The following is a 230,686-nucleotide window of genomic DNA, read 5'->3' as shown; positions in this document are numbered from 1 at the left end:
GCCATTCCTCCGCCGAGGATCAGATAGCGAAAATCCTGCATGATTCAGACTCCTTCTCATATCGTCTACCGCGTGCCCGTGGTCACAACATTCAGATTGTGGCGACTGATCCGGCATCGACGCGATAGTTGGAACCGTTGACGAAGCTGGCGGCGTCGGAGCACAGGAACGCGATGACATGAGCCACCTCTTCCGGTCTGCCCCTCCGGCCAAGCTCCATGAAGGGCCGTTCTTCGCGCAGGAACGACGCAATCGCCTCATCGAAGGACACTCCCAACGATTGGGCACGTTTACTCATCATTTCGTCGGTCATCGGGGTCTCGATGAATGCCGGCGACACTGTGTTCACGAGCAGCCCCTCAGAGGCGTAGGTGCGGGAGAGACCCTTGGCCAGGGAGAGAAGTCCTGCTTTGGCAGCGCAGTACGGCAGCTCGTCGTCATAGGGTTGGACCGCGTCCTCGGAGGAGACGAATACGATCCGCCCCCAGCCGCCGCGCCTCAGGCCCGGGAGGAAAGCCCGCGTGACACGCACGGGCCCCATCAGGTCGACATCGATTGTATGGTCCCATCCCTCTTGGCTGATCTCGTGGAACAGACCACCTTCACCATGGACCCCGGCAACATTGATGAGGATGTCGAGGTCGCCGACTTCATCCTCCACTTTCTGCGCAAGTCTCTCGACGGCTGCAGGATCAGTGACATCGGCGGCAATGGCGTGTGGGCGGTTTTCGGAACCCGGCAGCTGTTGGACTGCGTGATGGAGTTTGTCCGGTTCACGGTCAGTCATGACGACTGTGGCACCTTCAGCCAACAGCAGTTGTGCCGTGGCGAATCCGATGCCTGAATCGGCGCCGGTGACCAGTGCTTTGCGTCCGCGAATGTTGAGATCCATAGTGTCTCCTTTCAGAGCGTTGGCGTCCTGTTCGCCTCAAAGGTGGCCTCAGCTGAACAGACCGACGGCGTAGGCGACGAAGACCACGATGATGACGGCCAGTATTGCGCCGAGTCCGACGACCACCCACTTCGTCCGCGGAGGTCTCCTATCGGGTGCGTGTGGCGGTGATGCCGTGGCCGAGTTGGATTCCGGTGGCGTGGCGCCGGGTTGGACACTGCCTCCCCCATCAAGATCGGGATCACCTGAGGGGTCCGGATCAAGGTTGGGGTTGCCAGTGGTGTGCTTCGATGAGTCTGGGATTCCGTCGTTTCTCGAATTCATTCGTATTCACATCCTCCGCTGTCGCTTCGCCGGCCGGGGCCGACAACGGTGTTGGCCGAGAACGGTCTGTCACGGCGTGGGCTGGCCCCCATTGACGTTGAGGGTCTCACCCAGGACGTAACTCGACTCCGCCGAGGTGAGGAACACATAAGCTGGCGCGAGTTCCGTCGGCTGACCGGCTCGCCCCAAGGGAGTGTTCTTCCCGAAATGGGGCAGTGCTTCCTTCGGCTGACCGTCAGAGACCTGGAGCGGTGTCCAGATCGGGCCGGGTGCGACCGCGTTGACCCGGATGCCGCGTGGAGCCAGCTGAGTGGCCAGTCCTTTGGTGAAGTTGTTGATCGCAGCTTTAGTCGACGCATAGTCCAGCAGGTGGGTCGACGGAGAATACGCTTGAACGGACGTTGAGTTCACAATCGTTGCGCCGGCGGGCAGATAACCCACTGCTGTCTTCGTCACGCGGAACATGGCGCGAATGTTGGTCTCGAAGGTATTGCCCCACTGCTCATCGGAGAGATCTTCGATCTCTTCGACCGCGATCTGGCGCCCCGCGTTATTCACCAAGGCGTCGAGTCCGCCCAGCCCGTCTGCCGCATCATGGACGACCTGCTGGCAGTAGTCGGGGTCGGCGAGGTTGCCAGGCAGTGGCACCGCTGTGCCGCCGGTCTCGCGGATGACGTCACAGACGTGGCGTGCGTCGTCCTCCTCAGCAGGAAGGTACGACAGGGCGACATCTGCTCCTTCGCGAGCGAACGCGATAGCGACTGCCGAGCCGATGCCGGAATCGGCACCGGTGATCAGCGCCTTGCGCCCCTTGAGCCGACCAGTGCCGCGATAGCTCTGTTCGCCGCGGTCAGTGCCTGGAATCAGTTCGACTTCCAGGCCCGGCTCAGGCTGGTCCTGTTTGGGTGGAGAGATGTCCGGAAATCGTTTCACCGGATCCTGGAAAGTCAGTTGGTCGCTCATGAGCTGTGGCTCCTTTCAACTGGTGGTCGATTCGCTTCGGCTGGCCAGGGTCTGTTGAGAGATAAGCCGCCTGTTGAGAGATGAGCTGGTCAGTAATGCGCTGGCGGGTCGCTCGCGGGAAAAGACTCGTCTTCCCATTCATCAACCAACTCATCATCGTGTTCTTTAGTGGAGTGATCTGTTCCGGGCGTTTCAGCAACATCGTGCGGCGCTTCATCGGGAACAGTGTTGAGGGTCTCCTCCATGCTCTCGGCATCTCGATCATTCGTCATCGTCGCCTCTTTTCACTGATGCCGCATCCGCGATCATCAGACTCATTGCGATCTTGGTCAGCACGGTGCTCTCTGAAGCTTCCGTACTGTCCCGGTGCCGTCACATTAACAGTCTCCTCGGAGTCTCGTAACCCCCGTTGTGACCGACGTGGCCTGCGGGAGAACATGCTCGGCCCCTCCTGGCTCAGGCGGTGACCTCCTCCGGGTCGATGTCCTCGCGGAGTCCGCGCCATACGGGATGACGCAGACGACCAGCCTCGGTGATACCTCCGTATCGGACCTCACCGACGAGGCTGGGCCGCACCCAGTTCGCATCACGTGACTCGGCGGCAGGAACATCCAGGGAAGGTGTCTTCCGGCTCAGGCGATCGAGCTGTGCCCGCAGAGCCTGCAGCTGGTGGTCGTCGAAGCCGGTGCCCACACGACCCAGATAGACCAGACCGTCCTTTTCGTGGGCCGCCAGCAGCAGCGAAGAGAAGGTCTCGGAACGCTCCCCTTTGCCGGTGCGCCACCCGACGATGATCACGTCGCGAGTGGAGGTGTGTTTGAGTTTGGCCCAGGTGTGGGTTCGTCTGCCCGGCAGATAGGTGCTGTCGGTCTGCTTCGCCATGACTCCTTCGAGCTGGAGTTCACGACTGGCCTCCATCGCCTTGTCGACGGTTCCTTCGAAGGCCGCCGGCACATGGATGTGCTCACCCTCGGTGACCATGTCGAAGAGACGTTCACGTCGTCCGAGATACGGAGTCTTCAGTAGTGAAGCGCCATCAACGTTCAACACATCGAAGACCATCAGATACACCGGTGTGCGCTCACGTTCACGTTCAATGTCGCTCTCACGAGTCAGCCCCATCCTGCGTTGCAGCCGCCCGAAGTCGGGACGACTGCCGGGGCCCAGCGCAACGATCTCTGCGTCAAGGATGCAATCAGCGTCCACGCAGTCGGCGAGCTCGATGAGTTCGGGGTAGGCCTTCGTCATATCGTGACCATTGCGGCTGGTCAACGCGATCGACCCGGACGAATCATCGGTGCCGGCGCGCACGGAGGCGAGCGCACGGATGCCGTCCCACTTCATTTCGAATGCCCAGTCCTCGGCCTGTCGGCGAACGGAGGGAAGGCTTCCGATACTGGCCAGCATCGGTGCCATGTCAGTGGGCTGCGCATCAGTGGAACCGGTGCGCTCGGGGCCTGTGGATCCGTTTCGCTTGGAATCGGTGTGCTCAGTCGAAGCTTTGCCCCGCCTCGGCGAGTTCGTGGATGAGTTCGTGGATGAGTTCGTGGCTGAGTCCTTAGTCAGGTGGATCATCCAGTTCTTCTCGGGTTCCTTGTTCGGCCCGTGCTCGCCGGTATTGAACAGTGCGAATCGTCGTTCTCCCCCTAGCCCGCCGTCTTCGGCCCCATGGAGGACAGCGATGATCTCGCGACCCTCCTTCCACTTCTCGAGTTCGTAGGTCCCGGAGTCCCAGATCGTGACCTCGCCCGCACCGTACTGTCCCTTCTCGATCGTGCCTTCGAAGCTTCCGTATTCGAGCGGGTGGTCCTCGGTCTGGATGGCCAGATGATTGTGCTTCGGATCGGTGGGCGGTCCTTTCGGCAGTGCCCACGAGACCAGCACGCCGTCGTGTTCGAGTCGGAAGTCCCAGTGCAGTGTGCTGGCGTGATGTTCCTGGATGACGAAGGAGAGCTCGTCCCCGCTGGTGCCGTGGCTGTCGGGCACCGGTTCGCTGGTGTGCTTCGGGTCACGTTTGGACCGGTAGATGTCCAGGCGGTCGCGCGGCGCCTTCGATGAACTCGACGTTCCTTTCGTCGAAGCGGGTGCGTCTCCCGCCGAGGTGGGGGCCGGATTTGCTGAATCGCCGGCAGTCTGCGCCAACGGTTCGAGCAGATCGCCGTGGTCGTCGATCCGCTCAAGGACCTCCTCGAAGCGCAGCTGCTCGACAGCGGGCGGGTCGTCGAGTTCGTCCCAGGTCCGCGGTGTCGCGACTGTGGGGGTGAACCGGCCGCGCAGAGAATAGGGGGCCACTGTCGTCTTCGCCGCTGAGTTCTGGGACCAGTCGATGAGCACCTTGTTCTCTCGCAGCGTCTTCTTCATGGCTGAGACGACGAGGTCTTTGTGATCGGATTCGAGGCTGCGTGCCAACTCGTGGGCAACGTCGGAGATCTGTTGGCTTGAGGCCGATCCATCGAGCGGCGCATAGAGATGGATCCCCTTGGAGCCGCTGGTCACCGGGTAGGCGTCGAGTCCCATCCCGGTCAGCAGCTCCCTGACCAGCTGTGCGACCTCGATGCAGTCGGCCAGTTCGCGTCCTGGCCCGGGGTCGAGGTCGAAGACCATGCGGTCAGGATGCCGTGTCGTCGACTCGATGGTGCCGGGGTCAGATGCCCCCTTCGAGACCTGCCATTGCGGGATGTGGATCTCGAGTGAGGCCATCTGCGCAAGGTAGGTCAATGTCGCGCGGTCCTGGACCAGCGGGTACCTTTTGGATCCGGTGGAATGACGGATGGAACGGGAAGTGATCCACGATGGTGCGGAGTCCGGGAGGTTCTTCTCAAAGAACACGTCTCCTGGTTTCTGCGGTGTGCCGACACCGTCGACCCAACGTTTGCGGGTGGCAATGCGGTCATGGGCGTGCCGGATCAGGTGCTCGTGAATGCGAGCGTAGTAGTCGAGTACCTCGCCCTTGGTTGTGCCTGTCTCCGGATAGAAGACCTTGTCGAGATTGGTCAGCGTCAACCGATGCCCGTCGACGGTGACTTTCTGTTCCTGGCGTGGCATAGACACCTCCTGTGGTCTGTACGCTACCCGCTGACAGCAGAGTGCACGAGGGGGCACGGACGAGAGCGAGGCCAGGACCACCTCGGCGCTGGAGCCCTTCCAGGTCGGACGGGCCAGCAGGGCCAGTCGACGGGGGTAGCCAAGGTGCTGAGACTGAGTTTCAATGGAGGTATGAGAGCCATTTGGACCGGATCGATTGCGTTTGGTCTCGTCAACGTGCCGGTGAAGCTGTACTCGGCCACCGAGAACCACGATGTCAATATGCACCAGGTGCATGAGAAGGACGGCGGACGCATCCGCAATCAACACCGTTGTCAGGAGTGCGGGAAAGTCGTTGAGTTCGACGACATGGTCAAGGCCTACGACGACGGCGACAACCGCGTGATTCTCACGAAAGACGATTTCGAGGCCCTGCCCGCCGATGAGAATGACGACCTTGACGTCCTCCAGTTCGTGCCCAACGATCAGATCGACCCGATCATGTTGGAGAAGTCGTACTTCTTGGAGCCGACATCGAAGACACCGAAGGCCTACCTGCTGCTGCGCCAGACCCTTGAGGACACCGACCGCACGGCAATCGTGAAGATCACTCTGCGCACCCGCACACGACTGGCGATCCTGCGAGTCAGCGGAAAGGTGCTCATGATCCAGACGCTGCGGTGGGCCGATGAGATCAGGGACGTGGACTTCAAAGGTGTGAGCTCCCGTGCAAAGATCTCCGACAAGGAACTGGAGATGTCGGCCAAGCTCGTCGAATCCTACTCGGAGGACTTCACCCCTGAGGAATTCACCGACGACTACCAGCAAGAGTTGGCTAAGCTAATCGATGCGAAGATCGAATCAGGCGAGACCCTCGACGTGGCGAAAGCCTTCGGCGACGAAGAAGACGAGGAAGACGAGGAAGAGCCAAGCGGTGATGTCATAGACCTGATGGAAGCACTGCAGAAGTCGGTTGATCGCTCACGGTCGTCGAAGAAGAAGGCCGCGAAGAAGACTGGCAAGAAGGCCACGTCGAAGAAGACGAACACTGGATGACCCCCTCACCAGAACATGAAAGAATCATGCCTCAGCCGTGTGGCTTTGACTCACCGGCTTCCTGCTTCGCCGAGTTCATTCCGGCAACTAGATCAATCTGCAGCGGGTTGACCTCAGCAGAGGCAATGAGGAGCCGACCGAGGGCCTCTGCTGCCTGAACGGCGATGGCACGCCGGAGCCGCAAAGCATCGTCTCGGCACCAGATTCGGCCAGGCTAGGAGGCCGGACTGCCCTCGATCTTCGAGAGTGCTCGCTTCCGGCTGAACCGCTTCTCGCTCTTGTCGATCAGATGGGTGCCGACGAGGTCGCCGGTGATATTGAGCCCCGTCGCCCCCATTCCCAATATCACGTCGACGCCGGCAACCAAGGCCACAGTTTCCATCGGCAACCCAGCTTGCTTCAGCAGGATCGTCAATCCGATGAGTCCGGCGCCGGGAACTCCCGCTGTGCCGATTGAGACAAATGTGGCGGTGAGGACAATGACGCCAAGTTCAAGCATGGACATGTCGCGTCCAACGATATTGGCCGCCAGCACCACCGAAGCTCCCAGGCGGATGACTGCACCATCCATGTTGATGGTCGCTCCCAGTGGGACCACGAAACTCGCGACCTCGTCCAGGATGCCTGCACTCTTCGTCGCCTTCAGCGATACCGGGATAGTGCCCGAACTGCTCTGAGTGGTGAAGGCAGTGACCATTGGCTCACGGGCGGTGCGGAAGAAACCGCCGATCGGAACTCGATAGATGAGCAGCAAGGGAATGTAGATCAGGAGAATCTGTGCAGCCAGGCCTGCATAGATGACCCCGGTCAGTTTTCCCAGCGCGGCAAGTGCATCAAAACCTTGGTTGCCGATATCGCTTGCAACGAGAGCAAAGACACCGACCGGCGCGTACTGGAGTATTCCGCCGAGGATGCGGAAGGTCATTTCCTTGCCGCCCAGCACGATTTTGTACAGCAGAGTTCCGAAGCCCGAGATCGTCGAATCGGAGGAGCGGCGCATCCCCGCCAACGTGAGGCCAACGACCATTGACACGAAGATCAGCGCGAGAATATTGCCGTCGGCCAAGGCCTGGAAGATGTTCTCAGGAAATATTCCGACGAGCTGGTCGATGAACGACGGCGGGTCGGGCGTCTCGCCACCGCTCTCGGGGCTTTGCAGTCCAGTCCCAGGGTTCACCAGGAGCGCGAGAGCCAAGCTGATGACGACGGCGGCAATGGTGGTCACCAGATAGAAGACGAAGGTTTTGGAGGCGACCCTGACAAGCCTTCCCGACTGTGTGCTGTTGACCGCGTCGATCAGCGTCAACATGATGATGGGGATGACGACCAGCTGCAGGAGGTTCAGCAGGATGTCACCAATTGGTGAGAGCACTTGCGCCTGCTGCCCGAACAGCAGCGCAACGATCAGCCCAAGGACGAAGCCGATCGTCATCTTCACAAAGAGTGATGTATCCCGGTAACGGTGCCAGATGCGCTTGAGGATCTGTGACATATTCTAAAGCTCCGTACTCGGAGTTCCAGCACCGAGGTGTCGCACAGCTTCGCAGCAGAATCGTGAAACGCTCGGCACCGAAAGGGACGTCGGTGCCGCTTCTGCAGTCACGCCCATTCGATGCTCCTTCGAAGATGAGTGCTCACCTCGCAGCTGGAGATGGTGGCATTGCGGCCCGCACTGATACTGGTCGGCGCTCACTCTAACGCACATGTATCGGACTCCTGTTCCGTCTCAACGGTCTCCTGCTTCGCTGAGTCGCTTGCCTCAGCCAGATAACCCTGCGGCGAATCGGCCTCTGCCAGGGCCGTGAGAAACCGGATGACGGTCTCTCGTTCGACACCGTCAAGTGCGGCGGCGGCATCGAACCTGCGGGAGTGCTGGCGACCGATCGTCTCACGGGCAACGCGGGCTGTCGCCGCTGTCACCTCGAGACATATTGTGCGCCGGTCGCTGGGGTGCGCCACGCGGACCAGGTGGCCGTTGACTTCGAGGCGTCGGACCAGCTTCGTCGTGGAGGCACTGGAGATCCCGACCTCGCGGGCAATGTCCTTCGGTGTGACGACACGACCCCTTTGCTGGGCGCGGATGAGCATCCTAATCGTGCGCATGTCACTTTCATTGAGCCGCATGTAGCGGCGGGAGACCTCGGAGAGTGCACGGTCCGCCTCACGCCATCGACGCAAAGACTCCATGACCTTCTGACACTGATCGATCTCAGCCTGCGACAGATGAGAACGCTCAGAGAATTCCGAATCGTTCACAACATGCTCGATATCTGAATCAGATGCGATTCCTGTCTTGATGGTCGCCACAAAAAACAGCATAGCGTTGCTATGCTGGGTTTAACGCTCGCCTGGCTAACGAAAGTGAGTTCCAACAGTGGAAATGGTTGTTCTCGTCGACCACCTCGGAGATCCCATCGGTGTCCAGAGCAAGGCAGACGTCCATGGTCAGTCCACCCCTCGGCACCTGGCTTTCTCTTGCCATGTCGTCGACGAGCGCGGTCGCCTCCTGGTCACCCGGCGTGCGCTTACGAAGAAGACGTGGCCGGGAGTCTGGACGAACTCATTCTGCGGCCATCCCGGACCCGGTGAGAGCCTCGAAGACGCGGTCCGTCGTCGCGCCGGCTTCGAACTCGGACTGACTGTCGATGACATCACCTGCGCGATTGCCGACTTCGGCTACGTTGCCCGTGATGCTACGGGAATCCAGGAGAACGAGCACTGTCCTGTCTTCATCGCCCGAGCCGTATCGGACTTGACGCCGAACCCCGCCGAGGTGGCCCAGACTCAGTGGACGAGCGCCTCAGAGCTGCGGTCAGCGATCGACGCGGCCCCCTGGGCATTCAGCCCCTGGCTGGTCGAGCACTTCCCCCAGCTGGCGCCGCACCTCGCCGGCCACATCGTCGAAGCAGGAGACGATGACTGACTCGGCCAACCCCATCGATGACATCGCCTTCTCATTCGAGGACAGGCTCACCCAGGTCCTGGCGGACGGGCAGAGGCGCTCTCGCGCCTTCTCCTCACAATACGCCCAGCTCTGGGAGTCACTGGCGCACATGACCACGGGCGGAAAGTTGATCCGCCCGCGACTGCTCATCGAAGCACACCGCGCGCTGGGCGGCACCGACGAGCGGGCAGCCGTTGACGCGGCCTGCGCCATGCAGATGCTCCACATCGCCCTGGTCATCCACGATGATGTGATCGACAACGACACCATCCGTCGCGGCGAGGCCAACATCTCCGGAGAGTTCGCCTCCGAGGCCCTGGCCCGCGGGGCTGTGGCCAGTGAGGCCGATGCCTGGGGAGACACAACATCGATTCTCGCCGGTGACCTCATGCTCACTCTCGCCCACTCCCTCCTCGCCCGACTCGATGTCGACGAGACCAAACGCCGAGCCGTCCTCGACATCTTCGACGACACGGTGTTCGAAAGCGCCGCTGGCGAACACGCAGACGTGTGGCTGAGCATGCATCTCGAAGAAGCGAGATCACATGATGTTCTGGCCATGATCGACCAGAAGACCGCCGTTTATTCGTTTCAGGCACCACTGCTCATCGCCGCCGTTCTGGCCGGAGCCGACAGGAGCCTCATCGACGAACTGGCCGCCATCTCCAGGCAGATCGGTGTGATCTACCAGCTGCGCGACGACGTCCTCGGCCTCTTCGGTGACGAACGAAAGACGGGAAAGTCCAATCTCAGCGACCTCCGTGAAGGCAAGGAGACTCTTCTGGTTACGTTTGCTCGCTCCGATCCGGCCTGGGCCGAGGTCCGCTCCCTCTTCGGAGACGCGATGTTGAGCATTGCCGACGGTAATCGGCTGCGCAGTGTCATCGAGGAATCAGGCGCACTCATGCTCGTGGAGTCGATGATCACACAACGCATTGAGAACCTGCACCGACTCATTCGCGAGGCTGCTCTGCCGACAGCATTGAGCAATCACCTCACCCAGCTCACCGCCGAGTGCAACTCCCGAAGTGCATGAAGCCATTGTCCAAGCGCAGAGCAATCAGAGATGACGAGAACACCGGACCACCTGTCGACTATGACGGACAGATGTGGAGAATCCGCTCCTTTGATGCGGCCAGGGCAGTGTTGCGCGCACGCGATCAGACCACCCAAGCCGGATTCACCGCCGAGAAGATTCCACGAGGCTACTTTCGCCATCACCCGATCCTGATCTCTGACGGTGAAGATCACGATGCCCAGCGCCGAGAAGTCGCTCGGTTCTTCGCCCCTTCGGTGGTCGCGGAAAAGTATGGAGATTTCATCAACGACCGCGCTCAAGCGGTCGTTGACAACGCGGTCATGGACGGCAGATGCCGCCTTGACGAGGTGGCACTGCACTATTCGGTCGACGTCACAGCCACGGTGGTGGGTCTGACCGAATCCTCCATCGAGGGCATGGCCAAACGTCTGGTCGGGTTCTTCAGACAGCCCCCTGTCGACCTTGCCGCCCCGGCGATGGGACGCACGCGCCGACAATGGATGCAGGCGGCGATCAACGGCCTCATTCCCATCGTCTCCTTCTACTGTGCAGATGTGCGGCCGGCGATTCGGTCCCGCCGCAGACGAGAACGCAATGACGTCCTGTCCCATCTGCTGACCGCCGGTTACGGCACCGCCGACATCCTCGTCGAATGCGTCACCTATGGCACAGCGGGCATGGTCACCACCCGCGAATTCATCACCATGGCATGTTGGCATCTGCTGACGAACGCCGAGTTGGGTCGCGAATACGTCGAGGCCGCACTGCCGGCCAGGCTGGAGATACTCGAGGAGATCATCCGACTCGACCCGGTCGTCGGCCATCTCTACCGTCGGGCCCAGGCCGATATCGACATCTTGGACAACAGCGGCTCGTTCACCATCTCCGAGGGTGATTTGATCGACGTCTGCGTCCGGCAGACCAATACCGACCCTCAGGTGATGGGGCCGGACCCGGAGACGATCTGCCCCGGTCGCGGCCTGAACCGAGCAACGCCTGCGGCGGGAATGAGCTTCAGCGACGGAGCACACAAATGCCCCGGCCAGGCATTGGCTCTCTACGAGACCGATGCCCTGGTGCACAAGCTCCTCGCCCATCGACCTCGCATCCTCAAAGAGCCCACCATCAGTTGGGACAACGTCATCGAAGGCTACCGGCTGCGCGGCCTGGACCTGAGCCTGATGGCCCCATCACGGCCAGCGAGCGTCAGCAGGCCAAATCCCCCACCCACCAGATCACGGCTGCAGACTGCCGATTCGCACCCATCGATGAGAATGACGATATGAGCTCCTTCGAATACCTCCTGCTGATGGGCGCGTGCCTGCTGATCACGCTTCCCCTCGAACTGCTGTTCTCCGCCCGGATCTATCGTCGCCCCAAGCTCCTCCTCGGATCTCTCATCCCAGTCGTCATCGTCTTCTCACTCTGGGACATCGTCGCCATCGGCCGGGACCACTGGACATACAATCCGCAGTTCGTCACCGGCATCCACTTCGGCAACCTGCCTCTGGAGGAGCTCGTCTTCTTCGTCGTCATCCCGGTCTGTGCCCTGCTCAGCTACGAGGCAGTGGGCACCGTGCTCAGGTTCTTTGCCAAAAAGAGCAGAAAGGCCACAGCAGACGATGCCTGAGTACACAATCATGACGATCCTCGGAATGATCGTCGTCATCGGTCTCGAGGTGTTCGTCTTCCGCAGCGGCATCTTCCGACGGACGCAGTACTGGGCCGCGCTGGCCATCTGTCTGGCCTTCCAGTGCCTGGTCGATGGGTGGCTGACCAAACTCAGTGACCCCATCGTCAGGTACAACCCGTCGCAGTTCCTGAACCTGCGTTTCCCCTGGGACATCCCGATCGAAGACTTCGGATTCGGGTTCGCCATGATCACATCTGTGCTCATGCTGTGGCAGTGGCAACTCAACCGATCGCGCAAGGACACCCAATGACACAGAGACACCGGCCCAGAGATCGCTTCGCCGAGAGAATCCAGGGCCCGCAGGGACGGCCGCGACTGCTGCGACCCAAACGGGTCACCATCATCGGCGCCGGCATCGCCGGACTGGCTGCAGCCGCGATCCTGGCCGAACACGGCGCCGAGGTCACGGTCATCGAGAAGAACGACTACCTCGGCGGCCGCGTGGGTGCCTGGCCGGTCGACGACGAACGGACCATGAGCCGAGGATTCCACGCCTTCTTCCGGCAGTACTACAACCTGCGCGACCTGCTCAGCCGCGCAGATCCCGAACGTGAATGCCTGCGGCCCGTCGACGACTACCCGCTCATCCATCGCCGAGGCTCGATGGACACATTCGCCTCAATCCCCCGCACCCCGCCGTTCAATCTCCTCGGGTTCGTCTGGCAGAGCCCCACCTTCCCAATCAGAGGACTCCGTGACGTCGATATCGCTGCCGCAGTCGAACTCATCGACGTCGAGTTCCCCGCAACGTACAGCTACTATGACGGCGAATCTGCCGCCGACTTCCTCGACCGGTTGCGCTTTCCCGACGAAGCCCGCCATCTGGCGCTCGAAGTCTTCGCCCGCTCCTTCTTCGCCGACCCGACAGAGTTCTCTGCGGGTGAGCTCGTGGCCATGTTCCACACCTACTTCACCGGTTCAGCGGAAGGGCTGCTCTTCGACGTCCCTGTCGATGACTACGACACAGCTCTCTGGGCACCGTTGGGTGACTACCTCAGGTCACTGGGAGTCACGATCGAGACGGGAACGACCGTGACCTCGATCGAACTCGCCGAGTCCGGATGGACGACCACGACCGGGGAAGCGAACCTGGAAAGTGATGCCGTCGTGCTCGCAGTCGATCCCGCCGCGGCCCGTGATCTGCTCAGCGCAAGCCATGACTCGCTCGTGGACAGCGCGCCTGCGGCCCAACGGTGGATGGAGACGATCGGCTCACAGACCAACGCTCCTGCGTTCGCAGTGCTGCGACTGTGGCTCGGCGCGCCCGTGGCCGACCACCGACCGGCCTTCCTGGGGACAAGCGGGTACGACCTCCTCGACAACGTGTCCGTGCTTGAACGCTTCGAGGCCGGAGCCACAGCGTGGTCCGAATCCCACCACGGCTCGGTCCTCGAACTCCACGCTTATGCCCTCGAAGGCGAATCACACGACACCGAGCGTGGGAGGACGGACATCGTTGCGCGGCTGCTGACGGATCTGCATCACGTCTACCCCGAGACCGCAGCCCTGACCATCGTGGACCAGGAGCTGCTCATCGAAGCAGACTGCGGGCTCACTGACACCCGCCCGTGGGAGGACAGGCCCGAGCCGTCCACCCCGATCCCCGGGCTGGTGGTCGCCGGAGACTATGTGCGCTGCAACATCCCGGTGGCCTTGATGGAACGCGCAGCCACGACCGGCTATCTGGCGGCCAACCACCTGCTCTCGACCTGGAGGGTCGAGGGGACAGACCTGTGGTCACCACCGACTCGAGGCCTGCTTCGGCGTGGAGTGCTCGGACGCATCAGGAGTCGTCGATGACCAAGTCCCATCGAAGGCCATCACTGCGAATCATCGAGAGGAACTCATGAAAGCTCCGTGGAAACGCTATCTCCTTCCGGCCGCCATGTGCGCTGCAGCAGCAGGAATCGGGGCATTCGGGACGAAAGTCGACTCCGACTGGTACAAAAATGTCGCCAAACCGGCGTGGCAGCCCCCGGGCTGGGTCTTCGGACCCGCATGGTCAACCCTGTACACGTTGACGGCAGTCGCCTCCGGGCGGGTGCTCACGCGCCTGCCCAACAGCCGGGACCGCCGCGCCTACCTGGGTGAGTTGGGCGCGAACATGGCGGTCAATGTCGCATGGAGTTGGCTGTTCTTCTCCGCCCGTCGCCCGGACGCATCGCTGGTCGACTCCCTGGTCCTAGAGGCCTCGACGCTGAGACTGCTGAGGAAGGCGGCTGCCGTCGACAAGACTTCAACACTCCTACTCACCCCCTACGCGGCGTGGGTGGGGTTCGCGACTGCCCTGAATGGAGAGATCCTCAGACTCAATCCCGATGAGATGCCTCGATCTCTGAGTTGCACCCGGGCAGCAGGTCGCTGATGAGCACAAGCCGTGAGGACCTCACTCTGGTGTGGTTTCGTGACGACCTGCGCGTGGCCGACCATGAGGCCCTCACCGCGGCGCGTGCCGATGGCCGTGTCATCGCCGTCTGGATCCGTGAGACCCGCGACGAGGAGGGTCTGGGGCCCAGGCCCTTGGGCGGGGCATGTCGGTGGTGGGCACACGAATCGCTGACCGTGCTCCACGAGGAGCTCTCCGACCTCGGCATTCCTCTGCTCTTCGCTGCAGGCCGGGCGGAAGCGATCATTGTGCAACTGGCCAGCAGCCTCGGCGTCACCGCTGTTCGCTGGACGCGCCGCTACGCATCCGCTTCCCGTGCTCTCGACGGCCAGATCAAGACCGTGCTCAGCGATCAGGGGTTCGCGGTCCATTCCCACACCGGGTCCCTCCTCGTCGAACCGTGGACGGCTGCCCCTCAGAGCAGTGACCACTACAAGGTCTTCACCCCGTTCTGGAAGGCCGTGGCCGGACGCGATGTCGGTGACGTGCTGCCGAAGCCGCATGGGCAATCACCGCTGAGCCAGACACTGCTCAGCAGAGCACGTGAGTGCCCGGCGGTGGTGGAACTCGACGGGCTGGGGCTCCTCGACGGCACAGAGACGGGAGCGGGTGAAGCCGCCGCAGCCTCAGGCCCCCGGTGGTGGCAGGACACCATCGCCGGCCACTGGTCGCCGGGCCTGCGCGCCGCCGCAGACCAGCTCGATGACCTGTCTGCGAGCATCGACGGCTACACCACCAGCAAGGATGTCCCCTCTGATGCGGCGAGCACCTCACGGCTCTCGCCCAGGCTACGGCACGGAGAACTGTCCCCGCGACAGCTGCTCCAGGCCGCCCGGACGACCAGTTCGCTCACCCAGGACGACCGCGCGGCATGGATCCGTCAGCTCTACTGGCGAGAGTTCTCCTGGCACCTGACCTACCACTATCCCCAGATCGATTCTGCGCCGATCAGACCCGAGTTCCAGAACTTTCCCTACGAAGATGATGACGAGGCTCTCGCCCACTGGAGATCAGGGACCACCGGCTATCCGCTCATCGATGCGGGAATGGCACAGCTGTGGCAGACCGGGTGGATGCACAACCGGATCCGCATGGTCACGGCAAGCTTCCTGACCAAGAACCTCCTCCAGCACTGGTGGCACGGAGAGCAGTGGTTCTGGGACACCCTCGTCGACGCCGATGAAGCCAACAACCCGGTCTCATGGCAGTGGGTCGCCGGAAGCGGTGCCGATGCCGCGCCGTATTTCCGAGTCTTCAACCCGGAGCGACAACGCGAACGCTTCGACCCCGACGACGCCTACATCGACGACTGGCTCCCCTACACTTCGGAGGCAGCTCCGCCTCCCCTCGTCGATCTCAGGCAATCACGGCAGGCCGCCCTGAGCGCCTACGACCACATGAAGAACAGGTCCACAACCCGCGACAACTCCGGCGGGTCCTGACATGGTGGACCACACGACACAGGATCCCCGGCTCACAGACGACGAAGACAGGATGGCAGGTCGAGCATGAGAGTACTACTGGCAGGATGCGGAGATCTCGGAACCCGTTTGGGCCTGAATCTGGTGCGCAAGGGCCATGAGGTCATCGGACTGCGGCGACACACTGAATCACTTCCCGCCTCGTTCGCTCCCTTCGCAGTCGATCTCACCAGTCCCGGCACGGCCAAAATCGATGACATCGATGCAGTGGTGATCACTCTCACCCCCGATGAGTACACCGATGACGGTTATGAACAGACGTATCTGCGCGGGGTTCAGGGCCTGATCGGTGTCCTGGAATCCACGCCTGAGCGTGTGATCCTCCTGTCCTCGACTCGAGTCCTCGGGAGTTCATCGCCGGGAGCTATCGCGAATGAAGACTCTCAGCCTCACCCTGACTCGAGTCCTGCCCGGACTCTCTGGGAGACCGAGAATCTCATCAGGAACACTTTCGCGTCCGCGTCGATCATTCGGGCAGCAGGCATCTACGGGCGGGAGAATTCTCGACTCATCGATGGGGTCCGTTCGGGTCGGCCCGTGAACTACCGACGGTGGACCAACCGCATCCATCATGCTGATCTGGTCCGGGCGCTCGAGGCTCTTCTCTTCAGCTCTGATGCTCCACGGCTGATGCACGCCGTGGACTCGTGCCCCGTGCAGCTGGGGGAGGTCGTCGAATTTCTGGCATCCGAGCTGAACGTCTCGCCTCCGCCAGACCTCCCTGCGGAACCTGCAGAGAGAAAGAGACTCGACAACACCCGATTCCACGAGTTCCTCGGGTCCTTGGAATTTCCGACGTACCGAGAGGGATATTCTCATCAGCTGCGCACCGGAGCATAAGCCGGTCACCGACCGACAGTAGGTCTTTACCCCTGTGTGTCGGCGACGGGCAGCGGTCCCGGACTCGAATCCCCACGAATGTGTTTGAGGACGAGCTCAGCGCTGATCAGACACATCGGCACACCCACCCCTGGCGCCGTCGTCGCACCTGCGTAGTAGAGTCCATCCACCTTCTTGGAGGCATTCTGCTGCCGGAACATTGCGCTCTGGCGCAACGTGTGAGCTGGCCCGAGCATCCCTCCCAGCCACGAATTGTAGTTGCTGGAGAAATCCGTCGGCCCCAATGTCCGGCGAAAACTGATCCGATCTCTCAGATCGGGGATGTCGGCCCATTCAGCGATCTGGTCGATGGCCCGGTCGGCTGCACGCTCGATTCGCGGATCTCCCCGCCCGTCGTCTCCCCCCGCCCCGAGTCCTGCATCTGCTGGCACCGGGATGAGGATGAAGAGATTCTCGCAGTCGAAGGGTGCCACGTTCGGATCGGTGTGACTGGGTTTGCACACATATGCCGACGCCGGAGAGGAGATCTTCTGCTGCGGCCCGAAGATGTCGTCGAAGTTCGTCGACCAGTCCTCGGTGAAGAACAGTGAGTGGTGGGGAAGCTGTGGGACTTCGCCTTCGACTCCGAGAAAGACCAGAACGGCGCCTGGCCCGCTTGTCACCTTCTGCCACCAGCTCTCAGGGTAGCTGCGATCACCCTCGTCCAAGAGCTGTGTCTCTGTGTGGTGGAGGTCAGCGGCGGAGACGACGATGTCACAATCGTGCTCGTGTTCGCGACCGTCTTGATCCTCCCATGCGATGCCGTTGGCAGACCGTCGGCGGCCACTTTCCGACACGGTGGATATGTGTGTGACGGTGGAATCGGTGTGCACTCGCACCCCTGATTCCTCGACAAGTCGGGTCAGAGCATCGACGATGGTTCTGAACCCTCCCATCGGGTACAGCACTCCGTCGCTGAGGTCGAGGGCACTCATCAAGTGATAGAGGGCCGGCGCCTTCCTCGGGTCGGTGCCAAGGAAGATGGCCGGGTACTGGAGGATCTGCCGCAGCACCGGATGGTGGAACGATCGAGAGGCGTGGCGTTCCAGAGAGGTGGTCAACAGCCGAGCCAGCGCGGGGAGCGCGGTGAGCAGCTCTGCCCTGAGAATCGATTTCGGGGAGGTGAAGGGGTTGTACAGGAAGTAGTCGATCGCTAAGTCTTTGGTGGCCTTGGCCGAGTCCAGATATTTGGCCAAAGTGGCCCCGCTGCCGCGTTCGATTCGCTCGAAGGTGTCGAGGACCTCGGCAGTGCCGTGAGGAATCGTGACCGACTGCTCCCGCCGAGCCTGCGAAGCGGGACTGAACACGGTGTAGGCAGGATCGAGTGTGCGCAGGTCGAGCTCGTTGGCCGCCGTCGTACCGAGAAGGTTGAAGAAGTGTTCGTAGACCTCCGGCATCAGATACCACGATGGCCCTGTGTCGAATCGATAGCCGTCTTCTTCGATCGAACCGATCCGCCCGCCCAGAGTTGAGTTCTGTTCAAAGAGATCGACGCTGTAGCCCTCACGTGCCAACAATGCTGCCGTGGCCAGTCCTGCCGCACCTCCACCGATGACGCCGATGCGCTCAGTCATGCCCTGTTCTCCTTTGCCGTGGCCAGCAGCGCTTTCGCCGTGAGTTGAGCTTTGAGGGCGTTGGGGATGCGCACACGCTCCCGATAGAGACGATCGACGGGGATGTCTGCGATCTTGTCGTTGAGGGCGGTGAAGAGCGCCGCAGCACTTCTCACCGCGGCTCTGGCATCTTTTGGCAGCAGTGCAATCGTGTCGTCGGCGTTGGTCAGCTGCTGGCGAATCGTTGTCACCCATGCGCTTTTCTCGGTCTGGGTGAGTCGGGTTTCAGCGGTGAGGTAGCTGCGGCCAAGTCGCAGACTGTCGTCGGCAAGGTCGCGGAGGAAGTTGATGTTCTGGAATGCGGCTCCAAGCTGACGGGCACCGTATTCGAGCTTCTCGGTCTGGGCCGGCGTTCGGGATTGACCACACAGGAAGACCTTGAGGCACATGAGACCGACAACCTCGGCGGAGCCGTAGACGTAGGCCCGGTGTTCGTCCTGATCGAACCCGCGGACCGGGGCGAAAGGCTCACTGGGTGTTTCCAGATCCGCTCTCATCGAGGCGAAGAACGGTTCGATGAGATCGACGGTGATTCCCGTCGCGTTCGCAGTCTGAGCGAAGGCGTGGATGATGAGGTTGTCGCTGACGCCATGTCTGAGTCCAGCGCGACTCGCGGCGACGAAGTTCTCCAGCATCTCATGCTGCTCGCTCGAGTCGAGGCCCGCATCGGAGGCAAGACCGTCAACGATCTCATCGGCGATTCGGACGAGAGCATAGATGTTGCGGATGTGATGACGGTGAGCAGGTCCGAGCAGCCGGGTAGCCAGTCCGAACGATGTCGAATAGTTCGAGATGACGGCTTTGGCTGCCTGTTGCGCCGTACGGCTGAAGACGTCGTAGGTAGGTGAGCTGCTCACCGCGCAGCACCTCCGACCGTCACGGGTCCTGCCATGGCGGCGTTGAGGCGAATGTGGGCACTGCGAGTCGAGACATCATTGACACCACTGGCACTGCAGCGTCTGTGTGTGAAGAACATAACTGCTAGCTTAGCTAACGAAACAGCTTGCGACCTTGATTGGTCAGGGCTTTTCTGCCGCGCGAGCGATGTTCTTCGCCATGGCTGGAAAGATGAACCGGTGGAAGGGCGAGACAAATGCCCAGTACAGCTGGCCGCGGATGCCCTTGGGGATGAAGATCGCCCTTTGCCTCAAGTCGCTGCCACGGCCGGCCTTGCTGGTGGTGAATTCGAGCCATGCCCTTCCAGATACCCGCATTTCTGCTCTCAGCAGCAGCCGATGCCCCGGTTCAAGCTCTTCGACTCGCCACCAGTCAACTGGGTCGCCGACTCGAAGACGGTCCGGTAGTCGCCGTCCACGGTTGAGGCCGGCACCGCCGACGATCTTGTCCCACACACCTCGCACCCGCCACGCCAACGGCCACGAGTACCAGCCATGCTGCCCACCAATGCCTTCGACGACCGGCCAGAGCTGCTCGGGAGTCAGGTCAGGAAAGCGCAGAGTACGGTCATCGGTGTAAACGCGTTCTCCTGCCCATTCGGGATCATTGGGCAAGGGCTTCGCCGCCTGATCGAGTCCGCCGGCCACGGCAGCCCAATTCGTGTCGACAGCACCCTCGGCTTCGCGCTGGAGGGCCAGGCGCACGGACTGTTCGTAGCCGAGCAGACCATCTGGGGGCGGGGGAATGACCTCGTCGATATCGCTGTCCTTGGTCACAGCGTTCTCCTGCAGCGACTGGACGAGCGGCAGTGTCAACGTGAATGGCAGCGGGGTGACGAGACCGACCCAGATGCCCGACAATGTCGGAGCCGGCAATGGCAGGACGAGGACATGACGGGGCTTGAGGCCAGCGATTGCACCGAACCTCTTCATGATGTCGGCATATTTGTGGACATCGTGTGATCCGATGTCGAAGGCGCGGTTGACGTCTTCATCGAGGTCGACGGCCTTGAGAAGGTAGTAGAGGACATCACGCACGGCCAGGGGTTCGACACGGTTGTTGACCCAATTCGGTGCAGGCATCAGCCTCAGCGTCATGGCGAGGTGACGTACCATTTCAAAGGAAGCCGATCCCGACCCGATGATGATGCCCGCTTGAAACGCGATGGTCGGCACTGGCGAGTCGAGGAGAATACGCCCGACCTGAGCCCGAGAACGCATGTGCATGGACAGGTCCGCCTTATCGGGATGGAGCCCGCCGAGGTAGACGATGCGTCGAACCCCGGCAGCCTCGGCCACCTCGGCGACCCGATGGGCTGTCGCCGCCTCCTTCTTCTCGAAGTCGTGCCCCGAGCCCATCGAGTGAACGAGATGATGGATGACCTCGACTTCGGCGGCGGCTTCGGCGAGGCCGTGCCCATCGTCGAGATCGACGCGATGGACATCGACCTGATCCACCCACGGCACCTGCTCGAGCTTCTGTGGTGACCTCACTGCAACACGAACTCGGTGACCGGCCTGGAGCAGTCGAGGGACGAGCCGTCCCCCGATGTAGCCGGTGGCCCCGAGCACGAGCACAGTTCGAGGATGTGGGGAAGGAACGATGGTTTCGGGATGAGGTTGTGCCATGCGCAAATCCTTAGGAGTCATCATGCTGGGAACTTCAGTGATGCAAGACTAGCCCACTGCGGCAATAGGGGCTTGAACTCGAATCTCCCTCGACTGAGGTCGACAGAGTGTCCGGCGAGACGAGCGTCCAGCGAGACAATCAGACGCGGATGCATCACCACGGGTTCGCCAGCTGCCATTTCTCGAACCAGTATCCGTCACCTTGATAATGAGACTTGGAGGGTTTGCATCCTTTGAGAGCCGAATGCTCCCCCAGCCAGGTGCGCACCAGACCGGGAACGTCCTCCATTCGGTTCCGCCAGTCGTCGAGGGCAAGTAGGAGCACCGCGCCGTCGTCTGCCGTGAGCCGACATGAGTAGCTCGGCAGCCCATCGGTGTTCTGCGAATGCGTATAGCTGATCTGATCGCAGCCTGTCGTGAGGTAGAAGCGAATGAACTCACCGCAGACATCTGAGCACAGCGACTTGAAGTCCTGATAGCGGGAGAGCCATTCCGGTCGGCTGTATTCGGTCATACGTTCTATTATGCGCCTGTGGCGAGGTGATTGTGAATCTGATCGTGGATTGCTCGCTGCCGGTCATGCGAATCTTCTCGCCGCCTTCGCGATGTTCCGCGCCATATGGGGAAAGATCTTCCTGCGCAACGGCGTAACAGCTGCCCAGTAGATTCGGCTTCGCACCCCTGACGGGTTGAACATGGCTCGCTGCCGAAACGAGCAACCCGTTGCTTGGTCCGTCATCGTGAATTCAAGCCAGATATCCCCCGCGTGTTCAATTTCTGCACGCAGCAGCACCCGAGACGTCGGTTCCATCTCCACAATCGTCCAACAGGCGATGGGGTCGCCTTCCCTCACACCAGTGAGAAAGCGAGGACCACGGCTGGGACCGGCACTCCCGAAGATACGGTCCTGCAGTCTTCTCAGCTTTGATGACGGTGGCTGTGAATTCCACCGGTGCTCGCCACTGATGCTGGCAACGATCGTCCACAACTGCTGGGCACGAAGATCGGGAAAGACAAAGGTGCGGTCATCTTCGATCAGCTGACTCCCCGCCCAGTGCGGATCAATGGGCAGAAAATCAGCGGCTTCGCTCAGTTCATCGGCGTCAGCGTCCCGGTTCGCACCGGCTGCTCCTTCCGCCTCCGCTGCCCGGAAGAGCGCCAGTTCGACTGCTTGTTCGTAGGTGAGGAGACCGGCAGCAGGAGGGGGAATGAGGGAGTCAATGGCGTGTTCGTCGGCAACCGCGTCTTCCTGCAAAGACTGCACAAGCGGCAGCGTGAGCGTGAAGGGCAGAGGAGTGACCAGCCCCACCCACAGCCCCGACAGAGTGGGTGCAGGAATCGGCAGATTGAACACGTGCCGTGGCTTGAGACCCGCGATTCGGCTGAAGGATCTCATCACCTCTGCGTAGGTCAGAACGTCACCTGATCCGATATCAAAGGACCTATTCACCCGACCAGGGACTTCAACAGCTGACACCAGGTAGTAGAGGACATCACGGATCGCCAGAGGCTCAACCCGATTCGATACCCAGTTCGGTGCAGGTATCCAACGCAATTCTGTTGCCAAATGTCGAATCATCTCGAATGATGCCGATCCCGCCCCTATGATGATCCCGGCTTGGAACACGATCGCGTCGACGGGAGCCTCGATGAATATCTGCCCAACATGCGCTCGTGAGCGCATATGCGCTGAGAGTTCACCAGAGTCAGGGTGAAGTCCCCCGAGATAGATGATCCGATTGACGTGAGCGAATTCTGCAGCGGAAGCGACACGAGAGGCGGAGCGCGTTTCACGAGACTCGAAGACGATTCCAGAATTCATCGAATGAACCAAGTAGAAGACGACGTCGACACCTGACATCGCTTCGACCAGACCATCACCATCGTCGAGATCGACCGTGAAGATCGTCACGTCGGTCGACCACGGCATCTCGGCGAGCTTCTCGGGCGAGCGCACGGCAACACTGACTGCATGACCGGCCCGCAGGAGCCTTGGGACCAAGCGCCCACCAACATACCCGGTTGCGCCCAGAACCAGAACCCGGCGTGGGCGCTTCGTTGCCTGGCTCATACTGAGAGTATAGGCCTCTGCCTCCAATGATCCCGCCCGAGGGCGCAGCTGGCCGGTGGCCGAGGTGATCGGCTGACATCGACAGCGGCCGTCGGCAGGTCCCGACGGTACTGCACCATGACATACTTGCCTTCATGCACCGTGGCACTCTGAAACGTCGAACGGCGATGTGGCCGGCAGAGATTCTCGACCGCTTCGCCGATGAACAGATGTGGCGTGAAGACGGAGCGACCGTATCGATCCACTCGGGCCGCGCCGAGGGGCTCAATCTGAGCGCATCGATGCCTCTGTCCGGCAACCAAGTGCCGCCTGCAGCGCAGAGGTTTCTAGGGGCTGATCCCAGAATCATCCAGCACATCAGATCCGCCCCTGTTGCAGAGACCGCTGCGGCTGCGGATATGAATATCGACGCAGAGATCCCCGGCGTTCCTCTCGACGTCCACGTAGAGATCACCCTGCTGCGTCAGGACGATGACTTCACTGACATTCACGCGGTGATCGAGACCGCCTGTTCGCTGCCGTTCGTGGGCAGAGCGATCGAGTCCGGGGCACACCCTCATATCGAGGATATGATCGCCGCGAGCCTCGACAGACTTGCTGACCCCTAGCCTCGCCCGCATATCGGTACCCCGCCCAGCAGTGCCCTAGGCCAGGCCGGCGGCCTCTTGCTCACTGAACCCGCGCACATCAGCAGCCTCGGTGACCACCTCGACGACGCGTTGAGCCCGTGGAAGACTGTACGGCCGCCGGCCTGGCAGAGATCCTCCGAAGCCGCGGAGAGAAGTTGAAGCAGACCGACGAGTTCATCTTTGTGGCCCAAAGTCTTGTGATGCCCCGCTGAGACTCCTATTGTTTAAAGTATATAACTGTTCACCTGGTGAACTTTATGTTGAGTGAAATAAAGCTTGGGAGGCTCGCATGGAGGAATTGGAGACGGCCATTTCTGCCGACGGCCTCGTTCGAAGCTTTGGCTCCAATACTGCCGTTGACGGGGTGAGTCTGTCGGTGGCCCGCGGCGAAGTCTACGGATTCCTCGGACCCAACGGGGCTGGGAAGACGACCCTGACGCGTGTGCTGTGCACTCTCATCACTCCTTCCGCGGGTCAGGCTCAGGTGGCCGGATACGATGTCGCCAGAGAACCGGACAAGGTTCGGCTACGCATCGGCGTCGCATTGCAGGACGCGGCCCTGGACGACAGACAGAGCGGGACCGAAATGCTCGCTTTGCAGGGCCGGTTCTACGGCCTGTCTGCAGTCGCTACCCGAACCAGAGTCGCCGAATTGACGGATCTGATTGATATCGGTGATGCATTGGGGCAGCGGATCGGCACCTATTCCGGCGGGATGAAACGTCGCCTCGACCTTGCTCTGGCTCTGGTTCATGATCCGGAAGTGCTGTTTTTGGACGAACCTACGACCGGCCTTGATCCAGTCAGCCGAGCACGGGTGTGGCAGGAGGTGCGTCGCCTGAATGTCGAGTTAGGTATGACAGTCTTTCTCACCACCCAGTATTTGGAGGAAGCCGACGAACTGGCTGAGCGAATCGGCATCATCAACAAGGGGAGGCTGGTGGCCGAAGGCACACCCTCCGAACTCAAGCGCACCATCGGCACCGATGTCATCATCGTGAGACTCGGCAGTGCAGTCAACGACGCACAGACGGCATTAGAGAAGCTTGAGCATGTCCAGCGCATCGATATCAGTGGAACTACTCTGACCCTCAGCGTCACCGACGGACCCGGTTCGATCAGCCCCGTCGCAGTGACCTTGGCCAGTGTCCCGAACGCAGATGTCCGAGAGCTGACACTGCGCCAGCCCTCACTCGATGATGTGTTCCTTTCAGTCACCGGTGAACACATCCGCAGATCAGATAACAGCAACATCGGCCCCGGAAGCACAGTCGGCCAAACGGAGACGAGAACCACATGACAACCACGCCCAGCACGATGAACCGTGCCGATGCCGAGGCGCACCGCGCGGGATTCGTCCGTGACTTGTTCTCCGTGGCTACTCGAGCTCTGCGGTCGATCCCGCGCGGGCCGGCTGAGGTCATTCCCGCATTGATCATCCCGGTCTTCTTCTTCGCGGTGAACATCGGTGCATTGGAACCTCTGGCGGAGGCCAGTGGAGTGGAGGACTTCCGGGCTTTCCAACTGCCGGTAGCCATCATCTTTGCCGTCACGGGTGTTTCTCGAGCCAGCGGACTTGTCACCGATATCAGCAGCGGTTACTTCGATCGGCTACTGCTGACTCCGATGCGCAGGTCGGCACTCCTCCTGGGGCTGATGGTCGCTGATCTGGTGCTGGTCATGGCGCTCTGCGTGCCTGTACTGATATTGGGGTTCGCAGTTGGCGTCGACTTCACCACCGGCATCGCCGGTGCCATCGTCTTCATCGTCATTGCCGGTCTCTGGGGAATTGCCTTCACCGGATTCCCCTATGCGATTGCGCTGCGAACCGGGAGCCCTGGGGCAGTGAACTCCTCGTTCTTACTCTTCTTCCCCTTCGCCTTTCTGACCACCGCATTCTTGCCGCAGGAAGCACTTTCCGGCTGGTTGTCCGTCGTCGCCGACTACAACCCCATCACCTACCTGCTCAGCACCCTTCGTTCACTGCTCAGCGACGGCTGGATATGGGCCGACATCTGGCCCGGCCTGGTGGCCATCGTGGGGGTCGGCACGGTGAGTTTCACTCTCGCCTTCTCCGCCCTACGCGGCCGTGTCTCCCGAGCGTGATGGTCCGCCCATGACCCGAGGTGCCACCTGAGGATTAGTCGCATGGGGCTTCGCCGTTGAATTCAACTCTCAGAGTTCACGTCTCACCATTCACTCGGTGTCTCTCAATCCCATTGACTAGACTGGGTACAGGCGATCCACGACGAGCCCACACGGCCCGACGATAAAACAAGCAAAAGACAACAGCGAGGTGTGCGTGTCGAGCATCGAGAAGTCGGCGGTCTACGACGTCGACTCGAGTGACCCACAGCAGAAGCTCATCGACCGATCGAACATGTCACCTGAAGCTGTTGCTCAAATCGGCGAGCTCATGTCCGCTTTCGGACAGTTGCGCGAAGCCGAAGAAGCCATGTCAGAGGCCTCGCAACGGTACATGAAACTCAATGCCACAGACATGAAGGCCATCCACTACCTCATCATCTGCAAGCACCGAGATGCCATCGGCACACCTGGAGGCATCGCCGAGCATCTGGGCATTTCAGCCTCTGCGACTACAAAACTACTCGATCGGCTGGAGTACAGTCAGCACCTCACCCGAGCACCCCACCCAAGTGACCGGCGAGCTCAAGCGATCAGCATCACGCCTGGGACCTATACTGCGGCGATGGAAACTGTTGGACGCCAACAGTCCAGACGCTTTCATGCCGCAGCCCGGTTGACATCCGCCGAACGCGAAGTGGTCATCCGTTTCCTGCGTGAGACCAGAAATGACATCACCTCCTCTGCATCAGACTGAATCGCACCATCGGCGATGAAGGGGAGGATCGACCTTCACCGACATTCCACTTCCATCGCAGGTGCCTGATCTATCGTGCTTTTGCTCAGTGTTTGCTGGGCTTGGCCAGGCGAGACGGCCACCATAGACGATCCCCGATCCACAGCGACAGGGCCGGTACCAGCAGCGTCCGCACGATCAAGGCGTCGAGGAGGACACCCAGGGAGACGATGATCGACAGCTGGAGGAGGAACTGGATGGGAAGGACGAGGAGGGCCATGAAGGTCGCGGCGAGCACGATTCCTGCACTTGTGATCACTCCCCCAGTCACCGACAGCCCCCGAAGAGTGCCCTCTCTGGTTCCGTGCGTGATGGTTTCCTCGCGAACCCGAGTCATCAAGAAGATGTTGTAGTCGATTCCGAGCGCCACGAGGAAGACGAAGGCATAGAGCGGTACCGAAGGATCTGATTGCGGCTGTCCGATAAGTTCGAAGATGACAGCGCTGACTCCCAAAGCCGTGCCGAAGCTGACAACCGTCGTCGCCAACAACACCACCGGGGCGACCAAGGACCTCAGTAAGAGGGCGAGCATGATGGTGATGACCACAAGAACGATGGGGATGATCACCACTCTGTCTCGTGACGACGTATTGTTCGTATCGAGATCAACAGCCGTACTGCCACCGACCAGTGCCTGGGTAGAGGACAAATTGTCCCGCAGATCCTCGACGGTGCCTTCTGCTTCGAGTGAGTCGGCAGGAGCGGAAAGCGTCAGGGAGAACATGATCTCGCCGCTGATTTCCGTCGGTTCTGCGGCAGGGGGCCCCGACCGTGAACTCGTACTCGCCTGGCCATTGTCGTCAATAGGCGTCGTGCCAGACGAGGAGTCCTGGGCGACCAGAGCGAGGTTGTCGATACCGCCTGTCGACGAAATTGCCTCAGCGACTTCTTGACGTTCGTCACTGGGTGCAAGCACATAGGCGGGATTACCCGAGCCGCCAGAGAAGTGACGATCGATGACCGCCTGGCCGTCGCGCGCCTGACTGTCACCGAGAACAAACTCGCTCTGAGGGACCCCATTGGCATCGAGGAATGCCAAGCCCGCGCACCCGATGACGAGGACCACGGTGACCCCAGTGACAACTCGACGGGGCCCCTTGGCGACCAAACGACCCACCCTTGGCCAGAGCCCCGTGGCATCCGGGCCGGTGAGCACCGGGTGTTCAGTACCGTATTTGGGTCCCCGCGGCCAGAACGCCAATCGCCCGAAGGCGGCCAGCAACGCCGGGAGGAACGTCAACGTGGCGAGCATGGCACAAGCAATGCCCACGGCCGCAACCGGCCCCAATGCAGAGTTGGATCCAAGGTCGGACAGGAGAAGGCACAAGAGCCCCACAATGACGGTTCCGCCCGAGGCCAGAATGGGTTCGAGCACACCGCGCACCGCCTTCCAGGCGGCGAGGAAAGGGGTCGAGCTTTCCCGCAGCTCTTCTCGATAGCGGGCGATATAAAGCAGCGAATAGTCGGTAGCGGCACCGATGACCAGGATGAAGAGGATGCCTTGCACCTGCCCATTGAGTGTCACGATCCCTTCACGAGCCAAGGCGACATTGATGAGCACCGCTGCGCAAAGAGCCGTGAGTGAGCTGATGAGCACAAGAATCGGCAACAGGGGTGATCGGTAGACGATGACGAGGATGACGAAGACGACGCCGAGAGCGACGAGGAGCAGGATTCCGTCGATCCCACCGAAGGCCTCCTGCAGATCGGCCGTGAAACCTGCGGGACCACTGACCCAGAAATCGAGGTCAGAGAGCTCCTGCCCGGCTTCTTTCTCTAACTGGGTGACAACATCGCCGATCTCGGCGTCGGAGGGAATCGAAACGATGAGTTCCGCTGCCGCCTTGTCCTCTGAAGGGATGACCGGCGAGGCCTGCGCACCAGGGATGACCTCGGTCGATCGATCAGCAAGACGATCGAGTCCTTCCCGGTCGGCGTCGGTGAGTCCCCCTGAGCGTTCGGCGACGATGATCGCGGGGATTGCGTCTGATCCGTTGAACTTCGCGATTTCATTCTGAACCTTCGTCGATTCTGCGCTCGAGGGCAGGAAAGACGATCGATCGTCGTTCGCGACTTCGTCAATCGATCCGAAGCTCATCCCACCAAACCCGAAAACCGCCAACCAGACGAGGATGAGCGCGGCAGGGACAAGGATGCGCACGACCCGGCTGGGATGATGCGCAGACTGGAGGGTTTCTTTCATCTGGCTAGTATTTCACCTAGTGAACTTAAATGCCAAGGGCTTGTGGTCATAGAGAAATCACTCGGCAGCGGCAACAGGTCGGAGCTGTAGGCCAATGGGGCGGCCTCTGCCACCGAGGAACCGCTGGTCGCCTCAACCGTCACCTTCGGCTCACGGATCGACGGTTCGCGAATCGAACTCATCTGAGCCCAAGAAGGCATCTGGTAAGCCCAGAAGGTCGAGCCCGACAACCCGACGTTTCAGATCGGCCTGTACGTCGACAGCCGAGGACCACTCGATGTCAAGAACAAGCGTGCAAGAGCCCATGCCGCCCCTCCCATGCAGCAGCACTCAACTGCGTCGACCGGCTGCCTGTCACCTCACTGAGGCTGTCAGTGGTTCTCACCGGGTGACGACCGAATCGGTGGCGACTCCGGCGACTGCGATCACGCCTCGCTGAAAATGCCTGTCGTGCCCAGTCAGGCGAACGCGGCCACAGCGTTCACTGGGGAGCGCCGCTGAGCATACTGGCGACCAGGCCGAGCACGGCGACGACGGCCAAGACTATGATGAACACACGTTTGCGCATACTCCTGATTCTACTGTGGGGCGCCGGGGCAGTGTCCACGCTTCGCCTCATCGGTCGACTGTCTCCAGCCTGCCGCGACACTTGCGCCTGATGTGTCCCTGCTTGATGGCTTCGCGCACCACGGAATGGAAACGGCCTGGCCCCCAGCGAAGGAGACCGCTGTCAGGGCATGACGCAGCCGGTGACCAGCACCGTGGCATAGGAGTAGAACACCGAGGAGAAGACGGTCACGAAGGCGGCGAGCACACTGGCCAGTGCCACGACCGGAAGTACCCCGGACGTCATGCTGGCCGGTGAGACAAGCTGGCGGATCCGGTCAGGTCCGGCGATGTTGAGTGCGTAGGGCCCGCTGAGGCGATCGGTCACGCTCGAGGTCTGCCCGATCTTGAGCAGAGCACTGGCCAAGGCGGGCGTTCCGGCGGTTTTGCGCGCACGGTCGTCGGCAGCGATCTCGAGATAGTGGGGAATCGACGCTGCCACCTCGGCGAACAGCGGAATGAAGGACAGCGGTCGGACAAACGTGTCGACGATGGCCATGACCCTATGATGTCCGCCCTCGACATGCGCTCTCTCATGTTCGAGCACCGCGGTGAGCTCGTTCTCATCGAGAGCCGAACACAGCGCCTGCGAGACCACGATCCCGCCGTACTTCTGCGGCAGCGAAAAGGCGAATGGGGTCTGCTGGTCGATGACGGTCAGGGAGCGTCCGTCGATATCGGCGACTGCCGAGTCCCGACGGAGACGAGCCGCAGCAGTGGAGTTCGCCCGGCGGCGCTGCGCCCGCTGGTACAACCCCCACCCTGCGGAGAAGAGCGAGAGAGCGAGAGGAAAGAGGAGGAAGAGGATCACCGGGACCAGGGTGTCGACCTGCGCGAGGTCGGGGAACGGGCTGGCTGCGATGAGGCATTGCTGACAGACGTCGGCCAATGGCACCGGCAGGACGTCGGGACCTTTGAGCAGCGAGGCGGCCAGCAGGCTCAATGCGGCGACAACCGCCCACCACATGATGGGCACGGCCAGGAGCCCGAGGACGGCGAATCGCGGCGTTCGCATGAGAACGGGCGCGGCCGTCCTCACCAGAAATGGCCCAACCCAGGTGACCAGTGCGAACAGTGCGCCCGCACCGACGCCGATGAGCAGCAGACTCATCCGCGACCTTCCTTGGAGTTGAGATAGCTGCGCAGGAGTTCGACGTCGGCGGCGCCGATGCCGTCGACGAAGTGCAGGATCGAGGCCGCCCGGTCTCCCCCATTGACCAGCGCCTTCTGCATGAGGGTGGCGGCGTGCTCTTCACGGCTGATGCTCGGGGTGTGGAAGACCGATCGGCCCCGACGTTCGCGTTGGACCAGGTGCTTGCGTTCGAGATTGGTCAGGACTGTCGCGATCGTCGTATAGGCGGGATCGGCGTCCGAGGCCTCGATGATCTGCCTGACCGTCAACGCGCCCTCATCCCACAACAGGTCCATGACCTGCTGCTCGAGAGCGCCGAGGCGGATCGGCGATGAATTCTCGGTCGAGACCGACTCCGAAGTCATGGCAGTCAGATTCTTTCACGAGTGGGCACCGGGCAGGAGAGCTGCCCCTTGAGACGGACAACCACTGCGACCAGCAGCAGGACGACCGACACCACCGCCAGCACGGGCTGCAGCGGCGCGAAGTACGTGAGAGCCCCAGTGTAACCGAGCACTGCGAGTGCGACCTTATTGCACACCGGACACCCAACGGCGAACCACCCGAGCATCCCGCCCATGGTGCCGAAGGCACCCCCGCGGCGTTCGGAACTGTCATCGGAGTCCTCACCGTCGACCGCTTCGGCGGCCTCATCGGCAACGCCCTTGACCCCACGCGAACTCGTCACCTCAGCGCCGGGCTCGCGGACATAGGTGGCGATGAGCAGGCCCAGGAGGATCGACATGAGAATCCAGACCAGGTAGTCCCACCACTCGGCAGAGATGTCTCTGGAGAAGAAGGAGTTGGGGATGAGCACCGTGGACAATCCGATGATGACCGCACAAGCACCGGCGGCCGCGATGGCGATGACGATGCGGCGGATGCCCCACATCCGAAGCGACCGGACCGCCTCGGCGGGATAGGAGAACAGCACGGGCATCCCTTCGTTGCGCGGCTTCGGACAAAGTGTCTACTATGGGCGTTAGCATACTATGCCAGATAGTAAAGTTCCATGGTGCGTTCCCTCGAGCGCACGCCGACCCGACTTTCCCACCCTCTCCTCTTCAAGGAGGCTCCCGTGCTCCGTTCCACTCGCGGCCCCATGGTGTGGCTTGTGCCCCTAGCCGTCATCATCCTCGCTGCGGTACTCATCGGTGTGATCATCGCCAACCAAGGCTCCTCTGACGACAGTGCCAACGCCGAGCATTCTGACTCGCAGAGCGAATCAGGATCCGGCGGCGAGTCCGGCTCCGGCGGCGAAGAGATCGATCTGTCGTTCGTCGAACACAGGGTCGAAGACGACAGTCGCGCGCTCGGCGATGTCGATGCGCCGGTGACTCTGGTGATGTTCTCCGACTACCAGTGCCCCTACTGCGCGACCTGGAACGAAGAGACACTGCCGACCATGATCGACTATGTGGACAAGGGTGATCTGCGGATCGAGATGCGCGACCTCGCCATCTTCGGTGAGGAGTCCGAGAGGGCGGCCCGAGCAGCCTATGCCGCCGGCCTCCAGGGCAAGTACTGGGAGTTCCACAACGCCATGTTCGACGGCGGCGAGCATCCCCCGTCATCCGAACTCGACGACGACTCACTGGTGGCCGAGGCCAAGGGCCTCGGATTCGATCCCGCACAATTCAAGGCAGACATGAATTCGGTCGAGGCCCACGATGAGTTCGAGGCCATCGCCCAAGAGGGCCAGTCTCTGGGCGTGGCCAGCACCCCGACGTTCGTCATCGGCGGCAAACCCCTCGTGGGTGCGCAGCCGACCAAGGAATTCGTCGGCGCCGTCGACGGCGCCCTCGCCGAGGCACAGGGCTGAGCACGCGTGAGACCACGGTCGGCCGCCTCGGCGGTCCTGCCTCTCACCCTCGCACTCACCCTCGGGCTGGGCGCCTGCTCTGGGCTCGGCTCGGACTCCCCGTCGTCAGAGCCGAGCTCTGTGGGAGAACAGGCTCCAAGCGTCGATCCCGGTGATCCGGACAGCGATTCCGCGGCGGCACCCATCGTCGACCCCAGCTGGGACGCACCGGCCCAGAAGGAGGACGGGATCTTCCTGTCGATGCACGAGAACGATGACAGCCTCGACTATCGCGCCGTCGATTCGACGGGTCAGATCCTGTGGACGGCAGCGCGTCCACGAGCCTGTTCCACCTACCTCGTCACCACCACCGACGACGGCCCCGTCGCGGTCCTCATGGATCAGGACTCCCCTACCGGCGACTCGCTGACACCCACCGCGAGCGGCTATGACCTCACGACCGGAGAGACACTGTGGGGGCCCGTGGAGACGCCTGGGCCACTGCTGGGCAACGGCCTCGTCTTCGCGGGAGCGCCGAAGGATTTCATCGGAACCAGCGGCCCGCGCACCGCGCTCGATCCGGCCACCGGAGACGTGGTCGCCGCCGAAGGTGAGGGTAAGTCCTCCCGGGTGATCGCACTGTTCGGTGAGCACCTGGTGCGCAGTCAGGGCAGCGACATCTTCGGGGAGGATCTCGAGGGCCGCAGGCTCTGGACCCGGGCAGCCGAGGACTTCGGCATGTCCGCATCCGAGGCCAGGGAGGTTCCCTGGGAGCCCATCGGTGACTCTCATGCACTGCTGGGCGAGGCGGGGAGTCAGGCGCGAACCCTGATCGACCTGCACTCGGGGGCCACCGTCGATGCCGAGGTCGCTGAGGCCTGGTTCGACTCATCGAGTGACACCCTGGTTTCGGTCGGGTCCCATCTGCGCGGACTCGACGCTGATGGGACGCAACGCTGGGCCACACCCCTACCCGAGAACGCTGAGGTCGCAGCCGTGGGCGCAGGCCTCATCGCCTTCGACTCCGGGAGCGGGCGCGACGCCGATCACCCAGAGCCCTCACCTACAGCCAGATCCGCTCGCGACGGAAGTGCGATCGAGGGCGAGACTCCCCTGCTCACGACGATCGCCCGGCTCGGAGCACCCCACCTCATCTCCGAATCCGGCGCCGCGCTCATCGGTGACCCACAGACACCACTGCTAGTCACGAGTCAGAGCTGAACGTTGGCACCACGGGAGTGCCATGACCTACACTTTACTAAGCTGCATAGTAATTCAGGAGTGGTGATATGCCCAGACACGAAGCGGTCAGGCCCCAATACCGATGGTGGATACCCCTCACGGTCCTCGCCGCGGCCCTGGCTCTCGTGCTCATGATCCTCTTCGTGGATCGCGGGCAGAACGATGACTCTGGTCGGAACACCGGCGGCGGGCAGCAGGAGCCGGATGTCGTCGTCACCGAGGTCGAGGATCCCGAGCAGAAGGACCTCAGCGATTTCGACAGCGGCGGTGCTGATGACCCCTTGGCCGACGGTCCGGTGGATGCTCCGGTCACTCTCGTCGTCTTCTCCGACTACCAGTGCCCCTACTGTGCTGCCTGGTCTCAGGACACTCTGCCGACGATGCTCGACTACGCCGACTCCGGCGACCTGCGCATCGAATGGCGTGAGGTCAACGTCTTCGGCCGCGCATCCGAACAGGCGGCCAAGGCAGCCTACGCGGCCGCACTGCAGGACAAGCACTGGGAGTTCCACGAGAAGCTCTTCGCCGGGGGCAAACCACGGCCACCGCAAGACCTCTCCCCCGAAGCTCTGACATCCGCGGCTGCCGACATCGGCCTCGACGTGAACCAGTTCGAAGAAGACATGAACTCCTCTGAGACCGCCGAGGCTGTCGAGGAGAATGCCGCAATGGGCACCGAACTCGGTGCCTTCTCGACTCCGACGTTCATCCTCGACGGGCAACCCTATGTCGGCGCCCAGCCCACCAGCGTCTTCGTCGACGCCATCGAACAGAACCTGGAAGGGCAGAACTGATGGACATCGGATTGCTCAGCGCCTTCATCGGCGGAGTCCTCGCACTGCTCAGCCCCTGCGCGGCACTGCTGCTGCCGGCCTTCTTCGGTTCCACGGTGGGGGTTGGGTCACGACTGCTCCTGCACGGTGGAATCTTCTACGTGGGCATGCTGCTCGTCCTCATCCCCTTGGGCATGGGAGCAGGAACCCTGGGTGCGCTCTTCACCGCCCATCGCGGAACGATCGTCCTCGTCGCCTCGGTGATCCTCATCATCCTCGGCATCGTGCAGTTCTTCGGCTTCGGATTCGACCCCGCAAGGGTTCTGCCGGGTGCCGACGCCATGAGGTCCAAGTCCGCAATGGCGACGGGAGGCACGAAGACGTTCCTCCTCGGTGCCACCAGCGGGATCGCCGGAGTCTGCTCCGGGCCCATCCTCGGCGCAGTCCTCACTCTGGCGGCCACGAGAGGCAGCGTGTTCCTCGGCGGCGTGATGCTCGCGATCTACGGGGCCGGCATGGTCGTTCCGCTGTTCATCATCGCGGCCCTGTGGTCGCGGATGGGACCGCGTGCCAGGTCGGTCATGCGCGGCGGTTCGGTCAATTTCTTCGGTCGTCGGCTGCCCGTCGTCTCGATGATCACCGGAGCGCTGATGATCGCCATCGGCATCGTGTTCTGGATGACGAACGGCCTTGTCTCGGCACCGTCTCTGGTCTCGACGTCCACCCTTTCCCAGATTCAGGAATGGGCGGGAACGTGGACCTCGACCACGCTCGACATCCTCGTCGTCTGCCTGTTGGCGGTCATCGCGATCGCCCTGTGGTTCCGTCATGAACGCCGCCGCAGCAGGAACGAACGCAGTGAGAACGAACGCAGCGGGAACGAGTCGAGGCACTGATGGGCAGGAGACGCGCTCTCGCACTGGCCGCTGGCCTGAGCACAGCACTGGCACTCCTCGGCTGCACTGCAACTGAAGAGCCGCCCGACTTGGAACGCGAACCGAAACAGGTCGGCACAGAACTCGATGCCGTCGACGCCTCCGATCTGCAGCTGCCTCTGATCGTTGAGCCCCTCGAGCTCGTGGAACCGGGTTGGGACCTCGACGTCAAGCACCTCGGCGATGTCTTCCTGTCTGCGAGCAGCGGTGATGAACGCCTGGACTTCAGCGCCGTTGACAGCAAAGGCACCACCCTGTGGCAGACTCAGCGGCCCACGGGGTGCACGGGATTCACCATGACGATCGACAGCGAGGGCAAGCCCATGGCGGTGCTCACCGACTCGGCTTCCGACGAAACCTGCACCACCGAGGTGACGGCCAGCGCCTATGACCTCGAATCGGGTGAACAGCGGTGGGGCCCGACAGAGGTGCCCGGTCCGATGCAGGGACCTGGGACCCTCTACTCCTCCGGTGACGGCGACGAGGCTGTGGCTCTCGATCCTGACACCGGCGAAGCCGTGGAAGAGTCCTCGAACTCCCGCATCCTCGGCGAGTTCCAGGGGACGATCCTCAGCGTTGACGAGGACACGCTCTTCGCGTCAGATGAGGGAAAGACCGCTTGGAAGATTCCACTGTCGGACCATGATTGGAACGCCGACGGGCTCACAGCATTTCCTGACCAGACCGAAGGGCTGATCCACCTCGATGCGCAGGACGGATCCGGGCCCGTCATCGAGGCAGACTCGGGCGATATTCTCGATGACTTCGCCAGTGAGATCGCCCGAGACGCGAACTCGGAGATGATCATCACCAGGGACCCGCAGGGCCTGACGGTCATCGACGCAGCAGGGACGAACGAACTGCCCGTGTCTCTGCCGAAGTCCGTGGTCCTGGAAGCCGCCGTCGGCGGGCTCATCTACCTGCGCGAGGGCGAGACCCTGCGGGTCCACAACGCAGCCACCGGCACCATCGCCCGAGGCTACCCTGCAGAAGGTTCGGGTGTCGTAGCGGTTCCAGATGCCTTCACCTCGCAGGGTCTGGGGACTCTGCGCGCCGGTGACCGGACTCTGCTGGCTACGGATCGGGTGGTCGAAAAATCAGCGGAAGGGCAACGCTGAGGCTCCCGACCCTCAGAGGCAGCTGCAGCACCACGGCTACGAGGCCCGCGTCCGCCTGCGCGTCGTCCGGATGAGCACGGCGGCCAAGAGGGCACACAACAGATACACCACTCCGACAGCAATCCACCCGGCAGCGAACCCGCCGTCTGAGCCGATCAGCAGGCCCATGCCCAAGGGCCCCAGAGCGAATCCGGCGAACATGCCCGCCGTGACCATTCCGCTTGCTGAGGCCATTGAGGCAGGCGGGATCGATCGCATGAGGACGCTCATGAGCACCACGGAGACGCCGAGTGCCGAGATTCCGTGCAGCGCGACCGCAACCCAGAGCAGCCATGACCAGCTGCTGATATCTGAGGCGAAGAACAATGCCGCTCCGGCCAGTGCGATGAGTGCCAGAACGAGCAGCACCCGCAGCCCCGAGGCGCCACGGGCCATCAGCCTCGCCCAGCTCACACGGGCGATCACACCGATGACTCCGGCCAACGCCGCAGTGACACCGCCGAGAACGAGCGAGAAGTCCAGCTCACGCACGGCGAAGAGCGGCATGTAGACGTTCGTGGCCTGAACGCCGATCCCGTTGAGCAGACCGAACGCCGCCAATGCCCACACCATGCCCGGATGCCCTGCGGATTTCGGGGATTGCGGAGGTCGCACACCTGTGCCAGCAGCCACCTCGGCGCTATCGGTCTCTGCATCGACGCTATCGGAATCCGACACGGCAGCAGACACCAGCAGCGGGGTGGATCGCAGGGAATGCCAGGCCATCGCCATGAGGACGAGCGGGATGACGGTGATGAGCAGGGCCGCACCCCGCCACCCCATGGCCACCGCGAGGACTGGGAAGGCAAGGCTGGAGACCAGCTGACTGACTTGGACTCCGGACTGTTTGATGCCGACCCAGCCGATCCGCTTCGATTCAGGAACGCGTTCGAGCAGAATCCGGTTCGTCACACCATTCGGGAAGGACTGAGCGACTCCGGCGACGCCGGCGGCGACGAGCAGCATCCCGAACCCGGCCGGCACCGTCACCAGCACGAAACTCGCAGCTGCGAGCCCGAAGACCGCCATCACCAGCAGCAGGTCGGACCGACGGTCGGCGACACGGCCCAAGGTCGCATTGCCGATCGCGGCGCACCCGAAGCAGACGGTGGCGAGCAGCCCGAAATGTGCTTCAGAGATGCCGAGGTCGGAGATGATCCGATCGCTCGTCGCGCTCAGCCCGTAGAGCAGCAGCGGCCCAGCACCGACGGCACCGATGAGGACGCTCAGCAGCCCGCGTCCCGGCTCTCGCTGAGGTCGGCTCTTCGCCTTGTGGTGTCTGCCTCCTGTCGGCATGGAATCGCTCATGTCAGTCCGTGCAGCGCTTCGACCGCTGTACTGACGTCGTCCTCGTCGTTGTAGATGTGGAAGCCGAACCGTGCCCGCCCATCGGTCATAGAGAATCTGATCCCGGCCTCCTCGAGTCGTGACGGAGCCGCATCAGCAACCCCGATCGACACGATCGCAGAGTTCGACGCTTCAAGCCCCAGTCCCGCCCGGAAGGCATTGGCCAAGGCCACGTCGTGGTCATGGATCCGATCGACACCGACGGCAAGCAGAAGCTCGAGCGCGGGCGCCGTCCCCACCCAGCTGTGCCAGGCCGGGGAGATGGCGAAGGCGCGGGCGCTGTCAGCCAGGCGCATCGGCATGCCGAAACTCGCCCCGCTCCCACCCGCGAACCAGCCTGCTGCGAGTGGTTTCAGTCGCGCAGCGAACTCGGCCTGTCGCTGCGAGCTCGCCTCGCCCGTGCCTCGACAAGTCAGAGGGCGCATCGTGAGGAAGGCCGAGCCACGTGGAGCGCACAGCCATTTGTAGGCGGCGACGGCAAGGAAATCGACCTCGGCAGCATTCAGCGGCAGCCACCCGGCGGCCTGCGTGCCATCGAGGACGGTCAGTGCCCCCACCTCGTGTGCACGTGCCGTGATCGCCGGAATGTCGGCCACTTCCCCGGTTGCCGACTGGGCAGCCGAGAACGACACGAGTGCTGTTGACTCATCGATGGACTCGGCGAGGGAGTGCAGCGGTGCGGTGCGAACGCGCACCCCGCGGTCCGCGTGGACGGCGAACGGGTAGACCCCGGAGGTGAACTCGATGTCGGGGACGAGGACCTCGGCGCCGTCAGGAAGTGCCGCAGCGATCGGGGCGAGCAGTTGGGAGACGGCCGCACCCGTGGACACCCAGTCCGCATCGGCACCGACCAACTGCGCGAAGAGCTCGCGAGAGGTCTGGACGGATTCCGCCCAGGTCTGCCAGGGTCGGCTGCCGCGTCGCCATTGTTCGAGCGACGCCTGCATCGCGTCCCACCCACGCCGAGGAGGTGGCCCGTATGAGCAGGAGTCGAGGAAGGTGCGGTCGACGTCCCATTCCGCCTGTGCCTGGGCAAGCGAGAGTCCGGAGGTGTGCGCGCTGCGATCGTCATCGATTCCCATTCCACCGAATCTAGCACCGAGGTGGGAAGTGGGAGCAGAGCGACCGGTCTGCAGATCGATCAGCCAAGCGCGACGGTGTTGGTGGGTCGGTGCTGTTAGGCGATGCGCTCCGGGTAGGAGTACGCGTTGAAACGACCCCTGCGGTTGAAACCGATGACGCTGACACCCAGGCTCTTGCCATGGTCAACGGCGAGCGCCGAGGGTGCGCTGACGGCCGACATCATGGGGATGCCTGCCATCGCGGATTTCTGCACGAGTTCGAACGAAGCCCGTGCCGAGACTTGGAGGACCGTGCGGGTCAGCGGCAGTCCCCTGTTGGCCATGGCCCAGCCGATGACCTTGTCGACGGCGTTGTGGCGACCGACGTCTTCACGACCGATGAGCAGCTCGGGCTCGGCGTTCGGGTCATCGCCGACTGCGAAGAGCGCTGCAGCGTGGACTCCCCCGGTCTTGTCGAAGACGTCCTGCTGGGTGCGCAGCCGGTCGGGGAGTTCACCGATCCGGGCAGCGGAGAGCAGCGGCGGGAACCGGAACTCTTCGTCCAGGTCGACGGGGAAGGATGCCGGAATCAACGGGTAGGCGGAGGTCTTCGTCACCGCGTCGATCGCCGCGGTGCCACAGATCCCACACGAGGACGAGGTGTAGACGGATCGGGCGGGGGCCGCCTCGGCGCTCCAGGTCCCGGGTCGTAGTCGCACAGCCGCGACGTTGTAGTTCCGCGACCCATCGGAGGCGAGTCCGGCGGAGAAGTCGATCTCCTCGATGTCGTCCATCGAGGTGATGACCGCCTCGGACAGGAGATAGCCGGCGACGAGTTCGACGTCGTTGCCGGGGGTGCGCATCGTGACGGAGAACTGCTCACCGTCGAGGCGGACCTCCAGCGGCTCCTCACCGGCCAGCGAATCGGGGCCGGCGGAGATCTCACCGGTGACATCGAATTTGTGGACTCGGGCCCGGACGGCTCGGCGCTGGACCATGCTGATCAGACCCGTGGTCCGTGGTCGGTGGTGTCCTCGATTGAGGTCTGGATGTGTTCGAGGAGTTCGTCGATGACCGTGATGCCGTCCTTGACGCCGCCCTTCGAGCCGGGGAAGTTGATGACGAAGCTGCGCCCGCGCACACCGGCGACTCCGCGGCTCATCACCGCCGAGGTGGTTGCTTCCAGTCCCTTGCGCCACATTGCGTAGATGAGCCCTGGAGATTGGCGTTCGAGGAGTTCTGCCGTGAATTCCGGGGTCCGATCGTCCGGCGCCAGACCTGTGCCACCGCTGGTGACGATGATGCGTGGGCGTTCGTTCTCAGGAGTGTCGATAAGGAGGGAGTGCAGTGCTTGACCGACGGGTTCACCGTCGCGGACGACAATGGCATCAGAAGTCTCGTATCCGCGCGTGCGCAGCCAGTCGACGAGGATCGGACCGGTGGTATCGGCCGCTTCTCCCCTGGCCGCCGAGGTGGAGGCGATGATGACAGCGGCAGATCGTCCCGCGCCGAGGAGGTCGTCGGTCTGGCTTGCCGTCTGGGCGCCTGCTGTTGTGTTCGTTTCACTGCTCACGATGCCATCGTACGTCGCCGAGCCGATGCGTTCACCAGATACCCATTACAGTGAGGATGGTTCAGATCACAGCGGGAATGGTTGAGGCGAAGGAGAAGCGATGGAGAAGCTGTCGCTGAGCACGCTCATCTGGCTGCGCATGGCGCGCTTCGTCCAGAACAGCAATCAGATGTCGAACACCCATCTCCAGAGGTTCGACCTCACAATCGCCCAGTTCGAGGCCCTGAGCCACATCCGCGCGTTCGAACCGGTGACACAGTCGGATCTCGCCAAGGGACTGACAGTCAGCGACGGAGGCATCTCGCGAATGGTCTCCCGTCTCGAACGAGAAGGACTCATCACGCGTGAACAGAGCTGGAAGACGAAGCACATCTCCTTGACCCAGGCGGGCAGACGCCTGGTCGACGAGGCCTATCCCGCTCAGCTGGACTTTCAGGCTGCACTCTTCGACGAGGTCCTTGATGAAGACGAGAAGACTCAGCTGCACAGGCTGATGAAGAAGCTCTACGAACACAGCATCGAGCGAAGAAACGACGAGGAACAGCCCTAGGGAATTTTTCTCGACCCTCGTCAGTTGACATGGCAAACGATACTTTCGAAAGCCTGTCGACGAGGAGCAAGAATGAGCGAATCCACCAATCAGCCCGAGGCGCCGAACCTGATGGACCACCTCGGCTTCAACACCGGTCAGGGCCTGCAGTTCGGGATGTACAGCCTCGGCGATCATCTGCCCAACCCAGCCGATGGCTCTCGAGTCGGTGCGGGCGAGCGCATCCGCGAGTTCATCGGCTATGCGCAGGCAGCCGAGGAGGCCGGCTTCGACTTCTTCAGCGTCGGCGAAAGCCACCAGGAGTACTTCGCCTCGCAGGCTCACGCCGTCATCCTCGGTGCGATCGCCCAGGCGACGAACACGATTCGCATCGGCAGCACCTCCACGATCCTGAGCACCTCGGACCCGGTGCGGGTGTTCGAGAACTTCTCCACGATCGATCACATCTCCGAAGGCCGTGCCGAACTCGTCGCCGGCCGCGCCTCACGGATCGGCCTGTTCGAGCTGCTTGGCTATGACCTGCGCGATTACGAGGAGCTGTTCGAGGAGAAGTTCGAGCTGCTCAACCGGATCAATCGGGAGCAGAAGGTCACCTGGAGAGGACAGTTCCGTGCACCGCTGAATGACGCCGAGGTGTTGCCCCGCCCCGCACAGGACCCGCTTCCGATCTGGCGAGCTGTGGGCGGTGCCCCGACGAGTGCGATCAAGGCGGGCCTGGCCGGAGTGCCCATGGTCATGGCGCACCTGGGTGGGACCACCTCGTCATTCAAGCCAACGGTTGACGCCTACCGTGAAGCGGCACGTCACCGGGGCATCGATCCCGCAACACTGCCGATTGCAACCGCAGGCTTCTTCCACGTCGCCGCAACCTCGCAGGAGGCGCTGCGCGGGCTCTACCCATACATCAATGAAGGGATGAAGCACACGAATGGGCAGGGAATGCCCAAGCAGCTCTTCGCTCAGGCCGTGGATCCCCACAGCATCGTCAACCTCGGCAGCCCGCAGCAGATCGTCGAGAAGATCCTTCATCAGCACGAGGTCTTCGGCCATCAGCGCTACTTAGGACAGATGGACTTCGGCGGCATGCCCTATGAGCAGGTGATGAAGCAGATCGAGACCATCGGCTCCGAGATCATCCCGGCCGTGAAGAAGTACACCGCGTTGAGCGAGCATTCGAATCAGCGCATCGCCGAGGAGGTCGCTCGATGAAGCTCGTCGCCATCTCCGGCTCGAACGTCGGTACGAAGACTCGAACCGTCATGGAACACGTCACGCAGACGGTGATGGCCCAGGACCCGGACATCGAGGCCACGCTCATCGACCTCGCCGAGGTCGACATGGTCTTCAGCGACGGCCGCAATTTCACCGAGTACACCGGCGACACCGGTCGTGTCACCCGTGCCCTCATGGACGCCGACGCGATCATCATCGGCACTCCGATCTTCCAGGCCTCAATTCCGGCGGCGCTGAAGAACATCTTCGACCTGCTGCCAGTCAATGCGTTCCGCGACAAGATCGTGGCAATGGTCGCGACCGCAGGCTCAGCCAAGCACTACCTCATCCCCCAACAGCAGCTCCAGCCGATCCTGACCTACATGAAGGCCCAGGTCGTGCAGCCCTATGTGTTCATCGAGGAGAAGGACCTGCTGCGCAATCAGATCGTCAACAACGATGTCATCGCCCGCCTCGACAGGCTAGTCGAAGACACTCTCGTGCTCACACGGACCTACGCCTCGATCCGGGGGGCGAAGGACGCCGCCTACGGGTTCTGAGCTCAGGCTGCGCTTCGAACCGGCGCCGATACTCCGAGGGTGTCGTCTTGAAGGCTGCAGTGAAGTTCTGCCGCAGGGTGACAACACTGCCGAACCCGCAATTCGCGGCGATCTGATCGATTGAAAGATGCGTGGTCTCCAGCGCTCGCCGGGCCTCATCGAGGCGGCGCATCCGCACCCACGAAGCAGGCGTAGCCCCCGTTGAGGACCGAAACGTGCGGATGAATGTCCGCACACTCATGTGCGCGACGCCGGCCAGGCGCTCGACCGACAGTGATTCGTCGAGGTGGTGCACCGCCCAGTCGAGCACCCGCGAAATCGGATCGTCATCGGCGTGCTCGGGCAGGGGACGCTGGATGTACTGCGCCTGGCCCCCATCGCGGTGCGGTGCGATGACGAGGCTGCGGGCGACCTGGTTGGCAGCGACAGCACCTAGTCGAGTCCGGACCATATGAAGGCAGGCATCCAACGCCGAGGCGGTGCCGGCGGAGGTGATGACATCGCCGTGATCGATGTAGAGGACCGAATCGTCGATCTCCAGATCCGGGTGCCTCTGGGTGAGCTCAGCGAACCCCTGCCAGTGCGTCACCGCCCGACGCCCGGCGAGCAGGCCCGCGTCTGCGATAGGGAACGTGCCCAGACACAGCCCGGCGATGCTCGCACCCCGGTCATGGCTCTCAACGAGCAGCTGTCGCAGGGGACGATCAGCCGGGCGGCCATCGTCGTACCAGGACGGAACGACGACAACCTCGGCGCCGGATGCCGCGTCTGGTCCACTCAGTCCGGTGATCTGATACCCCTCCGCCGTTGTGATCGGGCCGGCGTCGTCGGAGAACAGGACGGTCTCCCATGGGCCAAGACCCTGCCGAGCGACCTCGTCGAAGACCATCTGCGGAACCGACAGGTGGAACATGGTGATGCCGGTGAAGGCGTAGATCGCGATGCGCACGGCGGACTCCTGAGGATTGGCGTAATTCCATCGTAGATGAGCATTTGTGCTACTGGCAGCACTCGGCCACCACCCGCACACTGAAGAGGTGGTGCCCATCCGCGCCACATCCTGACTCACGACACCTTGGAGATTCGCTATGACTACCGCCCGCCGTGCCCTCGTCCTCGTCGATGTGCAGCAGCAGTACTTCGACGGCCCGCTGGAGATCCAGTACCCGAACCATGATCAGTCACTGCCGAAGATCACCGCCGCCATCGACGCCGCCGTTGCCGCCGACATCCCGATCGCCGTCATCCAGCACACTATGGGCACCGACGCCCCAGTCTTCAACCCGGACCAGCCCGGCTTCGCACTCCACCCCGAGGTCGAAAGCCGTCGGAGCGAGTCCTGGCAGTCAGTGGTCAAAGAGTACGGCTCCGTCTACGCAGACACCGATCTGGAAGCGTGGCTGCGGGAGAAGGACGTCGACACCGTGACGCTGGTCGGCTACATGACGAATAACTGCATCCTCTCCTCGGCGGCCCAGGCTGAGGTTCTGGGCTTCACCACGGAGGTGCTCTCCGATGCGACCGGCGCCATCAGCATCGCCAACGATGCCGGCTTCGCCGATGCCAAGACCGTGCACACAACGCTGATGGCAGTTCTGCATTCGAACTGGGCCGCAGTCTCTTCGACAGATGCCTGGACCCAGGCACTGACGTCTCAGGAGTCACTGCCGAAGGGAGACCTGGGCAGCTCAGCGGTCACCGGTGCACAGAAGGCCGGGCAGAGCTGACTCCCCCAGCCTCAGGGTGCTGGCTCGCAGCACGATTCCGGCTCGGCAGCTTCACCCGTGGGTGCCGGCGCACAGCACCCACTGCTGTCGGCAGTCACCGTGGCGACCGATGGTCCATCACAGGACGAACCAATGTCAGACGAACACACCCCAGTCTCGGGGAGCTCGAGCTCGACCTTGTCGGCAGCCGCCTGATCGCCGGCGATGGCGGCGACGATCGAGCGGACCTGTTCGTAACCGGTGGCCATGAGGAACGTCGGCGCGCGTCCATAGGATTTCATGCCGGCGATGTAGAAGTCCTTCTCCGGGTGAGCCAGGAGGCGGGCCCCATGCGGTTCGACGGTGCCGCAGCTGTGGTATTCCGGGTCGATGAGCGGTCCCAGCCCTGTTGGCGCCTCGACAATCGGATCGAGGTCGAGTCGGATCTCGCGGAGGAAGCTGAGATCGGGCCGGAACCCTGTGGTCGGAACAACCCGGTCAACGTCGAGGGAGACTGTGCCCGCGGGGGTGGTGCCAGTGACCGTGAGTTCGCTCGTGGTGTGAGTCGCCGAGGTGCCGGTCGGGGTGGCGCTGGCCACGTTCGTAATGGCGACGTTCGTGATCGTCACCGAGGTGTGCACCTCTATGTGTCCGGCCTCGACGAGGTGGCGCAGTCGGGTGCCGAGTGCGCCGCGCGCTGGGAGTCCGTCCTGGTCGCCACCACCGTAGACACTTCCGGGATCGGAACCGCGGATGGCCCAGCTGATGCGGGTACCCGGTTCGGCCTCGCACAGATCTCCCAAGGCCAGCAGAGTGTTGGCCGCCGAGTGACCGGCTCCCACGACAAGCGTGTGGCGGCCTGCGAACTGTGCCCGGTCCCGGCCGAGGACGTCGGGCAACGGTGAGGTCACGAGCCCTGCCTCTCGGGCTGCGGGTTCACCGATGGCCGGCAGCCCTGCCTGACCCAGCGGGTTCGGGGTCTCCCAGGTGCCTGAGGTGTCGATGACGGCACGAACGAAGTGATCCTCAATCTCTCCGCGCTCGTTCCGGGTGCGGACGAGGAATGGGGTGTCGCCGCGGCCTGGTGTGCGCGTGCGGTCTTTGCCGACGCGGCTGACGGCGATGACCCGTGTCTGCGTGTGAATCGCGTTGCTCAACTGCGGCGTCGCAGCCAATGGGGCAAGATACTCTGCGACGAGTTCGACCCCGGTGGGCAGGTGGTCTGCTTCGGGTTCCACCCAGCCTGTCGGCTCGAGCAGTGCTCGTGCAGCGTGGTCGATGTTGTACTTCCACGGCGAGAAGAGACCGATGTGGCCCCACGCGCTGACAGCCGCAGCTGGTGTCGTGCCTGATTCGAAGACGAGCGGTACCATGTCGCGAGCGATGACGTGTGCGGCGGCAGCCAGACCGACCGGGCCGGCACCGATGATGGCAACCGGAAGTTCGGACAGTGGTGTGGACTCAGTCATGAGGCATCCTCTGCGGAAGTTGTGGAGGCGTTGGGATTGGTGGCAACGGACAAACTGGTGAGCAGCTCGTGGATTCGGGCGCGGATATCGTCGCGGATGTCCCGCACCGCCTCAATGCCCTGCCCCGCGGGGTCCTCAAGCGCCCAGTCTTCGTAGCGTTTGCCGGGGAAGATGGGGCAGGCGTCGCCGCAGCCCATGGTGATCACCACATCCGAGGTCTTGACCGTGTCCGGGGTGAGAATCGTCGGATGCTGGTCGGTGATGTCGATACCGACCTCGGCCATCGCCTCGGCGGCGGTGGGGTTGAGCATGTTCCCCGGTGCGCTGCCGGCGGAGCGGACCTCGACTCTCTCACCTCCGAGCTCACGGAGGAACCCGGCGGCCATCTGCGACCGGCCGGCATTGTGGACGCAGACGAAGAGGACGGTGGGCCTGTGTTCGACTGTTGTCATGTCTGCGACTCCTGTCGTTTCGCATGCGTCTGATGCCCGGCGTACTCGGGGAAGAAGCGGCGTCGTGACCACAGGGCCACGTAGACGAGGGCGACGAGGATGGGGACCTCGATGAGCGGGCCGACGACTCCGGCCAGGGCCTGTCCGGAGGCAACTCCGTAGGTGCCGATCGCCACGGCGATCGCGAGTTCGAAGTTGTTGCCGGCGGCGGTGAAGGCCAGGGTGGTCGTCTTCTCATATCCCAGCTTCAGTCCACGGCCCACAATCATGCCGACTGCGAAGACGACGGTGAAGTAGATGAGAAGCGGCAGGGCGATGCGGGCGACGTTCAGGGGATTCGAGGTGATCTCATCGCCCTGGAGGGCGAAGAGCAAGACGATGGTGAACAGCAGCCCGTAGAGCGCAAAGGGTCCGATCTTCGGCAGGAACCGGTCTTCGTACCAGGTCCGCCCCTTGGTCTTCTCACCGATGGTGCGAGTAAGGAAACCTGCCAACAACGGGATGCCGAGAAAGACGAGCACGCTCAGCGTGATCGCCCAGAAGGAGAATTCGCCACTCGTCGTCGGCAGTCCGAGGAGGTTCGGCAGCCACTGCAGGTAGAACCAGCCGAGGAGACCGAAGGCGAGGACCTGGAAGACCGAGTTGATAGCGACGAGGACGGCAGCGGCCTCGCGGTCACCGCAGGCGAGATCGTTCCAGATCAGGACCATGGCAATGCAGCGAGCAAGGCCGACGATGATCAGTCCCGTCCGATACTCCGGAAGGTCGGGGAGGAAGATCCAGGCGAGGGCGAACATGAAGGCAGGGGCGGCCAGCCAGTTGATGAGCAGAGACGTGATCATCAGCTTCTTATCGGCGAGCACGCGCCCGGTCTCGTTGTAGCGGACCTTGGCCAGCACCGGATACATCATCACCAGCAGCCCCAGGGCAATCGGCAATGACACATCGGCGACCTTCACCGAGTCGAGAGCGGCTGCGCGTCCTGGCACGAGGCGGCCCAGCAGCAACCCGGTGATCATCGCTGCGATGATCCACACCGGCAGAAAACGGTCCAACGTCGACAGCTTGGCCTGGCCCGGCTCGGTGGTGGTGGCGGTCGCTGGTGTGCTCATCGTGCTCCTGGGACGAATCTGCTCATGCCTGAGGTCGCTCAGCCACAAACATCGAAGGTGATCGATATGCATCTAAGCATCACATATCGACAACTGTCAATGTATGGGCATAATGGAGAAGTGACCACTGAACAGATATTGCCCGCACCCGCCTCGGCGGCCTGCTGCACGACACTGACTGCCGAACCCCTGGACCAGGGTCAAGCCCAGGATTTTGCCAAGATACTCAAGGCACTCGCCGACCCGACACGTCTGCGCCTGGTCTCCCTGGTCGCCGCCCACGAGGGCAATGAAGCCTGCGCGTGTGACCTCATCGATCCGGTCGGACTGGGTCAGCCCACGGTCTCGCACCACCTGAAGATCCTCGTCGACGCAGGCGTCCTCCACCGGGAGAAGCGAGGCATCTGGTCCTATTACTCGCTGGCGGGCCAGACCCTGGAGCGCATCGCCGCGTTCCTCTCCCCTGCCTGATGCGGCCTGCATGAGGCTGTGACCGACCGGCAGTCTTCGCCCGGGTGATGGAGGACTTCGCCGGCCCGCACCGGACCGGGGTACGCTCCGAAATAGGATCACTTCGGTTCTGAGTATCATCGCACTCACCCCTCCCCGGACGAAAGCAGAGAGGTCAATGACCACGACTGGTACGACTGTCCTTCAGGCAAGCCTGGATGTCTTCCGCGCCCACGGAATGACGACGATATTCGGCAACCCCGGATCGAACGAACTGCCATTCCTCGCGGGACTCGGTGATGACTTCCGCTTCATCCTCGGACTGCATGAGCAGGTCGTCGTCGGCATGGCCGAAGGTTTCTCACGTGTCACAGGACGCCCGGTCCTGGTCAACCTGCATGCCGCGTCCGGCTCCGGCAACGGGATGGGAGCGCTGACCAACGCCCATTACGGCCACGTTCCGCTGGTCATCCTCGCCGGCCAACAGGTCCGCCGGACGGTCGGCCAGGAGACCATGCTGGCCAGCGCGGATGCCGCCGCACTTCCGACGCCGCTGGTGAAGTACTCCCATGAGCCGTTGTCCGCCGCAGACGTTCCCCGGACTCTGTCCCAGGCCGCGTTCGAGGCAGTCACCCAGCCAAGTGGGCCCGTCTATGTGTCGGTGCCCTTGGACGATTGGGATGAAGAGGCTCTCGACGATGATGACCTGCTGCCGGCACGATCGGTGTCGACCGGGCGCGGTCTCGATCCAGATCTTGAACGGGAGCTGCTCGCCTCGCTTGATGGGGCGAAGCGTCCCGCCCTCGTCGTTGGCCCCCAGGTCGATGCTGCCGCTGTCACAGATCCGAAAGTCATGGAGGCAGTGACGTCGCTGGCGGAGAAGCTCGACGCCTCTGTATATATTGCGCCCTCCCCCACCCGCAGTCCCTTCCCGACGACCCATCCGAACTTCGAGGGAGTCCTGGTCCCCGGGATCCAGTCCGTGCGTGACCAACTGGCCGACCATGATGTCGTCCTGGTGCTGGGGGCCGCAGTGTTCAGATATCACCGTTGGGAGCCCTCGAACTATCTGAGCCCTGGCACCGAGGTCATCCAGATCACCCAGGACCCGCGCGAGGCCACTCGGGCACCGTTCGGCAAGGCCGTCATCACCGATGTCGCCAGCACCGCTGTGACCCTTGCGGCACAGATCACCGATCGCGGTACGCGTCGCGGCGAGCGCGGCTGCCGGATCATGAGCCCGGCCCCCACCTCGGCGGAGGGAATGACCGGCGGAGAAGTTCTCGAGGTGCTCAACGAGCACGTCGATGACTCGGTGTCCTACGTCAATGAGACCACCACCTTGGATCTCGACTACCTCGAGCGAGTCGCCATCGACAGGCCCGGAATGTACGCCTTCCCTGCCTCAGGCGGTCTGGGCTTCGGTCTTCCCGTTGCCGTCGGGATGTCGATCGGGGCACCGGAGAAGACGATCGTGGCGACCGTCGGTGACGGCTCGGCGAACTATGGCATCACCGCGCTGTACACCGCGGCCCAACTGCAGACGCGAACCGTGTTCGTCATCGTCAACAACTCCGGCTACGGCGCCCTGGCCGGCTTCGCCCAGCGCATGGGTGTGCCGAAGGTTCCCGGGTTGGCTCTGGGCGGCATCGACTTCGTCTCGCTGGCCCAGGGCTACGGGGTCCCCGCCAAGCAGACGTCGAACCGCGCCGAGTTCGCCGCCGCCTATCGGGAGGCACTCGATGCCTCTGGCCCAGTGCTCATCGACGCCACGATCGTCTCGTGATCACCGCGTGAGGGATTCAGTCCGAGGACGGGCCGACGTGTTTGCCCCTCGTGCAGCGACCTCGATATCCTGAGAAGTGAGCAACAGCAGCTAGAAACGATCGGGACGACCCGAACGCGCTCAGTCACGATGAGGACGGCCTCGAAGAACAGGAACGCCCGTCATGACTGCCGCCATTCGCAGCATTCTCACTCCCACCGCAATCCTTCGCCTCATCCTCGGCTGGGGTGCCTTCGTTGCGCTCCTCTTCGTAGGCCCACTGTTGACTCCACCTGTTCCGGGCCCACTTCTCGTCACCGCACTGATCATCATCGTCGGCGTCATCCTCGTCTGTGCCTTCGGCGTCGTGCACGAGGCCGAGCACCTGGCCCGCCGCCTCGGCGATCCCTATGGTTCCCTCGTCCTCACGCTCTCGATCGTGCTCATCGAAGTGGTGCTCATCGCCGCAGTCCTTCTGGGACCCGGCGAGCATGCCACGATCGCCCGGGACTCGGTCATGGCCGTGTCGATGATCATCCTCAATGCCGTCATCGGACTGTGCCTGCTGGTGGCCGGGCTCAAACACGGCAGCCTCGCCCATAACCGCACGGGTGTCTCGACGTATCTGTCGCTCATCATCGTCCTCGCCGCCCTCGCCTTCGCTCTGCCCGCACTCATCGGTTCGAACGGCAGCTACGAGGAGTGGCAGGAGATCCCGATCATCGTCATCACGATCGGCATCTACGCCTTCTTCCTTTTCCGTCAGATGGGCGCTCAGGCCGCCGACTTCCATGAGATCGATCCGCGATTGGCCCAGCCCGCCGAGGCGGCCCTTGAGTCCGCTTCGACCACCGTAGAGAATGCACCGAAGCAGAGCATCGGTGAGGTCATCTCCACTCACCGAACCGAGATCATCGTGCGCCTGGCACTGCTCATCGCCACAGTCACGCCCATCGTCCTGCTCTCCCACGATATGGCGTCGCTGCTCGACGACGGCTTAGGCCGCCTCGGCGCTCCTATGGCACTGTCCGGTGTCGTCATCGCGCTCATCGTCTTCCTTCCGGAGACGATCACCTCGGTGAGAGCGGCGTGGCAGGGCGAGATTCAGCGGGTGAGCAATCTGTGCCACGGTGCGCAGGTGTCAACGGTAGGGTTGACGATTCCGACCGTGCTGCTCATCGGGTTGCTCACCGATCAGCCGATCGTGCTCGCCGAATCTCCGGCGAATCTGCTTCTGTTCGCCCTCACCCTGCTGCTGTCGGTGACGACGTTCGCGGCGAAGAGGGTCACAGCTGTCCATGGTGCGGCCCACCTCGTCGTGTTCGCGATCTTCGGGATCACCCTCTTCTCCTGAGTCAGCCCGCCGCTGGCGATGTGCCGTCGGCCATGCGCAGCTGGCAATGCGCCCATCGTCGACACTCGGGTGGAAATCCGATCGGCATGGTCCACGATGGCATGGTCTGCAACCTGCTCGGGTCAGTGGCCGCAGCCCGCTCAGCGACCGCCTCGGCGACTGTTCGCGGCCTAATCTTTCGGTGCGGCGGTCGACGAGTCTCCGGTCGAGCCATCTGCGTCGCCATCGGTCGGAGTCGTTGCGGACTCGGCCTTCACGCTCTCACCCTCGCCCGGTTCCGGCCAGGCCACTGCCTTGGTGAAGGCAGGCTGATCCGCACACGTGTCGAGCGCGGCCTCCATGGCATCCTTCTCAGCAGCGGCCACCCACAGTCCGTACTTGTGCTTGACCGCGATCTGCCTGGATACGTATTCGCAGTGGAAGTCCTCGTTCGGCGGCAGCCAGGCGGCTGCGTCCCCACTGCTTTTCTGCCGAATGACTTTCGCGCTCACGGTCAGCAGATTGAGCGGGTCGTTGCCGAACTCCTGCAGTTCATCTACGGACATGGATGAGGCTCCGGTCTGCCAGGCGTTGGAACCGGAGACGATGAGATCGATGCCGAGATTGGCGGATCCGCGCTCGAAGGCAGACGACTCACCAAGGTAGTCGTCGTCGAGATCACCGGCTGCAACAACACACCCATTCGTCCCCGCCTCGATCTCAAGATCCTTGAGGTCGCGCCTGAGCGCATCGTTGTGAGTATCGCAGCCGTTGTCATCGACATCTGAAGCCCAGTCGAAGAGATCCGAGTCGCAACCGGTCCTGTGCTCTTTGACCTTGACCGCAAGCTCTTCGAGCATCGACCGTGCCGCGCCCAGGTCCGCGGTGCTGACGCTGCGCTGTGAAGAATCGCTGCCGTCTTCGCCGTCGGCTGCAGGCTTCGCCTCGTTCTGTGCCGAGACGTCAGGGCCCGAATTCGCGGGCGCCTCCGGGGCATCGTGCGGTCGAGGTCGGGAGGCAGGCGCTGCCGAGGCTGCAGGTCGTGAGGGCACCGGGTCGGAATCCGCGGAGCCTCCCCCGCCGGTCGACCACGCGACTTCGCTTCCGGCGACCTGGGTCACGCTGCCGCCCGCGCACCCGGAGAGCAACGTGAAGACAATTATGACAGGAAGGGACACTGCCCGAATTCGAGTGCTGCGAGCAGCGACTGCGGAGATCATCGAAATGGGCACGCTTGAAATGTTAGGGCAGGTTGTCCCAATAATGGTCACTTCCACCCATTCGTTCATCGATTCGTTATCTGTTGAAAATGAAACGGCCCGCAAACATGGGAGATCAGCCGCCTCGGCGACTATTCGCAGCCGACGCCATCGCCGTCACGGTCGAGATGAGACGCATACCCCGGGTCACCTCGGCGAACGGGTGCAGCACCGGCGTCACGGGCCGCGGTGCAGTTCTTGTAGAAGACGGAACCGGACGATCCCGTCCCCGACTCTGACGACTTCGGCCCCGACCCGGAGTTGGTCTTCTTCTTCGAACTCGGCTGCTCCTTCGCCGTCGTCACGTTGTCGCCCTCGCCCGGGTCCGGCCAGGCGACATTCTTCGTGAACGCGGGCTGGTTATTGCACGCGCCGAGCACTCGCTTCATCGCGGTCTTCTCCGCCTTGACCACCCACAGGTCGTACTTGTGCTTGATCGCGATCTGACGGGAGACGTATTCGCATCGGTAGCTCTTGGCCGGTGGCAACCAGGTCGCGGCGTCGCCATCGCCCTTCTGCCGGTTGAGGCTCGAGCTCACGGCCAACAGGTTGAGCGGGTCGTTGCCGAGATCTTTGAGAGTGTCCTCGTCGAACGTCGCGGCACCGGTCTGCCAGGCGTTGGACCGGGCGACGATGTGGTCGATGTCGATGTTGTTCGGACTCCGGTCGAAGGCGTAAGTCTCACCCTTGTACTGATCACTGAGGTCACCGGCGATGACGACGCAGCCCTTCGACCCCGCCTTGAGGGTGATGTCGCGCAGGTCGCGGCGCAGCACGTCGTTGCGGGTGTCGCAGCCATTGTGGTCAGCGTCCGAACGCCATGAGAAGAGGTCTGCGTCGTAGCCGGTCTTCGGAGCCCGCCCCTTGACCGCCAGTTCGTCCAGCATCGCCAGAGCTGTACCCGGAGTCGATCCGCCGGCCCGGCCTTGTTCGGTCTCCTCTGACGTATCCTCGTCCTCGCTGGACTCACTGGGTGTCGTGGCCTCAGTCTCGGCCTCGGGTTCGGCCGTCGCTGCAGTCGGTGGGCTTGATTCCAAGGTCCAGGATGCATCATGGGCGCTGACCTCGACGTCGCCACCGTCGGCGCAGGCGGAGAGCAGAGCGAGGCCGAGGACCGTGATGAGAGCGAAGACCACGCCTGCCCACAGGCGATTCGTGGCATGGTTGAGGAAGGAGGAGAAGCGCATGGGTGTCCAGTCGTGAACAAGGGTGAGAACGTGGTCGTGGACCGTGACCGGCAATGCTGCCGGCCCCCGATCCACTAAGGAAATGATATGACTGAATCGTGCCCGTAGCAGGACTTGCGGGGAGATAGAGACGAATTCGTTATCAGCGGCGACAGAAGGGACGGCCAGTCATGCGACACGATTCCGAGCGCCCACAGACCTCGCGCCTGGTCACAGAGGTCCCGGTTCCCGGTCACTGGCTCCAGGTACTCGCCACGATGCGCGCAGACTCGTTCACCTGCTTGAGCCTCGACGACGTTCGCGCTGAGGCTGCCCATATCCTCATCGTCTCCCCCACCGCTGAGGTGGCCCTGGCCTGCTTCCCCGACCTCCTCGACAGTGACGGCGCGTTCACAGTGGCCGATTCCGGTGCTGGAGATGAGTTCATCGAGATCATCACCGCCGAGGCGGTTGTGCCCGAACAGGTTCCCGCGGGGACGTGGATCTTCCTCCCCCACCGACAGGACGGGTGGACGCAACTCGAGACCGCCTCGGCGCGGGTACGATCTGGACTGGTCAAGGAGAGCACGGCCCGGGACCGGGATGCGAAATTCACCCTCATCGAATACGGAGTCAACCTGTGGCTATGGGCCGAACCGCCCTATGGAGGCGGGGATCCCGTCTGCCACGCCGGGGAACTCATCAGCTGGGAGAGCGCCTGGGCGCTCAGCGATACGAGTGACACAGGATCTGGTGACACAGGGTCTGATGGCACAGGATCTGATGGCACAGGGTCTGATGGCAGCGGAACCTCTGCCCGCCCGCCGAATGTCTCCGCGCGGCCACCCATCTACTTCGGCTTGCCCACCGTGCTGCGCGATCGCCGCCGGAACGGGTAGAGCCCGGAGCCGGCCACCTGAGGACAGACAGCCTCATCACGTAGGTCGGGCTTTGCAGCTTCATCGAGCGGCCCACTTACCGTCGCGGGAGCAGAGTATAGAGTAGCCCGTCGATGATAAGCGGCCCCCTCGGCGCCGCGCCCCGGCACAAGCTCAGGCCCCACGCAACGATACTGCGGCCCAGGGTTCACGCGGTGACATCCCACCTTAGGACACGGCGACGACGGCCCCGGCGGCGATGAGCAGGATGAAATAACCCCAGGCGTGGATGATCTCCGGGATCCTGGGCACGCGACGACGCAGCAGCACGATCAGTGGGATCGCACCGATGAGCAGGGCGAGCGCCGAACGCAGGTCCACCGAGCCCACCATCCCCGGCACCTCGATGGAGGCATGGGTGGTGATCGTGACAAGGACCGCAGGGAGCATGATCACAAAGGTCAGCGGGTTGGCCAGCGTGGTCGCCACGGTCATCGTCGCCCCGGACCGGCGCATCATCGGCACCGTCATCACGCTGCCGCCGACGCCGAGGAACGACGCCAGGCCACCGATGGGAAATCCGAACAGGGCGGCGATGCCACTACCCCCATCCCTGAGGTTGTCATCGGCCCCGACCGCAGCACCGCCTGGGACCCCCACGTTTGAGCGGATCTTCGGTCCACCTCGGCGGAAGAATCCGGGTCGGGCCAGCAGGTCGATGGCGGTCACGGCGATGTAGATGACGAACCCCCATTTCAGCAGCGCTTCGGGAGCGAATTTCGCGCAGAAAGCGCCGAATGCCCCGCCGGCAGCCAGGAGGATGAACAGCCACCATTTCCCGGCGAGATGCGCCAGTGTTTCGCGCTTGGTCGAGACCGTAGAGACGACGGCGTTGACGAGCATGACCAGCGCCGAGGTGGCTGCGGCCACCCGTGCCGTGTCACTGCCCAGGTCAGCATGGACGAGGGTGATGATCGGGACGGTGACGAAGCCTCCGCCGAATCCGAACAGCACAGTGGTCAGCCCGACCACAGCACCGACGAGGACCAACCCCAGAAATTCCACCTGCCCATCTCACCCCACAGCAGCCTCGGCGGGCAAGCCTTGTTCTCGGCATGAACGCACTCCAGCGTCCGGTCCTCAACAGCGGAATCGTCGACGACGGCGTTGAGAAGTCCGCATTTGTCCCCGTCCTCGGCAACCATGAGACCATCTTGTATCCAAGATGGATCCAAGATACGTTGTGTGGGTATATTTCGCAGACCTTGGAAGGCGTCGATGAAGACCCGCACGCGCGCACAGGCCAAACTGATCACCGCGCAGCTGCTGTCCGGAGCCGGAATCGCATCCGGCTACGCGGTCGGCGGTCTGCTGGCCGAAGAGATCACGGGCAAGACCTCTATGGCGGGCATCGCCCAGATGAGCGTCATCCTCGGCGCCGGTCTCATCGCCTATCCCCTGGCAGTGCTGGCGGGCAAGGCCGGACGACGCACCGCACTGACCCTGGGCTTCGGCATCGGCGCCCTGGGTGCGACGGTCGTCCTCCTCGGCGTTGCGCTCCAGTTTCTACCCCTGTTCATGGTGGGCATGATGATGTGCGGCTCCGCGACGGCCTCCGGCCTGCAGGCCCGCTATGCCGCGGTCGACCTCGTCGATCCCGCAAATGCCGGGCGGGCCATGTCACTGGTGGTGTGGGCGACGACGATCGGCTCGGTACTCGGGCCCAGCTTCACGGCACCGGGGGCACACCTCGGCGCGGCGCTGGGCATGAACGACTTGGCCGGGCCCTACCTGATCTCGATGACCGCCTTCGGCCTGGCGACCCTGGTCGCGTCGACGCTGACCAGGAAGATCAAACCAGGTGCCGCCGAGGCAACCGCTGAGTCCAGCGAGCCGAGGGACGAACCACCGACGATGAAGCTGGTTCCGGCACTGCGCTTCGCACTGGCTCGCCCGGTGCCGCTGTTCGCGATGATCACGATCATCGCCGGCCAGATGATGATGACCAACGTCATGGTCATGACCCCTGTGCACATGGACCATCAGTCGTTCTCCCTCGGCGCGATCGGCATCGTCGTCAGCGTGCACATCGCCGGCATGTATGCGCTCTCCCCTGTGTTCGGATGGATGGCCGATCGTTTCGGGCCGGGAACGGTGATCGCCGGTGGAGTCATCGTCTTCGCCACCTCGATCACCCTCGGCATCATCGATGCTGCGGCCGAAGCCTCGTCGATGGTCCTGTTGAGCACGGCACTCATCCTCCTCGGTGTGGGCTGGTCAATGTTCCTCATCGGCGGATCGGCCCTGCTGACAGCCTCGGTGCCACAGCATGCGAAGGTCACCTTGCAGGGTGCATCGGACTCGGCGATGAACCTCGGCGGTGCCCTCATGGCAGCGATGGCCGGAACCGTGCTCGAGGCGGGAGGATTCCTGTGGATCAACATAATGGCCACCATCGTTCTCCTCATCGCCCTGGCATTCTCGATTCGAGCCGTTCCCCTGATGCGCTGGCCTGGCCGACGAGATCCGATCGGTTCAGCAGAGCGCACTTCAGAGACATCTCAAGTACGGTGAAGATCAGAACAGAAGGACAACTTCTGCACGGCAGATGAGGAGAAGACGGTGGCGACGAGCAGCAGCGGCAGCACCAGCGCAGCCGAGCGCGCCTATCAGCTCATCCGCACCCAGATCCTCAACGGCATCCACCAACCGGGAACCATGCTGGGCGAAACCGGTCTGGCGGCCGATCTCGCGGTCAGCCGTACACCGGTGCGGGTGGCTCTTGCTCGTCTGCAGGACGAGGGGTGGATTCTCATCTACCCCAAGCGAGGAGCCATCGTCCAGGGAGTCGATGTGCGCACCGTCGCCGAACTCGCCGACGCCCGCTTCGTGTTGGAGACGACAGCGGTCGACCGGGCCCCGGATGCGCCGCGGCAGAAACTGGCCGATGCCCTCGAGCGCTCAATCGCGGCGCAGCGAGAGGCCTTCGATTCAGGAGACGTCGCCGGGTTCATCGACCTGACGCTTGAGTTCCATCGCGGCTTCGTCGAGGCCGGCGACAACCAGGTGATGCTGGAGCTCTATTCGCAGCTCTCTGACCGGCACCGTTTCATCCTCTTCGCCTCGGGTGAGCGGCTCCTCGACCGGTGCGAAGAGATCATCGCCGAGCACGCCTTGCTGGTCAAGCACCTGCGCACGGGCGACTCCGCCGGATTCGCAGACATCCTGCGCGGACACCTCGCGGAGAACGCACCGCCGACAGCAACCTCGGCGAGGTCATCGGCAGCATTCGAATCGACGTTGCTCCGCCGAGGGTGAGGCTCGATCACCTCGTGAGCGCCCGGATGCGCAATCATCGTCGATTCACGCAATTCGCCGACGCCCCTTCCCAAGCACAGCCACACGAGTAGGCTGGGTTCATGGAACACAGATATCTTGGAAACAGCGGCCTGAAGATCTCGGAGATCACCTACGGAAACTGGCTCACGCACGGTTCCCAGGTAGAGAACGAGACCGCGACGAAGTGCGTTCATGCGGCTCTCGATGCCGGCATCTCGACCTTCGACACCGCGGACGTGTACGCGAACACCGTGGCCGAGCAGGTCCTCGGCGATGCGCTCAAGGGACAGCGGCGCGAATCCCTGGAGATCTTCACCAAGGTCTATTTCCCGACCGGCCCCAAGGGTCACAACGACACGGGTCTGTCCCGCAAACACATCATGGAGTCGATCAACGGCTCCCTGTCCCGGTTGGGCACCGACTACGTCGACCTCTATCAGGCGCATCGCTACGACTACGAGACCCCACTGGAAGAGACCATGCAGGCGTTCGCGGATCTCGTCCGCGCCGGCAAGGCCCTCTACATCGGAGTCAGCGAATGGAACGCCGATCAGCTGCGTGCCGCGCACTATCTGGCTCGTGACCTCGGCATCCAGCTCGTGTCGAACCAGCCCCAGTACAACATGCTCTGGCGCGTCATCGAGCCCGAGGTCGTTCCGACCTCCAAAGAGCTCGGGATCTCCCAGGTCGTGTGGTCCCCGATCGCCCAAGGTGTGCTCTCCGGCAAATATAAGCCCGGTCAGCCTGCCCCCGCCGGATCACGTGCCACCGACGAGAAGGGCGGCAAGGACATGATCACCGGCCGCTATCTCGACGATGAGACGCTCAACGCCGTCGCCAAGCTCGAACCGATCGCGGCCGACCTCGGACTGACGATGGCGCAGCTCGCAATCGCCTGGGTGCTTGCCAACGACAATGTGGCCACCGCGCTCGTCGGGGCATCGCGCCCCGAGCAGGTGGAGTCGAACGTCGCCGCGTCCGGTGTGAAGCTCGACGCCGAGGTGCTCGCCCGCATCGACGATGCCCTCGGTGATCTGCCCGTGACGGATCCGTCGAAGACGAAATCCCCACCGACCCGGGTCGTGTGATCGGATAGTCGCCTCGGCCACTGGTTGCTTCAGCCGCTAGTCGCCGAGGCTGGTCACGGTGACGGTTTCGGCCGGTTCGACGATGCGCAACGACGCAACAGCGCTCAACACTCCAGCGACCAGGACGGGACCCGCAAGCGTCGCCGCAACACTCGACGCTGAGTCATAGGTATACGTTGATGGTCCGCCGACCACCATGACGAAGACGACGAATCCGAGAAGCGCGGAGACGGCACCGAGGGCGAAGAAGAAGGCAGAGACGAAATACTGCATAGGCCGGTAGACCGATGACCAGGCCCAACATGGCACCAGGCAACGCGAAGAACAGCGAATAGTCGAAGCCAGTCAGCACCACGAACCCAGAACGAGCCCCATCTGCCTAAGATCATTCCCTTCACCCTTTCGACATCTGCAACCTACCCTGTTACCACGATTGGTGCATCACAGCCCTCTGCTCGGCCCGCTCAGGTGCAAGCTCCCGAGCCGGGCGGGAGCCAGGATCTCGATGTGGTCAGCCAACTGCACCAGCTGTCGGCCACCTCGGCGGGCAACAGCCTCTTTGCCAGGTGGATGGACGAGAGCGTCACCGTCATCGCCGACCCCGACAGCAACCACATCCGTGTCTCACCCGGCAACTGAGGCCAACCGATCCTCTCCGCGACCTCTCCCCGACACCCCGGCCTTGCCCTCTGCCGATACCCTGACCCTAGAGTCCGATCCGACGGAGAGTAGACTCGCACGGCGCGGTTGAGCCCCCACGCAGTGCGGACTGACGGATATGCACTGCCGCCGACCGTGCCGGTGTGAGCAGAAGTTGAGGAGAAAGAAGGCATTTCAGTGACACAAGAGGACAGTGAGCAGTACACAACGGGCGACGGCAAGCCGATCAACCGGAATGTGGTTCTTGCGGTCCTCGTCTCCGGTGCCTTCGTCATCATCCTCAACCAGACTCTGCTCAATACTGCACTGCCCGCATTCATGCAGTCCTTCGACATCTCGGCGAGCGCTGCGCAATGGGTGACGACGAGCTTCATGCTGGTCAACGGCATCATGATTCCGATCACGGCCTTCCTGATCCAGAAGTTCACGACGCGAGGGCTGTTCCTCACCGCGATGGTGCTCTTCATCGTCGGCACACTCGTCTGTGCGCTGGCACCTACCTATCCGGTCCTTCTCCTGGGACGAGTGATCCAAGCGTCGAGCGGCGGCATCATCATGCCGCTGATGCAGACCATTCTCTTCGCGATCTTCCCGGTGGAGAAGCGCGGTACTGCGATGGGCACGTTCGGTCTCGTCATCGCCTTCGCCCCGGCTATCGGCCCGAGCCTCTCCGGCTGGATCGTCGATCATCTGCCGTGGGAGACCCTCTTCTACATGATGCTGCCGATCGCGATCATCGACTTCATCTTCGCCTACTTCATCCTCAAGAACGTCACCGAACGCACCTACCCCAAGCTCGACGTTCTCTCGATCATCCTCTCGACATTCGGCTTCGGCGGGCTGCTGTTCGGCTTCGGCACCGCCGGCGATGCAGGCTGGTTGAGTCTCGAGGTCCTCATTCCGCTGATCATCGGCGTGGTCTCACTGGCCATCTTCGTACCGCGCCAGCTCAGGTTGGAGCAGCCGATGCTCGAGTTCCGGGTGCTCCGCTACCGCATGTTCACCCTCAACACTGCCCTGGGCATGTGCGTGTTCATCGTCATGATCGGCGGCATGATGATCCTGCCGCTCTACATGCAGAACATGAATGACTTCTCCGCCATGGAATCCGGTCTCGTGCTTCTGCCCGGTGCGGCAGTCATGGGACTGATGTCACCGGTCACCGGGCGAATCTTCGACGCCGTCGGCGCCAGGTGGCTCGCGGTCGCCGGGTTCACTCTGCTCACCGTCACCACGTTCCTGTTCGCCGGATTGAAGTCAGACACCACGTTCCACTACCTCGCGATCATCAATACGATCCGCATGTTCGGTGTGGCCATGGTGATGATGCCGGTCACGACGGCAGCACTCAATCAGCTGCCGCAGCGCCTCATCCCCCACGGCACAGCACTCAACAACACCTTCCGGCAGATCGCCGCCTCGGTGGGTACCGCTGTCCTGGTCACCATCATGGTCTCCACAACACGCGACCCCGAAGTCTACGGAGTCGAAGGGCTGGTCCACGGCGCCAACATCGCCTTCTTCGTTGCCGCGGTCATCGGCATATTCGGTGTCATCGGGTCCTTCTTCATCAAGAACTCACACGGACAGAACACGCCTGGCTGAACCTGACCGCGCTCCGCCACATGACCTCCGGGCCGATGACGCATCATCAGCGCGTCGTTCAGAAACACCCCCATGATCGTGACGGACGGGTCTAGCAGCTGTGTGGGTGCTGACCAGACTGGACGAGACCAGCTCACGAACTCATCGCAAGCGCCGCAGCACCTAGCGCGAGCGCCGCAGGATTCGCAGTATCCAGGAGAAGACTCCGGCTGACAGCAGCAGAATGGCGCAGACAAGGAATGTTGCGGAGTCGCCGAGGTAGGTGAAGCCGAGTCCGCCGAGGACTCCTGCGATGGCCAGTCCGATATCGAAATTCATGTTCCAGGCCACGCTGGCCTTCGCCGGTGTGCTGACGTTGGAGAATGCCATCACCAGGCTCGCCGACTGCAACGTGCCCAGCCCGAGTCCGATGATCGTCATCGCGAGGAAGAGCAGTCCGTCGTCGACGACGACAGTGACGACCAATCCGGAGACGGCCAGAACGATGCCCAGAAGATTGAGTGCGAAGGGCGAGAAACGGTCGGCGATGGCACCGGCAACGAACCGGCCGATCACGGCCGAGACCTGCATCGTGCCGATGAACAGTGCGGCACCGGCGACGTCTTCGCCCGGCCCGAACCCGACAATGAGGCCGAAGACGATCATGCCGACGAGGAATGGAGAGAGCATGACGATCAGGCTCAGCACCTCTCCGATCGTCCGGCCTGTCCGGCCCCGGGACCGGCGTTCGGTTCCACCCGTGCGGACGACAGCCCCCGAATCGTCAGCGGGGTCGTGCTCAGGCATGCTCTCTCGCCCAGGAAGATACTTCACAACGGTCGGCACTGCCAGGAGCAGTGAGACGCACACGATCGTCCGGAAGGTCCACACGGGAACCGTGCCGACCAGCCACAGTCCAAGCGGCGCGCCGACCGCGGCCGCCAAGGAGGTGATCCCACCAAAGACCCCCAACGCCTTGCCGATTCGGCCCGGGGAGGTCGTAGCCGGCACAGCGGCATTGGCCAGCACGACGAAGAGCCCGAAGCCCACTCCCCCACACAGCCCAGCCAGCACAAGACCAAGCAGCGGGGCAGGCACAACCAGACCGAGGATCTGGCCCGACAGCTGCAGCCCGAGGGCGAAGAACAGAGCCCCCTTGAGCCCGAGCGCCTGGCCGACCCATGGAGCGAAGGGCTGGGCTGCAATGACGCCGACCATCATGGTCGTCAGCACCGATCCGCCAGTGACTGCGGAGAGTCCGTGGACAGCGGCGATCGAGACCATTGTCGAATAGCTGAAGAAGAACGCCGAGAATCCGAACATCGCCGTCCACACAAGTCCCAGCAGCGCCGGCGTGAACGTCGTTGTTTCGGACCTATCGGAGCTCATGATGTGACCTTACGACACTCAGCGACCCAGTCCGAAGTCCTGCCATCTCAGTCCGAAGTCTGGGATCTTTCGATCTCAGCGTCGAGCTCTGCACCGAAGATGAGAGCCAGATTCACCATCCACAGCCAGACGAACCCGACGATCACACCGCCGATAGCGCCATAGGCTGCGTTGTAGTTGTCGAAGTTGTTGATGTAGACGACGAATCCCAAAGAGACGATGACCAGCATGATGAGCGCAACGAACGCTCCGATGCTCGACCAGCGGAACTTCGCCTTCTTCACGTTCGGGGTCGCGAAGTAGAGAAGGGCGATCATCAGCATGACGAAGACGATCACCACCGGCCACCTGGCCACACTCCAGATCATCACTGCCACCGGCCCCAGTCCGACCAGACGGCCGAGCGACTCCGCGATGGGGCCGGAGACCACGAGCAGCAGACCGAGTGCCGCCATGAGGAGCAGCAGCACCAGGGTGATGAGCAGCATCATCGGTTTGAGCTTCCAGAAGGGTCGGCTCTCCTGCACCGCATAGGCTCTGTTCGCCGCCCGCCCGAAGGCACCGACGTACTTCGACGACGACCAGATCGCGATGATGACGCCGACGATGAGCGTGAGACCAGCCGCCGGCGTCGACACCAGCTCGGTCACGATCGGACGAATCGCCTCGGATGCCTCGGAGGACAGGTCCGAGGCCAGAGCCAGGACCGCCTCGGTGGTGGACTTCGCCTCCCCGATCACACCGAGCATCGACACGAGGGCCAGGGTTGCCGGTGCCATCGACAGAAGCGCGTAGAACGCCAGGCCCGCGGCCAGATCAAGCCCCTCGTCATTGACCACGTGACGGATTGTGTTGGCCAGGATGCGCCCTTTGCCTCGCTGCTTCGTCCGTCCCGGAGCTCGCATACGCTCGCCCAGCATTTGGTCGCGGGTCGACGACGCGTCGACGTCTGTGAGTGGTTCGGCGCGAGCGGGGATATTCTCTGCCATCACTGTTCTCCTGGATAGTCGGCTGGGCTGCTGGATAGTCGGCTGGGCTGCTGGGCTGCTGGGCTGCTGGGGATAGTGCAGTACGTGCACATCGTAGCCGTTCACGGGTTCGTTCAGCCCGGTGACACTGCCACAGGGTTCTCGACTGCCGGGGCCGATGCAAAGCGATCCGATAGTTGTACTGTGGATCCATGGTGACAACAGTGGAAGCCGTGCTGACGAGTCGTGACTAGGTACCCGAACGCAGACAACCCCCATCGCAACGCCATTGGCCGAGTGGTCGTGACGTACCTCGCGGCGCTGGTCATCGGCACAGGGCTGTTGACGACACCAGCCGCCACCACGGCACCCGGCGGAATCTCGCTTCTGTCCGCACTCTTCACCTCCACCTCTGCGATCAGCGTGACCGGGCTGGAAGTCCTCTCCGTCGGCGGCGATTTCACATTCTTCGGCCAGGCCGTGATTCTCGGTCTGATCCAGGCCGGTGGACTCGGAATCCTTCTGCTCACCAGTCTGCTGGCGATGCTCGTGGCCGGCAAGGTCGGGCTTCGCCTCCGGCAGTCGGTCGCGGCCGAGGCGAAGAGCTCCCATATCGGCGGCATCAGACCGATGGTGCTGCGGATCCTGGGTCTCACGGTGGCCACGGAACTCGCGATCGCCTCGGCGCTGCTGCTGCGCTTCTGGCTCTACTACGGGCAACCTGCTGCCGATGCACTCTGGGATGCGGTCTTCCACGCCGTCTCCGCATTCAACAATGCCGGCTTCGGGCTGAATGACGACAGTCTCACGGCCTATGCCACCGATCCCTTCGTGTGCGGGCCAATCGCTGTGGGAATCATCCTGGGCGGACTGGGATACCCGGTGCTCATCGAACTCTTCCGGCAGTACAGGACGCCGCTGAAATGGTCCATGACCACTCGCGCCGTCATCGTCGTCGCGCCTGTTCTGCTCCTCGCCGGCACGGCATTCATCGCCGCCATCGAGTGGAACAACCCCGGCACACTCGGCCACCTTGACTGGTGGGGCAAGTTGCAGACCGCTGCGTTCCAATCGACGACGTCACGGACCGCAGGCTTCAACTCCGTCGACATCTCACAGCTGCATCCCGCAACCTGGTTCGGCATGGACATCCTGATGTTCGTCGGCGGTGGACCAGCGGGGACTGCCGGTGGTGTGAAGATCACGACCGTGATGGTCCTGATGGCGATCACCTGGGCCGAAGTCACCGGCGGACCGAGAGTAAACCTGTTCGGAGCCCGAGTGGCCGAATCAGCGCATCGGCAGGCAACGACCGTGATCGTCCTCGCCCTGAGCATGGTTGCCCTGTCCACGTCGCTGATCATGCTCGACAATCCCGGTCTCGGGCTGGACCGGATACTCTTCGAGGTCATCTCTGCCTTCGCGAACGTGGGCTTGACGACCGGCATCACCTCTGGACTGCCCGGACTGAGCCAGGGTGTACTCATACTTGCCATGATCCTCGGGCGCCTCGGCCCCGTGACGGTCGCCTCGGCCCTGGCACTGAGGGTCAGGACCATTCGCTACGAGCTGCCCGTCGAACGGCCGCTGATCGGCTGAGCACTGATTCGGCGAGGCTACGCCGCCGCGACCACCCCGGATCTCCACAGCAACGGCATCCACAACGCATTGAGGAAGGACACTGATATGACAACGAAATCCTGGCGAGCGAGGCCAGCCGCGTTCTTCCTGGGCGACCCCGGCCCACTGGCGCGACATGGTGCAGTCGCCGTCATCGGCCTGGGACGCTTCGGCGGGTCACTGGCCTCCGAACTCGATGCACATGGCGTCGACGTCATCGGCATCGATATCGATGAGGCGGTCGTGGCCCAATACTCGGAGACGCTGGCTTTCGTGTCGCGGGCTGACTCCACCGATGAGGCGGTTCTGCGACAGCTCGGCATCGAAGAGGTCAGCAGAGTGGTGATAGCCATCGGCAGCGATCTCGAAGCCAGCATCCTCACCGCCTCGAAGATCCTGAAGATCGGGAACGGACACATCTGGGCCAAGGCGATCAGCCAGACGCATGCGGAGATACTCGATCAGCTCGGCATCGAGAATGTGATCAGCCCGGAGACCGACATGGGCCGTCGCCTGGCTCATCTGATCCGCGGACACATGTCGGACTTCCTGCCGATCAGTGAAGACTTCGTTCTGGCCCGCACGACTCCGCCGACGCGTATCTCGGACTTGCCTTTGAGCTCCTTCGATCTGCGCGGCACATACGGTGTGACAGTCGTGGCGTTTCGGCGCAACGGTGACGGGCACTGGGACATCGCGGATCAGGAGGTGACGCTGTACACCGATGACGAGATGCTCATCGCCGGCACACCACGCAATGTCGAGGACTTCAGCGCCATCGACAAAGATGATTGAGGATCGCATCGCCAGATGAGCGCTGGGTCGCCACCGTCGTGTCGATCTCTTCCATCAGTGCACCCAATCCCATTGCCATCTCCTAAGACGCTCTTCTGACAATCCGACTCTTCCGGGACTCGAGGGCGGCCTGGCTGCACACCGACATCTTCAGCGATGATCATCGCCCCTGACCCCGGCCAACCTCCGCCGGCGCACCGTTCCGTGCTCATACGGGTGCGCCGCAGTCTCAGGCCGACACCTGTCGTTGTAACGCATGTCGGCAGACAGGTCAGATCACAAACGCTCTTCACTGCACCTGGAAGTTATACGATTGCAATCCCCTGACAGCACTGTGCCATCGAGGTCCGATCAACGGTGATCTTGCAGCAGGACAACTTACTGCAAAGTCATCGGGTGAGGAGACCTCGCTCCTCCATGGCCGGAATGACTTTCAAACGGGTCAGCGGAGCAAACTGACGCTCCGAGGTGTCGGCTGGCATCGGAGCGTAGGGAAACCACCCGGCTTCAGCGATCTCGGCCTGATGGTTGATGCGTTCGACATTGAGTTCAGCGGGCAGACCCTCATAGCAGAACACCTCGCCGATCACCCGGTGGTCGGCTTCATTTGCCGCATCTGCGGCGAAAGTGCCCAACGACGAGAGCAGATCAGCATCGAGTGTGAGGCCAAGTTCTTCGCTGATCTCCCTGATGATCGTCGCCTCGGCGGTCTCACCGGTTTCGGGCTTGCCCCCGGGGAGCATGAACGACGTCGTGCCCGCCTTGCGCACCATGAGCAGAAGGGGCTCCTCGGGGTGGCGCAGGGCAAGTGCGCTGACTCGGATATCGTTCATTCCAGCCTTTCCTCAGGTCAGTCGTTCCAGACTCCGGACGTACCTCGACGATGGGATCCGAGGACGTGGGTATCAACCATACCGACAGCTTCCATGAGCGCGAACATGGTGGTCGGTCCGACGAATCGGAATCCCTTCTTCTTCAGCGCCTTCGACAGCGCCAGCGATTCAGGAGACTTCGTGGGCATCTCGCGAAGCGTGCGCGGGCGCGGGGTCGTCTCCGGTCGGAAGGTCCAGATGAAATCGCCGATTCCACCCTCTTCGCGCATCGCCAGAGTTGCTCTCGCGTTGCCGATGCAGGCTTCGATCTTCCCCCGATGACGAATGATGCCGGGATCGTCGAGCAGGGATTCGATCTCGGATTCGCCGAACCCGGCGACCGTTTCGGCGTCGAAGCCTTTGAATACCTCGCGGAAACGCTCGCGCTTCTTCAGAATCGTCAACCACGACAGTCCCGCCTGAAAACCTTCGAGGCTGAGTCGCTCGAACATCCCGGACTCGTCACGGACGGGCATTCCCCATTCGGTGTCGTAGTAGCTGAGCAGAAGCGGGTCGCCATAGGCCCACGGCGTGCGCGCCAGGCCATCTTCACCCACGATCGCCCCGTCAGCGGCCTTCTCCCCGTCAGCGGCCTTGCCTTCATCGCCCATTGCCTCTGCCATCTGCGCCTCTCCCCTGCCTCTGTCATCCACACCGCAACGCTACTCTGCGGCACTGACATCACCGTGTCCGTGCCACTGTGTACCCTGATCTCATGAGGCCAGTCGGTGAAGTGCAATCAGTGCTGATGATCGGGTTCGGGGCGATCGGTCGACATGTCGCTCGCCTGTTGCGCCCGGAGATCTCGACTGGTCGGCTGACTTTGACGGCGCTGGTCCGCGACCTGGGCAAACACACCGAGCACCATGGTCTGGGAGCCGAGCTCGTCCAGGTCGACTCGCCCGAGGACTCGCGCTGGTCCGGACTCACGGCCGACGTCGTCGTCGAATGTGCAGGGGGTCCGGCTGCCAAGAGCTTTGGGCCGGCGGCCGTGGCCGCCGGCATTCCCTTCGTCCTCACGAGCGTCGGGGCCCTTGCGGATCAATCGACCCGACGGGCACTTCTGGCAGGGCCAGGTGACCTCCACGTGACGAATGGTGCAATCGGCGGACTGGATGTTCTCGAGGCTGCGGCTCAAGCGCAGGCGCTCAACGAGGTGTCCATCACCACGGCGAAGGCTCCTCGCGGCCTTGTGCAGCCTTGGATGAACGCAGAGGAGATCCGCCGGCTGAATCAGCTGACTCCGGCTGCAGGTCCACTGACGATCTTCACTGGTACCCCCGCCGAGGCAATCGTGAAGTTCCCCGCCAACGTCAACATCACCGTGGCGCTCGCGTGGGCGACGCGCGGACTCGGATTCGGTGCGGTCGCAGACGACGAACTCATGGAAGCGGCCCTGCACCGGACAGGCGTCGAGATCCGTGCGGATCCTCGTCAAGAGGACTCACACCATGAAATCACCGCCACCGGACCGGCCGGCGAATTCGCCTTCTCGATCTCATCGACGCCGAGCCCGGAGAACCCGGCCACCAGCGGCCTTACCGCCCTATCGGTCGCTCGGACCCTGCGGACATGCATGGCAGGTCTCAGACGCGACTGAGCCCGGCACCTGCCCCCCAACGGGGACAGAAGCCGGGCTCAGTCTGGCAGACCAGGGACTCTGCGAGGCGAACGTCAGACGCCAACAGGCATCAGACGACGCTGGCGCTCAGTTCGATCTCGTCACTCATCGTTGTGGGCGATGTTCTCCTGCAGCTGCAGGAACTCCACATGTCGACCGTACTTGTCGAGGACATCGTCGATGAGCTGCTCCTTCGAATAGCCCATGATGTCGTAGCCCTGCCCGGCGCCGCCATCAAGGTAGACCTCCATCCGGTAGTAGTCCTCGGTCCCGCGCGGAACATGCCCACCGAAAGACGGGACACTGACCTTGTGCGGCCAGATCTGGTAGCGGAAGGGGTATTCTCCCTGACCGTCGACCTCGAGCTGGATGAGTTCACCATCCTGAACGAAGTGTCCCTCCGAGTCGGTTCGACCGCAATGGGCGGATACACCGCGTTCGCCCAGCTCTACGGCGACCTCTTCCAGGGTGGGGATGAGGACCTCGCGCTCGAAGTCGCGCGCCTTGTTTCCACTGGGGAATGAGAGGACACGGCCGAGCTGATGCTGCCATGACTCTTGCCCCGACTCGGCACGGGAGCGTCGCGCCAACGATGCAGGCAGGCTCTGATCGACGCTGTCGACTCGGTGCGCTTCAACTCGCAGTGCTTTGTAGAGTCCGATCATGACGAGGATGACGACGAACGCGAATGGCAGACCCATGATGACAGTGGCGTTCTGCAATGCCCCGATCCCCCCGACGATGAGCATAGCGATCGTCAGGGCTCCAGTGGCGACAGCCCAGAAGATGCGCAGACCGGGGCGACCGTCGTCCTGTGGTGTAGGAAGGTGTGAGGACAGATTCGCCATGACCAGCGCAGCCGAGTCGGCCGAGGTGACGTAGAACAACAGCGCGGTGATCGTCGCCATCGCTGCCACGACGGTGAACGCCGGGTAGTTTGCCAGCAGTTCATAGAAGCCGCCCTCGGGATTGAGCATCGTCGCTTCGCCGAACTCCTTGTCGCCGTTCCGGATGAGATCCACCGCGGAGTTCCCATAGATCGATATCCACATGAAGATGTAGACGAAGGGAATCGTCAGGGTACCGAGGACGAACTGGCGGATCGTGCGGCCACGCGAGATGCGGGCGAGGAAGAGGCCGACGAATGACGCCCAAGCAATCCACCAGGCCCAGAAGAACAGAGTCCAGTCGGTCATCCATGTTCCGGTGTCTTCGAAGGCGAAGGTCTGGCCGACCATGTTCGGGAACAGACGCACGAAATCGCTGACGTTGAGGACGAAAGCATTGAGAAGGAACTGGGTGTTGCCGGCAATGAGCACCCAAATACTCAGCGCGATCGCGAAGAACACATTGAGGATCGAGAGGAATTTGATGCCCTTGTCGACGCCGGAAACGGCCGACAGCGTCGCCACGGCGATTCCGACCAAGACGATGCCGATCTGGGAAGTGGGATTGATCGGGAGGCCGAAGATGGAGTTGAGACCCACGTTGACCATGACCACACCGATTCCCAGCGAGGTGGCCACACCGAAGATAGTTCCCAGCAGCGCCGCGAAATCGACCGAGTCACCTAAGGTTCCGTGAACGCGTTTGCCGAAGATCGGAGCCAGCGCAGAACGGATGGCCAGAGGCATGTTCATCCGATAGGCGAAGTACGCCAGCGCGATTCCCATGAGTGCGTAGAGGCCCCATCCGCTGAGTCCGTAGTGGAACAGAGTCCACACGGTTGCTTCCCGTGCCGCTTCAACCGTCTCCGGCTGGGTGCTCGGTGGGGCGAGGTACTGGGTGACGGGTTCGGCGACTGCGAAGAACATGAGGTCGGTGCTGATCCCGGCGGCGAAGAGCATCGATGCCCAGGCCAAAAGCCCGTACTCAGGCTTTGAGTGTTCAGGGCCCAGCTTCGTCGATCCGTACCTCGACGCCGCGAGGTAGATGACGAAGACAAGCACAATGGCAACGAGGAGGACGTAGAACCATCCGAACCAGTCCGAGGTCCAACCGACGACGGCGCCGAGCACTCCCTCAGCGTTCTCCGGGGCGAAGAATGCCCAGACCGTGATGGCCAGGGTACCGATCGCTGCGGCAATGAAGACCCGTTTGTTTACGGGCGGCAGCACCTTCTTCGCGCCGCCACTCGGCTTCTCTGCTTGTCTGTCATCTGTGGCTGTCATCTGCTCGCTCCTTCGTCGGACGGAATTGCATACTCCTCAGCTTGTTCATTCCTGCACATCGGCCTCGCGGGGTATGACCGATCAGTCTTACCGGTTGAGACCACCATGGAGGCTACCATACCGTAAGCGTCAGAGGTCGAATAGAGGCTGAGCAATCGGCGATAACATCTCGCGAGCCCTTAGAAGCCGTCGAAGACTGCAGAAATCGCTCCTTCGCGGATCGAGGCGGACTGCTCTCATAGAGATACAAGCAGCAATGCGGCAGCCATGACCACTCCGGAACCGATGAAGATCACCGAGGTGTAGCCGAGGATGTCGCGCATCTTCAGACCCGCGATCGCCAGCACCGGCAGAGCCCAGAACGGCTGGAGCATGTTCGTCCACTGATCACCATAGGAGACGGCCATGATCGCAACCGACGGGTCGACGCCCAGCTGATTGGCCGCATCGAGCATGATCGGCCCCTGAACAGCGAACTGACCGCCACCGGAGGGGACGAAGAAGTTGACGAGTCCGGCCGAGAGCAGAGCCAGGACGCCGAAGGTCGTCGGGTTCGCGATCGAGACGAGGGCATCGGAGAAGACAGCGATGAGACCGGTTGTGGACATGATGCCGAGGATGCCCGCGTAGAGAGGGAACTGGAGCAGGATCTCACCGACGTTCGAGGCAGCTTCCTTCGTCAGATGGATGAGTTCGAAGGGGTTCTTCACCAGCAGGAAGATCAGCGCGAGGAACGACCAGTTGACGATGTCGAGTGTCAGTCCCCCGCCCTGAGCGAAGTGGATGGCCAAGTAGATCACGAGAGCGAGGCCGACGATGAGCGTGAGAATCCGGGAGGCGTCGATGCGGTCGGCCGGGGTCACGACCTCCTCGTCGACGGCGGTCCTCGATTCGGACGCCACCGACTCCGGCAGCTCATAGACCGGGGCGTCCTTCTTCGGGGCGACGAGGAAGAACAGGAGGGCACAGACGACGATGACGGCGAGGATGGTGAGTAGGTTCCACGTCGAGAAGATGGTCTCGCTGACGGGAATGACCTCTCCACCCAGGGACTCGGCCAAGAAGGAATCGGGAGTCGCCGCGGTCAGCGGACCGGAGCCGGAGTATCCCATATGCCAGACGACGAAGCCGGAGTAGCCGGCGGCGACGAGGAGCGGAAAGTGGACCTTGAGCCCGCGGCTGCGGGCCTGCACTGCGATCTCGCGGGCCAGGAGGGCACCGACGACGAGGCCGAGACCCCAGGTTATAAGGCTGGCGATGGCGGCGACGAGGAAGACGAAGACATAGGCGAAAGCCGGGCTGCCGGGGACCCTGGCCAACCATGTGAGCAGCTTCTGCACCGGACCGGTGTTCGCGAGGATATGGCCGAGCAGCAGAATGAGGCACATCTGGGTCATGAACGCGAGCAGTCCGGCCAGTCCCTCGCCCCAGCCTGTGACGACATCGACCGGACTCGCATCGGTGAGGATGAACGCCAGAACAGCGACGATGAGTGTGAGAACGATGGCGAACGTCAGCGCTGACGGAATCCACTGTTCGAGGAAACGGTTGACCGGACGCATAAACCCTTTTGAGGCGGCTGCGTTCACTTGGGTCGACGGCTTCTGTGCCGACATGAGATCCTCCTGCTGAGAAATGGCTGTGTATGGCATCAGCATACAATCAGGGCGCCGCCCGCTTCTGCGGACAGCGCCCTGAAGGCCAGCGACCGAGTCTTGGCCGGTTAGTGAATCAGTTCTTCGTGAACACCATCTGCTTGTTGACGAACTCGTCCATGGCCAGCGGCCCGAGCTCACGACCAACACCCGAGCGCTTCACACCGCCGAAGGGCAGGTACTCACGCGAGCCTTCCGGGGTGTTGAGGAAGACCATGCCGGAGTCGATCTGGGAGCCAACGCGCTCAGCCCGCTCCAGGTCGTTGGAGAAGACAGCAGCACCGAGACCGTACGGGGTGTCATTGGCCAGTTCGACGGCCTCTTCTTCGCTGCTGACCTTGTAGACGATGACGGCGGGGCCGAAGAGCTCCTCGTAGTAACCGCGCATGCCCTTCTCCACGTCCGCGAGGACGACAGGCTCGACATAGGCACCGCCACCGTCATAGCGTTTGCCGCCGGCAAGCAGGGTGGCGCCGTCCTTGACCGTGTCCTGGACCTGCCCGATGAAGCGATCGGCCGCCTCGGTCGAGGACAGCGGGGACAGGCGAGAACCTTCAGCGCCGGGGGTCTCGGGCGTGAACTTCTTAGCCGCCTCGGTGATCGATGACAGGAACTCGTCGTAGACGTCATCCATGACGATCATGCGCTTGGGCGAGTTGCAGGCCTGGCCCGTGTTGCCCATGCGGGAGCTGAAGGCCGTCTTCGCCGACTTCGCGACATCGTCGGTGTCGAGGAGGACGTAGGGGTCGGATCCACCGAGCTCGAGGACGGCCTTCTTGAGGTTCTTACCCGCTTCGGCGGCCACAGCCGAGCCTGCGCGTTCGGACCCGGTCAGGGACACTCCGTGATTGCGTGGGTCGGGCAGGATAAGGTCGGCAACCTGCTCGTTGCTCGCGTAGATGTTGATATAGGCACCTTCGGGCAGTCCTGCCTCGATGAAGATCTCTTCCATGATCTGAGCCGAACGGGGGCACTGCGGGGCGTGCTTGAGCAGAATCGTGTTGCCCAGTGCCAAGTTGGGGGCCGCAAAGCGCGCCACCTGGTAGTACGGGAAATTCCAGGGCATGATGCCCAGCAGTGATCCGACCGGCTTGCGGCGGATCATCGCAGTGCCGTCCTCGGGTCCGCGCACGGGCTCATCGGCCATGAATGCTTCGGCGTTGTCGGCGAAGTAGCGGTAGATGGCGGAGCTCAGCCCGACCTCACCCTTGCCTTCGGGGACCGCCTTGCCCATCTCCAATTGGATGACCCCGGCCAGCTCCTCGGCCCGTTCGGCGTAGATCTCGGAGACACGGGTGAGGATCGCGGCGCGGTCGGCCACACTCGTCTGGCCCCATTGGGTGAACGTGGTCGCGGATCGATCGAGTGCGGCCAAGATCTCCGAGTCGGTCGCTGTGGCGAATTCTTCGGCCACCTCACCGGTTGCCGGGTTGGTCACGCGATACATGGTTGACATGTCGAGCCTCATTTCTGCTGGGGTTGTTGACCTCGATCCAGCGACGCGGAGCCGAGAGTCGGGTACCGGTCGACGAATGGATCCATGTCCCACGCTATGACTCAACCACCTCGGCGGCAATTCCTCATCCCACCCCTTGAGCACGAGCTCGAGTGTGATCGCTGTTACTGTATTGCCATGAACAGTGTGACTGAACTTGTGAAGCGCTATTACTCCACCGTCGACGCTGGGAACGCTGGTGCAACCTCGGCACTGTTCGCAGCCGACGGACACTACGATCGGCCCGGATATCCGACCATGGTCGGGCAGCAGATCACTGATTTCTACCATGGTGAGCGCGTCATCGAATCGGGTGCGCACTCGCTGACGGAGATCCTCGTCGACGGCGACCGCGCCTCCAGCCGCGGCGTCTTCACCGGCCTGCTCAAGGACGGCACCGAAACCTCCGTTGGCTTCGCAGACTTCTTCCTCTTCGACACGGAAGGTCTCATCGCCGAACGCACCACCTACTTCTACCAAGCCACGGTCTGACCTGATCCTTGGTCGGCCTGAACTGCTGCTGAGCACTCCTCCGAGTGCGCACCGCCCTGGCCGCGCACCTCGAGTACCGAACGTTGGATCCGGTCCCTGGCCTCGGCGCCGGCCCGGCTCGGCGTCTCACCGTAGGCCTCCTCCACCTGAGAATAGACCTCGGCCATTCCAGCGTCGCTGAGGTCGAGGGGCAGATCCCCGATCTTCGCGAACGACGCACCTATGTGGTGCATGAAACCGCGGATTCCCGCGTCTCCCCCGCCGAGGTGCATCGCCTCGAACTGCCCGACCGCAGACCACCGCAGCCCCAGGGAGTTCTTCATCACCGCGTCGAGGTCGGGTGCCGAGATGACACCGTTGGCCACCAGCGAGATCGCCTCTTTCATCAGCGCGTTCTGGAGTCGGTTGCCGACGAATCCGCGAACTTCCCGATTCAGTGCAACAGGTTCGCGCCCGCAGCTGCGGTAGAACTCAAGGGCACGTTCGACCGTGTCAGGACCGGTCGCCGGGGCCGGAACCACCTCGACGAGTGGCATCAGGTGAGGCGGGTTGAATGGATGACCGACGATGACACGGGCCGCGGCTTCCGCCGGCAGATGGTGTGCGATCAGTGACGCGGGGATGGTCGACGAGGAGGTCGCGAATACCGCGTCCAACGGGGCGGCCGCGGCGATCTGAGCAAACAGCTTCGGCTTAGCCTGCGGGTCTTCGGGGCCCGATTCCTGCACGAAGGATGCGTCTGCGACTGCGGCTTCGACGGATTCGGCGAGACTGATGGATCCGAGCTCGGAGGCGAGCATGTTGTGGGCGGCAGCATCGGCACTGACATCGGCCTGCAGCCCGGCGACCACCTCGGCGAGATCGCCTCTGGGGTCGAAGACTTGGACCGAATAGCCCGAACGTGCGAACAGCCAAGCGAAGGATCGGCCGATCGTTCCGGCTCCGATGACGGCAACTGAGAAGCTCATCCGTCCAGGTTATACCTGCACCGAGAAGCGCATGTCCTCCAGCTGCAACTGCACCAACGCCTCAGATATAGACGTTTCAGCACGTTCAGCTGGGGAGTTCGGTGGCACAATGTCACCATGACACCGCGCGAAGGATTGACAATAGTGGACTCGGAGATCATCGCCCTGGCCGAGGATGAGTACGCGGCTGCCGCCGACGCCGCTCGGATCGAGGTGCGTGAGATCCACACCGCCGCCGAAGCCGCCGAGGCCGCCCTCCTGCTCGACGAAGTCTGGAGCGTCGACGAGACCGGCACCAATGTGCTCGAACCCGGGCTCATCGTCGCCTTCGCCCATGCGGGCAACTATGTCTCGGCCGCCTACAGCCTCGACGAGCCTGACGAGATGATCGGCGTGACGATCGGGTTCTTCGGTCAGCCGCTGGGGACGCTCATGCATTCGCACATCGCCGGCGTGCGGCATCAGGTCATCGGCCGCGGAGCAGGATCGGCGATGAAGCTGCACCAGCGCCTGTGGTGCCTTAACCTCGGCATCACGGAGATGACCTGGACCTTCGATCCGCTGGTCGCCCGGAATGCCTACTTCAACTTCCAACGCCTGGGTGTGGGCATGGTCGAATACCTCGAGGACTTCTACGGGCAGATGCGCGACGGAGTCAATGCCGGGCAGGCCAGCGACCGCATGGTCGTGTCGTGGTCGCTCGACAAGCCTGCCCCTGCCGCCCTCGCCGAGGCCGACGACGCGTTCAAGTGCCTGCGCAGCGATGAACACGGTGAACCGCTGGTCAATGAAGTGCCCAAGGAGGCGACGCTCGTCTCGCTCGACATCCCCTCCGACATCGAGGCCCTGCGGGGTCAGGATGCCGAACTCGCGAGTCGCTGGCGCCTGGCTCTGCGCGATTCGCTGACTGGACTCGTCGGCGACGGCTGGGTTGTCGACACCTGCCTCAAGGGCGGGACGTACTTACTCCATCACCCGTGACCAGGTGCATCGTCTGCGATTGCCCACAGCTCTGCATCACCGCCTGAGGCACCCCAGCCCGAGGCACCGCCGACACAGAGGGTGCGCAACCGAGTTTCGGTTGCGCACCCGCGCTGCGACGATCAAGGGCCTGGGCTTACTTCTCTTCCCAGTTCTTGCGCAGTATCTTCTTGTCGAGCTTGCCGACAGATGTGCGCGGCATCTCATCAGTGACGATGACCTCATCTGGCAGCTGCCACTTGGCGAAGCGCTCACCCAGCGTCGCGACGATGGACTCACGGGTCACCTCGGCGCCGTCATTGGCCACGACGTAGGCCACGGGACGTTCCTGCCACTTCTCATCGGGCACACCGATGACCGCGGCCTCCTTCACGTCGGGGTTGTCGAGCATCGCATTCTCCATGTCGATCGAGGAGATCCACTCGCCACCGGACTTGATGACGTCCTTGAGACGGTCGGTGAGTTTGAGATAGCCGTTGGGATAGATGACGCCGACGTCTCCTGAACGCCACCAGCCGTCAAGGAACCGGTCCGCATTGTCGGGCAGCTGGAAGTAGGACTCGGTGATCCACGGACCGCGCATGACGACCTCGCCCATCGATTTGCCGTCGTGGGGCATCTCCTCACCGGCGGGGTCGACGATCTTGAGTTCAACGCCGATGATCGGCAGTCCCTGGTAGCGCTTGAAGTCCCACTTCTCCTCATCGGTCATGTTCGTTCCGGGCTTGATCCGCCAGTTGGTGGTGGCCAGCGGGGTGGTTTCGGTGGCACCGTAGCCATGGATCACCTCGGCGCCGGTGATCTCCTTGAACCCGCGCATCATCGACAACGGCGGCTCGGAGGATCCTGAGACCAGACGCACACCGCGCAGGTCCGGAGACTCGGGCATATTCTTCATCATCTCCAGCATCGGGGAGAAGATCGCGGGTGCACCATTTGCCAACGTCACCTTCTCCTCAATGAAGGCTTGACCGATGGCACCGAACTCCTCAGCGGCGAACTTGCCCGGCAGAACGAGCTTCGCACCCGCGGCCACCGCGTTCTGCGGGAAACCCCAGGAGAGTACGTGGAACATCGGGGTGATGGGCATGACGCAGTCGTCGAAGGTCGCATTCAGCGCGGCCAGTCCGCCCATCGTGTGCAGATAGATCGAGCGGTGGGAGTAGTAGACACCCTTGGGACGCCCGGTGGTTCCGGTGGTGTAGCCGGCGTAGGCAGCGGTCTTCTCATCCACGACCGGCCAGTCGTAGGTCTCAGGCTTATCAGCAATCAGGTCCTCATAGAACACGACGTTCTCGAGGCTCGTCTCAATTTCGGACGAGGGCTTGTCGGTCATGACGACCCAGCCCTTGACGTCGAGTTTCGGGGCCAGCGCCTCGGCGACGTGGAGGAGGGACTCGTCGACGAAGATCCAGTCGGACTTCGAGTGGCTGACCACGTAGGCAAGGTCCTCGGGGGCCAGACGCAGGTTGAGCTGGAGCATGGTGGCGGCAACGCCGGGGACGGAGAAGTACAGCTCGAGGTGGCGACGGGAGTTCCAGTCCAGGACTCCGACCATCGACCCCGCGCCCACGCCGAGCTCGCTCAGGCCGTGGGCCAGCTGAGCCATGCGCTTGAACTCGTCGGCGTAGTTCGATCGACCCCACGATCCATCGGACCGCCGGTAGACGACCTCCGATTCGCCGAAGAAGGTCGCGGCATGGCGGATCATGGTGGTGGTGTTGAGCTGATAGCTGTCACCAAGTGTGGATGGAATGCCTGTAAGCATGAGACTCCTTTGGTCATTGTGGTCGTGCTGGGGTGGAGGGTTTGCACGGCTATCGGGGCTATACGGTGCAGGTCACGTCGAGCAGTCGGAACACGTCGGCATCCTCACCGTTTTCATCGCCAGACTATCCCGTCAAGTGATGCCGCTCACAACTTGTGCCGCAACGTTACCAATTAGAAACGTACGAACGCCGAGCCCCGGGCCCGTCGGCTGCCTGCCGTTCCGGGCCAGTCGGCTGCCGTCCGTCGACTACTCGCCGGTGAAGTTCGGTCCGCGTTTCTCTATGAAAGCTGTGACTCCTTCGGCAAAGTCTTTGCTTTCCCGCAGAGCCGTCTGGCCCTTGAGCTCCCGGTCGAATGCGTCATCGAGTTCAGTCAGCGTCGCCGCGTTGATGGCTCCCTTCGAGGAGGCGAAGGCCAATGGTGCGCCCTGAGCCCACTGCGCCGCGATCTCCTGAGCCCTGTTCAGCTGCTCGCCCGCCGGCGTAACCTCGCTGGTCAGACCCCATTCGAACGCTTCCTTCGCCCAGACCTTCTGTGCCGTCAGCGCCATCTTCATGGCTCGGTGCCGACCCGCCGAGGCTGCGACGAGCGCCGTTGCCCCGCCGTCGGGCATGAGCCCGATCTTGGTGAAGGCCAGCATCAGATAGGACTCTTCGCTCATCACGGTGTAATCGCAGGCCAGGGCCAGCGAGCAGCCGATGCCGGCCGCCGGACCGGAGACCGCGGCGATGGTCGGAATCGGCAGGTCGATGATCGATCGGATGATGGCATTGGCGCGATCTAGGCCGAGCCCTCCCTCTTGCACAGACCCCTGCAGGTCAGCACCCGAGCTGAAGGACCGGTCATTGCCGGTGATGATGACTGCACGGGCCGTGGTGGCCGCCTTGGCAACGGCGTCCGCGACCGCCTCCATGGTCTCCCTGGTCAGCGCATTGAGGCTTTCGGGGCGGTTGATCATGACAGTCACGACCCCATCTCGCAGGTCGGTGAGAACATTCGAGGTCAAGGCGACTCCTTTTGGCTAGCGCTGGATGACTGATCTTCAACCCCAACCTTAACGCACGATAAGTTGATCTGGGTCACACGCCTCGGAGTGAGTGATCCAGCGAGCAGCTCCTATGTCGCATGCCACCAGTCGTGCCGGATCCGGCGGTTACCCCCGACGGCGTCGGTCATCCTGGTCCGCGTCGGACAGCGAAGCCAAATAACGATTGTAGGCCTGCAGCGTGGCGTCGCCGTCCCTGTCTGCCTGGCGATCGAGGCGGCGGCTGAGACGTTGATCCGACCTCTGCCACTTCAACACCAGAACCCCGAGCATGATGAGGGTCGGGATCTCTGTGAAGGCCCAGGCAATGCCGCCTCCGAGGAACTGGTCCTTCAACGGATCGATGCCCCACATCGGCATTTGGTAGAAGCTTGTGAGCAAGGCCGTCGACATCATCACCACAATCCCGAAGAAAGCGTGGAAAGGGACTGTGGCCACGATCTCGAAGACCTGTACGACTGTGGGGTCAATGCGCACTCGCCGTTTGCTGCTCGTTCTCGGCGAAGGGTCGACTCCGAAGATATTCCAGAAGTAGAGCATCCCAATGGCCACGAAGTGGATGAACATCAGGTTGTGTCCCCACATCGTCGACATCAGCCAATCGAAGGCGGGTGTGAAATACAGCCCGTACAGGCTCATCAGGAACAGCACCGTGGTCACAATCGGGTTGGCCAGCACGCGCATGATGGGACTGTGGACGATCAAGAGAATCACACGCCGCGCATTCCACCGGCTCGAACCGGCCGGCAGAACGCGCAGCATCAACGTGATCGGCGCCCCCAGGACCAACAGAATCGGGCTGAGCATCGACAGAATCATGTGCTGGATCATGTGCATGCTGAACATCGCCATGCCATAGCCGTTCAAGGCCGTGCCATCGACGAGGGCGACGGTGGCGATGCCCAGCGTCCACCAGATGAGGCGCGACACCGGCCATGACACCCCGCGACGGTGCAGCAGCCACACGCAGAACACATACAGCACCAGACCGAACACAGCGAGAATGACGATGATGGGTATCGGCTGGGGGTGCCAGTCGATGACTCGCATGAACGTCGGCGGGAGCGTCGGGTGCCACATCAGCCCGCTCATTCCGTGCTCAGGCCTGATCACTCCCCCGGTCAGCTTCTACGCGTCGTAGAAATTCGTTTCGGTTACCACCGTACGCCTGATACCCGGTCACGTCACCCTCTTCAGCGCCACCCGCGTCAGCGTCACCCACATCAACACGGATCAGTCGGTCTCCTGGGCCAGCGCGCGCTCCCGCCACCGGAATCAGCGCGCTCCCGCCACCGGAATCAGCGCGGTCAGGTCAGATCAGCGCAGCCGCCAGCTGACTCGCGGTCAGAGTCCGATCGGCGAAGACCAGGCGCATCGCCTGCGGATCGGGGTTGCCCGCGTCGAGGGCTCGATGCTGCAGGCTCAGGCCGATCTTCTCCGCCACTTTCCGTGAGGCCACATTGTGTTCGAGCAGGTAGGCGATGACAGGCAGTTCGGGCTTGAGCTCCTGGGCCCGCGCAACAGCCAGACGAGAGATCTCGCTGGCAAAGCCGCGGCCCTGGACCTCGGGGCGGAAGCGGTAGCCCAGATTCCAATAGGCCTCGATCCGCTCCGGGTTCCACTCATCGGCCATGGGCATGCGCCTCACACCGCAGCCGCAGGTACCCAACACCGGACCATCTTCTGATTCGCGGACGATCCATGTCCCAAGCCCGTCGATCTCCCAATCAGCGATGCGGGTCAGCAGGAACGCCCCGGCTTCTTCCCGCTTGACCATCCGGCCGCTGGGAAAATGCGTCCACACGCGGGGGTCGCTGTAGATCTCAAACACCTCGTCCAGGTGCTGAAGCCCCGGACGGTCAAGAACGAACTGCTCAGTCATCAAGCGCTGTGGGCAGCGCGGATGGCAGCGTCGAGGTCGTTCCACAGGTCATCGGCGTGTTCGATGCCCACGCTCAGACGCAGAAATCCGTCGGGGACCGATTCCGCTTCCGAGGCGTTGCGGCGCCGGCGTTCGATGAGGGACTCCACTCCGCCCAGGGAGGTGGCGGGGGTCCACACCCGAACCGCCTCGGCGACGGCTGTGGCCTGTTGTCCAGTCTCCACGCAGAAGGCGACCATCGCACCGAATCCCGACATCTGCGCGGCCGCACGCTCATGCCCGGGGTCCTCGGGCAGACCCGGATAGCGGGTCTCGGTGACGTTGGGATGCGAACTCAGTCGGTCGGCGATCAGTGCGGCATTGGCCTGGGCTCGTTCCATGCGCACCGACAGCGTTCGCAGGCCTCGCAACGCCAACCAGACCTCGAAGGGGCCAGCGATGGCTCCACGCAGTGAGCGTTCGTCATGAAGCCGCTTGTGCAGCTCTTCGCTGTTGGTCAGCGCCGCGCCGAGGACGACGTCTGAGTGCCCGGCGAGGTATTTGGTGACGGAGTGGACAACGACGTCCGCGCCCAGATCGAGCGGCGTCTGCAGGAGTGGAGTCGCGAAGGTGTTGTCAAAGACGGTCAGAATGCCGCGATCCCGCGCCGCGGAGATGAGTGCGGGTACGTCTGCGACTTCGAGCATCGGGTTGGTCGGAGATTCGATCCACAGCACCGCCGAGGCTGCTTCAACGTCATCGAGTGCGTCGACGACGACTGCGGTGTCGACGATGTCGACGGTGGCGAGGCGGAATCCGCTGCGTTGCGCGACCTCACCTGCGGCCTCCAATGACCCCTGGTAGCTGTGTCGGGGCATGATCAGAGTGCCCCCGCGCGGGACCAGGCTGAGGGCCGCGGCGATCGCCGCCAGTCCCGAGCCGAAGACCAGTCCGGGCAACGCTGCATGTTCGAGTTCAGCCAGTGCCTCTTCGAACGGAGTCCACGCCGGAGTCGAGAACCGACCGTAGACATAGTCGCCATGATCGGTCTCGCCGCTGCCGACGAAGGTCGAGGACAGTTCGATGGGAGGGTTCACCGACGAACCGTTCGAGCGTTGAGGACGGCCCGCTTCGACGACGACGGTTTCTGGCGCGTGGGACGATTCTCGCGAGGTCATCTTCCCAATATATGTCGTATTCCGACCACTCCGCACCGATGTCTCAGTCCTGCACGCGCACCGTGTGCTCCAGCAGTGCTATGGGCTCCGTCCTTTCGACACTCCTCATCGCCATCGTCCTGGCAATCAACGTCGGATGCTTCCTCCCTGGACTGCCTCAGACGTTCCGGCCCGGACCCGATTTCGCGGCTGAGTCCCTCCTGTTGACCTGAGTGCCGAGCTGAGCGCACATGCTGGAAGAGCCCTCTGCGAACTGCCCAGCTTCGCTACGCTGAATGCCAGGACGAACCATGATTCAGGCGAAGGGTACAGCAATGAGCGCGAGCGCGATAGTCGTCGGCAGCGGTGTGATGGGGGCGTCAATCGCGTTCTCTTTGGCCAAACGCGGATACGCGGTCACCGTCGTCGACAAGAAGTCCGGGCCGGCGCAGGGCTCGACCGGAGCCACCAGCGCGATCGTTCGCTTCACCTATTCTCTGCGGGACTCAATCGCGCTGGCGTGGGAGTCGAAGCACCTGTGGGATAACCTGCGGGACTATGTGCAGGCACCGGAATCGGAGCCTGTCGCGGACTTCATTCGCACCGGCATGGCCGTCATCGACGTACCCGGGCTGCTCCCGACCACCGTCCGCACAGACTTCGAGGATCTCTCGATCCCCTACACCGACTGGGACGCGGCCGACCTCGCCCGTGAGCTGCCCGGCATCGACACCTCGAACCACTACCCACCCGTGCGCCCCGATGATCCGGGGTTCCTCGATGACAGCAACGAGCCCGCGACGGCGCTGTACACACCGGACGGCGGGTACATCTCCGATCCCGTGCTGGCTACGGAGAACTTCGCCCGCGCCGCCGAACGACATGATGCCCAGTTCCTCTACAACGCCGAGGTCATCGGCCTGCAGCACCGAACCATCAACCCACATCACAGCGTCGCCGGCTCGCCCGGCGACGACGGCAGCACAGGCGAGGGCGCCACTGCCTGGTCGCTCGAACTCGCCGACGGTCGAGTTCTCGATGCTGAGGTCGTGGTGAACGCGGCCGGACCCTGGTCATCGCGGCTCAACGAGCTCGCGAAGGTCGGATCCGACCACGGAATCTCGGTGACTCCCCTGCGCCAAGAGGTCCATACCCTGCCAGCGGAATCGACCGTCATCCGCAGCGACGGCTCTCCCATTCCCGCCCTCCTCGATGCCGGTATCGGCACCTATATGCGCGCCGAGGTGGGAGGCCAGCTGCTCATCGGAGGTTCGGAACCCGAGTGCGATGAGTTGGACTGGATCAAGGACCCAGACACGGTATCGATGAGCGTTCGTCCCAAGCAGTTCGAGACGCAGGCGCTGCGAGCGGCCAAACGCTTCAATGACATCACGATCCCGAACCGGGCCCGCGGAGTCGTCGGCGTCTACGATGCCTCTACCGACTGGACTCCCATCTATGATCGCTGCGAAGCAGACGGGTTCTATCAGGCGATCGGCACCAGCGGCAACCAATTCAAGAATGCGCCGATGGTCGGCGAACTCATGGCAGAACTCATCGACGCCGTCGAGCACGGCCATGACCACGACGGTGATCCCGTCCGGGTTGCGCTCGAGCACACAGGCGGGGAACTGAATCTGGGAACCTTCTCCCGCCTGCGGTCTCCGGCGCAAACAAGCGGAAACGTCATGGGATGATCTGCGCACAGCTCACCCGAGTGCCGATATTTAGGAGAAGCCGGCACTTCGCTTTGCGGTAACCGCCCCTGCCATTACTGAGCTGGTATCGTCACTCAGCGAGTCATCCAGATTCGCTCAACGAAATTTCAGCCTAAATGGGGAAATCATGCTCCTACAAATCATTGCGTTATTGATCTTCATCGCTCTGTTCGCGATCGGTGCGATCCGCGGTGTGCAGATCGGCGTGCTCATGCTCGTCGGCGCAGCTGGGACCGGCCTGTTCCTGACAGATATGACCGTCGACGACATCATCGCCGAATTCCCACTGTCCATCATGATCCTGCTGGCCGGGGTCACCTACTTCTTCGCCATTGCGCAGGAGAACGGGACCGTCGACAAGATCATCGACTGGGCGCTGGAGAAGGTCGGATCCTCTGCTGCCCTCCTCCCCATCGTCTTCTTCATCATCACAGCCGGCATTGCCTCCATGGGTGCGCCTCTGGCCGGTCTCGTCATGATGCCGGTGGGCATGCAGGTGGCCCGCAAGTACGGAGTCGACTATGCCTTGATGGGCTTGGCGATCTGCTTCGCCATCGGCGCCGGCGGATTCGCTCCGACCAGCCTCTACGGCATCGTCACCTACAGCACCGCCCATGACGCGGGAATCGATCTCTCGCCGTTCCTGCTCTTCGGCATCGCTGTCCTCGTCTACCTCGTGATGCTGGCCGTCGCCTACTTCATGTTCGGTCGCACGCTCTTCGGACGTCGGTCCAACATGGCCGCAGCTGGCTCCGCACAGTCAGGTTCGTCCGTCTACGAGACGAACGAATTCGGAACCACCGGCGACGGCTCCGGTTCGACGATCTCCCGCGGATCCGCCTCGGCGACCCAGGTGGCCTTCGGTGAGGACGAGGACGACGAAGCGCTCTTCGACTCCTCAAGCACCTCGGCGAGCACCGATTCAGGTCCCTTCTCGTTCGTACAGAGCCTCACAGTCATCCTCATGGTCGGTCTCATCGGCTCGGTCGTCGTCCTGGCCGCGTTCGGCAAGGAACCCGATATCGGGCTGCTGTGCTTCCTGTTCGGTGCGATCCTCTCGCTCGCCGATCCTCAGACCGGTAAAGCCGCGCTGCCCAAGATCGACTGGTCGACCGTTCTGCTCGTGGGCGGCATCATCACCTTCGTCGGTGTGCTACAGACGATGGGTGCCGTGGACCTCCTGGGTGAGGGCGCCGAGGCGATCGGATCGCCGCTCATCGCCGCCTTCGTTCTCTGTGTGGTCGGCGGCCTGGTCTCCGCGTTCGCATCGACGACCGGCATCCTCGCCGCTCTCGTGCCCCTGGCGCTGCCCCTCATCGCCGCCGGCGGAGTCCCCGGCTGGGCGCTCATCGCGGCACTCGGCGTGTGCTCGGCAGTCGTCGACGTCTCACCCTTTTCGACACTGGGAGCCACTGTCGTGGCCACGGCTCCAAGCGATCACAAGGCGCGGCTCACAAGCATCCTCGTGAAGTTCGGCATGTCGATGGTCATCATCGGACCCATCGTGCTCGTCGGCGGTCTCGTCGTCCCGGCCATGATCTTCTGAGGCATCTATGGTCCGGCCCCATTGAGGAACCCGGGCCACAGCGACCCGGTCCCCGAAACGCACATGGTGCCCAGCGAATTTCGCTGGGCACCATGTGCGTGTCACCTCGCCGAGGGCAACTCGCAGTTGAGCCTCAGCGCAGGGGCTTGACCAGAAGGACGAACTCGAGGTCGTCGACCAGCGGCACACCGAAACGATCGTCACCATAGGGGAAGGGCTCGACCTCTCCGGTGCGTTCGTAGCCGCGGCGCTCGTAGTAGGCAATGAGCTCGGTCCGTCTGTTGATGACGCTCATCTGCAGCGAGTGAGCGCTCCAACGTTCGACCACCCACGCCTCGGCGAGGTTCATCAGTGCCGACCCCACACCCTGCCCCTGCCCCACCGGAGAGACCGCAAGCACGCCGAGGTAGGCAATTTTGTCGACGGGTTCGCGCAGGTAGACGCTGCCGACAGCCTGGCCCTCGGCCGACCTGACCAAGATCATCGACGAATCGGGTTCGCCGAGCATCTCGCGGGCCATATCGGCATCAAGTCGCTGGCCGCTGAGCAGATCCGCCTCGGTCGTCCACCCCTGCTTTGAGAGCTCACCACGGTAGGCGGAGGCGACGAGCTCAACATAATCGTCGATGTCGTCGAGGCAGAGTTCGCTGACTTCGAAACCTGCTTCGTGCAGGATCAGCGTGTGAGCATCGACCATGGTGGCGGGTGCGTAAGAGGACATAGGTCGGCTCCTTGAGGATGTCTGACCGTCGCCAGGAACGGCCGAAAGAACATGTTGTTCAACAGGCTAGTCGCTTCGCGGCGAACACCACTATAGTTTCCTGCATCAGGACTGACACATTGACGTGGCGGCATGGCAATGACCGACACCTTCGCCCTTAGGAGCGTACATGGACCTCGAGATCTCGGACGAGACGTACACCTTCACCCAGGACATCGCGGCATCGCGCTTCATGGTGAGCCACGACGAGAAGGTCATCGGACACGTCGACTACGTCGACCGCGAGGCCAGCCCGGACGACACTTCCGAGGCCGCAGTGCGCACGTTCACCCACACGGAGGTCTCCCCTGCGTTCGGTGGTCGTGGGCTCGCGGCGCATTTGGTGCGCTTCGCCCTCGAGACAAGCGCCGAGGCGGATCTGAAGTTCCGTACGACCTGTTCATATGTCATGGAGTTCTTCCGCAAGCACCCCGAGTTCGAAGAGCTGCGTGCCTGAGCGGGCACGAACGTGAGAACGCAGCCACGCCTTTTCGACACCTACGGGAGGATCAGTCGTGGACATCACGCCGATCATCGACAAGCTCGACACCGGACTGTTCATCAATGGCCAGTGGCGTGAGGCCGAGGGCGGAAAGACCATCGACGTCATCAATCCCGCGACCGGTGACCTCATCACGACGGTCCTCACCGGCGGGTCGAAGATCGAGGGCAAGGGCTTCTTCTACACCCCGACCGCCATGACCGATGTGCCGCTGGTCTCCAACCCCGCAGCACCCTTCGGCGGTGTGAAGAAGTCCGGGCTCGGCTGCGAAGGCGGAAGCGTGGGCATCGAAGAGTTCCTCGAGATCAGGTACGTGGCACTGCCCCGCGCCTGATCCCGCCCCACTCGAGTACAGACAATGGGAATGTCGTGCAGTCATGCATGGCATACGCATTCTCTATGCACAGGTTCCTGACCAGGCCGGAATTCCGACCGTCGCAGCTACAATCAGACAGCGTGAGCATGGATCGCGAGCGAAAGACGTACCGTCAACCTCGACAGGCTGACGTCTCATTGAGCATGGAGGACCTCCGATCAGTCGTTGCGTTCACCTCTGCCGCCGCCGAGGTGGTTCTCCCTCACTTCGAAATGCAGTGCCCCGAGGACGGCAGACCCCGTCAGGCCCTCATCGCCGCACTCGCATTCGTCCGCGGAGAGCCGCGATCCAGGGCTCAGCGGGTGAGTGCTCCGGCCGCCCATCGAGCCGGGCGAGAGGCAGAATCTGAGGTTGCGTTCCATGCGGCGATGGCAGCCGGAGATGCGGCTGCATCAGCGTATCTGCATCCTCTGGCCGATTCGGTGCAGGTCAAACATATTGTGCGCGCGCCCGCACATGCCGTTCGTGTCATGGAACTCACCGGCAGCCCGGATGAGGACACAGACCTTGCTGCCCTCCTTGACGGCTTCGCGTCGCATGCCACGTCCCAACTCAGCGATGTGCTTCGACGCTATCCGCGCATCGGCCTCACACCGAGCCGAACCAGCGAGACGTCGAGCCGGATCAGTGCTCGCACCAATCGGATCAACGGTCCCATGTCTGAAATCGATGACTGGCTTCGCCGCCAGTCGACCCCTGGGGCTGAGGCCGCACGCCTCACGGAGCCCTCATGATTCTGCCCGAGGTTCGTGACCCGGCAATGGTGACGATTCGACGGGGCGGCACACTGACAGATGACGATCATCGACTGCTTGCACTGTGGGCAGCCGACTGCGCCGAGCATGTCCTGCCCCTCTTCGAACGCGAAGCTCCGGAGGACACACGAGCCCGTGATGCTGTGGCTGCCACACGTGCCTGGGCGGACGGCACCCTGGAGATGATGCGGGCGCGCACCGCCGGAGGACACGCTATGGGCGCTGCCCGCCCGTTGCGAGGAGCAGCTCGGTTCGCGGCCTATGCCATCAAAGCCGCCCGCAGTGTCAATCCCGAGGATCCCGCGGCGGGACGGAGAGAACGTGACTGGCAGAGAGACCAGCTGCCCGGGCAGGTCCGTGAACTCGTCCTTGCGGATCAGAGGCGACGCAACTCCATCTGCTGGTTCCTCTTCGACACCGACTGAATCTGCTCACCTGCGCGGAAGTCAGGCGCGGCGGCGAGCGAGAACGTCGTCGATGGCGCCCAGCTCGGGAGCCTTGTTGGTCCGGATCGCCTTGCGACCGTGGTCCAGTGGGCTGTCCTCACGGGCCGAATCGCTGAGTTCTGGGCGGTAGCCGAGTTCAGCGGCGAACTGAGCTGCGACATCCTCGCGGCTGCGGGCCTCGGTCTCGTAGGAAGACGCATCTGCCGCCTTCGACTCGGGGATCGGGTGCTCAGCCTGTGGGGCATCAACATAGCTGGGGACTGGCAGCGGCGTCGGTGACCAGGCATCACGTGCCTGCAGTCGCTGCATGAACGGATCGTTCACCTTGGCGGTATCGACATTCGACGCGGCCGCCACGACGTCGGCGTTCTGTGCAGAGTCACTCTCGGCAACCGCCTCGGCCTGCGGCGCGGCCTCAGTCTCGGAAGCCGACCCCACGTCGAGGGGCGAATCGGCGGTCGCTGCGAAGCTTCCCGCCTGGATAGCGGATGTCGACTCGGCTGCAGCCGCATTCTCCACAGCGTCTGTCTCCGCGGATTTCGTTGCCTTAGCGTCTGTTGCCGCTGCGTCGGGCGCTGCTTCTTCGACGATGGGGATCGGACCGGTGAGCAGCACCTGACGGGTGGTGTGACCCTCTGCGGCTTCGTTGCGAATGCGCACGATTGGAATCTCGCCCGTGTCGGCCTCTTCTCTGGTCTGCTTGGCGCTCACATTGCGCTGCATGACGGCACGCGCCTGGGCAGCCTTCGTCGATCCTGCCGACCGTGCTTCACCGGGCTTAGCTTCCGTGTCCTTCGACGCAGCAGATGTCGGAGCAGCAGGAACTGAGGCTGTGGCTGGCTTCGCAGCCGTGCTCTGCTTCGGCGCGGTGCTCTTGGTCTTCACCATCCGGCCGTCGAGTTCCCGGAGGCGAGCCTTGATCTCCTGTTTGCGCAGGTTGAGTGTGCGCACGATGACCAGGGAGACGCCTGCGAGTCCGAGGAACACTCCGGCGAGAGCGACATGGACGACCGAGAACATCGCGAGTACGCCGGTCACCAGAACGCCCAGGGCAGAGGCCAGGAAGAGCAGTGCGAATCCTCGCGTCACCGCACCCAGCGACGTCATCGACTCGCGCAGTGTCGTTGCTTTCTCAGTCATCGAATGGTCCTCATCGGCTCCGAAAGTCGGGGTGGGAATCTGTGTACCTCGTCTGCTTGTCTCTGCTGTGCCTGTGGTGACGGCGTCGCTGGATCGGTTGTGCGGCGATCGCGGCGCAGCTCTTCCCGGTCGGATCGGAATCGTCCCGGAGTGCTCGCCGAGGTGGCTGGTGCTTCCGGAGCCAGGACTCGTCGACGATCCCTGGGCGCTCGGGCCGTGTCCGTTCGGGCCATGGCCGCTCGAACCCCGCTGCGACTGGTTGAACACGGCGTGTACTGCGGGATGCAGCAGTCGAACGTTGTCGACCGTCGCCGAGGCGGCTGCCTCGTGTGAGCTGTGGCTGTCGAGGTAAGTGGAGCGGGTTTCACCGACGGCCACGGGCAGTAAGCTGCGCTGGTGCTGCTCGTTCGCCTCGGTGATGGTGGAGCTCGTGTCCGTGGTCGAACTCGAACCAGCCTGTCCGTCGATGACGGCGAACTCCGGTGCCCGCGCGGAGAGGCTGAGCTTCGGTGCGCCCGTCATCGCTGCGACGTCGGGGCGTGGAACGTTCGCTTCGATGCTGACCGAGGAGTGGAATACTCTCGCCCGTTCCGTGTGATCGTGGCCGGGGATCTGGGGGTCGTCGGCGACGACCTGCGCCTGATCCGGGACGGTGTCGATCTCGACGCGGGAGAGCTCCGTCGCTGATTTGCGGATCATTGTGGGCACGACAACGACGAAGACCACGATGATGGCGATAACGACGATGATGCTGGTGTCCACACTGCCACCCTAGAGTGCCCGGATCAGCAACGACGTGAAGGGATGTGGTGTGTCGTTTAAACAGGTGCCAAGTTCACAGCTTTCTCAGGCTGTGACGGTACGCGGCGAGAATTCCCTGTGGAACCTCCTCCGCGACCACGGCGAACGTGCGGTGGTCACACCACCTGCCGTCGATGTGCATGTACCTCTCGCGCAGCCCCTCGTCCCGGAGGCCGAGCTTCTCGACCACGCGCAGGCTGGCCGTGTTCTCGGGTCGGATGTTGATTTCGATGCGGTGCAGACCCAGGGCGAAGAGGCAGTGGTCGACAGCCATGGCAACGGCGATGGGAGTGATGCCGCGTCCGGCGACTCGCGAATCGATCCAGTAGCCGATCTGTCCGCTGAGGATGGATCCCCAACTGATGCTCGAAACGGTGAGTTGGCCGCGGAATTCACCGCCGACCTCGATCGCCAACGGCACCGACTGCCCCCGTTTGGCCTGCTTGTCGTACATGCGGACCATGGTCCGAAAGCCCGGCAGCTGCTGGCCGGGAATCGGCAGCGTCGCATCCCAGGGACGCAGCCAATTCCGGTTGTGCCGGCGGACTTCTCGCCACTGACTCTCGTCGCGTCGATGCAGCGGGCGCAGCACGATGTCAGACTGCTGATCAGTCAGGATGACTGGCCACAAACGGCTGCCTCCGCTCTTGGGTGCTCACCCAATGATGTCCACTGGTGCGGTGATCCAACGACGTTCAGGGAAGCGTTGCCACGTATTCCTTGAGCCAGCTGTTGAGGTCAGCGCCCAGGTCCTCGCGAGCACTGGCGATCTGCACGACAGCCTTGAGGTAGTCGAGTTTGTCTCCCGTGTCATAGCGGGCACCCTTGAAGATGACTCCGTAGACGCCGTTGCCGCCGTCCTGTTCGGCGAGTGTCTGGAGGGCGTCGGTGAGCTGGATTTCGTTGCCGCGACCCGGCTTCGTGGTCTCGAGGACGTCGAAGATCTCCGGTGCGAGGACGTAGCGGCCGATGATCGCAAGATTCGACGGGGCCTGGCCCTGTTCGGGCTTCTCGACCAGCCCGGTGATCTTGACGACCTCGTCATCGTCGGTGGCTTCAACGGCGGCGCACCCGTAGAGGTGGATCGCTTCGGGCGGGACCTCCATGAGCGCGACAACGCTGCCGCCGGTCTTCTCGGCAACGTCGATCATCTTCGGCAGGATCGGGCTGCGTTCGTCGATGAGATCGTCACCGAGCAGAACCGCGAACGGTTCCTGGCCCACATGCTGGCGGCCCTTGAGCACGGCGTGGCCCAGCCCCTTCGGGTCACCCTGGCGGACGTAGTGGATGTCGGCGAGTTCGGATGCGTGACGAACAGCGGCGAGTTTCTCTGTGTCGCCCTTCTTCGCCAGTGCGGCCTCGAGACCGTCGACGCGGTCGAAGTGGTCCTCCAGGGGTCGCTTGTTGCGACCCGTGATCATGAGAACATCCTGGAGTCCGGCATCGGCTGCCTCTTCGACGACGTATTGGATGGCCGGTTTGTCGACGACAGGCAGCATCTCCTTGGGCGTCGCCTTCGTGGCGGGGAGGAAACGGGTACCCAGACCGGCCACGGGGATCACGGCCTTGCGCACTGTGCGCTGCGATTCATCACTCATGCAGTTCATCTTAACCAATCACGGCGTCTCCGATTAGGCTGATGAGCGTGGATGCAGAAACTTCAAAGGCGCAATTGCGTGCACGCATACGTTCCGAACGTGCAACTCGGACTGCCACGGACCCTGAATCGTCAACCGCTGCGACGAAGTCGTCGGTCGCCGAGTCTGCCTGGCGAGTGGTCGAAAGCCTGTGGCCGGACCTGGACCTGAGTGACCGTTCGGTGCTCGCCTATGCCGCCCTGGCTGGCGAACCCGACATGGATTCGTTCATCGACCGGTTCCTTGCCCACGGCGGAACCGTCTACCTTCCCGTAGTCACCAAGGTCGGTCATGCCCTCATGTTCGGTGCCGTCACCGAATCCATGACCACCATCGAACCTCGCGGAAAGTGGGGAATTCGTGAACCCTCCCCCACACTCACCGCCCCTGACCTCCTGTCCGCCGAGGTGGCCCCTGCCCTTGTGTTCGTCCCCGCCCTCGGGTTCGGGCCCCAGGGTGCCCGCTTGGGCAACGGTGGAGGTTTCTACGACCGCACGTTCGGCCCGCAGGGCGAGGTGCCCCTGGCAGGCAACGACCACACTGGCCTGATCTACGGAGTCTGCTTCTCGACCGAGATCGGGCTCTCAGGACTCACCGTTGAACCCTGGGACCTGCAGATCTCCCGGGCCGTGACCGATGACGGTGTTCACTCCTTCGTCTGAACCGAGAGGCTGATCGGCTCCAGCAGCGACTGTGATGGGGTCCACCCATGATTGTGTGTCGCCGATGCTCGATTGTGGGCCGCAGGAACCCACTCGCGCGCGAGACCCTGTGGACAAGACACGGCCGTTTGAACCGCTCACCCCAAGCGTTACTCGCGGCCAAGCGCAGTGGACTATAATCTTCTCGTCGAAGAAAGGTCTCGAATGCCCGTTTACTCCTACGCCTGCAAGAGCTGTGGTCATGCTTTTGATATCCACCAAGACTTCAGCGATGACTCGCTCACGGTCTGCCCCGAATGCCAGGGACGCCTGAAAAAGGTCTTCGGCACTGTGGGAATCAGTTTCAAGGGTTCCGGCTTCTACGCCACCGACTCTCGCGCGAGCAATTCGAGCACAGTCTCCTCTTCCGCAAACGCCGACTCCTCGAGTTCGTCTGGTTCGTCGAACTCATCCAGCTCGTCAAAGGAATCGTCGAGCTCTTCGGATTCGTCTTCATCGACATCGAGCTCACCGGCCAAGAGCACCCCGGCAGCCAGCAGCACCCCAGCCAGCTGACTCCGTCGGCATCGTGCCGACACCTTGACCGGCTCTCGATGCAACGTATGTGCCCGCCGGCTTCACGACAGTGCTTGTGCCTGCAGCACGACATCGCTTGTGCCCAGACTCGTTATCGACTCGCACTGCAGCTGTGGATTGACCGCTCACTCATGGGCGATTGGCCTGTGGACACATGACGACTGTCCACAGGCATAGTCTGCTCACTTGCCCCGAGCATCTGCGCACAACCAGGCTCGGGGCATGGGAATCATGCGCCGCATCAGAGCCAGAGCGTCAACCTGGTCGAAGTCCTCACGGGTCAAACCACAGCGGATCGCCGCGGCTGTCTGCTTCGCATGTGCATGTGCACTCGTGGTCTGGATCCTCACCCCGGACCAGGGCGGAACGTCCATCGTCGTGGCCAACAGGAATCTGCCGCCAGGAACTGAACTTCGATCTCAGGACCTGACAGTTGTCGAATTTCCGACGCAGCTCGTCCCGGACAAGGCTTTCACTTCAATCTCAGACGCCGATCACCAGCGAACCTCGGCTGGATTGTCTCGGGGTTCGCCGCTGACGCAGTCGACGGTTCTCGACCAGCAGGCGCTGCCGGAAGGCAGCACAGATCTCCTCATGCCAGTGCGCCTAGCCGACGATGCTTCGGCAGCACTCCTGCAGCCAGGACAGCGAATCCGCCTGTTCAGCTCACTCCCGGATGGGGGCTCGGATGTCGTCGTGAAGGAAGTGACAATAGCCCGACTGGTCGACAAAGGCGACGGCATTTCCGCTGAAACAGGGCAGCTTGTCTCGGTGATATTGTCCTCGGATGATGCCGAAAGGATCGCAGAATTCGCCGGGATGCCAATCAGCTTCGCCATCCTTCCGCGCTGATTCAACGCTGAACCGCTGCCGAGACCCGTATGACCACCGGCCGCCCTCACTGCCCCGTTTCGCCCCTGACTAACCAAGTCTTTTCGCGGCAGATAGCTCGCATGTCTTCGACGCAAAGTCGAGTTGCCTGTGTGTATCATATAGTCGTAATAGAAGTGTTTCACACCGTATTGATGTTGACATATGCGCCGAAAGGGTGCCTCTAATGCTTAAAGGCTTCAGAGACTTCATTCTCCAAGGAAATGTTGTCGAACTCGCAACCGCGGTGATCATCGGCGGCGCCTTCACTGGAATCGTGACGGCCTTCTCCGATAAGATCATCAGTCCGCTGATCGCTGCCGTCGGTGGCGCGGACGGGCCTGCGCTGTCCTTCCAGATCAAGGAGAACGTCCCAGAGACGACCATTGACCTGGGCGCTGTGATCACTGCTGCGATCAACTTCCTGATCGTCGCCGCCATCGTCTACTTCATCATCATCGTCCCGATGAACAAGCTCAACGAGCTGCGCAAGCGCGGAGCTCCGGAGGAAGAAGTTCCTCCGACCACCGAGGATCTGCTCGGCGACATCCGCGAAATCCTTCGCACCCAGGCGGCCACCACCGTCGGTGGTCCTGCCGAAGGTCCTGCCAGCACCGCCGGCCCGTTTGACGATACCGAACCGACGACGCCCCCGCGCCACTGATTGGTGCCAGGGCAACGATGGCTCGTTTCCCTCTTGGGGAGACGGGCCATCGTCATGGTCAGGCTCAATCGGTCGTGCTCGGGTTCAGTTGGTCTCGTTCAGACTCAGTTGCTTCTCACCCCTCAAAGAGGGAAGACGTCGGGCCAGGTCACCAGTGCGGGGGCTTCTGTGCCCGGTAGTAGTCGGCGCTGAAGCCCGGGTTGCCGGTCTCGGCCTCATTGCGCAGCGTGGCACGATACTTCCGCACTGCCGCCTCGAGTCGCGCCTTCTTCTGCTGGCTGGTCTCCTGCTCCTCTTCAGGTGCACGTTCAGTGCAGTGATCGGCAGGTTCCGCGGCGTGTGCATGCTCGTCCTCAGGCGATTGTGCCCCGAGGGTTTCATCACTCATCTCGTTGCAAGCCATCCGTGCGCGGCTCGACATCGGCTGCACTCGGACGTTCCTCCTCAGCACCAGCATCACTGGCAGCAGTCTCCTGCACACCACTGATGGACTCGGAGAATCCACGAGGATTCTCCTGTGTGCTGCCGGGTACAACCTGCGCGTCGGGGCTCGACACCTGCTCATTGCTCGCGGTCTCGATCAGACCCGCCTGACGCAGCTCGTCGGCCCTGATCTTCCCAGTGTCGAAGGTGGGAACGACCTCGTCCTCCATGGGACTGTGCTGATGTGATTGGGGAACCAGCACCTCGGCGCCGGTGACTCGTTTGGCTTGTGCATGCCGCTGACGGTAGCGATCCACGGCCGCCTGCAGCTGGGAGTCTCCGCGACCGGAGTTGCCTTTCTGAGCCAGAGCCGTGCGCAGCAGATCCTTGATCTCACCGTCACCACGGACGACGGCATCGGACTGGACCCAGTCGATCATTGCGTCAAGGCCAGAGTCCGAGTACTTGTGCATGGGCAGACCCGGCACCAGTTTGGGCCGGCTGCCGGTCCGGCCCACGACGACCGAGGCGGCACGAGCCGCGTTGAGGACAGCCTGCGGGCTCATCTTCTCGACCGTGGACTTCCACGCCTCGAAGATCTTCTCGGACTCCGATTGCGGATCGACGAAGGCATCGGTGGACCACATGCGCATGAACTTCCACCCGCGACGGGCCAACTGTTCGGGCACGACGCGGTCGCGCTGGCGCAGGCTGCGGACGGAGGCGTATTCCGGTCCGTCTCCGGCGACGGCGATGATCATTCCGTGCTCGTCCTCGGTCGAATTCGCCACCGCCAGATCGATCCCGTTGTAATGTTCATGAGCGACCACGCCGAGCTGCAGCAGACGATCGGCGATGTCGTTGAACAGCGGATCGTAGATCTCGCCGTGCGGCCCGGGCTGTCTGACGCCACCGGCGGCCACTTCGTCGAGCAGTCGTGGGAGCAGAACAGCTCCCCCGGTGAGTCTGTTCTTATCGAAGTCATCCGATTCGATGCTTGAGACCACGGTGAGGCGTTTGCGCGCCCGGGTCATCGTGGCCGCAAGGATCCGCTCCCCATCGGGACCGGACAGCGCGCCGAAGTCGTGGATGACGCGACCGTGGACGGTCCGCCCGTAGCCGAAGGTGAAGATCACTGCATCGCGGGACATTCCCTGGACTCGTTCGGCATCGGTGACCACGAAGGGTTCCTTGCTCGAATCGCTGAAGAATGCCGCAACATAGGGCAGATCCTTCATGGCCCGAGAGATCGCGGTGGCAACGCGCTGTGCGTGATGCGCGGTCAGTGCGACGACGGCCAATGACTCACGCGAACGGTTCCGGGCGTGTTTGAGCACGAGCTCGACGACCCGCTTGACCTCGGCGTCAGGGCTCTCGACACGACCGGTGCCGATGTCCGTCGGGCCCCTGCCGTCTGCGACGTAGGAGAACTCGAGGCCGGTGCCCTCACCGGTGTGCGCGGTCGGCATCGTTGTGATCGTGGAATCGTAGAAGTGTCGGTTCGCCAAATCGATGAGCCCCACCGGCGACTGACGGTAGGAGTTCGACAGTTCCATTCGCGGCAGGAACTCGCCGAGGCGCTCTTGCACTGAGCTCGGATGATTCCCATCGTCCATTCCCCAGCGCTCAACCGCGATCGAGAAGGGACGTGGTCCCAGCAGTCTGGAATCGCCCAGTGAGATGACCTGCCGGGCCCGGGTGATGGCGGGCACCACGTCGGGGACCGAAAGGCGGCCGGCATCGGCGATGACCACTGCGTCGAAGAGCGGCAGTGCGGAGAAGAGCTCGGGAACTGAGTACGGGCTGGCCATCCACACCGGTGCGAGAGTCGTCAGCAGTTCGGGAGCCCGTGTCGACATGGTCTGCACAGAGGTGTGCGGGGAGAGCATTTCCTGTTTGATGACTCCGGCGGAGATCGGGTCGTTGTCGATTCCCCGTTTCCACGCCTGAGCATGGTTGTACCGCAGGCGGCCCGCACCTGCTGCGACGAAGGCACGGTCGTTCTCGCGGAAGCCTTCAGCCACCTGGTGCAGTGCGGCACCATCGTGACGGCCCACCTGCGGATCCTCGCTGGCCATCCTCTGCAGAACGGACGCCCAGTAGGCCAGATCGAACTCTTGTCCGACGAGCGTGGTGTCGACTTTGCGACGGCGCAGGTCAGTGAGCAGATCGGACAGGCCCTCGTCCGTCAGCTCGCGCTGAATTCGGGATCGTTCCGGAAGTTCGGCGAGGTTCTCCGAGTCACGGCCCATGGCTTCGGTTCGTGCCTGCAGCTCTTCGATGAGCATTGAACTCAGGTCGCCACCATCGGGGGTGGTCTCCAGAATGGGAGCGATCTTGGCAATGTCGGCCTCAACGTCCTGCAGGATCTCATCGGCTTCGACGACGCCGCGAGGGATCTGCGGGCGACCGTCATGACCGGCGAGGTCTTGGAGCACGATGCGCTGGGACCGGACATCGATCAGCGCCGAATGCAGGTCGCTGACATCGGCGCCGGGGCGCAGGAACTCGTTCGCAGACTTCTTTTGGCGCTTGCGCTGGAGCAGGCCCATCTCAACGCCGACCTCGGAACGGTATTCTGCGGTTCCGGTCGCGGCGATGAGATCGTCGAGTCGGTGATCGTAGATGTCGGGGGCGAAGTTGTCGAGGGTCGTGCGCACCCGCAGCAGCACCTTGATCGCACGTGACCAGTCAGCGAGGTTGCGGCGGGGGTTCAGTTTGGCTTTGGACAGAACTGGTTCGACGGCCTTGACCAGGTCAGGGATGGTCCGGCCGAGACGCTCGGCGACGGTTCGTGCGGCTTCGGCTTCTTCGACTGATTTCAGGTCCGCGCCGAACCAGACGGTGTCCTCGACATCGAGGGTGAAGGCACCCAATGTTGCCAGCTCGCTGAGCTTTCCGCGCAGAGCGTTGCGACGGTCATCGCTGGCGCCGAGGAGATCTTCACCGAATCGGACAGGAGTCTGCGGAGAATTCTCGCCGGAGGTCAGTTCTGCCAGGTGCTGCATCGTCTCGTAGACGGACACGTCCCAGGGCTCACGCCGACGATGCAGTGAGGAGACATGTTCGTTCAGTGTCTCGCGCTGTTCGTTGAGTTCGTTGAGCAGCCCGCTCAGGTCGGGGCGTTCGGCCTTCTCTGCTGATCCGATGAGGCCGACGAGCTGGTCCCGGATCGCGCCGGTGCCCTGGCGGGTGTCCACCGCAAATTCTGAGAGTCCGACCTCGCCGAGGCGGGAGGAGAAATCGTCGAGCGCGTCCGCGGTCTGGGCCAGGAAGAGAACGCTTTTTCCTGTGTGGGCAAGTGTTGTGGCCACCGCGACTGCGACCTGGGTGGCACCGGTCCCGGGTGGGGTGTCAACGACGACGGAGCGCCCGGAGACTGCGGCGTCGACGACGGCCTGCTGGTCACCGTCGACATCGATGACAAGGAATTCTTCCTGGGGTTTGCGATCAGGGAGAGGTGTGACGGGTTCCTTGAGTGCGGCCGGAACGACATCATCATCGTCGGATTCGGCAGCGTCCGGACCAGCAGAGCTGTTCGTGCCCGCCCCGGATTCTGTGTTCTGGCCGTACGCGGTCTCTGATGCTGCGGCCTCTGACGCTTCGGTCGTTGACGCTGCGGCGTCTGATTCTTCACTGGCAGCAGCACCCGTCGTCGCTTCTGCTTTGCCAGCAGCGGCCGTCGTCGCTGAGCCTGATGTCTTCGACTCAGTTGACTTCGGGTCCGTCGACTTCGGGTCAGTCGACTTCGGGTCAGTTGCGGCAGTCTCATCGGTGTCCCGATCCGACTGTGCGCTCTCATCGCCCCCAGTGCCACCCGCTGCGGAGTCCTCCTCTGCGATGCTCTCAGCTGCGGTGTCGGCAGCTGCAGATGTCTTGTCCGCATCGGTCGAAGGGGCCTCTGCGGACGTGGAGTCGACCGAGGAGGCCTGGGCCGATGCGGTGGAGGCTGAAGCGGATTCCGCTGAGCCTTCGGCCAGGTCCTTAGCCGCCTCGGGCAGGGTGCCGTCAGTGATCGGTACCGTCGGTTGAGAGAAGTCGTCGTCGCCAGCGGCTGCGCCTGGGTCAGGGGTGTGCTGTTTGTCGGCATCCGACGCGATGTCCTGACGCGCTTCCTGCTGCGGAGTCGGAACGTAGGACGGGCCGCCGAGCGCGCCTCGCACGTCTTCGTCGCCGGCGAGTGCGCGAAGGATCGGGTGCTGTGTGGGCAGATAGTCCGTGGTGAACGGGTTCGCGATGTTCGCGAACGTCGACACTACGAAACGATGGTTGATGCGCAGCCCGGGCACTGGCTGCGCGAGATCGCGGAGGCGGTCGAGGGCCGGCCCCGGGTCGAAGCCGTGTGGGCCTCCCGTGGCGTCGACCCATTCGTCGACGGGAACGTCGAGGTCGTAGACCTCGGCCAGGTGCTGGACCAGTGCGGGGTTGATCATGATCCGGTCGCCCAGCACGATCTCGAAGTCCTCGACGCGGGAGCCGCGGGGAACGAGCGTGACATGGCGCATCACAACAGGGGCGTTGAACTTGTACTTTGAGTCTTTTTCCGTCCACGAAGCGAAGCCGATCGCCAGGTGCGCCGTCTGAATTCCGCGTTCATTGTCGAGCTGTTCGGCTTTCGACCGGATCGACTTTGCTCGGCGGCGTGCGTCAGCGAGGACCTCGTGGTCACGAACCAGGCTGGAGAGTCGGGTGGCCCGACCGGCCAGAAGCTGAGCTAGACCAGACGGGTGGGCTCCGGAGAGATCGATGCTGCCATCACGCGAATCCCGGAAATGGAGCATGGTGTCGCGACCGCCCAGCTGGGCGGCCTGCTGTTTCCACTCGGCATAGACATCGTCGAGTTCTGGGAACTGATCGTCAACAACGGAATCTGGCACAATTCGACCCTAACGAGAAATTTCACTGAATAGTTGCTGGCACACCGTGAAACATCCAGGTTTCTTCTACGCTACACTGGGTGGTCGTGGTTGAAGAAGACCACATCGCCCCCGTAGCTCAGGGGATAGAGCACCGCTCTCCTAAAGCGGGTGCCGGCAGTTCGAATCTGCCCGGGGGCGCAGAAGCAGTCACACGTCAGTTTGATCTCGTGCTCACCTATGCGATGCCGGATCCCGCCTGCATCGGCTCGTGGCCGTGCAGGCGGGATCCAGTTGGAATCATCGAATGATCACAGTTCCTTCGCCACGGCCTTCACAGCCCCGGCTCAGGAGCCTCTCCCTCGTGTCGACGCTTGTTGTGGTCGCGGGCGACACGCACGACCATGGTCGGGCACTGCGAGTACGGCAGCACTGACTGCGAGGTCGAACCAAGGAGCAGTCCGGCGAAGCCTCCACGACCGCGAGAGCCGATGACCAGCACCTCGGCGGTGTCAGAGGCACGAACGAGCACCTCGGCAGGCTGGCCGTCGAACAGGGTCCAGGTGACATCGAGGTTCGGGTACTCGGCCTGCAGGTGCTGTTTGGCCACGACGAGTTTATCGGCGCCCTCATTGACCAGCCGTTCGAGGTCCGCGGTGCTCGGCAGCCATTCCGGCCCGATGACGGTCGTGGTGATGACGGCAACGATGTGCAGCGGTGATCCCCGGCGCACGGCCAGCCGAGCGGCCTTCCACAGTGCCGGGGACTCGGCACCGAGGGAGTCGACGCCGACGACAACTTTGCCGTCGAAGCGCAATCCCTCGATGGCCTCAACATTCGGATCGGGCTCGTCGACGACGATGCCGTCCTGGCGAATGGGCCGTGAGGAGGTGGGGTGCGCGGTCTTCTCCACGTCGGACTGCCACGAGGCCGGAACGACGACGGTCGGGCAGGCGGAGTGGGCTGGCAGGGCGCTGGAAACGGTACCGAGCAGGCGCCCGGCGAATCCGCCTCGACCGCGGGAGCCGACAACGGCCAGGCTTCCCGACTTCGATTCGTCGATGAGGACACCGGCTGCGTCACCGATTTCGATGACGGCTTCGACTGGCACACCAGCAGCCTTGACCTCGGCCGCGGCTTCCTTGAGTGTATTCGTTACTGCCGCACGGATCGACGTGTCATCGATCGGAACGTAGGAGACGTCGATCGCGGCCGCAGCCACGCTGGGGATCGTGTAGGCGCCGACCAGACGGATCGACTTGCCCAGAGATCTGGCTTCCTGGACTGCCCACGCCAGTGCATTGCGACTGGGCGGTGAACCGTCGATGCCTACGATAACGGCGTCGGGTTCCCCTGCGGGTGATGTATCGGCGTTCCGGGTTCGGTCCTGCTCACTCATCGCAAGCTCCTCATCTTGAAGCGAAATTCTCTCGTGTCCACCCTAAGTCAGAATCGATCGCCGGCCTGAGCCTATGTCACATCGTTATCCGAAGTGGGCCACAGTCTGGACACCACGACAGGGAGTAGGAGCGGTGTCCGTTTCAGGCTGCTCTGGACAGCTCCAGAAACGGACGCCACTGCTCGACCGGTTTGTCGATCCCGCGCATCCAGAATTGACCGGTCCGCGGCTCCTGAGGTTGAACACTGAGCGTCCACCCGATCTCGGCCAGGGTCCTGTTGCCCTTGCGGTTGTTGCACTCACGGCAGCAGGCGACGAGGTTCTCCCAACTGTTGAGTCCCCCGCGCGAGCGCGGAATGACATGATCGACCGTCGTCGCAGGTTTCGCACAATAGGCACACCGATGGTTGTCCCGGCGCAGCACGCCGCGCCGGGAGAGGGAGACCCTGCGGTCATGTGGCGGCCGCACATAGCGTGTGAGCAGAATGACCGATGGTTGGTCGAGGTTCAGGTGTTCGGATCTCACCGGAATATCCTCGGCGGCCAGGACGGTCGCCTTTCCCGTGAGCACCAGGACGACGGCCCTGGTGAACGGAACGATCGACAGTGGTTCGTACCCGGCATTCAGCACGAGAGTCTTCATATCCCGCCCCTCATCTTCGTGTGAGTGTGACCCCGTCCGTTCGACACGGGCCTAGGAAACGCAAAAGGCGCCGTGCCGCAGCACAACGCCTTGAAAGTAGGGACAGACACAGATATGTGCTCCGCGCCAGAAGCTGGAGCGGCTATTCGCACTATCCGACTGCGGCCCATCTGATTTCCCATCACTTACGCCAACTCAATCCTAATAAGAGTAACGCCGACTCTCGCCTGTGACCGAATTCATATCGCTCGCGTCACGGATTCTTTCATTGCCGTTCACCGTGCGGCGAGGTCAGCATCGCTTCCTGCCCACCCGCAGCGGGATTGCGAGCCAAGCAGTACCGAGTCACCAGCCCGATCTGCTGTGGTGGGCATTTCAAACAGGAGGAGTGCGCCTAAGGCAATCGGATACACAAAAACTCCCCGTCTGACTCGAGGACCGTCGAGCCAGGCGGGGAGTTTCCGTGTGAACTGGATCAGAGAACGCGGATGAAGGTGACGTTGCCCATCCAGCTGTAGCTGCGCTTCGAGGTGCCTGAACCTGGGGAGCCGGCATCGTACATCTGTCCGCCACCGGCGTAGATGCCGACGTGGCCGGGGTGCCAGATGAGGTCACCGGGCTTGGCTTCCGACTGGGAGACGACCGTGCCGGAGGCTTTCTGTGCTCCCGAGCTGCGAGGCAGGTTGACGCCGACCTTGCTGTAGACCCAGGAGGTGTAACCGGAGCAGTCCCAGCCGCCCTGCGAGGTTCCACCGTAGACGTATGGGGTGCCGACGCCCTTGGCAGCCCAGCCGATGACCTGCTGAGCCTTGGAGCCGTCGATCGAACCGGCATTGTCAGACCCGGAGTCTTTGCTCTCGCTCTTGTCTGACTTGTCCTTGTCGCCGGAATCTGAGGAACCGGCGGTTGCGGAATCGGAGGAACCGGCGGAGTCGCCTGAAGTGTCTTCGGCGGTCTCGACGGGTTCTGGCTTGGGTGCAGGCTTCGGAGCAGCTTTGGCGGTGACGGTCTGAACGTCGGCGTTGAAGGAGGCGTCCTGCTTCTTGTCCTTGTCCTTGGATTCGTCGCCAGCAGTGACGGTCGCCGTCTGGTTCTCGAACTCAACCTGTGTCTGAGCCTCTGACTCGGCGGAGACTGCGACGTTGTCGTCGGCTCCCTGTCCTGCTGCCGGAAGAACGGCTGCGGTGAGCAGACCACCGCTGGCAGCAACAACGGCTGCACGGCGTCCGAAGACGGCGGAGTTGGCATTCAGGATTTCGGTCAGTTCGGTCAATGGGGTCTTGACCTTGGCTTCAGCGGCGCGGCGGCCATGCTGCTTAGTTGCCACATTTTCCTCTCGTCACCTATTGGAAGAATCCCAACCGCCACTTCCGGTCCTTGAAGATTTCACATCGAGCGTGGCGTGCGGCTCTCGGTGCAAAGTCGTCACTTTCGTGAACGACCTCCACAACTGTAACCAATCAGTGACCGATTGTCACGTTTCTGTCACGAACCGTGGGGACCATCCCGGAGGTTTCCCATAAACATGCAGGTCAGGGACCCTATATAGATCGAAATATTCGTAACATTTGCTCGTTATACAACACGGTCCAGGGGGTGATCTACCACTCCCTGGACCGTGTTCAATGCCAATTTGTAACAAATCGATGCTGGTCGAGACCATCGGTCGTGACCGAACTGTCTTGCCAGCGATTCTGCCGACGAGGCGTACTTCTCGACGAGGCGCACCTCTTGACGAGGCTTACTTCTTGTAGGCGAATACGTGCGAGGCTGTGTCCAGCGGCAGATCGAGCACGTCCTGCGCACCGGGGACCTGGACCGTGATGTACTCACCGTTGCGTGAGATCTCGACATCGCTCTCGGGTAGGACACCGGCGACCTGGAACTGCTGCAGCAGATGGATGTCGACCTGCAGAGGTTCTGCCAACCACGCGATCCGCAGCTCCTTCGCCCCGTCGCGAGCCACAGCGGTCGCCAGATCGACGACTTCGGTGCCTGGCGTCAGTTTTCCACCGATCACGTCAAGGCCAGGGATCGGGTTGCCGTACGGGCCCGAAGCAGTCTCGGGAAGCAGCGCGACGAGTTTGCGTTCGACCTGCTCGCTCATCACGTGTTCCCACCGGCAGGCTTCGTCGTGGACGAGTTCCCACTCCAGTCCGACGACATCGGCGAGGAGTCGTTCGGCCAGCCGGTGCTTGCGCATCACTTCGGTGGCGATCCGACGCCCCTCGGCTGTCAGCTCCAGATGACGGTCGTTGCTCACGTGCAGCAGTCCGTCACGCTCCATCCGCGCCACGGTCTGTGAAACGGTGGGACCGGAGTGATCCAAACGTTCAGCGATCCGAGCGCGCAACGGCACGATCGACTGCTCCTCAAGCTCGATGATCGACTTGAGGTACATCTCAGTTGTATCAATGAGGTCGTTCACTTCAGACCAGCCACTCCACTCTTCGTCTTCAGGCCCATTCGACCGTTTCAGGCGTTCTCAGCATCAATCCTATCCCGCGTACAGCCAATCACGTGCGTTCAACCAGCGCTGACGTCTACCCCCTGGGCGCCGTGAAGAGTTCCCACGCGCCACATCCGGGTTCGTGGGCGCCACAGATCAACCCATTTCGCCCTGAGCATCGGCTCATGTACCCCGACTCCCGCAGTCGGTGCATTGACCATGACCCTGCCTGCCCCGCGTAACGCTTGAAGTGAGACGAATATTTCGCCGCGTCCTGAACTCGGACGAGCCCGCATTCAGGGGTAGAGACGAACCGGGTTCCACGCGGCTGCCTGCGACAGATCCGCGGGCTCGTGACTGCCATCGGCACGACGGAACTCCCATCGGTCATGGAATCGGTTCTTCTGTCCCTGCCAGAACTCGATCTCGAAGACGCGGACCCGGAATCCGCCCCAATGTTCGGGTCGGGGCACATCCTTGTCCGCGTACTCTGCCCGGGCGGCGTCGTATTCTGTCTGCATCTGCTCCCGCCCACTGACGGGCTGGGACTGCTTCGACACGCTGGCCGCGATCTGGGATCCATGGGGGCGGACGGCGAAGTACGCGTCCGAGTCCTCGGGGGCAACCACCTCGGCGAGGCCCCTGATCCTGATCTGACGTTCCATGTCCTGCCAGGGAAAGTTCACGGCCACTCGAGGATCGGCACGCAGCTGACGACCCTTGGCGGAGTCGAAGTCGGTGAAGAACATGAACCCGGTCTCGTCAATGCCCTTGAGCAGGACGATCCGCGAGGACGGACCCCATTCGTCGAGGGTTGAGACCGTCATCGCGTTCGGTTCGCGGACGTGGGCCGCGGCTTCGTCGTACCACTGTCGAAACAGCGCGAGCGGCGAGACCTCGGGACGGTCGAAGGTCGGGGATTCGTAGGACTTCCGGGTCTGCGGCAATCGGTCGACTGGCTCACTCATACCCTCACTCTACGGCGAGCCGGTGACACGCGGCACCGCATGACTGGCCGAGGCATCACTGGTGCGAGGAATCATCCGCGTGGCTGGTGGACACGACTCGATCCGACCCTGACATGTCTCTACATGACGATGCCGGTCATCGAGTACAGGTGGGTGCGCCGTAGAATGTCGAGCGTGACTGCCACGAAGATAGCGATCCCAGACGAACTCCTACCCGCCGACGGACGATTCGGAGCCGGTCCGGCCCGCATCCGCAGAGCCCAGATCGAGGCGCTGAACTCCGCCGCCACCGATGTGCTGGGCACCAGCCACCGCCAAGCACCCGTGAAGAAGCTGGTCGCTCGCATCCGCACCGGCCTGGCCGAACTCTTCAACCTGCCCTCCGGCTACGAGGTGGTCCTAGGCAACGGCGGATCCACCGTCTTCTGGGACGTCGCCGCCTTCGGGCTCGTGCGTGAACGGGCCGCACACGCAACCTTCGGTGAATTCGGTCAGAAGTTCGCGAAGGCCACCGATGAGGCCCCACACCTGCAGGATTCCCTGATCCTCACGGCCGAACCCGGCACCTCCGCCATCCCCTCCCCCGCATCCTTCGCCGAGGCGACCGGAAACTCTGATGGCGCACCCGATGTCTATGCCTGGCCGCACAACGAAACCTCAACCGGCGTCGCCACCACGATCGCCCGTCCCGAAGGCATCGACGATGACGCGCTCGTCGTCATCGATGCCACATCCGGTGCCGGTGGTCTGCCTGTCGACATCACCGCGACCGACGTCTACTACTTCGCACCGCAGAAGAACATGGGCTCCGACGGCGGCCTGTGGGTGGCGATCATGTCTCCGAAGGCCATTGCTCGCGCCCAGGAGATCAAGGATTCCGGACGCTGGATCCCCGCGTCCTTGGATCTTGTGACCGCGATCGAGAACTCCCGCAAGGACCAGACCTACAACACTCCTGCCGTGACGACCTTGGTCCTCCTGGCCGAGCAGATCGAATGGATCAACGGCAACGGCGGCCTCGAGTGGGCCACCGCCCGCACTCGTGAGACCTCCGGTTTAGTCTACGACTGGGCCGATGCCACCGAGGTGGCTCATCCCTTCGTCGAGAACCCTGATGACCGCTCGTCGGTCGTGACCACCATCGACTTCGACGATTCGGTCGATGCGGCCCTCGTCGCGTCTGTGCTGCGCAACAACGGCATCGTCGACGTTGAGCCCTACCGCAAGCTGGGCCGCAACCAACTGCGCATCGCAACGTTCGTCTCCGTCGATCCCGACGACGTCAAAGCGCTGCTGGCAAGCATCGACTTCGTCATCGACGCCCTGGCCTGAAGCCTCCTCAGCAATTCGAGCACCCCGCACCGTCAGTGCCGAAACCACCCTCTGCAGGGGTTGTCTTCGGAACGGACGGTGCGGGGTGCACTACTGTCTGTAGGCGAAGCGGCCGACAGGAGGACGTGCGAGTGCCGGTGCGTTGTGCTGCGCGCGTGATGCGGCCCTCAGCACTCGCGTGTCCTCAACGCTCGCGTGCCCTCAGCCGAGGAAGTGGATGAGAGTTCCGATGCCGAAGGTGATCGCCGCCAGCAGGGCGAGCAGGAACTCGATGGCGGCGCCGAGGCCGATCGCCTTGAGTGATCCCCAGCTGGAGTCCCAGGCTTCCTTGGCTTCGTGCAGCCGCATGTGTTCGGCGAGGTAGAGGCCGACGATGAAGCCGATCGGCAGGCCGATGACGGGAATCACGAAGAACCCGATGATGCCGAGGCCACCGGCCAACAGCACAGACTTGTTGGGGACTTCCATCGCCTTGAGCTTTCTGCCCGTGAGCACCAGGGAGGCGCTCATGCCACCCGTGACGAAGACGGCGACGATAGAGAATACGATCCAGGCCAGCGGCCCGCCGATGATGATCGCCCACACCAGCACGGCCGCCGCGATGAGGATGGATCCAGGCAGCACGGGCAAGATGATGCCGAGACAGCCGATGAGGATCGCCAGTCCGACCAGCACCGAGGTGAGAATGTCCGCGTTCACTGTCTGTCCGATCTGTTGCTCATGGGTCTATTGATCTTAGGCGACCAGATTCCGCGCCGCGCTCAGGATGGCAGACGACTGCCGGCCCGGTTCTCAGGGCCGACCGTGATAGCTCAGGTGGAGGCGGATGCGAGATCTGGGGTCATAGCTCAAGCGCAGGTTCTTCGACACGACCATCCACACCAGACCGACACCGAAGGCGATGATGCCCGAGGCGGCTCCGACGCCCATCGCCATCCGCGGTCCGTACATATCGGCGACCCACCCTGCCAGCGGGGCACCGATGGGAGTCCCGCCCAGGACGACGGCCGCGTAGATCGCCATGACCCGACCGCGATAGTGTGCAGGAGTCGTCGTCTGCACATAGGCATTGGCCGAGGTCATCATCGTCAGCGACGCGAAGCCGACCAGCATCAGCGAGGCCGCGAAGACATAGTAGTTGGGTATCAGAGATGCTGTTCCCACTGCGAGGCCGAATCCGCCTGCCGCGCCGAAGATGAAACGCAGCCTCGGCTTCTCCCGCTTCGCCGAAATCAGCGCCCCGGTGACTGAGCCGATAGCCATGACGGAGTTGAGCAGACCGAAGCCGCTGGCGTCCTGGCCGAACTCGATCTTGGCCATGGTGGCGGTGTAGATGTTGAAGTTGAATCCGAAGGTCGCGACGATGAACAGGACGAGCAGCACGATCGCCACATCGGGACGTCGTCGCAGGTACTTGAATCCGCCCAGGATCCCGCCCGTACCCCGGCGCCCCGACGGGTGCAGCCGGGTCTGATCCAAACGGATGAGCACCGTCAGGGTCGCAGCGAACCCGAGCCCGCTGATCAGGAACACCGGTCCGGCGCCGATGAGTGCGGTGAGGACTCCGGCGACGGCGGGACCGATCATGCGCGCACCGTTGAATGATGCGGAGTTGAGGCTGACCGCGTTGGGAAGCAGTTTCTCACCGACCAGCTCAGAGACGAAGGCCTGCCGCGAAGGGTTGTCGAGGGTGGCTAGGATACCCAAGGCCAACGCAGTCATGTAGACGTGCCAGAGGACGATGACGTCGGTGATGACGAGCACGAACAGGAGCAGCCCCACGGCCCCCAACAGTGTCTGGGTGACCATGAGAAGTCTGCGCTTGGAGAACTTGTCGGCGATCGCTCCCGCGAAGGGGAACATGATGAGCTGTGGGCCCATCTGCAGCGCCATGGTGATGCCCAGCGCCGAAGCATTGTTGTTCGTCAGGTAAGTGAGGACGATCCAGTCCTGGGCCGTCCTCTGCATCCACGTTCCGGTGTTCGAGATCAGGGCACCGGCGAACCAATGTCGGTAGTTCGGTTCAGCCAGTGACCGGAACGTGTGCGCCATCGACTGGGTCAGCCCTCCTGGAACTCGAGTTCGCCGGCGGAGTAGTCGTCAACGACGGCCTCGGCAGGGTCAGTGCTCTGCCGGCTGACGTCGGTCTCCGAGTGGGCTCCGCAGCCGAAGTCGAGTGCGACGACCTTGCCGTCGGCCGGAGACCAGCCGTTCGCGCAGACCCCGAACTTCTGCCGCAGCGATCCGGCCAGCGGCATGAGGTATCCGCAGCTGGAGCAGTGGGCCGATGCCTTCGCCGCGAAATCCGATTCTGCACCGGTCTCCGATTCCGCCCACCTAGTGGCCGCCGAAGAGATGCCTTCGGGAGAGAGCACCCGGCGGCGGCCGAGCCCGAACTCAAAATTCGGGATCTCGTCGAGGTTGCCATCCGAGGTCTCTTCGACCTGTTCGAAGCCCTGCTGCAGGTTCGGATCGTCCTCGACCTTGGGCAGAGTGTCGCGGGGAGTCAGATCGCCGGGTTCAACACGCTGATCCCAGGGGACCCATTCCGGTGCGACGAGCGAATCGGGGCCGGGCAGCAGTGCCGTCTCGCAGACCGTGACCTTCTTCGCCCGAGGAGCACGGGCGAGGACTGCGACCCAACGCCACCCGCGGTAGGTCGGATCGGTGCACGCGAAGTAGTGGGTGACCAGGCGGGTGCCCTCAGCCAGAGTGCCCAAGTGGTCACCGATCACGGAACTGCCGGCAACCTCGGCGATGGCTGAACGCGCGGTGTCAATGGCTGCGGCCAGCTGTGCGTCGAGGACGACCTTCTCGGAGTTCGCCCGCGAAGCCTTGGCCGGCTTCACCGGCGCCGCCGTCTCAGCCTGGGCCTCGACCGGAGTCACAGCAGCCGACGCCGCCTCTGCGGGCGCAGGGTCATTCGTCGGCTCGGCACTCTGGCCGGCCAACCATTCACTGAAGAGTGATGACATCAGGACTCCAAATCGTCGGCAATTGCCCGCAGCAATGAGGCTACCTTGTTCCCGTGGGACGAGTCGGGGTAGCGGCCGTGCTGCAGTCCGTTGTTGAGGTCATCGAGTACTTTGATGACATCTTCAACCATAACTGCCATGTCTTCGGCCGGACGTCTGCGAACCTTCGCAATCTTGGCCGGGGCGGAGAGCAGCCTGGCCTTGAGGACCTGGGCTCCGCGACGGGAATCGACCACGTCGTAATCGAGGCGTGTGCCCTTGGTGACTTCAGCGTCCTCGGGCAGGACTGAGGAGTGGAGGAAGGCCTGAGAGCCGTCCTCGGCGATGACGAAGCCGAAGCCCTTATCGACGTCGAACCATTTCACGCGTCCGGTTGGCATGGTGTCCTTTCCTGGTGATGCTCGTAGTTGGTGATGCTGATAACTGGTGATGCTCGTATTTGATGATGCTCGTAGTCGGTGATGCTCGGTGGTGCGGTGTTCGACATGCTCGGTGGTGCATGGATCAGCGACCATCGTTTCGGTCACCGACGCTTTCGTCTGGCTGCATTGACGCGGTCCGGGATCCGATCCGAGGTTCGATTCGGCTGTGTGCTCGTGTGCCTTCTCAGCGGCCGGGCTGCAGCCGGAACGGTGCGCCGTCCACATCATGGCCGCTCGAATCGCCCTGAGTGCCGACGTTGGCTGTGGCCGGCCTCGGCGCGACGCTGTCTTGGTGAGTGTGTGCCCGATGCTGACTTCGCGACCATACCGCGGCGAGACGATCGCCTCGGTGGAAGTGCGTGTGCCGATGACAGCGACCGTGGCCGACTTTCAGCTCTGGCCCACCTCAGTCTGTCTGCGTCTCAGTGCTGCCCTGACCAGGGCCAGCGCGACCAAGGCGAATGCGATCGGGAGGAGGATCATCGGCAGGTATGTCAGCAGGTGCGAGGGGGCGTAGCCCATCCAGGCCTGGCTCAGTACGCCGATCAGCGCCACTGCACCGACAAGGGCGGCGGCAACGGCTACGACGACGATGGTGGTGTCGACACGCTGGGCTGACAATGCTCGTCCTTTCCGAGATCTCCAAAGCTCTTCTGCCCATCTATTGTAACCCTCGCGCTAAACTGAACAGCGATGTCAATGACCTTCAGCCAATGGCTGTCCCACAGTTCCGATACCGACTTCGAGTCCCTCGTCCGGACCCGTCGCGATCTCCTCCAACCCGAGTCCCCGACGATCCCTTCGCTGGCCGCGGCTGCTTCCTCGCGAATCGGCGTCTCCAGGGGCATCGAAGCACTGACCTCAGCCCAGCTCGACGTCTTCATCGACCTGGCCAAGTCCGCGCGCACCTCGGCGGACATCAACGTGGGTGAGAATCGTCATATCGACGACACCCGCGCCGAGGTGGTCCTCCCCCGACTGCGCGACCTGGGTCTGGCCTGGCCCTCGTCTGAAACCACCTGGCGGATCCAGTCGGAGGCCATCACACTGCTGCCCACCTCGGCGGCCGAATCCGCCCGGGCACATCCGTGGCAGGCGGCGTCCGAGCTCGACTCCAGTATCGAGGCGATCCCGACGACACTCATCCACAACAGCGAACGAGCCGCCGTGGCAGAGGTGATCTCCTCCCTGCGTGGACTCGTCGATGAGCTGGCGAGCTCACCGATCTCCCGTCTGACCAGCGGCGGCATCTCCAAGCGAGACGTCACCCGGATCGGGAAGACCATCGACCTGGGGCTCGAACAGACGATCACCCTGCTGCTGGCAGCGAAGTCGCTGCGCCTCATCGGCGTGCTCGACGACCCATTGGATCCTCAGTGGACGGCCAGCGACGACGCAGCCGATGTCCTCGAAGGCGACAGGGCGCAGCTGTGGGCGGCATTGATGACCTCCTGGCTGCGCGAACCCCTCGACGTCACCCAGCTGGCGGCAGGGGCGAGTGCCAACGAACGCCTCACCGTCCTCACATCTCCGAAGAAGTCCCTGTTCAAGGGGTTCAGTCAGTCGCAGCCGACGATGCCTCTGCTGCGCTTCACTATCCTGGAGATTCTGCACGACATCGGACACGGATCCTCACGCTCCGCCGAATGGATTCACGCGCAGGTCCTTGCCACCCGCCCCCTCATCCCGGCACACGACTTCGCGATGACCGAAGCGATCCTGCACACCGCCGGTGCTTTCGGCCTGGCGACGACCCCCCTGCAGAATTCCGAACACTTCGGGCCCAGCAGGTTCGGTGTCCTCCTCGCCAAGGGACTGCGGTCTGCGATGAGCGCCCAGGCCGCCCACGATCCGTCGATCGCACCGGTGAACTTCAGCCTAGAAAGCCTCGAGGTGCCCACCGATGTCGTCGACGCGGTCCGGCTCGGACTCGTCGATGAGGTCGAGACCGTGCTCATCCAATCCGACCTCACGGCGGTGGCGACCGGACCCATCGAGCCCAGAGTCCATCACATCCTGCGCAGGTTCGCCGTCGTCGAGGCGCGCGGGCAGGGCACCGTGTACCGCATCGATGCCACCACGATCGAAGCGAGCATGCAGGCCGGCATCAACGCCGAGGACGCCTTGGCCCAGCTCGCTGAGATCAGCGCCGAGGCCCTGCCTTCGACGCTGAACTTCCTCGTGCAGAACACGGCCTCGAAGCTGCGTCGCGTGCAGGTTGCCGGTGCCCGCGCCGTCCTCGTCGTCGACGATCCCGTCGACCTCGACGTCATCCTCTCCGACCAGGCCATGCTGCCGGCCGGTCTCGAACGTCTGGCACCGACTGTGGCGGTCGGTCAGCTGGGCCCCGAACGCACCATGCACCTGCTCGAGTCCGCCGAGCACCACGCCATGCTTCACTCACCGTCTGGGCCGGTGCGCAAACGCAAGGTCATCACTCAGGCCGAGCCGGAGGTGCACCTGCGCAAGCGCGCACGGGTCGACGATGCCCACCTCGACGACTACATCCGCATCCTCCGCTCCCCCGGAGCCCGCGCGGCCCCAGCCACGAGCACGGACGAGCCGTTGGGACACATGGATCGACTCCGGGAAGCCGCCGGGGCGGGCCAGCAGGTCACGATCACGCTCGCCGACTCGCACGGGAAGGAACGCCTCATCGACATGCTCCCTGCCACCGTCAATGGTGGGCGCGTGCGCGGCAAGGTCAAGACCACCGGCGCCGAGGCGTCCCTGTCGATCGCGCGCATCGTCAGCGTCGATGTGGTGGAGGAACAATCCTGAGGACACAGACGTTGTCCCCTTCGAAGTCACCTCGGCGTGGAAAGAAGCGGGAACACACATGAACGGTCCGTTGATCGTGCAGTCCGATCGGACTGTGCTGTTGGAATCTGGGCACCCCTTGGCCGTCGAGGCGGCCGTGGCGATCGCGCCGTTCGCGCAGCTTTCGCGAACGCCGGAGTACATCCACACGTACACGATCACCCCCTTGGGGCTGTGGAATGCCCGGGCCAGCGGACATGACGCGGAGTCCGTCGTCGATGTCCTCCTCGAGTTCGCGAAGTATCCTGTGCCCCACGAACTGCTCGTCGACATCGTCGACATCATGGACCGCTTCGGAGTCCTCACCCTCGTCGACAATCCGATTCACGGACTGACCCTGACCTCCTCGGACACCGATCTGCTCGCCTCGCTCATCAGCCAGCCGGACCTTGTGGGCAAGTTCGGCAAATCCCTCGACGCCGAATCCGTCCTCGTCCACCCTTCGGAGCGCGGTGAGCTCAAACATGCGCTGCTGCAACTGGGTCACCCTGTCTCCGACCATGCCGGCTATGTCGACGGAGAGGCCCACGAGATCGCTCTGTCCGATGATGCCCATGGCGGACAGTGGCATCTGCGCGACTATCAGAAGGAAGCGATCGACCACTCTCTGAGCGGAGAGTCCGGCGTCGTTGTTCTGCCCTGCGGTGCGGGCAAGACCATCGTCGGGGTGGCCACGATGTCGCGGGTGCAGACGACGACGCTGATCCTCGTGACGAACTCCGTTGCAGCCCGACAGTGGAAGGACGAAATTCTTGCCCGCACCTCGCTGACCGAAGACGAGGTCGGTGAGTACTCAGGATCGATGAAGGAGATCCGACCGATCACCATCGCCACCTATCAGGTGCTGACTACGCGCCGCAAGGGCTCCTACCTGCACTTGGAACTCCTCGATGCGAAGGATTGGGGGCTTGTCATCTACGACGAGGTCCACCTCCTGCCGGCGCCGATCTTCCGCCTGACCGCGAGCCTGCAGGCCCGGCGGCGGCTCGGACTCACGGCCACCTTGGTCCGCGAGGACGGGCGCGAGGACGAAGTGTTCTCCCTCATCGGGCCCAAGCAGTACGAGGTGCCGTGGAAGGAACTCGAACGCATGGGCTACATCGCCACTGCGTCCTGCCACGAAATCCGGGTCCGCCTCGACGGCGGAACCCGCACAGCCTATGCCCGCGCTGACGGTGAGGACCGGTACCGACTCGCGGCCACCTCGGATGCGAAGCTGCCGATCGTGCGGCAGCTCGTCGCCGACCACCCCACTGCACAGATCCTCGTCATCGGGCAGTACCTCGATCAGCTCGAGGAGATCGGTGCCGGCCTCAACGCTCCTGTGCTGACCGGGCAGACCCCGGAATCGCAGCGCCAGGAGCTGTTCCGTGACTTCCGCTCGGGTCAGATCCGCGTACTTGTGGTGTCGAAGGTCGCGAACTTCTCCGTCGATCTGCCAGCCGCTTCGGTGGCGATCCAGGTCTCGGGCGCCTTCGGCTCCCGGCAAGAGGAGGCCCAGCGTCTGGGTCGGATCCTGCGGCCGAAGGAGGACTCCGGCTCCGCGACGTTCTACACGGTCGTTGCCGCAGACACCGTCGACGAGCATTTCGCTGCCCAGCGCCGCCGCTTCCTCACCGAGCAGGGCTACAGCTACGACATCGAGGTGCGCTGACCGCTGCTCGACGGCGCCTAGCCGCGGGAATTCAGTCGGGCAGCCTTTTCGGGCGCTGGGCAACCTCGCTCAAGGTTGCTCAGCCTGGCAAGGGGAGCACCCGAGGGGCTGCCCAAGCCGTCAGTGGTTCCGAGTGTCTCAGACCTCGGCAAGCTCCTCGGCTCTGACGACGACCTCGCGGGAGGCGACCCGGCGGGCCAGACGCGCCTCGCCCCATTTGATGAAGCCGACGCCGCCGAGGATGAACACACCACCGAAGAGCTGGATGGGTGCCGGCATCTCGAACAGCACGAGCCAGGCCACGATGACGGAGAACGGGACCTCGACGAGGTTGACGAAGGAGCCGACCGTCGCCCCGATGTAGCGCAGACCGAGAATGCCCGTGATGTAGGCACCGACGGTGAAGACGACGATCATCGCCATGGGCAGAATCCACGAGACCTGGTACCCGCCGAAGTCGACGTCGGCGGCGACAGCGCCGGAAGGCATGACTCCCGTCAGCACGATGAGCGACATCGCCAAGGCCCCGACCCCCATGCCCAGCCCGGTCAGTGCGACCGGTGGGACATTGATGGAGTCCTTCGCGGAGACCAGGAAGTAGCTGGCCAGACAGACGGCAGCGGCGAGTGCCATGACGACACCGAAGATGCTGATGTCGGAATTGCGGAGGTTGAGGATGAGCACGAGCCCGATCATCGAGACCACCACACCGATGAAGGTCACCGTGGCCGGCCGAGTCCGAGTGCGTGCCCAGATCCAGAACACGATGAGCATCGGCGCCGTCATCTCGAGCAGCAGTGCCACCGCCACTGTGAGGTGTTCGACGGCAACGAAGTAGAAGCCCTGCACGCCAGCCATCGACACCAGCCCGTAGGTGAGCACGGTCTTCCAGTTCCGACGCACCTCGTCCCAGCGCCCGCGCAGAGCGATCAAGCTGGGGATGAGCAGCAGAACGGCCGAGCCCGCGAGGCGGATGAGTACGACGGATCCGGGGGTCCACCCGACCTCATACATCGTCTTCGCGATTGGTCCGGAGACGGCGAAGAAAAATGCGGAGGCAAGAGTCAGCAGAAACCCCATGATGACGGTGCGATTCATTCTTGACCTCCTGAGACGTGTGCGGATGCGGCGGTGGCCCGTGCCCTCGCCGAGGTGGTTGCGGTGTGTGGGTGTGAGCCACAGACCTGTGGATGTTTCGATCTGGCCGCGGTACTCGTTGCGTCTGAGCGGTGCGCGGTGCACGTTGCGTCTGTGCGGTGCTCAGTGCGCCTGTGTGGTGCTCAGTGCGCCTGTGTGGTGCGATTCGGCCCGAGACGCAGCCGAAGCCTCGCACGCGAAATGACAACTTCAGTCAGTATTTCCCACCGTCAGAAATGAGTCAAATGCGTTTTGCCCCTTACGTGATGTGGCAGAATGTCACCCACCATGACTTTTGCCTATGACATTCGCTCGAATCTCAACATGCTCGTGGACCTCCTCAATACCTCCGGCACCATCGCTGAGGCGGGAGATGAGCTGACGACGACCGCCGGACTCCACGGATTTGCTGCCCGGCACGACTTCTCTGGTCCCCTGGAGGCCACGAAGCCCGATGTCGAATCGACCCGTGAATTGCGCGAACGCTTCGCCATCGCACTCAACGCCAGCGTCGACGCCCAGACCGAGAACGAGGCCGAAGCGAGGGAAGAAGGAGTCGTAAAAGAGGTGAATATCACACTGCGCGAGGCCGGCGCACTGCCGCAGCTGGTCAAGCACGGAGACTGGGACTGGCACCTGCACGCTGTGGGACAGGGCGCCAGCCTTGCCGATCGCGTCGCGGCCGACGTCGCACTTGTCCTCATCGATCTCATCCGCAGCGGGGACCTCGACAGGCTCGGACGCTGTGTGGCCGAGGACTGTGACGCCTACCTGGCCGACTTCAGCCGCAACCGCTCGAAGCGCTTCTGCGATACCGGCAATTGCGCGAACCGCACACACGTGGCCGCGTTCCGCGCGCGCCAGGCCGACTCCTGACTCTCGGACCGGCTACCCGCCCGAACCGAGCGCAGCGCAGAGCGGCGCAGAGCGGCGCAGAGCGGCGCACACCTCAGGAATCGCAGGACCATCTCTCGACAGACAAGCTACCTGCGAGCAAGCTGTGTGAGAGCGCAAATATCCCTCAAATTGTTAGGTGATTCCTGAGAGCCAATGCGGCCCTTCACCGCTCACAGGACTTTCCTGAGAGTTTTTCAGTGATGTAGATCACAATCGCATTCAGGTAACTATCACCTAACTATCAGAGTCGAGCTTCAGACTGGATGCATGACTACAGCACACGATACCGACATCGAAGCCACACTCCTCGTTGTCGATGATGAGCCCAATATCCGCGAACTCCTCTCGACCAGCCTGCGCTTCGCGGGCTTCGACGTGGTCTCGGCCGCCAATGGCGCCGAAGCGCTTCGTCTGGCCGAGCAGACTGCCCCAGACCTCCTCGTCCTCGACGTCATGCTGCCGGACATGGACGGCTTCACCGTCACGCGTCGCCTCCGCCAGATCGGCATGAACGCTCCGGTCGTGTTCCTCACCGCCCGCGATGACACCTCGGACAAGATCACCGGCCTCACCGTCGGCGGCGATGACTACGTGACGAAGCCCTTCAGCCTCGAAGAGGTCGTCGCCCGCATCCGCGCCGTGCTGCGTCGGACCCGCAGTCTCGAAGACGAAGAGAACGCCGTCATCATGGCCGGCGATCTCGAACTCGATGACGACACCCACGAGGTGCGCCGTTCGGGCATCCTCATCGACCTCTCCCCCACCGAGTTCAAGCTGCTGCGCTACCTCATGCTCAACACGAACCGGGTGCTCTCGAAGTCGCAGATCCTCGACCATGTCTGGGAATACGACTTCGGCGGCGACACCGGAATCGTGGAATCCTACATCTCCTACCTACGCCGCAAGATCGATATCACGCCGGAGGCAGACGCCTCCGGACACCCCATCGAGATGGAGTGGACGCCGATGATTCAGACCAAGCGCGGAGTGGGTTACATGCTGCGCACACCGGAATCCAAGTAGTCGGACAAGCTCAGGCGCTAGATTACTCACGTGGCAAAAGAATCCCGTCCCACCCGACCCGGCTTCTGGGAAGAATGGTCGCTGACCACCAAGCTGCTGGCCATCATGATGCTGCTCATGTTGCTCGTTCTGTCCGGAACGAGTGCCTGGGTGCTCGAGAACCTCCGCGACAGCCTCGTAGAACGCACCGATGAGAGACTCATCAATGCTTCGGAGACCCTCGCCAAGCAGGCTTACCAGGATGTATTCCAGCCTGCCCAGCTGCAGTCGGCTCCGTCGGGCAAGGACCAGTCAGCGTCCTCGGGCAAGGACAGCGACGGGACGGATTCCTCATCCGGAACTCCCACCACCATCGATTCGCACTCGTGGGATGAGCTCAAGGGCCTCCTGCCCGGGGGCTTCTACGTCCAGTTCTATGACACGAACGGCAAGCCGATCAGCGACCCGGTGGCTCCGGAGCCTGAGAACCGCCCGATCCTGCCGACGATCGACGAATCCCAGGTCTACGAGCGCGCCGGTCAGCCGTTCACTGTCGCAGGGACCAGCTCGAAATGGCGGGCACGGGCGATGAAGGTCCAGAACACGGACGTTCTCGTCTCAATCGCGGTGCCCTTCGACCGCGAGATCGACAACATCAACGAGCGCGCCCGCAATACGATGATCGGAATCGGGCTGCTGGCACTGGCCATGGTCGCTGGCGTCGGATACTGGGCGATCAACAACACGTTCCGGCCGCTGCGCGACATCGAAAAGACCGCCTCACGGATCGCCGCCGGTGACCTCAGCCAGAGGGTGCCGACATTCCCCCGCAACACCGAACTCGGTCGCCTGTCTGGCGCACTGAATACGATGCTGGGGCGGATCGAGGATTCCTTCGACGGGCAGACGCGGTCGGAGAAACGCATCCGTCAGTTCGTCTCCGATGCCTCGCACGAACTGCGCACACCGCTGGTCACCATTCGCGGCTACGCCGAGCTCTACCGACAGGGTGCGATCACGAAATCAGATGACATCGGCGCCGCAATGGAGCGCATGGAGTCCGAAGCCAAACGCATGGGCGTCCTCGTCGACGACCTCGTCGTCCTCGCCCGCCTCGACGAACAGCGGCCAGCCGAGATCGGTCCCATCGACCTCCACCGGATCGCCCGCGACGCCGCCGCAGACGCAGCTGCGCAAGCCCCCGACCGGGACATCAGCTTCATCGGGCTCGATGGAGAGGATGCGCAACCCGTACCGATGATCCGAGGATCGGAGTCGAAGATCCGCCAGGTCATCGTCAACCTCGCTGGCAACGCCGTTCGGCACACTCCCGAGCACACAGCCATCGAGTTCGCCGTCGGCGTCGTCGGAGGCCGCACCGGGGCGACTGCGGAGCCAACAGAGCCGTCGAATGGTCAGGACACCGGCGCAAAGACCGGAGCGAACAAGGTCATAACGAATAAGACTACGGCGAAGGACAAATCCCGCGAACGCGGATTCGTCACCGGAGGCGTCCGCATCTTCCGCCGAGGCGACTCGAACGGCAATGATCAGAACGACGCTCAGGCACCCACCGGCATCGTGCCGGAAATGACGGCAGCCGGATCCATCACCGTCGACGAATCGCTGCGCGGATTCCCCAACGGGCGAGTCAGGTTCGAGGTTCGCGACCATGGCGAGGGGATCGACCCCGAGGTCGTTCCCCGGATCTTCGAACGGTTCTACCGCCTAGACGTCTCCAGGACTCGCGACACCGGAGGGTCTGGCCTCGGGCTCTCCATCGTCAAGGCGATCGTGGAGAACCACCACGGTGCGATCACAGTGCACCAGACACCGGGCGGCGGTGCAACGTTCCGTATCGATCTGCCCATCTCAGAAACTGAAGACAGCGCTCCGGACGCACGAAAGGACGAGCGATGAGCAGCAACGACCCTAACAATCAGGGCAACAACTCCAACAACAGGGGACGGCACGGGGATCAGGACCACCGGACGTTCCCCACCGATGGCTCACGCGAATCCTCAGGTAGCCCCCGCAACTCGGCTGCAGGGCCCCAGGACCCCACGGACGGGTCACGGCGTTCTGCAGAGGTCCCACGCACTTTCCCGAACGGTTCGAATGGTCCAGCTCGGGTCAGTCCGCCCGTCGCACCCCCTGCACGCCCGAACACTCCATCGCAGGGTCAGGGTCAAAGCGACAGTGCTCGTCAAGGCCAGGATCCGAGACAGAATCAAGCTTCGTGGCAAGGACAGGATCCGAGGCAGGGACAGAGGCAGGACACCGTCCTCGGCCCCCAGGGCCAGAATCCTCCTCAGATGCAGCCGACTCGTGCTCAACCCCCTGTGGATCCGCCGACAGGGCAGCCCGGACAATCTGGGCAACCTGGGCATCCTGGGCAACCTGGGCAGTCCGCACAACCTGGGCAACCTGGACAACCTGGGTATGGCCGCCCACAGGCCGGACCCAACACATCCAACGTGCCAGCCCAGGCCGGCCCCAACTCCCCTGCTGACACGAACCCCTATGGCACTGCGTATTCTCAGGGGGCGGGTCAGACTGCTGCAGGTGCTGGCGCCGCAGCAGGTGCTGGCACCGGCACAGCCGCCTACCCTCACTTCGGCAATCAGCCGAACCAGGGCGGGTACCCCACGCCGAATTCCACAGAATTCCAGTCCGGGCCCGGAGGCCCAGGTGTGCCTGGCGCGCCCGGGTGGTCAGGGCCGTACGGAGGCGAAGCACCACCTCGGCGAGAGAAGCGAGGACCGGGCTGGGGAGCGACTATCGCCATCGCTGTGATCGCCGCTCTGCTGGGCGGAGGTGCGGCCTTCGGCGGAAGCTATGCGGTCAGCGCCCTCGGTGGAGAAGAGCCCCGCAAGGTCGCCGAACAGACCATTGAGACCCCGGATTGGACCGAGGTTGCGAAACAGACGTCCCAAAGCGTCGTCTCGATCCAAGTCGGCACCGATGGCCAGGTACAGGCGCTGGGCTCGGGCTCGCTCTACGACGACCAGGGGCACATCATCACGAACAACCATGTGGTGGCCCCGGCGGACACACCCTCCGGTGAGATCTCGGTGACGATGAAGAGCGGTGAAACGACGAAGGCCGAAATCGTCGGCCGCGATCCGTCGACCGATATCGCGGTCATCAAGCTTGACCAGGTTCCCGACGATGTCGAGCCTCTGCCCGTCGGTGACTCGAAGAAGATGAAGGTGGGAGATCCGGTGATGGCATTGGGCAACCCCCTCGGCCTCGCGGACTCGGTCACCACCGGCATCGTCTCAGCCCTCGACCGTCCGGTATCCACAGAGAATATCGGTCAGGACGCATCCTCGCAGGAGAAGGAGATGACGATCACGAACGCCATCCAGACGGATGCGGCGATCAACCCCGGCAACTCCGGCGGTCCGCTCGTGGACGGCGATGGCAACTTCATCGGCGTGAACTCCGCTGCGGCCTCGTTGAGCCAGGCTGGTGAGGGCGGCCAGTCGGGGTCGATCGGCATCGGATTCGCCATCCCCGCCTCGCAAGCCGTGATGATCGCCGACCAGCTCATCGCCAACGGCAAAGCACTGCATCCGTTCCTCGGGATCACGCTCACCGACGGACAGATCAACAGCGGCGGCACCACCCGAGGCAGCGCCAAGGTGCAGTCGGTGCAGTCCGGGTCGCCTGCAGACAAGGCAGGCTTCAAGGACGGCGACGACATCGTGTCCGTGGCTGGCACCAAGGTGAACAATGCGATCGCTCTGCGTGCACTCGTCCGTGCACAGTCGACAAGCGCTCCCGTCGACTTCACTGTGGTCCGCGGCGGCCAGGAGCAGACGTTGAAGACAACGCTCGTGCTGAAGTAGCAGGACTTGAGTGCAGATCACTGTGGATGACGATCTCACTCGTGCGCATAGAGGGTGTGGACGGCCGAGCGCTGTCCACACCCTCTTTCTGTGAGCTTCTTCTGGCGTGAGCCAAACGCGATGCTGGGATGCATCCCGGTGTCTCGTCCTGAGCTCCGGTGCCCCGCCGCTAGGAGTAGTCATGAGTTTCGAAGTCGATGCCGAACGCGTCTCATCTGCAGCCGCAGCCACAGCAGGCACCTCCCGCACACTCGTTGCAGAGTCCAACACGATGCTGAGGAATCTTCTGGCCCTGCAGGAGTGCTGGAAGGGAAGTGCGGCACAGAATTTCCAGACAGTCATCAATGAGTGGGAGGGCGCACAGAAGCAGCTGTTCGAATCGCTGAACTCGATCCACGCGGCCCTCAACACGGCCGCCGCGCAGTACTCGGAGGTTGAAGCCGCGAACTCCCGACTCTTCGCTCCGTGAGCGTTGAGCAAGCGGCCTGTTGTTCCTGCCGAATCTCACCAGCGGTGTCTGTTCGAGTTCTGTGTCCGCGTCTGGCAAATTGTCAGCCTTTGTTAGTAGGCTGATAGCGATAGTTCGCGGCGGTGCCGGCTAGGTTTCTCCAGGTTCGGAGACGATCGGCCAGCAGTGTCGGGTCAAGACCAATGCAGGAGTCTACTACGGATGAGCATCTTCCAAAGGATCGCGGCGATCTTTGGCGCCAAGGCCAACAAGGCACTGGACAAAGCCGAGAACCCAAATGACACGCTCGATTATTCATATCAGAAGCAGCTTGAGCTGTTGCAGAAGGTACGTCGCGGTGTTGCCGATGTCGCCACCAGCCGCAAGCGACTCGAACTGCAGATCACTCAGCTCGAACAGCAGCAGAGCAAGCTCAGCGGTCAGGCCCAGAAGGCCATGGAAATCGGCCGCGAGGAACTCGCCCGTGAGGCACTGACCCGGAAGTCGGGTCTGGATCAGCAGATCACCGACCTGCAGGGCCAGCACGAGGGGCTGCAGGCCGAAGAGCAGAAGCTCACTCTGGCATCACAGCGGCTGCAGGCCAAGGTCGATGCCTTCCGCACACGGAAGGAGACGATCAAGGCCACATACAACGCCGCAGAAGCGCAGTCGAAGATCGGCGAAGCCTTCTCGGGCATCTCCGAAGAGCTCGGTGACGTCGGAATGGCAGTCCAGCGCGCCGAGGACAAGACCGCTTCGCTCCAGGCACGTGCCGGCGCCGTCGACGAACTCATCGCTTCGGGCGCTCTGGAAGATGTCACTGGTTCCTCGAAGGACGACATCAGCTCACAGCTGGACGCGCTCTCAAGCGAAAACGATGTCGAGATGGAGCTCAACCGAATGCGCGACTCACTGCCGGCGTCGTCGAGCAAGCAGCAGCAGTCGCTTGAAGGCGAGGACAAACAATGATCATCCGCATCATGGGCGAGGGCCAGTTCGACATCGCCGACGTCGACCAGAATCTGTTGCAGAAATACGACAACCAGGTCGAAGACGCCGTCGAGGTCGGCAATGAAGAAGCCGCCAAGAACGCTCTACATGCCCTCCACGACTATGTCGTCGGACACGGCAAGCCCGTCTCGGATGACTACCTGGGCTCAAGCGATGTCGTCGTGCCGTTCGTCGACGCGACTCTGCAGGAGATCACGGAGCTCCTCACCGGTGAAGGCTTCATTCCGGACCCTGCCTGATCCACATGGCTTGATATCGATGACTCCGGCCCACTGCCTTGGCTCAAGGCTGTGGGCCGGACCTGCCACCCCCAGAGAGGAACCACGATGAAGAATCGCTTCGTCAAGGACAACGGTCTCACCATGCGCATGGGGTGGACGATCTTCCTCAATGGGCTCATCTATGTCATCCTCATTCTTGCCATCTGGTGGATCTTCGGCCAAAGCATCTCCGGCGTCATCTTCGCCGTGCTCATCAGCGCGGGGGCTTTCTACTTCCAGTGGTACTTCTCCGACAAGATCGCGATGAAGGCGATGGGTGCACGGGAAGTCTCCCCCGAAGAGGCCTCGGAACTGCACACAATGGTCGACCGGCTCTGCCAGCTCGCCGATTCGACCAAACCGCGCGTCGCGATCTCGAACTCAGCCATTCCCAACGCCTTCGCCACCGGCCGTTCGCCGGAGCGCTCGGTCGTGTGTGTGACACGCGGCCTGCTCGAGAAACTCGATCGTGATGAGGTCGAGGTCGTGCTGGCCCATGAACTCTCCCACGTTGCCCACCGCGACGTCACCGTCATGACCGTCGCCGGAGTCACCGGTGTCCTGGCCGCTCTGATGATGCGTGCCGGCTACTATATGAGCTTCGGACGGTCGAACAACAACAACGGCGGCGTTCCCATCCAGCTGCTGTTCCTCCTCGTCGGTGCCATCGTCTACGGTCTCTCGTTCCTCCTCATCCGCAGCCTTTCGCGCTACCGTGAGCTCGCCGCAGACAGGGCAGCCGCCATCCTCACCGGCGCGCCCTCGACGCTGGCCTCTGCGCTGACGAAGCTCAGCGGCGACATGAGCAAGATCCCGGAGAAGGACCTGCGTGCCTCCGCCTCGGCGAATCATCTGGCGCTCATTCCTGCTGTCAGCGGCAAGGCGGCCCTCGGACAGCTCTTCTCCACTCATCCTTCGCTCGACAAGCGTCTGGCCCAGCTGGCGAGGATCTCCGGGCAGCTCTCACAGCCGCAGTGACGTCCGACCTGCTGACATCCACCGTACTGACCGACATCCGCTAGGAGTTTTATGGGTTTCTTCGACGCGTTGCTGGGCCGTTCCAAACCGAAGCGGGCCAACCTCGACGACCTCTTCGCACTGCCTCCCGCCGCACTCACACTCGAAGCTGCAACAGGCTTCAAGCCCACCGGCGTCGGAGCCGTGGCATTCCGGCAAGTCGAGGGGGCGGCATTCCAGTCCGCTGAGTCCGAAAGCATTGCCCTCATCAGCTCGGACCCGGCCGCGAACGTGTCACAGCGCAACGACGGGTTCGGTTACACCTGGCAGGTGGTCTCCGACACCGACGCCGAGGTGGTCAACCTCGTGACCAATCTGCACGCCGTGAACTCGGCTTTGGTCAGCCAGGGCTTCGACACCATGCTGCTGTGCTCGACCGTCTACTTCGCCAACCCTGATGGGCGCCGTCTGGCGCTGGTCTATCAGTACAAGCGCGGCACGTTCTATCCATTCGCACAGTCGGGCCCGAAGCAGCGCGACAATCCCCTTGAGATCCAGGTGCGCGGCGTACTGTCCGACGAGCTTCCGTTCGAAGAGGACACATCCAACTGGTCGGCTCTCTGGGACGCACCCGGACTCAACGACACGCCTGAGGCCAATCAGCGGCCCTGAGCGCAGGCCCTGCCCTCTCAGCACCATCTGGCTAGGCCGCGTCACACCCGTTGAGCCGCACCCGCTGAACCTCAGGATCCGGTCGAATCACCTCGGCTGAGCCGGAACATGCAAGAAGGGACGTCCCCGCGGGGACGTCCCTTCTCCGTTGTCTGTGCTGGTTCAGTCCGCGATGCCCGTGTAGTGTTCAGCGATCAGCTCGACGCAAGAGCGCGAGTCCTATTCGGCCGAGACCTCGATGACCTCACCCAAGGCTTCGACGGTGTCTCCTGGACGAATCGTGGCGCCTCGGCGGGTCTCGACCTCACCATTGACCACGACTTCGCCGTCGGCGATCATGTCTTTGGCCATCGCGCCGTGTTCGGCAACACCATGGAGTTTGAGCAGCTGACCGAGCTTGATCGAATCGCCGCGGATCTCAATCGTCTCCATCAGAACAGGTCTCCAAGATCGAATCCATCGCCGCCGAAGAAGCCGCCGCCGTCTCCACCGTCTCCGCCGCCGAAGAATCCGCCGCCATCGCCGCCAGCATCGCCACCACCGGCGTCACCGCCGCCAGCGTCGCCATGAGCGCCGTCCCAGCCGCCGCCCATGCCGCCGAACATCATCGAGCCCATGAGGACACCGGGCAGAAGTCCCGAACCGGCGTAGGAATTGAAGTATCCGCGGTTGTATTCGGCATAGGCAGGGCCGGCTTCCCAATAGGCTCGCCGGGTGTGGCCGTCACCGGTCACGACCTTGCGGACGGCCGGTTCCGCACCCACTGCAACGCGCTCGGCGTCGGCAGCGCAGACGGGAACCGGGCGCAGCTGGCCACCGGCAGGCGCCCAATCGATGTCTTCGGCTGAGGGGCCGTGCTGCGGGTTGAAGAAGCATGGGGGGCGGCGCACGGGAAGCGGCTTTCCGTCAACGCGGGCGCGCACGCACTTGGCGGAGTAGCGACCATCTTCGAGGGCCTCGGTGACACTGCGGATGTCGGAGGGTTCGGCGACGTTGTCGAGCGTTTCCTTGGCAATGTCATAGGAGTCCAATGCCTGTTTGTAATCCTGCGAACCGCCGGTGTCGAGTTCGACTCCAGCGGTGAGGATATCGAGTTCGGCGACTTCCTCGCCGAAGGACGTCACGTCCTCTTCAGCGGTCTTCGTCACCTGCCGTAGCTCGGTGGCGGCAAGCTCCTTCTGACGGTGCTTCTCCTTGCGGTGGCCGATGAAGAAAATGGCCCCGAGCACCACGAGTATCAACAGGAATACTGTTCCCACGATCTATGCCTCCCCAGCAAAACGAGTCATCAATAAGTATGCCGGACGAGTCTGACAGGCGACTGAACCAAACCCTTGTGTCGGCTCAGTCCTCTAGCCCGAAAGCCGCTCTCCCCGTGCATGCCCAGCTCACTCACGGCAGATGCCCGAACCCTCAGCCCGAGGGGTCACGAAGTGCGTTCAGCTCAGGTGGCTCAGACCCTTGATGAGGGTCGCGGTTCCACCGCCGAGAGCAAGGATGATCATAGCGATCCGAGCAGTCGAGGATTCGATCTTCTTCGACAGCCAGTCTCCGCCGACGAGCCCGGCGACGAGGACCGCCGCGATCCCGATCCACGTGGGTGCTGCCAGCTGCGGCCAGGCACCGTGGTCGAACACGGCTTTGAAGATCACCGCCGAGGTGGTTCCGACGACGAGGAACGGCTGCAGGGTTGCAGCGAACGTCCGCTGTTCCCACTTCGTCAGCACGGCATAGGCACTGACGGCGGGCCCGCCCGTACCCGCAGCGGCCGACATCGTTCCCGAGAGAAGGCCGGTCGTGAACTTCGTTCCGAAATTCGCGGGCACCGTCTTGCCGATTCGGCCGATGACCATGGAGCTGATGAGGGAGCCGATGATGAGCAGGCCGATGACGATCTGCAGCGGTGAAGCCGGGAGGGCTGCTGCGAGGAGGGCACCGGGAATCGTGCCGATCACGGAACCCAGCGACAGCTTCCAGAAGGAACCCCATTCGACCTCCCGCCACGTTCGGACGAAGACGGTGCCGCTGGCGGCGATTCCGCAGATGTTGACAAGCACCACACCGGAGAACGGATCGAGCAGGAGCACGAGGAACGGACCACTGACCAGGCCGAATCCCATTCCGGTGACTCGCTGTGAGACTGCCCCGATGAACACCGCGAACAGGATGAGCATGACGACGGGTTCCATTTGCTCAAGCCTAGTTCAACACACCCATAGGGGGCGGGGTTACAGTAAGAGTCATGAACAGTCGTCCGCTCTGGTCACGATTCAGCGCAGATCCCCGCGCTCATGGGCAAGTGCGCGCCTCGGATGCTGATCGCGCCGTCGTGACCGATGTGCTGTCCGAGGCCTACGCACTCGGACAGATCGATGCGGAGGAATTCGACGAACGCAGCGAGATCGCCAATCATCTGAAGACCCTGGGTGAGGTCCCCGAACTTGTGCAGGACCTCATCATCGCCGAGGCGGGCGACGTCGAACCGGCAGACCTCACCGATTCCGCTCGGGCCCAGGCACTGGCGCGGCTGGAGGCAGACCGAGTCCCGATCACCCCCGCCCAGATCGATGCCGCGGCACAGAAGTACTACAAGAACCGCGTCCGCCAGTCGATGCTGGGGCTGATCGCGGGGCCGGCAGGCTTCATGCTCGCCATCTGGGCCTTTTCGTCGATCGCCTCCGGAGGCGTGATCTTCTTCTGGCCGATCTTCATCATGATTCCAATGCTCTTCGGGGCGTTCTCCCGCATCGCGCACAAGGAAGAGATCATTCGTGCGCGAAAGCGGGAACTCACGCGACGGGCACGAGCGCAGCTGGGTGATGCGGAGGCGAAGCGGCAGCTCGAGGAGCGCAAGAACGACAGTTGGCACGGTGAGACTGACGACGAGTTCGACGAGGAGTCATTCGGCCACGGGCTGCAGCCTCCGCACCCGCTGGCTCCTCCCTTCGCACCGGGACTGGATTCACCTCGCGATGAAACACGTAGACGGAGACAAGAGCGCCGCCGACGGCGCAGAAACCCCTGGGACTGATAGGCAACGCAGAACCGTCAGGGCTGGAAGACTCGGATCTGAGCGAATTCCTCTGCCTTGTTGGTGCGGAACCAGAAAGCATGCGAGAAGTATCGGATGTCCTCGCCATCGCTCGATCTCTCCCACTGCCCCCACGCCGCAGCCGCTTTGCCGTGAGTGATGGCGGCCTCGAGATGGCCGGCCACTGGATTTGAGACTGAGAGACCCAGCAGTGCTGCGACGACCTCGTCGCACCCCGTGCTGGTCTCGACTCCCCCGCTGCCAATGACCTGGAGTACGCAGTCCTTAGCAATCACCTCGGCGAGGGCCTGTTCATCTCGATTGAACAGGTTCTCTTCGAACCGGGCGACGAACATGTTCTTGGGGCTGTTTCCGCAGGACTCTGTGCCGGTGAACGTCATGCCATCCAGGGTACGGGAGGAGCACCGAGTCGAAAAGAGCCGTGCCGGCACCCTTTCGGGCACCGGCACGGCTCGTCGAGCGGTAGAGGCTTATCAGAAGCCCATGCCGCCCATTCCGTCCATGCCTGCAGCAGCTGCGTCAGCACCTGCGGCAGCCTTTTCAGGCTTGTCGGCGACAACCGCCTCGGTGGTCAGGAACAGACCGGCGATCGAAGCTGCGTTCTGCAGAGCAGAGCGAGTGACCTTGACAGGGTCGTTGATGCCGGCTGCCAACAGGTCCTCGTACTCGCCGGTTGCGGCGTTGAGGCCGAAACCGGGTTCGAGGTTGGCGACCTTGTCGGCAACCACACCGGCTTCGAGGCCGGCGTTCGTGGCGATCTGCTTCAGCGGAGCTTCGATGGCAACCTTGACGATGTTGGCACCGGTTGCTTCGTCACCCTCGAGTGAGAGGGTGGCGAAGGCAGTCTTGCCCGCCTGGATGAGCGAGACGCCGCCACCGGCGACGATTCCCTCTTCCACAGCAGCCTTGGCGTTGCGCACTGCATCTTCGATGCGGTGCTTGGTCTCCTTGAGCTCGACCTCGGTTGCAGCACCGGCCTTGATGACTGCAACGCCGCCGGCCAGCTTGGCCAGACGTTCCTGCAGCTTCTCACGGTCGTAGTCCGAGTCCGAGTTCTCGATCTCGGCACGGATCTGTGCGACCCGACCGGCGATCTCCTCGGCGTCTCCGGCACCCTCGACGATGGTGGTCTCGTCCTTGGTGATGACAACCTTGCGGGCGGTGCCCAGCAGTTCGGTGGTCACGTTGTCGAGCTTGAGCCCGACTTCCTCGGACACGACCTGACCACCGGTGAGGATGGCGATGTCGGCCAGCTGAGCCTTGCGGCGGTCTCCGAAGCCTGGAGCCTTGACGGCCACAGACTTGAAGGTGCCACGGATCTTGTTCAACACGAGAACGGCGAGGGCTTCGCCCTCAACGTCTTCGGCGATGATGAACAGCGGCTTGTTCGACTGCTGCACCTTCTCGAGGACGGGCAGCAGATCCTTCACGTTCGAGATCTTGGAGTTGACGATGAGGATGTAAGGATCCTCAAGGACAGCTTCCTGGCGATCCGTGTCGGTCACGAAGTAACCGGAGATGTAGCCCTTGTCGAAGCGCATACCCTCGGTCAGTTCGAGTTCGAGTCCGAATGTGTTGGACTCCTCGACGGTGACGACGCCTTCCTTGCCGACCTTGTCGATGGCCTCGGCGATCAGTTCACCGATAGCAGGATCTCCAGCGGAGATACCGGCAGTAGCGGCGATCTGTTCCTTGGTCTCGATGTCGATGGCGTTCTCGAGCAGGACTTCCGTGACGGCTTCAACAGCCTTCTCGATGCCGCGCTTGAGGCTGAGCGGATCAGCTCCGGCTGCAACATTGCGCAGGCCTTCGCGAACGAGTGCCTGAGCCAAAACGGTAGCGGTGGTGGTGCCGTCGCCGGCAACGTCGTCCGTCTTCTTGGCGACTTCCTTGACGAGCTCGGCGCCGATCTTCTCGTAAGGTTCCTCGAGTTCGATCTCCTTGGCAATGGAGACACCATCGTTGGTGATGGTGGGAGCGCCCCACTGCTTTTCGAGCACGACATTGCGGCCACGTGGTCCAAGGGTTACCTTGACCGCGTCCGCAAGCTGGTTGAGACCTGCTTCGAGTCCCCGACGAGCTTCTTCGTCGAATGCAATCATCTTTGCCATAGTGGCTTAGATCCTCCCTGATGGAGTGGAATGGGATTCCAGAGCAATCGTCAACGCCCGCGACGGCAGAGAGTGTGTCCGCATGTTCCATTCCACACATGGACCACGCTCTCGAGACGATTGATGAGAAACCCACGGTTTTCACCACTACTAGATTTAGCACTCTCACCATGCGAGTGCAAATATTGGGCCCGCCCGCGGCAAGCGAATCGAGTGCTTCCCGCGTGTTTGCGCGGTTCGGCCCAGCGCGAAACACCAATTGTTTCCACAGCGGGACGCATGAGACACGTGTCCCATCGGCGTGTGAGGCGTGTGCGCGAAAAACGCCCGACCGAGTCATGGCCTACAGCCCTGCCTACGCTTCAAAGCCCCGCTTGCAAGTCGAGCCCTGAAACTTCGATCGGTCCCTTACCCGACTTCTGGCTCGCAGCCCCTGATTCACCCCTCGCGGGGCGTGGTCCGCAGCACGTTGGAACGCGCTGCACGTTGAAACACGCCGCACTATGAAACGCGCAACACCTCGAAACGCGTTGCTCCATGCAGCGCGCCTCCGTGCAACTGAAAAGCGCCAAGCAGTTGCCTGCTTGGCGCTTTCCCCGCTCGGAAGGATTCGGGCCTCTGCCGCCATCCCGCCGAAGCGGATCAAAAGACTTTACGCACGTGAGTCTCAGAGGAGGGTGACGGATTCCGCCTGAGGACCCTTTTGTCCTTCTCCAACTTCGAACTCAACCTGCTGGCCCTCTTCGAGAGCGCGGTAGCCATCCATCTGGATTGCGCTCCAGTGAACGAACACGTCCTGGTTGTTGCCTTCCAGGGTAATGAATCCATAGCCCTTTTCGGCGTTGAACCACTTGACGGTACCTTGTGCCATTACTTCTCCATACAGTGCAGTGTCATTGACATTCCATCACCCGATTGCGACCGGTCTGGCCGCACAGCGGACAACGGAAGCTAGTAAAACTCAACCGACCCCGCGATTTCTCTCATTGACCTCTAGAGAATGATCTCGGTGAAGCACGAATAGAACACAAGGGCAGTGCTTGCCTAGCTGATGCAACTCTACCCCAGCGCCGGACTAGCCCCTCGACCGCTCAACACTGTTACCAATTCGTTATATGAACATTTCGGCGGGGTAACTTCTGGTGGGAAACGCGCCTCGCCAACCGCCCGACCAACCGCCTCGCCAGCCGGGCCGAAAGTGCTCAGCTCGCGAGTACGGCGCTGGCCTCATCAGTTGTTGCCGGTGGCACCGGCCGAGCCGGAATCTGCGCCGTCCTCAGCTGAACCACTTTCGCCTGAACTGCCCTCATCCGCGCCGCCTCCGCTGAGCTCGGGTCCGCGCTCTGCGATGTCTGAACAGATGACGACGGTGATGTCGGCGTCGAAGTCCGTCGACGCTTCGGTGGCCTCGATGCCGAGCGCATCGGCGACCAGCTTCGCCTGCGAGGCGTTCGCGTCACCAGAATAGTAGACGGTGGAGTCGGTCAGCCCGGTCGAATAGTTGCCGACCTGGCCGATGCCCCAGCCCTTCTCCTCTACCGCTTCGGAGAACTTCTTCGCGACTCCGGAGACTCCCGAACCGTTGAGGACATCAACCGTGAGTGAGGAGTCAGCGACGCTGACTTCGCTCTCACTGGGCGATGGACTCGCCGAGGCGGTCTTGTCGGAGGCGGAATCGGCGACGTTGGACTCGGGGTCCTTCATCGACGAGGTGATGATGTTGATGGCCGCGACCACCAGCAGAACGGCAACCAGAGCGAGGATGATGACCAGTGCGATGGCACCGACATTCGACTGCGCCGAGGAGTCCTGACGATGGGCTCCGCTGCGTCGTCCAGTTTCGATTTCGTCGAATTCGTCAGTCATGTCTACCTCGAGACGCGGGCTTGTGCACGTTCGCTCTGCCGCGTAGTGCGGATGCGACGTAGGCGTTTGACCAGCATAGGGTCACTGGCAAGAGCGGCAGGGTTGTCGAGCAGGGAATTGAGGATCTGGAAGTAGCTGGTCGCAGACATGTCGAAACGTTCACGAATCGCATGATCCTTTGCTCCACCGTACTTCCACCACCGCCGCTCGAACTCCAAAACGGACACCTCGAGCTCGCTCAGTTCGGGGGCGCCTTGGTTCTGCGGCATAGACGTTGTGCTCCTTCGGGAAGAATTGTTGCCTCTATATTATCGCCCGGAGGACAGGACTGAAATTCGCGGCGCGCCGTCGGACCTCTACCGGCGTGCCGTCGCGGCCTTTCCAACATCTCCTGCGGTCCGAAAACCAGACAACCCACCCCGCCGCAGGTGACTCTCCACAGTGGCTGAGTAGCCACGGTGCGTGAGTCGCCCACAGCGGAGTGGGTCGAGAGTGCCGGCCGGCGGTCCTACACGGACGACCTGTCGAGCGAGAACTGATCAGCGGATGCGGATGTTGACCTGCTTGATCTGGGTGAAGCCTTCGAGCATGCCCTCCAGCGAGGCCTCACGACCGAAGCCCGAGGTCTTCATGCCGCCGTAGGACTGCCCGGCCAGCTGGCCACCGCCCTGGTTGACCTGGACCCAGCCGGATTCGATCCGGTTGGCCATGGTCAGTGCGGCATCGACGTTCTTCGTGAAGACGAATGCGGCGAGACCGAATTCGCTGTCATTGGCCATGTCGATGACCTCGTCAACGTCCTTCCAGGGAATGACCGAGAGGACGGGACCGAAGATCTCCTCCTGGCTCGTCTGCCATTCGTTCTTGGCCTTGGAGAAGATGACGGGCGCGTGGTAGAAACCGGGTTCGCCGACCTCAAGTGAATCAGTTCCGTCGTAGGCAATCTCAACGCCGTCCATCGACTTGCCCATCTCGATGTAGTCAGACACCTGGTTGAACTGCTTCTCGTTGATGATGCAGCCGATGTCGGAGTCTTCGTTGCGAGGGTCGCCGACCTTCATCTTCGACACGGCGTCGACGAGCTTGGCCAGGAAGTCATCGTAGATGTCCTCGTGCAGGAACAGACGCGAGCCCATCGTGCAGGACTGGCCCTGGCGTGCGAAGCGGGTCGACAGCAGCACCTGCTGGAGAGTGTCATCGTCGTTCGAGTCGGGGAAGACGATGTTGGGACTCTTGCCGCCGAGTTCCATCGAGGAATGAGCGAGACGTCCGCCTGCCAGTTCAGCGACGTGGCGGCCGACGTTCGTCGAACCGGTGAACGAAACCTTATCGACGTCGGGGTGGACGTTGAGTGCCTCACCGATGACCGAGCCCTTGCCGGTGACGACGTTGAGGACGCCGGCCGGAAGAATGTCGGCGAGCAGTTCAGCCATCTTCAGAATTGTCAGCGGTGCATCCTCGGCGCATTTGAGGACGATCGTGTTGCCCGCGGCCAGTGCGGCCGGGGTCTTGAAAGCGGCGATCATCAGCGGCGAGTTCCACGGCAGGATTCCCGCGACGACGCCAAGTGGCATCCGCTTCGTGTACTGCAGCTGTCCGTCACCGGCAGGCAGTGTGTTGCCCTTGACCTCGCCGGCGACTCCGCCCATGTAGCGGAACAGGTCGGCCAGGATGATCGTCTCCGGGCGTGCCTGTGTCCGGATGGCGTTGCCGGTGTCGATCGCGGTCAGCTGGGCCAGTTCCTCGGAACCGGCTTCAAGTGCGTCCGCGCAGCGGATGAGCATCTTCTGGCGTTCCTTGAACGGAAGCGCAGCCCATTCGGGGAACGCTTTGCGAGCGGCCTTGACTGCGCGATCGGCGTCCGCTTCCTTGCCATTGGCCACAGTGGCGATCACAACGTTGCGATCGATGGGGGTGATGACGTCTTTCCTGTCACCGTCGGCGGCTTCGACCCATTCTCCGCCGATGAACATCTTCCAGTTCGTGGCCTCGGGAAATTGCGACATTGTGATCCTTTCACCTACTCAGTTCTGCGATGAACTCCTTCGACGAAGCATATCGTCTGCCTGGGTCCGAAAAGAATGCCGGGACGGTAGGCGATGATGCACACCTCATCTGCGTTGTGTGCACATCGGCACCGAGCCTCGGACCAGGCCACGATCCGCGCCCGGTACGCGACCACAAGCCTGACCGTGCACCTGGTCGATCACGGATCGGAGACGATGCTTCCCATCGGTAGAATCGCGGGCATGACGTCCACAGCTGAGCTGACGAAGATCATGTCCTCCGACTGGGCCACAGCACTGTCCGACCAGGCCGATCGCATCCATGCCATGGGCGATTTCCTGCGGGAGGAGGTCTCCGCTGGGCGAAGTTATCTGCCCAGCGGAGACAAGGTGTTCCGTGCCTTTGCTGAGCCCCTCACCGAGGTGAAGGTACTCATCGTCGGACAGGATCCCTATCCGACCCCCGGGCATGCGATCGGTCTGTCCTTCGCCGTCGATCCCGAGGTGCGTCCGCTTCCCCGGTCACTGAAGAACATCTACAAGGAGCTCGCCGCCGACTTGGGCATCGAACCGGCCGCTCATGGTGATCTGCAGTCGTGGTCGAGGCAGGGCGTCATGCTGCTCAACAGGGTGCTCACTGTTGCCCCGGGCGAGCCCGCGTCCCACCGCAAGCGCGGCTGGGAGGCCATCACGGAACAGGCGATTGCCGCTCTGGTCGACCGGGATCAACCGCTGGTGGCGATCCTATGGGGCCGAGAGGCGAGGAATCTGGCCCCGATGCTGCGGTCGGGTCGCTCGGAGGTCGCGATCATCGAGTCCGCACACCCGTCGCCGCTGTCAGCCAGCAGAGGCTTCTTCGGGTCCCAGCCGTTCTCACGCACCAACGATCTGCTCGTGCACAAGGGCATGGCGCCCATCGATTGGAGCCTCCCACCCCAGGGTTGAGCGTGCCGAGGCTCAGTCGCGGGGCTCGACCGTATCCAAGGTCATCGTCGACTCGGTCGAACGCGCGGATTTGGCGGTCTTCTCGACGGCATCGGCTTTGAGGTTCTTCAGCGGCCTGGCCAGATAGCTGCCGAGCACGGCTCCGACGGCCAGGGCGGCATTGGCGAGGATCGCTGAGAACAGGGATGAGAGCCCCACAGCGAACGATGTCGTCGCCGATTCGGCGACAATCTGATACACGGCAGTGAAGATCGACAATCCCTGCAGCAGTGTGTATATCGCGGGGATCATGAGCACGATGGCCGGCGCACCCAGGCGCAGGGACAGTGGGCGTGCGAGGAAGCCTGCCACGGTGGCCGCCAGCAGGCTGGCGAGGACGTTGTCAATGTGGAGGATGCTCAGCGACATCATCGTGATATGGGAGGCAAGGCCGACGAAGGCCGCGGGCAGGATGAACCGCCGCGTCGCCTGCATACCCACGACGCCGGCCATGGCGACGACGGAAGCCGCGGCGATCGACAGGATCGCCGCGATCACATGCACATCGGTCTTGGGCACGAGGACCTCGATCGCTCTGAGCCCGATCGCCTCTCCGAACACGACGCCCAGAGCCAGTCCCGAAATGATGCCGGCCAGGGCAAGAACCACTCCCACCATCCGTCCGGCGGCTGTGAGCGGGAAGTTCGTCAGCGCATCCTGGACAGACGAATACAGCGACTGAGTGGGCAGCAGCAGGACGATTCCGGCCGCCACGAGATACTGCGGTGAGCTGATGAGCCCGAAGTTGCCGGCGACCATCGCCACTACTGTCGCAATCGCGGCCTGCAAGGTGGTGGTGAAGAAACCCGGCAGGGTGGTGCGGCCGATGAGCTTGCCGACTTGGCTGATGAAGATCGACATGCCGATGCCCAGGACGGTCGCGACCGCTCCACCACCGAGCAGCAGGACGAGGCTGCCGACCATCAACCCCCACGCGCCCGTGACGAACCACTCCTGGTAGGGGCGTCGCTGTGACCTGATGGCGTCGAGGCGGCTCCGCGCATCGTTGAAGCCCATGTTCCCAGCAACCAGCTCCGTGACGAGCTTGTGCACGGAGCCCAGCTTCGCGAAGTGGATGGACTCGCCCCGATTGACGCGCATGACGGTCATGAGGCGGCCATCGGAGGTCGAGTAGTGCACGGTCAGGGTGTTCGAGGTCAGATCCACCTGCGCGGTGGTCAGCCCGAAGGCGGCGCAGGCCGCGATGACTGAGACCTCGATGTCCGAGGTTCCTGCGCCGGCACGCATCATGATCGCAGCGAGGTCGGCCGCGAAGTCGAGGACCATCCTGGCCTCGTCCTCGCCCGGTTCGTTCGCCTGCACCGGGTCCTTGTACGGGGAGCCCTTGAGCGCGGTGACGATGGGGACCGGCTGGGTGTTGACCGATGTTCCGGAGACGAGCTTACCCACGGTGCGCCTGGCCACCCGCTGGGCGATCCGCTGGGAGGCGCCCCGGGCTTCGGCTTTCGGCTTCGACTTGGCCGCCGTCGTCTTCGGTGACTTCGCGCCGGAGTGAGCGACCTCGTCGGGCTTCAGCTCCCCGGCCGGTGCTTCGCGCAGTTCCCGCAGGCGCTGCTGGCGGGAGAGCTCAAGCAGTTCCTGCAGTGCCTGGGATCCGGCTTCCGCTTGGTTCGCACCGCGTCCGGGCTCGGTCGACGACTGGGCGTCGACCGGCACCTCTGCGGTGGGAGCCTCTTCTGTGCTCTCGTCCGTCACGGCTCACTGATGAGGGTAGGGCCGAATGGGTCCGCCACCTCGGCGAAACCTGCTTCGGCGTCGAAATCGTAGACCTTGCGGCCGGAGACGAAGACCTGATCGGCGCGGGAGTTCAGGTCGAGCGGATCACCTGACCAGAGGACGAGGTCGGCGTCGCGGCCTGGGGCGAGTGAGCCCAGGCGGTCGTCGAGGCCGAAGATCGCGGCAGGGTTGATGGTCAGCGCTTCGAGCGCAACGACGGGATCGAGACCTTCCTTGACCGCCAGGGAGGCTTCGTGGATGAGGAAGTTGATCGGGATGACGGGGTGGTCGGTGGTCAGGGCAATGCGCACACCGGCCTTGGCAAGTGCACCCGCGGTCGCCAGGGTGCGGTCGCGCAGTTCGACCTTCGACCGGCTGGTCATGAGCGGCCCGAGGATGACGTCGATGCCCTTGTCGGCGATGTAGTCGGCGATCTTGTGGCCCTCGGTGCCGTGGTTGATGACCAGGCGGTAGCCGAATTCCTCGGACAGGCGGATGGCCGTGACGATGTCATCGGCACGGTGGCAATGCTGGTCGAAGGCGAGTTTTCCATCGAGGACATCAGCCAAGGTCTCTTTGACGAGGTCACGTTCGAAAGGTGTGCCTTCGGATTCGGCGTGGGCTCGTTTCGCCTGGTAGTTCTGCGCATCGACGAAGGCGTCACGAAGAACCTTCGCGGTTCCCATGCGCGTCGATGGGGTGACGCTCTTCTCACCGTAGACGCGTTTCGGGTTCTCCCCCAGTGCAGACTTCACGGACAGGTCCTGTGTCACGAGCATTTCGTCGACGATGCGACCCCAGGTTTTGACGAAGGCGGTGCGCCCGCCGATCGGATTGCCGGATCCGGGCTTGATCAGAGCCGAGGTGACGCCTCCACGCAGCGCGTCCTTGAACCCGATTTCACTCGGATCGATGCCGTCGAGAGCACGCACACCGGCACCGTTGGGGTTCGTCATCTCGTTCGTGTCGTCACCCGACCAGCCTTCACCATCCTCATGGACGCCGAGGTGGCCGTGGGCTTCGATGAATCCGGGCAGGACCCAGCGTCCCCCGGCGTCAATGATCTCGGTGCCGGCAGGCAGATTCTGTGTGTCGGCACCCCCGGCCGCCACCGAGGCGATCGATCCGTTCGACACCAGGATCGTGCCGGACTCGATCGGTTCCGCGCGTCTGCCGTCGGCGTCTGCAATGGGCAGAATCCGTGCATTGGTGATGGCGAAATCGATGATCTCCGGAACCGGAACCGAACGATACATTGTGCTCCTCTTGCAGTGGCCTTCAGGGATGAGATCCGTCTCGATTCGAGTCTACGCCAGACGATCAGCACCGGTCACGACGCGGGGCCTGCCGACCCTGCTGCAGTCCCGCATGAATCCGACAAAGCCGAATCAGTATAGTTCGGAGTCAGAGAACCAATGAGAGAAGGACCCTGCGATGCTCCAGACCATCACGTCATATGTCGCGATCGGCGACTCGTTCAGTGAAGGACTGATGGACCATGATCCGAACCAAGAGGACCGGTATGTGGGATGGGCCGATCGTCTTGCCGGCAAGCTCGTCGACTCCCCGGTGGGCAGTCCCGAACTCACCTACGCGAACCTTGCCATCCGCGGGCGACTCCTCGATCGGATCATCGATGAGCAGGTGCCCAAAGCATTGGCCCTCAAACCCGACTTGGTCAGTTTCTGTGCCGGCGGAAACGACTGTCTGCGCCCGATGGCCGACATCGATGACCTGGCCAATCAGTTCGAACGCGCCGTCGTCGCCTTCCGTGAAGCCGGCATCGAGGTGCTCATGTGCAACGGGTTCGATACGGAGATCAGTTCTCCCCTGATCCGCGCTGTGCGACCGCGGGTAGGCGTCTACAACGCCCATCTGTGGTCGATCGCCCAGCGGCACGGGTGTCACATGATCGATGTCTGGGGCCTGCGTCAGCTCTATGCCGACGATATGTGGGCCGATGACCGGATCCACCTCTCTCCCCGGGGCCACGACCTCGTCGCCGATCAGGCGCTGGCGACCCTGGAGAGCGGACACTCCTTGCCCGTGACGGGCTTTTCGATGCCGGCACGTCCGACACGTCCGATCCGTGACGCGGTCAGCGAGGAGTCGAAATGGGCCCGCGAGCACTTCGCGCCCTGGGTCGGTCGACGCCTGCGCGGGCAGTCCTCGGGGGATAAGCTCGATGCGAAGCTTCCCGAACTGACACGGGTGCGCAATCCCGAATGAGTGAAGACGAGGCCACCACACGGGAGGGCGAGCGCTTCGCGGCCCTGACCACAGCCGGTGCAGCACTGGATCAGATCCTGTCGGAGTCGGCGTGGACGTCGGGTGGTTGCGCCTCTCGCTTCTCTCGGTACGAGTACGGGACTGACCCCGATCAGTTCCTCGAGGTCCACGGTGACCCGGTCACCGCCTCGGCGCTGGTGATCCTCGTCCACGGCGGCTACTTCCGTCAGCGCACGGATCTCACCCATGCCAGGCCCATGGCCGCTGCCCTCGCCGAGGCGGGGGTGCTGTGCGTACTCGTCGAGTACCGGCGCGCAGGCGGGCAGCCCAACTGCCTCAACGATGTCACCGCCGCCATCAGCTTCACGTCCGCGTCGCTGTCGGACTGGGGCGTGAATGCGCGGGCCAGAGACAATCTCGTCGTCTCCGGGCATTCCGCTGGAGGGTGCCTGGTGCTGGCCTGGGCAAGCCACCTTCGCGAGGTCGGCACCGAGTTCCGACTGCGCCCCTTGGCACCGATCACGGACCTGTTCCGCGAGGTCGAGGACGGCCTGGGCGAGAGTGCTGTCCTGGACTACATGGGCGCGGCTCCCAACGAGGATCTCGCCCCGTACCTGCGTGAGGATCCACGGTCGCGGGCGCTGCTCATTCCCGCGCGGGTCGATCTGCGCACGATTCACGGCGATCGGGACCAGACGGTCGACATCAATTTCTCGCGGACCTTCCCTGCGAAGCTGACAATCGCCGAGGGCGCCGATCATGCCGATGTCGTCGACCCCGACTCGCCCTACTTCCCGTTTGTGATCGACGCACTGCTGGGCTGATCAGCACAGAGCTGGTCTACGCTGGGCTGCGGCTCGAGGGGCCGGACTATCAGACGGCGGCGATCTCCCGGACGTAAGCACGTGCAGGGTCTGCGAATCTGGCGCGGAGCTCGGCGAACAGTTCGACGCTCCTCATCCCGGGCCAGTCCGCGGGCAGCGCGCTGGCGGGCAGACCCGGATCAGCGTAGGGGATCGCCTTCCAGTCGTCGACGCAGGCCAACCACAGGACGAATGCCTCGCCGGGGTCGGCAGGCGACTGCAGTGAAGACGCAGCCTGTGGTGAGCGCTGCGTGTTCTGCGTGGTCGGCGCGAATTGCTCGCTCGGAGCGTGCTGTTCGTATCGGTCAAGGAATTCGTTGTGCCGGGCAGCGAGCCTCTCCAGGTCCCACCATGTCGCGGCCGCCTGAGCGAAGGGCCCGGCGGTCAGTGGTGTCTGGGTGATGAAGATGGTCGCGCAGCTGCGGACAGCGAGTGTCTCCAGTACGTCTTCGACCTCAGCGTGCAGATGCCCGGGAGCGATCCACAGTCCATCGGTGATCGCACCGAAGCCCAACCCTGTCAGCGCTCGGCGCAGCTGGACTCGCTTGGAGCGGTTCACCTCGGGCAGGGAGTAGGACACGAGGCACCAGGGCTCGTCAGCCCGGTGCCCACGATAGGAGAAGATCCTCCGATCGCCGCGTTCGAGATCAGTCACGGCTGCGGGATCCAAACGATATCCGGCGATGCTTCCATCGCTGCCCGGAACTTCCCGCTTGTCGGGGATGAGCAGCCCCTTGCCCTTGAGCCTCGACACGGCGCTGCGGGTCGAGGAGTTCGAGATTCCGGCGGTGGCCAGGAGCTCGAGCAGAGCGGCGACCCGGATCCATCCGCCCAGCTCGCGCAGGTGGAGCCCGACGAAGGTCCGCAACAGGGAGGCGGGGTTGCCCGTCCGGGGTGAGAGCTCGGCGATCGGACTCAGAGCCCCGGACAGCCGGTCGCTGTTGTCTTCCCGGTCGCGGTTCCGGGACCGTTCTCGATTCCGGTTCGGATGTCGAAGAGTTCGGGGAAGAACGTGAGATCGAGGGCCTTCTGCAGGAATCCGACGCCGCTCGAGCCGCCGGTGCCCCGCTTCATGCCGATGATCCGCAGCACCGTGCGCATGTGGCGGTAGCGCCAGAACTGGAAGTTCTCCTCAAGGTCGACGAGCTCCTCGCAGCTCTCGTACTCCAGCCAGTACGTTTCGGGGTTCTCGTAGATGATTCGGAAGGTGTCAAGGAGCTCTTCGTCGAACGTGTGCGCCACGCTGACATCCCGATCGAGCAGGCGCTGCGGAACCGGGAGTCCACGGCGAGCAAGAAAACGTAGGAACTCGTCGTACACGCTGGGCTCATTCAGGTACGTCTCGAGCTGCGCGCGAGCCTCGGGCTCACCGTCGAAGACCTGCAGCATGCCGGCGTTCTTGTTGCCGAGCAGGAACTCCACGGCCCGATACTGCCAGGACTGGAAGCCCGATGACCGGCCGAGCTCATCACGGAAGCCGACGTATTCGCTCGGGGTCAGCGTCGCGAGGACGGACCATTGCTCGGTCAGCGTCTTCTGGATGTGCTTGACGCGGGCGATGCGTTTGAGCGCCAGCTGGAGCCTGTCATCGGCGATGAGGCTGCGGGCATCGAGGAGTTCGTGGATGACGAGCTTGAACCACAGCTCCGTGGTCTGGTGCTGAATGATGAACAGCAGCTCGTCGTGGTGGACCGGTTCGCTGACGGGGTGCTGGGACGTCAGCAGGCGGTCGAGGCTGAGATAGGAGCCGTAGGTCATCGTCGAGCGCAGGTCCGTGTGGATGCCCTCTTCGAGATCCCGTTCGTTCTTCTCTGCCGTGGAGTCATCATGAGTCATGACCGCCACTCTATTGCAATTAATGTCCGAGCGGACAGTTCATGCAACATCTATCGCTGATCGCGAGGCGGGCCACCCACAGAATCAGCGGTCCAACCACAGCGGCAATAGGCGGCCACCCACGGCCTCAGCGACTTCCCGGCCTGCGGTGCTCGGGCTCGGTGATCTCACGGACCTGATCGACGAGGTGCTTCCACTCCTTCGGCATCTCGGCCTCGCCGAAACGCACGAGACCGAAGCGGCTCTCGAAGACATAGACATAGCGGTCGGCACTCACGCCAACCCCAGTTCCAGCACCTGCACCTGTACCTGCACCGGTCGCATCCCCGACGGCGGCCGCTGCCTGGGCAGCGGAGTCGCCCTGCCAAGGAAGCTGCGCGATCGTGGGCCCGATCTGCTCCCGGTGCTCGCTCGAGTCGATGTCGACATCCCACACGAGCAGCAGCCCGCCGATCCCACCGCTGCGCTCGACGACGAGGTGGCCGAATACGCTGTCGCCGTCGCCCGAGGCGGTCGCGCTCTCGTCACTCACCAGCTGCTCCCCACGTTTCCCCTGCCTGCGGCACGGGTGACTCCGACCGCATCCCAGCTCTGGACGAGGGCGTCGTGAACGTCGGATCCCTCGCCGAAGGCTGCGACCGCCTCGGCAATGGTCAGTGCTGCGAAGCCTGCGAAATCGGTGCCGGTGGTGATGTCGGATTCGGTCAGCACGGCGAACCACACCTGTCCCACGGTCTCCCAGGCCGGTCCGCCGAGGCGGGTGGCGGCGAGCGCGAAGGCACGGTTGGGGATTCCCGAGTTGAGATGGACCCCGCCGTTGTCCGACTCCGTGGTGACGAAGCGGTCCATGTGGTCAGGCTGCGGGTCCGTGCCAAGCACATCGTCGTCGTATGCCGTGCCGGGTGCGAGCATCGACCGCAGCGCCTTGCCGGAGACTTCGGAGGTGAAGATGCCAGCACCGATGAGCCAGGAGGCATCCCCGGCATCCTGCCCGGAATCGTGCTGGTCGGTCAGGGCTCCGAAGACGTCGGCACAGTGTTCGTTGAGCGCACCGGGCTGACCGAAGTACTCGAGGTCGGCGGTGTGGCTGATGACGCCGTGGCTGAGTTCGTGGCCGATGATCGACAGCGATCCGGTGAACCCGGTGAAGACCTCGTCGTCGCCGTCGCCGAAGACCATCAGCCGCCCATCGAAGAAGGCGTTGTCGTAGTCCTGGCCGTAGTGGACGCTGGCGATGAGCGGCATCCCATTGCCGTCAAGCGAGTTGCGCCCAAAGGCCTCGGCGAAGAGCGAGTAGGAGGCCCCGAGTCCGTCATAGGCTTCATTGACCGCCTCGTCGGACACCGGCTCCTCGCCCTCACTGCGAACGAGGATTCCCGGCAGGGTCTCGGTGCCCTGTGCGTCGTGAATGAGGCGTTTCACCCCGGCCCTCGCGTCGACACCTACGGAGCCTCTCGTGCTCGGCGAGCCCGATTCACCCGCACCATCCTCGGCCTTGCCCACCGGCGTATAGCGCAGACCCTCTGCCCGCAGGTTGCGAGACGATTCATCGGACCTCCGGCAGCTGCGTGCGGCCCGGGCCGCGCGAGGGAATCTCTCACCTCCGCGTTCGGCAAGAGCATCGAGAAGGTAGGGCGGCACGACGTGATGAGTACTCATATGACCAGCGTCCCACCTTCAACTGGGAACGAACAGGAATATCGTGGAATCAGTGGGCCTCCGCCTCGGCGACTATGGACTGGCCTTCCTTGGGCGATGCCACGATGAGGGTGATGACGATGACGATCATGAAGAAGGTCGTGAGGAAGGTGGAGACCGGAATGATCGGGTCGAGGAGCACGAGCACTGCGCAGGCGGGGACAATCGTGTTGACGATCCCGCCGGCATTGGGTCGGATCGCCAGCAGCCAGACGCCGAGGACGAAGACCGCGACCGGAACGGAGATCATGAAGGCTGCAAGCAGCGGATCGAGATCACTCCTGCCCAACTGCGAATCAACCTCGATCCCGACCCCTGCTGAGAACGCTCCGGCCGCCGCGAAGATGAAGAAATGCCCGTAGCCGTACTTAAGCGTTCCTCGGAAACCCGATATCCCCCGGTGGTGCGGGGGCCAGAAGTAGATCCACCACATGGCTGCCGTGACGATGAGGCTGAGGACGCCGAGGGAGACGAGCGGAACGATGTCCTCACTGTCGGCGAACGCTCCGAACACGCCATTCGCCGAGGCCAACAGGCTCTCGCCGAGGACGATGATCGTGAAGCAGCCATATCGTTCGGTGATGTGATGAGGGTGCCACGGAGTCCTCACGCGCAGCTCTGCGATGACGGGGATCCCGATCTCGGCAAGGATGAGGATGGCGATCCCCACCAGTGACACAGCCGGATCGTCGACGAACATCCACGCCACCCACAACACCTGCACGATTCCGATTCCGCACGCATAGACGATGGTCGTCCGGCGCGCTCTGCCCGCGTGGCGTGAGGCTCGCAGCCATTGCGCAATCATGACGATGCGCATGAAGACGTAGCCGAGAACGGCGACGGTGAAGTCGCCCTCGGCGAAGACAGGCCCGATCCCTGCAGCCAGAACGAGTACGCCGCCCATCTGCACGATCGTCATCACCCGGTAGAGCCAGTCGTCATTGTCAAACGACGTGCCGAACCAGGTGAAGTTCATCCACGCCCACCAGATCGCAAAGAAGACCACGAGGTACTTGGCCAGACCGTCGCCGAGGTATCCGGCAGTCATCGTGTCATGCAGGTTCGTCGCCGCGATGCTCACCGCAATGACGAAGGTGAGGTCGAAGAAGAGCTCGAGCGAACTCGCCGCGCGCCCCTCCTCCCCAGGATCGCGGGGACGCATCGGGACCAGTCGGAATCTGCTTCGCTGCGCCGCTGCATTGTTCATTTCGGTCACCTTCGCATGGGGCGGATTTTCGCTGAGGACAGTCTCAGGCGCCGGCCATCGGCCCGCTGGGGTATCACAACCGCACGCGGCTTCTTAGACTGAAGCCATGACCCATCCCGCTGTGGACCCCGATCTCACCGACCGACGTCTCCTCTTAGTCGAAGACGATCCCACGGTCGCCGAGGTGGCCCGCAGCTATCTGCGAGCCGCCGGTTTCCTCGTCGATGAGGTCACCGACGGGTTCCGGGCCCTCGCAGCACTGACCGAGGCAGTGCCTGATCTCGTCGTTCTCGACCGGAAGCTGCCCGGCATCGATGGCGTCGAGGTGTGCCGCCGGCTGCGGGTCTTCACCACGGTTCCCGTGCTCATGCTCACCGCACTGTCCGCGACCGAGGACCGCATCGACGGCCTCGAAGCCGGTGCCGACGACTACCTCACGAAGCCCTTCTCCCCCAAGGAGCTGGTGCTGCGAGTGCAGTCGATCCCTGCGGCGCACCGTCAGCGATTCCACCCCCGAGGCGCCCTTCGACCTCGGCCCGTTTCACCTCGACGCCTCGGCACGCCGCGTCAGCCGCTACGGGACCGCCTTGGATCTGACTGCTCGCGAATTCGATCTGCTTGCCTTTTTCCTCAAACACCCGCTTCAGGTCTTCGACCGTGCGGCCCTCCTGCGCTCCGTGTGGGGGTGGGAGGTCGGCGACCTGTCGACGATCACCGTGACCGTGCGCAGACTGCGGACGAAGATCGAGGACGATCCCTCGCGTGCGCGATTCCTGTCCACGGTCTGGGGTGCCGGTTACCGCTTCGAAGTTGAGCGCAGCGGAGACCTCCCCGCCACGGAAGAAGAAACACGCTGATGTTCCTTCCTCTGCCCGAGATGGTGCGCATCTTCGTCGTCGCATGCCTCTGTTCGGCCGCTGTCGGCCTCCTCGGCGTGGGTGGGCTGTGGCTGGCTCGACGCCGGTCGCTGACTGTGCGCCTGTCGATCGTCGTCGCCACGACGCTGATGTCCGTGCTCACCGGGATGATCGCGATCTCCGCTGCGATGTACCTGTCCGAGCACGACCTCTACGTGTTCCTGACCGTGGCCTTTGCCTCCCTGCTCTCGACCCTGGCCGTGACCTGGTTCCTCGGCCGAGTCATCGCCCGTGAGTACGAGGACCTGCGGATCCTCATGGCAGAAGTGGGCGAAGGCCATCGACTCGGTGACATCACCGGTCCGAAGGACATGTCGGAGACCGCTTCCCTGCGGGCCGAGCTCGTCGCCACGAGCGCCAAGCTCGCCGACTCCCGTGACGAGGTAGCCGCCCTCGACCGGTCACGCCGCGAGCTCATCGCCTGGATCGCCCATGACCTGCGCACGCCGATGGCGGGGCTCAAGGCCATGGCCGAGGCCCTCGAAGACGGCATGGTCGACGATCCGCAGCGCTACTACGAGACGATCCGACTCCAGGTGGATCGGCTGTCTCAGATGGTCGACGATCTCTTCGCCCTCTCCCGGATCCAGTCGGGAGCTCTGGAGCTTGAGAGCATCGAGGTCAGCCTCTACGATCTCGTCTCCGATGCGGTCGCCGATCTGCGCCCCATCGCCGAGGCGAAGGAGGTCGGGGTTCATGCGCGCGGACTCAACGACGTTGTGGTCGCCGGTGATCCCCGGGAGCTGACCCGGGCAGTCGAGAACCTGCTCATGAATGCGCTTCAGCACTCGCCTGGGAACACCGATGTGGTGCTCGAGACGGGACGGGGCCCAGAGGGGCAGGCCGTGCTCACGGTCAGCGACACCGGGGGCGGCATCCCGGCCGAGGCTCTGACCGAGGTCTTCGTCACCGGCTGGCGGGGCACCCCGGCGCGCACACCCGCCGAGGAGGTGATCACCGGCGGCGCCGGTCTGGGGCTGGCGATCGTCCGCGGAATCGTCGAGGCGCACTCGGGCACCGTCGACGTGTCCAACACCGAAGTGGGTGCATGCTTCGAGGTTCGGCTGCCCGCGATCTCCTCCCCTGGTTGAGCGTCGGCCGACCTGAGCCACATCTAGACTGGCCGGGTGCTCAAACCCATTCTGTGGCCGGTCCTCGCACCGTCGCTCCTCTTCGCCGTCGGCTTAGGCGCGATCCTCCCGGTCCTGGTCCTGGGTGCGCTGTCATTGGGCTCCAGCACCTCCTTCGCCGCCGCCATCGTCGGCATCATGGGAGCAGTCTCCCTCGTCGCGACGGTACCGGCGGGGATCCTCATCGACCGCTTGGGCGATTTTCGAGCGATGCTCGCGGCCACGATCACCGCGGTTCTTGTCCTCGGCGCCATCGTCACGGTCTTCGTCTGGCAGACGCCGGCCTCGCTCGTGCTCTACATGGTGGCGCTCATGCTCTTCGCGCCGGTCTCCGATGTGTGGAGCCTGGCCCGTCAGGCTGTGGTCGCCGAGGTGATGCCGCCGAAGGACCTGGCGAAGGCGATGACCGCGCTGGGCGGCAGCCAGAGGGTGGGCAATCTCGTGGGACCGATCGTCGGCGCCGGGCTCATGCTCCTCTTCCCCCTGTGGTCGGTCTTCGTCTTCGCCGGAATCTCCGCCGTTGCTGCCGTCATCGTCATGTCTCTGCCCATCGCCCGCATCCCCGGATACTCGGACCGCAGGGCTGGTGGGGCTGGTGCGACGAATCGGGACTCTGCCGGTCCGACATCGCCGAAGCCGTCACGCCCACGCCTCCAGGTGAGATGGAAGGCCGTGATCCTCGTCGGGATCTCGATCATCGCTTTGACCGTGGCCAGATCGGCCCAGCCTGTAGTGATCCAGCTGTGGGGTGTGGAGATCGGACTGCACGAGTCCTCGATCTCCCTGCTCATCGCCTTCGGCGCGGGACTCGAGCTTGTCTTCATGTTCTTGGGCGCGTACATCAAGGATCACCTCGGCCGCACCACGACTCTCGCGACGTGCCTGACGGTCTTCGGTTCCGGCTTCCTCGTCATGGTGCTGCGCCCGGACTTGGCCGGAATGATCACAGCCGCCGCGATCATGGCTGTGGGAAACGGGCTGGGCGCCGGAGTGAATATGACGATCGGCGCCGATCTTTCACCCGCGATAGGACGTGCTCGATTCTTAGGTGTCTGGGCGATCTTCTCCAACGGCGGCAAACTGGGCGGCCCGGGGCTGATCTCGTTGGTCATCACGATCGCCTCACTGCGCTTCGGGATCCTGTTCCCGGGACTGTTCGCCATCCTCGGCGCCTTGTGGGTGATTCTCTGGTCCCAGCAGATCGGTCTGCCGGGCAGACGACGGCACTGATCCAGCACGAAGCATCTCGGCAGACTCGCCCCCGGGTACGCAGACGGCCCTGGGACTCATGGTTTCACACACCCATGAACTCGAAGAGGAAACCTCTGGCCTGATCTGAAGAGTCCGCACACGACAAGATCCTATCTTCCACATTGATCTGTCGAAGATGGGATCTTTTCGTCAGTGAGCCCCCCATCGGACTCGAACCGATGACCTTCGCTTTACAAGAGCGGTGCTCTACCAACTGAGCTAGGGAGGCGTGGCGGCGCAACGATGCCGTTGGCGCCTACACGATAGTAGTCCATTCACCGTCGCGGCCACAAAACAGATCCGAGGCAGACTCAACTATCCAGCATCGGTCAGCCCTTGACCTCGCCGGTGGCCTTGAGGATCTCAAGTGCCAGAGCCTGCGGGTCGCTGGTCTTCTCGGTGTGTTCGCCGTTGATGAGCACCCACGGGGTGGCCTTCACCCCGTTGTCAAGAGCGTCCTGCGAGGACTTCTCGACGTAGTCCTTGAACGACTGGTCGGTGACGCAGCTCTTGACGGTCTGCTCGGGATCTGAAGTGAGCTTCTTCGAGGTGTCGATGCCCGCATCCTCAGCGACCTTGAGGAGTTCCTCATCGGTGCGTCCGTTGCCCTGCTCTTCGGGCTGCTGAGCGTAGAGCGCGGCGAAGATGTCTTCTGTCAGCTCGGGCTGAGAATCGATCACGCAGGCGGCCAGGTTGGCCGATCGGGTGGAGTACTCGTTGCCGCTGGACATGCGGTCAAGGAACGACACCGGTTTGTATTGGAGTACGATCGACCCCTCGTCAGCGAGCTTCTTCAAGGTCGGAGTGTTGGCGTCTTCGAACGCCTTGCAACCGGGACACTGGAAGTCGAGGTAGACGGTCACAGTCGCGGCACTGTCCTTGGCGCCGGCCTCGGCGGGAGTGGGCAGATCCGACTCTTCACCCTCGGGCATCTGCTTCGGCTGCACCACTGCGGCGTCTTTGGCGAGGCTGACACCACCTGCTGCGTAGTTGGCTGGAGTCATCCCCGGCTTGCTCTGCTGGAAGATGAGAACACCGACGACTGCGGCCACGACGACCACGACAACACCGATCCCCACATAGAGGATCGTCTTGGCGGTCTTCTCCTTCTTGTCCTGAGCCGCTGCGATCTGACGCGCGTTCTCACGTGCTTGGTTCCGCCGATTGTCAGCGGAGCTGTTCTTCGCCATTGTTCCTCACGTTGCGATCGTCTGACCTCGGCCCGGCCTCGGACCGTGGGGAATCGGGTCGACATACGAGTCCCGACCGTCCCACCCTACCCAAACAGGTGGTGTTGCGATTCCCAGTGAAATTCAAGGATCAACTACACCGGGCCAGGAAGATACGTGAAGGGGTTGGCTGTCAGTGGCCACCAGGACGTCTCTGCCCCGGACTGAATGACCATGATCCCGACGATGGTGAGGAGCGCGATTGCCGACAGCGCGATGAGTCTGCCCAGCTGGTTGCGCGTCACCCCGGAGACCATGAGCCGCGATCCGAAACGCAGGCTGCCCGCACCAGGCCCCAGCCACAGCACGAGGGAGCCGGCAGCACCGGCGGCCCACACCGACCACTGCTCCGAATATCCGCTGGGCACGATTCCCGAAATGTCGAGTCGGGTCAGCACGAGCATCGCGACCCCCGCGATTGCCGGAAGGATGAATGTCATGATCGAGGTCAGCACCGATGCCAGGATCGCACCCGGCGCCGAGGCAAGCGAGCGCAGGAATCCTGAACTGTCCGTTCCGCGTTCGAACCGGTGCTTCTGGGCCTTGCGGTCCAATCGTGTACCGGTTCGAGCCAAGATCGACCACAGGAACGCAATGAGCGTGACCACCAGGGGGCCCATCGGCATGATCGCGATGGCCAACAGGATAAGGGCGAACACCACCCATCCGCCGGTCCGGATTCTCCGGTAGGTCATCGGCTCCCAGCCGTAGCCCGGCTGACCCGGCTGGACTCCGGTGCCGTCGAGCTCGGGCCGGACGGCGCCCTGACCGGCTGGCGGTCCACCGTGTCCATACCCTGCTCCGCCGAGGTTGGTCCCGGCCATCGCTGACCCCGGAGCAGCCTGGATGCTGCCGTTGGGGTTGAGCACGGGTGGTGCCGCACCCCGGTCCATCGGCGCCGGGTCCATCGGCGCCAGGTGGTCCTGCGCGCCGGGCATGATCCCAGATCGTGCCTGCGGTGGATGGCCCTGCATGGGCTGCCCCTGCAGAGGCTGACCTTGCGGGGTGAAGCCCTGTTGTGAGTATCCCTGCGGGTTCGTCCCACCGGGGTCTGCACCTCCGGGCGCGTTCGGGTTCGGGACCGAGCCGGGATAGCCTCCGCGCGGCGATCCGTGCCCCGTCGCACCATAACCTGAGGCGTCGTAGCCGACGGCTCCGTCATAGGCCGCAGCCCCACCAGCGGCTCCAGCAGCCCCGCCGCCTGCGGCAGTGCCGAAGGCCGCGGGTGCACCGTAGCCTGGACCACCGCCGTCGACCGCCGGCATCCGCGCAGTCCCCGTCGGCGATGCCTGATTTGAGCTCCCGGCTGCCGGTCCGGATCCCAACTGCGGCTCGCGTCCGGACTCGATGTCGACGAGGGCGTCGAGGATCATCTGGCCACTGGGCCTGCGTTCGGGTTTCGGGTCGAGGCAGGCGGAGAGCAGGGGAACAAAATTGCGGGGAGCATTGTCGAGGTCGAACTTGCCCATGGCCACCCGCCCCAGCACCGCTTCGAGAGGACCTGAGCCGTAGGGGTTGCGGCCGGTGGCGGCATAGGCCATCGTCGCGGCCCATCCCCACCAGTCGGTCTTCTCACTCGAGGTCTTGCCGTCGGCGATCTCCGGCGACAGGTACCCGGGTGTTCCCATCACCAGGCCGGTCGCAGTCACTCGCACCTCGTCGGCGACCTGGGCGATGCCGAAGTCGATGACCATCGGTTCACCGTCCATGATCATGACGTTGGCGGGTTTGAGGTCGCGGTGGATGACACCGGACTCGTGCACAGCGTTGAGGGCATCGAGGAGGGCATGTCCGAAGTGGACGAGTTCGTCCTCGGCGAAGGGGCCGTTGTCTCGCACGTCATCGGACAGCGTCTGCCCGTCGACGAACTCGGTGATGATGAAGGGCTGGGCGGATTCGAGTTCGGCGTCGAGCACCTCGGCGATTCTGGGATGTTTGATCCGGCGCAGGGTCCTGACCTCGCGCCCGAGCCGTTGGCGAGCGGTCTCGTCATTGGCGATGTGGGGGTGCAGCACTTTCACCGCGACAGGATTGTTTCCGCCGTCGACACCGAGATAGACGACACCCATGCCGCCCGAGCCGAGCTCTTCGATGAGGCGGTAGCCTCCCAGATCCTGAACCATCACCTGTCCAAGGGTAGTCGAGCGGGTACAGTTCATTCCAAGCACAAACTCAGGAGGAGGCGCAGATGGACACCGTCAACTCTGCCGAGACCACTTCAGCATCCGCGTATGGCGACAGCGATTTCGTTGTCGTCGCGAACAGACTGCCAGTGGACCGGGACCCTGCCGAGGGAAGCCAAGGATGGCGTACCTCACCTGGGGGTTTGGTCACTGCAGTGGCTCCGGTGATGAAATCGCAGGAGGGCGCGTGGATCGGCTGGACCGGGGTGGCCGACGTCGATTTCGACCCATTCACGATCGACGGGATGCATCTGGTTCCCGTCACCCTCACGAGTGAGGATGTCCTCAGGTACTACGAAGGATTCTCCAACGCAACACTGTGGCCCCTCTATCACGATGTGATCGTCCCGCCCGAGTTCCACCGCACGTGGTGGGACTCGTACGTGCGTGTCAATGAGCGCTTCGCGGCCAAGGTCGCCGAGGTGGCTGCCGAGGGTGCGACCGTCTGGGTCCATGACTATCAGCTCCAGCTGGTCCCGCAGCTGGTGCGCCGGATGCGTCCCGACCTGGCGATCGGGTTCTTCAACCACATCCCCTTCCCACCGTTCGAGCTCTTCGGCCAGTTGCCCTGGCGCGACGAGATCCTCCGCGGCCTCCTCGGCGCTGATCTCATCGGATTCCAGCGTCCGGCCGATGCTGCAAACTTCCGACGTGCGGTTCGCGGACGTCTCAACTTCACGACCAAGGGGTCAACGGTCGCCGTCCCAGCCGGTGACTTCCTGCCAGAGCACACCGTTCGAGCTGAGGCTTTCCCCATCTCCATCGACACCCCCTATCTCGAAGAGCTGGCACGTGATCCGAAGATCATCGAGCGCGCCCGGCAGATCCGCGAGGAGGTCGGCAATCCGAAGGTCGTGATGCTCGGGGTGGACCGGATGGATTACACGAAGGGCATCCGGCACCGGCTCAAGGCTTTCGGGGAGCTGCTGGCCGAGGGGAAGCTCGACATCGAGGACGTCGTCCTGATCCAGATCGCGACCCCGTCGCGAGAACGGCTCGAACAGTACAAGATCATCCGCCACGATGTGGAGCTCGCCGTCGGTCGGATCAACGGAGAGCAGGCCGAAGTCGGGTCCATCGCTGTGCACTACCTCCACCATTCCTATCCACGAGACGAGATGACGGCATTCTTCCTCGCCGCCGACGTCATGCTGGTGACCGCCCTGCGCGACGGAATGAACCTCGTGGCGAAGGAGTACGTGGCGTGTCGACGACGCGACGACGGGGCCCTCGTGCTCTCCGAATTCACCGGTGCCGCCGATCAGCTCAAGGGTGCTGTGATGGTCAACCCGCACGACATCGGCAACCTCAAGGCCGGCATCCTCGACGCCGTGCAGATGGATCAGAAGACACGGTCACGCCGGATGAAGCAGATGCGCAAGAAGATCGCCACGGACACCGTGAGCATCTGGTCGAAGAGATTCCTCGCCGAACTCGAGGCCATCCACACCAATCCGGAGGCGATCATCCCCGACCGTCCCGCCGCCCTCCCGGACCGGTCGACGACGGCGTCTGACCGCATCACCTCCACCGTCGACACACCTGCACCCAGTGAGGACCATCAGTGACATCGGATCCGGCTGCCAGTCCACCTTCCCAGACCTGCACCGGACCGACCCCGACACCGCTGTCGGATCCCGCCTTCTCGCTGCCCGCCGAGGTTGACCTCGGGCGGGTCACGGACGCAGACTCGGTCCTCATCGCCCTCGACTTCGACGGTGTGCTCTCACCCCTGCGTGACAACCCCGACCTGTCCCGGATGCTCCCGAAGTCCGAACGCGCGATCGCTGATCTCAGCATCCTGCCCGGCACCCGGGTGGCTCTGGTCTCCGGCCGGGACATCGCAACCCTGCGGCATCTGACCGACCCACCCGAGGGCGTGTGGCTGGTGGGTTCGCACGGCGCCGAGGTGGACCTGGGCGCGTCATCGCCGGCATCGTCTCCGTCACCCGCAGTGACGATGACTCAGCCTGAGGTCAGCGCCGAGGAACAGCAGATGCTCACTGCGATCGACGCCCACATCGACTCCTTCGAACACGACTTGTCGTCGGGATCAGGCCTGGGCTCGCAGTCTGGTTCGGGCTCGGTCACCGAGGTCAGGGTCGAGCGGAAGCCATTCTCGCGCACGGTGCACACGCGCGGCCTCGACGCGGAATTCGCATCCGCCTTGCACGCTCATGTCATCGCCGTGCAGTCCGAACATCCCGGGATCCGCGTCATCGAGGGCCACGACATCACCGAACTCGCAGTCAAGACGGCAACGAAGGGCGATGGCCTGCGGGCTCTCATCGCAGCAGGGACCCCTGCAGCGGTCCTCTACCTCGGCGACGATGTCACCGACGAGGATGCCTTCGCCGAACTCGAAGACTTCACCATGGGCCTGGGCATCAAGGTCGGGCCGGCCCCGACCCGCGCCCCGTGGCGGATCACGGACCCCAGTGCGGTCGCAGAACTCCTCACACGCATCGCGCACGAACGCCGCGCACAGCTGCCACGGTCCTGAGGCGCCTCGGCGACGCCTCTGTCAGCGTCGCTGGGGCGGCACTGCGCTGGCCCGCAGGACGAGGTCCGGAGTCACCGAATAGTCGATGGCCACGGCCTCGACAGGATTCGCCATCATCGCCCTCACCTCGCCCAGCGCGGAGACGGCGATCGCCTCCCAGTCATAGCTGACCTGCGACAGGGGCGGAGCGATGACATCGGCATCGGGCATATCACCGACCGTGAGCAGGGAGAGGTCACGCGGCACGTCGAGGCGAGCCCGGGCTGCGGCTTCGAGAATGCCGAACGACAGCGCGGGCGCACAGGCGATGACGGCTGAACACTGCAGGTGGAGCAGCTCCTCGGCCGCGGCGACTCCGGCCATGGTGCCTCCCGCGGCTTCGACAACGGGCGCCTGGTCACGGGTGGCGGGAATGTGGAGGATCTGGGCCATGGACTTACGGAACCCGGCAATGCGTCCGGCTGCGGCGGAGTCGCGGAGCACGGCAAGCCCGATCCGACGATGCCCCAGGTGCACGAGGTGCTGCACCGCGGTTGCGATGCCGTCCGTGGCATCGAGGACGATGCGGGAGACCCCGTCCTCGTGTCGGGCGTTGGAGACCCTGATCTGCGGCAGGTGGCGCTCGGCCAGCTTCGCGGCAAGCTCACCGGCCGCTCCCCCGCCGAGGATGATCGCGCCCTGCACGTGAGGTTCGCTGCCGGCCGGGCCGAGGAGTGACTGAGCCAGTGAATCCGCTCGGTTCGCGACGGCCTCCACGTGTACAGCAGCGATCCCTTGAGCGAAGACTCTGCTGGTCAGAAGGTCGAACAGGCGTGCATAGGGGTCGACGTTGCCCGCCGGTGCGGCGGGCCGGACCAGGGCGATCATCGGCCCGGTGGGTGTGTCCTGGCTGCCCGAGTCCACGCCGAAGATCGCCATGGCCTGCCTGACCTTGGCCAGTGAGCCCGGCGACACCGATTCGGGGTGGCGCAGGGCCCGCGAAGCCGTCGCCTTCGATACTCCTGCCGCACCTGCGATCTCGCCGAGCCCGACGTGCTTGTGCTCACCGGATTCGGGCACACTCGGCATCGAACCCGGGCCCGAGTCCGGGTTCACTGTCTCGCCGCCGTCGTCGACGCTCGTGCCAGCAGCCGGGGCCGGAACACCGGCGGGACCGACTGGAGGTCCTCACCGGAGATCTTCAGTGTCGACAAGGTCGCGGTGACGAGTGCCTGTGAGAGCCCCTCGACGTCGATGCCGAGAACGGTGGCCGGTGGTCCGGTGAACTTCATCGTCGGTGAATCTCCGAAACCCACAATCGACATGTCCCGCGGCACCTGCAGGTGCCGGTTGCGCAGACCGTGCAGAGCCCCGTGCAGCTGCAGAGCCGACTGCACGATCACCGCTGTGCAGGTCGCATCCTTGAGGTCGAGGACGGCGCGTGAACCGCCGGAGAAGGACTTCGGGACCTGCGCGATCCAGTCGTCGAGCCTGATCCCGAAGTTGCGTGAGGGGTGTTCGGCGCGGAATCGCCTGATCAGCTGTACCGCAAGCTCACCGCTGTCATTGCAGATCAGACCGATGCGTCGGTGTCCGATGGCCTGGAGATGTTCGAAGGCCGTCGTCATGCCCCCGCCGAGGTCGAGGCGGGCGGCGATGATGTCACCGCTGGCATCGTCGGTCTCCACTGCCGACTGTTCGTCGACGCGAATGCAGGGGATGTCGGTGTGCAGGCTCGTCAGCGTCGGAGTCACGAGCGCGACAGCCCCGGCATCGACCGCCACCTGAAGCGGGGCGACTTCGGTCTCGACAGGAGGCCTGGTGATGAGCAGACCATGGTCCTGCAGCTCGGTGGCCACGCGGGTGCAGACCTGAACCTGCCAGTATTCGGGATTTCCGGGCGCGCTGACAGCGACCAGCCGCCTCGGCGCCTCATGCAGGAGGGTGGAGCGAGAGTAGCCCAGCGAGTCCATCGCGTCGAGCACTCGGGCCCGGGTCTCTTCGGCCACCGCGCCCCGCCTGCCGAGGACGCGGGAGACCGTCGCCAGGGACACGCCTGCCCGGGCGGCGACATCGTCGAGCTTGACCTTCATACCGTGAAGTCTATCGGGGCCAGACTTCCCGACGACCACCTCGGCGATGGTCACCGCCGTCCCTGTCCCGGTTGTCAACGGCGTCAGCGTCAGCGTCAGCGTCAGCGTCAGCATTCGACGATCTGTTGCACAATCGCGAGATCCGCGGATTCCTACCCAGCATCCACCCAGCTGCGCGGCTGGGTGCTGACACAGTGCTGAGAATCACTCTACGCTTTGTCGAATCGACTGTCTTCGAGCACATTCGACGGCTTAGGATGAACGTGACTGAGCATCCCCGCCAGGTCACCGATGACCAGCTGCTCAGGAACACTTTAGGAGGAAACATGTCAACAGTGTCGTTGAATGGCCTCAGTCATGCCTATGAGAACACCGTGTCTCCCTCGGTGCATCCGTTCAATCTCTTCATCGACGACGGCGAGTTCGTCGTCCTCTACGGCCCGTCCGGATCCGGCAAGTCGACCATCCTGCGGATGCTCCACGGCCTCGAGGCTCCCAAGACTGGCACGATCCTCATTGACGGTGTCGATGTCACCCATGCCGCGGTCAATGATCGCGATGTCACCCTTGCCCTGGAGAGCTACGCCCTCTACCCGCACATGAGCGTGCGCGACAACCTCGGCTTCGCACTCCGTGTGGATGGTCTCCCTGCCGAGGAGATCCGTGAACGCGTGGAGTCCGTGACTTCGAAGATCGGGCTGCGCGACATCCTCGATGCCGTCCCCGGTGATCTCTCCGCCCTGCAGCGCCAGACGATCGCCCTGGCCCGGGCCGTGGTTCGTCAGCCGAAGGTCCTGATCATGGACGAACCGGTCGTCAACCTCGTCCCCGAGCACCAGGCCGACACCCTGCGCCTGGTCAAGGATCTGCAGCAGGAATTCGGGCTGACCACCCTCTATGCCACAGCGGACCTCGAGGACGCGAAGGTCCTTGGCGATCGCATCGCATTCCTCGACCATGGGCGTCTGATCGGGGTGGAGAAACCTGAAGTCGCCGAGGCGCTCGTCGCCTCGATCGCGGACGTGGACTCCTGATCGGTGCCCGAGACTTCAGCTCCGCAGATCCACGCGGTCCGCAGTTCCGACCATGCAGCGATAGCACGACTCCCGTGGCACCTTCCCCTCGGTGACTGGCCCCAGGACTTCCTCGGCGGGCTGCCCCGCGGAATCTCCCGACACGTCGTGCGCTTCGTCGAGATCGGCGAGGAGGTCCTTGCCATCAAGGAGACCGACGACCGACGGGCCCTGCGCGAATTCGACATCCTCGGTGTGCTCGGGAACCTGGCTGTCCCCACGGTCGAACCCCGCGCCTATGTGACCAACCGGTCCACCGCCTCGGCGACGGACCTGCCTGGAGCACTGCTGACGGCCTACTTGGACTTCTCGCTGCCCTACCGTGCGCTGTTCTCACGAGCCCTGGCCGAGGACACGACCGGTCGCCTCGTTGATGCCCTGGCGGTCCTGCTGGCCAGGCTTCACCTCGTCGGCTTCTACTGGGGGGATGTGTCCCTGTCAAACACCCTGTTCCGGCGTGACGCCGATGCCTATGCGGCCTATGTCGTCGATGCGGAGACCGGTGAGCTCCACGACCAGCTTTCGGACGGTCAGCGGCAGATGGATCTGCGCATCGCGCGCACGAACATCGCCGGCGACTTCCTCGACCTGCAGGCCGCGGGTCTCATCGATTCTGCGGTCGACCCGCTGGCGGCCGGTGAGCGCCTGTTCGAGGCCTACAACGGACTGTGGACCGAGCTGACTCGGGTCGAGGAGTTCTCTGTCAACGAACGGTGGCGCATCGACGAGCGCATCCGCCGCCTCAACGACTTGGGATTCGACCTGGGCGAACTCACCGTGACCACTGACCTCGACGGCGTCAGCCTGCTGGTCGAACCGAAGGTCGTCGAACCCAACCACCATTCCCGCAGACTTCTGCGCCTGACGGGCATCGGTGCCAACGAGAACCAGGCGCGGACCATGCTCAACGACCTCGACTCCCACCGCAGTGCTCCCGGCTTCACCGGCGGCGCGCACGGCTCGGGTGAGCTGCCGGTCGAACTCGACGAGGGCGAGGCCGCCCGGCTGTGGCTCGACGAGGTCTACAAGCCCCTGATCTCCGCCATCCCGGAGAACCTCACGCACAAACTCGAACCAGGCCAGATCTTCTACGAATTCGTCGAGCACCGGCGCGTGATGTCCTTTGCCAGGCAACGCGACATCCCCACGATGGAGGCCATCGCCTACTTCATCGTCGACTACCTCGCGAACCTCCCCGATGAGGCACTGTACGTCGACAGCCAGAAGTTCTGAGGACGACCCGACCGGAACAGGCCTGGGCTGGGTTCGGCAGGGATCGGTTGGGCTGGGTTCGGCGGAGATCGCCTGGGCTGGGATTCCACCAGGTGGAACGTGGACCCTCGTGCCGCCTCGGCGGGCATATCTTTGAGGACAATGAGGCGATCCCCGCCTGAACCGCCAGTGCTATGAAAAGGACCTCCGATGTCGCAAGTCCCGAAGAACTCAACGTCGACGAAGCAGAATTCCATACCGACGAATGAGAACAACCCTTCGATCCCTTCCCTCTTCGACCTCAGCGGCCGCACCGCCGTCGTCGTCGGGGCAGGATCCGGATTGGGCCAGGCGAGCGCAATCGGCCTCGCCGATGCCGGTGCCCACGTCGTCGTCGCCGACCTCAACCTCGATGGCGCCGAGGAGACCGTGCGCATCATCACCGAACGCCAGGGCGCTTCCGGCAACACAGGCAAGGGCGGGCACAGCGCCACCTCGGCGCCGGGTGCAGAGGCCGCACACGTCGACATCACCGACACCGAATCGGTCAACGCCCTCGTCGCAGCCCATCCTCACGCCCAGGTGCTCGTCATCACCCCGGGCGCGAACGTGCGCAAGCGACTGCTGTCGACAACCGACGAGGAATTCGACCGGGTCATCGACATCAACCTCAAGGGCACCTATCGCCTGATGCGCGGATTCGGTACCGAAATGGCCGAGCGGGGCCGCGGCTCCATCGTCACCTACTCATCGTTCCGGGCTCTGGCCATCGAGCCTGGTCAGGGCCTCTACGCCGCGGCCAAGGCCGGTGTCGTGCAGCTGACGAAGACGCTGGCCAGTGAGCTGGGGCCACAGGGCGTGCGCGTCAATGCGATCCTGCCCGGGCCCTTCGACACTCCGCTGACCCAGCAGATCAAGGCCGATGAGGAGTGGTGGACCGCCTATGCGGAGAAGACCGCTCTGGGTCGCTGGGGGCACCTCCACGAAATCGCCGGACCTGTGCTGTTCCTCGCATCCGACGCCTCGACGTATGTCACGGGACACTCGCAGCTCGTCGACGGAGGCTGGATGGCCCAGGACGGTCGCTTCTCCCCACGGCTGTAAGGCTCCGGCCGAACGCAGGCGCAGCATGTAGGCGTGTGCGGCCGGCGCGTGCGGCCGGCGCAGGCGGTCGTGTGCGGCCGTTGCAGGCGGTCGCGTGCGGCCGCCATGGCTGCGCGTGGAAGAATATTCGCATGACCGCTCGAGACAACGTCACCTCTACAACAGAGCCCTCTGCAACAGCGACCGATCGGCCTCGACTGGCCAGTCAGCTGGTCCGTCGCAAGTCGATCAGCAGCATGGTCGAGGACACCCAGGACGCGTCCACCGGCGGTCTGCGCAGAACCTTCGGCGTCTTCCAGCTGACGATGATCAGTGTCGGCGCCACCTTGGGCACAGGCATCCTCGTCATCCTCGGCGAGGCCGTTCCGATCGCTGGCCCTGCCGTCTGGCTGGCCTTCATCCTGGCTGGAATCACCGCTCTGCTCTCTGCCGTCAGCTATGCGGAGATGGCGGGCATGGTTCCTGTGTCGGGGTCAAGCTATTCGTATTCCTATGCGACCCTCGGCGAAGGCGTCGCCTGGGTCTGCGGGTGGTGCCTCGTCCTCGAGTACGCGGTCTCCGTGGCTGCGGTGGCCGTCGGTGCCGCCGACTACGTCAATGAGACGCTGCGGATCTTCGGGATGTCGCTGCCGCCGTCACTGTCGGCTGGCCCCGATGGTGAAGGCGGAGTCATCAACCTCTCGGCACTCGTCGTCGTCCTCCTCGCCACGGTCCTGCTCATGCGCGGGGCCAAGGAATCCGGCATCGTCAACACGATCATCGTGTTCGTCAAGCTCGGCATCCTCATCTTCTTCGCCATCGTCGCGTTCACCGCGTTCAAGGCCGGCAACTTCGCGCCGATGCTGCCTATGGGCGCCGCCGGAGTCACCGCCGCGGCGTCGAGTGTGTTCTTCTCCTACATCGGCTTCGATGCTGCGTCGACTGCCGGTGAGGAGGCGAAGAACCCGAAACGGGACCTGCCGCGGGCGATCATCCTCTCGATGGTCATCGTCACCACCATGTACGTACTGGTGGCCGTCGCTGCAATCGGTGCCCGGCAGTGGCAGTGGTTCGAGACCTCAACCGCTCCCCTGGTCCAGATCGTCCACGAACTCACGCAGTCGAACCTCGCGGTCTTCATCTTCGCCGTCTCCGCGGTGCTCGCGATCCTGTCGGTCGTCATCACCGTCCTCTACGGACAGTCACGCATCCTGCTCACGATGTCACGCGACGGCATGGTCCCGAAGGTCTTCGGCATCGTCTCTCCGCGCACGGGCACTCCCCTGGTGGGAACCCTGGTCACAGGCGTGCTCGTGGCGATCACCGCGGCACTGATCCCGCTCGGCGAACTCGCGAATGCCACGAGTATCGGCACCTTGTTCGCCTTCTGTCTCGTCAACATCGCGGTCATCTACCTCCGCGTCAAACGCCCGGACCTACCACGCTCATTCAAGGTGCCCTTCGGCCCGACGATCCCGATCCTCGGCTCCCTGGCATGCGCGTTCCTCATGATCAACCTCGGCGGGACCACCTGGGTGGTCTTCGGCCTCTGGATGCTCGTCGGCTTCGTCGTCTACCTCACCTACAGCCGCCGCCACTCACGCGTCGGCGCACTCAGCACCAGCGACTACCGCGCCAGCATCTCACGCTAGCCACCACACCTGGCCAACTTTCCAGGCGCACTCCCAACAGCCCCCACAACTACCTGAGGGCGGCCCAGCAACCTCGCGCAAGGTTGCTGGGCCGCCCTCAGGTAGTTGTGGGGCGATGACCGCCGGCAGATCAGCCGCGGCGGGTGCGGGCGACCTCGTACAGGGAGACGGCCGCGGCGATTCCCGCGTTGAGGGACTCCGTCGTCGCAGCGATCGGGATCGAGACGACCTGGTCGCACTTGTCGGCGATGAGGCGAGAGATGCCCTTACCCTCGGAGCCGACGACGATGCACACCGGGTCGCGGCTGAAGGTCAGTTCCGGCAGCTCGACGTCTCCGTCCATGTCGAGTCCGACGACGAAGACGTTCTGCTTCTTGAGCTCGTCGATGGCACGAGCCAGGTTGACGACCTGGGCGATCTTGATGCGGGCCGCAGCACCGGCGGAGGTCTTCCACGCGGCAGCGGTCATCGACGCGGCCCGACGCTCGGGAATGATGACGCCGTGACCACCGAAGGCTGCGGCGGAACGCACGATCGCACCGAGGTTCCTGGGATCGGTGATGCCGTCGAGTGCCACGAGCAGCGGAGCCTCGGCGCGGTCGGCGGCAACCGCGAGCAGGTCACGGGGCTCGGCGTACTCATAGGGTGGGATCTGCAGGGCGATGCCCTGGTGGATCGCATCGTCGGTGAGCCGGTCAAGGTCGGGCTTGCTCGCTTCGAGCATCGAGATGCCGCGCTTGGTCGCCAGGGTGATGGCCTCCCGGACACGGTCGTCCGAGTCGATGCGTCCGGCGACGTACATCGTGGTTGCGGGAACGTCCTCACGCAGAGCTTCGAGCACCGAGTTGCGTCCGGCGACCATGTTCGGACCGTTCTCCTTCTTGCGGCGCCTGGCCTGATGGGCGCTCGACGCCTTCTTGGCCGCTGCCGACTTATGTGCCTTGTGATAGACACGGTCCTCGGCTTTGGGCGTGGGGCCCCTGCCTTGGAGGCTGCGCTTGTTCTTGCCGCCGGAGCCCTTGGTCGGGCCCTTCTTCGAGCCGCCGGCGCGTGGGTTGGAAGCCATGTGAATCCTTAAGAGTCGTAGGTGGTCACGAACCGAAGTTCGTCACCGGGAGAGATTTCCTGAGAAGAGTGCAGTGGGGTCAACTGTCTTTGACGTGGTAGCGGTAACCGTCGGCCGTGTCCTCGATGACGATTCCGGCGGAGGCCAGATTGTCGCGGATCGCATCGGCGGTGGCGAAGTCCTTCTCCGCCTTCGCCTCAGCTCTTTGTGCGGCGAGCGCATCGACGAGGGAATCCAGCGCCGATTCCACCGTCGCATTCGCTCCCGACTGAGCCCACGCCTCGGCGCTGGGATTGACTCCCAGGATATCGAGCATCAGCTCCACCTCGGCGACGATCTGTCTGAGTATGTTCCGGTCCTGGCCGGAGTCGAGGAGTTTCGCACCCTCTGTGACCTTCGCGAAGACCACGGACAGTGCGCGGGGCACGCCGAGGTCGTCGTCGAGGGCGGCTGCGAACTCCGCGGGCACGTCGACGCTGCGACCGCGGTAGGAGTCGCTGACATCGGGCAGTGCCGGCGCCTCGTCTCGAAGTGCCTGCCGAGCTCGCTGGAGAAAGTTCGCCAAACGGTCGAGCGAGGCGGTCTGCCGGTCCATGGCCTCGGGTGAGAACTCGAGGATCGACCGGTAGCTGGCACCGGTGAGGAAATACCGCACAGCCAGCGGGCTGTAACGGTGGAAGAGCTCGGAGGCGAAGACCGAGTTGCCCAGTGACTTCGACATCTTGTCCCCGCCCACGTTGAGCAGGCCCGAATGCATCCAGATGTTGGCGAACCGGTCACCAGCCGCGCGCGACTGGGCCAGCTCGTTCTCATGATGGGGGAAACGCAGATCCAGTCCGCCTCCGTGGATGTCGAAATTCTCGCCGAGGTACTTCGTCGACATGGCCGAGCATTCGATGTGCCAGCCCGGTCGGCCGCGACCCCAGGGAGCCGGCCACGAAGCGGTGTCGGGCTCGCCGGGCTTGTGCGCCTTCCACAGAGCAAAGTCCCTGGCGTCCTTCTTCCCCCGCATATCCGCATCGTTGGCGGGCTCCATATCATCGAGGCGCTGGTTGGTCAGCTCCCCGTAGTCCGCCCAAGAGGTGGCCGCGAAGTACACATCACCGCTGCCGTCGAGAGCCTGGTAGGCATAGCCTGCGTCGAGGAGTCGATCGATGAGCTCGATCATCTCCGTGATGTGCCCGGTGGCGCGGGGTTCGTAGCTGGGAGGCAGCACATCGAGGGCGGCGTAGGCCTGGGTGAAGGCCCGCTCGTATGTGAAGGCATGGGTGAACCAGGGCCGGCCCTCCTCGGCGGACTTCGACAGGATCTTGTCGTCGATGTCCGTGACGTTGCGGACCAGAGTGACGCTGTAGCCGCGGTACATCAGCCAGCGACGAAGCTGGTCGAAGACCGAGGCGGAGCGCAGGTGGCCGATGTGGGGCTCGCCCTGCACAGTGGCACCACAGACATAGATGCCCACGTGCCCGGCATTGACGGGGCGCAGTTCGTCGGTCGTGCGGCTGGCGGTGTTGTACAGAGCGATAGTCACATATTCAAGTCTACCGGGGACAGGCGGGGTGTTGCCGCCTGAGCGGAGAGCATGACCAGCGGGCGACTATGAGGTGTCCAACATTTGATATGTGATTGTAACTCAGATCACGTGATACGTGGCACATTTCACAGAGAACTCCCAGTATGCTGGTGGTCGGTCAACGAATCCGCGTCCGCACCGCCCCTGACGGGACCCCTCGGAAGCGGTACGCTAGCTTGCCGACTGCACGGTCACAGCAGACTGCCCCATCGGCAACAACCTCACAACAACGTGGTTGGACAGAAAGGACATCATGTCTCCCACCAAAGCACCCCAGAGGGAGGTCTTCGCCACCCGCGGCGCGTTCATCTTCGCAGCCATCGGTTCGGCAGTGGGCCTCGGCAATATCTGGCGCTTCCCATACGTCGCCTATGAGAACGGCGGCGGCGCATTCCTCATTCCGTATCTGGTTGCACTGCTGACAGCGGGCATCCCGCTGCTGTTCTTCACGTACGCGCTGGGTCACCGCACCCGTGCGGCAGCACCCTTGGCCTACCGCACCCTCAGCCGTGGTGCGGAGCCGATCGGCTGGTTCAAGACCGGCATCGCCTTCGTCATCGGCGTCTACTACGCCGCCATCATCGCTTGGGCTGCCTGCTTCATGGTCTTCTCCCTCAAACAGTCATGGGGAGACGACGCGGAGGGTTTCTTCTTCGGCGAATACCTCAAGATGGGCGACCCCGGAGTGTCCTTCGAGTTCGTGCCCGGGGTGCTCATTCCGGTCATCCTGGTCTGGGTCGTCGCCATCGGCATCCTGGTCCTCGGAGTGCAGAACGGCATCGCCGGCTTCTCGAAGATCTTCATTCCACTGCTCGTGGTCGTCTTCCTCATCCTCGTCATCCGGTCCCTGTTCCTGCCTGGCGCAGCCGATGGGCTGAACGCACTCTTCACTCCGAGCTTCGACGCGCTGACGGATCCGAAGGTGTGGATCGCCGCCTATGGTCAGATCTTCTTCTCACTGTCGATCTGCTTCGGCATCATGATCACCTACGCTTCCTACCTGAAGAAGAAGACGAACCTGACCGGGTCCGGCTTGGTCGTCGGCTTCTCGAACTCCGCGTTCGAGATCCTGGCGGGCATCGGCGTCTTCGCAGCTCTCGGCTTCATGGCCGCGGCACAGGGCGTCGAGGTCGGCGATGTCGCCTCCAGCGGCATCGGGCTGGCCTTCGTTGCCTTCCCGACGCTGATCTCGCAGATGCCCGGCGGAGCGTTCTTCGGCGTCGCTTTCTTCGCCTGCCTCGTCTTCGCGGGACTCACCTCGCTGATCTCGATCGTTCAGGTCCCGATCCAGGCTCTGCGCGAGAAGTTCGGCTGGGGCAACAAGTTCTCGATCTTCATCGTCGGCGGCGCTATGGCCATCGTCTCGATCGTCCTGATGACCACGGTCACCGGTCTCTACGTTCTCGACACCATGGATGCTTGGGCGAACAACCTCGGGATCGTCGGCGCAGCTGTCGTCGCCTTGCTTGTCGTCGGCTGGGTGCTGAAGGGCGATCTGGGCAAGCTGCCCATCCTGCGCGACCACCTCAATGCAGTCTCCAGCTTCAAGGTCAATAAGCTGTGGCTTGCCTGCGTCGGCCTGATCACTCCGGTGCTGCTCGTCTACATGCTGGTTCAGCAGATCATCACCTTTGCCACGGAGGGCTACGAAGACTATCCGGCAGGTCTCACCGGGGTCTTCGGGTGGGGCATGATCGGTCTGCTCGCCGTGCTCGCCTTCGCACTGACTCTGATCAGGTGGCCACAGTCGTCGATCGACGCCACGGAGGCCGCCATCGCCGATTCCGTCGCTGAAGAGAACAAACGCAATGCGGCCGGGAGCGGTTCTGGCCCAGCTGTCAGCAAGAAATCAGGCGGACGTGCCGGCAAAGGCCTTCTGACCACTGAAGAGAAATGAGGAGTCCGAAAATGGGTACATCAGCCATTGTCATGATGATCATCGCCATGGTCACCGTCTGGGGCGGCCTCGGCGCCGCGATCATCCACCTGCGCAAACACCCCGACCAGGAGTGACCTGAGCCTCTGAGCCAACGATCGACGGCCGGCAGTTCCGCTTCAGCGGAGCCGCCGGCCGTCGTCGTTCCCACCCTCGCCGAGGCGGTTCCCCGATTGTGCTGTCCGTCCAGAACCCGGGCACACTGGTCGCGAAGGCTCTGCCTGGTTAGGGTGGGGGTTGAACGAACTCATCGTCTGGCGCAATGGGCCTCGGCCCACGCCCAGAGCACAACGCCCAGAGCACTAGGAGACGCTATGCCACAGACCGTCAAAGGTGTCATTGCCCGCAGCAAGGGGGCACCGGTCGAACTCACCGACATCGTCATTCCCGATCCGGGCCCCGGCGAGGTCATCGTCGATGTGAAGTCGTGTGGCGTCTGCCACACGGACTTCCAGTATCGCGAGGGCGGAATCAGCGATGACTATCCGTTCCTGCTCGGCCACGAATCTGCAGGCACGGTCTCAGAGATCGGAGAAGGCGTCACCGACGTCGAGGTGGGCGATTTCGTCATCCTCAACTGGCGCGCGATCTGCGGCGAATGCCGGGCCTGCAAACGCGGTGAGCCCTGGTACTGCTTCGACACCCACAACGCCTCACAGAAGATGACTCTGCCCGACGGCACCGAGCTCGAGGCGGCGCTGGGCATCGGCTCCTTCGCGGAGAAGACCCTGGTCGCGGCCGGACAGTGCACGAAGGTCCCCGAGGCTGACCCAGCTGTCGTGGGCCTGCTGGGCTGCGGCGTGATGGCCGGAATCGGCGCCGCGATCAACACCGGCGAGGTCACCCGCGGCAAGTCTGTGGCCGTCATCGGCTGCGGCGGAGTCGGCTGCGCGGCCATTGCCGGTTCTGCCCTGGCGGGCGCAGGAACGATCATCGCCCTCGACATCGATGACACGAAGCTGGAGTGGGCGAAGGATCTCGGTGCCACTCATACGATCAATACTCGCGGCAAGAGCGAGGACGAGGTTGTCGCAGCCATCCAGGAACTGACCGGTGGGTTCGGCGTCGATGTCGCCATCGACGCTGTGGGACGTCCCGAGACCTGGCGTCAGGCCTTCTACGGCCGTGATCTTGCGGGCACCGTGGTACTCGTGGGCGTGCCGACTCCGGAGATGGAGTTGAGCGTGCCGCTGCTCGACGTCTTCGGTCGTGGAGGCCGCCTGAAGTCCTCCTGGTACGGCGACTGCCTGCCCGAGCGGGACTTCCCGATGCTCGTCGACCTCTATCAGCAGGGACGCGTTCCATTGGAGAAGTTCGTCTCCGAGCGAATCGGACTCGGCGACGTCGAGAAGGCATTCGAGAAGATGAGCCAAGGCAAGGTACTGCGATCGGTGGTGGAGTTCTGATGACGGCAATCGAGCACCTGGTCACGTCCGGAACGTTCTCGCTCGATGGCGGAACCTGGGACGTCGACAACAACGTCTGGATCATCGGCGACGATTCCGAAGTCATCGTCATCGATCCCGCGCATGACGTCAACGCCATCGCGGAGAAGGTCGGGTCGCGTGAGGTCAAGGCGATTCTGCTGACCCACGGTCATGACGACCACGTCGGAGTCGTCCGCGACTTCGCCCACCGGGTGGGCAACCCGCCCGTCCACCTCAACCCCGAGGACCACGTTCTGTGGGACATGACCTACGACAGCTATCGCCCCGACGCGGAGATCTCCAACGGCGACACCTGGACCGTCGGCGGGGTGAGGGTCAAAGCCCTGCACACGCCCGGACACTCCCCCGGTTCGACCTGCTTCTTCATCGAAACCGGGCTGCCGGTGCCCGCCTCAGCGGGAGCGGGCCGAGCAGTCGGCCCCGTGCTGTTCTCCGGAGACACACTCTTCCACGGCGGCCCGGGGGCCACCGGCCGTTCGTACTCGAGCTTCGAGACGATCATCGAGTCGATCAGGACCGTTCTGTTCAAGCTCCCCGATGCCACCGTCGTCCTCACCGGACACGGTGAGCCGACATCGATCGGTGCCGAAGCGCCGTCGCTGGAGGATTGGATCAAACGCGGAGAGTGAGACTCTCACACCGCTGATTCGCCGAGGTGGCCACCACCTCAACCGCCAAACGGTGCCCTGAGGCACCGAGGCGTCCACTCGGCGCGGATCAGATTGAGATGCCGTGGTCGCGGATCTGCGACCACGGCATCTCTTCGTCTCCGCCACTCTGTCGTCAGGACGCACCATGCTGTCCCGGGATCGAGGTCGGGCGCTAGACTCATCTGGTGCCTGAATCTCCATCACCGCAGTCCCCTGTACACGCAGACCTATCGTCAGATTCATTGACATCTGATTCGTCGCGGGGCGGGGCCGGCCTCAAGGTCGGAATGAAACCCCGCCATCTGGTCATGATGAGCCTCGGCTCGGCGATCGGAGCCGGCCTGTTCGTGGGCTCAGGTGCCGGTGTCCAAGCTGCAGGTCCCGCCGTTCTCATCTCCTATGTGGTCGCCGGACTCATCGTCATCTTCGTCATGCGGGCCCTCGGAGAGCTCGTGGCGGCCGACCCGAACCCGGGGGCCTTCTCCCACTACGCTGGGCGAGCCATGGGTCCTGCCGCCGCATTCGCCGTCGGCGCCCTCTGGTGGGTCCAGCTCTGCCTAGTCGTTGCCGCAGAGGCCACTGCCGCCGCACAGATCGCGGTCAGCTACGTCCCGTCGATCCCGCAATGGGTCATCGCACTGGCCATCATGGTCATCTTCACCGCGATCAACCTCACCACCTCGGGCAGCTTCGGAGAATTCGAATTCTGGTTCTCTCTCATCAAGGTCGCCTTCGTGACCCTGTTCCTCGTCCTCGGGGCCGCATACCTGTTCGGCTGGACTCCCGCAGAACCACCGGCGGCGGTCTTCACCGACGGATTCATGCCCACTGGCCTCCCCGGTGTCGCCGCTGGCCTTCTCGTCGTGGCGTTCGCCTTCGGCGGCATCGAGATCGTGGCAGTCGCCGCGGCCGAGACCGCGAATCCGAGCCGCAGCGTGACGCAGGCGATCAAAACCATCGTGTGGCGCATCCTGTTCCTCTACATCGGTTCTGTCGCAATCATCGTCCTCGTCCTCGATTGGAAAGACGAACGGCTGAGCGAATCGCCCTTCGTCGCTGTCCTCGACACTGCCGGTCTCCCAGCCGTCGCCTCGCTCCTGGCCGCGGTCATCGTCATCGCCCTGCTGTCATCGATGAATGCCAACATCTACGGTGCCTCCAGAATGGCGTTCTCCATGTCCGAGCGGAAGATGCTGCCGGCAGGACTGGGTCGCACGACCAAACGCGGCGTTCCGATGGCAGCGGTGCTGGCCACCTCGGCGTTCGGTTTCGTGGCGGTGGCACTGAATTACTTCTGGGCCGCCGAGGTGCTCGGAATACTGCTCAACGTCGTCGGGTCGACGCTCATCGTCACCTGGGTCGTGACGCTGGTGTCCCAGATCATCATCCGGCGCCGCGCCGAGGCCGCCGGTGACGAACTGCCGTTGAGGATGTGGCTCTTCCCCTGGCTGTCCTATGCGACGCTGGCGGGCATCGCCATGATCATCGTCCTCGGCCTGACTGTGGAGTCCGTGCGCATCCAGATACTCGGCACTCTGGTCTTCACCGCGGCGCTCTACGGGATCGGCTGCCTGGTCACGCGCAAGCGCAAGATCTGAGCCAGTTCGCGCAGCGCCGACGACTGCGCCACGGCAGGCGTGGGTGCCTGTGATCGGCCCGTCGCGGGGACTCGTTCGGCTTCTCGTCTGATCCATCCGTCGAGCATGTCGAGTGTCTGGCCCTCGTGACGGGCGAAGTGTCGGCCAGCGTACTCACCGACGTCGATGGGCACGAATCGTTCCAATGCGTCGAGGACGAGTCCGGCGCCTCGGGCCGACAGCGGCATCCGGACACCAGTGACGGCGTGCACAGCTTCCGCGGCGGCCTGCGTGGGTCGTCGCAGGTGTGTCCTCAGATCCGCCCAGTTCCCCTCACGAACACTCAGCTGCGCGACATAGGGAATGAAGACCGCCGGCGGAGCGGAGACCAGGATGGCCGGAACACCGACGATGAGGCCACCGAGCATGCGCCGCAGTCCTCGTACGGTCTCCCGGGGGCCGCTGGCCATGAACACAGGCATCCCGGGTGGGCGCCAGTAGCTGACGCTGCGGCCCGCCGTCCTCTCGGACAGGAGTGCGGGCGAGAAGACGAGGATCTCGGATTCAGGGAACAGTGACACCGCAATGTCGCGGTCCCCGTCGACCTGGCTGGTGATCGCGATGATGCCCGGACAAGTCGCGACAATCGATGCGGCAACTCCCTCGTCGAGGTCGCCCGGCCGTGTCGTCAGCACCAAGAGGTCCCATGATTCCGAACTCACCGCAGCCCAATCGACCACGGGCACCCGGCGCACTGGACCCCCCCCCGAAGGAGCGCACCTGTCGTGGGTATGCGGCATCTCGCGGCGGCACCTCAGCTGGGGTCGAACTCACCGACCGTGAGACCACCACCGTTTCGTGCCGTCGACCGAACAGCGCGGCACCTGCGATGCCGATCGCTCCCCCGCCTTGGAACACGACCTTCACGGGAAGATCAGTGCGGTGTCGGTGCTGCCACCGACGCCTCGTCGCGCGCAATGGGATAGACAAGAGCATTCGCGATGGCCGCGACTCCTTCGCCGCGTCCTGTCAGACCGAGCGCATCGGTCGTTGTCCCGGACACAGAGACGTCGGCGCCAGCTGCCTGGGACAGCACCTGTTGGGCGTCGATCCGCCTGGTGCCGATCTTCGGACGGTTGCCGATGACCTGGACACAGACATTGCCGATCTCGAAACCCGCCGCGCGGACCTGATGTGCCGCCTCGGCGAGGAGAACGGCTCCGGAGGCACCCGCGAACTCAGGCCGGTCGACGCCGAAATGCTGACCGAGATCACCGATCCCCGCGGCGGAGAACAGCGCATCACAGCACGCATGGGCGGCAACATCAGAATCGGAGTGGCCGTCGAGCCCACGTTCGCCGGGCCATTTCAATCCCGCAACCCAGAGCTCACGCTCGGGATCGTCGGAGTAGGCGTGCACGTCGACTCCGATGCCGGTGCGCGGAATCACCATGGTCATCGTCGCTGCCCGCTTTCGCTCGTTGCGTCCCTCATCGAGTCGTCCGCCGTCCCATCCCGCTGCTTCGTGTCCCTCGCCGTCCCATCCCGCTGCTTCGCGATGTGCTCACCGAGCACGAGGTCGAGCGGGTAGGTGATCTTCAGTGCTTCCTCGTCACCGTCGACAGCGACAATATCGACACCGAGGCGCTCGACGAGTCCCGCGTCATCCGTGGCTCCGAGGCCCCCAGGCCATGAGGTGGCCTGGTCATGGTCGTATTTCTCGTGTGCCCGGCGCAGAGTGGCTGCGGCGAATCCCTGTGGAGTCTGAACCCGGCGGAGGCGCGAACGGTCTAGATCACCGTGGAGGACCCCAACGGTCGGAAACTCCGGGTCGCTGTCGGCGCCTGATTCGACCACGCTCTGCCGACCGTTTGAGTCCGGTCGCGGCAGAGGAACCGGGGGTACGTCGGCCGCGGTGGGACGGTCATCCAAGCTCACCGCGGGACGGCTCTGCGCGCGGCGCACCGTGTCGGTCATCGGCAAGACAGGAACGACCGCCTCGGCACCGGCGCGGACAGCCGCAGCCACACGACGGAAGACGTCGGACGGTGTCAATGCGCGGGCGGCATCGTGGACCAGAACAATGTCTGCGTCACCTGCATATTTCAAGGCCGATTGCACGGATTCGATTCGATCATCTCCGCCTGCTACAACTGTGATTCGAATGCCCGAAATACTGGCTTCCGAATCCTTAAGCCCCGATTCTGAGATGATATCGATTTCGCTGCGGGCACGCGTTAAAAACTCCTCGGGAGCGGCAACCACAATTGAAGAAGCCACTCCCGAGGAGATGATCGCCTCAAGACTGCGAGCCAGAAGGCTCTTCCCGTTCAGCCGAACGAGGGCCTTCGGGTCTGCACTGCCCAAACGCGATCCCGACCCCGCAGCCGGAACGATGACGCAGATACTCAGGACGCGAGCACTTCGTCCAGAATGGCCTCTGCTTCGGATTCCTCTTTCTTCTCGGCCAATGCGAGTTCGGAAACAAGGATCTGACGGGCCTTGGACAACATGCGCTTCTCACCAGTCGACAAGCCGCGGTCCTGCTCGCGACGCCACAGGTCGCGAACGACTTCGGCAACCTTGATCACGTCACCGGACTGCAGCTTCTCAAGATTCGCCTTGTAGCGACGAGACCAGTTCGTGGGCTCTTCGACGAATTCCGCGCGGAGGACGTTGAATACCTTCTCAACACCCTCTTCACCGACGACATCTCGCACACCGACGAGGTCGCAGTTTTCCGCAGGAACTTCGATCACTAGATCACCATGGGCGACCTGGAGCTTGAGATACAGTTTCTCCTCACCTTTGATGGTTCGTTTTTTGATATCTTGGATTGTCGCTGCACCGTGATGTGGATAGACAACTGTGTCGCCGACCTCGAAACTCATATTCTCTTCAAACCCCTTTCGCGGACCTCCAGTTTACCATGAGGCGCGCCACAGAAATCGTTCAGGCTACGGATTCTTCGTGCTAGGGTCCGCCTCGCGGCTTACTGACCAGGGGGTCATCTTGGGCGATGCTGGGGTTCTCACAGCCGCAACGCGTGCCATCAGATCTGGGCGTTGCTGGAGTTCTCGCAGGAGGAACGCGTCCGGTCTCTTTTCGGGTTCTACGGCCGGTCAAAAACCGGGTAGTATACAGATTGATCTTGTATTGCCACTTCAAGGAGCACAATGAAACGGCACAACCGCGCGGCACTCGCAGTTGCCGCACTCGCTCTCGTCATCCCCGTCAGCGGATGTGCAAGCCTGCTGTCGCCTCACCAGACCGCCGAATACCACTACAACGCCGGTGACGGTGCATGGGGATCGGTCGGAGACGTCGAGGTTCGCGGTCTGATGCTGATTATGGACGAGTCCGGCGAGGGCCCTGCCCAGCTGTTCTTCACGCTCATCAACAAGGGCGATTCCTCGGCTTCGGTGTCCCTGGACGTCGGTGGGAAGATGACGACGGAGTCGGTCAAGCCCGGCGAGACCTTCGTTCAGGACCCGGAGAGCTCGGCGTCGACGTCGTCGAAGCCGGTCATCGTGGACAGCCTCAAGGCGAAGCCCGGTGACCTGGCCGATGTCACCGTCACGGTCGGCAGTGACGAGAAGACGATCCGGACTCAGGTTCTGTCGAACAGCCTGCCGTACTACGAACAGTATGTACCCACCGAAAAGCCATCGGAGTCCCCCAGCGAAGACGCCTCTCAGTCCAGCGAAGGCGCTTCGCAGTCCGGTGAGCAGAGCGAGTCAGCCACTGGCGTCAACGGCTGAGCACAGCCGCACGAGAGCTGAACACTTCAAGGAGCCGCCCACTCGATGTGGGCGGCTCCTTGAAGTATCCCCGGTTCTGCGAGAGCTCCGTCGTTGCGAAAGGTCAGACTCTGCGGGTGATCAGGCTTCGAACTTGTAGCCGAGTCCCCGCACAGTGGTGAGGAGACGCGGCTCCGAAGGATTCTGCTCGACCTTGGCACGCAGACGCTTGACGTGGACGTCGAGGGTCTTCGTGTCGCCCACGTAGTCCTCTCCCCAGACCCGATCGATGAGCTGGCCGCGTGTCATCACTCGACCAGAGTTGCGAATGAGAATCTCCAGCAGCTCGAACTCCTTCAACGGCATCGACAGCTCTTCACCGCGAACGCTGACGACGTGACGTTCGACATCGATGCGGACTCCCCCGGCTTCAAGCACCGACTCAACGTCGAAGACTTCGGATTCCACGTTGCGCCGCAGCACCGCGCGCACCCTGGCCAGCAGCTCACGCGAGGAATAGGGCTTGGTCACGTAGTCGTCTGCGCCGAGTTCGAGCCCCACCACCTTGTCGATCTCTGAGTCCTTGGCCGTGAGCATGATGATCGGCACACTGGACTTCGCGCGCAGCTCTCGGCACACCTCGGTGCCGGAGACTCCCGGCAGCATGAGGTCGAGCAGAACGAGGTCGGCACCGTTGCGGTCGAAGTCCGCAAGAGCCTTCAAACCGTCATCGGCAACGCTCACCTCGTATCCTTCTTTTCCGAGCAGGTACGACAGAGGGTCCGAGAACGAGTCCTCGTCCTCGACAAGCAGAATTCGAGTCACGTTGTGAGCTTCCTTTGTTTGCTTCCGGTTTTCAAAACCTGGGTTGTCTCATTCTCCACTGTGCTGACACCCTTGTCAGCGTCAGCGTCATGGTCGGTGGCTTCATCGACACCGGCTTCGGATACGCCATGCTCTGCGTCGCCGGCAGCTGCCTCAGCAGTTCCTGCGTCGTCGGCATCCGCCCGAGCCGAGTGATTCAGCAGGACCCCATCGGGCGCCGAGGAGGACGCTTCGTCGTCGGAGACGTTGCCTGCCAGCGGGAGCACAACAGTAAAAGTCGAGCCCTTGCCGAGGCGGCTCCAGACCTTCACCTGGCCGCCGTGTGTGGCAATGATGTGCTTGACGATGCTCAGTCCCAGCCCAGTTCCGCCAGTGATGCGCGAGCGCGCTGGGTCGACGCGGTAGAACCGTTCGAAGACACGCTCGGTGTCCTGCGCGGACAGGCCGATTCCCTGGTCGGTCACGGAGATCTCGACCCGTTCATCGACGAGCTCGACGCCGACGCCGACGCGTGTTCCGTCGGGTGAGTAGTTGATGGCGTTGTCGATGAGGTTGCGCACCGCATTGACGAGGAGTTCGTAGTTGCCCTCGATGAGCAGTCTGCTCGGGGGTGAGACCTCGATGTGGATGCTCTTGTCTTCAGCACGCGTACGGGCACGGTCAGCGGCATCATCGACCACCTCGGCGGCGGAGATCTTCTCCGTCGCAGACGGCGCCGTGTGGTCCTGGACACGGGACAGGTCGATGATCTCCTGCACCAGCTGGGTCAGCCGCTTCGACTCCCGCTGCATGCGACCGCCGAAGCGTTCGACGGCCTGCGGATCATCGGAGAAGTCGGTGACCGCCTCGGCGAGGAGGGACATCGCGCCGATGGGGGTCTTGAGTTCGTGGGAGACGTTGGCGACGAAATCACGCCGAATGGAGTCAACGCGCTTGGACTCGGTCTGGTCGTCACAGAGGACGAGAACGAAGGCCGTGCCCAAGGGCGCCACGCGAGCATGGAGGAACCGCAGGATCGAATCCGTCTGCTCGCGCTTCTGTTCGAGTTCGATCTCTTCGATGAGACCTCTGGAACGGACTCGTCCAACCATGCGCAGCATTTCGGGCGAGGCCAGCGAATGCCCTCTGACCAGTCCGAAGGTGTACGCGGCCGGAGACGCTTTGACGACGTCGTCGCCGGCGTCGAGAACGATCGCGGCCGAGGGCAGCACGGCCAGAACCTCGGCGATGCCCTCCGGCAGGTCGTCCTCAGAATGCAGATCGGCAGCATCACGGGAGCGTTCGCTGAAACGAAACGCCAGAATTCCCGCTATACCCAGTCCCAGACCGACGATGCCGGTCAGGACCGCTACGATCAAGAGGTCCACGTCATCAAGCTTATGCGCAGTCTGCTCCACAGGCGCACCGAATCAGGCCCAGAACGTCGCTTTGCCCAGGAATTCACCTGCACGCCAGACACCGTTCACCCACCGGTGACAGGCTGACACAGTGTGCCTGTCCTGACCGGACGGTTGTCCGCCCCGGGGCACTATGAGGCACGTCAGCCTGGCAAGAGATTCACGAGATTAAGGAACCGTTGGCATGCGCGAAGTCTTCAGAAATGAGCTGGACGACCTGGCCACACAGCTGGTCGAGATGTCCGTCAAGGTACACGAGGCGATGCGCCTGGCGAACCAGTCCCTGCGCGGCAATGACCTCGAACTGGCCGAAGAGGTCATCGAAGCCGACGCCGTGATCGACCACATGCAGTACGCCCTCGACCAGCAGGCCGCTGAGATGTTGGCCCTCCAGGCACCCGTCGCCGCAGATCTGCGCGCGGTCATCGGCTCCCTGCGGATGTCCGCCTCGCTCGAGCGCATGGGCGACCTGGCTCGCCACATCGCCCAGCAGGTGCGCATCCGCTACCCGGAGTCAGCGATCCCCGACCACTTCACCGACACGTTCACCCGCATGGGCGAATCAGGAGAGAAGATCGCCGAGGCGACTGAGAACCTGCTGTCGAACCCGGGACTGACCGCAGTGCCCACGATCAACGCGATCGACGAAGAACTCGACGAACTGCACCTGAGCATCTTCGCCAAGCTCGCCGAGGCCCCCGCCGGTTCACTGGCACCCCGCCACATCGCCGACGTCACCCTGCTCTCGCGCTACTACGAGCGCTTCGGCGACCACGCGGTGTCCGTGTCCCAGAAGGTCGAGTACCTGCTCACCGGCAACTGGGAGCCGTACCTGTCGAAGAAGTGACATGTCCGCCACCGAGGTGGCGGACATGTGAGAGACCGAATCAGCCCGAGGCCGAGGAATGTTCGACCTCGGGCTCTTCGCTGGCGATCACCTTTCGTGACCTCCGATTCCGGCCGGTGAGGCTGCGCGCAATGGTCTTCAGGACCCCGGTAGTGACCGCGACGCCCAGGAGCAGGAGCGCTCCGCCGATGAGCTCGGGAGCGGTGGGACGGTCGCCGAGGACGATCCAGGCCGAGAGCACACCGACCAACGGCACCAGGAGCGAGAATGGGGCCACCTGGGAGGCCGGGAACCGCGCGAGCAGCGAGTTCCAGATGACGTAGCCCACAAGTGAGGCGCAGCCGGCGGTGTAGACGACCGAAGCCACGACGCCCCAAGTGGGGTGCGCGAGGGCATGAGTCACCTCGGCGGGGCCGTCGACGAGCACCGAGAGCGCGAACAGCGGCACGGGCACGACGATGGCCGACCACACGGTCATCTGCACACCGTTCGTGCCCTTCTTGACCCCGCGGGCGATGACATTGCCGATCGCCCACGACAGGGACGCGGCGAGCGCGACGAGGAAGGCGATGATCGGAACCGATGCCTGGAGGCTCAAGCCGATGGCGCACAGTCCCGACAGGCCGATGAGGATGCCGACGATCTGGCGTCGACTCGGAAATTCTTTGAGCACAAGCGCCGCGACGAGCACCGTGAAGGCGGCTTGGATCTGAATGACGATCGAGGTCAGCCCCGCCGGCAGTCCCAGGAACATGGCTGTGTAGAGGAGCCCGAACTGGCCCGCAGACATGAAGACGCCGATGAGGAGGATGCGTCGGAAACTCCCGCGGGGATACTTGACGAAGAAGATCGCCGGAATCACGACGAGCGTGAAGCGGGCGGCGACGAGCAGCAACGGCGGCCAGTCGCGCAGGCCGAAGTCGATGAAGATGAAGTTGACGCCCCAGAGCACGACGACGAGCAGGGCGAGCAGGTAGTGAACGGGACGCATATCGTCAAGCTTCCCAGGTTCGCAATCAACATTCTATTGAACAAATATGCATGGTTTCGTTAAAATATTTTGATGATCGATGTACTCGCCCTGCGCACCCTCGTCGTCTTGGACTCCGTGGGCTCAGTCACTGCGACAGCGGAGGCCCTGGGCTACACCTCGGCGGCCATCAGCCACCAGCTGCAGAAGCTGTCCCGCTACATCGGTGCCCCGGTGACCGAGCGCACCGGCCGTGGGATCGCACTGACCCCGATGGGGCGCGAGCTCAGCCGTCGTGGAGCCGAGCTGCTGCAGGATCTCGAGAGCCTCGAGACCGACGCTCGGGCGAGGTCGGGAGAACCGCGTGGACGCATCACCGTGGGCGGGTTCTCGACCGGTCTCCGTGGAGTGCTGGTGCCGTCGCTGCCGCGGCTGAAGACCATCGCACCTGAACTGTCGATCACCAATATCGAAGACGAGCCCGACGAACTCATCGACATGGTCACGGCCGGTCGGATCGACGCCTCCCTGATCTTCGACTGGCGGGAATCTCTGCCCCTGCTGCCGTCGACGCTGAACTCCGAGCTCATCGCCATCGATCGAGCCGATATCGTCATGCACCGCGACCACCACTTGGCCTCCCGGGCCCAGGTGACTCGTCAGGACCTCCTCGGCGAGGTCTTCGTCTCAGCACCACGCAACGGCGTGTGCCACCGCTGGCTCACGGCCCTGTTCGACACGCTCAACGCCGAACCGCGGGTCGAGTACTGGGCCCTAGAATATGACACCCAGATCGAGTTCGCGCGGGCGGTCGGCGCCCTTGCCCTGGTGCCCAGACTGGGCCGACCGCACCTACCGGAGGATGTCGCCGTCGTCGAGCTCGACGATCCCAGCATTGCCCGCTGGATCTATCTCGTGTGGCGATCATCGATGACCTCATCCCCGGCGATCGCACTTCTCCTTGAACAGATGAAGTCGGTCGCCGAGGAGCGAGCGGGCGCTTGAGGCTCAGCGGCCCTGGCCTAAAGCCTCAGCGGCCCTGGTTGGCGACCTGACCGATCGCGGCTTCGGCGGCAGCTGCATCGAGGTATGTGCCGCCGGGCTTGACCGGGGTGAAGTCTTCAGTCAGCTCGTAATGCAGGGGAATGCCGGTGGGAATGTTGAGGCCGGTGATGTCGGCGTCGGAGATTCCGTCGAGGTGCTTGACGAGGGCACGCAGCGAATTGCCGTGGGCGACGACGAGCACGGTACGTCCGACGGTGAGCTCGGGGACGAGCCGGTCGTACCAGTAGGGCAGGAGGCGGTCGATGACATCGGCCAGGCATTCCGTACGCGGCAGGGAATCGCCGAGGTTGGCGTAGCGAGGATCTCCGGCCTGTGAGAATTCGGAGGCATCGCCGAGCGCCGGCGGCGGGGTGTCGAAGGAGCGGCGCCAGGTCATGAACTGCTCCTCGCCGAACTCCTCGCGGATCTCCTTCTTGTTCTTGCCCTGCAGCGCACCGTAGTGGCGTTCGTTGAGTCGCCAGCTGCGATGGACGTCGAGCCAGGAGAGGTCAGCGGCTTCGAGCGCCAGGTTCGAGGTGAGGATGGCCCGCTTGAGGCGAGAGGTGTACACGACGTCGGGAATGAGGTCGGCCTCGACGAGGAGCTCGCCTGCCCGCTGGCCCTCTGCCCGGCCTTTGTCCGTCAGGGTCACATCGACCCAACCGGTGAACAGATTCTTCTGGTTCCATTCGCTCTCGCCGTGGCGCAGCAGGATGAGGTTATGCGTCATGGCACCATTTTCGCACGACCGCGCCGACGCGCACAGGGCCGCCCACCCACTGACCGACGAACAACCGAGATCTTTCTCACCATTCGGCACGGCATCTTGCATCTCGATATGCCCGGCTAGCCTGAGCGCATGTCTGACGCCCCCACGCCTCCGCCGTCGAACCCACAGTCACCGACCCCGCACGCGGGACGATCCTCGACCCCGCAGATCCAACGGCCGAACTCCGACCGCAGTTCGATCATCGCTGTCACCGCACTGCCGGTTCTCGTCGTCATCGCCGGGATCCTCGGGTTCCTCAGCCCCGACACGTTCACTCCTCTCGCACCCACGATCACGTGGAGCTTGGGCGTCGTCATGTTCTTCATGGGTCTGACGCTGACGCTGCCGGATTTCGCTCGGATCGCGAAAAAGCCATGGATAGCCACCCTCGGGGTCGTCACGCAGTTCATCGCAATGCCCCTGCTCGGTCTCCTGGTCGTCACGGTCTACAACCTTCCTGCTGAGATCGCAGTCGGCGTCATCCTCGTGGGCTGCGCCCCGGGAGGCACTGCCTCGAACGTTGTCACCTACCTGGCCAAGGGCGATACCGCACTGTCGGTGTCGATCACGACGCTGTCGACCCTCCTGGCCCCGGTACTCACGCCCCTGCTGACCCTGTGGCTGGCCGGCTCATACATGGACGTGCCGTTCTGGTCGATGTTCGTCTCGATCTGTCAGACGGTGCTCGTGCCCGTCATCGTCGGTGTCCTGGTCCGGATCGTGGCCTCGAAGTTCGTCGACAAGATCTCACCGATTCTGCCCTGGTTCGCGTCCGTTGCCATTGCCTACATCGTTGCAATCGTCGTCGCCGGTTCTGCCGATTCCATCGCTTCGGCGGGACTCCTCGTCCTCCTGGCCGTCATCACTCACAACGTTCTGGGGCTTGGCATCGGCTATGGTGTTGCGACCGCCTGCCGTCTGGACACCCCGACCCGACGCGCACTGTCTTTCGAGGTCGGCCTGCAGAACTCCGGTCTCGCCTCCACCTTGGCCACGACGTACTTCTCTCCCTTGGCCGCCCTGCCCGGCGCCGTGTTCAGCGTCTGGCACAACGTTGCCGGCGCACTCCTGGCCTCGCTCTTCGCACGTCGGCCCTACGCAACGCCGCCGCGCGAGCAGGCCTCTGAGAACAGTCCCGCGCATGAGTCGGTGCTGTGACCGGATTCTCCGGGTTCGCCGATTCGACGATCACTCTCGCCGACAGAAGGTTCCTGATTCGGCGTGCGAACAGCTCCGATGTGCCTCGTTTGGTGTCCCTGCTTCGCGATGACGCCCTCGGTGCCGGTCGCGAGGGGGCCGGCACCGAGGAGGAGGCCGGCTACCAGCATGCCTTCAGTCTCATCGAGTCCGATCCCAATCAGCTTCTGGTCGCCATTGACGACGTCAGCAACGAATCTGTGAACAACGGATCTGTGAACCATCGTGCCGGTGGGCAGGCGCAGGCTTCTGACAACCGGTCGGCTGCCGTCGTCGGCACACTGCAGCTGACGCTGATCCCGAGCCTGTCACGACGGGGTTCGACGCGAATGCAGATCGAGGCGGTGAGGATCGGGCCGGATGCGCAGGGCCTCGGCCTGGGCACGGCGGTCTTCGACTGGGCTCATGACTGCGGGCGTCGGTTCGGGGCATCGCTGGCTCAGCTGACGACCGATAAATCGCGCATGGATGCGCAGCGGTTCTATGCACGGCTCGGCTACGAGGCCAGTCATGAAGGGCTCAAGCTCGCTCTGGACTGAGGTTCAACCTCGGCTGGTCATGCTGGTCATGCTGGTCATGCTGGTCATGCTGGTCATGCTGCGATCCTCATCCTTCCAACTTCCCCAGAAATTCGTTGTCCGGTCCACTCAGGACGTCTTCGAAGGCTGCGAGGTTCCGCGTCGACTCCCCCCGACTGATGCGCCAGGCCCATTCCTTCTTCATACCGGTGAGGAAGCCGATGAGCAGAAGTTCGTTGAACGAGGAGTCGGCGATCGCCAGAATCGCTCCGAGCAGCGAGTCGAGTTCATCGAGAAGTCGGTCCCGGGGAACGCTGGCCCCCAGATACACATCGCCGAGGGTGTCGATTCCGAACGACACCGGGCCCGGCTTCATGTTCTTGATCAGCAGCCAGCGATTGAACTCCTCAGCGTTCTCATCCGGATGGCGAATGACGAACGCCTGCAGCGCCACCGTTCGCGCAGAGATGGTGATCGACACGGTCGTCTTCAGCTTCTTCTCTCCCGGCAGGACTACGGCGATCTGCGAGTCCTCAAGGGCGTCGACCTCGACCTCGTTCTCGTGCGCCCACTGCCTCACTCCGGCCAGGATCGCCTCGGTTTCGGTCGCCATCATGTGTCCTTCCGTCAGCCAATCATTGAAATCTTCAGCAGTTGCGGCCAACCAGTCGTGGCTTCGGATCCAGTTCTTCCATGGCCCTCATCTCTTCCGTGCCCGTCATCGTCGTGGTCAGGGTCAGATCCGGCACGTCGAGGGCGCCGAGCACCGTCGCCGCCGTGGCCGACCAGTCGAATCGAGCTGAGCGGTCGGCGGCATGACTCGCGAACTCGCGTCGCAGTTCGTCGTCGAGGAGCATCCGTTCGAGCGCCATGGCCCAATGCCGCGGGTTGTGATCGGCGATGAGCACGCCCGAATACCCGTGTTCGACGATGTCGGGCAGGCCTCCCACCGCCGAGGCGATGGCGGGCAAGCCTGAGGCCGAAGCCTCGGCCGCGACGAGTCCGAATGATTCGCTGCGTGAGGGGACAAGAAGGATGTCCGCCGCACGGTAGTAGGTGATGAGCTCGTGCGCGGGGACGGGACGTCGCACCTCGACGCTGGGTTCGGCGGCGATCGCCGAGTTCAGTTCACGCAGGTACGGTGAGGATCCGGTCGGAGTCTCCTGGCCTGAGACTGCGCCCAGGAGGATTCCACGCGTCCGCGACGCCAGATGCGGGTTGTTCTCCCGCAGGCCCGAGATCGCGTCGACGACGATATCGGTGCCTTTGATGAACTGCATCCGCCCCACATAGAGGACGATGAATTCGTCTGGGTCGAGCCTCAAGTCAGCTCTGGCCTCGGCCCGATCGCCTGGGGAGAACAGTTCGTGGTCGACGCCGGGCCTGGCCACCACGACGGTATCCGCATCGGCGCCGAGTTCGTGGATGAGGTCGCGACGCTCTGCCGGGGTGTTGGCCACAAGGAGGTCCACCGCCGAGGCGATTCTCTCCTCTGCCTCCAGACGCTGCGGCCGTTCGTGGCTGGTTTCAGAGTCGCGGTTCTTGACCGCGCCGATCGTGTGCATGCTTACGACGATCCTCGGACGCTCACCTGATCTGGTCGCGTCGTCGGCGACCGGTGCCAGTGACTCCTCGGAGCGAAGCTCCTGAGCGCGAAGTGCCGCCTCGGCGGAGATCCAATAGTGCGCCCAGATCAGATCGGCTGAGGTGAAGCTGGGTTGGGCCAGGAGGAGCAGTGCGAGTTCGTCGATGGCATCGGCAAGCTCGTCCTTGCTTGCCGTATCGATCGGCAGCTGGTGGAGTCGGACGTTCTCAGCAATCTGCAGGGTGTCAGCGCGCCCGCCCAGCCCGTTGCTGTTTCTCAGCCCGTCGATGCCGCTCGGGTCGGCAGTGAAGACGTCGACCGAGTGCCCGGCGGCCGCCAGAGCGCGCACCGATTGGTCGACGTAGACGTTCATACCACCGGCATCGCCCTGGCCCGGCTGAGCTGCGGGCGAGGTGTGGAGGGAGAGAACGGAGATGCGCACGGTGACAGTTTAGCCAAAGAACTCGCCGAGGATACGGCGAACTTCGTGGCGACCGCGCCACAGAATCGAGCCCGCCGGCAAGACCTCCAAGCGAGCTTCGGGAATCGCGGCCGCAATCGCCTCGGCGACCTCGACCGGGTGTGCAGGGTCATCCTCGTGGGTGAGCACGAGCACTTCCCCTGGGAACCGGGCCAGAGCGCCCACCGGGTCCTTACCCGCGCTCTCATCGACGGCGACCTCGAGAGCCAAGCCGAGCCCGTCAGACATGTCCGTGTTGACGAGGTTCTCGGCCTTTGTCTTGGTCCAGGCCCTGGCCGGCAGGAGGTCGGCCACCTCGGCAGGTTCGCGCGAAAGCATCAGGTCCGTGATGGACTCGATATCGCCGGCAGCTGCCAGGCCACGCAGTTTCTCGAGATGAGTACGGTTGGCTTCGGCCACCTCGGCGGAGAATCCGGTGAAGGAGGCCGGGAGCACGAGGGCGACCTTCTCGAGGTTCCGGGCCGCCGGATGAGTGGTGCTGAGCAGGCGGAGAAGCCCGCCGGCGGACATCGAGACGCCGAGGGCCTGTGTTGCCGAGGTGGACGTCAGGGCGTGTGCCAGCGCCTCGGCGATCTGGCCATAGTTCCACTCCGGGCCCGGTGAGGGCCGGCCGCCGTGGCCGGGAAGGTGAAGGAAGTGCTTGGTGCCGGTGATACCGGTGCCGAAGGGACGGGTATCGCGGATTGCGCCGGCGAACCCGTGGCCGAAGAGCGTGTGGGGCTCACCTGTGCCGAAGGTGGCGATGTAGTCGGTTTCGGCACTCGGGAGACTGAGGTCTTTCGTCATCTGTGCGTGCTCGTCGCAGGCTCAGCGCCTGTGGTTCCGGTTGCGGCTGCGATTGCGCGGGTCGATGGCTTTGATCTTCGGGCGGACGTCGGTGAGGTAGACGATGCCAGCGACGAGTGCGATCAGGTTGAGGAAGATGATGCGCATGCCCATCGGCGGAAGCGCGATGAGGGCGAGCGCGAGACCGACGCCGAGGAGGATGACCCAGAACTTCTTGCTCTGCTTGTCAACGGCACGGTAGTTCTGGTCCTTGTAGCGGAGGCAGTCGATGAACGCCCACAGTTGGAGACCGAAGGCGGCGACGGACAGGGCAAGAAAGACGATGCGCTGAAAGCCAGCAATGATTTCCATGCCATCCAGCCTAGCAATCACAGCTCTTGCGGGCACGGGGCCGGCTCGGATCCTGGGCGAATCCCCACCGTCGAGTCACCCTCCGCACATGAACCGCCTCAACATTGAGACCCCACAGCGTTGAGACGACACGGGATTGGGGCCGCAGGGGATTGGGACCGCACAGTATTGAGACCCCACGGTATTGGGACCCCACGGGATTGGGACCCCACGGCGCCCCGGCGGCGTTCACACGTTCTGACGTTCACTGGCCTTCACAGGATCCCGGTCATTCGGATGCCTGCGCCGACGCCCATGCCCAGCAGCACGCAGATGAGCATCGGCACTCGCAGGATCGAGGCGAGAACTCCCACCCCGACACCGATGAGCCGTGCTGGATCCGCGATGTCTCGACCATCGAAGATCGCCGTCGTCGCGAAGACCGCACCGATGAGAACGACCGTCGCCCGGTCCATCCACTTCGTCACCGTCGCTGTGGAGTCACCTTCAGGCTCTTCCGACTGCCCCGACTCCCCCGACTGCCCCGCGAGCGTCGCGGGGCTGACCGATCCTGTGGTTCCGCCCGCCCCCGCCGAGGTGGTCGCGAGCTGTCGCCGCCTGCCCTTCGTGGCGATCGCCGCACCAAGTTTCACACCGAACAAGCGCATGGCGTAGGTTCCGATGCTCAGCGCGGCGAGTGCAATGAGAAAGCTGAGCCGGTTCATCGGCTCCCCTCCTGTCGGTCAAGATCGATGACGTCACCTTTATCGGCCTGGGCAGGTCCGGCGCTGGCGGCGCTCTGGGCAGTGCCGCCTCGGCGCTTCCTGACGACTGCCCGGACCGACCAGCCGGCTGCCACGAACACGAACACCGACAGGGAGGTCACAGTCCCGAGGCCGAGCGGCAGGATCGGGGTCAGGAGGACCGCGATGAATATGCCCACAACCGTCAGCGAACGCGTGGGCCTGCTCTTCAGGTCGCCCCGGATGAGGCAGAAGAGAATGATCGGGAAGGCCGCATCGAGGCCGAGGAGATCGGCGTCGATGACGCTGCCCAGCCACTGCCCGACCATGGCACCACTGGGCCACATCAGGGCGATGGCCGCACCCATGAGGAGGAACGCGTGCCACCGTGCGCGATCATTGCCGACCGTGCGGGAAATGGCGATCGATTCGTCGTTGATCCAATGGGCCGCGATGAGCGCCCGCCAATCCTGTGGGAAGAACGGCCCGACGGCCACGCCGAAGGCGAAGTTCCGCGAATTGACGAGCAGACCCGCCAACACCGCAAGGATCGGTGCTCCGCCCGCCGCGATCACGCCGACGAAGGTGAATTCCGCGGCACCGCCGAGGGCGAACATCGCCAGCAGCAGCGTCTGCCACCAGGGGAATCCGGACACCGCCGAGATCGCCCCGTAGGACAGGGCCACCGCGATGATCGTGACCGTGACGATGGCAACATCACGATAGGTCGATCCCGGCAGGACTCGATCGATCGTACGAAACACAGAACTCATGTTCTATATAGTGCACAGTCGCGTCTTGTTCGTCAAGCAGAACGATTTGTCGCTATAGTGAACTCATGAGTTCTCAACCACGCGATGAGGCCCACGTCGAGCCTGGTGACCCATTGTCGGCCTCACCTCCGCGCGAGCAGATCGCAGTCGCCATCAAGCGGGAGCGGGCGCGGGCGAACCTCTCCCTCTCCGAAGTTGCTCGTCGGGCGGGGATCGGGAAGTCGACCATGTCCGGGCTGGAGGCAGGGACCGGAAATCCCAGCGTCGAGACGATGTGGGCGCTGGCGGCCGCGCTCGACATCCCTCTGGCCAGACTGCTCGATCCCCCACAGCATGAGGTCGCACTCCTACATGCCAAGGATCTGCCCAGCCTGCCGTCGAACACCTCGAACTATGCTGCGACTCTGCTCTCAGCATCTCCGGCGAATGCCCGGCGTGACGTCTATTTCATTCGGGCCGATCCGGGTCAGCCGCGAGACTCACAGCCGCACCCCGTCGGCACCGTCGAGCACGTGATCCTGGGACAGGGTGCGGCACGCATCGAGGTGCTCGGGCAGTCCTACGAACTCCACGTCGGCGACTACCTCACCTACCCGGGCGACCAGCCGCACACGTTCACGGCACTCAAGCCGGAGACGACGGTTGTGTTCATCGTCGAGAGCCGCTGAGCTTTCTGGCAGCTTTGCTCACCTTGGCGGTTCGAGGGTCACTCCGCGGGCGGTTCGAGGGTCACTCTGCGGGCGGTTCGTCCGCATCTCGCATGTCTTCGCTGAGCGAGGGAAGTCGGCTCTGGGCAGCCTCGTTGGTCAGCCCGCAGGCTTCGAGGAGGTCCACTGCGACCGGGCGCAACAGCAGCACAAGAGACTCGTCGTGGATATCCCAGCTGGCCTCCGCACGGGGATCCAGGCTGGAGGCGGCCTCAGCCAGCGCCGCTTCTGCCAGGGCCCGATCGGTTCCTCTGCGCAGCGCAACCTCGAGCTTCTTCGACCCTTCGGACAGTGAACCGACGTAGCTGGCGATGATCGGCTTCTCCACACCGAATTCGGTGATGCCTACGACTCTGCGGGCGATGACTCGCATGGTCCGCATGGCACGATCGGAATGGGTGTGAGCACGAGACAGCCTGGTCACCTCGGCGGCATGGCGCCTGCCTCTGGCATTGATCTTCGCCGCTTCCCTCGAGATCTTGAGCGAGGAGCCCCAGGAGTCGATGATGTCCTGGGTCTCACGAGCACGAGTCAGCGCCCGTTTGGCGAGTGCGACATCGGAGTCCGCCAGAGCCCGAGACATCATCTGCAGGACTGCACTGATCTCGTCGAGCATGCTCGCAGCCAGACCACGTGGGACTTTGCGGGCGTCGCGCGGAAGGATGAGCGCAAGAAGGATCGCGCACACGGACCCGGTGAGGGCATCGAGGGTGCGGGGAAACGGCAGGGTGGCGGCTGTGGCAGGGACCACGACGACGTAGACGGACTGGACGGCGATCTGAGTGATGAAGATGCCGCCGGAGTTCAGCATCGTGCCGATGAAGAGGCCGATGGCAAGGGTCGCTGTGAGCTGCCAGATCCCTGTGCCGTAGACGTTGACGAGGAGCTCGCCCACGAGCACGCCGAAGGTTGCGCCGAAGCCGATCTCAGTCGCTCGCCGCAGACGACGATCTGCGACCGGACCGATGCCGACGGCAGAGGCGACGGCCGCGAGGAACGGATACGGATGGCCGAGGACGTAGACGCTGAAGGCATAGGCCGCGGTGGCCGCGATCGGGATCTGGACCAGCTGCCCTGCGTTGGCCTGCACGCGTTTGAGGCCCATCCGAGATCGATGCACTACAGTGTTGAAGGCGCGCTGGGGCAGCTCGCTGACCTCGGACTTCGCCATCAGTCCCCCTTCATGCTCGCCTTCGCTGTACCCAGCGTACCGGAATTGTGACATGCTAAAGTCTGTGCGCCGAGGAGGCTATGAATGACAACCAACCTGACCCGAGACGAAGCACAGAGCCGTACCCAAGTGCTCGATGTCTCGACCTACACCGTCGATATCGACGTCAGCAATGCGGAGACTGGGGCTCCGACATATCTGTCACGTACCGTCGTCGAGTTCTATGCTCGAGCCGACTGCCGCACATTCATCGACCTGATCGCGGATTCGGTCACATTCGCACAGATCAATGGTGAGACGCTCGACCCCGCCGAAGTGTTTGACGGGGCGCGCGTGGAATTCCCCGTCCGCACGGGGAAGAACTCCCTGACGATCGAGGCACAGGCCTACTACTCCACCTCGGGAGAAGGACTGCACCGCTTCACCGATCCTGCCGACGGCAAGGTCTACCTCTACACTCAGTACGAACCGACCGACGCCCGCCGTGTGTTCGCGAACTTCGACCAGCCGGACCTCAAGGCGGAGTTCATCTTCAACGTGACGGCCCCCGAGCACTTCCAGGTTCTGTCGAACCGACCTGAGACGAGTCAGGGACCCAGCCAGGAGACGAGCCAAGAGACGGTCGACACGGACTCCGCCGCGGTCACTCATCATTTCGCTCCGACGCTGCGGCAGTCGAGCTACATCACGTGCATCACCGCCGGACCCTACGAGGGCGCGACCGACGAATGGACGGATCCCTCGACGGGCGAGGTCGTCGCCCTGGGCGCATGGACGCGCGCCAGCCTCGTTGATCACCTCGACGCCTCCGACATCTTCTCGATCACGAAGGCCGGGCTGGACTTCTTCAGCGCCGAGTTCGACTACCCCTACCCCTGGGGCAAATACGATCAGATCTTCGTTCCGGAGTACAACCTCGGCGCGATGGAGAATCCTGGGCTGGTGACGTTCACCGACGGATTGATCTTCCGGGACAAGGTCACCGACGCGAACTATGAGTCGCGTGCCAACGTGATCCTGCACGAAATGGCTCACATGTGGTTCGGCGATCTGGTGACCATGAAGTGGTGGGACGACCTGTGGCTCAAGGAGTCGTTCGCCGACTATATGGGCGGGCTGGCGCTGGCTGAGGCAACCCGCTTCACCGACGGCTGGGTGACCTTCGCACTGCGTCGCAAGGCGTGGGCGTACACGCAGGATCTGTATCCGACTACGCACCCGATCGTCGCCGACATCCCCGATGTCGAGGCAGCGAAGCTCAATTTCGACGGCATCACCTATGCCAAGGGTGCGTCCGTGCTCAAGCAGCTCGTCGCCTTCGTCGGCCGGGAGGCATTCTTCGCCGGCTCACGTCTGTACTTCAAACGGTTCGACTACCGCAATACCGAGCTCGCCGACTTCCTCGAATGCCTCGCCGAGGCGGCTCCTGACCGGGACATCGCCACCTGGGCCAGTGCCTGGTTGGGCACCTCGGGAGTCTCCGAACTGTCACTGGAGCTGACGACAGCCAGCGGCTCTGGTACCGGCAGTGCCAAGGCGAGCACCAGCGCAAACGGCAGCCGCAATGTCAGCGGGGCCTCATCGTCTGCACGACGCTCTGGGCGAGAGAGCATCACCGGCGCGAGGATCACTCAGGCCGATTCGGCTCGTGGTGCCGAGCTGCTGCGCCCGCACACGCTTGAGATCGCCACACTGGGACGATCGGGGCGCAAGCTGGTCCCCATCGATACCTTCGCCTTCGATTTCTCCACGGAATCCGCTGAGGTGGAGCAGCTCGTTGGGCGCACCCTCGGCGATATCACGCTGGTGAACTACGCCGATCACGACTATGCGCGCGTGCGGTTGGATCCGGCATCGACGGAGGCCGCGATCAAGTCGGTGTCCCGGATCGCCGATCCGCTTTCAAGGGCTTTGGTGTGGTCGGCGTTGGACAGTGCCGTTCGCGATGGCCTCCTTCCCGTGCAGCGGTATCTGACGGCTTATGCCCGAAGCCTGGGCAAGGAGAGCCATGCCGGCATCATGGCCGGGCTGAGCCAGACGGCGTTGACCTGCCTGGATCAGTGGGTCTCGAAGAGGAACTTCGAAACCGCGATCTCCGGCCTGCTGGGCGCTGCTCTCGACGCATTGGCTACAGCCAGATCCGGTTCGGACGCTCAGCTGCATCTGGCGAACCTGGTTCTTGCTCTCACATCGCGTACAGCACGGTGCTTTGAGGCAAGCGCCGCGATCACGATGGGCCGCAGCTTCGCCTCGCAGATCCTCGCCGTTCCCGTCGGAGAGGAGATCGAACGTCTGACCCCGACCGCACCGGCTGAGCAGAGAACCACCCCAGCGGGTGGGAGCCACACTGAAGCTGGAGTGGCTTCTGGGTCAGCTGGGTCTGGATCTGATGCTCCGGACCACGCGGCGTCACTGCCGTTCAAGGGCCTGCTCAATGATCATGCTCTGCGGTGGAACGCGCTGACCGCGCTCGTGTGCCTGGGATGGGCCGATCAGACCGACATCGCTCGAGAGAACCAGTCCGACCTCAGCTCATCGGGTCGCCTCCACGCAGAGACGGCGAGTGCGGCCATGCCGCTGCCGATCGTGAAGATCCGCGCGTGGGAGGTCATCAACGAAGCGGCTGCGCTGAGCAACGATGTGCTCTCGGCCATCATCGCCGGTTTTGTGGCCCCCACGTCGATGCCGCTCATCGAAAACTATGTCGATGAGTACTTCTCGCGGCTTGCCAGCTTCTGGTCTGACAACTCGATCGAGATCGCCAGGCGCCTGGTGCTCGGGCTCTACCCGCGTTGGTCGGTTGACGAAGAGGCCACGGTCGAGAAGACCGATGCCTGGCTGGCCGCGCACAGCGATGCCCCGGCGGCACTGCGTCGGCTGCTCATCGAACGGCGCGACGATCTGGCTCGGGCGATCTATCTCAAATCGACCCAGAACTCACGCCACTGACTGTCGCTTGAGTTGAGCTGACCGTCACTTAAGTTGACCTGACTGTCGCTTGAGTTGACCTGATCGGTCGACTGTTGCCGCTGATCTGATATCAGAACTGCTGACTCTGCTGCAGCTGTCGGGCAGGAGCATGGCAATACGGAGCGAAGGCCGACACCCCGCTTCATGTGGGGCATCGGCCTTCGCTCCGTGTTGTGACGGCGGCGCCGGGCGGGGAACAACCGACCGCTCAACCTCTCACTCAGATGATTCGGCGGGCTCCGGAGAACTCATTGCCGGTGTCCCACGACTTCCAGTCGCTGACGTAGACGTCTTTGGACGCGTTGGGCGAATGGATCATCTTGCCGCCGCCGATGTACATGCCCACGTGATGGACGGTTCCCGAGCTGGTCGAGAAGAACAGCAGATCGCCAGCCTTGAGGTCACCTTCGGAGACCTTTTTGCCGGTTGTGGCCTGCTCTCCCGAGTCGCGGGGAATGTCGATGCCATGTGCCCGGTAGATGCTGTAGGTGAAGCCCGAGCAGTCGAAGCCGTAGGACGAGACACCGGCCCACAGGTAACGCAGCCCGTCGAACTGCTTCGCAGTCTTGACGAGGTCAGCGCCACTGGGCTTCGCTGGCTTGCTTTCGGTGTCGTAGACAGCGACGTCGTCGAAGTCGATCCACGCAGCGCCGCCGCCGGGCAGCGCCACGCGCACATCGTCGACGTCTTGGGCGATGAGCGGAAGATCCACGTTGAAGCTGACGTCCGCACCGGTGTCCTTGGTGAATTCGATGCCTTCGAGTTCACTCTTCTTCTTCGTGACTACCGCGCGGGGCTGGTCGTCCTTGAGCTGGCCGAATCGGTCGTTCTCGACCAGCTGCTTCTTCGGCACCCAGCCGGGGTAGCCCTTCTTGTTCTTGGAGGTCGACTGGTCCTTGACCGCGACCTTGGCCCAATCGCCCTTGGTTTTGAGGACAGCGACTTCGGCACCATATGAGGCTTGGGTTTCGACCTTGCCGGTCAGACCGCGTCGCACATCGGTCTTCTTCAGGTTCTTGTTCCACTTGTCGAGGTCGACCGGATGGCCGAGAGCAGGCTTGTCGACCTTCCGGGGTGCTGTCGAATCGGTCCACACAGTAGCGACAGTGACATCGACGTAGGCCGTTTCGCCCTTTTCGATCTTGCCGTCAGTGATCCGCTCAAGCTCCTGGCCCGGGACCACTGCAGCTTCCAAACCGGTTGCATATTCTTCATCGGTCGACGTCAGGTTGCTCGACAGCGCAGGGGCTCCTGCGCCGAATACCAGTCCGAGCCCAAGTGCCGCCGAAACAGCAATTTTGGTACGCATTATTTCTCTTTCGGTCTGCGGGTGTCACGCCCGCGTGGGGGAAGTCTCCGAAGGTCATTCGGTATGCGTGATCCGCTGCCCATGGCATCGACCGGTATCGAAATCTGTGGTCGACATCGATCGAACCCATGCGCATCGAAGCGCCGCACAGCGCCAATATTACCGCCCGCTTGGAAGCAGGCAACAACGTCGACACTGTGGCAGGATATCGCGATGCGACGTTGAAAAGAAGTGCCCTTGTCCTAATCGATACAGAGATGAGACTTCGGGCGTTTTCTGCAGCTGAAGGCGGCGCACCCTGTGCGGGGCGCCTTCAGTCCAACATGACCTGTTCAGGCCAGGTCGTTGTTGCCAACCCAGGTCATTGCTATCAGTTGAGGAACTCCGCTGCCAGCAGCTCGAGAGACTGTATCCTCGCAGCGTCCTGATGCAGCCCCTCCCCCTCCATCGCTCCTGCGACGGGCTGGATCATGATCTCGTCGACCTCGAACCGGCTGGCGAGTTCTTCGAGTTGGGCCTTGGCAGATGCGGCGTCACCGATGATCCAGTTCTCAGACATCTCTTCGCCGACCATGCGCTCCTGATCTGTCCTGACCGATCGCACGTCGTCGCCGGCCAATCGCAGTGGTTCCATCCGCCCGCCGGTCCGCAGACGAGACATCTGGAGCAGGAACGGCTCCGAACGCAGCTGCGCTTCTTCCTTGGTCGGTGAGACCACAGCATTGACCGTGACGAAGGTCTGCGGCTTGTCGCCGTAGGCACCCGGGGTGAAGTTGTCGCGATAGATCTTCATTCCTGTCGTGGCACCCCCTGCGAAGTGGTTGGCGAAGACGTAGGGCATGCCGAGTTGGGCAGCCAGCCGCGCAGAGTAACCGGATGAGCCCAGCAGCCACGGCAATGGCTGTGTTCCCGGCACGGCCGCCGGGGTCGCGTGCAGAACGTGTTCACGGCCACCATGGAGCGGAACACGCAGTCCTTCGGGCTTCATCAGGCTCAATGTGTCGATGACATGTTGCGGGAATTGCTCGACAGGGTCGACGGTTCGTCCCTCACGGTCAACCAGTCGCCCCTCGCCGAGGTGGCCTCTCATGGCCGCCGAGGTGATCGGATCCGTGCCGGGTGCTCGTCCGATCCCCAAGTCGATACGGTCACCGTAGACCGCAGAGAGGAGGGAGAAGAGTTCCGCAACTGCCAGAGGCGCATGGTTGGGCAACATCACACCGCCGGATCCGAGGCGAATGCGTTCGGTTCCCTGGCCGAGGTACATGAGTTCAGCGCCCGGCATCGTTGAGGCGATCGATGGCATGTTGTGGTGTTCGGCAACCCAGTAGCGGGTGTAACCCAGCTTGTCCGCGGACTGAATCAGTTCGTGGGAGGCTGCAAAAGAATCTGAGGTGCTCTGTCCGACACGGACCGGCACAAGGTCAAGAATAGAAAGCTCCATAACCATGGCAACAGCTGCCCCAAGAGCTTCATTCCTGATCGCCTGCGAGACCTGTAGCTGCACCACTTGACCTTGCTCACGTCCTGGTGGCCATGTGTGCTCACCCTGGCTCGCAGCTTCGCTCTCGCGTTTACTCTCCCCCGGACTCTCGTGTTTGCTCTCGACCTGACTCTCGTGTTTGCTCTCGACCTGACTCCCCCGGCGGAAGCTAGGTGCAGGCAGCACGGGTGCACGGGGGCACGGGGGCACGGGGTGGACTGGTCGCAGGCAGCGGCACACCTCTCCCCTGCCCGATTCAACTGGCACTAGTCGAAGAGAGTATCGGTGATCTCTTTAGCAATGAATCGTGCGTGCAAGATCGGGCGCCGAGCGGGATCGATCGACGCAGGTGGCACCCACGCAGGGCGACCATCCTTGAGCATCACGGTGTGCCAATCCGAATCGTCGATCAGGTGGTGGTGAGACCCGCATGCCAGTGTCAGATTGTTGACATCGGTCTTGCCGTCTTTCGCCCACGGAACTATGTGGTGGGCGTCGCACCATCCAGGCGGGGTGTCACAACCGGGGAATGTGCAGCCTTGGTCTCTGCTGGAAAGGATCGCCAATTGCTTCGAGGTGGCGAATCGTCTCTCGGTGGCAAGTTCCATGCTCTTCGTCTTCTCGCTCATGAGGTGGAAGAACACCGAACCGTTCAGGCCTTCGTAGGAGGCCGTCTGCATTGGAAATGATGCCTCTGCGTCGGTGACGGCGCGACCGGACTGCTTCGCAAGGTCCTCTGCTTTCGCCGTGACCACGAGAGCGAAGGGCGAACCCGCCCTCACGCGATTCATTTCGATCCGGCCGATCATCGTGGCGAATCGTTCATAGATTTTGTTCTTCACGCTCGGTTGGCGATCAGCCATTGCCACCGTGGAGCCGTCTTCCCTCACTCCGTATCCGGGCGGAAGATCACGGTCACCCGTGGTGCGCACGCCCTTCGCTGCTCCAAGCCCGTCCCCGCCTTGCTGGTCGAAGCCGAGATCCAGCGCGGGGTCTACCGCGTCAGATCGATCACCTCGCAGGACTTGGCTGAATACGTCGACTACTTCTTGGTCCGCTGCCGAGGTAGCGCCCGCAGAGAACGAGACTGTGTCTGTGGCCGAATCACGCTGCTTGTCCGAAGTTGAGCTCTCGTTGTCGTCAGCTTTGATCCGGGATGTGAGGTGTCCGCTCATGATGCCGCCCGTTACGGCATCAAGGACTCCTCTAAGTGCCCAGGTTCCGTCTTTTCGCTGGCGCAGGCTGACCGAGAGGTCATCACGTTTTGGGGCCTCGTCTGGAAGTTCGCCATCCGGGTCAAGCCATCCTAGGATCTCATTGAACAGCTGCTGGATGTCCTTCACACGCACCGTCGGGGCCTTTTCGACCAGGATTCGTTCCGCTTCGAGACGCTCATCCTGACTTGCCCGAAGTGGAAGGTCCTTCAAACATCCGATGATTGTGCTGGCCTGCGTTGATGAGAGCGATCCGTTCTGCAAGGCCTCCGACACCACAGGAAACTTCGGGCCTATCGGCTGGCCGCTGAAATTCACCTGGTTGCCCAGATGCTCGGCCAGGTCAGAGCGACGGTACGCCTCTCGTTCGGAGAGGTTGAGACGATTCTGGACCAGCGCCTTCGTCGACTTCGCCCCATAGTCTCGGGGAGTCCCCACCCGCTCGAAGACGGAAAGAGTCACGACTGAGAGTGATTCGACCAAACGGTTGACGGTCTCCAGCCCGTCCAGCACCGTTATCGCATCTTCGGGGCCCATCGGACGATTCAACGACTGGAGATCGCCGACGAGGGACTGCAGTCCCTGGATGCTGTCCGCAACTTCTGGAGCGATACGCGCCAAGCTCCCCCAGGCGTGCTCGTCAAGAAGAGGATGCTCCGAAATAGGGACACCGCCGGAGTCCGAGACAGCGCCCCGAACTGAAGCGGAGTCCGTGTCGCTGACGTGTCGTGGACGGTACGGCGATCCTCCGCGGTTCGATTCAGCCGTGGGCTGGCCTCCCAAGAAGTCAGCCGTGGGCTGTGTACCCAGGAACGCTGCCCAGTCGTCGTCTTCACCGCTATCTGAGGCGCCCTCGCTGGCAGTGCGCTCAGCTTCAGCCTCCTTGGCCTTCCTTCGCATCCACTCTTCTTTTTCAGCGTCGACCTCAGCTGCACGACGCTTGAGTTCGGCCTTCGCGTCCGGATCGTCAACGCTCGCCTCCCACGGGTTGCGGCCAGCCCAACGAGCTCGCCGCTCAGATTCTGTGGGCTCGCCAGAGTTCGCGGGTTCGGTCGATTGTGTGGGATCCACAGGATGTTCTGCATCGGCGAATTCGAAATCATTCGGGGGCTGCGTGGCTACTTCATCGAAACGATCTGCCAATGGGTGACCATCAAGGTCGAAGCCGGCGCCGCGCAGAAGCTCTCGATAGGTCGGAGAGTCGTCGACCTCATTGACCTCATTGATCTCGGCCTCACCGCCCGGCACAGCGGAGGAGGCGGGTTCGTCACGCCTGTCCTGCTTGTCGCGCCTGCGGTCGGGGGTGAGAGTCATGATCTCGGAATCCATTCGTCAACTGCTGTGTTGTCCGCTTGATTCCAATTTTACTCTCACCAGAAACACATTGTCCATAGTTTTGTTCGATTCTTTTAAGCTTTTCATAAGACTATTCGACTACTTTCTATATCCCGCTCCCTTCGGACTCGGAATCGGACAGAATGAGGCAATTGGCCGGCCGCCGCTTCAGCTGGCAGACCGAGCCCACAGCAACCTCGGCGACGTCATTTCATGAGGTGGACGCGCTGTCCCTCCGGGCTGAATAGGCTCAGATACTCCACACCGGGCTCCACCGCGCTTCCGAACCAATGCGGGACGCGAGTGTCTAATTCAGCGGCCTCCCCTGCCGTTCAGGGCCATCGATTTGTCGCCCGGAATCCCGCTGAGTCTGCCCTGATCACGCAGACCCGTTCGAATCCGGGGTGCGTCTTGAGCACGCCGAGTTTCGGTGTTTGTCTGCCGTCGGCGATGTGTCTGAACGCTTGAGCGCTTGAACGCCTGAGCGCCTGGACGCCGATGGCACCTCGACTGAGAGGCAGGACGGCCTGGCCGTTGATCTCCTGTGGCGTGATGTGGATTCGCGGATCTCCAACCGACGGCGTTCTGAAGAGCTCGTCGAGTGGCGGCGCGTGGATGTTTGCCAACGGCAGGAGAGACTCCAACCTGGGCTTGCGCTGTCCAGGCTCCAGCTGCGACGAGGTGCTCAGCGACATCCCAACCAACTCAGCAACCGCGACACCTTTCTGCGACACAATGCTCCAGTGCCAGATCAGGCACAGGCACAGGCACAGGTGAGAATGCTCGACTCGCTTGGCATCGCCTACGTCGACGCAGCAGTCGAAACGGTGGAACGCGCCGAGGCAGGAACCGGCGTCATGCCGCGCGACGACGGAACCGGTGTCACGTGTCGCTGCAACAGTGCTGGCGCCGATTCCGGCCCTTCGGAGAAGACCGCCGGCGCTCTGGCGGTAGGGCCCTACTTCCATGCGAATGGCGAAGTCTTCGAGCAGCTCGGCGGCACCATCGTCGACCACCCGACCGGCATGGGCTCGCCCATACCCGCCGAGGAGCCCATACCCGCCGAGGCGAACGGAGCAGCCGCTGTGCCCGGTATCTGGGCGGTTGGAAACAGCGCAGACATCTCGGCCAGGGTGGTGGCGAGCGCAGCCAGCGGTATCGCGGTCGGGGCGCAGATCAACACCGACCTCATCATGAGCTCCGTGCCGTAACAAGCACCCCGGCCGGCGTGGGCATCGCCTATGGCGTGCGCCCCACGACGGCGGACTCAGCTCAGTGGCTGGCCTTCACACAGAGGACGGGGCAGACAGCTTCGAGGATGACTCGTTGGATCGTCGAACCCAGGAGGAACTTCCCAACCGGGGTCCGCTTCCGGGTACCGAGCACGATCAGCTGAGCACCCGCCTCGGCGGCGGCATCCAGAATCTGCTCAGCGGGATCGTACTCGCTGCCGCGCGCCAGCACCTGCGCCTGCACGCCCGAGCGCGACAGATAATCCTGGACCGACTTGATCTCCCCCTCGCCGAGGCGGTAGGAATCTCTGCGATCGGATGTTCGGGAAGCGTTGACGACGACCAGATCCCGGCCGTCCTTCTTCGCCTCCGCGATCCCCTTGTCGAGGGCCGCGTGACCCGCTGGATTGTTGACGTAGCCCACGACGATGGTCATTTTTCACCTTCACTTGTTGAGTGGATTGGATGTGACGTACGGAGACCGCCGGCGCCCACTGCGGTACACGCTGCGGTAAACACGCCGGTGAATCCCGCGATCATGTGAGTTCCTCGGGGTCGCGGAACTTGGTGCTCGCACCCTTGACCGAGCGGTTCCACATCCAAGTGACGGCCCAGAGGACGACGCCGATGCCGATCAGCGCAATCGCGATCTGGTATTGGATCAGGTCGTCGAGGCGAGCCCACGGTCCGACGAGGAACGCGCAGGTGAACAGTCCGATCCAGGGCAGGTAGGTCGGTGCCTTGAAGTGCTGGTGCTCGACCGGCTTCTTCCGCAGGATCAGCACCGCGACGTTGACGACGGCGAACACTGCGAGCAGCAGCAGCGAGGTCGTGCCTCCCAAGGACGCGGTCACCGTCTCCGGCAGCAGCGTGGTCACCGCGATGATGAGGACGCAGGCGATGACGGTCGTGAAGAGGATCGACACCCAGGGCGAGCGGCGTCCGCGCAGCACTTTCGCGAATATGGGCGGAAGCACGTTCTGCTTGGACATTCCGTACAGCAGACGACTGGCCATGAGCATGTTGATGAGGGCGGAATTCGCGACTGCAAACATCGTCATGAACGGGAATATCACATCGATCGGAAGCCCCGGAGCACCGGCTCTGACGACCTCAAGCAGCGGCGTCTCACTCTCGGAGAGTTTGCCGATCGGCACCGCGGCGACTGTCACAAGTGAGACGAGCACATAGATCACGCCGGTGACCGAGAGCCCTGTGAGCATGATCTTCGGGAACACTTTCGGGTCCTTGGTCTCCTCGACCATGTTCACCGAATCTTCGAAGCCGACCATGGAGAAGAAGGCCAGCGAGGTCGCACCGGTGATCGCGAGGAACACGCCCTTGTCGCCTGCGGTTTCGAAGATCATCACGCGAGAGAAGTCGGCACTGCCAGATCCCAGTGCGAAGAAGCCGACCAGGATGACCAGCAGCAGGCCGCTGAGTTCGATCACGGTCAGCACGACGTTGAACCAGACGCTCTCCCCGACGCCGCGCAGGTTGATCGCCGCGATGACTACCAGGAAGCCGAGTGCGATCCACATGATTCCCGTGCCCGACATGTCCCATCCGAACCCGGCCACCATGTTGGCTGCGAAGACGTTGGAGGCTGTCGACGCCGAGGTGATCCCTGAGCTGAGGACGGCGAAGGCGACGAGGAACGTCACGAAGTGGATCCCGAACGCCTTGTGCGTGTACAGCGCGGCACCGGCAGCTGTCGGGTACTTGGTGACGAGCTCCATATAGGAGAACGCCGTGATCAGCGCGACGGTGAAGGCAAGGATGACCGGTGCCCAGCCAGCACCACCGACCTGGCCGGCGACCTTGCCCGTCAGAGCATAGACACCGGTGCCCAGGATGTCTCCGACGATGAAGAGGAGCAGAAGTTTGGGGCCCATGACCCGCTTGAGCGTTTCCGGATGCTGTTCGGCCCCCGACCCCGCCTTGGTGGTGCTCTCACTCTGGCTCACGATGGTTCCTCCGTGTTCGCCCGTGATCGCAGCCTTGCGATCACGGGTGTCTGTTGCGGACCACGTTGAGGAAGGCCGTCAAGAGTGCCTTCGCGTCCCGACGGCTGTCCTCGCCTCGCTCCTCGGCCTGGCTGAGGAGCGTGTCCTTGTCAAAACCCAATTCTTGCAGTTTTTTCGCGTCCCAGTTGCCTATATTCTCCCCGGTCGACTCGGGATGGAACTGTGTGCCCCACGCATTGCCGACCCGAAATGCCTGGAACCGGCAGGCGGTGCTGGTCGCCAGCAAGGTTGCCTCGGGCGGCAGATCGACGATCCGATCGACATGGCTCTCGACGAAGGCCGCGCGATTCCCGATCGCGGAGAACACAGGATCCTGCGCCGCATCTTCAGTCATATCGATCCAGGTGTACCCCTTCTCCGGTGCACCGGTTTGCGCCCGCACATCCCCGCCGATGACATGGGCGATGAGCTGTCCGCCCAGGCAGATGCCGAACTGCGGCAGATCCGTCTCCAGCGCATGCCGTGACAGCCGTGCCTCGGCTTCCAGCCAGGGCGCCTGATCAGTCTCATCGGGCATGTACCCGCCGCCGAGCATGATCAGCCCGTCATAATCGTTCAGGTCACTGGGTTCCGGCAGTCGGGAAACTCCGCCGATGCGCAGATCGAACTCGACGTTCTCGCTGATCATCCACTGCGTGAGCAGCCCCGGCTGGGATTCTATGTGGTTGACGATGACGAGGAGCCGAGTCATGATGCCGTCCCCAGGAAACGCGTGTACGCGTCTTCGTGTGCATCGAGGACCCTCATCGCGTTGTCGAAGCCGAGCTTGCGCAGGTCGGAATCCGACCAACCGCGACTGGCCAACTCATCGAAAAGGGCAGGGTACTGACCGGCGTCGCCGAGGCCGGACGGCAGATCGTCAACACCGCAGATGTCCCCACCGAGCCCGATGTGGTCGATTCCGATCCGCTCGCGTACGTAGTCGCAGTGGTCGGCGACATCGGCCACTCTCACCTCGGGCGCGGTGCCGTTCTCGCCTGCCTCCACCCATTCGCGTCGAGCATTCGACACGAATGAGGGCACGAAAGTCATCATCGCCACTCCCCCGTTGCCGGGCACCCGATCGAGGATCTCATCGGGGATGTTGCGCGGATGCGGGTTGAGTCCGAAGGCACAGGAGTGGCTGAAGATCACCGGCAGGGTCGAGATGTCCAGGGACTGGCCCATGACGCTGGGTGCGACGTGTGAGAGGTCGACGATCATGCCGATCCGGTTCATCTCCGCAACGACTTCGCGGCCGAATTCGCTTAAGCCCCCATGCTGCGGTTCGTCCGTGGCTGAGTCGGCCCACGAGTGCGTCGTCGACCAGGTCAGGGTCATGTACCTAGCCCCTGCCCGCGCATAGGAGCGGAGCACGGCCAGTGATTCGTCGATCTGCTGCCCGCCTTCGACGCCCATGAGCGAGGCCACCTTTCCCGCTTCCCTGGCGGCGACCACCTCGGCGGCGGTGCGTGCGAACTGGAGTCGCTGCGGGTAGGCGGTGACGACACGTTGAACTGCGTCGATCTGCTCCCAGGTGGCCTTGATCGCGTCGGCACCCGTGATCGAGGAGTGGACGTAGACCGACCAGTACTGGGCGGCGACGCTGCCATCGCGCAGCTGATCCATCGTGGTGAAGGGCGAGACGTCGGGGTCGTTGAGTCCGTCAACGCTGTAGTCGCGTTCCTCGCGCAGGTACCAGGCGAGGTCGTTGTGTCCATCGAAGACGTCGTATGTCATGAGGATGCTCCTTCAGTTCGGGTGATGGTTGGCCGTGGGTGCTGGGTGCGGTACCTGATGGCTGTGGGATGCGGGGCACCGCGTGAGACGATCAGGGCGCTGTCGATGAGGCAGACGCTACCGGATCCGGGCCTCAGTTTGGACGTCGTCATCCGGTCACCGACATCAGCTGCGCCGCCAATAGTCCCAGGAAGGTGCCCGAGAAAGCGCCGATGAGCGCGAAGAGCACACCCACCGGAACAAGCTGCTTGTTGAAGGCTCCGGCGACCACTGGTGCCGAGGCAATCCCTCCGATGTTTGCGGTGCTCGAGACGGCAATGCTGAATAGTTCGGTCTTCGTCAGCTTCGCGTAGATGAGCATAATGACGATGTGCACGAAGAGAACGATCAGGCCCGCGACCAGATAGAGCGGGGCCTCGGCCAGAGATGTGAAGTCAGATCCCGAGGCGATGATGCCGATGATCAGATAGAGCATGATGGTCGCGAGTTGGCTCGAACCCGCGGCCCGTCCCCATCGAGTCGAGCCGATGACCAGTCCGAAGACACTGACGATGAGAATCGTCCAGGCGGTGCCGTTGACCACCGTGCCCAATTCCGGAAGCATCTCCCCCGCCTTGGTGGCCAGAGCGGAGACGAACAGGGAGAACCCGAGCAGACCGATGATCGAGGGCAGCGTCATCGGCTTCTCTGATTCTTCTCCGACCCGTTTAGCGAAGTCGAACTTCGAAGTGTCCGCCTTGGTCCACCGGTTGAACTTGTCGGAGACCGTCACCGAGGAGAAGATGAGGAGCAGCCAGAAGGAGTAGAGCACAGTGTCGACGATGAGTACGTAGCCGAAGATGTCTTCGGGCGCTTCGAGAATCTCCTGGACCGCGACCATGTTCGCCGATCCGCCGGTCCATGAAGCGTTGAGCGCACCGAGTCCCTTCCACGCTTCCGGCGCCAGTGCCGAATGAAGAATCAGATAGGCGACGATGAAGCCGATGATGATGCTTACAGCCGTCACCACATAGGTCAGCAGCAGCTTCGGTCCGAGCCGGATGATCTGCCGCACATCACACTTGAAGAGCAGAAGCAGGATCATCGCCGGCAGCAAGGCGTCCTGCAGGCCGTCCCCGACTCCGTCGATTGCATCGTGGTCGAACAGACCCACGGTGTTGAGCAGGGCCGCCACGACGTAGAGGAAGACAAACCCGGGAACATACTTGAATATCTTGAGCTTCCCACTGTGGCCAGCGACGACGAGAACCGCCGATATCGCCAGCAGCAGGCTGATAAATAGAAAACCGTCCGTGATCACAAACGACACTCCTTCGTTGGATAGGGCCGTACCTTGCTGCCGCCGGTCCATCCGGGAACGGGCCTGGTCCGTCCGGGAACGGGGCCGAGGCGCCCGAAGAGCGAGCCCGGTCCGTGCGGATGCGGACTCGATCCGTCCAGAAACGAGCTCGGTCCGTCTGGATGCCCCAAAATGGGCGTTCCCGCACGGAGGATGTCACGTGCGAAGCGAGGTGAAGCCATGTGCAGTTGTCGATCGGATCCGATCCGGAGAGGACTCGGGCAATCTTCGTGGTCGGGAAAGCATCTCAGCCGGATACTGGGAGTTCTCGGTACTTCTTCGCCGCATTGTTCACCGCGGCAATCAGCGCCTTCTGTGAGGACCCGTGGTATCTGGCCGTGAGCGCCTCCGTGAGTCGACCGGTGTCCATGATGTCCGCGTCGGTGAACAGGTCCCTGATGAACTTCCTTGTCAGGGCCAACGTCGCCGAGCAGTCGACATCGATGATTCGGTGTGTGTCCGCCTCGATCTCGAAGGCGATGAAGAACAGCCCGTACTGCGTCATGATCGGGTTGTTCGACGGTGCCTTCGCTTCGCCGGTGAGGTAGATCGAAGAGGTCATAGGACATCAAGAATACTCGAGAAACAGCACGCAGCCGTGCGTACGTTCGAACGTATCTTGAGGAAATCTATCTGCCTCCTTTCAGAGGAATCGGTGGATGGCGTCGCCGGCTTCGCGCATGATCGGCATCACATCGACGACCCGGTCAGTGTCCTTCTCCCAGTTCGCGAACACCGCGTAGGCGACCCGCCGCGTCGGTGTCATCGCGATTCCGGCATCGGCCCGAATCGTCCCGTTCGTGCCCGTCTTGTTCCAGACCCACACGTCACGCTGATAGTTGTAGTGGGCCAGCGGATCGAGGTCGAACGCCGAGGCGACCATCGAGGTGTCCGCGCCGGCTCCCAACCAGCGGCGGAAGATCTCGTTCGTCGACTCATCCCAGAACTCGTCCTTCGCGTGCCGGGCCATGAAGTCGCTGAGCTCGGCCGCAGTGCCCGTCGACAGGGTGCGCGGCGCCTTCGCCGGTCGGGGCCAGCGGAGGAAGTCGTGGAGGCCAGAGTTGCGATATCCCAGATCGTGAACCTGACGGGCGACGTTCTCGAGGCCGACGCGGCGGATGAGCACATTGGTCGCGAAGTTGTCGCTGAAGGCTCCGACGAGCACGGCCACGTCATAGACACTCAGATCGTCCTGCTCCATGAGGTACCAGATGCCGGATTCGTCGACCCGCTCCGAGGGCCGCCGCGACAGGCGCTCTGACAGGTTGAGGGTGCCGCCCACGTGCATCTGCAGGGCGGTGTGCAGGAGGAATACCTTGCCCATGCTGGCGGTGTCGAGTTCGTCGTTCACGTTGTGGGCGAACACGCGTTCACCGCTGTCGATATCGAAGGCCAGGGCGCTGAAGCGCACTCCCGGCAGTCGGTCGAAGTCCACATCACCCATGTTCGGCGTTGCCCCCATGTTCATGTCCTGTGTCATCGTGCGAATTCCTCTTCTCCATCGACGTCTTCCAGCATCACAGTCCTCTCACGCCCCGTCCACCCACAGCTGCGGCCGGGCCATTATCCGAGATCACGCCTCGTCCACCCACATCCGAGGTCTGCCCTGGGCAGGAGCCTCGAGCGTGACGGCGACCCCCAGCGGCGTGCTCGGCGCATCCGGGTCATGCCCGAAGCCCATCTCGCTCACGATCGGAATGCCCATCTCACCGAGGTAATCCATGAACAGTGCCTCGACCTCGTTGATCTCAGCGCAGTCCTGCCAGGACCCCAGCACCACCGCGTCCGCCGAGTCGAACCAGCCGCCGCGGACCAGCTGGACGAGCAGGTTGTCGAGCCTGTAGAGCTCCTCGTCGACGTCCTCGAGCATGAGGATCGAGGGTCCGCTGCGTTCACGCAGCTCACGGACCCCGGACAGCTCCGGACTTCCCATCCCGGCCGCAACCAGACTGAGGTTTCCCCCGCCGAGGCGGCCCTTCGCCGTGCCCGGAACCAACGTCCGAGCCCTGCTGAGTGGGCGACGAGCGGCCGAGCTCACGCCAACCTGCGTAGTTGCGGAAGTTTTGGTCTGATTCGACCCCGTGCTTTCGGCCCATTCTTTCCACTTCTCGGCGGCAGGGTCCTCATCCGCCGCGGGATCCTCATCCGCCGCAGGGTCCTCACCCGCCGCGTTCTCACCCGCCGCGTTCTCGTCCGCGGGGAACCCGAGTTCGCGGCCACCCCAGGGTTCGAACAGCCAGTCGGCCACCTCGGCGGGGACGACCGTGGAGTTCTTGAACGGATCGTTGCCGACCATCGGGCAGAACAGCGTCGCCACTGACAGATGGTGGTCCCAGGCCTGGTGGAGTGCCGTGATGTCCGAGGAGCCGGTAAGCAGCTTGGGCCGCCCGTCGGGTCGCAGAGCGTGCCGGCGCATGAGGTCGAAGTCGATTCCGTCGAGCAGACGCATCGCCCCGAATCCGCCGCGTAGAGCAATGACTGCCGCGGCGGAATCGTCACACCAGGCATCGACGAGGTCGGCTCTACGCTGCTCGTCGGTGCCCGCCAGGTACTTCACGCGCGGATGATGAGCACGCACATTGTCCCCGATGACCACGCGCAGCCCCCAGGATTCGAGCTGCGCGATCGCCCGCAGCAGGGACTCTTCGTCTGTGGGCCCTGAGGGTGCGATGAGGCGGACGGTGTCGCCGGCCTGCAACGGCGCAGTGTCGAGGTACGGGCTGACGCCTGCGGACCTTGGTGTGCTGCGTGCCGAGGCGGCCAGGTACGGGCTATTCATGCTTGACCAGGCTCTGACTTCCCAATCGGGGAACTGCGGCGAGGAGTTCCTGCGTGTATGCGTGCTGCGGGTTCGCCAGCACGGTGTCGACATCGCCGTATTCGACGATCTCACCCTTCTTCATCACGGCCACGGTATCGGCGATGTTCCAGGCCAGGCCGAGGTCGTGCGTGATGATCAGGGCGCTCATGCCCAGGTTCTTCTTCAGCGCCAGGAACAGAGACAGGATCTCTCCGCGCACAGATGCGTCGAGGGAGGCGACCGGCTCATCGGCGATGAGCACCTGTGGGTCGAGGGCGAGCGCTCCGGCGATGACGACCCTCTGCCGCTGTCCGCCGGAGAGCTCCTGCGGAATCGACTCGAGGTAGTCGGCAGCCGGCGTCAGCTCGGCAGCCTCGAGAGCACCGATGACACGGGCATATTCGTTGTCGGTGATGTTCTGCACGCGCAGCCCCTCGACCACTGCCTCGTAGACGCTGCGCTTCGGGTTGAGCGAGCCCGAGGGGTCCTGGAGGATCATCTGCACCTGTCGACGGAAGGTCCGCAGCGCCTTCGCCCTTCTCGGCAGCGCCTGGCCGGCAAACTCCATCTGCGAGCCCGGGTCCACCTCCTGCAGACCGAGCAGGGACCTGGCCAGTGTCGTCTTCCCCGACCCGGATTGGCCGACGACGGCGAGGATCTCCGCCTTGTGCAGCGCCAGATCGACGTCACGCACGGCCCGCTCCCTCCCCTGCCGAGTGTCGAAGGAGACGTTGAGGTTCTTGGCCTCGAGGACCACCTCGTCGGTCTTGGTGTACGGCTGGGCCCGGCGCACCTCGGCGGGTTTGAGGGTTCGCGGATTCATGCGTGACTCGGCGTCCCCGATCTGCGGGAAAGCACCGGCCAGCTGCTTCGTGTAATCCTCAGTGGGATCCAGGCAGACCTGGTCGCTGGGACCGTATTCGACGAGCTTTCCGTAACGCATGATCGCCAGGTTCTCGCACACCGCGGAGAGCACGGCGAGGTCGTGGCTGATCATCAGCAGGGAGATTCCACGCTCGTCCACGAGTCTGGCCAGGCCTTCGAGGATCTGCTTCTGCACGATGACGTCGAGGGCGGTGGTCGGCTCGTCGGCGACGATGATGTCCGGTTCACAGGCCAGGGCCATGGCGATCATGATCCGCTGCTTCTGTCCACCGGAGAGTTCGTGCGGATATGCCACCGCCTTGCTCTTATCGAGGTCGACCTCCTCGAGCAGTTCGAACATCCGATCTCGTCGTTTGGCCGGTGTCGTCCAGGTGCTCTTCGCATGGTGAACGAGTGCCTCGATGATCTGTCCACCCACCTCGCGGACCGGGTTGAGCGAGTGCAGTGCGCCTTGGAAGACGATCGAGGCCTGCGCCCAGCGCACCGCCCGGATCTCGCCGAAGCTGAGATCATTGATGTCCTTCCCGCCGAGGCTCACCTGCCCGTCGATCTGCGCGGACTTGGGCAGCAGGCGCAGCACCGACATGATCAGTGTGGACTTGCCCGATCCGGACTCCCCAGCAATGCCGAGGGTGGCGCCGGTGGGCAGGTCGAGACTGATGTCGCTGACGGCGGTGACGTCGCCACGGGCCGAGACCGAGCGGTAGGTGATCGAGACCTTGTCAAAGCTGAGGTCGGTCATCAGCGGCTCCTCAGGGCTGGGTTGATGATGGCTTCGAACGCGCGTCCGACCATCGTGAAGGCGAGCACCACGAGCAGGATCGCGATTCCGGGTGTGAGCACATACCACCAGTAGCCCGAGGTCGCGGCGGAGATGTCCATCGAGTTCTTCAGAATTGTTCCCCACGACTCCTTGCTCGTATCCCCCAAGCCTAAGAAGGACAGGGTCGACTCGGCGATGATCGCACTGCCGACCGTCAGGGTCGTGTTCGCCAGCACCAGCGGCATCACTGCCGGCAGCATGTGCTTGAACAGGATGTGGCGATGTCCGGCGCCGAGGATGCGCGCCCTTTCGATGTAAAGCCGGGACTCCACGCTCAAGGTCTGGGAGCGCACGATGCGCGCCGTCGATGCCCACGAGGTCAGCCCGATGGCGACGACGATCGTGAAGACTCCGCGTTCGAGGACCGAGGACAAGACGATCGCCAGCAGCAGGGAGGGCAGAACGATGAAGAAGTCGATGATGCGCATGACGATCGCACCGAAGATCCCGGAGAAGTGTCCGGCTGCGAGACCCATGACGGTGCCGATGACCATCGACATGACCGTGGCGGCGACGCCGACGAGGATGGACACCCGGGCTCCCCAGAGGATGCGGATCCAGAGTTCGCGTCCCAGATCGTCGGTGCCCAGCGGGTGGGCGAGGCTCGGCGGGGCGTAGCGGGGCACGTCGAGCTGCTTCGTCACGTCGAGCATCGACGCGGGTGCGATGAGTGGGGCGAAGATCGCGATGAGGATGAAGAAGACGAGCACGATCGCGCCGGCCATCGCAGGAATGTCGGAGCGGAACAGGGACCAGTTCTTCTTGGCATTGTTCAGTCGGCGTTCGCGGACGAGCTTGGCCCCGTCGATGATGGGAGTTCTATCGCTCATCATGCCCTCCTGACTCGTGGATCCAGAAAGCGGTAGACGATGTCCGCCGCCAGGTTCATGACGATGATGATGGCCGAGAACACGACGAAGGTGCCCTGCAGCAGCGGCAGGTCGGGTCCGCTGATCGCTTCGAATGTGAGCTTGCCCAGACCGGGCCAGGAGAATACGGCCTCGACGGTGACGGCACCGGCGATGAGCCCACCGATGTGCATGAACACGACGGTGACCGTGGGCAGCAGCGCGTTGGGCACCGCGTGGTTCTTGCGCACTTCGTCCTCGGTCAGGCCCTTGGCTCGGGCTGTGGTCAGGTAGTCCTCACTCATCTCTTCGATCAGCGAGGCGCGCATGACCATGAGGAACTGCGCATAGACGACAGCAACCATCGTGATGACCGGAAGGATGAGGTGCTTGATGACGTCGATGATGCCGGCGAATGACCAAGGGTCCAGCCCGGGTGTGATCATGCCGCCGGTGGGCAGCCACTGCAGGGTGCCGCCGAAGATCATGAGGAGGATGAGGCCCAGCCAGAAGGTGGGCACCGACCAGAACACGAGCGAGGTCGAGGAGGCGATCTTGTCGAAGAGCGAATTGCGGCGCCAGGCCGAGAGCTGGCCCAGCCACAGGCCCAGCGTGATCGCGATGACGGCCGCGGTGGCCGTGAGCAGGAGCGTGGGTCCCAGGTATTCGACGATGAGCGCGGAAACGGGTTTGCGGTAGACATAGCTCTCGCCGAAGTCGCCGCGGAAGATACCGACCAGATAGTCCCAGAATTGGACGATCACCGGCTTGTCGAGACCGTACTGGCTGCGCAGCTCAGCGATCTGTGCCGGGCTCATTGGCCGTTCCTTGGCGATCTTGAGAACGGGGTCGCCGGGCAGCATCCGGAAGGCGAAGAAGCCGAGGACGATGACGAGAACCATCGAGGTCAGGGCGCCGCCGAGTTTGCGCAGGAGGTAACCGAGGAAGGATCCGCCCTTCGGCGGCTCGTCCATATCGCGACCGGTTTGGCCACCGGAGCCTCCTGGGTCAGGGCCACCGGCAGGGGTGGGGAGATCGTGTGTCGGTGTTGTCACTGGAGAACTCCTGGTCTCGCTGGGGAAGCAGGTGGTGCAGGACCATCGTCCCGAGCGCCGTGGTCACGACGCTCGGGACGATGGTTCTGGGGCTGGGGCTATTCGCGATCGTCGGATTTCTTGCGACGGCTGATCAGGAAGCCGCCTCCGCCGATGACCACGATGGCTGCGGCAGCGATGCCGATCCAGCCGCCGGCGCCCAAGCCGCCACCGTCGCCGGAAGCGTCCTCCTCGCTGACGGGTTCGACCGAGCTGTATCCCCAGTAGCCGACCTGGTTGGCAATGATGCCGCCGTCAGTGGGCTGTTTGGTGAAGCCGGTGAACCGATCGGAGCGGAAGGCCTCGAGCTGGCTCGGATACCACAGCGTGATCGAAGCTGTGTCCTCGTAGTGCTGGGCCAAAGCCTGATGCACGAGGTCCACGCGCTTCTTCTCATCGAGTTCGACGTGCTGCTGCTTGTACAGCTTGTCGAAGTCCTTGCTGCAGTAGCCATCCTGCGAGGTGCCGCCGTTGCCGTCGGCGTCTGGACGGCTGTCGCAGGTGTTGATGCCGAGTTGGTAATCGGGATCCGGGTTGATCGACCAGCCGGAGAAGTACATGTCGTAGTCGCCCTTGGTGGTCCGCTCCGAGACGGTGTCGACATCGCTGGCTTCGTTCTTGAGCATGATGCCGATGTCTTTCATCCACGGTTTGAGGAACTTCGCCGTGTTCTGTTCGGTCGTGGCGTCGGCATCCGTGAGGAAGCGCAGCTCGAGCTTCTCACCGTCCTTCTCGCGAATGCCGTCGGAGCCTTCCTTCCAGCCAGCCTCGTCGAGCAGCTTCTTCGCCTTCTCGACGTCGAAGCCGGAGACCACTGGGTTGTCGGCAGGCAGTGCCCACTTCTCGTAGACCGAGGGGATGAAGCTCGTGGCCGGCTGACCGTAATCCTGCAGCACCTGATCGCGCAGGGTGTCAATGTCGATTCCAGCACGGATGGCCTGACGAACCTTCTTGTCCTTCAGCGCCTCGTTGCCGGTGCCGAACTCGTTGTTCTTGGCATCGGCCACTCCCGAGTTGATGGAGATTCCCTGGAAGCGACGCCCGTTGCCGACATTGGTCTCGACGTTGTCGGCACCTTCGATGGCCTTGAACTGTTCCGGGCTCAGTCCGGTGATGAAGTCGACCTCGCCGGAGCGGATGGCCTGCACCTGAGCATCGGAGTTCGTGTAGTAGCGGTACTGGATCTTATCGACCTTGGGCTCGCCGCGCCAGAAGTTCGGGTTGGACTTGAGAGTGACAGACTTGTTCGCCTCGTAGCTCTCGAGCTGGAACGGGCCCGAGCCCACGGACTTCTCGTCGTTCTTGAACTCACCGGGCTTGTCGATCTTCGACCAGACATGCTCGGGCACGACCGGGATCTCCTGGCCGGGGTTGTTGGACTGGGGATTCTTCAGCGTGATGACCAGTGTGGAGTCATCGGGCGCCTCGACCTTGTCGAAGTTCTCGACGAGTCCTCCGTTGGCCACCGACAGTTCGTCCTTCTCCATCATCTGGTTGTAGGTCCAGGCGACGTCTTTGGAGGTGAGTGGTTCATCATCGGACCACTTCATATCGGGACGCATCTTGTACGTCCAGACCTTGCCCTCGGAATCGGTGTCCCATTCAGTGGCGAGTCCCTCGGTGGGCTGAGCGTCTTCGGCGCTGTTGTTCACGAGATTTTCGTACATGTACCGGAACGAGTTCGTCGGCAGCAGGTAGAAGGAGGTGAACGGGTTGAACGAATCGATGAAACCGTCCGTGGCGATCCGCAGCACCTTAGAATCCTCGGCGGCTTCTGTGGTCTCTGCTTGAGCTGGTGCGGCCGCCATGGTGCCGACAAGAGCCATTGCCGCAAGGCCGGCAAGGCACGTGCCCAGTCGTCTGCGCAGCTTGTGATTCGTGAGCATCGTTGTCCTTCGCTTCGAGGTGGCCGTGATTTCAGCGGCACTCGATCATCACCGGCGCACACTGCACCTTGTGACAAATCATTGTGTCCTGCCTCACTTTACGGCTGATCGTCGGCGTTAATGACACAACACCTCACAATGTCGCACATGATTGACTGTGAGAAGTGCACAGTCTCACCCCGGCAAGCGGTGCCGACGACGAACCGTCAGCACCGCGATCCGCCTCGGAGTCAGTCCTTCTGCTCCGCGAGACCCGCAGCGATCTGCTCAGAGGTGGTCGCCTTTCGCATTTTCTGCTCGATTGCGATGATGATCAGCACAATCAGGCCCGCCGCCGAGATCCACAGGCTCGGGTAGACCAAGGCTATGCCGCCGGCGACAAGCAGCACTCGTTCGACGACGTTCGCCGAGCCGAAGTAGTAGCCCGCCATACCCGCCGCGACCCCGACCATACCGACGATCAGCGTGATCAGGGCGATCACCGTGTCCTGCCAGCTTCCCTGCAGCAAAAGCGCCGGCTCCAAGATGAAGACATAGGGGATGAGGAAGCCCGCGATGGCAATCCGCAGCGCGGTGACTCCTGCGCGCATCGGGTTCGCCCCCGCGATGCCCGCACCGGCATAGGCTGCCAGACAGACAGGAGGTGTGATATCGGCGAGAATGCCGAAGAAGAATACGAACATGTGCGCGGCAATGAGCGGAACGTCGAAGTTGTTGTACAGGATCGGGGCGGCGATGGTGGCCGTGACCACGTAGTTCGCTGTCGTCGGCAGCCCCATTCCGAGGACCAGGCAAGCGATCATCACCATGAACAGAACGATGAAGAAGTTGCCGCCCGCCAGATCGACGAGTCCCTTGCCCAGCTGCCCGCCGAGGCCGGTCACTGTGACTGTACCTGCGACGATCCCAGCAGTCGCGCATGCTGCAATGACTGGCAGCGCAGTTCGTGCGCCCCCGATGAGGAGCTCGACGAACGCCCGCGGCGTAAGCCTGGTGGCCTTGCGCAGGAAGCTGAGGATGAATCCCGTGCCGATGCCGAACAGGGCCGCTCGGATCGGCGACATGCCGGAGAGCAGTGTGAGGATGATGACGACCAGGGGCAGCAGCAGATCCAAGCGCTTGAGCAGGTCGATGCCGTTGGGCAGGCTGCTCTTCGCCATTCCGAGGATGCCAGTCGTCTTTGCCTCGAAGTGGATGGAGAGAAATGCTCCGAGGAAATAGAGGAGAGCGGGGATGATCGCGATGACGATGAGCCCGTTGTATTCGAGGTCGGGCACGTTCTGAGCCATGATGAACGCCGCCGCGCCCATGATCGGTGGCATGAGCTGGCCGCCGGTCGAGGCCGTGGCCTCGGTTGCGGCGGCGAAATGGGGTTTGAACCCGGCCCTCTTCATCAGCGGAATAGTGAACGACCCCGAGGCGACCGTGTTCGCCACCGATGAGCCCGAGACCATGCCCTGCAGGCCCGAGGCCACCACGGCCGCCTTCGCCGGGCCGCCGGTGAACCTGCCGGTCAGTCGGAAAGCGAGATCATTGAAGAACTGACCGATGTTCGTATGGACGAGCATCACCGCGAAGAACAGGAACAGGAAGATGAAGTTCGCCGACACTTGGATCGGTGTGCCGAAGATGCCACCGCCGCTCGACAGGAACATGTTCGTGGCGAGATCTTCGACGCTCTGTCCCGAGTGTCTGAACACCGGGAGATAGTTGCCGAAGAGACCGTAGAGAAGGGCGACGCCGGCGATGATGACAATCGGCAGACCGACGCATCGGCGTGTGGCTTCGAGGATGAGAAGCACGCCGAGTACTGCCACGACGAAGTCGAGGTCTGAGTACCCGAGAATCTGCACCGAGTTGCTCACCAGGCGCGTGTAGTCGAAGAACACGTAGAGATTGCAGGCGAGAGCTGCCAGCCCGAGAAGGACGTCGTACCAGGGGATCCCCTTGCCGCGACCGATGAGGACATCCGCAACCCGGTTTCCGCTGGCTGGTGCGTCGAGCAGCCTCTTGCTGGCCGGGTAGAGGAAGAAGATCAGGGCAGTCGCGCCCGCAAGGTGCAGGGACGAGTGCATCCAGGTGTTGAATGGACGCTCCAGCGCTGCGTAGAGGTGGTACAAGGTGAAGGCGATGCAGATGCCGCCGATCACCCACGCCCACCACCCGAGATTCGTGCGGAAACGACTCGAGGTGTCTACCTTGCGAAGGACCTCGGCGGATGCCTGCTCCGCCTTCGCAGTCTGCTCGGCGACCGCCCCGGCCGAGGACTCGGATGGCCGGGGCGGTGTCGGGTGCTCACTCACGGCAGGTCAATGCCCTCTTCTTCGTAGTACTTCTGGGCTCCGGGATGCAGCGGCACATCGCCGATGCCCAGCATTGCGGTGTCCTTGGTGATCAGTTTCCCGACATCCAGAGTGACCTTGTCGGAGTTCTCGAACAGCACCTTGGTCATATTGTAGGCAGTGTCCTCGCTGACCTGGTCCGTGGAGGCCACCAAGGAGGCGAAGACCGACACCGTGGGCACGTCCTCCTTCAGGAAGTCATAGGCGTCAGCAGGGATGTCGTAGGACTCGGCACCGCTGTCCTCTTCAATTGCCGATGTCGTTTCCTTGTCGAGGCCGAGGAGCTTGACGTCGGTGGTCGCCGCCAGCTGCGTCAGCCCGGCCACAGGCGTGCCGACGACGAAGATCGTGGCGTCGATCTGCTTGTCTGCGAGCATATCGGTCGATGCCCCGAAATCGGTTATCTCCGGCGTGTAGTCCGACTCGCCGATGCCTGCGGCGTCGAGTATCGCATCCGAGATCGCGCGGGTACCGGAGCCGGCGTCACCGACAGCGATCTTCTTGCCCTTGAGGTCCTTGACGGACTTGATACCGGAATCCTCTCGCACGATGATATGTGCGGCTTCGGGATAGAGCGAGGCGATCCATCCGACATTGTCGATCTTCGTGCCGTCGAGGTCCTCGAGCTCGCCATTGACAGCATTGTTCGCGGTGTCGCTCTGCGTGAAGCCCAGCTGCCACTCACCCTGGTAGATCTTGCCGAGGTTCTCAGCCGAGGCACCGGACTCCACATAGTTGACGGTGAGACCGTCGACATTGTCTTCGAAGATCGTCGCCAGCTCTCCGCCGAGAGGATAGTAGGTTCCCGAGGTGCCACCCGTGCCGAAGGTCAGGTCGTTTGTGGTCTGATCGTCGCCGCCGTCACTGCCGCCGCTCGAGCCGCAAGCCGACAGCGTCAGCGCGAGCGCTGCCACAGCCGCAACTGTCATACGTCTGATATTCATCATCTGATCCACTCTTCCGGTTTGATGTCCCAGGCCGAGTTGTTCTTTACTCGACCGCCTTCAGTAGAGACTAAGCGGAAAACGTCGTCTCACGAAGCCCCAAGCTGAAAGTTTGCTGAATCGTTAACACCACTGGACGAACGGTATCCGGATCCCTGCACCTGCAGGTCCGATCCGTCGGCTCACCGAACTGCAGTGCTCGGCAGCGGCATCCCCTAGTCGCCCTAGGTCGCCTCGGCGAGGATCTCGTCGAGACTCTGAGCACGCCGGATGAGCGAGAATTCGACCTCCCCCTCGTGGACGCCGGGGGCGGCGTCGGCGCCCGTTCCGGCGTCACCGTCGCCGGTCGCAGCGCCCGTTCCGGCTCTGCCCGTGCCCGGGGTGCTCGGCACCGTGCGGTATCCGAAGATCGGCACCCGCGGGAGCAGGTTGTAGGAGAACGGGTTGGAGAAGTAGTAGGCCCCGGTGTCGGGCACGGCCACGATGTCGCCGGCGTCGAGGCGCGGCAGCATGCGGTCACGGGCCAGGAGGTCACCGGCGAAGCAGGCAGGACCGGCGACATCGGTGGGAACCGCCTCGGCGGTCTTGGGACTGCCGTCAGGGTGGAACGGGAGGATTCGCAGCGGCCAGTCGTCGGGCGCATAGGCCGTGCGGGTGGCGACCTGGACGCCGGCGTGGGTCATGGCGATGCGGCGGCCGCCTGTGGTCTTCGCGTATTCGACGTGGGTGAGTATGGTGCCGGCCTTGGCCAGAAGCGCACGTCCGAATTCTGTGATGATGTCGAAGTCGAACAACTCGGGAACGTGGGCTTCGAGCACAGCCCGGTATTCGGCGAATGTCGGGGTGATGTCCTCCCCGGCGAAGTTCACCGGCAGTCCCCCGCCGATGTCGATGCGCGTGATCTGGCGGTCCCGCCCGTGCACCTGGGATGACGTCGCATTCCGCTCTGCGGCGCGGGCGTTGATCTCCTGCGCCAGCTCGACGATCGCGGCGACGCCTTCGGCGGCCTGGTCAAGGCTGACGCCCTGGGAGCCCGAGTGCACGTGGATCTGGGTGAGCCAGGGACGTGCTAGGTAAGCCTCAATGAGTGCCTCGCGAGCCCCAGGGTCGGCCAGCCCGATGCCGAACTTCGAGGTCTGGGTGGCAGTGGACAGCGCACCGATCGTCCCCGTTCCCGATTGCGGATTGATCCGGATCCCCACCCTCGCCGAGGTGGTCTGCCCTTCGAGGAGCGCGTCGAGTCGTTCGAGCTCATCGAAATTGTCGATGTTCATCGACACCCCGAGTTCGACAGCCCGGCGCAGCTCGGTCAGGGTCTTCGCCGGGGAGTCGAAGACGATGGCCTCTGGAGCGAAGCCCGCGGCGAGGGCCAGCTCGAGCTCACCGGGGCTGGCGACCTCACAGCCGCCACCCGCCTCGGCGTAGAAGCTCAGCAGCGGCTTCAGCGGTACAGCCTTGCATGCCACAGCATGGAGGACCTCGTGCTCGCCGGCGAATGCCGAGGTCAGCTGCTCGTAGGCGTCGGCAATGTGGTCGAGGTCGATGAGGCCGATCACCGGCGTCGTGTCATCGAGAGTCGGAATCAGTCTGCTTGGACCGTTCGCGCCCGCGGAACTATTCGCTACTGCCCTGATCACGCGATCCCGGCTGACCTGGGCCGACGGCCCCGACTGAGTCTTGTGCATGCTGTCCTTCGTTAGTGGTGTGGTGTCACTCTAGGACGCAGGCACCAGGATGAACGGACAATAATCTGCCAATCTTGGCCGAAAGCGATTGTACGATCACCACAAGGTCCACGTGGTCAGCACAGCCCTTGAGCACTCACGACAGCGGTTGGGAATCTCCGACGTCGCTGATCAGACGGCGACGGTGCGTCAGCGTTGAGATACACAGCAGCCGCGGTCCTGCTGCTGGCAGTGGTGCGACACAGCTGAGTCAGCCGTGTTCGCGATCGAAGACGAGCACCGCGAGCTCCAGCCACAGGCGACCGGCCCGATCCGCGGTCGACAGTCCTGTGATCTCCTCGATCCGGTTGAGGCGATGCCGCAGCGAATTCGTGTGGACATGCAGACGGCGGGAGGCCTCCGCGGAGTTGCCGACAGTCGCGAAGTACACGCGCAGAGTCTCGAGCAGCTGCCCTTGGTGTCTCTCATCATGGTTGGCAAGGACGTGGGCGGGCTCCGTGATGCGAGGCCCCACGGACAGCAGCGCGTCAGCGGCTTCGAGCCCGACGAGTTCGGCCGCGACGTCCTCTGCACTTGCTCCGCGGACCAGCTCGCCGGAGGGACCAGCGCTCGGCCCCGCAGCACGGGCTCCGGATGGACCATCGCCGCCCACCACGACATTCGATTCCCGCGCCAGCAGGGCATCAACGACGTAGACCGCTTCGGTCCATGATCGATGAACATGATCGAGGCGTTCAACAGCTGCACCGACGCCGAAGTTCAGCGATTCGGTGGGAGGCAGAGACCGGTGCAGCGTCGAGGCGACATGAGTCTTGATCTCGGCCGCGGAGAGGCTCTCAGCCATGTGCACGAGCACGGCCAGGTGCCCGTGCACAGGGTCGTGGGCGAGGACGGCGTCGGCGAAGGCCGCCCGCAGATGGAACCGGAGAACGGGCTCACGGTCGGGGGCCACCTCGGCGAAGGCCAGGGTTGCGTAATGCCCCGAGAAGGGCAGCGCGAGCAGGGTCGCGGCCGGGCCCAAGTCCGGCGAGCCGTCGAGGATCGAGCCGAGGGCCTCGCGACGGATCCGCTTCTCGAACGGGGACCGTCGCAGGGTTCGCAGCATCACGGGAATCGCGGCACGGGCCGCATCCCGGAGGACGTCGCGCAGAGATGCGGGATCCACCGAATCCGGGTAGGCGGCCCAGATCGTGCCGAGCAGCTCGCCCTCGCTGCGCAGTGCGATGACAGAACGGGCAGGAGTGGATCCCGCCGCAGACCGCTCGACGACGTCGGTCGAGCGGCGGACGACGTCGAGGAACCCGGACTCCTCGAGCTCGGCAATCCGCCAATCTGGAATCGCACCGGACAGGATCGTCTCCCGTCGAATATCGTCGATCTCATCGCCGAGGTTGGAGTGCGCAAGCACACGCGAGTCGGGATCCTCGATCGTGATGGAGGCCCCTGTCATCTCCGCGATGACCGCAGTCAGTGCACTGAGATCATCGACATCAGGCCAGGCCAGAGCGCTCGATGCACCCTCGTTGAGCTGACGCAGATGCACCAGCACCTCCGACCATGTCACACCTGTGGACCGCTCGAGCAGAATGGGCGACGCTGCTGCATCTGTTCCCTGCCCGAGATGGGTATGCGTTCCCGGGGGAACGATCAGGGCCGCTGCACAGAAGTACCTCTCACGGATCGTATCGAGCCCCACCGGACCATCCACGGCTTCTGTGACGAGGACGACCGCTCCGGCACGATCAGCAGGGGACTTGAGGTCGGCAGTCGCGCCTCGGAGGTCGAGGTCGAACTCGATGCGAGTCACCTCGACGTCAGCATCGGTTTGAGTCAGGGGAAGCAGAAACCCTGCGGTCTCCCGCAGCAGACGGGAGACGCGCAGGGCATTCGTTTCGCTCATAGGCCCACTGTAGTCAACGCAAGCGCCGGTTCAGTGCAGCGAATCGGCTCAGCCGACAGAAGCGGCGACAGCCTCGTCGATGACGTCGAAGGCGTCATTGAGCAGCTCATCGGAGATCGTCAGCGGCGGCAGGAAGCGCAGGATGTTGCCGAAGGTTCCCGTGGTGAGCACGAGGACACCGTTCTTCGCGCAGTAGTCTGCGATCTTCTTGACCAGGTCCGGGTTCGGATCGATCGAGTCATGCGCAACGAACTCGGCGGCGATCATGGCGCCGCGGCCGCGGACGTCACCGACCTCCGGGTACTTGCTCTGCAGCTTGGTGAGGCGATCGGTGACGATCTCGCCGATGTGCACAGCATTGTCGACGAGTCCGTCTTCCTCATAGGAGGCGATGGCGCCGAGCGCTGCCGCACAGGCAACGGGGTTGCCGCCGTAGGTTCCGCCGAGCCGACCCGGTCCGACCGAGTCCATGATCTCCGCGCGACCGGTCACGCCCGAAAGCGGCAGGCCGCCGGCGATGCCCTTGGCGGTGGTGATGATGTCGGGGACGATCTCTTCCCATTCGGAGGCGAACATCTTGCCCGTGCGGGCGAAGCCGGCCTGGACCTCGTCGGCGACGAAGACGATGCCCTTGTCCTTCGCGAACTCGACGAGCGCAGGCAGGAAGCCCTCGGCCGGTACGATGAAGCCGCCCTCACCCTGAATGGGCTCGATGACGATCGCGGCGACATGCTCGGCGCCGATCTGCTTCTCGATCATGGTGATGACGCGCTTGGCCGCTTCCTCGCCGCTGACCTTGGTCCCGGCCGCGTCGTTGTCGCGGAACGGGTAGGACATGGGTGCTCGGTAGACCTCACCGGCGAAGGGACCGAAGCCGGCCTTGTAGGGATTGGCCTTCGCAGTCATCGACATGGTCAGGTTGGTGCGGCCGTGGTAGGCGTGGTCGAAGACGACGACGGCGTCCCGGCCGGTGTGGGCGCGAGCGATCTTGACGGCGTTCTCGACAGCCTCGGCGCCGGAGTTGAGCAGGATGGAGCGCTTCTCGTGATCGCCCGGGGTCAGACGGTTGAGCGCCTCGGCGACCTCGACGTAGCCCTCATAGGGGTTGACCATGAAGCAGGTGTGGGTGAAGGACTGGAGCTGCTCGGTGGCGGCCTTGACGACTCGTGGGTTCGAGTTGCCTGCCGTCGTCACGGCGATGCCGGCTCCCAGGTCGATGATCTGGTTGCCATCGACGTCCTTGAGGATTCCGCCGCCGGCTGCCACCACATAGGCGGGGAGGCTGGAACCGACTCCCGGGGCCACTGCCGACTGGCGACGCGCCTCGATCTCACGGGACTTCGGCCCGGGGATCTCGGTGACGATCTTACGTTCCTGCGGCAGAGCTTCGCCGCCAATTTCCAAAGCTGTCATAACCGGAAGAATAGGGCCTCACGACGGTTCTTGTCACTTGCCGTCCGCAGGTTGAGCAGATTGCACCCGTCGGGGAATGCGGAGATTCGAAATTCGTTGTCGTCTATGCGGTCTCAAATGCCGACGTCGGCATCGCAGAATACCTGAAATCGGGGCGGTCGAACGCCGAATTGTGTGGCTTCGGACACAGAGGCCGGTGAGCGGATCTGCAGCCGAGGAGAGTTCCGACACCGATTCCGCTGAGGGAGAAACTCAGCGGTGCTGATTCCGCATGTCGGTGTCCTTGTTGCGTCCCGGAAGTTCGATGTCGTGTTCACGCACGGGCGCGACGATCGTCTCCTGGGCCCCGGCCACGCGGGGCGCGTCGTCGCCCAGATCGAAACTGAGTTCGGCCTCGGCACCCAGATTGCGCTTGACCACGGCCAGGCCGATCGGCCCGAGTTCCCAGTGCAGGGCGACCGAGGTCAGCTGGCCCACGGACCGCTCGGAACCGCGGACCTCGGCGAGCACCTCGGCACCGGCCTCGGGCTGAATGTGCCCGGATCCGTCGAGGTGGACGAAGACGAGCCGCCGAGGCGGCTGCCCCAGGTTGTGTACGCGGGCCACGGCCTCCTGACCGCGGTAGCAGCCCTTGGCCAGGTGCACCGAGGTCCGCAGCAGGTCGAGTTCGCCGACGAGCGACTTGTGGTCGATCTCGTTGACACCCGGCCGCCAGGCGGCGATCCGCACGGCTTCCCAGGCGTCGTACCCGGCCATCTGGAATTCGCTCGCCGAGGTGGCCTGCAGGTCCGTGCGTCTGATGATGCCGATGACGAACTGAGTCTCGAGTCCGGGGTGGTCCTCCCCTGCCACCTCGAGGCCGAGGTCAACCTGCGCGTACGAGGCCGAACCGGTGCCGATATGCGGCCAGGGGTCGGAGTACAGCTGGGTCACGGGCAGGCTGTCGGGCAACGTCACGACGCCGCCGATGCATTGGAACTCATCGCTGACGTCGTCGATGCTCACCCGCATCATGAAGACCATCTTGCGGAGGAATTCGAGGGTCTCGTCGGTGTGCAGTTCGCTGATCGCCCAGAGCGACTCACCATCGTCGACGAGCTTCAACCAGCCTTCGATGCGACCGTTCGGGTCAAGCACCAGGGTCTCGGTGGAGACTCCCGGCGCCAGTGTGTCGAGCTTCTGCGTAGTGATGGAGTTCAGCCAGGTGAGACGGTCGGCTCCGGTCATACGCAGAACCCGCAGGTGCGGCAGATCGACGATGGCGCCCTTTTCAAGCAGTGCCCGCTGCTCGCGCAGCGGCGAACCGTAGTGCGCGGGGGTGTGCGCCAGCTCGTCGGCGCCGAAGACCGCTGTGGAACTCAGTGGGCGACTCAGCGATGAGGCAGTCATATCAGGCAATCTTCTTCAATCGGGCGGAGGAATGCGTGGCGAGCTCGTGGCCCAGTGCGGCCATATCCCAGGCCCACATGAGCTCCCCGCCGACGAGGCCGTACATGCGGGTCGAAGCCGTGTACTCCTTCGCGGTCTTGGTCCGGGCGACGATGTCGGTCGAGAGGTCGACACGCGGGCCCTTGACGTGGCCTGCGTAGAGTTCCATCACACCGTGCGGGTGGACGATTTCGGCTTCGATCTCGAATCCGTCATCGTTCGTGCGCAGTGTGTCGACGGCGGCCGCCGAGGTGAAGCTGGGCTCTTCGGTGGGCACGAGCATTCCCGGGCCCACATCACCGGCATCGCGCGGACGCACGAGCTGCCAGATCCCCGTCTCCAGGGTCAGCGTCGATTCCAGTTCACCGTCTTCGGTCAGCAGCCACGCATGCGCGGTGTACTGCAGGAAGGGTGTATCGGGGTGGGCGATGAAGTCGACCCGTTGGCCGAACTGCTTCTCGGGAGTGTCCGCATAGCCGACGACTCCCACACCTTCCCACGAACCGATCAGCCAGGACAGGGGAACGAGCTCGGGATGGACCGAGGAATCAAGTTCGATCATCGAGTTCAGCGATTGTCTTTGAACAGCGCCGTGACGACCTTGACTCCGACGCCCAGGGCGCCGAGTGCGGCAATGCCGACGAGACTGGAGAAGAAGATTTCGAGAGCGACAAGGTTTTCCATACCCTCAGTCTACATTTCCCCACAGCTCTCCGCCCACCCCGCCCAAACTCTGAGCCCGGCTTCAGCGCAGAGTCGCGCTCACCGTGTCGGACTCCGCATCCAACTTCACGTCGAACTTCAGAAAGCGATGCGTTCCAGGGAGTAGACGACGACACCACCGAGGGCGATGGGAGTAGCTCCGAGTGCGAGCTGAACGGCGAAGCTGCGGGCCTTCTCCACGCTCTTCTTCAGCTCGATGTTCTGGGCGATCTCGAGGCTCACGGCCTGGTACTGGGAGTAGGCGATGAGCCCGAGCATGCGGTCGACACCAGCGACCAACAGTCCCATGATGGCGCCGAGGGCCAGCGACACGGGCCAGCTGAGAGCGTCCTTGAAGATGAGGACCGCGAGGATCCCGGCGACCGCAGTCGACATCGCAATCGCCAGCGGAGAGGTGTAGATCGCAGGCCAGGGCAGGGCTGTCATACAACCGGCGACGATGAGCGAGACGAGGCCGACGACGATGGCTTCCTTGTCGCCGGGCACGGTGATCGCCGCGACCCAGGTGCTCGCGGACAGTGCGATGACCACGCCCGCGACTTGGGCTGAGACGTTGGCTACGGCGTCCGATGCCCCGATACCGCGCGTGAGGTTCTGCACGAATGTCCACAGCAGGCCCAGGCCCGCCAGGACCGGAAGCCAGTCAAGATAGGGTGCGGCGTCGTCGCGAAACGCCGCGATGAGTCCCGCCACACCGAAGAGGCCGAGCATGATTGACGTCGCGCGCGGCTGAGGGGAGTCCGTCAGCCGGGGCCATCCGTAGGCGACGCCGAAGACGATGAGTCCGGTCGCCAGCAGGAACAAGGTGTAGCCCCAGTACACGGAGGCACTGAGGGCCAGAGCCAATACCAGGGCGACAGCTACTCGAATCCATCTGATCACAGCACTATGGTGCCTTACTCGGCCGCAACGACGCGATTTGAGCCGAGATCGGCGATCCCCGCCGATGTTCGCAGACCGGCTCATGAATGTTCGGCTTGACGAATACAGGCTCGGTATACTTTCCCCAGGCCGCAGCTTGGGCGGCCGCCCCGAGCCCGAGGAGGTGGATGCCTGCACATGCGAATCCTGCACATCTGCCCCGCATCCCGGCTCGATTCCCCTCTGGCCCCAGCGTGCCTGCAGTACCTCGGCCACCAGGTCGAACGCCTCAGCCTCGATCAGCTGAGGCGGGCAGACACCGACTCGGTGACTGCCGACATCGTCGTCGCCGACGCCTGCCTCGACCTGTCCCTGGCGCCTGCCATCGCCGAGGTGGTGGCGCAGTTGTGCCTGGCAGCTCCCATCATCGTTGTGCTCAGCGAAGGCGGACTGGCCACCACCTCGGCGAAATGGAACGTCTCCGACATCGTCCTCACCACTGCCGGCCCTGCCGAGGTGGAGGCCCGCCTGCGTCTGGCACGTGATCACCACCGAACACAGGTGCCACAGGGCGCCACACCGTGGGGAGGCGGATCCGGCGTGAGCACAACCGGCTCGGCGGCCGGGCCAGGAGGAGCGCAGCCCGATAGCCCGTCCTGGAGCGCCAGCGGTCCCTGGACGAGCGCAGGCGAGCCAATGATCGTTCTCAGCGGGGCCCTGCGCATCGACGAAACCGCATTCACCGCGCACCTGGGCGAGCGCAGCCTCGACCTGACCTACCGCGAATTCGGTTTGCTGAAGTTCTTCGCGATGCACCCCGAACGCGTCTTCACCCGCGACGAGATCCTGTTCGCAGTGTGGGGCGATGACTATTTCGGCGGAACCCGCACCGTCGATGTGCATGTCCGTCGCGTGCGTGCGAAACTCGGCAAAGACTTCGAGAACGCCATCCACACCGTCCGCTACGTCGGCTACCGTTTCAGTCCCGACTCCGCGGCCGCACACGGCGATGGGGCAGAGTCGGGTACTGACGAAGCGTCGGGTACTGACGAAGCGTCGGGTACTGACGAAACGTCGGGGCACGAACAACCAGAAGCAGAATCGACCGAGGAGGACGTGCAGGGATGAGAATCGAAGCAAGTGGAGCCGTGACCAGTTCACCGATCACCACCCTCGCCGAGGCGGAGCTGACCTTCCTCGACCGCGTGGCAGCAGCCGATGGGTCCGCTGAGATCTCCGGCGGACTCCTGGCCATCGCCACCGGCGACGAGAAATCTCATTCTGCCCCGACGGCTTCGAGCGTATGGCGGGTCTATGCCGATGGCAGCACCGACATCACCACCGGACCGGGCGGCGAGACTCTCGTCGGGTTCGGCATCCGTGCCCTCCAGGGCGATCGGCATGCGGCCGAGTTCCTCATCGCCCCCGACCACCGCGGACGCGGCCATGGCCAGGCACTGCTGTCGGCGATCCTCGACGAAGAGCCCTCCTCCTGGTGCTGGTCACACGGCGACCACCCTGCAGCCCAGGCACTGGCGAACAAGCACGGGCTCGGGCGCGACCGGGTGCTCTATCAGATGCGCACCGATTCGGGTCTCAGCCTCGACGACCTACCGCAGACATCAGCGCCGGATGGCATCACCATCCGCTCCTTCGCCCCCGGCGATGAGGACGGCTGGCGGCGAGTCAACAACGCAGCCTTCGACTGGCATCCCGAGCAGGGATCGCAGACGCCGGAGGACTTCGCTGAGATCACGCAGGCACCCGACTTCGACCCGGATTCGGTGATCCTGGCCATCCGGGATGATCAGATCATCGGATTCCACCAGACCAAGCTCACGGACTCAGACGTTGAGGGCCGCCTCGGCGAGGTCTATGTCGTCGGGGTCGACCCGAGCATTCATGCCAAGGGCGTGGGCAAGGCACTGACCATCGAGGGCATGCGCCGGATGGTCGCCGCCGGCGCGAACGTGATCGAACTCTACGTCGAGTCCGATAATGCACCGGCGCTAGGCTTGTACGAGCGGCTGGGATTCCATGTCGCGGTGGCGCACGTGTCCTATGCGCCGGCTTCCTCGACCGAACGCAATCAGGAGTAGAGCGATGTACGACATCACTGCAGTCGGAGCGGAACTGGGTCTGCCGGATCCGGAGGACCGATTCCTCGACCGGGAACTCAGCTGGCTGGCGTTCAACGAGCGTGTCCTCGATCTTGCCTCCGACCCTGATATGCCGCTGTTGGAACGGGTTCGATTCCTCTCCATCTTCGCGACCAACCTCGACGAGTTCTTCATGGTCCGCGTCGCCGGCCTCAAACGCCGCATCAACACCGGCCTGGCCGTGCCCAGCGTCACCGGCCGGATGCCGTTGCAGGTCATGCACGCGATCGGTGTCCGCGCCCACGAACTCATGACCCGCCATGCCGCCCTGCTCAAGGACGACATCGGCCCCCGCCTCGATGCGGAGTCGATCACGAAGGTCCAGGTGGACGAGCTCACCGAGGACGAACGCGCCCGAGTCGATGAATTCTTCGCCGGCCACGTCTTCCCCGTCCTCACCCCTCTCGCTGTGGACCCGGCCCACCCGTTCCCCTACATCTCGGGGCTCTCCCTCAACCTCGGCGTGCTGCTGCGCTATCCGGAAACCGGCAAGCAGCTCTTCGCCCGGGTCAAGGTGCCGCCGCGCCTGCCTCGCTTCTTCAACGTCGCTGCTGAGTCGGACCGCCCCGTGGGCCGCGATGTTCCCGCCCGCTTCGTCGCGCTCGAGGACATCATCGCCGAACACCTCGACACTCTCTTCGAGGGTATGGAGATCATCCACCACTCGACCTTCCGGGTGACCCGCAATGAGGACGTCGAGGTCGAGGAGGATGATGCGGAGAACCTCCTCAAGGCCCTGGAGAAGGAACTCCTGCGACGTCGCTTCGGCCCCGCCGTCCGGTTGGAGATCACGGAGAACATCCACCCGCGCGTGCGCGAGATGCTCATGGACGAACTCGGCATCGATGAGAACGAGATCTACCAGCTGCCCACCCCGCTCGACCTCTCCGGCTTGTCCGACATCGCCGACGTCCCCCGCGATGACCTGCACTTCCGCAAGATGGTCCCGCAGATGAATAAGGACCTGTCGCTGCGCGAATCCAGCGACCAGGTCGACGTCTTCGCCGCCGTGGGCAACCGCGACATTCTCCTCCACCATCCCTACGACTCGTTCTCTACAAGCGTGCAGGCCTTCCTCGAACAGGCGGCAGCGGACAAGAACGTGCTCGCCATCAAGCAGACGCTCTACCGCACCTCCGGCGACTCCCCGATCATCGACGCCCTCGTCGACGCGGCGCAGGCAGGCATTCAGGTTCTCGCGGTCGTGGAGATCAAGGCCCGCTTCGACGAAGAGGCCAACATCACGTGGGCGCGCAAACTCGAACGCGCCGGCGTCCACGTCGTCTACGGGATCGTCGGCCTCAAGACCCACGCGAAGCTCTCCCTCGTCGTCCGCCAGGAAGCCGAGGGGCTGGCCCGCTACTGCCACGTCGGCACCGGCAACTACCACCCGAAGACCGCTCGCGGTTACGAGGACTTCGGGCTGCTGACCAAGGACAAGAACGTCGCCGATGACCTGACGAAGCTGTTCAACCAGCTCTCGGGCTACGCACCCCTGGCCGAATACTCACGCCTGCTCGTGGCTCCCACCCGAGTCCGTTCGGGGCTGACCGAACTCATCAACAAAGAGATCGCCATCGCCGAGGCCGGTGGTGCCGGCATGATCCGGATCAAGGTCAACTCCATCGTCGACGAGGCGATCATCGATGCCCTCTACATGGCGTCACGGGCCGGAGTCCAGGTCGAGGTCTTCGTCCGCGGCATCTGCGCACTGCGGCCGGGCATCCCCGGAGTGAGTGAGAACATCACTGTCCGCTCCGTGCTCGGCCGCTTCCTCGAGCACTCGCGGGCCTTCGTCTTCGGCCACGGCGGCGATCCTCTCGTCTACATCGGATCGGCCGACATGATGCACCGCAACCTCGACCGTCGCGTCGAAACCCTCGTCGAGCTCATCGCCGACAATCACAAAGCCGAGGTCATCGAACTCTTCGACCTCGCCTTCGCCGACACCACCTCGGCGTTCGTGCTCGCCAGCGACGGCAAGTGGACGCGCAGCACCTGCGATGACGAGGGCAACCGTCTCACCGAGTACCAGACGGAGCTCATCCGCCGACATCGCGAACGACGACAGATCGGGGACGAGGCGTGAGTGCGAGATCGGTCGGTTCCGCGCAGGCGTCCTCGCGAGTCACCGCCGATGTCCTCGCCGCCGGCGCCCTGTGCTGGCGCAAGGGCGATGACGGTCTCGAAGTCGCACTCATCCACCGCCCCCGCTACAACGACTGGTCCTGGCCCAAGGGCAAGGTGGAATCGGGCGAGACCCTTCCGGAGACTGCGATTCGCGAGGTCAAGGAGGAGACGGGACTCGACATCACCCTCGGCATTCCCCTGCCCCCGGCGGAATACATGGTCGGCGGAAAGAACCTCAAAAAGGTCTTCTACTGGTCAGCACAGGTCAAGGGCGAACATACCTTCGCACCGATGAACCGACGCGAGGTCGACAAGGTGGAGTGGTTTCCCGTCGGTGAGGCGCGAACGAAGCTGACATCCTACGCCGATCGCGACCAGCTCGATGCGCTGGAGAAGTTCGATTCAACCGATGCTCTGCGTGCCTGGCCACTCATTCTCGTCCGCCATGGGAAGGCATTCCCCCGGGCGAAGTGGCATGAGACGGAGCATGTGCGCCCGCTGCTGGCCCTGGGGACCCGCCAGGCCATGGCACTGACCGGACTGCTTTCAGCGTGGGGGACGAAGAAGCTGATCTCGAGCCCCTGGAAGCGGTGCATGGCCACGCTCGCTCCGCTGTCCGCAGCGACTGGCAAATCGATCCGGAGGGCCTCGTGCCTGAGTGAGAAGGCGAGCACCGCGGACCCGGACAAGACCTCTCGCTTCATCGAGAAGCTGTTGGAGAAGGGCAAGCCGGTCATCTGCTGCACCCACCGGCCGGTCCTGCCGCTGATCCTTGAGATCTATGCGAAGCATGCTCCGAAGCGCATCGCGGAGAAGCTGCCGCGCGAGGACCCTTTTCTCAAACCCGGTGAGGTCCTCGTCGCCTATGTGCGTCCGGGTGCGGTGCCTCGCATCGTCGAATTCGAACGGTTCCGCCCGATCGACACCTGATTTCGAGGTATTCGCGGGTCACCGCGTCACCACCAGCGATGCGTTCGACGAAGACCGACATGTCGCTGCGACGTACATTTCCGCGTCGTGCCGAGAAGGACCCTCTGATGGATTCGTCTCGCCCTGTGGTCGAGCACTCACCTGGACCTCAAGCCTTCAGAGTTCATTCACCTCCCGTTCACTGGCCGACTCCCAGGGCTTTACACACGATCCTTAACGTGGGACACGAAAGATCGAGCAATCTCGAACAGCGTTCTCATACTCGAAAGGCATCTTCGTGAAGCTGAAGCACCTGGCACCATCCGCTGCAATCCTCGCAGCCGGCGCACTCACCCTGTCGGCCTGCGGCGGAACCTCTGCCACCGGAGAAGAAGCAAGCAGCGGTGGCGACAGCGACCTGCAGGGCACCCTCACCGGGATCGGCGCCTCGTCGCAGAAGGCGGCGATGGACGCTTGGACCGCCGATTTCGCCGCGGAGAACTCCGGCGTCACCGTCAACTACTCCCCCGATGGTTCAGGTGCGGGCCGTGAACAGTTCCTGGCCGGCAACGCTCAGTTCGCCGGGTCCGACGCACACCTCGACGACGACGAAGCCAAGCAGGGCGAAGAAGTCTGCGGCGCCGAAGGTGCCTACGAATTCCCCGTCTACATCTCCCCGATCGCAGTGGCGTTCAACGTCGAAGACGTCGACGAGCTCAACCTCGCCCCCTCGACCATCGCCAAGATCTTCAAGGGCGACATCAGCACGTGGAACGATGAGGCCATCAAGGCCGACAACCCGGATGCTGACCTGCCTGATACGAAGATCACTGCCGTTCACCGTGCCGATGACTCCGGCACCACGGAGAACTTCGCCGAGTACCTCAAGGCCACAGCCGAGAAGGACTGGGACGCTGACGTCAGCGGAGACTTCCCCAAGGACTTCGGTGGCGAAGCCGCACAGGGCACCGACGGTGTCGTCCAGACCGTCTCCGACACCGATGGGGCCATCGGCTACGCCGACGCCTCCGCCGTCGGGTCACTGGGCACGGCCAAGGTGAAGGTCGGCGAAGAATACGTCGAGCTCTCCGCCGAGGCCGCTGCCAAGGTCGTCGACGCCTCCGACAAGGTCGAGGGCCGCGGCGAAGGCGACCTCGCCTTCGACCTGGCCCGCGACACGACCGAATCGGGCGCCTACCCGATCGTCCTCGTCTCCTACCACCTCGTCTGCTCGTCCTACAAGGACCAGGAGACCGTGGACATGGTCAAGGCCTGGGAGAAGTTCGTCGTCTCCGAGGAAGGACAGAAGTCGGCAGCGGATTCCGCCGGCTCAGCACCACTGTCCGATGACCTGCGTTCGCAGATCGAGACCGTCATCGATTCGATCACGGTTGCAGGCTGATTCTTGGCCACTGACCTGGAGAGTTGATATGTCGAAGAGCGGCGCAGCGACCCTGCGCCGCTCTTCGGTGCCGAGGGGTCCTTCCACCGGATCCACCGCAAGTATCTTGAGGAGCACTTGTGCCGACCAGCACACAGACCACGGTGTCCGGCCCCGCCGGAACACCTGAACCGGACTCACATCCCGAGTCCGGCACGGGCCAGAAGCCCAAAGCCGTCGTTCGTCCCGGTGACCGTATCTTCTCGGCCGCGACGCTCATCGCCGGCATCCTGATCCTGCTCATCCTGGCAGGAGTCGCCCTGTTCCTTCTGGCACAGTCCAAGGACACCATCGAAGCCCAGGTCAACGATCCGAGCTCGATCACCGGCGGCAACGGATTCTTCTCCTACGTCTGGCCGCTTGTCATCGGCACACTGATCTCCTCCGCCATCGCCCTGCTCGTGGCCACCCCGTTCGCGCTGGGCATCGCACTGTTCACCACGCATATGGCGCCACGGAAGCTGGCGCCGGTCCTCGGCTACGTCATCGACCTGCTTGCCGCGATCCCCTCTGTCGTCTACGGTCTGTGGGGGATCGCCCTGGCCGGCAACCTCACCGCGTTCTACCTGTGGCTGTCGAAGTGGTTCGGGTGGATCCCGATCTTCGCTCCCGATGAGAATGGTGCTGTGTCCAACACCGGGCGCACACTGCTGACGGCTTCCCTCGTGCTCGCCATCATGATCCTGCCGATCATCACCTCCCTGACCCGGGAGATCTTCCTGCAGACTCCCCGGCTGCAGGAAGAAGCTGCTCTGGCTCTCGGCGCCACGCGCTGGGAGATGATCCGCATGTCGGTGCTGCCGTTCGGAAAGTCCGGCATCGCCTCGGCGACCATGCTCGGCCTCGGCCGCGCACTCGGCGAAACCATGGCCGTGGCCATGATCCTCTCCCCCGGTCTGCTCACCGCATCCCTGGTGGTCAGCGGCAACCAGACCATCGCCTCCGAGATCGCTCAGAACTTCCCCGAAGCCGCCGGACTGCGGCTGTCCGAGCTGATCACGGTCGGCCTCGTCCTCTTCGTCATCACCTTGCTGGTGAACATGGGAGCGCGTGCAATTGTTGCCAAGACCTCGGTGAAGGGCAGTTGAGCATGTTGACCACTACGAACACTTCGATGACCACGTCTCGCACCCTCACCTCGAAACAGCTGCCCAAGGCCACACCCTGGGTGGTTGCCCTCGCCTCGATCATCGTCGCGATCATCATCAGCTTCATCGCCTTCGCCGGATTCAACATCCCCCTCGTCGCAGTCCTCGCCGGACTCATCAACGTGGTGGCCGTGTTCGCCCTCTCCGCGTCCTACGAGGGCCGCCGCAAGGCCACCGACCGGGTGGCCACCACCATCGTCACCTCATCGTTCATCCTCGCCTGTGTTCCCCTCATCTCACTGCTCTGGCTGACCGTCTCCAAGGGTGGAGCCGCCATCAACGGCGATCTCCTCTCCCGCACGATGCTCGGCATGAAGGGCGTCCTCGACCAGCAGTACGTCGCCGGCGAAGCAACATTGTCCGGCGGCTTCTACCACGCGATCGTCGGCACCGTGCTGATCACGCTCGCTGCCTGCATCATCTCGATCCCCATCGGCGTGCTGACCGCGATCTACCTCGTCGAATACGCGGGCAAGAACAGACTGGGCAAGGCCATCACCTTCCTCGTCGACGTGATGACCGGCATCCCCTCGATCGTCGCCGGGCTCTTCGCCTTCGCCCTGTTCTCCACCATCGCGAACTTCATCATGCCGGATGCGGCGGGCATCGCGAAGACCGGCTTCACCGCCGCAGTGGCGCTGTCCGTGCTCATGATTCCAATCATTGTGCGAAACACGGAGGAGATCCTGCGGCTCGTGCCGATGGACCTGCGAGAAGCGTCCTACGCTCTGGGCGTGCCGAAGTGGAAGACGATCGTCAAGATCGTTCTGCCCACCTCGGTGTCGGGCATCCTCTCCGGCATCACCATCGCGATCGCCCGCGTGATCGGCGAAACCGCGCCGATCATGGTCACAGCCGGATTCGCCAAGACCCTCAACTGGAACCTGTTCTCCGGCTGGATGTCGACGCTGCCGACATACATCTACGATTCGCAGCTGCGCCCGGTCTCGCCCGGCGACGCGGCCCTGGCCAGCTCGGAGCGAGCCTGGGCAGCCGCCCTCGTCCTCGTCACCCTGGTCATGGTCCTCAACCTCCTGGCCCGCATCATCGCAAGAGTGCTGGCGCCGAAGACAGGACGCTGACCGGCGGGCGCTGACATGCTCACTGAGCGGCCCGGGAAACTGAAACATGCGACAGACTCACGCACTTCTTGCTCCAGACATTCCCAACGATAAGGAAACACATTGTCCAAGCAGATCGACATCAAGGATCTCGACATCTTCTACGGCGACTTCCGCGCCGTCGACGGTGTGCAGATGCAGATCAAACCCCGCTCGGTCACGGCTCTCATCGGCCCCTCGGGCTGCGGTAAGTCCACCGTTCTGCGCACGCTCAACCGGATGCACGAAGTGATTCCGGGCGCCAGTGTCTCCGGCCAAGTCCTCATGGACGGCAACGACATCTATGCAGCGGGCGTCGACCCGGTCAACGTGCGCCGTGAGGTCGGCATGGTCTTCCAGCGTGCGAACCCGTTCCCCACGATGAGCATCAAGGAGAATGTGCTGGCCGGTGTGCGTCTCAACAGCCGCCGCATGTCGAAGTCAGAGGCCGATGACCTCACCGAGCGTGCACTGCGCGGGGCCAACCTCTGGAACGAGGTCAAGGACCGCCTCAGCCTGCCCGGCTCGGGACTCTCCGGCGGTCAGCAGCAGCGCCTGTGCATCGCCCGCGCCATCGCGGTCGAGCCTGAGGTCCTGCTTATGGACGAGCCGTGCTCCGCGCTGGACCCGATCTCCACCCTGGCCATCGAGGACCTCATCAACGACCTCAAGGACAAGTACACGGTCGTCATCGTCACTCACAACATGCAGCAGGCCGCACGCGTGTCCGACAAGACCGCGTTCTTCAACATCGCGGGCACAGGCAAGCCGGGCAAGCTCATCGAGTTCAGCGAGACCTCGACGATCTTCTCGAACCCGGCCACGGAAGAGACCGAGAACTACATCTCCGGCCGCTTCGGATGATCTGAGGTCTGGTCGCGGGAATTCTGCCACGGCGACACCCAACCGTCTCGGCAACGCTCAGCGGTAGGTATGTTCTCCGATCAGCTGCATTCATCGAGGCGGCTCCACGGTCGCTTCCCGATCCCTTCGTCCTCCCCACCTGAACACGCTCTGGGAGTTGCCTCCGTGGTCGCTCGAACAGTCTTCCCAGCAACACATCGGCGATATATCTTTTTAAGGGGTATCCATCTTGGTGCCGATAGGTGGATCGGTGCGGGCTGGTGGTCAGGGAGTTCGGCGCCAGGGCCTGGGAGAGGTTGCCTGGTCGAGGCTACTGGGCCTCGAGCGAGGTCCTCTTCGC

At 63.3% G+C, this 230,686-nt stretch carries 213 protein-coding genes, 2 tRNA genes and 3 pseudogenes (1 of these 218 cut by a window edge); 96 read left to right on the top strand and 122 right to left on the bottom strand.

Annotation, left to right across the window (positions count from 1 at the left end):
* The 6 genes from BANT918_RS10600 to BANT918_RS10575 all read right to left on the bottom strand — a co-directional run.
* Positions 1-41, bottom strand: partial view of an NAD(P)/FAD-dependent oxidoreductase gene (locus BANT918_RS10600; protein WP_101620204.1) — the start only. The gene continues 1,141 nt to the left of window position 1, outside the view; only the first 41 of its 1,182 coding nucleotides appear in the window; the start codon lies at positions 39-41; the stop codon falls past the left edge of the window.
* A gap of 50 nt (positions 42-91) precedes the next feature.
* Positions 92-892, bottom strand: coding sequence for an SDR family NAD(P)-dependent oxidoreductase (locus BANT918_RS10595; protein WP_101620203.1), 801 nt, complete (start codon positions 890-892; stop codon positions 92-94).
* Between the two features lie 48 nt (positions 893-940).
* Positions 941-1,216 carry a DUF6480 family protein gene (locus tag BANT918_RS10590; protein ID WP_101620202.1) on the bottom strand — a complete coding sequence of 92 codons (276 nt, stop codon included), beginning with the start codon at positions 1,214-1,216 and terminating at the stop codon, positions 941-943.
* 69 nt (positions 1,217-1,285) lie between these two features.
* Positions 1,286-2,179 (bottom strand): SDR family oxidoreductase, encoded by an 894-nt coding sequence (locus BANT918_RS10585; protein WP_101620201.1) that lies wholly within the window; start codon positions 2,177-2,179, stop codon positions 1,286-1,288.
* Between the two features lie 89 nt (positions 2,180-2,268).
* Positions 2,269-2,451 (bottom strand): hypothetical protein, encoded by a 183-nt coding sequence (locus BANT918_RS10580; protein ID WP_101584734.1) that lies wholly within the window; start codon positions 2,449-2,451, stop codon positions 2,269-2,271.
* Positions 2,452-2,635: 184 nt separating this feature from the next.
* On the bottom strand, positions 2,636-5,224 hold the full coding sequence (locus BANT918_RS10575; protein ID WP_101620200.1) for an ATP-dependent DNA ligase: 2,589 nt from the start codon (positions 5,222-5,224) through the stop codon (positions 2,636-2,638).
* A 171-nt stretch (positions 5,225-5,395) separates the two neighbouring features.
* On the opposite strand from BANT918_RS10575, the gene BANT918_RS10570 reads away from it, so the two are divergent.
* Complete coding sequence (locus BANT918_RS10570; protein ID WP_167389441.1) at positions 5,396-6,259, top strand: Ku protein; 864 nt, start codon at positions 5,396-5,398, stop codon at positions 6,257-6,259.
* Positions 6,260-6,473: 214 nt separating this feature from the next.
* Here BANT918_RS10570 and BANT918_RS10565 read toward each other — a convergent pair whose 3' ends face one another.
* A complete protein-coding gene (locus BANT918_RS10565; RefSeq protein WP_101620199.1) occupies positions 6,474-7,751 on the bottom strand; it encodes a dicarboxylate/amino acid:cation symporter in 1,278 nt (425 codons plus the stop codon).
* 197 nt (positions 7,752-7,948) lie between these two features.
* Positions 7,949-8,446 carry a MarR family winged helix-turn-helix transcriptional regulator gene (locus tag BANT918_RS10560; RefSeq protein WP_233429355.1) on the bottom strand — a complete coding sequence of 166 codons (498 nt, stop codon included), beginning with the start codon at positions 8,444-8,446 and terminating at the stop codon, positions 7,949-7,951.
* Positions 8,447-8,639: 193 nt separating this feature from the next.
* Between BANT918_RS10560 and idi the strand changes: the two genes are divergently transcribed.
* The 9 genes from idi to BANT918_RS10515 all read left to right on the top strand — a co-directional run bounded on the left by idi (position 8,640) and on the right by BANT918_RS10515 (position 16,642).
* Entirely contained in the window at positions 8,640-9,182 is a 543-nt protein-coding gene (gene idi / locus BANT918_RS10555) for an isopentenyl-diphosphate Delta-isomerase (protein ID WP_101620197.1), read from the top strand.
* A complete protein-coding gene (locus tag BANT918_RS10550; protein ID WP_101620196.1) occupies positions 9,175-10,239 on the top strand; it encodes a polyprenyl synthetase family protein in 1,065 nt (354 codons plus the stop codon). Before idi ends, BANT918_RS10550 begins: the two co-directional genes overlap by 8 nt.
* Entirely contained in the window at positions 10,236-11,528 is a 1,293-nt protein-coding gene (locus BANT918_RS10545) for a cytochrome P450 (RefSeq protein WP_233430443.1), read from the top strand. The genes BANT918_RS10550 and BANT918_RS10545 overlap by 4 nt, the downstream gene beginning before the upstream one ends.
* Positions 11,525-11,872, top strand: a complete 348-nt coding sequence (locus BANT918_RS10540; protein WP_101620195.1) for a lycopene cyclase domain-containing protein — start codon at positions 11,525-11,527, stop codon at positions 11,870-11,872. Before BANT918_RS10545 ends, BANT918_RS10540 begins: the two co-directional genes overlap by 4 nt.
* The gene (locus tag BANT918_RS10535) at positions 11,865-12,185 is read left to right on the top strand and encodes a lycopene cyclase domain-containing protein (RefSeq protein WP_101620194.1); all 321 of its coding nucleotides are present in this window, start codon (positions 11,865-11,867) and stop codon (positions 12,183-12,185) included. The genes BANT918_RS10540 and BANT918_RS10535 overlap by 8 nt, the downstream gene beginning before the upstream one ends.
* Complete coding sequence (locus BANT918_RS10530) at positions 12,182-13,735, top strand: FAD-dependent oxidoreductase (protein WP_101620193.1); 1,554 nt, start codon at positions 12,182-12,184, stop codon at positions 13,733-13,735. The genes BANT918_RS10535 and BANT918_RS10530 overlap by 4 nt, the downstream gene beginning before the upstream one ends.
* Positions 13,736-13,781: 46 nt before the next feature.
* On the top strand, positions 13,782-14,300 hold the full coding sequence (locus BANT918_RS10525) for a TspO/MBR family protein (RefSeq protein ID WP_145996975.1): 519 nt from the start codon (positions 13,782-13,784) through the stop codon (positions 14,298-14,300).
* On the top strand, positions 14,300-15,763 hold the full coding sequence (locus tag BANT918_RS10520) for a cryptochrome/photolyase family protein (protein WP_101620191.1): 1,464 nt from the start codon (positions 14,300-14,302) through the stop codon (positions 15,761-15,763). The genes BANT918_RS10525 and BANT918_RS10520 overlap by 1 nt, the downstream gene beginning before the upstream one ends.
* Before the next feature lie 66 nt (positions 15,764-15,829).
* Positions 15,830-16,642, top strand: a complete 813-nt coding sequence (locus tag BANT918_RS10515) for an SDR family oxidoreductase (protein ID WP_145996974.1) — start codon at positions 15,830-15,832, stop codon at positions 16,640-16,642.
* 26 nt (positions 16,643-16,668) lie between these two features.
* Here the strand turns inward: BANT918_RS10515 and BANT918_RS10510 are convergent, their stop codons facing one another.
* The 5 genes from BANT918_RS10510 to BANT918_RS10490 all read right to left on the bottom strand — a co-directional run bounded on the left by BANT918_RS10510 (position 16,669) and on the right by BANT918_RS10490 (position 22,890).
* Complete coding sequence (locus tag BANT918_RS10510) at positions 16,669-18,255, bottom strand: phytoene desaturase (RefSeq protein ID WP_101620189.1); 1,587 nt, start codon at positions 18,253-18,255, stop codon at positions 16,669-16,671.
* Positions 18,252-19,151 carry a squalene/phytoene synthase family protein gene (locus BANT918_RS10505; protein ID WP_101620188.1) on the bottom strand — a complete coding sequence of 300 codons (900 nt, stop codon included), beginning with the start codon at positions 19,149-19,151 and terminating at the stop codon, positions 18,252-18,254. Before BANT918_RS10505 ends, BANT918_RS10510 begins: the two co-directional genes overlap by 4 nt.
* Positions 19,152-19,313: 162 nt before the next feature.
* On the bottom strand, positions 19,314-20,819 hold the full coding sequence (locus BANT918_RS10500) for an SDR family oxidoreductase (RefSeq protein ID WP_101620187.1): 1,506 nt from the start codon (positions 20,817-20,819) through the stop codon (positions 19,314-19,316).
* Between the two features lie 154 nt (positions 20,820-20,973).
* The gene (locus BANT918_RS10495) at positions 20,974-21,333 is read right to left on the bottom strand and encodes a hypothetical protein (protein ID WP_101620186.1); all 360 of its coding nucleotides are present in this window, start codon (positions 21,331-21,333) and stop codon (positions 20,974-20,976) included.
* A 63-nt stretch (positions 21,334-21,396) separates the two neighbouring features.
* A complete protein-coding gene (locus BANT918_RS10490) occupies positions 21,397-22,890 on the bottom strand; it encodes a DUF2867 domain-containing protein (protein ID WP_101620185.1) in 1,494 nt (497 codons plus the stop codon).
* Between the two features lie 134 nt (positions 22,891-23,024).
* Here BANT918_RS10490 and BANT918_RS10485 point away from each other — a divergent pair, with 134 nt between their 5' ends.
* The 4 genes from BANT918_RS10485 to BANT918_RS10470 all read left to right on the top strand — a co-directional run bounded on the left by BANT918_RS10485 (position 23,025) and on the right by BANT918_RS10470 (position 26,361).
* Entirely contained in the window at positions 23,025-23,498 is a 474-nt protein-coding gene (locus BANT918_RS10485) for a DUF2505 family protein (RefSeq protein ID WP_101620184.1), read from the top strand.
* 310 nt (positions 23,499-23,808) lie between these two features.
* Entirely contained in the window at positions 23,809-24,819 is a 1,011-nt protein-coding gene (locus tag BANT918_RS10480; protein ID WP_101620183.1) for an ATP-binding cassette domain-containing protein, read from the top strand.
* A complete protein-coding gene (locus tag BANT918_RS10475) occupies positions 24,816-25,625 on the top strand; it encodes an ABC transporter permease (RefSeq protein WP_208618074.1) in 810 nt (269 codons plus the stop codon). Before BANT918_RS10480 ends, BANT918_RS10475 begins: the two co-directional genes overlap by 4 nt.
* A 196-nt stretch (positions 25,626-25,821) precedes the next feature.
* Positions 25,822-26,361 carry a MarR family winged helix-turn-helix transcriptional regulator gene (locus BANT918_RS10470; protein ID WP_324761569.1) on the top strand — a complete coding sequence of 180 codons (540 nt, stop codon included), beginning with the start codon at positions 25,822-25,824 and terminating at the stop codon, positions 26,359-26,361.
* An 85-nt stretch (positions 26,362-26,446) separates the two neighbouring features.
* Here BANT918_RS10470 and BANT918_RS10465 read toward each other — a convergent pair whose 3' ends face one another.
* From BANT918_RS10465 to BANT918_RS10450, 4 genes are all read right to left on the bottom strand, one after another.
* Entirely contained in the window at positions 26,447-28,603 is a 2,157-nt protein-coding gene (locus BANT918_RS10465) for an MMPL family transporter (RefSeq protein ID WP_101620182.1), read from the bottom strand.
* 730 nt (positions 28,604-29,333) lie between these two features.
* On the bottom strand, positions 29,334-30,320 hold the full coding sequence (locus tag BANT918_RS10460; protein WP_101620181.1) for a M56 family metallopeptidase: 987 nt from the start codon (positions 30,318-30,320) through the stop codon (positions 29,334-29,336).
* A complete protein-coding gene (locus BANT918_RS10455; protein ID WP_101620180.1) occupies positions 30,317-30,706 on the bottom strand; it encodes a BlaI/MecI/CopY family transcriptional regulator in 390 nt (129 codons plus the stop codon). The genes BANT918_RS10460 and BANT918_RS10455 overlap by 4 nt, the downstream gene beginning before the upstream one ends.
* Before the next feature lie 5 nt (positions 30,707-30,711).
* The gene (locus BANT918_RS10450; RefSeq protein ID WP_208618073.1) at positions 30,712-31,275 is read right to left on the bottom strand and encodes a hypothetical protein; all 564 of its coding nucleotides are present in this window, start codon (positions 31,273-31,275) and stop codon (positions 30,712-30,714) included.
* Positions 31,276-31,419: 144 nt separating this feature from the next.
* Between BANT918_RS10450 and BANT918_RS10445 the strand changes: the two genes are divergently transcribed.
* From BANT918_RS10445 to BANT918_RS10425, 5 genes are all read left to right on the top strand, one after another.
* Positions 31,420-32,163 carry a DsbA family protein gene (locus tag BANT918_RS10445; RefSeq protein ID WP_233430440.1) on the top strand — a complete coding sequence of 248 codons (744 nt, stop codon included), beginning with the start codon at positions 31,420-31,422 and terminating at the stop codon, positions 32,161-32,163.
* A gap of 6 nt (positions 32,164-32,169) precedes the next feature.
* The gene (locus BANT918_RS10440) at positions 32,170-33,363 is read left to right on the top strand and encodes a hypothetical protein (RefSeq protein WP_101620177.1); all 1,194 of its coding nucleotides are present in this window, start codon (positions 32,170-32,172) and stop codon (positions 33,361-33,363) included.
* A 68-nt stretch (positions 33,364-33,431) separates the two neighbouring features.
* Positions 33,432-34,178 carry a DsbA family protein gene (locus BANT918_RS10435; RefSeq protein WP_101620176.1) on the top strand — a complete coding sequence of 249 codons (747 nt, stop codon included), beginning with the start codon at positions 33,432-33,434 and terminating at the stop codon, positions 34,176-34,178.
* Positions 34,178-35,053: a cytochrome c biogenesis CcdA family protein gene (locus tag BANT918_RS10430; protein WP_101620175.1), complete on the top strand. Its 876-nt coding sequence runs from the start codon at positions 34,178-34,180 to the stop codon at positions 35,051-35,053. Before BANT918_RS10435 ends, BANT918_RS10430 begins: the two co-directional genes overlap by 1 nt.
* Positions 35,053-36,210: a hypothetical protein gene (locus tag BANT918_RS10425; RefSeq protein ID WP_101620174.1), complete on the top strand. Its 1,158-nt coding sequence runs from the start codon at positions 35,053-35,055 to the stop codon at positions 36,208-36,210. Before BANT918_RS10430 ends, BANT918_RS10425 begins: the two co-directional genes overlap by 1 nt.
* Positions 36,211-36,246: 36 nt before the next feature.
* On the opposite strand, the gene BANT918_RS10420 is transcribed toward BANT918_RS10425, so the two are convergent.
* The 4 genes from BANT918_RS10420 to BANT918_RS10405 form a co-directional block, all read right to left on the bottom strand.
* Positions 36,247-37,557 carry an MFS transporter gene (locus BANT918_RS10420; protein ID WP_233430438.1) on the bottom strand — a complete coding sequence of 437 codons (1,311 nt, stop codon included), beginning with the start codon at positions 37,555-37,557 and terminating at the stop codon, positions 36,247-36,249.
* A complete protein-coding gene (locus tag BANT918_RS10415) occupies positions 37,554-38,678 on the bottom strand; it encodes an aminotransferase class V-fold PLP-dependent enzyme (RefSeq protein WP_101620173.1) in 1,125 nt (374 codons plus the stop codon). The genes BANT918_RS10420 and BANT918_RS10415 overlap by 4 nt, the downstream gene beginning before the upstream one ends.
* A gap of 95 nt (positions 38,679-38,773) precedes the next feature.
* The gene (fdhD, locus tag BANT918_RS10410) at positions 38,774-39,655 is read right to left on the bottom strand and encodes a formate dehydrogenase accessory sulfurtransferase FdhD (protein WP_101620172.1); all 882 of its coding nucleotides are present in this window, start codon (positions 39,653-39,655) and stop codon (positions 38,774-38,776) included.
* 5 nt (positions 39,656-39,660) lie between these two features.
* Positions 39,661-40,230, bottom strand: coding sequence for a MogA/MoaB family molybdenum cofactor biosynthesis protein (locus tag BANT918_RS10405; RefSeq protein WP_101620171.1), 570 nt, complete (start codon positions 40,228-40,230; stop codon positions 39,661-39,663).
* Positions 40,231-40,330: 100 nt separating this feature from the next.
* Here BANT918_RS10405 and BANT918_RS10400 point away from each other — a divergent pair, with 100 nt between their 5' ends.
* The 3 genes from BANT918_RS10400 to BANT918_RS10390 all read left to right on the top strand — a co-directional run bounded on the left by BANT918_RS10400 (position 40,331) and on the right by BANT918_RS10390 (position 42,552).
* A complete protein-coding gene (locus tag BANT918_RS10400) occupies positions 40,331-40,780 on the top strand; it encodes a MarR family winged helix-turn-helix transcriptional regulator (protein WP_101620170.1) in 450 nt (149 codons plus the stop codon).
* A gap of 72 nt (positions 40,781-40,852) precedes the next feature.
* Complete coding sequence (locus BANT918_RS10395; protein WP_208618072.1) at positions 40,853-41,989, top strand: LLM class flavin-dependent oxidoreductase; 1,137 nt, start codon at positions 40,853-40,855, stop codon at positions 41,987-41,989.
* Complete coding sequence (locus BANT918_RS10390) at positions 41,986-42,552, top strand: NADPH-dependent FMN reductase (protein ID WP_101620169.1); 567 nt, start codon at positions 41,986-41,988, stop codon at positions 42,550-42,552. The genes BANT918_RS10395 and BANT918_RS10390 overlap by 4 nt, the downstream gene beginning before the upstream one ends.
* On the opposite strand, the gene BANT918_RS10385 is transcribed toward BANT918_RS10390, so the two are convergent.
* The gene (locus BANT918_RS10385) at positions 42,497-43,501 is read right to left on the bottom strand and encodes a GlxA family transcriptional regulator (protein WP_101620168.1); all 1,005 of its coding nucleotides are present in this window, start codon (positions 43,499-43,501) and stop codon (positions 42,497-42,499) included. The two genes, BANT918_RS10390 and BANT918_RS10385, sit on opposite strands and share 56 nt — an antisense overlap.
* A 139-nt stretch (positions 43,502-43,640) precedes the next feature.
* On the opposite strand from BANT918_RS10385, the gene BANT918_RS10380 reads away from it, so the two are divergent.
* Positions 43,641-44,279, top strand: a complete 639-nt coding sequence (locus BANT918_RS10380; protein ID WP_101620167.1) for an isochorismatase family protein — start codon at positions 43,641-43,643, stop codon at positions 44,277-44,279.
* 11 nt (positions 44,280-44,290) lie between these two features.
* On the opposite strand, the gene BANT918_RS10375 is transcribed toward BANT918_RS10380, so the two are convergent.
* The 3 genes from BANT918_RS10375 to arsB are packed head-to-tail and all read right to left on the bottom strand — an operon-like array spanning position 44,291 to position 47,291.
* Complete coding sequence (locus tag BANT918_RS10375) at positions 44,291-45,727, bottom strand: flavoprotein (RefSeq protein WP_101620166.1); 1,437 nt, start codon at positions 45,725-45,727, stop codon at positions 44,291-44,293.
* Positions 45,724-46,179 carry an arsenate reductase ArsC gene (locus BANT918_RS10370; protein WP_101620165.1) on the bottom strand — a complete coding sequence of 152 codons (456 nt, stop codon included), beginning with the start codon at positions 46,177-46,179 and terminating at the stop codon, positions 45,724-45,726. Before BANT918_RS10370 ends, BANT918_RS10375 begins: the two co-directional genes overlap by 4 nt.
* A complete protein-coding gene (gene arsB / locus BANT918_RS10365; protein ID WP_101620164.1) occupies positions 46,176-47,291 on the bottom strand; it encodes an ACR3 family arsenite efflux transporter in 1,116 nt (371 codons plus the stop codon). The genes BANT918_RS10370 and arsB overlap by 4 nt, the downstream gene beginning before the upstream one ends.
* Before the next feature lie 120 nt (positions 47,292-47,411).
* Here arsB and BANT918_RS10360 point away from each other — a divergent pair, with 120 nt between their 5' ends.
* From BANT918_RS10360 to BANT918_RS10350, 3 genes are all read left to right on the top strand, one after another.
* Positions 47,412-47,762, top strand: coding sequence for an ArsR/SmtB family transcription factor (locus BANT918_RS10360; protein ID WP_233430437.1), 351 nt, complete (start codon positions 47,412-47,414; stop codon positions 47,760-47,762).
* 157 nt (positions 47,763-47,919) lie between these two features.
* Positions 47,920-49,527, top strand: a complete 1,608-nt coding sequence (mdlC, locus tag BANT918_RS10355; protein WP_101620162.1) for a benzoylformate decarboxylase — start codon at positions 47,920-47,922, stop codon at positions 49,525-49,527.
* A gap of 163 nt (positions 49,528-49,690) precedes the next feature.
* Complete coding sequence (locus BANT918_RS10350; RefSeq protein ID WP_101620161.1) at positions 49,691-50,860, top strand: calcium:proton antiporter; 1,170 nt, start codon at positions 49,691-49,693, stop codon at positions 50,858-50,860.
* Between the two features lie 170 nt (positions 50,861-51,030).
* Here the strand turns inward: BANT918_RS10350 and BANT918_RS10345 are convergent, their stop codons facing one another.
* Both BANT918_RS10345 and BANT918_RS17750 read right to left on the bottom strand, forming a co-directional pair.
* Entirely contained in the window at positions 51,031-52,017 is a 987-nt protein-coding gene (locus BANT918_RS10345; RefSeq protein WP_167389440.1) for an HNH endonuclease family protein, read from the bottom strand.
* A gap of 173 nt (positions 52,018-52,190) precedes the next feature.
* The gene (locus BANT918_RS17750) at positions 52,191-53,285 is read right to left on the bottom strand and encodes a GmrSD restriction endonuclease domain-containing protein (protein ID WP_101620159.1); all 1,095 of its coding nucleotides are present in this window, start codon (positions 53,283-53,285) and stop codon (positions 52,191-52,193) included.
* 170 nt (positions 53,286-53,455) lie between these two features.
* Between BANT918_RS17750 and BANT918_RS10335 the strand changes: the two genes are divergently transcribed.
* A complete protein-coding gene (locus BANT918_RS10335) occupies positions 53,456-54,163 on the top strand; it encodes a hypothetical protein (protein WP_101620158.1) in 708 nt (235 codons plus the stop codon).
* 207 nt (positions 54,164-54,370) lie between these two features.
* Here BANT918_RS10335 and BANT918_RS10330 read toward each other — a convergent pair whose 3' ends face one another.
* On the bottom strand, positions 54,371-55,207 hold the full coding sequence (locus BANT918_RS10330) for a sulfite exporter TauE/SafE family protein (RefSeq protein ID WP_101620157.1): 837 nt from the start codon (positions 55,205-55,207) through the stop codon (positions 54,371-54,373).
* The gene (locus tag BANT918_RS17235) at positions 55,162-55,347 is read right to left on the bottom strand and encodes a hypothetical protein (RefSeq protein WP_145996973.1); all 186 of its coding nucleotides are present in this window, start codon (positions 55,345-55,347) and stop codon (positions 55,162-55,164) included. Before BANT918_RS17235 ends, BANT918_RS10330 begins: the two co-directional genes overlap by 46 nt.
* 73 nt (positions 55,348-55,420) lie before the next feature.
* On the opposite strand from BANT918_RS17235, the gene BANT918_RS10325 reads away from it, so the two are divergent.
* The 3 genes from BANT918_RS10325 (at position 55,421) to BANT918_RS10315 (ending at position 58,569) form a co-directional block, all read left to right on the top strand.
* The gene (locus BANT918_RS10325) at positions 55,421-56,716 is read left to right on the top strand and encodes an MFS transporter (protein ID WP_101620156.1); all 1,296 of its coding nucleotides are present in this window, start codon (positions 55,421-55,423) and stop codon (positions 56,714-56,716) included.
* Positions 56,717-56,764: 48 nt separating this feature from the next.
* The gene (locus BANT918_RS10320) at positions 56,765-57,460 is read left to right on the top strand and encodes a GntR family transcriptional regulator (RefSeq protein WP_101620155.1); all 696 of its coding nucleotides are present in this window, start codon (positions 56,765-56,767) and stop codon (positions 57,458-57,460) included.
* 101 nt (positions 57,461-57,561) lie between these two features.
* On the top strand, positions 57,562-58,569 hold the full coding sequence (locus tag BANT918_RS10315) for an aldo/keto reductase family protein (protein ID WP_101620154.1): 1,008 nt from the start codon (positions 57,562-57,564) through the stop codon (positions 58,567-58,569).
* Positions 58,570-58,605: 36 nt separating this feature from the next.
* Here BANT918_RS10315 and BANT918_RS10310 read toward each other — a convergent pair whose 3' ends face one another.
* A complete protein-coding gene (locus BANT918_RS10310) occupies positions 58,606-58,842 on the bottom strand; it encodes a hypothetical protein (protein ID WP_101620153.1) in 237 nt (78 codons plus the stop codon).
* A gap of 234 nt (positions 58,843-59,076) precedes the next feature.
* Between BANT918_RS10310 and BANT918_RS17930 the strand changes: the two genes are divergently transcribed.
* Positions 59,077-59,208, top strand: a complete 132-nt coding sequence (locus BANT918_RS17930; RefSeq protein WP_267892093.1) for a hypothetical protein — start codon at positions 59,077-59,079, stop codon at positions 59,206-59,208.
* A 198-nt stretch (positions 59,209-59,406) separates the two neighbouring features.
* The gene (locus BANT918_RS10305) at positions 59,407-60,834 is read left to right on the top strand and encodes an MDR family MFS transporter (protein ID WP_101620152.1); all 1,428 of its coding nucleotides are present in this window, start codon (positions 59,407-59,409) and stop codon (positions 60,832-60,834) included.
* 162 nt (positions 60,835-60,996) lie between these two features.
* Here BANT918_RS10305 and BANT918_RS10300 read toward each other — a convergent pair whose 3' ends face one another.
* Together BANT918_RS10300 and BANT918_RS10295 are read right to left on the bottom strand one after the other, a co-directional pair.
* Positions 60,997-62,202, bottom strand: a complete 1,206-nt coding sequence (locus BANT918_RS10300; RefSeq protein ID WP_101620151.1) for an MFS transporter — start codon at positions 62,200-62,202, stop codon at positions 60,997-60,999.
* Positions 62,203-62,249: 47 nt separating this feature from the next.
* Positions 62,250-63,191 (bottom strand): YihY/virulence factor BrkB family protein, encoded by a 942-nt coding sequence (locus BANT918_RS10295; RefSeq protein WP_233430435.1) that lies wholly within the window; start codon positions 63,189-63,191, stop codon positions 62,250-62,252.
* A gap of 225 nt (positions 63,192-63,416) precedes the next feature.
* Here BANT918_RS10295 and BANT918_RS10290 point away from each other — a divergent pair, with 225 nt between their 5' ends.
* Positions 63,417-64,769, top strand: coding sequence for a TrkH family potassium uptake protein (locus tag BANT918_RS10290; RefSeq protein ID WP_233429363.1), 1,353 nt, complete (start codon positions 63,417-63,419; stop codon positions 64,767-64,769).
* An 87-nt stretch (positions 64,770-64,856) separates the two neighbouring features.
* Positions 64,857-65,585, top strand: coding sequence for a potassium channel family protein (locus BANT918_RS10285; protein ID WP_101620150.1), 729 nt, complete (start codon positions 64,857-64,859; stop codon positions 65,583-65,585).
* Positions 65,586-65,974: 389 nt separating this feature from the next.
* Here the strand turns inward: BANT918_RS10285 and BANT918_RS10280 are convergent, their stop codons facing one another.
* Together BANT918_RS10280 and BANT918_RS10275 are read right to left on the bottom strand one after the other, a co-directional pair.
* The gene (locus BANT918_RS10280) at positions 65,975-66,418 is read right to left on the bottom strand and encodes an NUDIX hydrolase (protein ID WP_101620149.1); all 444 of its coding nucleotides are present in this window, start codon (positions 66,416-66,418) and stop codon (positions 65,975-65,977) included.
* Positions 66,419-66,435: 17 nt separating this feature from the next.
* The gene (locus BANT918_RS10275) at positions 66,436-67,080 is read right to left on the bottom strand and encodes a DNA-3-methyladenine glycosylase I (protein ID WP_418904348.1); all 645 of its coding nucleotides are present in this window, start codon (positions 67,078-67,080) and stop codon (positions 66,436-66,438) included.
* A gap of 92 nt (positions 67,081-67,172) precedes the next feature.
* Here BANT918_RS10275 and BANT918_RS10270 point away from each other — a divergent pair, with 92 nt between their 5' ends.
* Positions 67,173-68,057, top strand: a complete 885-nt coding sequence (locus tag BANT918_RS10270) for an aspartate dehydrogenase domain-containing protein (RefSeq protein WP_233429364.1) — start codon at positions 67,173-67,175, stop codon at positions 68,055-68,057.
* A gap of 122 nt (positions 68,058-68,179) precedes the next feature.
* Here the strand turns inward: BANT918_RS10270 and betT are convergent, their stop codons facing one another.
* From betT to BANT918_RS10255, 3 genes are all read right to left on the bottom strand, one after another.
* Positions 68,180-70,249, bottom strand: coding sequence for a choline BCCT transporter BetT (gene betT / locus BANT918_RS10265; RefSeq protein WP_101620147.1), 2,070 nt, complete (start codon positions 70,247-70,249; stop codon positions 68,180-68,182).
* Positions 70,250-70,485: 236 nt separating this feature from the next.
* Positions 70,486-71,865, bottom strand: coding sequence for a short-chain fatty acid transporter (locus BANT918_RS10260; protein WP_101620146.1), 1,380 nt, complete (start codon positions 71,863-71,865; stop codon positions 70,486-70,488).
* A 115-nt stretch (positions 71,866-71,980) separates the two neighbouring features.
* The gene (locus BANT918_RS10255) at positions 71,981-73,360 is read right to left on the bottom strand and encodes an NAD-dependent succinate-semialdehyde dehydrogenase (RefSeq protein WP_101620145.1); all 1,380 of its coding nucleotides are present in this window, start codon (positions 73,358-73,360) and stop codon (positions 71,981-71,983) included.
* 177 nt (positions 73,361-73,537) lie between these two features.
* Between BANT918_RS10255 and BANT918_RS10250 the strand changes: the two genes are divergently transcribed.
* Positions 73,538-73,891, top strand: coding sequence for a nuclear transport factor 2 family protein (locus tag BANT918_RS10250; protein WP_101620144.1), 354 nt, complete (start codon positions 73,538-73,540; stop codon positions 73,889-73,891).
* Here BANT918_RS10250 and BANT918_RS10245 read toward each other — a convergent pair.
* Positions 73,873-74,859, bottom strand: a complete 987-nt coding sequence (locus BANT918_RS10245; protein WP_101620143.1) for a 3-hydroxyacyl-CoA dehydrogenase NAD-binding domain-containing protein — start codon at positions 74,857-74,859, stop codon at positions 73,873-73,875. The genes BANT918_RS10250 and BANT918_RS10245 overlap by 19 nt on opposite strands.
* Before the next feature lie 144 nt (positions 74,860-75,003).
* On the opposite strand from BANT918_RS10245, the gene BANT918_RS10240 reads away from it, so the two are divergent.
* A complete protein-coding gene (locus tag BANT918_RS10240; protein WP_233430434.1) occupies positions 75,004-75,840 on the top strand; it encodes a hypothetical protein in 837 nt (278 codons plus the stop codon).
* Positions 75,841-75,976: 136 nt separating this feature from the next.
* Here BANT918_RS10240 and BANT918_RS10235 read toward each other — a convergent pair whose 3' ends face one another.
* The 5 genes from BANT918_RS10235 to BANT918_RS10215 form a co-directional block, all read right to left on the bottom strand.
* On the bottom strand, positions 75,977-77,608 hold the full coding sequence (locus BANT918_RS10235; RefSeq protein ID WP_101620141.1) for a long-chain-fatty-acid--CoA ligase: 1,632 nt from the start codon (positions 77,606-77,608) through the stop codon (positions 75,977-75,979).
* Positions 77,609-77,857: 249 nt separating this feature from the next.
* Positions 77,858-78,616, bottom strand: a complete 759-nt coding sequence (locus BANT918_RS10230; RefSeq protein WP_101620140.1) for an enoyl-CoA hydratase-related protein — start codon at positions 78,614-78,616, stop codon at positions 77,858-77,860.
* A gap of 147 nt (positions 78,617-78,763) precedes the next feature.
* On the bottom strand, positions 78,764-79,735 hold the full coding sequence (locus BANT918_RS10225) for a cytochrome c oxidase assembly protein (protein ID WP_208618071.1): 972 nt from the start codon (positions 79,733-79,735) through the stop codon (positions 78,764-78,766).
* Positions 79,736-79,967: 232 nt separating this feature from the next.
* Positions 79,968-80,537, bottom strand: coding sequence for a GNAT family N-acetyltransferase (locus BANT918_RS10220; protein WP_101620138.1), 570 nt, complete (start codon positions 80,535-80,537; stop codon positions 79,968-79,970).
* On the bottom strand, positions 80,537-81,694 hold the full coding sequence (locus tag BANT918_RS10215; RefSeq protein WP_101620137.1) for a trans-sulfuration enzyme family protein: 1,158 nt from the start codon (positions 81,692-81,694) through the stop codon (positions 80,537-80,539). The genes BANT918_RS10220 and BANT918_RS10215 overlap by 1 nt, the downstream gene beginning before the upstream one ends.
* A gap of 80 nt (positions 81,695-81,774) precedes the next feature.
* Between BANT918_RS10215 and BANT918_RS17925 the strand changes: the two genes are divergently transcribed.
* From BANT918_RS17925 to BANT918_RS10200, 3 genes are all read left to right on the top strand, one after another.
* Entirely contained in the window at positions 81,775-81,906 is a 132-nt protein-coding gene (locus BANT918_RS17925; protein WP_267892092.1) for a hypothetical protein, read from the top strand.
* Between the two features lie 78 nt (positions 81,907-81,984).
* The gene (locus BANT918_RS10205) at positions 81,985-83,370 is read left to right on the top strand and encodes an NAD(P)/FAD-dependent oxidoreductase (protein ID WP_208618069.1); all 1,386 of its coding nucleotides are present in this window, start codon (positions 81,985-81,987) and stop codon (positions 83,368-83,370) included.
* Between the two features lie 148 nt (positions 83,371-83,518).
* Positions 83,519-84,937, top strand: a complete 1,419-nt coding sequence (locus BANT918_RS10200; RefSeq protein WP_101620136.1) for an SLC13 family permease — start codon at positions 83,519-83,521, stop codon at positions 84,935-84,937.
* Between the two features lie 133 nt (positions 84,938-85,070).
* On the opposite strand, the gene BANT918_RS10195 is transcribed toward BANT918_RS10200, so the two are convergent.
* Positions 85,071-85,658: a GNAT family N-acetyltransferase gene (locus BANT918_RS10195; protein WP_101620135.1), complete on the bottom strand. Its 588-nt coding sequence runs from the start codon at positions 85,656-85,658 to the stop codon at positions 85,071-85,073.
* A 169-nt stretch (positions 85,659-85,827) separates the two neighbouring features.
* Here BANT918_RS10195 and BANT918_RS10190 point away from each other — a divergent pair, with 169 nt between their 5' ends.
* The 4 genes and pseudogenes from BANT918_RS10190 to BANT918_RS10175 all read left to right on the top strand — a co-directional run bounded on the left by BANT918_RS10190 (position 85,828) and on the right by BANT918_RS10175 (position 87,755).
* Positions 85,828-86,154 (top strand): GNAT family N-acetyltransferase, encoded by a 327-nt coding sequence (locus tag BANT918_RS10190; protein ID WP_101620134.1) that lies wholly within the window; start codon positions 85,828-85,830, stop codon positions 86,152-86,154.
* 256 nt (positions 86,155-86,410) lie between these two features.
* Positions 86,411-86,533, top strand: a pseudogene (locus BANT918_RS18105) (aldehyde dehydrogenase family protein); the annotation flags it as partial.
* Between the two features lie 128 nt (positions 86,534-86,661).
* Positions 86,662-87,309, top strand: coding sequence for a putative immunity protein (locus BANT918_RS10180; RefSeq protein WP_324761570.1), 648 nt, complete (start codon positions 86,662-86,664; stop codon positions 87,307-87,309).
* Positions 87,306-87,755, top strand: coding sequence for a putative immunity protein (locus tag BANT918_RS10175; RefSeq protein ID WP_101620132.1), 450 nt, complete (start codon positions 87,306-87,308; stop codon positions 87,753-87,755). The genes BANT918_RS10180 and BANT918_RS10175 overlap by 4 nt, the downstream gene beginning before the upstream one ends.
* Positions 87,756-87,776: 21 nt before the next feature.
* Here BANT918_RS10175 and BANT918_RS10170 read toward each other — a convergent pair whose 3' ends face one another.
* From BANT918_RS10170 to galU, 3 genes are all read right to left on the bottom strand, one after another.
* Positions 87,777-89,678 carry a hypothetical protein gene (locus BANT918_RS10170; protein WP_101620131.1) on the bottom strand — a complete coding sequence of 634 codons (1,902 nt, stop codon included), beginning with the start codon at positions 89,676-89,678 and terminating at the stop codon, positions 87,777-87,779.
* A 73-nt stretch (positions 89,679-89,751) separates the two neighbouring features.
* Positions 89,752-90,348, bottom strand: coding sequence for a GNAT family N-acetyltransferase (locus BANT918_RS10165; RefSeq protein WP_101620130.1), 597 nt, complete (start codon positions 90,346-90,348; stop codon positions 89,752-89,754).
* Between the two features lie 64 nt (positions 90,349-90,412).
* Positions 90,413-91,315 (bottom strand): UTP--glucose-1-phosphate uridylyltransferase GalU, encoded by a 903-nt coding sequence (gene galU / locus BANT918_RS10160; RefSeq protein WP_101620129.1) that lies wholly within the window; start codon positions 91,313-91,315, stop codon positions 90,413-90,415.
* A 41-nt stretch (positions 91,316-91,356) separates the two neighbouring features.
* On the opposite strand from galU, the gene BANT918_RS10155 reads away from it, so the two are divergent.
* Positions 91,357-92,016 (top strand): 5-formyltetrahydrofolate cyclo-ligase, encoded by a 660-nt coding sequence (locus BANT918_RS10155; protein ID WP_101620128.1) that lies wholly within the window; start codon positions 91,357-91,359, stop codon positions 92,014-92,016.
* A gap of 204 nt (positions 92,017-92,220) precedes the next feature.
* Positions 92,221-92,361 (top strand): annotated as a pseudogene (locus BANT918_RS18100) (FmdB family zinc ribbon protein); the annotation flags it as partial.
* Positions 92,362-92,375: 14 nt separating this feature from the next.
* On the opposite strand, the gene BANT918_RS18095 reads toward BANT918_RS18100, so the two are convergent.
* Entirely contained in the window at positions 92,376-92,558 is a 183-nt protein-coding gene (locus BANT918_RS18095) for a hypothetical protein (RefSeq protein ID WP_418904417.1), read from the bottom strand.
* Positions 92,559-92,814: 256 nt separating this feature from the next.
* Between BANT918_RS18095 and BANT918_RS10145 the strand changes: the two genes are divergently transcribed.
* Together BANT918_RS10145 and mscL are read left to right on the top strand one after the other, a co-directional pair.
* Positions 92,815-93,444, top strand: a complete 630-nt coding sequence (locus tag BANT918_RS10145) for an SAF domain-containing protein (RefSeq protein WP_101620126.1) — start codon at positions 92,815-92,817, stop codon at positions 93,442-93,444.
* 205 nt (positions 93,445-93,649) lie between these two features.
* The gene (mscL, locus tag BANT918_RS10140; protein ID WP_101620125.1) at positions 93,650-94,126 is read left to right on the top strand and encodes a large conductance mechanosensitive channel protein MscL; all 477 of its coding nucleotides are present in this window, start codon (positions 93,650-93,652) and stop codon (positions 94,124-94,126) included.
* A 148-nt stretch (positions 94,127-94,274) separates the two neighbouring features.
* On the opposite strand, the gene BANT918_RS10135 is transcribed toward mscL, so the two are convergent.
* Together BANT918_RS10135 and BANT918_RS10130 are read right to left on the bottom strand one after the other, a co-directional pair.
* Positions 94,275-94,514 (bottom strand): hypothetical protein, encoded by a 240-nt coding sequence (locus BANT918_RS10135; RefSeq protein ID WP_101620124.1) that lies wholly within the window; start codon positions 94,512-94,514, stop codon positions 94,275-94,277.
* Positions 94,507-99,426, bottom strand: coding sequence for a DUF4011 domain-containing protein (locus BANT918_RS10130; RefSeq protein WP_101620123.1), 4,920 nt, complete (start codon positions 99,424-99,426; stop codon positions 94,507-94,509). Before BANT918_RS10130 ends, BANT918_RS10135 begins: the two co-directional genes overlap by 8 nt.
* A gap of 107 nt (positions 99,427-99,533) precedes the next feature.
* Between BANT918_RS10130 and BANT918_RS10125 the strand changes: the two genes are divergently transcribed.
* Positions 99,534-99,606: transfer RNA gene (locus BANT918_RS10125), tRNA-Arg, on the top strand.
* A gap of 133 nt (positions 99,607-99,739) precedes the next feature.
* Here BANT918_RS10125 and BANT918_RS10120 read toward each other — a convergent pair.
* The 5 genes from BANT918_RS10120 to pdxH all read right to left on the bottom strand — a co-directional run bounded on the left by BANT918_RS10120 (position 99,740) and on the right by pdxH (position 104,864).
* Positions 99,740-100,804 carry a universal stress protein gene (locus BANT918_RS10120; protein WP_101620122.1) on the bottom strand — a complete coding sequence of 355 codons (1,065 nt, stop codon included), beginning with the start codon at positions 100,802-100,804 and terminating at the stop codon, positions 99,740-99,742.
* A 142-nt stretch (positions 100,805-100,946) separates the two neighbouring features.
* Positions 100,947-101,447: an HNH endonuclease gene (locus BANT918_RS10115; RefSeq protein ID WP_101620121.1), complete on the bottom strand. Its 501-nt coding sequence runs from the start codon at positions 101,445-101,447 to the stop codon at positions 100,947-100,949.
* A 475-nt stretch (positions 101,448-101,922) separates the two neighbouring features.
* Positions 101,923-102,774: a C40 family peptidase gene (locus BANT918_RS10110; RefSeq protein WP_101620120.1), complete on the bottom strand. Its 852-nt coding sequence runs from the start codon at positions 102,772-102,774 to the stop codon at positions 101,923-101,925.
* Positions 102,775-103,188: 414 nt separating this feature from the next.
* Complete coding sequence (locus tag BANT918_RS10105) at positions 103,189-103,875, bottom strand: metal-dependent transcriptional regulator (protein WP_101620119.1); 687 nt, start codon at positions 103,873-103,875, stop codon at positions 103,189-103,191.
* A gap of 317 nt (positions 103,876-104,192) precedes the next feature.
* On the bottom strand, positions 104,193-104,864 hold the full coding sequence (pdxH, locus tag BANT918_RS10100) for a pyridoxamine 5'-phosphate oxidase (protein WP_101620118.1): 672 nt from the start codon (positions 104,862-104,864) through the stop codon (positions 104,193-104,195).
* A 174-nt stretch (positions 104,865-105,038) separates the two neighbouring features.
* On the opposite strand from pdxH, the gene serC reads away from it, so the two are divergent.
* Positions 105,039-106,196: a phosphoserine transaminase gene (gene serC / locus BANT918_RS10095; RefSeq protein WP_101620233.1), complete on the top strand. Its 1,158-nt coding sequence runs from the start codon at positions 105,039-105,041 to the stop codon at positions 106,194-106,196.
* Positions 106,197-106,397: 201 nt separating this feature from the next.
* Here serC and BANT918_RS10090 read toward each other — a convergent pair whose 3' ends face one another.
* From BANT918_RS10090 to BANT918_RS10070, 5 genes are all read right to left on the bottom strand, one after another.
* Positions 106,398-106,895: a DUF456 domain-containing protein gene (locus BANT918_RS10090; RefSeq protein WP_101620117.1), complete on the bottom strand. Its 498-nt coding sequence runs from the start codon at positions 106,893-106,895 to the stop codon at positions 106,398-106,400.
* Positions 106,896-106,988: 93 nt separating this feature from the next.
* Complete coding sequence (locus BANT918_RS10085) at positions 106,989-108,248, bottom strand: MFS transporter (RefSeq protein WP_101620116.1); 1,260 nt, start codon at positions 108,246-108,248, stop codon at positions 106,989-106,991.
* Positions 108,249-108,256: 8 nt separating this feature from the next.
* A complete protein-coding gene (locus BANT918_RS10080; RefSeq protein WP_101620115.1) occupies positions 108,257-109,171 on the bottom strand; it encodes a DUF3027 domain-containing protein in 915 nt (304 codons plus the stop codon).
* Positions 109,171-109,551, bottom strand: a complete 381-nt coding sequence (locus BANT918_RS10075; RefSeq protein WP_101620232.1) for a cold-shock protein — start codon at positions 109,549-109,551, stop codon at positions 109,171-109,173. The genes BANT918_RS10080 and BANT918_RS10075 overlap by 1 nt, the downstream gene beginning before the upstream one ends.
* Before the next feature lie 432 nt (positions 109,552-109,983).
* Positions 109,984-110,214, bottom strand: a complete 231-nt coding sequence (locus BANT918_RS10070) for a hypothetical protein (RefSeq protein ID WP_101620114.1) — start codon at positions 110,212-110,214, stop codon at positions 109,984-109,986.
* 72 nt (positions 110,215-110,286) lie between these two features.
* On the opposite strand from BANT918_RS10070, the gene BANT918_RS10065 reads away from it, so the two are divergent.
* Both BANT918_RS10065 and BANT918_RS10060 read left to right on the top strand, forming a co-directional pair.
* Entirely contained in the window at positions 110,287-112,374 is a 2,088-nt protein-coding gene (locus BANT918_RS10065) for a helicase-associated domain-containing protein (protein ID WP_233429367.1), read from the top strand.
* A gap of 58 nt (positions 112,375-112,432) precedes the next feature.
* Positions 112,433-114,067, top strand: a complete 1,635-nt coding sequence (locus BANT918_RS10060; protein WP_101620112.1) for a DNA repair helicase XPB — start codon at positions 112,433-112,435, stop codon at positions 114,065-114,067.
* A 138-nt stretch (positions 114,068-114,205) separates the two neighbouring features.
* On the opposite strand, the gene BANT918_RS10055 is transcribed toward BANT918_RS10060, so the two are convergent.
* Positions 114,206-115,165: an EamA family transporter gene (locus BANT918_RS10055; protein WP_233430433.1), complete on the bottom strand. Its 960-nt coding sequence runs from the start codon at positions 115,163-115,165 to the stop codon at positions 114,206-114,208.
* Positions 115,166-115,492: 327 nt separating this feature from the next.
* Between BANT918_RS10055 and BANT918_RS10050 the strand changes: the two genes are divergently transcribed.
* The 9 genes from BANT918_RS10050 (at position 115,493) to pspAB (ending at position 124,305) form a co-directional block, all read left to right on the top strand.
* Positions 115,493-116,080 carry a CGNR zinc finger domain-containing protein gene (locus BANT918_RS10050; protein ID WP_101620230.1) on the top strand — a complete coding sequence of 196 codons (588 nt, stop codon included), beginning with the start codon at positions 115,493-115,495 and terminating at the stop codon, positions 116,078-116,080.
* Between the two features lie 288 nt (positions 116,081-116,368).
* Positions 116,369-117,124, top strand: coding sequence for a response regulator transcription factor (locus tag BANT918_RS10045; protein WP_101620111.1), 756 nt, complete (start codon positions 116,369-116,371; stop codon positions 117,122-117,124).
* A gap of 30 nt (positions 117,125-117,154) precedes the next feature.
* Complete coding sequence (locus BANT918_RS10040) at positions 117,155-119,023, top strand: sensor histidine kinase (protein ID WP_101620110.1); 1,869 nt, start codon at positions 117,155-117,157, stop codon at positions 119,021-119,023.
* 557 nt (positions 119,024-119,580) lie between these two features.
* Positions 119,581-120,957 (top strand): S1C family serine protease, encoded by a 1,377-nt coding sequence (locus BANT918_RS10035; RefSeq protein WP_167389439.1) that lies wholly within the window; start codon positions 119,581-119,583, stop codon positions 120,955-120,957.
* A 181-nt stretch (positions 120,958-121,138) separates the two neighbouring features.
* Positions 121,139-121,426: a WXG100 family type VII secretion target gene (locus BANT918_RS10030; RefSeq protein ID WP_101620108.1), complete on the top strand. Its 288-nt coding sequence runs from the start codon at positions 121,139-121,141 to the stop codon at positions 121,424-121,426.
* Positions 121,427-121,627: 201 nt separating this feature from the next.
* On the top strand, positions 121,628-122,374 hold the full coding sequence (locus BANT918_RS10025; protein WP_101620107.1) for a PspA/IM30 family protein: 747 nt from the start codon (positions 121,628-121,630) through the stop codon (positions 122,372-122,374).
* Positions 122,371-122,655, top strand: a complete 285-nt coding sequence (gene pspAA / locus BANT918_RS10020; protein ID WP_101620106.1) for a PspA-associated protein PspAA — start codon at positions 122,371-122,373, stop codon at positions 122,653-122,655. Before BANT918_RS10025 ends, pspAA begins: the two co-directional genes overlap by 4 nt.
* An 87-nt stretch (positions 122,656-122,742) precedes the next feature.
* Positions 122,743-123,654 carry a zinc metalloprotease HtpX gene (gene htpX, locus BANT918_RS10015; RefSeq protein WP_101620105.1) on the top strand — a complete coding sequence of 304 codons (912 nt, stop codon included), beginning with the start codon at positions 122,743-122,745 and terminating at the stop codon, positions 123,652-123,654.
* A gap of 51 nt (positions 123,655-123,705) precedes the next feature.
* Positions 123,706-124,305, top strand: a complete 600-nt coding sequence (gene pspAB / locus BANT918_RS10010) for a PspA-associated protein PspAB (protein WP_101620104.1) — start codon at positions 123,706-123,708, stop codon at positions 124,303-124,305.
* 219 nt (positions 124,306-124,524) lie between these two features.
* Here the strand turns inward: pspAB and BANT918_RS10005 are convergent, their stop codons facing one another.
* The 3 genes from BANT918_RS10005 to BANT918_RS09995 all read right to left on the bottom strand — a co-directional run bounded on the left by BANT918_RS10005 (position 124,525) and on the right by BANT918_RS09995 (position 126,494).
* Entirely contained in the window at positions 124,525-124,737 is a 213-nt protein-coding gene (locus BANT918_RS10005; RefSeq protein ID WP_101620103.1) for an RNA-binding S4 domain-containing protein, read from the bottom strand.
* On the bottom strand, positions 124,737-125,564 hold the full coding sequence (locus BANT918_RS17405; RefSeq protein ID WP_101620102.1) for an OadG family protein: 828 nt from the start codon (positions 125,562-125,564) through the stop codon (positions 124,737-124,739). The genes BANT918_RS10005 and BANT918_RS17405 overlap by 1 nt, the downstream gene beginning before the upstream one ends.
* Positions 125,565-125,744: 180 nt before the next feature.
* Complete coding sequence (locus BANT918_RS09995) at positions 125,745-126,494, bottom strand: sulfite exporter TauE/SafE family protein (RefSeq protein ID WP_101620101.1); 750 nt, start codon at positions 126,492-126,494, stop codon at positions 125,745-125,747.
* Positions 126,495-126,547: 53 nt separating this feature from the next.
* Here BANT918_RS09995 and BANT918_RS09990 point away from each other — a divergent pair, with 53 nt between their 5' ends.
* On the top strand, positions 126,548-127,336 hold the full coding sequence (locus tag BANT918_RS09990) for a DUF1707 SHOCT-like domain-containing protein (RefSeq protein ID WP_101620100.1): 789 nt from the start codon (positions 126,548-126,550) through the stop codon (positions 127,334-127,336).
* A 17-nt stretch (positions 127,337-127,353) separates the two neighbouring features.
* On the opposite strand, the gene BANT918_RS09985 is transcribed toward BANT918_RS09990, so the two are convergent.
* The 6 genes from BANT918_RS09985 to BANT918_RS09960 form a co-directional block, all read right to left on the bottom strand.
* Positions 127,354-127,737 carry a hypothetical protein gene (locus tag BANT918_RS09985; RefSeq protein WP_101620099.1) on the bottom strand — a complete coding sequence of 128 codons (384 nt, stop codon included), beginning with the start codon at positions 127,735-127,737 and terminating at the stop codon, positions 127,354-127,356.
* A gap of 93 nt (positions 127,738-127,830) precedes the next feature.
* The gene (groL, locus tag BANT918_RS09980; protein ID WP_101620098.1) at positions 127,831-129,468 is read right to left on the bottom strand and encodes a chaperonin GroEL; all 1,638 of its coding nucleotides are present in this window, start codon (positions 129,466-129,468) and stop codon (positions 127,831-127,833) included.
* A 667-nt stretch (positions 129,469-130,135) separates the two neighbouring features.
* Complete coding sequence (locus tag BANT918_RS09975; protein ID WP_009881874.1) at positions 130,136-130,339, bottom strand: cold-shock protein; 204 nt, start codon at positions 130,337-130,339, stop codon at positions 130,136-130,138.
* 359 nt (positions 130,340-130,698) lie between these two features.
* Positions 130,699-131,334 carry a LytR C-terminal domain-containing protein gene (locus tag BANT918_RS09970; protein ID WP_101620097.1) on the bottom strand — a complete coding sequence of 212 codons (636 nt, stop codon included), beginning with the start codon at positions 131,332-131,334 and terminating at the stop codon, positions 130,699-130,701.
* A 2-nt stretch (positions 131,335-131,336) separates the two neighbouring features.
* Positions 131,337-131,603 carry a DUF3263 domain-containing protein gene (locus BANT918_RS09965; RefSeq protein ID WP_009881872.1) on the bottom strand — a complete coding sequence of 89 codons (267 nt, stop codon included), beginning with the start codon at positions 131,601-131,603 and terminating at the stop codon, positions 131,337-131,339.
* 270 nt (positions 131,604-131,873) lie between these two features.
* Positions 131,874-133,340 (bottom strand): aldehyde dehydrogenase family protein, encoded by a 1,467-nt coding sequence (locus BANT918_RS09960; RefSeq protein WP_101620096.1) that lies wholly within the window; start codon positions 133,338-133,340, stop codon positions 131,874-131,876.
* Between the two features lie 243 nt (positions 133,341-133,583).
* On the opposite strand from BANT918_RS09960, the gene BANT918_RS09955 reads away from it, so the two are divergent.
* Complete coding sequence (locus BANT918_RS09955; protein WP_101620229.1) at positions 133,584-134,285, top strand: uracil-DNA glycosylase; 702 nt, start codon at positions 133,584-133,586, stop codon at positions 134,283-134,285.
* A gap of 12 nt (positions 134,286-134,297) precedes the next feature.
* Here the strand turns inward: BANT918_RS09955 and BANT918_RS09950 are convergent, their stop codons facing one another.
* Together BANT918_RS09950 and BANT918_RS09945 are read right to left on the bottom strand one after the other, a co-directional pair.
* Positions 134,298-136,040 carry a threonine/serine ThrE exporter family protein gene (locus tag BANT918_RS09950; RefSeq protein ID WP_101620095.1) on the bottom strand — a complete coding sequence of 581 codons (1,743 nt, stop codon included), beginning with the start codon at positions 136,038-136,040 and terminating at the stop codon, positions 134,298-134,300.
* Complete coding sequence (locus BANT918_RS09945) at positions 136,037-137,317, bottom strand: amidohydrolase (protein WP_101620094.1); 1,281 nt, start codon at positions 137,315-137,317, stop codon at positions 136,037-136,039. The genes BANT918_RS09950 and BANT918_RS09945 overlap by 4 nt, the downstream gene beginning before the upstream one ends.
* Positions 137,318-137,495: 178 nt before the next feature.
* On the opposite strand from BANT918_RS09945, the gene BANT918_RS09940 reads away from it, so the two are divergent.
* Together BANT918_RS09940 and BANT918_RS09935 are read left to right on the top strand one after the other, a co-directional pair.
* Positions 137,496-138,290 (top strand): SGNH/GDSL hydrolase family protein, encoded by a 795-nt coding sequence (locus BANT918_RS09940; RefSeq protein ID WP_101620093.1) that lies wholly within the window; start codon positions 137,496-137,498, stop codon positions 138,288-138,290.
* Complete coding sequence (locus tag BANT918_RS09935) at positions 138,287-139,114, top strand: alpha/beta hydrolase (protein WP_101620092.1); 828 nt, start codon at positions 138,287-138,289, stop codon at positions 139,112-139,114. The genes BANT918_RS09940 and BANT918_RS09935 overlap by 4 nt, the downstream gene beginning before the upstream one ends.
* A 49-nt stretch (positions 139,115-139,163) precedes the next feature.
* On the opposite strand, the gene BANT918_RS09930 is transcribed toward BANT918_RS09935, so the two are convergent.
* The 5 genes from BANT918_RS09930 to BANT918_RS09910 all read right to left on the bottom strand — a co-directional run bounded on the left by BANT918_RS09930 (position 139,164) and on the right by BANT918_RS09910 (position 143,897).
* Positions 139,164-140,021 (bottom strand): PaaX family transcriptional regulator C-terminal domain-containing protein, encoded by an 858-nt coding sequence (locus BANT918_RS09930; protein WP_101620091.1) that lies wholly within the window; start codon positions 140,019-140,021, stop codon positions 139,164-139,166.
* A gap of 47 nt (positions 140,022-140,068) precedes the next feature.
* A complete protein-coding gene (locus BANT918_RS09925) occupies positions 140,069-140,989 on the bottom strand; it encodes a tryptophan 2,3-dioxygenase (RefSeq protein ID WP_101620090.1) in 921 nt (306 codons plus the stop codon).
* 127 nt (positions 140,990-141,116) lie between these two features.
* The gene (locus BANT918_RS09920; protein WP_101620089.1) at positions 141,117-141,521 is read right to left on the bottom strand and encodes a hypothetical protein; all 405 of its coding nucleotides are present in this window, start codon (positions 141,519-141,521) and stop codon (positions 141,117-141,119) included.
* On the bottom strand, positions 141,518-142,648 hold the full coding sequence (locus BANT918_RS09915) for a M4 family metallopeptidase (RefSeq protein ID WP_101620088.1): 1,131 nt from the start codon (positions 142,646-142,648) through the stop codon (positions 141,518-141,520). Before BANT918_RS09915 ends, BANT918_RS09920 begins: the two co-directional genes overlap by 4 nt.
* 49 nt (positions 142,649-142,697) lie before the next feature.
* Positions 142,698-143,897: a low temperature requirement protein A gene (locus BANT918_RS09910; protein ID WP_208618067.1), complete on the bottom strand. Its 1,200-nt coding sequence runs from the start codon at positions 143,895-143,897 to the stop codon at positions 142,698-142,700.
* Positions 143,898-144,003: 106 nt separating this feature from the next.
* Between BANT918_RS09910 and BANT918_RS18010 the strand changes: the two are divergent.
* The 4 genes and pseudogenes from BANT918_RS18010 to BANT918_RS09895 all read left to right on the top strand — a co-directional run.
* Positions 144,004-144,312, top strand: a pseudogene (locus tag BANT918_RS18010) (response regulator); the annotation flags it as partial.
* A 172-nt stretch (positions 144,313-144,484) separates the two neighbouring features.
* Positions 144,485-144,754 carry a winged helix-turn-helix domain-containing protein gene (locus tag BANT918_RS18005; RefSeq protein ID WP_324761567.1) on the top strand — a complete coding sequence of 90 codons (270 nt, stop codon included), beginning with the start codon at positions 144,485-144,487 and terminating at the stop codon, positions 144,752-144,754.
* Complete coding sequence (locus tag BANT918_RS09900; protein WP_233429369.1) at positions 144,754-145,905, top strand: sensor histidine kinase; 1,152 nt, start codon at positions 144,754-144,756, stop codon at positions 145,903-145,905. Before BANT918_RS18005 ends, BANT918_RS09900 begins: the two co-directional genes overlap by 1 nt.
* 36 nt (positions 145,906-145,941) lie before the next feature.
* Entirely contained in the window at positions 145,942-147,174 is a 1,233-nt protein-coding gene (locus tag BANT918_RS09895; protein WP_101620087.1) for an MFS transporter, read from the top strand.
* Between the two features lie 177 nt (positions 147,175-147,351).
* On the opposite strand, the gene BANT918_RS09890 is transcribed toward BANT918_RS09895, so the two are convergent.
* The 3 genes from BANT918_RS09890 to BANT918_RS09880 form a co-directional block, all read right to left on the bottom strand.
* A tRNA-Thr gene (locus BANT918_RS09890) sits at positions 147,352-147,424 on the bottom strand.
* Between the two features lie 100 nt (positions 147,425-147,524).
* Positions 147,525-148,385, bottom strand: coding sequence for a DsbA family protein (locus tag BANT918_RS09885; RefSeq protein WP_101620086.1), 861 nt, complete (start codon positions 148,383-148,385; stop codon positions 147,525-147,527).
* 134 nt (positions 148,386-148,519) lie between these two features.
* Positions 148,520-150,547 carry a serine/threonine-protein kinase gene (locus BANT918_RS09880; RefSeq protein ID WP_101620085.1) on the bottom strand — a complete coding sequence of 676 codons (2,028 nt, stop codon included), beginning with the start codon at positions 150,545-150,547 and terminating at the stop codon, positions 148,520-148,522.
* A gap of 65 nt (positions 150,548-150,612) precedes the next feature.
* On the opposite strand from BANT918_RS09880, the gene BANT918_RS09875 reads away from it, so the two are divergent.
* Both BANT918_RS09875 and BANT918_RS09870 read left to right on the top strand, forming a co-directional pair.
* On the top strand, positions 150,613-152,175 hold the full coding sequence (locus BANT918_RS09875) for an alpha,alpha-trehalose-phosphate synthase (UDP-forming) (protein WP_101620084.1): 1,563 nt from the start codon (positions 150,613-150,615) through the stop codon (positions 152,173-152,175).
* Positions 152,172-153,110 carry a trehalose-phosphatase gene (locus tag BANT918_RS09870; RefSeq protein WP_101620083.1) on the top strand — a complete coding sequence of 313 codons (939 nt, stop codon included), beginning with the start codon at positions 152,172-152,174 and terminating at the stop codon, positions 153,108-153,110. The genes BANT918_RS09875 and BANT918_RS09870 overlap by 4 nt, the downstream gene beginning before the upstream one ends.
* A 21-nt stretch (positions 153,111-153,131) precedes the next feature.
* On the opposite strand, the gene BANT918_RS09865 is transcribed toward BANT918_RS09870, so the two are convergent.
* A complete protein-coding gene (locus BANT918_RS09865) occupies positions 153,132-154,205 on the bottom strand; it encodes a LacI family DNA-binding transcriptional regulator (protein ID WP_233430432.1) in 1,074 nt (357 codons plus the stop codon).
* The gene (locus BANT918_RS09860; RefSeq protein ID WP_233429371.1) at positions 154,202-155,296 is read right to left on the bottom strand and encodes a LacI family DNA-binding transcriptional regulator; all 1,095 of its coding nucleotides are present in this window, start codon (positions 155,294-155,296) and stop codon (positions 154,202-154,204) included. The genes BANT918_RS09865 and BANT918_RS09860 overlap by 4 nt, the downstream gene beginning before the upstream one ends.
* 149 nt (positions 155,297-155,445) lie before the next feature.
* On the opposite strand from BANT918_RS09860, the gene BANT918_RS09855 reads away from it, so the two are divergent.
* The 4 genes from BANT918_RS09855 (at position 155,446) to BANT918_RS09840 (ending at position 160,202) form a co-directional block, all read left to right on the top strand.
* Positions 155,446-156,216, top strand: a complete 771-nt coding sequence (locus BANT918_RS09855; protein ID WP_101620224.1) for an ABC transporter ATP-binding protein — start codon at positions 155,446-155,448, stop codon at positions 156,214-156,216.
* Positions 156,217-156,219: 3 nt separating this feature from the next.
* On the top strand, positions 156,220-157,488 hold the full coding sequence (locus BANT918_RS09850) for a DUF4032 domain-containing protein (RefSeq protein WP_101620082.1): 1,269 nt from the start codon (positions 156,220-156,222) through the stop codon (positions 157,486-157,488).
* Between the two features lie 189 nt (positions 157,489-157,677).
* On the top strand, positions 157,678-158,571 hold the full coding sequence (locus tag BANT918_RS09845; protein ID WP_233429373.1) for an SDR family NAD(P)-dependent oxidoreductase: 894 nt from the start codon (positions 157,678-157,680) through the stop codon (positions 158,569-158,571).
* A 131-nt stretch (positions 158,572-158,702) separates the two neighbouring features.
* Complete coding sequence (locus BANT918_RS09840) at positions 158,703-160,202, top strand: amino acid permease (protein WP_101620081.1); 1,500 nt, start codon at positions 158,703-158,705, stop codon at positions 160,200-160,202.
* A gap of 130 nt (positions 160,203-160,332) precedes the next feature.
* Here the strand turns inward: BANT918_RS09840 and rlmB are convergent, their stop codons facing one another.
* Together rlmB and cysS are read right to left on the bottom strand one after the other, a co-directional pair.
* Positions 160,333-161,268 carry a 23S rRNA (guanosine(2251)-2'-O)-methyltransferase RlmB gene (rlmB, locus tag BANT918_RS09835; protein WP_101620080.1) on the bottom strand — a complete coding sequence of 312 codons (936 nt, stop codon included), beginning with the start codon at positions 161,266-161,268 and terminating at the stop codon, positions 160,333-160,335.
* 79 nt (positions 161,269-161,347) lie between these two features.
* The gene (gene cysS / locus BANT918_RS09830) at positions 161,348-162,799 is read right to left on the bottom strand and encodes a cysteine--tRNA ligase (RefSeq protein ID WP_101620079.1); all 1,452 of its coding nucleotides are present in this window, start codon (positions 162,797-162,799) and stop codon (positions 161,348-161,350) included.
* Positions 162,800-163,094: 295 nt separating this feature from the next.
* Between cysS and BANT918_RS09825 the strand changes: the two genes are divergently transcribed.
* The 5 genes from BANT918_RS09825 (at position 163,095) to BANT918_RS09805 (ending at position 168,473) form a co-directional block, all read left to right on the top strand.
* The gene (locus tag BANT918_RS09825) at positions 163,095-164,738 is read left to right on the top strand and encodes a sodium-dependent transporter (RefSeq protein ID WP_101620078.1); all 1,644 of its coding nucleotides are present in this window, start codon (positions 163,095-163,097) and stop codon (positions 164,736-164,738) included.
* Between the two features lie 11 nt (positions 164,739-164,749).
* Positions 164,750-164,854, top strand: coding sequence for a methionine/alanine import family NSS transporter small subunit (locus tag BANT918_RS09820; RefSeq protein WP_101620077.1), 105 nt, complete (start codon positions 164,750-164,752; stop codon positions 164,852-164,854).
* Between the two features lie 237 nt (positions 164,855-165,091).
* On the top strand, positions 165,092-166,183 hold the full coding sequence (locus BANT918_RS09815) for an S-(hydroxymethyl)mycothiol dehydrogenase (RefSeq protein WP_101620076.1): 1,092 nt from the start codon (positions 165,092-165,094) through the stop codon (positions 166,181-166,183).
* Positions 166,183-166,854 carry an MBL fold metallo-hydrolase gene (locus BANT918_RS09810; RefSeq protein WP_101620075.1) on the top strand — a complete coding sequence of 224 codons (672 nt, stop codon included), beginning with the start codon at positions 166,183-166,185 and terminating at the stop codon, positions 166,852-166,854. Before BANT918_RS09815 ends, BANT918_RS09810 begins: the two co-directional genes overlap by 1 nt.
* 308 nt (positions 166,855-167,162) lie before the next feature.
* Complete coding sequence (locus BANT918_RS09805; RefSeq protein ID WP_101620074.1) at positions 167,163-168,473, top strand: amino acid permease; 1,311 nt, start codon at positions 167,163-167,165, stop codon at positions 168,471-168,473.
* On the opposite strand, the gene BANT918_RS09800 is transcribed toward BANT918_RS09805, so the two are convergent.
* The 4 genes from BANT918_RS09800 to BANT918_RS09785 form a co-directional block, all read right to left on the bottom strand.
* On the bottom strand, positions 168,431-169,174 hold the full coding sequence (locus tag BANT918_RS09800) for a hypothetical protein (RefSeq protein WP_145996970.1): 744 nt from the start codon (positions 169,172-169,174) through the stop codon (positions 168,431-168,433). The two genes, BANT918_RS09805 and BANT918_RS09800, sit on opposite strands and share 43 nt — an antisense overlap.
* 212 nt (positions 169,175-169,386) lie before the next feature.
* Positions 169,387-169,911 (bottom strand): 2-C-methyl-D-erythritol 2,4-cyclodiphosphate synthase, encoded by a 525-nt coding sequence (ispF, locus tag BANT918_RS09795; protein WP_101620072.1) that lies wholly within the window; start codon positions 169,909-169,911, stop codon positions 169,387-169,389.
* Complete coding sequence (locus tag BANT918_RS09790) at positions 169,908-170,849, bottom strand: IspD/TarI family cytidylyltransferase (RefSeq protein WP_101620071.1); 942 nt, start codon at positions 170,847-170,849, stop codon at positions 169,908-169,910. Before BANT918_RS09790 ends, ispF begins: the two co-directional genes overlap by 4 nt.
* Positions 170,850-170,860: 11 nt before the next feature.
* The gene (locus BANT918_RS09785; RefSeq protein WP_009883639.1) at positions 170,861-171,343 is read right to left on the bottom strand and encodes a CarD family transcriptional regulator; all 483 of its coding nucleotides are present in this window, start codon (positions 171,341-171,343) and stop codon (positions 170,861-170,863) included.
* Between the two features lie 285 nt (positions 171,344-171,628).
* On the opposite strand from BANT918_RS09785, the gene BANT918_RS09780 reads away from it, so the two are divergent.
* Positions 171,629-172,213 (top strand): hypothetical protein, encoded by a 585-nt coding sequence (locus tag BANT918_RS09780; RefSeq protein ID WP_101620070.1) that lies wholly within the window; start codon positions 171,629-171,631, stop codon positions 172,211-172,213.
* A gap of 120 nt (positions 172,214-172,333) precedes the next feature.
* On the opposite strand, the gene BANT918_RS09775 is transcribed toward BANT918_RS09780, so the two are convergent.
* On the bottom strand, positions 172,334-173,017 hold the full coding sequence (locus BANT918_RS09775; RefSeq protein WP_101620069.1) for a response regulator transcription factor: 684 nt from the start codon (positions 173,015-173,017) through the stop codon (positions 172,334-172,336).
* On the bottom strand, positions 173,014-174,384 hold the full coding sequence (locus BANT918_RS09770) for a sensor histidine kinase (RefSeq protein ID WP_233430430.1): 1,371 nt from the start codon (positions 174,382-174,384) through the stop codon (positions 173,014-173,016). The genes BANT918_RS09775 and BANT918_RS09770 overlap by 4 nt, the downstream gene beginning before the upstream one ends.
* Before the next feature lie 214 nt (positions 174,385-174,598).
* Between BANT918_RS09770 and phoU the strand changes: the two genes are divergently transcribed.
* A complete protein-coding gene (gene phoU, locus BANT918_RS09765) occupies positions 174,599-175,261 on the top strand; it encodes a phosphate signaling complex protein PhoU (protein ID WP_101620067.1) in 663 nt (220 codons plus the stop codon).
* Between the two features lie 40 nt (positions 175,262-175,301).
* Here phoU and BANT918_RS09760 read toward each other — a convergent pair whose 3' ends face one another.
* On the bottom strand, positions 175,302-176,252 hold the full coding sequence (locus BANT918_RS09760) for an EamA family transporter (protein WP_101620066.1): 951 nt from the start codon (positions 176,250-176,252) through the stop codon (positions 175,302-175,304).
* Positions 176,253-176,324: 72 nt separating this feature from the next.
* Here BANT918_RS09760 and BANT918_RS09755 point away from each other — a divergent pair, with 72 nt between their 5' ends.
* Positions 176,325-177,236: a LysR family transcriptional regulator gene (locus tag BANT918_RS09755; protein WP_101620065.1), complete on the top strand. Its 912-nt coding sequence runs from the start codon at positions 176,325-176,327 to the stop codon at positions 177,234-177,236.
* Between the two features lie 25 nt (positions 177,237-177,261).
* Here the strand turns inward: BANT918_RS09755 and BANT918_RS09750 are convergent, their stop codons facing one another.
* Positions 177,262-178,005, bottom strand: a complete 744-nt coding sequence (locus BANT918_RS09750) for a phosphoglyceromutase (RefSeq protein WP_101620064.1) — start codon at positions 178,003-178,005, stop codon at positions 177,262-177,264.
* Positions 178,006-178,134: 129 nt separating this feature from the next.
* On the opposite strand from BANT918_RS09750, the gene BANT918_RS09745 reads away from it, so the two are divergent.
* Positions 178,135-179,202, top strand: coding sequence for a bile acid:sodium symporter family protein (locus tag BANT918_RS09745; RefSeq protein WP_101620063.1), 1,068 nt, complete (start codon positions 178,135-178,137; stop codon positions 179,200-179,202).
* On the top strand, positions 179,199-179,780 hold the full coding sequence (locus BANT918_RS09740) for a GNAT family N-acetyltransferase (protein ID WP_101620062.1): 582 nt from the start codon (positions 179,199-179,201) through the stop codon (positions 179,778-179,780). Before BANT918_RS09745 ends, BANT918_RS09740 begins: the two co-directional genes overlap by 4 nt.
* A gap of 67 nt (positions 179,781-179,847) precedes the next feature.
* On the opposite strand, the gene BANT918_RS09735 is transcribed toward BANT918_RS09740, so the two are convergent.
* The 6 genes from BANT918_RS09735 to BANT918_RS09710 form a co-directional block, all read right to left on the bottom strand.
* On the bottom strand, positions 179,848-180,372 hold the full coding sequence (locus BANT918_RS09735) for a YbjN domain-containing protein (protein WP_101620222.1): 525 nt from the start codon (positions 180,370-180,372) through the stop codon (positions 179,848-179,850).
* Between the two features lie 34 nt (positions 180,373-180,406).
* Positions 180,407-181,786: a glycosyltransferase gene (locus tag BANT918_RS09730; protein ID WP_101620061.1), complete on the bottom strand. Its 1,380-nt coding sequence runs from the start codon at positions 181,784-181,786 to the stop codon at positions 180,407-180,409.
* 9 nt (positions 181,787-181,795) lie between these two features.
* Positions 181,796-182,611: an alpha/beta hydrolase gene (locus tag BANT918_RS09725; RefSeq protein ID WP_101620060.1), complete on the bottom strand. Its 816-nt coding sequence runs from the start codon at positions 182,609-182,611 to the stop codon at positions 181,796-181,798.
* Positions 182,612-182,632: 21 nt separating this feature from the next.
* Positions 182,633-182,962, bottom strand: coding sequence for a DUF2516 family protein (locus tag BANT918_RS09720; protein WP_101620059.1), 330 nt, complete (start codon positions 182,960-182,962; stop codon positions 182,633-182,635).
* Between the two features lie 254 nt (positions 182,963-183,216).
* Positions 183,217-183,666 carry an AzlD domain-containing protein gene (locus tag BANT918_RS09715; protein WP_101620058.1) on the bottom strand — a complete coding sequence of 150 codons (450 nt, stop codon included), beginning with the start codon at positions 183,664-183,666 and terminating at the stop codon, positions 183,217-183,219.
* A complete protein-coding gene (locus BANT918_RS09710; RefSeq protein WP_101620057.1) occupies positions 183,663-184,457 on the bottom strand; it encodes an AzlC family ABC transporter permease in 795 nt (264 codons plus the stop codon). The genes BANT918_RS09715 and BANT918_RS09710 overlap by 4 nt, the downstream gene beginning before the upstream one ends.
* 65 nt (positions 184,458-184,522) lie before the next feature.
* On the opposite strand from BANT918_RS09710, the gene BANT918_RS09705 reads away from it, so the two are divergent.
* A complete protein-coding gene (locus BANT918_RS09705) occupies positions 184,523-185,125 on the top strand; it encodes a helix-turn-helix domain-containing protein (protein WP_208618065.1) in 603 nt (200 codons plus the stop codon).
* A 61-nt stretch (positions 185,126-185,186) separates the two neighbouring features.
* On the opposite strand, the gene BANT918_RS09700 is transcribed toward BANT918_RS09705, so the two are convergent.
* Positions 185,187-186,389, bottom strand: a complete 1,203-nt coding sequence (locus BANT918_RS09700) for an FUSC family protein (RefSeq protein ID WP_233429377.1) — start codon at positions 186,387-186,389, stop codon at positions 185,187-185,189.
* Between the two features lie 30 nt (positions 186,390-186,419).
* On the opposite strand from BANT918_RS09700, the gene pepN reads away from it, so the two are divergent.
* A complete protein-coding gene (gene pepN, locus BANT918_RS09695; protein WP_101620054.1) occupies positions 186,420-189,284 on the top strand; it encodes an aminopeptidase N in 2,865 nt (954 codons plus the stop codon).
* A gap of 241 nt (positions 189,285-189,525) precedes the next feature.
* On the opposite strand, the gene BANT918_RS09690 is transcribed toward pepN, so the two are convergent.
* From BANT918_RS09690 to BANT918_RS09680, 3 genes are all read right to left on the bottom strand, one after another.
* Complete coding sequence (locus tag BANT918_RS09690; protein ID WP_101620053.1) at positions 189,526-190,614, bottom strand: C40 family peptidase; 1,089 nt, start codon at positions 190,612-190,614, stop codon at positions 189,526-189,528.
* A gap of 370 nt (positions 190,615-190,984) precedes the next feature.
* On the bottom strand, positions 190,985-192,064 hold the full coding sequence (locus tag BANT918_RS09685; RefSeq protein WP_101620052.1) for an LLM class flavin-dependent oxidoreductase: 1,080 nt from the start codon (positions 192,062-192,064) through the stop codon (positions 190,985-190,987).
* Between the two features lie 299 nt (positions 192,065-192,363).
* Complete coding sequence (locus tag BANT918_RS09680) at positions 192,364-194,625, bottom strand: HNH endonuclease signature motif containing protein (protein ID WP_167389438.1); 2,262 nt, start codon at positions 194,623-194,625, stop codon at positions 192,364-192,366.
* Between the two features lie 764 nt (positions 194,626-195,389).
* On the opposite strand from BANT918_RS09680, the gene BANT918_RS09670 reads away from it, so the two are divergent.
* Positions 195,390-195,857 carry a hypothetical protein gene (locus tag BANT918_RS09670; RefSeq protein WP_145996969.1) on the top strand — a complete coding sequence of 156 codons (468 nt, stop codon included), beginning with the start codon at positions 195,390-195,392 and terminating at the stop codon, positions 195,855-195,857.
* Between the two features lie 61 nt (positions 195,858-195,918).
* On the opposite strand, the gene BANT918_RS09665 is transcribed toward BANT918_RS09670, so the two are convergent.
* From BANT918_RS09665 to BANT918_RS09570, 20 genes are all read right to left on the bottom strand, one after another.
* Positions 195,919-196,314, bottom strand: a complete 396-nt coding sequence (locus BANT918_RS09665) for a universal stress protein (RefSeq protein WP_101620048.1) — start codon at positions 196,312-196,314, stop codon at positions 195,919-195,921.
* A gap of 100 nt (positions 196,315-196,414) precedes the next feature.
* Positions 196,415-197,845, bottom strand: coding sequence for an APC family permease (locus BANT918_RS09660; RefSeq protein WP_101620047.1), 1,431 nt, complete (start codon positions 197,843-197,845; stop codon positions 196,415-196,417).
* Positions 197,846-197,885: 40 nt separating this feature from the next.
* On the bottom strand, positions 197,886-198,596 hold the full coding sequence (locus BANT918_RS09655) for a type 1 glutamine amidotransferase (protein WP_101620046.1): 711 nt from the start codon (positions 198,594-198,596) through the stop codon (positions 197,886-197,888).
* Positions 198,593-199,624: a dipeptidase gene (locus BANT918_RS09650; protein WP_101620045.1), complete on the bottom strand. Its 1,032-nt coding sequence runs from the start codon at positions 199,622-199,624 to the stop codon at positions 198,593-198,595. Before BANT918_RS09650 ends, BANT918_RS09655 begins: the two co-directional genes overlap by 4 nt.
* Positions 199,625-199,772: 148 nt before the next feature.
* Positions 199,773-200,924, bottom strand: a complete 1,152-nt coding sequence (locus BANT918_RS09645; protein WP_101620044.1) for a DUF819 domain-containing protein — start codon at positions 200,922-200,924, stop codon at positions 199,773-199,775.
* Positions 200,925-201,210: 286 nt separating this feature from the next.
* Positions 201,211-201,525, bottom strand: coding sequence for a DUF3870 domain-containing protein (locus tag BANT918_RS09640; RefSeq protein WP_101620043.1), 315 nt, complete (start codon positions 201,523-201,525; stop codon positions 201,211-201,213).
* A gap of 81 nt (positions 201,526-201,606) precedes the next feature.
* Positions 201,607-202,443: a serine hydrolase gene (locus tag BANT918_RS09635; protein WP_233430429.1), complete on the bottom strand. Its 837-nt coding sequence runs from the start codon at positions 202,441-202,443 to the stop codon at positions 201,607-201,609.
* A gap of 93 nt (positions 202,444-202,536) precedes the next feature.
* Positions 202,537-203,742: a S66 peptidase family protein gene (locus BANT918_RS09630; protein ID WP_101620042.1), complete on the bottom strand. Its 1,206-nt coding sequence runs from the start codon at positions 203,740-203,742 to the stop codon at positions 202,537-202,539.
* Complete coding sequence (locus BANT918_RS09625; RefSeq protein ID WP_101620041.1) at positions 203,735-205,390, bottom strand: ATP-binding cassette domain-containing protein; 1,656 nt, start codon at positions 205,388-205,390, stop codon at positions 203,735-203,737. The genes BANT918_RS09630 and BANT918_RS09625 overlap by 8 nt, the downstream gene beginning before the upstream one ends.
* Positions 205,390-206,301: an ABC transporter permease gene (locus BANT918_RS09620; RefSeq protein ID WP_101620040.1), complete on the bottom strand. Its 912-nt coding sequence runs from the start codon at positions 206,299-206,301 to the stop codon at positions 205,390-205,392. The genes BANT918_RS09625 and BANT918_RS09620 overlap by 1 nt, the downstream gene beginning before the upstream one ends.
* On the bottom strand, positions 206,301-207,374 hold the full coding sequence (locus BANT918_RS09615; RefSeq protein ID WP_101620039.1) for an ABC transporter permease: 1,074 nt from the start codon (positions 207,372-207,374) through the stop codon (positions 206,301-206,303). The genes BANT918_RS09620 and BANT918_RS09615 overlap by 1 nt, the downstream gene beginning before the upstream one ends.
* A gap of 98 nt (positions 207,375-207,472) precedes the next feature.
* Positions 207,473-209,299 carry an ABC transporter substrate-binding protein gene (locus BANT918_RS09610; RefSeq protein WP_101620038.1) on the bottom strand — a complete coding sequence of 609 codons (1,827 nt, stop codon included), beginning with the start codon at positions 209,297-209,299 and terminating at the stop codon, positions 207,473-207,475.
* A 230-nt stretch (positions 209,300-209,529) separates the two neighbouring features.
* Complete coding sequence (locus tag BANT918_RS09605; protein WP_101620037.1) at positions 209,530-211,602, bottom strand: TRAP transporter permease; 2,073 nt, start codon at positions 211,600-211,602, stop codon at positions 209,530-209,532.
* Positions 211,599-212,588, bottom strand: a complete 990-nt coding sequence (locus tag BANT918_RS09600; RefSeq protein WP_233429379.1) for a TAXI family TRAP transporter solute-binding subunit — start codon at positions 212,586-212,588, stop codon at positions 211,599-211,601. Before BANT918_RS09600 ends, BANT918_RS09605 begins: the two co-directional genes overlap by 4 nt.
* Positions 212,589-212,809: 221 nt before the next feature.
* On the bottom strand, positions 212,810-214,270 hold the full coding sequence (locus BANT918_RS09595) for a diaminopimelate decarboxylase (protein ID WP_101620035.1): 1,461 nt from the start codon (positions 214,268-214,270) through the stop codon (positions 212,810-212,812).
* 250 nt (positions 214,271-214,520) lie between these two features.
* Positions 214,521-216,170 carry a PucR family transcriptional regulator gene (locus BANT918_RS09590; RefSeq protein WP_101620034.1) on the bottom strand — a complete coding sequence of 550 codons (1,650 nt, stop codon included), beginning with the start codon at positions 216,168-216,170 and terminating at the stop codon, positions 214,521-214,523.
* A 48-nt stretch (positions 216,171-216,218) separates the two neighbouring features.
* Positions 216,219-217,583: a 4-aminobutyrate--2-oxoglutarate transaminase gene (gabT, locus tag BANT918_RS09585; RefSeq protein ID WP_101620033.1), complete on the bottom strand. Its 1,365-nt coding sequence runs from the start codon at positions 217,581-217,583 to the stop codon at positions 216,219-216,221.
* A 252-nt stretch (positions 217,584-217,835) separates the two neighbouring features.
* Complete coding sequence (locus BANT918_RS09580) at positions 217,836-218,972, bottom strand: YgfZ/GcvT domain-containing protein (protein ID WP_101620032.1); 1,137 nt, start codon at positions 218,970-218,972, stop codon at positions 217,836-217,838.
* Position 218,973: 1 nt separating this feature from the next.
* Positions 218,974-219,573, bottom strand: a complete 600-nt coding sequence (locus tag BANT918_RS09575; RefSeq protein WP_101620031.1) for an FABP family protein — start codon at positions 219,571-219,573, stop codon at positions 218,974-218,976.
* Positions 219,574-219,812: 239 nt separating this feature from the next.
* The gene (locus tag BANT918_RS09570) at positions 219,813-220,616 is read right to left on the bottom strand and encodes an ammonia permease (protein ID WP_233429380.1); all 804 of its coding nucleotides are present in this window, start codon (positions 220,614-220,616) and stop codon (positions 219,813-219,815) included.
* 177 nt (positions 220,617-220,793) lie between these two features.
* Between BANT918_RS09570 and BANT918_RS09565 the strand changes: the two genes are divergently transcribed.
* The 8 genes from BANT918_RS09565 (at position 220,794) to pstB (ending at position 230,346) form a co-directional block, all read left to right on the top strand.
* Positions 220,794-221,723, top strand: coding sequence for a winged helix-turn-helix domain-containing protein (locus tag BANT918_RS09565; protein WP_101620030.1), 930 nt, complete (start codon positions 220,794-220,796; stop codon positions 221,721-221,723).
* A complete protein-coding gene (mshD, locus tag BANT918_RS09560) occupies positions 221,720-222,694 on the top strand; it encodes a mycothiol synthase (protein WP_101620029.1) in 975 nt (324 codons plus the stop codon). The genes BANT918_RS09565 and mshD overlap by 4 nt, the downstream gene beginning before the upstream one ends.
* Before the next feature lie 4 nt (positions 222,695-222,698).
* Positions 222,699-224,843 (top strand): RNA degradosome polyphosphate kinase, encoded by a 2,145-nt coding sequence (locus BANT918_RS09555; protein WP_101620028.1) that lies wholly within the window; start codon positions 222,699-222,701, stop codon positions 224,841-224,843.
* On the top strand, positions 224,840-225,814 hold the full coding sequence (locus BANT918_RS09550) for an NUDIX hydrolase (protein WP_101620027.1): 975 nt from the start codon (positions 224,840-224,842) through the stop codon (positions 225,812-225,814). Before BANT918_RS09555 ends, BANT918_RS09550 begins: the two co-directional genes overlap by 4 nt.
* Positions 225,815-226,091: 277 nt before the next feature.
* Entirely contained in the window at positions 226,092-227,195 is a 1,104-nt protein-coding gene (gene pstS / locus BANT918_RS09545) for a phosphate ABC transporter substrate-binding protein PstS (protein ID WP_101620026.1), read from the top strand.
* Between the two features lie 143 nt (positions 227,196-227,338).
* Complete coding sequence (gene pstC / locus BANT918_RS09540; protein ID WP_418904350.1) at positions 227,339-228,322, top strand: phosphate ABC transporter permease subunit PstC; 984 nt, start codon at positions 227,339-227,341, stop codon at positions 228,320-228,322.
* 2 nt (positions 228,323-228,324) lie between these two features.
* Positions 228,325-229,464, top strand: a complete 1,140-nt coding sequence (gene pstA / locus BANT918_RS09535; RefSeq protein ID WP_180957341.1) for a phosphate ABC transporter permease PstA — start codon at positions 228,325-228,327, stop codon at positions 229,462-229,464.
* Positions 229,465-229,566: 102 nt separating this feature from the next.
* Positions 229,567-230,346, top strand: a complete 780-nt coding sequence (gene pstB / locus BANT918_RS09530; protein ID WP_101620025.1) for a phosphate ABC transporter ATP-binding protein PstB — start codon at positions 229,567-229,569, stop codon at positions 230,344-230,346.
* Positions 230,347-230,686: the final 340 nt, after the last annotated feature.

The sequence above is a fragment of the Brevibacterium antiquum CNRZ 918 genome (genome assembly GCF_900169145.1).
In the GTDB taxonomy this organism is placed as follows: domain Bacteria; phylum Actinomycetota; class Actinomycetes; order Actinomycetales; family Brevibacteriaceae; genus Brevibacterium; species Brevibacterium koreense.
This window is presented reverse-complemented; position numbering and strand designations above follow the sequence as displayed.

Coding starts and splice junctions, on each gene's coding strand:
- BANT918_RS10595 (WP_101620203.1), bottom strand. CDS start 892: ATGGATCTCAACATTCGCGGACGCAAAGCACTGGTCACCGGCGCCGAT.
- BANT918_RS10590 (WP_101620202.1), bottom strand. CDS start 1,216: ATGAATTCGAGAAACGACGGAATCCCAGACTCATCGAAGCACACCACT.
- BANT918_RS10585 (WP_101620201.1), bottom strand. CDS start 2,179: ATGAGCGACCAACTGACTTTCCAGGATCCGGTGAAACGATTTCCGGAC.
- BANT918_RS10580 (WP_101584734.1), bottom strand. CDS start 2,451: ATGACGAATGATCGAGATGCCGAGAGCATGGAGGAGACCCTCAACACT.
- BANT918_RS10575 (WP_101620200.1), bottom strand. CDS start 5,224: ATGCCACGCCAGGAACAGAAAGTCACCGTCGACGGGCATCGGTTGACG.
- BANT918_RS10570 (WP_167389441.1), top strand. CDS start 5,396: ATGAGAGCCATTTGGACCGGATCGATTGCGTTTGGTCTCGTCAACGTG.
- BANT918_RS10565 (WP_101620199.1), bottom strand. CDS start 7,751: ATGTCACAGATCCTCAAGCGCATCTGGCACCGTTACCGGGATACATCA.
- BANT918_RS10560 (WP_233429355.1), bottom strand. CDS start 8,446: ATGGAGTCTTTGCGTCGATGGCGTGAGGCGGACCGTGCACTCTCCGAG.
- idi (WP_101620197.1), top strand. CDS start 8,640: ATGGTTGTTCTCGTCGACCACCTCGGAGATCCCATCGGTGTCCAGAGC.
- BANT918_RS10550 (WP_101620196.1), top strand. CDS start 9,175: ATGACTGACTCGGCCAACCCCATCGATGACATCGCCTTCTCATTCGAG.
- BANT918_RS10545 (WP_233430443.1), top strand. CDS start 10,236: ATGAAGCCATTGTCCAAGCGCAGAGCAATCAGAGATGACGAGAACACC.
- BANT918_RS10540 (WP_101620195.1), top strand. CDS start 11,525: ATGAGCTCCTTCGAATACCTCCTGCTGATGGGCGCGTGCCTGCTGATC.
- BANT918_RS10535 (WP_101620194.1), top strand. CDS start 11,865: ATGCCTGAGTACACAATCATGACGATCCTCGGAATGATCGTCGTCATC.
- BANT918_RS10530 (WP_101620193.1), top strand. CDS start 12,182: ATGACACAGAGACACCGGCCCAGAGATCGCTTCGCCGAGAGAATCCAG.
- BANT918_RS10525 (WP_145996975.1), top strand. CDS start 13,782: ATGAAAGCTCCGTGGAAACGCTATCTCCTTCCGGCCGCCATGTGCGCT.
- BANT918_RS10520 (WP_101620191.1), top strand. CDS start 14,300: ATGAGCACAAGCCGTGAGGACCTCACTCTGGTGTGGTTTCGTGACGAC.
- BANT918_RS10515 (WP_145996974.1), top strand. CDS start 15,830: ATGAGAGTACTACTGGCAGGATGCGGAGATCTCGGAACCCGTTTGGGC.
- BANT918_RS10510 (WP_101620189.1), bottom strand. CDS start 18,255: ATGACTGAGCGCATCGGCGTCATCGGTGGAGGTGCGGCAGGACTGGCC.
- BANT918_RS10500 (WP_101620187.1), bottom strand. CDS start 20,819: ATGGCACAACCTCATCCCGAAACCATCGTTCCTTCCCCACATCCTCGA.
- BANT918_RS10495 (WP_101620186.1), bottom strand. CDS start 21,333: ATGACCGAATACAGCCGACCGGAATGGCTCTCCCGCTATCAGGACTTC.
- BANT918_RS10490 (WP_101620185.1), bottom strand. CDS start 22,890: ATGAGCCAGGCAACGAAGCGCCCACGCCGGGTTCTGGTTCTGGGCGCA.
- BANT918_RS10485 (WP_101620184.1), top strand. CDS start 23,025: ATGCACCGTGGCACTCTGAAACGTCGAACGGCGATGTGGCCGGCAGAG.
- BANT918_RS10480 (WP_101620183.1), top strand. CDS start 23,809: ATGGAGGAATTGGAGACGGCCATTTCTGCCGACGGCCTCGTTCGAAGC.
- BANT918_RS10475 (WP_208618074.1), top strand. CDS start 24,816: ATGACAACCACGCCCAGCACGATGAACCGTGCCGATGCCGAGGCGCAC.
- BANT918_RS10465 (WP_101620182.1), bottom strand. CDS start 28,603: ATGAAAGAAACCCTCCAGTCTGCGCATCATCCCAGCCGGGTCGTGCGC.
- BANT918_RS10460 (WP_101620181.1), bottom strand. CDS start 30,320: ATGAGTCTGCTGCTCATCGGCGTCGGTGCGGGCGCACTGTTCGCACTG.
- BANT918_RS10455 (WP_101620180.1), bottom strand. CDS start 30,706: ATGACTTCGGAGTCGGTCTCGACCGAGAATTCATCGCCGATCCGCCTC.
- BANT918_RS10435 (WP_101620176.1), top strand. CDS start 33,432: ATGCCCAGACACGAAGCGGTCAGGCCCCAATACCGATGGTGGATACCC.
- BANT918_RS10430 (WP_101620175.1), top strand. CDS start 34,178: ATGGACATCGGATTGCTCAGCGCCTTCATCGGCGGAGTCCTCGCACTG.
- BANT918_RS10425 (WP_101620174.1), top strand. CDS start 35,053: ATGGGCAGGAGACGCGCTCTCGCACTGGCCGCTGGCCTGAGCACAGCA.
- BANT918_RS10420 (WP_233430438.1), bottom strand. CDS start 37,557: ATGAGCGATTCCATGCCGACAGGAGGCAGACACCACAAGGCGAAGAGC.
- BANT918_RS10415 (WP_101620173.1), bottom strand. CDS start 38,678: ATGGGAATCGATGACGATCGCAGCGCGCACACCTCCGGACTCTCGCTT.
- fdhD (WP_101620172.1), bottom strand. CDS start 39,655: ATGGTCCAGCGCCGAGCCGTCCGGGCCCGAGTCCACAAATTCGATGTC.
- BANT918_RS10400 (WP_101620170.1), top strand. CDS start 40,331: ATGGAGAAGCTGTCGCTGAGCACGCTCATCTGGCTGCGCATGGCGCGC.
- BANT918_RS10395 (WP_208618072.1), top strand. CDS start 40,853: ATGAGCGAATCCACCAATCAGCCCGAGGCGCCGAACCTGATGGACCAC.
- BANT918_RS10390 (WP_101620169.1), top strand. CDS start 41,986: ATGAAGCTCGTCGCCATCTCCGGCTCGAACGTCGGTACGAAGACTCGA.
- BANT918_RS10380 (WP_101620167.1), top strand. CDS start 43,641: ATGACTACCGCCCGCCGTGCCCTCGTCCTCGTCGATGTGCAGCAGCAG.
- BANT918_RS10375 (WP_101620166.1), bottom strand. CDS start 45,727: ATGACTGAGTCCACACCACTGTCCGAACTTCCGGTTGCCATCATCGGT.
- BANT918_RS10370 (WP_101620165.1), bottom strand. CDS start 46,179: ATGACAACAGTCGAACACAGGCCCACCGTCCTCTTCGTCTGCGTCCAC.
- arsB (WP_101620164.1), bottom strand. CDS start 47,291: ATGAGCACACCAGCGACCGCCACCACCACCGAGCCGGGCCAGGCCAAG.
- mdlC (WP_101620162.1), top strand. CDS start 47,920: ATGACCACGACTGGTACGACTGTCCTTCAGGCAAGCCTGGATGTCTTC.
- BANT918_RS10350 (WP_101620161.1), top strand. CDS start 49,691: ATGACTGCCGCCATTCGCAGCATTCTCACTCCCACCGCAATCCTTCGC.
- BANT918_RS17750 (WP_101620159.1), bottom strand. CDS start 53,285: ATGCGCTTCTCCTCCTTCCTCAACCATGCCACGAATCGCCTGTGGGCA.
- BANT918_RS10335 (WP_101620158.1), top strand. CDS start 53,456: ATGCGACACGATTCCGAGCGCCCACAGACCTCGCGCCTGGTCACAGAG.
- BANT918_RS17235 (WP_145996973.1), bottom strand. CDS start 55,347: ATGGTTGCCGAGGACGGGGACAAATGCGGACTTCTCAACGCCGTCGTC.
- BANT918_RS10325 (WP_101620156.1), top strand. CDS start 55,421: ATGAAGACCCGCACGCGCGCACAGGCCAAACTGATCACCGCGCAGCTG.
- BANT918_RS10315 (WP_101620154.1), top strand. CDS start 57,562: ATGGAACACAGATATCTTGGAAACAGCGGCCTGAAGATCTCGGAGATC.
- BANT918_RS10310 (WP_101620153.1), bottom strand. CDS start 58,842: ATGCAGTATTTCGTCTCTGCCTTCTTCTTCGCCCTCGGTGCCGTCTCC.
- BANT918_RS10300 (WP_101620151.1), bottom strand. CDS start 62,202: ATGAGCTCCGATAGGTCCGAAACAACGACGTTCACGCCGGCGCTGCTG.
- BANT918_RS10295 (WP_233430435.1), bottom strand. CDS start 63,191: ATGGCAGAGAATATCCCCGCTCGCGCCGAACCACTCACAGACGTCGAC.
- BANT918_RS10285 (WP_101620150.1), top strand. CDS start 64,857: ATGACAACGAAATCCTGGCGAGCGAGGCCAGCCGCGTTCTTCCTGGGC.
- BANT918_RS10280 (WP_101620149.1), bottom strand. CDS start 66,418: ATGAACGATATCCGAGTCAGCGCACTTGCCCTGCGCCACCCCGAGGAG.
- BANT918_RS10275 (WP_418904348.1), bottom strand. CDS start 67,080: ATGGCAGAGGCAATGGGCGATGAAGGCAAGGCCGCTGACGGGGAGAAG.
- BANT918_RS10270 (WP_233429364.1), top strand. CDS start 67,173: ATGAGGCCAGTCGGTGAAGTGCAATCAGTGCTGATGATCGGGTTCGGG.
- betT (WP_101620147.1), bottom strand. CDS start 70,249: ATGACAGCCACAGATGACAGACAAGCAGAGAAGCCGAGTGGCGGCGCG.
- BANT918_RS10260 (WP_101620146.1), bottom strand. CDS start 71,865: ATGTCGGCACAGAAGCCGTCGACCCAAGTGAACGCAGCCGCCTCAAAA.
- BANT918_RS10255 (WP_101620145.1), bottom strand. CDS start 73,360: ATGTCAACCATGTATCGCGTGACCAACCCGGCAACCGGTGAGGTGGCC.
- BANT918_RS10250 (WP_101620144.1), top strand. CDS start 73,538: ATGAACAGTGTGACTGAACTTGTGAAGCGCTATTACTCCACCGTCGAC.
- BANT918_RS10245 (WP_101620143.1), bottom strand. CDS start 74,859: ATGAGCTTCTCAGTTGCCGTCATCGGAGCCGGAACGATCGGCCGATCC.
- BANT918_RS10235 (WP_101620141.1), bottom strand. CDS start 77,608: ATGCTTACAGGCATTCCATCCACACTTGGTGACAGCTATCAGCTCAAC.
- BANT918_RS10225 (WP_208618071.1), bottom strand. CDS start 79,735: ATGTGGCACCCGACGCTCCCGCCGACGTTCATGCGAGTCATCGACTGG.
- BANT918_RS10220 (WP_101620138.1), bottom strand. CDS start 80,537: ATGACTGAGCAGTTCGTTCTTGACCGTCCGGGGCTTCAGCACCTGGAC.
- BANT918_RS10215 (WP_101620137.1), bottom strand. CDS start 81,694: ATGACCTCGCGAGAATCGTCCCACGCGCCAGAAACCGTCGTCGTCGAA.
- BANT918_RS17925 (WP_267892092.1), top strand. CDS start 81,775: ATGGGCTCCGTCCTTTCGACACTCCTCATCGCCATCGTCCTGGCAATC.
- BANT918_RS10205 (WP_208618069.1), top strand. CDS start 81,985: ATGATTCAGGCGAAGGGTACAGCAATGAGCGCGAGCGCGATAGTCGTC.
- BANT918_RS10200 (WP_101620136.1), top strand. CDS start 83,519: ATGCTCCTACAAATCATTGCGTTATTGATCTTCATCGCTCTGTTCGCG.
- BANT918_RS10195 (WP_101620135.1), bottom strand. CDS start 85,658: ATGTCCTCTTACGCACCCGCCACCATGGTCGATGCTCACACGCTGATC.
- BANT918_RS10190 (WP_101620134.1), top strand. CDS start 85,828: ATGGACCTCGAGATCTCGGACGAGACGTACACCTTCACCCAGGACATC.
- BANT918_RS10180 (WP_324761570.1), top strand. CDS start 86,662: ATGGATCGCGAGCGAAAGACGTACCGTCAACCTCGACAGGCTGACGTC.
- BANT918_RS10175 (WP_101620132.1), top strand. CDS start 87,306: ATGATTCTGCCCGAGGTTCGTGACCCGGCAATGGTGACGATTCGACGG.
- galU (WP_101620129.1), bottom strand. CDS start 91,315: ATGAGTGATGAATCGCAGCGCACAGTGCGCAAGGCCGTGATCCCCGTG.
- BANT918_RS10155 (WP_101620128.1), top strand. CDS start 91,357: ATGAGCGTGGATGCAGAAACTTCAAAGGCGCAATTGCGTGCACGCATA.
- BANT918_RS10145 (WP_101620126.1), top strand. CDS start 92,815: ATGGGAATCATGCGCCGCATCAGAGCCAGAGCGTCAACCTGGTCGAAG.
- mscL (WP_101620125.1), top strand. CDS start 93,650: ATGCTTAAAGGCTTCAGAGACTTCATTCTCCAAGGAAATGTTGTCGAA.
- BANT918_RS10135 (WP_101620124.1), bottom strand. CDS start 94,514: ATGAGTGATGAAACCCTCGGGGCACAATCGCCTGAGGACGAGCATGCA.
- BANT918_RS10120 (WP_101620122.1), bottom strand. CDS start 100,804: ATGAGTGAGCAGGACCGAACCCGGAACGCCGATACATCACCCGCAGGG.
- BANT918_RS10115 (WP_101620121.1), bottom strand. CDS start 101,447: ATGAAGACTCTCGTGCTGAATGCCGGGTACGAACCACTGTCGATCGTT.
- pdxH (WP_101620118.1), bottom strand. CDS start 104,864: ATGAGTGAGCCAGTCGACCGATTGCCGCAGACCCGGAAGTCCTACGAA.
- BANT918_RS10085 (WP_101620116.1), bottom strand. CDS start 108,248: ATGGCGCACACGTTCCGGTCACTGGCTGAACCGAACTACCGACATTGG.
- BANT918_RS10080 (WP_101620115.1), bottom strand. CDS start 109,171: ATGTCATCACTCTTCAGTGAATGGTTGGCCGGCCAGAGTGCCGAGCCG.
- BANT918_RS10075 (WP_101620232.1), bottom strand. CDS start 109,551: ATGCCAACCGGACGCGTGAAATGGTTCGACGTCGATAAGGGCTTCGGC.
- BANT918_RS10065 (WP_233429367.1), top strand. CDS start 110,287: ATGTCAATGACCTTCAGCCAATGGCTGTCCCACAGTTCCGATACCGAC.
- BANT918_RS10060 (WP_101620112.1), top strand. CDS start 112,433: ATGAACGGTCCGTTGATCGTGCAGTCCGATCGGACTGTGCTGTTGGAA.
- BANT918_RS10055 (WP_233430433.1), bottom strand. CDS start 115,165: ATGAATCGCACCGTCATCATGGGGTTTCTGCTGACTCTTGCCTCCGCA.
- BANT918_RS10050 (WP_101620230.1), top strand. CDS start 115,493: ATGACTTTTGCCTATGACATTCGCTCGAATCTCAACATGCTCGTGGAC.
- BANT918_RS10045 (WP_101620111.1), top strand. CDS start 116,369: ATGACTACAGCACACGATACCGACATCGAAGCCACACTCCTCGTTGTC.
- BANT918_RS10030 (WP_101620108.1), top strand. CDS start 121,139: ATGAGTTTCGAAGTCGATGCCGAACGCGTCTCATCTGCAGCCGCAGCC.
- BANT918_RS10025 (WP_101620107.1), top strand. CDS start 121,628: ATGAGCATCTTCCAAAGGATCGCGGCGATCTTTGGCGCCAAGGCCAAC.
- pspAA (WP_101620106.1), top strand. CDS start 122,371: ATGATCATCCGCATCATGGGCGAGGGCCAGTTCGACATCGCCGACGTC.
- htpX (WP_101620105.1), top strand. CDS start 122,743: ATGAAGAATCGCTTCGTCAAGGACAACGGTCTCACCATGCGCATGGGG.
- pspAB (WP_101620104.1), top strand. CDS start 123,706: ATGGGTTTCTTCGACGCGTTGCTGGGCCGTTCCAAACCGAAGCGGGCC.
- BANT918_RS10005 (WP_101620103.1), bottom strand. CDS start 124,737: ATGGAGACGATTGAGATCCGCGGCGATTCGATCAAGCTCGGTCAGCTG.
- BANT918_RS09995 (WP_101620101.1), bottom strand. CDS start 126,494: ATGGAACCCGTCGTCATGCTCATCCTGTTCGCGGTGTTCATCGGGGCA.
- BANT918_RS09990 (WP_101620100.1), top strand. CDS start 126,548: ATGAACAGTCGTCCGCTCTGGTCACGATTCAGCGCAGATCCCCGCGCT.
- BANT918_RS09985 (WP_101620099.1), bottom strand. CDS start 127,737: ATGACGTTCACCGGCACAGAGTCCTGCGGAAACAGCCCCAAGAACATG.
- groL (WP_101620098.1), bottom strand. CDS start 129,468: ATGGCAAAGATGATTGCATTCGACGAAGAAGCTCGTCGGGGACTCGAA.
- BANT918_RS09975 (WP_009881874.1), bottom strand. CDS start 130,339: ATGGCACAAGGTACCGTCAAGTGGTTCAACGCCGAAAAGGGCTATGGA.
- BANT918_RS09970 (WP_101620097.1), bottom strand. CDS start 131,334: ATGACTGACGAATTCGACGAAATCGAAACTGGACGACGCAGCGGAGCC.
- BANT918_RS09965 (WP_009881872.1), bottom strand. CDS start 131,603: ATGCCGCAGAACCAAGGCGCCCCCGAACTGAGCGAGCTCGAGGTGTCC.
- BANT918_RS09960 (WP_101620096.1), bottom strand. CDS start 133,340: ATGTCGCAATTTCCCGAGGCCACGAACTGGAAGATGTTCATCGGCGGA.
- BANT918_RS09955 (WP_101620229.1), top strand. CDS start 133,584: ATGACGTCCACAGCTGAGCTGACGAAGATCATGTCCTCCGACTGGGCC.
- BANT918_RS09945 (WP_101620094.1), bottom strand. CDS start 137,317: ATGTATCGTTCGGTTCCGGTTCCGGAGATCATCGATTTCGCCATCACC.
- BANT918_RS09940 (WP_101620093.1), top strand. CDS start 137,496: ATGCTCCAGACCATCACGTCATATGTCGCGATCGGCGACTCGTTCAGT.
- BANT918_RS09935 (WP_101620092.1), top strand. CDS start 138,287: ATGAGTGAAGACGAGGCCACCACACGGGAGGGCGAGCGCTTCGCGGCC.
- BANT918_RS09925 (WP_101620090.1), bottom strand. CDS start 140,989: ATGACTCATGATGACTCCACGGCAGAGAAGAACGAACGGGATCTCGAA.
- BANT918_RS09915 (WP_101620088.1), bottom strand. CDS start 142,648: ATGAGTACTCATCACGTCGTGCCGCCCTACCTTCTCGATGCTCTTGCC.
- BANT918_RS09910 (WP_208618067.1), bottom strand. CDS start 143,897: ATGAACAATGCAGCGGCGCAGCGAAGCAGATTCCGACTGGTCCCGATG.
- BANT918_RS09900 (WP_233429369.1), top strand. CDS start 144,754: ATGTTCCTTCCTCTGCCCGAGATGGTGCGCATCTTCGTCGTCGCATGC.
- BANT918_RS09885 (WP_101620086.1), bottom strand. CDS start 148,385: ATGGCGAAGAACAGCTCCGCTGACAATCGGCGGAACCAAGCACGTGAG.
- BANT918_RS09880 (WP_101620085.1), bottom strand. CDS start 150,547: ATGGTTCAGGATCTGGGAGGCTACCGCCTCATCGAAGAGCTCGGCTCG.
- BANT918_RS09875 (WP_101620084.1), top strand. CDS start 150,613: ATGGACACCGTCAACTCTGCCGAGACCACTTCAGCATCCGCGTATGGC.
- BANT918_RS09860 (WP_233429371.1), bottom strand. CDS start 155,296: ATGCTGACGCTGACGCTGACGCTGACGCTGACGCCGTTGACAACCGGG.
- BANT918_RS09845 (WP_233429373.1), top strand. CDS start 157,678: ATGTCGCAAGTCCCGAAGAACTCAACGTCGACGAAGCAGAATTCCATA.
- BANT918_RS09840 (WP_101620081.1), top strand. CDS start 158,703: ATGACCGCTCGAGACAACGTCACCTCTACAACAGAGCCCTCTGCAACA.
- rlmB (WP_101620080.1), bottom strand. CDS start 161,268: ATGGCTTCCAACCCACGCGCCGGCGGCTCGAAGAAGGGCCCGACCAAG.
- BANT918_RS09825 (WP_101620078.1), top strand. CDS start 163,095: ATGTCTCCCACCAAAGCACCCCAGAGGGAGGTCTTCGCCACCCGCGGC.
- BANT918_RS09820 (WP_101620077.1), top strand. CDS start 164,750: ATGGGTACATCAGCCATTGTCATGATGATCATCGCCATGGTCACCGTC.
- BANT918_RS09815 (WP_101620076.1), top strand. CDS start 165,092: ATGCCACAGACCGTCAAAGGTGTCATTGCCCGCAGCAAGGGGGCACCG.
- BANT918_RS09810 (WP_101620075.1), top strand. CDS start 166,183: ATGACGGCAATCGAGCACCTGGTCACGTCCGGAACGTTCTCGCTCGAT.
- BANT918_RS09805 (WP_101620074.1), top strand. CDS start 167,163: ATGAAACCCCGCCATCTGGTCATGATGAGCCTCGGCTCGGCGATCGGA.
- ispF (WP_101620072.1), bottom strand. CDS start 169,911: ATGACCATGGTGATTCCGCGCACCGGCATCGGAGTCGACGTGCACGCC.
- BANT918_RS09785 (WP_009883639.1), bottom strand. CDS start 171,343: ATGAGTTTCGAGGTCGGCGACACAGTTGTCTATCCACATCACGGTGCA.
- BANT918_RS09780 (WP_101620070.1), top strand. CDS start 171,629: ATGAAACGGCACAACCGCGCGGCACTCGCAGTTGCCGCACTCGCTCTC.
- phoU (WP_101620067.1), top strand. CDS start 174,599: ATGCGCGAAGTCTTCAGAAATGAGCTGGACGACCTGGCCACACAGCTG.
- BANT918_RS09760 (WP_101620066.1), bottom strand. CDS start 176,252: ATGCGTCCCGTTCACTACCTGCTCGCCCTGCTCGTCGTCGTGCTCTGG.
- BANT918_RS09755 (WP_101620065.1), top strand. CDS start 176,325: ATGATCGATGTACTCGCCCTGCGCACCCTCGTCGTCTTGGACTCCGTG.
- BANT918_RS09750 (WP_101620064.1), bottom strand. CDS start 178,005: ATGACGCATAACCTCATCCTGCTGCGCCACGGCGAGAGCGAATGGAAC.
- BANT918_RS09745 (WP_101620063.1), top strand. CDS start 178,135: ATGTCTGACGCCCCCACGCCTCCGCCGTCGAACCCACAGTCACCGACC.
- BANT918_RS09735 (WP_101620222.1), bottom strand. CDS start 180,372: ATGGCGACCGAAACCGAGGCGATCCTGGCCGGAGTGAGGCAGTGGGCG.
- BANT918_RS09725 (WP_101620060.1), bottom strand. CDS start 182,611: ATGACGAAAGACCTCAGTCTCCCGAGTGCCGAAACCGACTACATCGCC.
- BANT918_RS09720 (WP_101620059.1), bottom strand. CDS start 182,962: ATGGAAATCATTGCTGGCTTTCAGCGCATCGTCTTTCTTGCCCTGTCC.
- BANT918_RS09715 (WP_101620058.1), bottom strand. CDS start 183,666: ATGAACCGGCTCAGCTTTCTCATTGCACTCGCCGCGCTGAGCATCGGA.
- BANT918_RS09710 (WP_101620057.1), bottom strand. CDS start 184,457: ATGAGTTCTGTGTTTCGTACGATCGATCGAGTCCTGCCGGGATCGACC.
- BANT918_RS09705 (WP_208618065.1), top strand. CDS start 184,523: ATGAGTTCTCAACCACGCGATGAGGCCCACGTCGAGCCTGGTGACCCA.
- BANT918_RS09700 (WP_233429377.1), bottom strand. CDS start 186,389: ATGTCACAATTCCGGTACGCTGGGTACAGCGAAGGCGAGCATGAAGGG.
- pepN (WP_101620054.1), top strand. CDS start 186,420: ATGACAACCAACCTGACCCGAGACGAAGCACAGAGCCGTACCCAAGTG.
- BANT918_RS09690 (WP_101620053.1), bottom strand. CDS start 190,614: ATGCGTACCAAAATTGCTGTTTCGGCGGCACTTGGGCTCGGACTGGTA.
- BANT918_RS09685 (WP_101620052.1), bottom strand. CDS start 192,064: ATGGTTATGGAGCTTTCTATTCTTGACCTTGTGCCGGTCCGTGTCGGA.
- BANT918_RS09680 (WP_167389438.1), bottom strand. CDS start 194,625: ATGACTCTCACCCCCGACCGCAGGCGCGACAAGCAGGACAGGCGTGAC.
- BANT918_RS09665 (WP_101620048.1), bottom strand. CDS start 196,314: ATGACCATCGTCGTGGGCTACGTCAACAATCCAGCGGGTCACGCGGCC.
- BANT918_RS09655 (WP_101620046.1), bottom strand. CDS start 198,596: ATGACTCGGCTCCTCGTCATCGTCAACCACATAGAATCCCAGCCGGGG.
- BANT918_RS09650 (WP_101620045.1), bottom strand. CDS start 199,624: ATGACATACGACGTCTTCGATGGACACAACGACCTCGCCTGGTACCTG.
- BANT918_RS09640 (WP_101620043.1), bottom strand. CDS start 201,525: ATGACCTCTTCGATCTACCTCACCGGCGAAGCGAAGGCACCGTCGAAC.
- BANT918_RS09635 (WP_233430429.1), bottom strand. CDS start 202,443: ATGACACAGGACATGAACATGGGGGCAACGCCGAACATGGGTGATGTG.
- BANT918_RS09630 (WP_101620042.1), bottom strand. CDS start 203,742: ATGAATAGCCCGTACCTGGCCGCCTCGGCACGCAGCACACCAAGGTCC.
- BANT918_RS09625 (WP_101620041.1), bottom strand. CDS start 205,390: ATGACCGACCTCAGCTTTGACAAGGTCTCGATCACCTACCGCTCGGTC.
- BANT918_RS09620 (WP_101620040.1), bottom strand. CDS start 206,301: ATGAGCGATAGAACTCCCATCATCGACGGGGCCAAGCTCGTCCGCGAA.
- BANT918_RS09610 (WP_101620038.1), bottom strand. CDS start 209,299: ATGCTCACGAATCACAAGCTGCGCAGACGACTGGGCACGTGCCTTGCC.
- BANT918_RS09600 (WP_233429379.1), bottom strand. CDS start 212,588: ATGATGAATATCAGACGTATGACAGTTGCGGCTGTGGCAGCGCTCGCG.
- BANT918_RS09595 (WP_101620035.1), bottom strand. CDS start 214,270: ATGCACAAGACTCAGTCGGGGCCGTCGGCCCAGGTCAGCCGGGATCGC.
- BANT918_RS09590 (WP_101620034.1), bottom strand. CDS start 216,170: ATGAGCGAAACGAATGCCCTGCGCGTCTCCCGTCTGCTGCGGGAGACC.
- gabT (WP_101620033.1), bottom strand. CDS start 217,583: ATGACAGCTTTGGAAATTGGCGGCGAAGCTCTGCCGCAGGAACGTAAG.
- BANT918_RS09580 (WP_101620032.1), bottom strand. CDS start 218,972: ATGACTGCCTCATCGCTGAGTCGCCCACTGAGTTCCACAGCGGTCTTC.
- BANT918_RS09575 (WP_101620031.1), bottom strand. CDS start 219,573: ATGATCGAACTTGATTCCTCGGTCCATCCCGAGCTCGTTCCCCTGTCC.
- BANT918_RS09565 (WP_101620030.1), top strand. CDS start 220,794: ATGCGAATCCTGCACATCTGCCCCGCATCCCGGCTCGATTCCCCTCTG.
- mshD (WP_101620029.1), top strand. CDS start 221,720: ATGAGAATCGAAGCAAGTGGAGCCGTGACCAGTTCACCGATCACCACC.
- BANT918_RS09555 (WP_101620028.1), top strand. CDS start 222,699: ATGTACGACATCACTGCAGTCGGAGCGGAACTGGGTCTGCCGGATCCG.
- pstA (WP_180957341.1), top strand. CDS start 228,325: ATGTTGACCACTACGAACACTTCGATGACCACGTCTCGCACCCTCACC.